The organism is Candidatus Manganitrophus morganii (assembly GCA_021651055.1).
Classification (GTDB): domain Bacteria; phylum Nitrospirota; class Nitrospiria; order SBBL01; family Manganitrophaceae; genus Manganitrophus; species Manganitrophus morganii.
In genome coordinates this window covers 402830-633515 of record JAJHOH010000001.1, presented here as the reverse complement: position 1 = coordinate 633515, position 230686 = coordinate 402830, and the positions used below count along the sequence as shown (strand labels likewise).

At 55.5% G+C, this 230686-nt stretch carries 216 protein-coding genes and 2 riboswitches (2 of these 218 cut by a window edge); of the genes, 133 read left to right on the top strand and 83 right to left on the bottom strand.

All coding sequences use genetic code 11. The features are described from left to right. From MCM46_02895 to MCM46_02770, 26 genes are all read left to right on the top strand, one after another. Positions 1–132, top strand: the 3' portion of a protein-coding gene (locus MCM46_02895) for an acyl--CoA ligase (GenBank protein ID MCG3110751.1). 1380 nt of this gene lie to the left of the window's left edge; the window shows 132 of its 1512 coding nt (coding positions 1381–1512); its start codon lies beyond the left edge, outside the window; it ends in the stop codon at positions 130–132. 8 nt (positions 133–140) lie between these two features. Then, on the top strand, positions 141–1130 hold the full coding sequence (gene nadE, locus MCM46_02890) for an NAD(+) synthase (GenBank protein MCG3110750.1): 990 nt from the start codon (positions 141–143) through the stop codon (positions 1128–1130). Between the two features lie 30 nt (positions 1131–1160). Continuing rightward, the gene (gene xrtW, locus MCM46_02885; GenBank protein ID MCG3110749.1) at positions 1161–2714 is read left to right on the top strand and encodes an exosortase W; all 1554 of its coding nucleotides are present in this window, start codon (positions 1161–1163) and stop codon (positions 2712–2714) included. A gap of 44 nt (positions 2715–2758) precedes the next feature. After that, positions 2759–3808 (top strand): GNAT family N-acetyltransferase, encoded by a 1050-nt coding sequence (locus MCM46_02880; protein ID MCG3110748.1) that lies wholly within the window; start codon positions 2759–2761, stop codon positions 3806–3808. Between the two features lie 5 nt (positions 3809–3813). Continuing rightward, positions 3814–4845: a FemAB family PEP-CTERM system-associated protein gene (locus MCM46_02875; GenBank protein MCG3110747.1), complete on the top strand. Its 1032-nt coding sequence runs from the start codon at positions 3814–3816 to the stop codon at positions 4843–4845. After that, the gene (locus MCM46_02870) at positions 4842–6068 is read left to right on the top strand and encodes a DegT/DnrJ/EryC1/StrS family aminotransferase (protein ID MCG3110746.1); all 1227 of its coding nucleotides are present in this window, start codon (positions 4842–4844) and stop codon (positions 6066–6068) included. The genes MCM46_02875 and MCM46_02870 overlap by 4 nt, the downstream gene beginning before the upstream one ends. A 114-nt stretch (positions 6069–6182) precedes the next feature. Continuing rightward, complete coding sequence (locus MCM46_02865; GenBank protein ID MCG3110745.1) at positions 6183–7277, top strand: glycosyltransferase family 2 protein; 1095 nt, start codon at positions 6183–6185, stop codon at positions 7275–7277. Continuing rightward, a complete protein-coding gene (locus MCM46_02860) occupies positions 7274–7990 on the top strand; it encodes a hypothetical protein (GenBank protein ID MCG3110744.1) in 717 nt (238 codons plus the stop codon). The genes MCM46_02865 and MCM46_02860 overlap by 4 nt, the downstream gene beginning before the upstream one ends. Before the next feature lie 167 nt (positions 7991–8157). Then, a complete protein-coding gene (locus tag MCM46_02855; protein ID MCG3110743.1) occupies positions 8158–8796 on the top strand; it encodes a hypothetical protein in 639 nt (212 codons plus the stop codon). A 3-nt stretch (positions 8797–8799) separates the two neighbouring features. Continuing rightward, the gene (locus MCM46_02850; GenBank protein MCG3110742.1) at positions 8800–9678 is read left to right on the top strand and encodes a polysaccharide deacetylase family protein; all 879 of its coding nucleotides are present in this window, start codon (positions 8800–8802) and stop codon (positions 9676–9678) included. Positions 9679–9717: 39 nt separating this feature from the next. Continuing rightward, positions 9718–10752: a methyltransferase domain-containing protein gene (locus MCM46_02845; GenBank protein MCG3110741.1), complete on the top strand. Its 1035-nt coding sequence runs from the start codon at positions 9718–9720 to the stop codon at positions 10750–10752. Between the two features lie 103 nt (positions 10753–10855). Further along, entirely contained in the window at positions 10856–11608 is a 753-nt protein-coding gene (locus MCM46_02840) for an acyltransferase (GenBank protein ID MCG3110740.1), read from the top strand. 33 nt (positions 11609–11641) lie between these two features. Then, positions 11642–12958 (top strand): O-antigen ligase family protein, encoded by a 1317-nt coding sequence (locus MCM46_02835; protein MCG3110739.1) that lies wholly within the window; start codon positions 11642–11644, stop codon positions 12956–12958. Further along, entirely contained in the window at positions 12951–14033 is a 1083-nt protein-coding gene (locus MCM46_02830) for an OpgC domain-containing protein (GenBank protein ID MCG3110738.1), read from the top strand. Before MCM46_02835 ends, MCM46_02830 begins: the two co-directional genes overlap by 8 nt. 87 nt (positions 14034–14120) lie before the next feature. Further along, complete coding sequence (locus MCM46_02825) at positions 14121–15065, top strand: glycosyltransferase family 2 protein (GenBank protein ID MCG3110737.1); 945 nt, start codon at positions 14121–14123, stop codon at positions 15063–15065. Further along, positions 15062–16018 carry a flippase-like domain-containing protein gene (locus tag MCM46_02820; GenBank protein ID MCG3110736.1) on the top strand — a complete coding sequence of 319 codons (957 nt, stop codon included), beginning with the start codon at positions 15062–15064 and terminating at the stop codon, positions 16016–16018. Before MCM46_02825 ends, MCM46_02820 begins: the two co-directional genes overlap by 4 nt. 17 nt (positions 16019–16035) lie before the next feature. Continuing rightward, positions 16036–17847, top strand: a complete 1812-nt coding sequence (locus MCM46_02815; GenBank protein MCG3110735.1) for a glycosyltransferase family 39 protein — start codon at positions 16036–16038, stop codon at positions 17845–17847. A 9-nt stretch (positions 17848–17856) separates the two neighbouring features. Beyond that, a complete protein-coding gene (locus tag MCM46_02810) occupies positions 17857–19290 on the top strand; it encodes an oligosaccharide flippase family protein (GenBank protein ID MCG3110734.1) in 1434 nt (477 codons plus the stop codon). Continuing rightward, on the top strand, positions 19287–20519 hold the full coding sequence (locus MCM46_02805) for a glycosyltransferase (protein MCG3110733.1): 1233 nt from the start codon (positions 19287–19289) through the stop codon (positions 20517–20519). The genes MCM46_02810 and MCM46_02805 overlap by 4 nt, the downstream gene beginning before the upstream one ends. After that, on the top strand, positions 20456–21670 hold the full coding sequence (locus MCM46_02800) for a glycosyltransferase (protein MCG3110732.1): 1215 nt from the start codon (positions 20456–20458) through the stop codon (positions 21668–21670). Before MCM46_02805 ends, MCM46_02800 begins: the two co-directional genes overlap by 64 nt. A gap of 28 nt (positions 21671–21698) precedes the next feature. Continuing rightward, positions 21699–22790 (top strand): glycosyltransferase, encoded by a 1092-nt coding sequence (locus tag MCM46_02795; protein ID MCG3110731.1) that lies wholly within the window; start codon positions 21699–21701, stop codon positions 22788–22790. A gap of 33 nt (positions 22791–22823) precedes the next feature. Then, positions 22824–23912, top strand: a complete 1089-nt coding sequence (locus MCM46_02790) for a polysaccharide deacetylase family protein (protein MCG3110730.1) — start codon at positions 22824–22826, stop codon at positions 23910–23912. A 106-nt stretch (positions 23913–24018) separates the two neighbouring features. Continuing rightward, positions 24019–25206 carry a glycosyltransferase family 4 protein gene (locus MCM46_02785; protein MCG3110729.1) on the top strand — a complete coding sequence of 396 codons (1188 nt, stop codon included), beginning with the start codon at positions 24019–24021 and terminating at the stop codon, positions 25204–25206. Between the two features lie 37 nt (positions 25207–25243). Next, positions 25244–26380 (top strand): CapA family protein, encoded by a 1137-nt coding sequence (locus MCM46_02780; GenBank protein MCG3110728.1) that lies wholly within the window; start codon positions 25244–25246, stop codon positions 26378–26380. A 53-nt stretch (positions 26381–26433) separates the two neighbouring features. After that, entirely contained in the window at positions 26434–27714 is a 1281-nt protein-coding gene (locus MCM46_02775) for a hypothetical protein (protein MCG3110727.1), read from the top strand. 24 nt (positions 27715–27738) lie between these two features. Next, complete coding sequence (locus tag MCM46_02770; GenBank protein MCG3110726.1) at positions 27739–28512, top strand: FkbM family methyltransferase; 774 nt, start codon at positions 27739–27741, stop codon at positions 28510–28512. A 248-nt stretch (positions 28513–28760) separates the two neighbouring features. On the opposite strand, the gene MCM46_02765 is transcribed toward MCM46_02770, so the two are convergent. Then, a complete protein-coding gene (locus MCM46_02765; GenBank protein ID MCG3110725.1) occupies positions 28761–29723 on the bottom strand; it encodes a hypothetical protein in 963 nt (320 codons plus the stop codon). Positions 29724–29808: 85 nt separating this feature from the next. Further along, a riboswitch (cyclic di-GMP riboswitch) is annotated at positions 29809–29997 on the bottom strand. Positions 29998–30298: 301 nt separating this feature from the next. Then, the gene (locus tag MCM46_02760) at positions 30299–32539 is read right to left on the bottom strand and encodes a fibronectin type III domain-containing protein (GenBank protein ID MCG3110724.1); all 2241 of its coding nucleotides are present in this window, start codon (positions 32537–32539) and stop codon (positions 30299–30301) included. Positions 32540–32635: 96 nt separating this feature from the next. Continuing rightward, positions 32636–32730, bottom strand: a riboswitch (cyclic di-GMP riboswitch). Between the two features lie 322 nt (positions 32731–33052). Between MCM46_02760 and prsK the strand changes: the two genes are divergently transcribed. The 10 genes from prsK (at position 33053) to MCM46_02710 (ending at position 43134) form a co-directional block, all read left to right on the top strand. Continuing rightward, positions 33053–35170 (top strand): PEP-CTERM system histidine kinase PrsK, encoded by a 2118-nt coding sequence (gene prsK, locus MCM46_02755; GenBank protein MCG3110723.1) that lies wholly within the window; start codon positions 33053–33055, stop codon positions 35168–35170. A 3-nt stretch (positions 35171–35173) separates the two neighbouring features. Then, complete coding sequence (locus tag MCM46_02750) at positions 35174–35545, top strand: four helix bundle protein (protein MCG3110722.1); 372 nt, start codon at positions 35174–35176, stop codon at positions 35543–35545. A gap of 103 nt (positions 35546–35648) precedes the next feature. Continuing rightward, positions 35649–36944, top strand: coding sequence for a PEP-CTERM-box response regulator transcription factor (gene prsR, locus MCM46_02745; protein ID MCG3110721.1), 1296 nt, complete (start codon positions 35649–35651; stop codon positions 36942–36944). A gap of 326 nt (positions 36945–37270) precedes the next feature. Continuing rightward, a complete protein-coding gene (locus MCM46_02740; protein ID MCG3110720.1) occupies positions 37271–37954 on the top strand; it encodes a PEP-CTERM sorting domain-containing protein in 684 nt (227 codons plus the stop codon). A gap of 90 nt (positions 37955–38044) precedes the next feature. Further along, positions 38045–38716, top strand: coding sequence for a PEP-CTERM sorting domain-containing protein (locus tag MCM46_02735; GenBank protein MCG3110719.1), 672 nt, complete (start codon positions 38045–38047; stop codon positions 38714–38716). A gap of 173 nt (positions 38717–38889) precedes the next feature. After that, positions 38890–40062 carry a class I SAM-dependent rRNA methyltransferase gene (locus MCM46_02730; protein ID MCG3110718.1) on the top strand — a complete coding sequence of 391 codons (1173 nt, stop codon included), beginning with the start codon at positions 38890–38892 and terminating at the stop codon, positions 40060–40062. A 218-nt stretch (positions 40063–40280) separates the two neighbouring features. Then, positions 40281–41417, top strand: coding sequence for a citrate synthase (locus MCM46_02725; GenBank protein ID MCG3110717.1), 1137 nt, complete (start codon positions 40281–40283; stop codon positions 41415–41417). Between the two features lie 144 nt (positions 41418–41561). Next, positions 41562–42203: a hypothetical protein gene (locus tag MCM46_02720; GenBank protein ID MCG3110716.1), complete on the top strand. Its 642-nt coding sequence runs from the start codon at positions 41562–41564 to the stop codon at positions 42201–42203. Positions 42204–42267: 64 nt separating this feature from the next. After that, positions 42268–42726, top strand: a complete 459-nt coding sequence (locus MCM46_02715) for a tetratricopeptide repeat protein (protein MCG3110715.1) — start codon at positions 42268–42270, stop codon at positions 42724–42726. A 111-nt stretch (positions 42727–42837) separates the two neighbouring features. Beyond that, positions 42838–43134: a GYD domain-containing protein gene (locus MCM46_02710; protein ID MCG3110714.1), complete on the top strand. Its 297-nt coding sequence runs from the start codon at positions 42838–42840 to the stop codon at positions 43132–43134. 10 nt (positions 43135–43144) lie between these two features. Here MCM46_02710 and MCM46_02705 read toward each other — a convergent pair whose 3' ends face one another. The 7 genes from MCM46_02705 to MCM46_02675 form a co-directional block, all read right to left on the bottom strand. Then, a complete protein-coding gene (locus MCM46_02705; protein ID MCG3110713.1) occupies positions 43145–43843 on the bottom strand; it encodes a uracil-DNA glycosylase in 699 nt (232 codons plus the stop codon). Between the two features lie 58 nt (positions 43844–43901). Further along, the gene (gene treZ / locus MCM46_02700) at positions 43902–45755 is read right to left on the bottom strand and encodes a malto-oligosyltrehalose trehalohydrolase (protein ID MCG3110712.1); all 1854 of its coding nucleotides are present in this window, start codon (positions 45753–45755) and stop codon (positions 43902–43904) included. 128 nt (positions 45756–45883) lie between these two features. Then, entirely contained in the window at positions 45884–46660 is a 777-nt protein-coding gene (locus MCM46_02695) for a class I SAM-dependent methyltransferase (GenBank protein MCG3110711.1), read from the bottom strand. A gap of 105 nt (positions 46661–46765) precedes the next feature. Beyond that, positions 46766–47284 carry a response regulator gene (locus tag MCM46_02690; protein ID MCG3110710.1) on the bottom strand — a complete coding sequence of 173 codons (519 nt, stop codon included), beginning with the start codon at positions 47282–47284 and terminating at the stop codon, positions 46766–46768. A gap of 214 nt (positions 47285–47498) precedes the next feature. Further along, positions 47499–48056 carry an FHA domain-containing protein gene (locus MCM46_02685; GenBank protein MCG3110709.1) on the bottom strand — a complete coding sequence of 186 codons (558 nt, stop codon included), beginning with the start codon at positions 48054–48056 and terminating at the stop codon, positions 47499–47501. Positions 48057–48067: 11 nt separating this feature from the next. Next, the gene (locus MCM46_02680) at positions 48068–50425 is read right to left on the bottom strand and encodes a protein kinase (GenBank protein MCG3110708.1); all 2358 of its coding nucleotides are present in this window, start codon (positions 50423–50425) and stop codon (positions 48068–48070) included. Between the two features lie 170 nt (positions 50426–50595). Further along, a complete protein-coding gene (locus MCM46_02675; protein MCG3110707.1) occupies positions 50596–51375 on the bottom strand; it encodes a TatD family hydrolase in 780 nt (259 codons plus the stop codon). Positions 51376–51642: 267 nt separating this feature from the next. Between MCM46_02675 and MCM46_02670 the strand changes: the two genes are divergently transcribed. Together MCM46_02670 and MCM46_02665 are read left to right on the top strand one after the other, a co-directional pair. Beyond that, positions 51643–52158: a BON domain-containing protein gene (locus MCM46_02670; protein MCG3110706.1), complete on the top strand. Its 516-nt coding sequence runs from the start codon at positions 51643–51645 to the stop codon at positions 52156–52158. Positions 52159–52162: 4 nt separating this feature from the next. Further along, positions 52163–53437 carry an NAD(P)/FAD-dependent oxidoreductase gene (locus MCM46_02665; protein ID MCG3110705.1) on the top strand — a complete coding sequence of 425 codons (1275 nt, stop codon included), beginning with the start codon at positions 52163–52165 and terminating at the stop codon, positions 53435–53437. A gap of 246 nt (positions 53438–53683) precedes the next feature. On the opposite strand, the gene MCM46_02660 is transcribed toward MCM46_02665, so the two are convergent. The 4 genes from MCM46_02660 to MCM46_02645 form a co-directional block, all read right to left on the bottom strand. Further along, on the bottom strand, positions 53684–54184 hold the full coding sequence (locus MCM46_02660; protein MCG3110704.1) for a VOC family protein: 501 nt from the start codon (positions 54182–54184) through the stop codon (positions 53684–53686). Between the two features lie 12 nt (positions 54185–54196). After that, complete coding sequence (locus tag MCM46_02655; GenBank protein MCG3110703.1) at positions 54197–54643, bottom strand: SRPBCC family protein; 447 nt, start codon at positions 54641–54643, stop codon at positions 54197–54199. A gap of 238 nt (positions 54644–54881) precedes the next feature. Continuing rightward, entirely contained in the window at positions 54882–55178 is a 297-nt protein-coding gene (locus MCM46_02650) for a MoaD/ThiS family protein (GenBank protein MCG3110702.1), read from the bottom strand. Continuing rightward, a complete protein-coding gene (locus tag MCM46_02645; protein MCG3110701.1) occupies positions 55175–56362 on the bottom strand; it encodes an exo-alpha-sialidase in 1188 nt (395 codons plus the stop codon). The genes MCM46_02650 and MCM46_02645 overlap by 4 nt, the downstream gene beginning before the upstream one ends. Before the next feature lie 507 nt (positions 56363–56869). On the opposite strand from MCM46_02645, the gene MCM46_02640 reads away from it, so the two are divergent. After that, the gene (locus MCM46_02640) at positions 56870–58537 is read left to right on the top strand and encodes a carboxypeptidase-like regulatory domain-containing protein (GenBank protein ID MCG3110700.1); all 1668 of its coding nucleotides are present in this window, start codon (positions 56870–56872) and stop codon (positions 58535–58537) included. A 432-nt stretch (positions 58538–58969) separates the two neighbouring features. Here the strand turns inward: MCM46_02640 and MCM46_02635 are convergent, their stop codons facing one another. The 9 genes from MCM46_02635 to MCM46_02595 form a co-directional block, all read right to left on the bottom strand. Next, positions 58970–59482 carry a hypothetical protein gene (locus MCM46_02635; protein MCG3110699.1) on the bottom strand — a complete coding sequence of 171 codons (513 nt, stop codon included), beginning with the start codon at positions 59480–59482 and terminating at the stop codon, positions 58970–58972. A gap of 105 nt (positions 59483–59587) precedes the next feature. Next, positions 59588–60334, bottom strand: coding sequence for a hypothetical protein (locus MCM46_02630; GenBank protein ID MCG3110698.1), 747 nt, complete (start codon positions 60332–60334; stop codon positions 59588–59590). Positions 60335–60411: 77 nt separating this feature from the next. After that, positions 60412–60888, bottom strand: a complete 477-nt coding sequence (locus tag MCM46_02625; GenBank protein MCG3110697.1) for an AAC(3)-I family aminoglycoside N-acetyltransferase — start codon at positions 60886–60888, stop codon at positions 60412–60414. A gap of 189 nt (positions 60889–61077) precedes the next feature. After that, positions 61078–61467, bottom strand: a complete 390-nt coding sequence (locus MCM46_02620) for a nuclear transport factor 2 family protein (protein ID MCG3110696.1) — start codon at positions 61465–61467, stop codon at positions 61078–61080. 89 nt (positions 61468–61556) lie between these two features. Next, positions 61557–62258, bottom strand: a complete 702-nt coding sequence (locus tag MCM46_02615) for a hypothetical protein (GenBank protein ID MCG3110695.1) — start codon at positions 62256–62258, stop codon at positions 61557–61559. After that, positions 62255–62812: a hypothetical protein gene (locus MCM46_02610; protein ID MCG3110694.1), complete on the bottom strand. Its 558-nt coding sequence runs from the start codon at positions 62810–62812 to the stop codon at positions 62255–62257. Before MCM46_02610 ends, MCM46_02615 begins: the two co-directional genes overlap by 4 nt. Positions 62813–62977: 165 nt before the next feature. Further along, entirely contained in the window at positions 62978–63622 is a 645-nt protein-coding gene (locus MCM46_02605) for a dihydrofolate reductase family protein (GenBank protein MCG3110693.1), read from the bottom strand. Between the two features lie 17 nt (positions 63623–63639). After that, positions 63640–64440, bottom strand: a complete 801-nt coding sequence (locus MCM46_02600) for a class I SAM-dependent methyltransferase (protein ID MCG3110692.1) — start codon at positions 64438–64440, stop codon at positions 63640–63642. 17 nt (positions 64441–64457) lie between these two features. Continuing rightward, entirely contained in the window at positions 64458–64709 is a 252-nt protein-coding gene (locus tag MCM46_02595; GenBank protein ID MCG3110691.1) for a DUF1801 domain-containing protein, read from the bottom strand. Here MCM46_02595 and MCM46_02590 point away from each other — a divergent pair. Then, positions 64704–64847: a hypothetical protein gene (locus MCM46_02590; GenBank protein MCG3110690.1), complete on the top strand. Its 144-nt coding sequence runs from the start codon at positions 64704–64706 to the stop codon at positions 64845–64847. The genes MCM46_02595 and MCM46_02590 overlap by 6 nt on opposite strands. A 222-nt stretch (positions 64848–65069) precedes the next feature. Here the strand turns inward: MCM46_02590 and MCM46_02585 are convergent, their stop codons facing one another. From MCM46_02585 to tmk, 7 genes are all read right to left on the bottom strand, one after another. Then, positions 65070–65462, bottom strand: coding sequence for a hypothetical protein (locus MCM46_02585; protein MCG3110689.1), 393 nt, complete (start codon positions 65460–65462; stop codon positions 65070–65072). A 58-nt stretch (positions 65463–65520) separates the two neighbouring features. Beyond that, positions 65521–66918: a S41 family peptidase gene (locus MCM46_02580; protein ID MCG3110688.1), complete on the bottom strand. Its 1398-nt coding sequence runs from the start codon at positions 66916–66918 to the stop codon at positions 65521–65523. Between the two features lie 273 nt (positions 66919–67191). Beyond that, entirely contained in the window at positions 67192–67953 is a 762-nt protein-coding gene (locus tag MCM46_02575; GenBank protein MCG3110687.1) for a hypothetical protein, read from the bottom strand. A 73-nt stretch (positions 67954–68026) separates the two neighbouring features. Then, positions 68027–68923 (bottom strand): hypothetical protein, encoded by an 897-nt coding sequence (locus tag MCM46_02570; protein ID MCG3110686.1) that lies wholly within the window; start codon positions 68921–68923, stop codon positions 68027–68029. 195 nt (positions 68924–69118) lie between these two features. Next, the gene (gene metG, locus MCM46_02565; protein ID MCG3110685.1) at positions 69119–71095 is read right to left on the bottom strand and encodes a methionine--tRNA ligase; all 1977 of its coding nucleotides are present in this window, start codon (positions 71093–71095) and stop codon (positions 69119–69121) included. Further along, a complete protein-coding gene (gene holB, locus MCM46_02560; GenBank protein ID MCG3110684.1) occupies positions 71092–72180 on the bottom strand; it encodes a DNA polymerase III subunit delta' in 1089 nt (362 codons plus the stop codon). The genes metG and holB overlap by 4 nt, the downstream gene beginning before the upstream one ends. Further along, positions 72158–72784 (bottom strand): dTMP kinase, encoded by a 627-nt coding sequence (tmk, locus tag MCM46_02555; GenBank protein ID MCG3110683.1) that lies wholly within the window; start codon positions 72782–72784, stop codon positions 72158–72160. Before tmk ends, holB begins: the two co-directional genes overlap by 23 nt. An 825-nt stretch (positions 72785–73609) precedes the next feature. Here tmk and MCM46_02550 point away from each other — a divergent pair. Continuing rightward, on the top strand, positions 73610–74557 hold the full coding sequence (locus MCM46_02550) for an alpha/beta fold hydrolase (GenBank protein MCG3110682.1): 948 nt from the start codon (positions 73610–73612) through the stop codon (positions 74555–74557). 54 nt (positions 74558–74611) lie between these two features. Here the strand turns inward: MCM46_02550 and MCM46_02545 are convergent, their stop codons facing one another. The 3 genes from MCM46_02545 to MCM46_02535 form a co-directional block, all read right to left on the bottom strand. Further along, on the bottom strand, positions 74612–75043 hold the full coding sequence (locus MCM46_02545) for a hypothetical protein (GenBank protein MCG3110681.1): 432 nt from the start codon (positions 75041–75043) through the stop codon (positions 74612–74614). A gap of 150 nt (positions 75044–75193) precedes the next feature. Continuing rightward, positions 75194–76273, bottom strand: a complete 1080-nt coding sequence (locus MCM46_02540; protein ID MCG3110680.1) for a hypothetical protein — start codon at positions 76271–76273, stop codon at positions 75194–75196. 564 nt (positions 76274–76837) lie between these two features. After that, a complete protein-coding gene (locus MCM46_02535; GenBank protein ID MCG3110679.1) occupies positions 76838–77068 on the bottom strand; it encodes a hypothetical protein in 231 nt (76 codons plus the stop codon). A 199-nt stretch (positions 77069–77267) separates the two neighbouring features. Here MCM46_02535 and MCM46_02530 point away from each other — a divergent pair, with 199 nt between their 5' ends. From MCM46_02530 to MCM46_02465, 14 genes are all read left to right on the top strand, one after another. After that, on the top strand, positions 77268–78149 hold the full coding sequence (locus MCM46_02530) for an amidohydrolase family protein (GenBank protein ID MCG3110678.1): 882 nt from the start codon (positions 77268–77270) through the stop codon (positions 78147–78149). A 274-nt stretch (positions 78150–78423) separates the two neighbouring features. Next, on the top strand, positions 78424–79905 hold the full coding sequence (gene glmU / locus MCM46_02525; GenBank protein MCG3110677.1) for a bifunctional UDP-N-acetylglucosamine diphosphorylase/glucosamine-1-phosphate N-acetyltransferase GlmU: 1482 nt from the start codon (positions 78424–78426) through the stop codon (positions 79903–79905). A gap of 52 nt (positions 79906–79957) precedes the next feature. Beyond that, entirely contained in the window at positions 79958–81787 is a 1830-nt protein-coding gene (gene glmS, locus MCM46_02520; protein ID MCG3110676.1) for a glutamine--fructose-6-phosphate transaminase (isomerizing), read from the top strand. 61 nt (positions 81788–81848) lie between these two features. Continuing rightward, positions 81849–84113, top strand: a complete 2265-nt coding sequence (locus MCM46_02515) for a UvrD-helicase domain-containing protein (protein MCG3110675.1) — start codon at positions 81849–81851, stop codon at positions 84111–84113. Between the two features lie 30 nt (positions 84114–84143). Further along, the gene (gene gatC / locus MCM46_02510) at positions 84144–84431 is read left to right on the top strand and encodes an Asp-tRNA(Asn)/Glu-tRNA(Gln) amidotransferase subunit GatC (GenBank protein MCG3110674.1); all 288 of its coding nucleotides are present in this window, start codon (positions 84144–84146) and stop codon (positions 84429–84431) included. 83 nt (positions 84432–84514) lie between these two features. Continuing rightward, on the top strand, positions 84515–84868 hold the full coding sequence (locus MCM46_02505; GenBank protein MCG3110673.1) for an aspartate 1-decarboxylase: 354 nt from the start codon (positions 84515–84517) through the stop codon (positions 84866–84868). 5 nt (positions 84869–84873) lie between these two features. After that, entirely contained in the window at positions 84874–86328 is a 1455-nt protein-coding gene (gatA, locus tag MCM46_02500; GenBank protein ID MCG3110672.1) for an Asp-tRNA(Asn)/Glu-tRNA(Gln) amidotransferase subunit GatA, read from the top strand. A 23-nt stretch (positions 86329–86351) separates the two neighbouring features. Beyond that, positions 86352–86762, top strand: a complete 411-nt coding sequence (locus MCM46_02495; GenBank protein MCG3110671.1) for a gamma-glutamylcyclotransferase — start codon at positions 86352–86354, stop codon at positions 86760–86762. 37 nt (positions 86763–86799) lie between these two features. Beyond that, entirely contained in the window at positions 86800–88230 is a 1431-nt protein-coding gene (gene gatB / locus MCM46_02490; protein ID MCG3110670.1) for an Asp-tRNA(Asn)/Glu-tRNA(Gln) amidotransferase subunit GatB, read from the top strand. Positions 88231–88321: 91 nt separating this feature from the next. Further along, the gene (eno, locus tag MCM46_02485) at positions 88322–89599 is read left to right on the top strand and encodes a phosphopyruvate hydratase (GenBank protein MCG3110669.1); all 1278 of its coding nucleotides are present in this window, start codon (positions 88322–88324) and stop codon (positions 89597–89599) included. Between the two features lie 55 nt (positions 89600–89654). Then, positions 89655–90383, top strand: a complete 729-nt coding sequence (locus tag MCM46_02480; protein MCG3110668.1) for a hypothetical protein — start codon at positions 89655–89657, stop codon at positions 90381–90383. 138 nt (positions 90384–90521) lie between these two features. Then, positions 90522–90839 (top strand): septum formation initiator family protein, encoded by a 318-nt coding sequence (locus tag MCM46_02475; protein MCG3110667.1) that lies wholly within the window; start codon positions 90522–90524, stop codon positions 90837–90839. Positions 90840–90919: 80 nt separating this feature from the next. After that, positions 90920–91804: a GTPase Era gene (gene era / locus MCM46_02470; protein MCG3110666.1), complete on the top strand. Its 885-nt coding sequence runs from the start codon at positions 90920–90922 to the stop codon at positions 91802–91804. A 188-nt stretch (positions 91805–91992) separates the two neighbouring features. Continuing rightward, positions 91993–92808, top strand: a complete 816-nt coding sequence (locus MCM46_02465; protein ID MCG3110665.1) for a DUF3108 domain-containing protein — start codon at positions 91993–91995, stop codon at positions 92806–92808. A gap of 28 nt (positions 92809–92836) precedes the next feature. On the opposite strand, the gene MCM46_02460 is transcribed toward MCM46_02465, so the two are convergent. Beyond that, complete coding sequence (locus tag MCM46_02460; GenBank protein MCG3110664.1) at positions 92837–93487, bottom strand: arylesterase; 651 nt, start codon at positions 93485–93487, stop codon at positions 92837–92839. A 203-nt stretch (positions 93488–93690) separates the two neighbouring features. Here MCM46_02460 and MCM46_02455 point away from each other — a divergent pair, with 203 nt between their 5' ends. The 14 genes from MCM46_02455 to MCM46_02390 all read left to right on the top strand — a co-directional run bounded on the left by MCM46_02455 (position 93691) and on the right by MCM46_02390 (position 112935). Beyond that, positions 93691–94062: a response regulator gene (locus MCM46_02455; GenBank protein ID MCG3110663.1), complete on the top strand. Its 372-nt coding sequence runs from the start codon at positions 93691–93693 to the stop codon at positions 94060–94062. Positions 94063–94078: 16 nt separating this feature from the next. Then, positions 94079–94849 (top strand): GAF domain-containing protein, encoded by a 771-nt coding sequence (locus MCM46_02450; protein ID MCG3110662.1) that lies wholly within the window; start codon positions 94079–94081, stop codon positions 94847–94849. Continuing rightward, a complete protein-coding gene (locus MCM46_02445; protein ID MCG3110661.1) occupies positions 94846–95343 on the top strand; it encodes a chemotaxis protein CheD in 498 nt (165 codons plus the stop codon). The genes MCM46_02450 and MCM46_02445 overlap by 4 nt, the downstream gene beginning before the upstream one ends. Before the next feature lie 9 nt (positions 95344–95352). Continuing rightward, positions 95353–97029 carry a chemotaxis protein CheA gene (locus MCM46_02440; protein ID MCG3110660.1) on the top strand — a complete coding sequence of 559 codons (1677 nt, stop codon included), beginning with the start codon at positions 95353–95355 and terminating at the stop codon, positions 97027–97029. A gap of 249 nt (positions 97030–97278) precedes the next feature. Then, positions 97279–98931 carry a methyl-accepting chemotaxis protein gene (locus MCM46_02435; protein ID MCG3110659.1) on the top strand — a complete coding sequence of 551 codons (1653 nt, stop codon included), beginning with the start codon at positions 97279–97281 and terminating at the stop codon, positions 98929–98931. A 57-nt stretch (positions 98932–98988) separates the two neighbouring features. Further along, entirely contained in the window at positions 98989–99798 is an 810-nt protein-coding gene (locus tag MCM46_02430) for a hypothetical protein (GenBank protein MCG3110658.1), read from the top strand. A gap of 36 nt (positions 99799–99834) precedes the next feature. Beyond that, positions 99835–100353, top strand: coding sequence for a chemotaxis protein CheW (locus MCM46_02425; GenBank protein MCG3110657.1), 519 nt, complete (start codon positions 99835–99837; stop codon positions 100351–100353). Then, the gene (locus MCM46_02420; GenBank protein ID MCG3110656.1) at positions 100353–101258 is read left to right on the top strand and encodes a protein-glutamate O-methyltransferase; all 906 of its coding nucleotides are present in this window, start codon (positions 100353–100355) and stop codon (positions 101256–101258) included. Before MCM46_02425 ends, MCM46_02420 begins: the two co-directional genes overlap by 1 nt. Then, positions 101240–102340, top strand: a complete 1101-nt coding sequence (locus MCM46_02415) for a chemotaxis response regulator protein-glutamate methylesterase (protein MCG3110655.1) — start codon at positions 101240–101242, stop codon at positions 102338–102340. The genes MCM46_02420 and MCM46_02415 overlap by 19 nt, the downstream gene beginning before the upstream one ends. A gap of 78 nt (positions 102341–102418) precedes the next feature. Next, positions 102419–103099 carry an ABC transporter ATP-binding protein gene (locus MCM46_02410; protein ID MCG3110654.1) on the top strand — a complete coding sequence of 227 codons (681 nt, stop codon included), beginning with the start codon at positions 102419–102421 and terminating at the stop codon, positions 103097–103099. 12 nt (positions 103100–103111) lie between these two features. Continuing rightward, positions 103112–105706 carry an ABC transporter permease gene (locus tag MCM46_02405; protein MCG3110653.1) on the top strand — a complete coding sequence of 865 codons (2595 nt, stop codon included), beginning with the start codon at positions 103112–103114 and terminating at the stop codon, positions 105704–105706. Positions 105707–105809: 103 nt separating this feature from the next. Continuing rightward, positions 105810–108998 (top strand): PAS domain S-box protein, encoded by a 3189-nt coding sequence (locus tag MCM46_02400; GenBank protein ID MCG3110652.1) that lies wholly within the window; start codon positions 105810–105812, stop codon positions 108996–108998. A gap of 133 nt (positions 108999–109131) precedes the next feature. Further along, positions 109132–111576: an ATP-binding protein gene (locus MCM46_02395; GenBank protein MCG3110651.1), complete on the top strand. Its 2445-nt coding sequence runs from the start codon at positions 109132–109134 to the stop codon at positions 111574–111576. Positions 111577–111591: 15 nt separating this feature from the next. Further along, complete coding sequence (locus MCM46_02390; protein MCG3110650.1) at positions 111592–112935, top strand: cytochrome P450; 1344 nt, start codon at positions 111592–111594, stop codon at positions 112933–112935. On the opposite strand, the gene MCM46_02385 is transcribed toward MCM46_02390, so the two are convergent. The 8 genes from MCM46_02385 to MCM46_02350 form a co-directional block, all read right to left on the bottom strand. After that, positions 112932–113696 carry a TrmJ/YjtD family RNA methyltransferase gene (locus MCM46_02385; protein ID MCG3110649.1) on the bottom strand — a complete coding sequence of 255 codons (765 nt, stop codon included), beginning with the start codon at positions 113694–113696 and terminating at the stop codon, positions 112932–112934. The two genes, MCM46_02390 and MCM46_02385, sit on opposite strands and share 4 nt — an antisense overlap. 9 nt (positions 113697–113705) lie before the next feature. Then, positions 113706–115331, bottom strand: a complete 1626-nt coding sequence (locus tag MCM46_02380) for a hybrid sensor histidine kinase/response regulator (GenBank protein ID MCG3110648.1) — start codon at positions 115329–115331, stop codon at positions 113706–113708. A 70-nt stretch (positions 115332–115401) separates the two neighbouring features. After that, complete coding sequence (locus MCM46_02375; GenBank protein MCG3110647.1) at positions 115402–115791, bottom strand: response regulator; 390 nt, start codon at positions 115789–115791, stop codon at positions 115402–115404. 3 nt (positions 115792–115794) lie between these two features. Continuing rightward, positions 115795–117147: an ATP-binding protein gene (locus MCM46_02370; protein MCG3110646.1), complete on the bottom strand. Its 1353-nt coding sequence runs from the start codon at positions 117145–117147 to the stop codon at positions 115795–115797. Further along, a complete protein-coding gene (locus MCM46_02365; GenBank protein MCG3110645.1) occupies positions 117144–118172 on the bottom strand; it encodes a SpoIIE family protein phosphatase in 1029 nt (342 codons plus the stop codon). Before MCM46_02365 ends, MCM46_02370 begins: the two co-directional genes overlap by 4 nt. Beyond that, complete coding sequence (locus MCM46_02360; protein MCG3110644.1) at positions 118163–118570, bottom strand: anti-sigma regulatory factor; 408 nt, start codon at positions 118568–118570, stop codon at positions 118163–118165. The genes MCM46_02365 and MCM46_02360 overlap by 10 nt, the downstream gene beginning before the upstream one ends. Then, positions 118557–118994, bottom strand: coding sequence for an STAS domain-containing protein (locus tag MCM46_02355; GenBank protein MCG3110643.1), 438 nt, complete (start codon positions 118992–118994; stop codon positions 118557–118559). Before MCM46_02355 ends, MCM46_02360 begins: the two co-directional genes overlap by 14 nt. Further along, positions 118995–119906, bottom strand: coding sequence for an STAS domain-containing protein (locus MCM46_02350; protein ID MCG3110642.1), 912 nt, complete (start codon positions 119904–119906; stop codon positions 118995–118997). Between the two features lie 255 nt (positions 119907–120161). On the opposite strand from MCM46_02350, the gene MCM46_02345 reads away from it, so the two are divergent. The 3 genes from MCM46_02345 to aroC all read left to right on the top strand — a co-directional run bounded on the left by MCM46_02345 (position 120162) and on the right by aroC (position 123312). Further along, positions 120162–121412, top strand: coding sequence for an MFS transporter (locus tag MCM46_02345; protein MCG3110641.1), 1251 nt, complete (start codon positions 120162–120164; stop codon positions 121410–121412). A 79-nt stretch (positions 121413–121491) separates the two neighbouring features. Continuing rightward, entirely contained in the window at positions 121492–122085 is a 594-nt protein-coding gene (locus MCM46_02340; GenBank protein ID MCG3110640.1) for an FmdE family protein, read from the top strand. A gap of 168 nt (positions 122086–122253) precedes the next feature. Beyond that, a complete protein-coding gene (aroC, locus tag MCM46_02335; GenBank protein ID MCG3110639.1) occupies positions 122254–123312 on the top strand; it encodes a chorismate synthase in 1059 nt (352 codons plus the stop codon). Between the two features lie 4 nt (positions 123313–123316). Here the strand turns inward: aroC and MCM46_02330 are convergent, their stop codons facing one another. Then, complete coding sequence (locus MCM46_02330; GenBank protein ID MCG3110638.1) at positions 123317–123853, bottom strand: DUF4124 domain-containing protein; 537 nt, start codon at positions 123851–123853, stop codon at positions 123317–123319. Positions 123854–123915: 62 nt separating this feature from the next. Between MCM46_02330 and MCM46_02325 the strand changes: the two genes are divergently transcribed. From MCM46_02325 to MCM46_02315, 3 genes are all read left to right on the top strand, one after another. Next, complete coding sequence (locus MCM46_02325) at positions 123916–124428, top strand: GNAT family N-acetyltransferase (GenBank protein MCG3110637.1); 513 nt, start codon at positions 123916–123918, stop codon at positions 124426–124428. Positions 124429–124575: 147 nt separating this feature from the next. After that, a complete protein-coding gene (locus tag MCM46_02320; GenBank protein ID MCG3110636.1) occupies positions 124576–126807 on the top strand; it encodes an NADP-dependent isocitrate dehydrogenase in 2232 nt (743 codons plus the stop codon). Positions 126808–127347: 540 nt separating this feature from the next. After that, a complete protein-coding gene (locus tag MCM46_02315) occupies positions 127348–127641 on the top strand; it encodes a DUF2442 domain-containing protein (GenBank protein MCG3110635.1) in 294 nt (97 codons plus the stop codon). 105 nt (positions 127642–127746) lie between these two features. On the opposite strand, the gene MCM46_02310 is transcribed toward MCM46_02315, so the two are convergent. The 5 genes from MCM46_02310 to MCM46_02290 form a co-directional block, all read right to left on the bottom strand. Beyond that, positions 127747–128205, bottom strand: coding sequence for an SRPBCC domain-containing protein (locus tag MCM46_02310; protein ID MCG3110634.1), 459 nt, complete (start codon positions 128203–128205; stop codon positions 127747–127749). Between the two features lie 51 nt (positions 128206–128256). Beyond that, positions 128257–128604, bottom strand: coding sequence for an ArsR family transcriptional regulator (locus MCM46_02305; GenBank protein MCG3110633.1), 348 nt, complete (start codon positions 128602–128604; stop codon positions 128257–128259). Then, entirely contained in the window at positions 128585–129034 is a 450-nt protein-coding gene (locus MCM46_02300; GenBank protein ID MCG3110632.1) for an SRPBCC family protein, read from the bottom strand. The genes MCM46_02305 and MCM46_02300 overlap by 20 nt, the downstream gene beginning before the upstream one ends. A gap of 250 nt (positions 129035–129284) precedes the next feature. After that, positions 129285–129521, bottom strand: coding sequence for a glutaredoxin (locus MCM46_02295; protein ID MCG3110631.1), 237 nt, complete (start codon positions 129519–129521; stop codon positions 129285–129287). Between the two features lie 198 nt (positions 129522–129719). Further along, complete coding sequence (locus MCM46_02290) at positions 129720–131819, bottom strand: PAS domain S-box protein (GenBank protein ID MCG3110630.1); 2100 nt, start codon at positions 131817–131819, stop codon at positions 129720–129722. Positions 131820–132223: 404 nt separating this feature from the next. Between MCM46_02290 and MCM46_02285 the strand changes: the two genes are divergently transcribed. Then, complete coding sequence (locus MCM46_02285) at positions 132224–132883, top strand: YfiR family protein (GenBank protein ID MCG3110629.1); 660 nt, start codon at positions 132224–132226, stop codon at positions 132881–132883. 49 nt (positions 132884–132932) lie between these two features. Here the strand turns inward: MCM46_02285 and MCM46_02280 are convergent, their stop codons facing one another. Together MCM46_02280 and MCM46_02275 are read right to left on the bottom strand one after the other, a co-directional pair. After that, complete coding sequence (locus tag MCM46_02280) at positions 132933–133730, bottom strand: sulfite exporter TauE/SafE family protein (protein MCG3110628.1); 798 nt, start codon at positions 133728–133730, stop codon at positions 132933–132935. Then, on the bottom strand, positions 133727–134527 hold the full coding sequence (locus MCM46_02275; protein ID MCG3110627.1) for a formylglycine-generating enzyme family protein: 801 nt from the start codon (positions 134525–134527) through the stop codon (positions 133727–133729). Before MCM46_02275 ends, MCM46_02280 begins: the two co-directional genes overlap by 4 nt. A 201-nt stretch (positions 134528–134728) precedes the next feature. Here MCM46_02275 and MCM46_02270 point away from each other — a divergent pair, with 201 nt between their 5' ends. Next, positions 134729–135343 carry a VOC family protein gene (locus tag MCM46_02270; GenBank protein MCG3110626.1) on the top strand — a complete coding sequence of 205 codons (615 nt, stop codon included), beginning with the start codon at positions 134729–134731 and terminating at the stop codon, positions 135341–135343. A 77-nt stretch (positions 135344–135420) separates the two neighbouring features. Then, positions 135421–135804, top strand: coding sequence for a VOC family protein (locus MCM46_02265; GenBank protein ID MCG3110625.1), 384 nt, complete (start codon positions 135421–135423; stop codon positions 135802–135804). Positions 135805–135878: 74 nt separating this feature from the next. On the opposite strand, the gene MCM46_02260 is transcribed toward MCM46_02265, so the two are convergent. Genes MCM46_02260 through MCM46_02245 form a run of 4 tightly spaced genes read right to left on the bottom strand, consistent with a single transcriptional unit; the run spans position 135879 to position 138044 of the window. Further along, positions 135879–136616 (bottom strand): competence/damage-inducible protein A, encoded by a 738-nt coding sequence (locus MCM46_02260; GenBank protein MCG3110624.1) that lies wholly within the window; start codon positions 136614–136616, stop codon positions 135879–135881. A gap of 33 nt (positions 136617–136649) precedes the next feature. Beyond that, positions 136650–137348 (bottom strand): sulfite oxidase-like oxidoreductase, encoded by a 699-nt coding sequence (locus MCM46_02255; protein ID MCG3110623.1) that lies wholly within the window; start codon positions 137346–137348, stop codon positions 136650–136652. Next, positions 137345–137542, bottom strand: coding sequence for a hypothetical protein (locus MCM46_02250; protein MCG3110622.1), 198 nt, complete (start codon positions 137540–137542; stop codon positions 137345–137347). Before MCM46_02250 ends, MCM46_02255 begins: the two co-directional genes overlap by 4 nt. 22 nt (positions 137543–137564) lie before the next feature. Then, the gene (locus tag MCM46_02245; protein ID MCG3110621.1) at positions 137565–138044 is read right to left on the bottom strand and encodes a MogA/MoaB family molybdenum cofactor biosynthesis protein; all 480 of its coding nucleotides are present in this window, start codon (positions 138042–138044) and stop codon (positions 137565–137567) included. A 233-nt stretch (positions 138045–138277) separates the two neighbouring features. On the opposite strand from MCM46_02245, the gene MCM46_02240 reads away from it, so the two are divergent. From MCM46_02240 to MCM46_02190, 11 genes are all read left to right on the top strand, one after another. After that, positions 138278–139357 (top strand): hypothetical protein, encoded by a 1080-nt coding sequence (locus tag MCM46_02240; GenBank protein ID MCG3110620.1) that lies wholly within the window; start codon positions 138278–138280, stop codon positions 139355–139357. A gap of 117 nt (positions 139358–139474) precedes the next feature. After that, positions 139475–139693, top strand: a complete 219-nt coding sequence (locus tag MCM46_02235) for a hypothetical protein (protein ID MCG3110619.1) — start codon at positions 139475–139477, stop codon at positions 139691–139693. 35 nt (positions 139694–139728) lie between these two features. After that, positions 139729–140739 (top strand): molybdopterin molybdotransferase MoeA, encoded by a 1011-nt coding sequence (locus MCM46_02230; protein MCG3110618.1) that lies wholly within the window; start codon positions 139729–139731, stop codon positions 140737–140739. A gap of 91 nt (positions 140740–140830) precedes the next feature. Beyond that, positions 140831–141190: a hypothetical protein gene (locus MCM46_02225; GenBank protein MCG3110617.1), complete on the top strand. Its 360-nt coding sequence runs from the start codon at positions 140831–140833 to the stop codon at positions 141188–141190. A 120-nt stretch (positions 141191–141310) separates the two neighbouring features. Further along, positions 141311–141607 carry a hypothetical protein gene (locus MCM46_02220; protein ID MCG3110616.1) on the top strand — a complete coding sequence of 99 codons (297 nt, stop codon included), beginning with the start codon at positions 141311–141313 and terminating at the stop codon, positions 141605–141607. A 97-nt stretch (positions 141608–141704) separates the two neighbouring features. Continuing rightward, a complete protein-coding gene (locus MCM46_02215; protein MCG3110615.1) occupies positions 141705–142034 on the top strand; it encodes a (2Fe-2S) ferredoxin domain-containing protein in 330 nt (109 codons plus the stop codon). A 5-nt stretch (positions 142035–142039) separates the two neighbouring features. Next, positions 142040–143440 carry a tRNA (N(6)-L-threonylcarbamoyladenosine(37)-C(2))-methylthiotransferase MtaB gene (gene mtaB, locus MCM46_02210; GenBank protein MCG3110614.1) on the top strand — a complete coding sequence of 467 codons (1401 nt, stop codon included), beginning with the start codon at positions 142040–142042 and terminating at the stop codon, positions 143438–143440. After that, positions 143437–144741, top strand: coding sequence for a tRNA (N6-isopentenyl adenosine(37)-C2)-methylthiotransferase MiaB (gene miaB, locus MCM46_02205; protein MCG3110613.1), 1305 nt, complete (start codon positions 143437–143439; stop codon positions 144739–144741). The genes mtaB and miaB overlap by 4 nt, the downstream gene beginning before the upstream one ends. Further along, the gene (locus tag MCM46_02200) at positions 144719–145588 is read left to right on the top strand and encodes a lysophospholipase (protein ID MCG3110612.1); all 870 of its coding nucleotides are present in this window, start codon (positions 144719–144721) and stop codon (positions 145586–145588) included. Before miaB ends, MCM46_02200 begins: the two co-directional genes overlap by 23 nt. Continuing rightward, the gene (locus MCM46_02195) at positions 145585–146184 is read left to right on the top strand and encodes a hypothetical protein (protein ID MCG3110611.1); all 600 of its coding nucleotides are present in this window, start codon (positions 145585–145587) and stop codon (positions 146182–146184) included. The genes MCM46_02200 and MCM46_02195 overlap by 4 nt, the downstream gene beginning before the upstream one ends. A 186-nt stretch (positions 146185–146370) precedes the next feature. Continuing rightward, complete coding sequence (locus MCM46_02190) at positions 146371–147999, top strand: lactonase family protein (protein MCG3110610.1); 1629 nt, start codon at positions 146371–146373, stop codon at positions 147997–147999. Positions 148000–148077: 78 nt separating this feature from the next. On the opposite strand, the gene MCM46_02185 is transcribed toward MCM46_02190, so the two are convergent. The 3 genes from MCM46_02185 to MCM46_02175 form a co-directional block, all read right to left on the bottom strand. Further along, a complete protein-coding gene (locus MCM46_02185; GenBank protein ID MCG3110609.1) occupies positions 148078–148974 on the bottom strand; it encodes a DMT family transporter in 897 nt (298 codons plus the stop codon). 36 nt (positions 148975–149010) lie between these two features. Then, positions 149011–150060, bottom strand: a complete 1050-nt coding sequence (locus MCM46_02180) for a glycosyltransferase (protein ID MCG3110608.1) — start codon at positions 150058–150060, stop codon at positions 149011–149013. Between the two features lie 84 nt (positions 150061–150144). Continuing rightward, a complete protein-coding gene (locus tag MCM46_02175) occupies positions 150145–150732 on the bottom strand; it encodes a molybdopterin-dependent oxidoreductase (protein ID MCG3110607.1) in 588 nt (195 codons plus the stop codon). 578 nt (positions 150733–151310) lie between these two features. Here MCM46_02175 and MCM46_02170 point away from each other — a divergent pair. The 12 genes from MCM46_02170 to MCM46_02115 all read left to right on the top strand — a co-directional run bounded on the left by MCM46_02170 (position 151311) and on the right by MCM46_02115 (position 165937). Then, positions 151311–151646 carry a KGG domain-containing protein gene (locus tag MCM46_02170; protein MCG3110606.1) on the top strand — a complete coding sequence of 112 codons (336 nt, stop codon included), beginning with the start codon at positions 151311–151313 and terminating at the stop codon, positions 151644–151646. A gap of 473 nt (positions 151647–152119) precedes the next feature. After that, a complete protein-coding gene (locus tag MCM46_02165; GenBank protein ID MCG3110605.1) occupies positions 152120–153322 on the top strand; it encodes an ATP citrate lyase in 1203 nt (400 codons plus the stop codon). Then, complete coding sequence (locus tag MCM46_02160) at positions 153319–155187, top strand: ATP citrate lyase (GenBank protein ID MCG3110604.1); 1869 nt, start codon at positions 153319–153321, stop codon at positions 155185–155187. The genes MCM46_02165 and MCM46_02160 overlap by 4 nt, the downstream gene beginning before the upstream one ends. Positions 155188–155278: 91 nt before the next feature. Beyond that, positions 155279–157528: an aconitate hydratase gene (locus MCM46_02155; protein MCG3110603.1), complete on the top strand. Its 2250-nt coding sequence runs from the start codon at positions 155279–155281 to the stop codon at positions 157526–157528. Positions 157529–157584: 56 nt separating this feature from the next. Beyond that, positions 157585–158268 carry a 2Fe-2S iron-sulfur cluster-binding protein gene (locus tag MCM46_02150; protein MCG3110602.1) on the top strand — a complete coding sequence of 228 codons (684 nt, stop codon included), beginning with the start codon at positions 157585–157587 and terminating at the stop codon, positions 158266–158268. 34 nt (positions 158269–158302) lie between these two features. Beyond that, complete coding sequence (locus MCM46_02145) at positions 158303–158980, top strand: 4Fe-4S dicluster domain-containing protein (protein ID MCG3110601.1); 678 nt, start codon at positions 158303–158305, stop codon at positions 158978–158980. Between the two features lie 114 nt (positions 158981–159094). Then, positions 159095–160681 carry an FAD-binding protein gene (locus tag MCM46_02140; GenBank protein MCG3110600.1) on the top strand — a complete coding sequence of 529 codons (1587 nt, stop codon included), beginning with the start codon at positions 159095–159097 and terminating at the stop codon, positions 160679–160681. Positions 160682–160786: 105 nt separating this feature from the next. After that, entirely contained in the window at positions 160787–161947 is a 1161-nt protein-coding gene (gene sucC / locus MCM46_02135; protein ID MCG3110599.1) for an ADP-forming succinate--CoA ligase subunit beta, read from the top strand. A gap of 115 nt (positions 161948–162062) precedes the next feature. Then, positions 162063–163055, top strand: a complete 993-nt coding sequence (gene sucD / locus MCM46_02130; protein ID MCG3110598.1) for a succinate--CoA ligase subunit alpha — start codon at positions 162063–162065, stop codon at positions 163053–163055. Further along, positions 163052–163741, top strand: coding sequence for a deoxyribonuclease V (gene nfi, locus MCM46_02125; protein ID MCG3110597.1), 690 nt, complete (start codon positions 163052–163054; stop codon positions 163739–163741). The genes sucD and nfi overlap by 4 nt, the downstream gene beginning before the upstream one ends. Before the next feature lie 287 nt (positions 163742–164028). Next, positions 164029–165090: a GNAT family N-acetyltransferase gene (locus MCM46_02120; GenBank protein ID MCG3110596.1), complete on the top strand. Its 1062-nt coding sequence runs from the start codon at positions 164029–164031 to the stop codon at positions 165088–165090. A 19-nt stretch (positions 165091–165109) separates the two neighbouring features. Beyond that, positions 165110–165937 carry a proline dehydrogenase family protein gene (locus MCM46_02115; protein ID MCG3110595.1) on the top strand — a complete coding sequence of 276 codons (828 nt, stop codon included), beginning with the start codon at positions 165110–165112 and terminating at the stop codon, positions 165935–165937. A gap of 54 nt (positions 165938–165991) precedes the next feature. Here MCM46_02115 and MCM46_02110 read toward each other — a convergent pair whose 3' ends face one another. The 17 genes from MCM46_02110 to MCM46_02030 form a co-directional block, all read right to left on the bottom strand. Next, positions 165992–166369, bottom strand: a complete 378-nt coding sequence (locus MCM46_02110) for an SRPBCC domain-containing protein (GenBank protein MCG3110594.1) — start codon at positions 166367–166369, stop codon at positions 165992–165994. 151 nt (positions 166370–166520) lie between these two features. Beyond that, positions 166521–167336 (bottom strand): methyltransferase domain-containing protein, encoded by an 816-nt coding sequence (locus MCM46_02105; protein ID MCG3110593.1) that lies wholly within the window; start codon positions 167334–167336, stop codon positions 166521–166523. Between the two features lie 33 nt (positions 167337–167369). Beyond that, positions 167370–168284 (bottom strand): SDR family oxidoreductase, encoded by a 915-nt coding sequence (locus MCM46_02100; GenBank protein ID MCG3110592.1) that lies wholly within the window; start codon positions 168282–168284, stop codon positions 167370–167372. Positions 168285–168489: 205 nt separating this feature from the next. Beyond that, positions 168490–169323, bottom strand: coding sequence for an aldo/keto reductase (locus tag MCM46_02095; GenBank protein ID MCG3110591.1), 834 nt, complete (start codon positions 169321–169323; stop codon positions 168490–168492). A 442-nt stretch (positions 169324–169765) separates the two neighbouring features. Then, entirely contained in the window at positions 169766–169981 is a 216-nt protein-coding gene (locus MCM46_02090; protein MCG3110590.1) for a hypothetical protein, read from the bottom strand. Next, complete coding sequence (locus MCM46_02085) at positions 169978–170304, bottom strand: DUF4258 domain-containing protein (protein MCG3110589.1); 327 nt, start codon at positions 170302–170304, stop codon at positions 169978–169980. Before MCM46_02085 ends, MCM46_02090 begins: the two co-directional genes overlap by 4 nt. A gap of 112 nt (positions 170305–170416) precedes the next feature. Continuing rightward, on the bottom strand, positions 170417–171430 hold the full coding sequence (locus tag MCM46_02080) for a cysteine synthase A (protein MCG3110588.1): 1014 nt from the start codon (positions 171428–171430) through the stop codon (positions 170417–170419). 106 nt (positions 171431–171536) lie between these two features. Next, positions 171537–172274: a molybdopterin-dependent oxidoreductase gene (locus tag MCM46_02075; GenBank protein MCG3110587.1), complete on the bottom strand. Its 738-nt coding sequence runs from the start codon at positions 172272–172274 to the stop codon at positions 171537–171539. Next, the gene (locus MCM46_02070) at positions 172262–172834 is read right to left on the bottom strand and encodes a formylglycine-generating enzyme family protein (protein MCG3110586.1); all 573 of its coding nucleotides are present in this window, start codon (positions 172832–172834) and stop codon (positions 172262–172264) included. The genes MCM46_02075 and MCM46_02070 overlap by 13 nt, the downstream gene beginning before the upstream one ends. A 137-nt stretch (positions 172835–172971) precedes the next feature. Further along, positions 172972–174009 carry an S-methyl-5-thioribose-1-phosphate isomerase gene (mtnA, locus tag MCM46_02065; GenBank protein ID MCG3110585.1) on the bottom strand — a complete coding sequence of 346 codons (1038 nt, stop codon included), beginning with the start codon at positions 174007–174009 and terminating at the stop codon, positions 172972–172974. A 125-nt stretch (positions 174010–174134) separates the two neighbouring features. Further along, positions 174135–175049 carry an OmpA family protein gene (locus MCM46_02060; protein MCG3110584.1) on the bottom strand — a complete coding sequence of 305 codons (915 nt, stop codon included), beginning with the start codon at positions 175047–175049 and terminating at the stop codon, positions 174135–174137. Positions 175050–175246: 197 nt separating this feature from the next. Further along, a complete protein-coding gene (locus MCM46_02055; protein ID MCG3110583.1) occupies positions 175247–176017 on the bottom strand; it encodes a formylglycine-generating enzyme family protein in 771 nt (256 codons plus the stop codon). Positions 176018–176179: 162 nt separating this feature from the next. Beyond that, a complete protein-coding gene (locus MCM46_02050; protein ID MCG3110582.1) occupies positions 176180–177244 on the bottom strand; it encodes a formylglycine-generating enzyme family protein in 1065 nt (354 codons plus the stop codon). Continuing rightward, positions 177244–178707, bottom strand: a complete 1464-nt coding sequence (locus tag MCM46_02045) for a menaquinone biosynthesis decarboxylase (GenBank protein ID MCG3110581.1) — start codon at positions 178705–178707, stop codon at positions 177244–177246. The genes MCM46_02050 and MCM46_02045 overlap by 1 nt, the downstream gene beginning before the upstream one ends. A gap of 10 nt (positions 178708–178717) precedes the next feature. Further along, on the bottom strand, positions 178718–179590 hold the full coding sequence (gene ubiA, locus MCM46_02040) for a 4-hydroxybenzoate octaprenyltransferase (GenBank protein MCG3110580.1): 873 nt from the start codon (positions 179588–179590) through the stop codon (positions 178718–178720). Positions 179591–179602: 12 nt separating this feature from the next. Further along, a complete protein-coding gene (locus MCM46_02035) occupies positions 179603–180343 on the bottom strand; it encodes a formylglycine-generating enzyme family protein (GenBank protein MCG3110579.1) in 741 nt (246 codons plus the stop codon). 53 nt (positions 180344–180396) lie between these two features. Continuing rightward, complete coding sequence (locus MCM46_02030; GenBank protein MCG3110578.1) at positions 180397–180957, bottom strand: chorismate lyase; 561 nt, start codon at positions 180955–180957, stop codon at positions 180397–180399. A 95-nt stretch (positions 180958–181052) separates the two neighbouring features. Here MCM46_02030 and MCM46_02025 point away from each other — a divergent pair, with 95 nt between their 5' ends. The 3 genes from MCM46_02025 (at position 181053) to MCM46_02015 (ending at position 186683) form a co-directional block, all read left to right on the top strand. Beyond that, positions 181053–182780, top strand: coding sequence for a HEAT repeat domain-containing protein (locus MCM46_02025; protein ID MCG3110577.1), 1728 nt, complete (start codon positions 181053–181055; stop codon positions 182778–182780). After that, complete coding sequence (locus MCM46_02020; protein MCG3110576.1) at positions 182777–184228, top strand: HD-GYP domain-containing protein; 1452 nt, start codon at positions 182777–182779, stop codon at positions 184226–184228. Before MCM46_02025 ends, MCM46_02020 begins: the two co-directional genes overlap by 4 nt. A gap of 277 nt (positions 184229–184505) precedes the next feature. Then, the gene (locus tag MCM46_02015; GenBank protein MCG3110575.1) at positions 184506–186683 is read left to right on the top strand and encodes a bifunctional (p)ppGpp synthetase/guanosine-3',5'-bis(diphosphate) 3'-pyrophosphohydrolase; all 2178 of its coding nucleotides are present in this window, start codon (positions 184506–184508) and stop codon (positions 186681–186683) included. A gap of 29 nt (positions 186684–186712) precedes the next feature. Here the strand turns inward: MCM46_02015 and MCM46_02010 are convergent, their stop codons facing one another. Both MCM46_02010 and MCM46_02005 read right to left on the bottom strand, forming a co-directional pair. After that, entirely contained in the window at positions 186713–188881 is a 2169-nt protein-coding gene (locus MCM46_02010) for an amylo-alpha-1,6-glucosidase (protein ID MCG3110574.1), read from the bottom strand. A 66-nt stretch (positions 188882–188947) separates the two neighbouring features. Continuing rightward, positions 188948–190012, bottom strand: coding sequence for a glycosyltransferase family 4 protein (locus tag MCM46_02005; protein ID MCG3110573.1), 1065 nt, complete (start codon positions 190010–190012; stop codon positions 188948–188950). Between the two features lie 426 nt (positions 190013–190438). Between MCM46_02005 and MCM46_02000 the strand changes: the two genes are divergently transcribed. The 25 genes from MCM46_02000 (at position 190439) to purF (ending at position 219112) form a co-directional block, all read left to right on the top strand. Beyond that, the gene (locus MCM46_02000; protein ID MCG3110572.1) at positions 190439–192199 is read left to right on the top strand and encodes an NAD+ synthase; all 1761 of its coding nucleotides are present in this window, start codon (positions 190439–190441) and stop codon (positions 192197–192199) included. Between the two features lie 43 nt (positions 192200–192242). After that, a complete protein-coding gene (glnA, locus tag MCM46_01995) occupies positions 192243–193652 on the top strand; it encodes a type I glutamate--ammonia ligase (GenBank protein MCG3110571.1) in 1410 nt (469 codons plus the stop codon). Between the two features lie 179 nt (positions 193653–193831). Further along, on the top strand, positions 193832–195034 hold the full coding sequence (locus tag MCM46_01990) for a bifunctional 3,4-dihydroxy-2-butanone-4-phosphate synthase/GTP cyclohydrolase II (protein ID MCG3110570.1): 1203 nt from the start codon (positions 193832–193834) through the stop codon (positions 195032–195034). Further along, a complete protein-coding gene (ribH, locus tag MCM46_01985; protein MCG3110569.1) occupies positions 195027–195572 on the top strand; it encodes a 6,7-dimethyl-8-ribityllumazine synthase in 546 nt (181 codons plus the stop codon). Before MCM46_01990 ends, ribH begins: the two co-directional genes overlap by 8 nt. A 21-nt stretch (positions 195573–195593) precedes the next feature. Further along, a complete protein-coding gene (gene nusB, locus MCM46_01980) occupies positions 195594–196031 on the top strand; it encodes a transcription antitermination factor NusB (protein MCG3110568.1) in 438 nt (145 codons plus the stop codon). An 81-nt stretch (positions 196032–196112) separates the two neighbouring features. Beyond that, complete coding sequence (locus MCM46_01975) at positions 196113–196658, top strand: hypothetical protein (GenBank protein MCG3110567.1); 546 nt, start codon at positions 196113–196115, stop codon at positions 196656–196658. After that, positions 196651–197949, top strand: a complete 1299-nt coding sequence (purB, locus tag MCM46_01970) for an adenylosuccinate lyase (protein MCG3110566.1) — start codon at positions 196651–196653, stop codon at positions 197947–197949. Before MCM46_01975 ends, purB begins: the two co-directional genes overlap by 8 nt. A gap of 48 nt (positions 197950–197997) precedes the next feature. Beyond that, a complete protein-coding gene (purS, locus tag MCM46_01965; GenBank protein MCG3110565.1) occupies positions 197998–198246 on the top strand; it encodes a phosphoribosylformylglycinamidine synthase subunit PurS in 249 nt (82 codons plus the stop codon). Positions 198247–198256: 10 nt separating this feature from the next. Further along, positions 198257–199432 carry a DUF4388 domain-containing protein gene (locus MCM46_01960; protein ID MCG3110564.1) on the top strand — a complete coding sequence of 392 codons (1176 nt, stop codon included), beginning with the start codon at positions 198257–198259 and terminating at the stop codon, positions 199430–199432. Positions 199433–199475: 43 nt separating this feature from the next. Beyond that, positions 199476–199850 (top strand): response regulator, encoded by a 375-nt coding sequence (locus tag MCM46_01955; GenBank protein MCG3110563.1) that lies wholly within the window; start codon positions 199476–199478, stop codon positions 199848–199850. An 8-nt stretch (positions 199851–199858) separates the two neighbouring features. Next, positions 199859–201946, top strand: a complete 2088-nt coding sequence (locus tag MCM46_01950; protein ID MCG3110562.1) for a chemotaxis protein CheA — start codon at positions 199859–199861, stop codon at positions 201944–201946. A 378-nt stretch (positions 201947–202324) separates the two neighbouring features. Further along, positions 202325–202612: a MerR family transcriptional regulator gene (locus MCM46_01945; GenBank protein MCG3110561.1), complete on the top strand. Its 288-nt coding sequence runs from the start codon at positions 202325–202327 to the stop codon at positions 202610–202612. A 43-nt stretch (positions 202613–202655) separates the two neighbouring features. Beyond that, a complete protein-coding gene (locus MCM46_01940; GenBank protein MCG3110560.1) occupies positions 202656–203270 on the top strand; it encodes a chemotaxis protein CheW in 615 nt (204 codons plus the stop codon). A gap of 43 nt (positions 203271–203313) precedes the next feature. After that, positions 203314–205407 carry a methyl-accepting chemotaxis protein gene (locus MCM46_01935; GenBank protein ID MCG3110559.1) on the top strand — a complete coding sequence of 698 codons (2094 nt, stop codon included), beginning with the start codon at positions 203314–203316 and terminating at the stop codon, positions 205405–205407. An 8-nt stretch (positions 205408–205415) separates the two neighbouring features. Next, a complete protein-coding gene (locus MCM46_01930) occupies positions 205416–205952 on the top strand; it encodes a chemotaxis protein CheW (protein ID MCG3110558.1) in 537 nt (178 codons plus the stop codon). Then, positions 205949–208171, top strand: a complete 2223-nt coding sequence (locus MCM46_01925; GenBank protein ID MCG3110557.1) for a methyl-accepting chemotaxis protein — start codon at positions 205949–205951, stop codon at positions 208169–208171. The genes MCM46_01930 and MCM46_01925 overlap by 4 nt, the downstream gene beginning before the upstream one ends. Before the next feature lie 22 nt (positions 208172–208193). Continuing rightward, positions 208194–209315, top strand: a complete 1122-nt coding sequence (locus MCM46_01920) for a response regulator (protein ID MCG3110556.1) — start codon at positions 208194–208196, stop codon at positions 209313–209315. A 93-nt stretch (positions 209316–209408) separates the two neighbouring features. After that, positions 209409–211397, top strand: a complete 1989-nt coding sequence (locus MCM46_01915; GenBank protein MCG3110555.1) for a HEAT repeat domain-containing protein — start codon at positions 209409–209411, stop codon at positions 211395–211397. After that, the gene (locus MCM46_01910) at positions 211394–212254 is read left to right on the top strand and encodes a protein-glutamate O-methyltransferase CheR (GenBank protein ID MCG3110554.1); all 861 of its coding nucleotides are present in this window, start codon (positions 211394–211396) and stop codon (positions 212252–212254) included. Before MCM46_01915 ends, MCM46_01910 begins: the two co-directional genes overlap by 4 nt. Before the next feature lie 10 nt (positions 212255–212264). After that, positions 212265–213347: a chemotaxis-specific protein-glutamate methyltransferase CheB gene (gene cheB / locus MCM46_01905; GenBank protein MCG3110553.1), complete on the top strand. Its 1083-nt coding sequence runs from the start codon at positions 212265–212267 to the stop codon at positions 213345–213347. A 66-nt stretch (positions 213348–213413) separates the two neighbouring features. Continuing rightward, a complete protein-coding gene (locus MCM46_01900) occupies positions 213414–214265 on the top strand; it encodes a GAF domain-containing protein (GenBank protein ID MCG3110552.1) in 852 nt (283 codons plus the stop codon). After that, positions 214258–214635 (top strand): response regulator, encoded by a 378-nt coding sequence (locus tag MCM46_01895; GenBank protein ID MCG3110551.1) that lies wholly within the window; start codon positions 214258–214260, stop codon positions 214633–214635. The genes MCM46_01900 and MCM46_01895 overlap by 8 nt, the downstream gene beginning before the upstream one ends. Before the next feature lie 14 nt (positions 214636–214649). After that, on the top strand, positions 214650–215363 hold the full coding sequence (purQ, locus tag MCM46_01890; protein MCG3110550.1) for a phosphoribosylformylglycinamidine synthase subunit PurQ: 714 nt from the start codon (positions 214650–214652) through the stop codon (positions 215361–215363). A 59-nt stretch (positions 215364–215422) separates the two neighbouring features. Further along, positions 215423–217666: a phosphoribosylformylglycinamidine synthase subunit PurL gene (purL, locus tag MCM46_01885; GenBank protein MCG3110549.1), complete on the top strand. Its 2244-nt coding sequence runs from the start codon at positions 215423–215425 to the stop codon at positions 217664–217666. 15 nt (positions 217667–217681) lie between these two features. Next, on the top strand, positions 217682–219112 hold the full coding sequence (gene purF, locus MCM46_01880; GenBank protein MCG3110548.1) for an amidophosphoribosyltransferase: 1431 nt from the start codon (positions 217682–217684) through the stop codon (positions 219110–219112). A 96-nt stretch (positions 219113–219208) separates the two neighbouring features. Here the strand turns inward: purF and MCM46_01875 are convergent, their stop codons facing one another. Both MCM46_01875 and MCM46_01870 read right to left on the bottom strand, forming a co-directional pair. Beyond that, positions 219209–219649: a molybdenum cofactor biosynthesis protein MoaE gene (locus tag MCM46_01875; protein ID MCG3110547.1), complete on the bottom strand. Its 441-nt coding sequence runs from the start codon at positions 219647–219649 to the stop codon at positions 219209–219211. Between the two features lie 57 nt (positions 219650–219706). Beyond that, positions 219707–219955: a MoaD/ThiS family protein gene (locus MCM46_01870; protein MCG3110546.1), complete on the bottom strand. Its 249-nt coding sequence runs from the start codon at positions 219953–219955 to the stop codon at positions 219707–219709. A gap of 327 nt (positions 219956–220282) precedes the next feature. On the opposite strand from MCM46_01870, the gene MCM46_01865 reads away from it, so the two are divergent. The 4 genes from MCM46_01865 (at position 220283) to bioB (ending at position 225053) form a co-directional block, all read left to right on the top strand. Further along, positions 220283–221188: an NYN domain-containing protein gene (locus MCM46_01865; GenBank protein ID MCG3110545.1), complete on the top strand. Its 906-nt coding sequence runs from the start codon at positions 220283–220285 to the stop codon at positions 221186–221188. A gap of 51 nt (positions 221189–221239) precedes the next feature. Beyond that, complete coding sequence (locus MCM46_01860; protein ID MCG3110544.1) at positions 221240–222991, top strand: ATP-dependent DNA helicase; 1752 nt, start codon at positions 221240–221242, stop codon at positions 222989–222991. Positions 222992–223000: 9 nt separating this feature from the next. Beyond that, entirely contained in the window at positions 223001–223966 is a 966-nt protein-coding gene (gene corA, locus MCM46_01855) for a magnesium/cobalt transporter CorA (GenBank protein ID MCG3110543.1), read from the top strand. 64 nt (positions 223967–224030) lie between these two features. Next, on the top strand, positions 224031–225053 hold the full coding sequence (gene bioB, locus MCM46_01850) for a biotin synthase BioB (GenBank protein MCG3110542.1): 1023 nt from the start codon (positions 224031–224033) through the stop codon (positions 225051–225053). Here the strand turns inward: bioB and MCM46_01845 are convergent. From MCM46_01845 to MCM46_01820, 6 genes are all read right to left on the bottom strand, one after another. Continuing rightward, positions 225011–226006, bottom strand: coding sequence for a redoxin domain-containing protein (locus MCM46_01845; protein ID MCG3110541.1), 996 nt, complete (start codon positions 226004–226006; stop codon positions 225011–225013). The two genes, bioB and MCM46_01845, sit on opposite strands and share 43 nt — an antisense overlap. 6 nt (positions 226007–226012) lie before the next feature. Beyond that, positions 226013–226489, bottom strand: coding sequence for a peroxiredoxin (locus MCM46_01840; GenBank protein MCG3110540.1), 477 nt, complete (start codon positions 226487–226489; stop codon positions 226013–226015). 18 nt (positions 226490–226507) lie between these two features. Beyond that, the gene (locus tag MCM46_01835; GenBank protein MCG3110539.1) at positions 226508–226921 is read right to left on the bottom strand and encodes a DUF1841 family protein; all 414 of its coding nucleotides are present in this window, start codon (positions 226919–226921) and stop codon (positions 226508–226510) included. 88 nt (positions 226922–227009) lie between these two features. Then, entirely contained in the window at positions 227010–228179 is a 1170-nt protein-coding gene (locus tag MCM46_01830; protein ID MCG3110538.1) for a pyridoxal phosphate-dependent aminotransferase, read from the bottom strand. Positions 228180–228241: 62 nt separating this feature from the next. Continuing rightward, a complete protein-coding gene (locus tag MCM46_01825; GenBank protein ID MCG3110537.1) occupies positions 228242–230191 on the bottom strand; it encodes a response regulator in 1950 nt (649 codons plus the stop codon). 49 nt (positions 230192–230240) lie between these two features. Beyond that, on the bottom strand, positions 230241–230686 hold the end of the coding sequence (locus tag MCM46_01820) for a response regulator (protein MCG3110536.1). Its footprint extends 658 nt past the window's final position; the window shows 446 of its 1104 coding nt (coding positions 659–1104); its start codon lies off the right edge, out of view; its stop codon occupies positions 230241–230243.

Here is a 230686-nt window from a genome sequence, read left to right as displayed (position 1 = left end):
CCTTATAAAAGGCCCAAGGTGATTTGTCTGGTGAAGGAGCTTCCCAAATCTTTTTCCGGCAAGGTGTTGCGGCAGGAGCTTCGCGAAATCAGCCGGACGGTGTTTAAATCACCGGTGCGAACGGCCCATTAGGAGTAAAAATGTCGATGAAGAAATTTTCCAAGGATGTTTTAAATATCAATGCCGCCGAGGTGACCGAGAAGATCGAGAAAGCCTTGCGGGAACAGGTCGCTCAATTGAAAAGAAGAGGAGTGGTCGTCGGCCTCTCGGGCGGCATCGACAGCAGCGTGACTGCGGCCCTTTGCACTAAGGCGTTGGGGCGTGAGCGTGTCTTGGGGTTATTCATGCCGGAGCTCGACTCCTCCGACGACAGCATGAAGCTCGGCCGGCTTTTGGCCGATGCTCTCGGAGTCGAGAGCGTTGTCGAGGACATCGGACCGCTTCTGGAGGCGGCCGGCTGTTATCGAAGAAGAGACGAAGCGATCCGGGCGCAAGTCCCAGAATATCGAAAAGGGTATAAGTCGAAGATCGTCTTGGCCAATATTTTGGAGAAAGACGGCTTTAATTTCTTCCACCTGGTCGTCGAGTCGGACAAGGGGGAGAGGAAGACGGTCCGTTTGAATGTAAAGTCCTATCTCGGGATCGTCGCCGCCACCAATATGAAACAACGGGCCAGAAAGTTTTTCGAATACTACCATGCAGATCGGCTCCAATATGTGGTTGCGGGAACGCCGAATCGGTTGGAGTATGATCAAGGTTTTTTCGTGAAGAACGGCGACGGCGCCGCGGATATCAAGCCGATCGCCCATCTTTATAAAACCCAGGTTTACCAATTGGCCGCCTATTTGGGGGTTCCCGCCGAAATTCGCCAGCGGCCGCCGACGACCGATACCTATTCACTGCCGCAATCGCAGGAGGAGTTTTACTTCTCGCTCCCCTATGACAAGATGGACCTCTGTCTCTATGCGAAGAACGCAGGTGTCTCCGCCGCCGAGGTGGCGGGGGAGATCGGCTTAACCGCTCAGCAGGTGGAGCGGGTCTATCGGGATATCGACGCCAAAAGAAACGCCACCCGCTATATGCATTCCAAACCATTACTGGTTGAAGAGGTCGGCGAGATTCTCATCTGAGGGGCCGATCCCTTTCGTTAGACACGACTTATGAAACTTACAAGCAAATCAGTCATTCTTGCGAATGCCAAAGAGAATTTTTTAATCAATGGGCAGATTCTCGGTTTGGCAGGTTTTCTCATTTTCGCCCTCGCTTTTTGTTATGCCCAGGTGTTTGTGACCCTGGTCCGTCTCTGGTGGAACAACGACATTTACTCGTATGGCTTCCTTATCCCCTGGATCAGCCTTTATCTGGTCTGGGTTCAAAGAGAGAAGCTGCGCGTGATGGCGCCGGCCCCGGACCTTTTGAAAGGGGGTCTCTTACTTCTGGCCGGTTTAATGATCCTGGCGCTCGGTCAGGCCAGCGGGATTGCCTTGCTGGAAGAGCTCTCGTTGATTGTCACTCTGGCGGGTGGGGTTCTTCTGCTCCTGGGAAAGCGGTTTCTTTATCGCTTGTGGCTTCCGATCGCCTATCTTCTTTTTATGATCCCCGTTTGGGGGTTCATTACGGAACGGCTCCATCTCCCCTTTCAGCTTTTTTCGGCGAATCTGGGGACAAAGCTTTTACAATTCGGGGGGATTCCGGCTTATCGGAATGGAATCTATATCGAGTTGCCGAATATTATCTTGGAAGTGGCGAATGCATGCAGCGGGGTCAACTACCTGATCGCCGTGATCGCGATCGGGATCCCGATGGCCAATCTTTTTCTCAACGGGTGGTGGCGAAAAGCGGTTCTGATCGGATTTTCGGTCACCATCGCGGCTTTCAGCAACGTGTTGCGGGTGGCGCTGATCGGAACCCTTTCTTATTACGGAATTGCAGGAGACCTTCACGGCCCCCTCCACATCCTGCAGGGACTTTCCGTCTCCATGATCGGCTATGGGGCCATTTTTGCGGGGGTGTGGTTTCTCTCGCATCCTGCGACTCCGGCGGAATCCTTTGGAAAGGCTCCGGCGCCGGAATCGCGTCGGCTCCCCATTCTGAAGCAGGAGACGATGTACCTCGGCCTGTCGGTCTGCGCCGTTTTATTGTTGGCCGGGAGTTATCTTCATTTCTATCAACGGTCGTCGGTTCCGTTGAAGCGAAGCCTGGGGGATTTTCCCGTTCAGGTCGGAGGCTGGATCGGGAAAGAAACGTCACCGGACGATTCCTTCAGTGACAATTTTGGCGTGGATCAGGAGCTTTCGAGGAGCTACCGTACTATTTTCGGCGAGTCTGTTCGTTTTTATATCGGATATTACCAATACCAGGACCATGGGAAAGAGCTGGTTCACTATAAAATGCTTGAACTTCATCGGAAGGCGGAAAAAATAAAAGCCGGCGTCGACGGTCGCAACGTCATCGAGGTGAATCGCGTCGTGGACGAAAATGCAAAGAAGGTCACCTTCTTTTGGTACCATTTGTACGGGAGCGACGTCTCGGATTGGTATCAGGCAAAAAAAGAGATGACGATTCAGTCTTTGTTCAGAGGAAGGACCCACGGCGCCGTCGTCATGGTCACGGCCGACCTGTCTCATCCGGAGGATCTTGAGAAGGCATCCGCACACAGTGCCTCATTTATAGAGGTGATCCGACCTCTGCTTCCCAAATTCTTACCCCAATGAGCCGCGAAAATAAAATAGACAACAAAATAAACGTTGTCACTTCGATGGAGCAGTGGAGGGAGCTTTCCAAAGAGTGGAACGATCTCCTTCACCGGTCGGGGTCGAACCGCGTTTTTCTCACATCGGAATGGCTTTACTCCTGGGCGGAGTGTTTCCTTAAAGAAGACCGCGCGCTCTATATCCTGACGGTTTACAATGACAAGACCCTTATCGGGATCGCCCCCTGGTGCATACGGAAAGCGCGATACGCAGGCTTTCCGATGCGGCGGATCGAATTTCTCGGAACGCCCGAAACCGGATCGGATTATCTCGACGTCTTTGCAAAAAAGGGGAAAGAAAAAGAGGTCGCCCGATCGATTTATCATTTTCTTTTTGGCGTGGGGGCTTCTCAGTGGGACTGTTTCGGGTTTCTCGATATCCCTTCCGATTCTTTATTCCTTCTTCACTTCATGGAGCTGATGCAGGAGGATGGAAAGTATCTGGAGGTGGAAGCGGGGGCCTTTTGCCCGATTTTTGCCCTTCCAAAAACCCGCGAAGACTTTTTGGCGAAACTCTCTTACAGCCGAAGACAGCGCTATTTAAGGGACTCCAGAATTCTAGAAAAGGAAGGGGATGTCCGACATGACTCCATTAAATTGGAGTCGGGGCTGGCGCTGAAGGAATTCAGAGCGCTTTACCAGAAGCGGTGGACCGATTCGGACCCCCTCTTCCTTTTCCTGGAGCAGGCGCTCCTCCGTTTTCAAGGGGGGGATCAGGTTCAACTCGATCTTTTGAATGTCAACGGAAGAATGGTGGCGGGACTTCTTCATTTACGGTATGGGGAGAGCCTTTCGCTTTACCTGATGACGGTGGATCACACCTTCAATAAAACCATCAGCATCGGCAATATTCTGGTCGGACGATCGATTGAAAAGGCGATGGCGGAAGGATTTTCCGAATACAACTTTCTCAAGGGGAACGAGGAGTACAAGTTTTATTGGGCCGACCAAGGGGACCGCTCGCTCCACCTCTTTTTTTATAAACGAAGATGGCCTCTGCTGATCTGGCTGACGGTTCGATTTTTAAAATCGATCGCCAAAATTTGGGTGAGATAGTTTCGATGAAGATCGGCTTATACCAACCGAAAGATCGGCTTCGATGGGAGGAGTATGTCAAAAGCGCTCCCGCATCGACCCTTTATCATCATATCGGTTGGAAGGAGATCGTTGAGAAGAGTTTCGGCCAGAAAACATATTATTGGTATGCGGAAGACCGGCTCGGCCATATCCGGGGGGTTTTCCCCGCCGTTCACCTCAAGAGCTTTCTCTTCGGGAATTTTATGGTCTCCCTTCCGTATTTCAATTACGGCGGTATCTGCGCCGAGGAGGATTCGGTGACGGCCGCCTTTTTGGAAGAAGCGGCCCGATGCGCCGAGAAAGAGGGAATGTCCCATATCGAGTTGAGGCAGGAAGCCCCTTTGAATATCGGTCTCCCTTACAAAACCGCAAAGGTGTCGATGCGGCTGAGCCTTCCCGCGAACAGCGATGCGCTCTTTAAGACGTTTGATGCCAAGCTTAGAAGCCAGGTGCGAAGACCGACGAAAGATGGAATGATTTCGAAGATCGGAAAGCGCGACGAGCTCGACAGCTTCTATGCCGTCTTCTCCGAAAATATGCGCGACCTCGGAACCCCCGTTTATCCGAAAGCATTTTTCAAAAATATCCTGGAGACGTTTCCGGAAACGAGTTGGATCTGCACGGTTTACCAAGGGTCGCTTCCGGTCGCTTCCGGGTTTTTGATCGGGTTCAGAGAAATGATTGAAATCCCCTGGGCCTCTTCATTGAAAGCGTATAGCCGATCGAGTCCGAACATGCTTCTTTACTGGGCCGCGCTGGGGTTCGCTTGCGAGAGAGGATATCGGCTTTTTGATTTCGGCCGTTCGACGCCGGGGGAAGGGACTTACAAATTTAAAGAACAGTGGGGGGCCAAAGCGGTTCCGTTGTATTGGCACTACTGGATGAAAAATGAGGGGGCGCTTCCGGAATTGAACCCCAAAAATCCGAAGTATGCGGCGGCGATCCAGCTCTGGAAAAAGCTTCCGGTCGGCTTAACGAAACTGATCGGCCCTTCGATCGTGAGGAATCTTCCATGAAGATACAGCGGACGATCCCTCCGGCGGCGGCCCCGCTCGATTGGCGAGACCTTGGACGAGGGGTGACCGGTCTGTTTTCCAATCGTGTTTCGGCTCGGCGGGTTGAAGCCGAGATGAAGGCCTATTTCGGCGTGAAGCATCTCTTCCTCGTTTCATCCGGAAAAGCCGCGCTGACGTTGATCTTGCTCGCGCTGAAGTCGCTCTCTCCGAAGAGAGAGGTGGTGATTCCGGCGTATACTTGTTTCTCCGTTCCTTCGGCCGTCGTGAAAGCCGGACTCGATGTGGCGCTGTGTGATCTCGATGCGTCGACATTCGATTTTGATTACAGACTTCTGGAAGCGGCGGTGAATGAAAAGACCCTCTGTGTAATTCCGAGCCACCTTTTCGGTATTCCATCGGAGATGGACCGGGTCAATGCGATTTGCAGGGAGAAGGGCGTTTATGTCGTCGAAGATGCCGCCCAGGCGATGGGGGGGACCTACAAAGGGGGAAAACTCGGCACACTCGGAGATGTCGGCTTTTTCAGTCTCGGTCGCGGCAAGAACATCACCTGCGGTTCGGGCGGGATTATTGTCACAAATTCAGATTCAATCGCCGAGGCGATCCGCCGGCACGATCATGGCCTTGAAGCCCCGCGGATGGGTGAAACGCTCGGCGAGCTTCTACAGCTGATGTTGATGGCCCTTTTTATTCGGCCGGTCTTTTACTGGTTTCCGGCCGGGCTTCCTTTTCTTAAACTGGGGGAGACTTTTTTCCACCGGGACTTTCCGGTGAAGCGGTTGTCGGGGGCGAAAGCCGGCCTCCTACGAAATTGGCGGGAGCGTCTGGAACGATCCAATCAAAAGAGAGCGGAAACGGCGGCCTATTTCAGAGAACATTTGCAATTGAAGACATCGAAGAAAGAGGATATTCCCTATCTCCGTTTGCCGATCCTGATGAATCGCCGTGAAGAGCGCGACCGGCTTTATGCCCTCTCGCGAAAGCAGGGTTACGGCCTCAGCCTGATGTATCCGGCGCCGATCAATGAAATCGAAGAGATCAAGGACGATTTCAAGGGGAGCGACTTTCCCGTCGCGAAAAAGATGGCGGAGACCCTTTTCGCATTGCCGACCCATCCGTATCTTTCGGAGCGGGACAAGAGAGAGATTTGTGCGCTTCTTGCCAAGGCGTCCCCCTCGCAAGATCTCGGATGGGCTGCGGATTGTTCGATCGGAAATCGTTAGATCACTTGGATTGATGGTTCTATGATACTCATTCAATTTTTATTCTGGTTTTGTCTGTTCATCGTTTTTTATTCGTACGCGGGGTATCCCCTTTTCCTTTGGTTGATTTCTCTCGTGAAATCGGCTAAACATGGGATTCAGTCGGGGAATATGGCTCCGAAGGTTTCGCTCTTCATCTCCGTGTATAACGAAGAAGCGGTCATCGAAGAGAAGCTCTTAAACTCGCTCGCGTTGGACTATCCGAAAGACCGCTTGGAAGTGGTCGTGATCTCGGACGGCTCCGCCGATCGGACCGATGAGATCGTCGCCCGATATGCCCAACAAGGGGTTCTGCTTCGGTCGTATGAGGGACGGATCGGAAAGACCGCCTGCTTAAACAATGCGGCGCCGCTGGCAAAGGGGGAGATCATTGTTTTCTCCGATGCGAATTCGAAATACGATCGAGAGGCGATCAAAAGGTTGGTGTCGCATTTCTCCGATTCTCACATCGGTTTTGTCACCGGGGGGACGAAGTACATCTCGGAAGACGGCGGGAAGATGCTCGACTCGATCGGGATCTACTCGAAGATCGAAAAAGCGACCAAGCGCCTGGAGAGCCGAACCGGCTCCTGCGTCGGCGCGGACGGCGCCATTTTCGCCATTCGAAAAAGCCTGTATCAGCCGCTTCAGAGTGTCGACATCAATGATTTTGTGATTCCTCTGAATATCATCCGAAAAGGATTTAGAGGCATCTTGGATGAAAACGCCTTCTGCATCGAAAAAATTGCGAAGGGGACCAAAGGGGAATTCAACCGCCAGGTCAGAATCACCAACCGGACCATTCGGGCGGTGGTGAATCAAAGAGACCTGCTGAATCCATTTCAATACGGTTTCTTTGCATTCGAACTTGCATCGCATAAACTCTGTAAGCTGCTCGTTCCCTTCTTTTTGTTGAGCGCGTTTATTTTAAACCTCTTCCTTCTGAGACAGGGAACGCTTTATATCGCCGCCTTATTTGTTCAGTTGTCCCTTTATGGTCTGAGTGCTCTGGGACATTGGGGATGGCTGAAAGATTTCTCCCGACTGATCTCCATGGCCCATACTTTTGTGGTGGTGAACGCCGCCATTTTAACGGGCTGGATCAAATATATGAAGGGAGACACCTATACCACCTGGACCACCGCGCGCGAGGGTCTGGGAAACAACAAACCATCGATGGGGGTAAAATGAAAATATTCATCTGTGCCTTTGCCGTTTTGTCTTTTCTGTTTATAGGGGAGGGTGCGGTCGGCCGGGCGGAAACGCCGGAAACAAAACATATCGTTCTTGTCGGCGCTTCGATCGGGTACGCATGGGACTTCGGGGCGTTGCCGAATCGGATCGACGCGAAGGGATACACCTTCGAGTTCGTCGGCGAGTATGTCTTCGACAAAAGCAAGGCGTTGAACGAAATCCTGACGAGGAATCCCAAGCCGTATGCCGTTATTTTAAAGGAATGCTCCACCTATTTTCCCGGCAAGTTTGAGGAACAGAAGGAGCTGATGCAGACGTGGACGGAGGCGCTTCAAAAAAATGGAATTATCCCTATTCTGGCGACGGTCGTTCCGGTCACCTCTCCTCGGTTCTTCACCCTGCAGTACGTCAAGAATTTGATAAAGTATCTTCCGATCGGAAAGATTCCGATCGAAAGGAGACAAAGTTATGTCGCGGAGTTTAACGACTGGGTCAGAAAATATGCCGATGAGAAAGGTCTCGCCGTTCTCGATTTGGAAGGGACTCTGCGGAGGAGCGATGCCGATCGCAGATTAAAACCCGAGCTGACCAGCGGCGACGGGATGCATTTAAATCAGGACGCCTATTCGCTGTTGGATAAGATCGTGGTCCCCACGGTGGTAAAAAGCGCGGCGATGCATCAAGATCAAACAAAAATCGCCTTACAGTAATTACCGGTTGAACACGCACGCGCGTCGCATTCCCCGCCCCCTTGGGGCGAGGGTTAGACGCGCGAATACAAATAGATTTTTCTCCTTTCGGGTCGAAGATTCCCCGCTGCTTGCGGCGGGGAGCTTCAATTAAGGAAAATAATCATCCGTTTTGGGGAGTATTGAGGATGGGAATAGACCTGAACTATGCGATAGGCTCTGAGGCGAAACATGTCATTCTTGTCGGGGCTTCGGTGGGGCACGCCTGGAATATCGCGGAGCTGCCGAAGCGGATCGGCGTCACCGGCTACACGTTCGAGTTCATCGGTGAATACGAGTTCGACAAAAGCGAAGCGGTCGGTCAGATCGTGAAAAGAACCTCGGATAAACCGTTCGCGGTATTCCTGAAAGAGTGCGCCGCCTATTTCCCGGGTGATTTCGAAAAACAGAAGCGGCTGATGCAGGGGTGGATCGAGGAGTTGTCAAAGAATAACATCGTCCCCATCCCGACGACGGTGGTGCCGGTGACCTCCCCCGATTTTTTGAGCGTCCCTTATTTCAAGGATGTTTTGAAAAAGGTGCTTCCGTTGGGCAAAGTCGATCTCGAAAAACGGCTCCGCTTTATTGTCGAATACAATGACTGGATTAAAAAATATTCGAAGGAGAAAGGCCTTTCTCTTCTCGATTTGGAAGCGGCTTTGAGGAGAAGTGATTCGGACCGGAGGTTACGGGCCGATTTGACCAACGGAGACGGTCTTCATTTAAACCCGAAAGCGTATGCTTTGCTGGACCCGATCGTGGTGCCGGTATTGTCGGGAGCCAAATAAACCATGAACATCAAAAGACAGGTTCTCTTCGGCGGCTATCGATTGGCAAAAACGGTCGGATTCTTGCGCCTCAGAAACCAGGCGCTCAATTACGCGAATATCCTCTGCTTCCACCGTGTGAATAACAATGAGCCGCATCCGGATCCACTCACGGTCCGGGTGGACGTGTTCGACCGATTGATGCAGATTGTCCGGCGGGAATACAATCCGATTTCATTGCAGACCCTCATCGAGAGAGTGAAAAAGGGGGAACCGTTTGAGCCGAACACCGTTGCGATCACCTTCGACGATGGATACAAAGATAATTTTCTCAACGCGGCGCCGATCCTCAAGAAGTATGCTCTTCCCGCCACCTTCTTTGTCACCAGCGGATACATTGATACGGAGCGCGTTTTTCCCTGGGATGAAGAATCCCCCGTGAAGCACCCGCTGATGACCTGGGATGAGGTGAGAGAACTTGCGTGGATGGGGTTCGAGATCGGCGGACACACCGTCAATCACGTCGATCTCGGGACGGCTTCGATCGAGACGGCCCGGGAAGAGGTCGTCGGCTGCAAAGAGAAAATTGAGAAGGAAATCGGCCAAAGGATTAATGCGTTTGCCTTTCCCTTCGGAAGGGCCGATGCCATTCGCGACGACGTATTGGACATCGTGCGCGCGGCCGGTTTTGATTGCTGTTGTTCGGACTACGGAGGCAAGGTCACGACCGGAAGCGATCGATACAATCTGGAGCGGGTCTCCATGTATCCGACGATTACGGAGATGCTCATGGAACTCGACAATTTCATGACCTACTACAAGGGTGCAATGAAAATCAATTTCCTTACCTCGAAGACAGCGCTCCCGCAGGTGCCGGCCGGCATGATGCCGAGGGAGCCGTAGCGGTAAATACAAAGACCGTTCATTTGCAGGGAGGTTTCCATGATGATTCTCGTGGTCGCTTTATTCAGTCCGTTGTTTTTGTTGTTTCCCGAAATGCTGGAAAAAGATTCGGAGTACGGCCGTCGCGTTCGGAATTTTATTCTTTTCGCGGCGGTCATCAAAGGGTTTCCCGTCCGATTGATCGATACGGTCCGATGTACTAAGGACGGAGGGCGTCTTCGTTTGGATAGGTCGGAAGAGGGGGTGGATTCCATCGCCGAGGGAAAGCTCCATTGTGAGAAGTGCGGCGTCGTTTATAAAATCCAGGATGGAATTCTGGAGATGCTTGAAGACGCTGCGCCATTGGATGAGCGCAATCAGTTTGAAATGGCGACCCGGGATGTTGAAGCCCATAAACGGGTTGAATCAAATGAGATTACGGCCCTCTCTGAAATCGATCGGATGGAGCTTCCAACGACACTGGGGCAGCTGGGAAAGACAGACGGTAGATCTCTGCTGGAAATCGGTTGCGGAACCGGAAGATACACGAGACCGTTGGCCGAGCGCTGCAATTCTCTTTTGGCCGTCGATTTTTCAAAAGAGTCACTGCTCGCAAATGCAAGGTCTTTGCCCGAAGACCGGAACGTGGGGTTTGTTCGGGCGGATGCCGGCAACTTGAAATTAAAGGAGGAAAGTTTCGACCTGGCTTTCTCGACGGCCTATTCCAATCTTCCTTCTGCCCAGATTCGCTCTCGAGCGAACGAATCGGTTTCCCGGGCGCTGAAACTAAATGGAAAATACGTCGTCAGCACGCATCATCATGACATTCGAGAAATCCTAAGAGGGGTCAGCACGGCGGAAGAATACGAAAATGGAATCTTTTTCCAAAGATTTACAAGGGGTTCTCTGAGACGGGAGTTGGAGAAATATTTTTCAGCAATAGAGATGAAAACAGTCATCATTTGGGTCCCTTACATCAGCCGGTTTAAACCAGGCAGGGTATTTTTCTCAAGGCTTGCGGAAAAAGTCCCAATCTTGAATCAATTAGGCGGGCTTCTCCTGGCGACTGCCGTGAAGGATAAATCGTCGTCTTGAAATACGATTCATCTTTTTGGCACTCCCTATCGGCCCTGCCCGTTTATCGGAAGATCGAAATCCAACACGAGAAAAAACAACGTCCAAGTTAGGAATGTAAGAAATGTTGAGTCAAGTGATCTTAAAAATTAAGCGGAAAGAAAATTCCTTTTATTCTTTCTTGTATGATCTTGGAAAGTTTGTTCTTTCCTTTAATGTTCCATCGATTAAACCGATACACCTTCCGTTGTATCATCTGGACCATCTTGTAAAAGAGGGATTGAGATGGTTCATCAGCGTTTTTTGGGCGGTCCCTCTTTTTAGAGCGAGGTGCGAAAAAGTCGGCAGGAACCTGCGCCTGCCGAATGGAATACCATACATCGTGGGAGGCCATTTAAAAATCTTCCTGGGCGATAATGTCAGCATTGGCAGGTCCACTATTGGGGCGAGCAAGGTTTTTGATGAGCCGGTTCTGAAAATTGGAAATAATAGTTCGCTGGGTTATGGAACGACGATCAGTGTGGCGAAAGAAGTGATCATCGGCGACAATTGTATGATTGCCCCAGGTTGCATCATTATGGACAGTGATGATCATCCCATCGATCCTCAAAAAAGGCTTTTAGGGATGCCGGTTGAAAAAGAAGAAGTCCGTCCCGTCAAGATCGGAAATAATGTCTGGATCGGCGCGCATTGCATTATTTTAAAAGGGGTCACCATCGGCGATAATTCGATTATTTCGGCACACGCGGTGATCACAAGAGACGTAATGGAAAACTCGATTTATGCCGGTAATCCGGCGAGACCGGTTTCACGAGATATCGGGAAACTTTCTGATCAGCCCACGATTCATCGCGAAATTGAAAGTCCGAAATCATAAGCGGCTCTTGCATGTCTGCCTCTCGGAGATGTTGTGAAAGAAGCATTTAGCCTTATATACATTATTTGGTTCCTACGCCTTTTTAAGCCAGAATGGATCATCGCTTATTATGTGCCGGGTACCGGAGTCATAAGAGGGCTGCCGACACTATTCTTATATCTTCTGCTCCTTTATGTGATTTTTGTTCGTGGACAAAAATTAAAAATTGATACGGGGGTTTTTGTCTTTTTCCTGTCGATTGCGGTCTCAACGGTATTTGCGATGAATACCGGCCGAGCCCGTGACGCCTTTTTCGGCATGCTGGACACCCTGATCTTCTTTGCTTTAAATGCCGTTTTGATTAAAAAAGATGAAGAAATCGAGCGGATTTTTAATTTCTATATGGCTGCAATGGTTTTTTATTTCTTTGCTGGAATCATCCACATGAGGGAAGGGGTGGGGAACGGGGCGGTGGTCCCTTTCCATGTTGCTCTCAGTGATGAAGATGCATTCGGGCCTTTCATGGATCTTGGCGTTGTGATGGGATTGCTTCTCTCGGTAAAGGATGGAAAGGTCAGGTACGGCTATCTTATCGTCGGATTGCTCTGCACCCTGGGATTAATCGCTTCGGATGCAAGAGGCGCTTTTTTGAGTCTTTGCGCGGGGATCCTCTTCATCTGGTACCGGTCGAAAAGGAAAATGTTGCTGATGGGAATTGGTAGCGTTTTTGCTGCATTTGTCCTAATCTCAACGAGTCTCTTTTTTGAAGGGGGCGAATACTGGAAGGAGATTGCATCGGTCCGTGAATCCGTGGTGGACGAAGCATCTGAGGGAAGGCATTTTTTAATGAAGAAAGCGTTCCAAATCTTCTTTGACAGTCCTGGAAATACCCTTGTCGGGGTGGGTCCTTTTAATTACGGTATCGCGCTGGTCACCGTGACGACCGATCAGGAGGCAGGAGAAAGAGGTGTTCAACTCGGTCATCTGTACGGAAGGGATACCCACAATGTCTATCTTCAAATCCTTGCCGAGCAGGGTTCATTGGGGGTCATCACTTTCGCAATGATGATCGGCATCTTCTGGAGAAAGAACAACGCCATCCAGAAAGTGTACCAACGCTCTCTTAAACATCCGCATCGGCAGCATGAAAAGGAAGAAAAGTTGATTTCTCGGAACAGAAAATACAATTACTTTGCCCTCGCCCTGCAGGCGGCGATGGTGACTTTTCTGTTAAACGGTATTTTTTATAATATCGTGTATTACCATTGGGTCTGGGATCTTTTAATTCTGAATTATCTGGCTTATGAAAGTAGTCGAAGGACTCTCCCGTCGGAGAGTCCGGTTCCGATTAGAGAGCGGGTATATGCCTAAGAGCCGGAACGACATGCTCGATTTTATGAGAGGCCTCTCGATCTTCGATATGATCCTGGTGCATTACAGCGACTTTTTGAATCTGCTGCCCGACATCAACCTGAGCAGGGTCATCCGGTATTCCGATTTTGCCATCGAAGGGTTTACGCTCATCGCCGGTTTTGCCGTAGGTCAGCACTACTTCGGTCAATTTAAGCAAGACAAAGCAGGAGTCATAAGAAGGCTTATCGAAAGAGTCATTGAGATTTTAAAAGTGTACTACCTCTTTGTATTGACGATCAGTATTCCTCTTGCGTTTCTCGTTGGATCACGGATAACGAAGGCGGACTCCGTTTGGGTGTTTGTGACCAAATCACTTCTTTTTCTAAATCAAGTCCAACTGCTTCATATCCTTCCGACATTTATCCCTCTGTTCCTCCTGGCAATTCCTATTTTGTATCTCCTCCAAAAAGGGCAAGACACGGTCGTGATGGCCGTCAGCATTGGGTTGTTTGCGGTCGGAAACCTCTATCCCCATCCCTTCCCCTTTGGAGAAAAGGCCATTTTCCCTGTCATTTTATGGCAAATCTATTTTGTCATTGGAATCCTGCTCGGTAAGCGGACCCAATCCGGGTCTGGTACACTATATAGCGGAAAGATCAAGGTCCATCTATCAGTGGCCGTTTCTCTTTTTTTGCTGATGGCCCTTGTTTATTTTGGTCATCACTGGTTCCCTGTTTGGGAAGACCTAAGGATGGAGTATGGTTTGATCGTCCGAAAGTTCCCGTTAAATTATCTCGGGCTCTTATACCACGGCTCAATCTTATACCTCGTCTGGTCTGTCGCGTTCCTTTCCTGGAAGTACATAAAAGATACAAGGGTGGGCGGGGTGCTCTTGTCTTTTGGAAGGCACAGTTTGTCTGTATTTGTGATTCATGCCTACTTTGCCATGGCCTTAACCTTTCTGGTCCCTAACTTTTTCTTGGTGCCGCAGCTCTTCATCCTGATGAATTTCGCCGTCACGATGCTGATTATAAAGTATAAGGAATCCAAAAGGGTCGGGGCAAACTATACGTTGGAGAGACTGAGCGTTTAATAATGAATGCTCTTGAAGGCGAAGGTAAGCGGTTTAGGGATTAATCTCGTACAGATTGATTCTTGTCGGGTTTAGGAGGTTTTTTGCATGAAAGAAAAAGTGTCGATCGTTATTCCTATTTACAATGAAGAAGAGAGCATTCCCCATCTTTATACGGCGATCAAAGATGTGATGGAGAAATTGGACAGGGAGTACGAGATCATTTTAGTCGATGACGGGAGCAGGGATAAATCGTTTTCGATCTTGTCGGAGATACAAGCGAAGGACAAAACGGTGGTGGTGATCGGATTCAGAAAAAACTTCGGACAGACCGCCGCCGTGGCGGCCGGGTTTAATTATGCGGAAGGGGACGTCATCATTACGATGGATGCCGATCTCCAAAACGATCCGACCGACATTCCGAAACTGCTTGAAGCAAGCAAAGACTATGATGTCGTCAGCGGGTGGAGAAAGAACAGGCAGGACAAATTTCTCAGTCGAAAATTACCCTCCAAGATCGCCAACTGGATCATATCGAAGGTGACGGGGGTCTACCTGCACGATTACGGCTGCACATTAAAATTGTATCGAAAAGAGATTGTAAAGAATGTCAGGCTTTATGGAGAGATGCACCGGTTTATTCCGGCCATGGCCAACTGGGTCGGCGCCTCGATCACCGAAGTGGAAACAAAACACCATGCCAGGCGGTTCGGGAAGAGCAAATACGGCATATCGAGGACGATCCGGGTGATCTTGGACCTTATTACGATCAAGTTTCTCCAGGGGTTTTCCACCCGGCCGATACAGGCGTTCGGCCCCGCCGGATTGTTATCCGGAGCCCTCGGTTTTTTGATGGCCCTTTATTTGACGTATGAGAAACTTGTGGTCGGTAAAGACATCGGCGGAAGGCCGCTCCTTCTTCTCTCGATCCTGTTAATTATTCTGGGGGGGCAGCTGATCGGCATGGGGCTGTTGGGAGAAATGCTGGCGAGAACGTATCACGAATCACAGAGCAAACCGATCTTTATCGTAAAGAAAATACTCGGAAGATGAAGAAGAGCAGCTCCATAACGGCTTTGAAATCGATCATCAGCCTGGTGATTCTTTATGCCCTCTTTTCGAAGATAGACATCAGTTCGCTCTGGGAAAAAATGCGTTCGGTCAATCCGGGCATCGTTTTGCTTGGGGCCTGCATTTTTATCGGAGTGCAGTGCGTCTCGACTTACCGGTGGTCGATTATCTTGGAAAAAGATGTCGATATCCCTTATCGAAACCTTCTCTCCATCTATTTTATCGGAATGTTTTTCAATAACTTTCTTCCGACGATGATCGGCGGGGACGCGGTGAAGGGGTATTATCTCTACAAGGTGACCGGAAAGGGGGGGGCTTCCTTGGCCTCCATCTTTATGGATCGGTATTCCGGCTTTACGGCGCTGATATTTATCGTCCTGGCCGGGCTTGTTGCCGGCTATCCGCTGATTAAGGACACGGGGCTTCCGATCGTTTTGGGAGTTTTTGTGGCGGGATATTTCCTCCTCAGCCTTGTCCTCTGGGTCGACGCGATGCACGGCTGGATGCTGAATCTATTAAAAAGGACGCGATTACATCGTGTCGCGGAAAAGATAGATAATTTTTACAATGTTCTGATGAGCTATAAAAAATTCCACAAAATGCTGGTAAAGATCTTTCTCTATTCCATGGTCGTTCAGATCGGCGTGATCATCGGGTATTATGTGATTGCCAGAGGGCTTCAAATCGATATTCCTCTCGGTTACTTTTTTATATTCATCCCTCTCACCACCACCGCTTCGATGTTCCCCCTTTCCTTATCCGGCTTGGGTGTCCGGGAGGGGGCCTTCGTGCTGCTGTTTACGATGATCGGGGCGACACAAGAGGAGGCGCTGAGCCTCTCCCTCTTGTGGTTTGCAATCGTCGTTTCGGTCAGCATTCTCGGAGGCGTCGAATATATCAAAGCGGGCGGAAGAAAGGAGCTGCGGACCTCTTGAAAAGAAGGATGCCGAATTTGGATGAAGTATCTCAAAGTGATGAGCGGATTCCGATGGGAGCCGACGTTCAGAGCTTCCCGAGGAATCAAGATTCGATTTTGACGACGATCAGGATAAAGGCTTACAACGCGATCGATTATGTCCGTGATGATCCATCTGTCAAAGTCCTTTTGGCGATTCTGTTCTTCGGCGCCGTTCTGAGGTATTACGGCTTGCATAATGCCGAGAATACGGATGAATATAATGAGGTGTTCGAAGCGCTCCGGGTCGCTTCGGGAAAATTTAACACGAACCGATGGCACAAAAAAGGATTTCAAAATATATTGGCGGTCGAATACGGCGTCTATTTCATCATCGGATATCTGACCAATCTCTTCAGCAGCCCGATGGATTTTGCGGCGAAGATCATCAGAAACATGGATCCGCTTTTTTTGATCGGCCGCTATACGGTGGCGACCATGGGGACGATATCAATCGCTCTTCTCTACCTCATCGGAAAATCGCTCTATAACAAAACGGTCGGACTCATCGCGGCCGCCTTTCTCACTGTCAACACCCTTCATGTCTGGACCTCCCATCTCGTGGGGACCGATGTTCCCCTGACTTTTTTCTTTCTTCTCTCTTTCTATTTCATCGTCCGGTTTTTCCAATCGGGGCGTCTGAACGATTACGCCATTGCCGCCTTTCTGGGGGCGGTCACCATCAACATCAAGATCATCGGCGGGGGGATCGGGATCATTTTTCTCATGGCCCACTTCTTCAGGTGTTATCAAGAGCGGAAATCGATAAAGGGCTCGATCTTTTCCAGAGAAATTTTTTATTCCACCGCCGCATTTACGGCCGGCCTCTTGATCAGCAATCCTGCGATTATTGTCGCCTTCAAGCAATGGGTGATGTATTTCGTTTGGCAATACGGGATCTATACGAACGTTTACGACGAAGTCTCCTACGCCGTGGGAGGAAATGCCTATTACACATATTTGATGGTCCTTCAAAAGGATTTCGGCCTTCCCCTTTTCCTATTGACTGCTTGTGGCCTTTTCTACGCGGTTTATCGGAGAGAGCGCTGGGATTATATTCTCCTGACTTTTGTGATTGTCATTTTCCTTGTTCTTGCGAATTCCGACTTTCTCATTATGGACCGCTACTTGATGACCCTCTTTCCCGCCTTATTTTTGCTCAGCGGGCGTCTGCTCGATGTGACGATCAAGCGGTTCGTATCCGATCAACGATTGCAAGCGACGGCGATCGCGGTTGTTTGCATCGTGATGGTGTTCTATCCCTTCCGCAATTCAGCGGCATATACGGTTCGTCTGACGGAGGACAACACGAGCAAGGTCTCGAAAAAGTGGATCGAAGAGAATATTCCGGCGGGCAGTAAGATCTTGATCGATGCGGGACATACGATGATCACATCGGGGCCTCGAATCAGTCAATCTCGCGAGAAGCTCGAAGCGCAGATGAATGTGATTCGAAACTTGAAAGAGGGGGAAACCTATGATTCTCCCCAGGTTAAAATTGTAGATTCCTATGCGTCAATCTATTTTGAGCTATTGCTTCAAAATATGCCTGAGATTACCTATGATATCACCACAACCGAGTTAGGACGCGATATCGAATCGTTCGATTACTACCGAGAAAATGGGTTTAACTATATCATTCACAACGCGAGCCTGAGGAGTTGGTTGGAAGACTCCGCCTGGAGAGAGAAATATCCAAAGTCGGCCGAATTCTATGAGAACCTGGACCAGCAATTTTCGTTCGTTCAGAGCTTCGAGCCGACCGCGACAAGAAGCGGGGATACCATTCGGATTTACAAGGTAAAGTAAGGATCATTCATGACCGGCGGAAGAAAGATTATCACAAACACCCTGCTGCTTAGCGTTGTTTCGATCGTGAATACCTTTGTTTCCATCTTTACCACCTCGATCATCGCCAAAAGCATCGGTCCGGAGCTCTACGGCAGATATACATTCGGGCTCTCCTATATCTTATTTTTCAGCGTCCTTTCGAATTTAGGAATTGAGTCATTATTCATCAGGGAAGCCGCCCGAGACGAAAAAAACATCGACCTCATTAAAGACATTCTCCCTTTTAAAGTCTTATTATCAGCCCTGAATATTGCGGTAATTATTCTCTCCGTTCATCTTCTCCATTATCCAGTTGAGACGATCCAGGTGATTTATGTGTTATGCATCGGTCTGTTTTTTCAGGTGCTTTATGAGAGTTTGTTGTCGGTATACCGATCGCTGGAGAAGATGTATGTGATCGGGCTGGCCTCGTTGGCATTCAGACTTTTTACCGCTTTGATTATTGTTTTTGCAGTTTATTCCGGGATCGGTTTTTGGGGGATCGTCTCCGCTTTCTCGATCGGAAACGCATTCATCTTTTTGGGTCTCCTGTTGTTTTCTTATCGAAGTTTGGGAATATCCGGCGTGAGATTCAAAGCGCAGACGTGGTTAAGACTGATAAAGCAGGGGTTTCCCTTTTACGCCTCGGCCCTTCTGACGATGGTCTATTCGAGAATTGGCATCTTGATGCTTTCCAAGATGACGAGTGAGCTGGAGGTCGGTTTATATATGGCGGCGGTGACGTTGGTCGAGGGATTGTATTTTATCCCGGCGGCGTTCACCTCCTCCATTTTTCCCGCCTTCTCAAGAATGCATGGGGGATCTGGAGACACTTTTCAAAGCACATATGAAAAAACGACAAAGTTTTTAATCATCCTGACGGCGGGGATCTCGGTCGGGACCATTCTTGTTTCAGAAAAGGTCATTTTCCTTATTTTTGGCCCGGAATTTATCCGGTCGGCCGAGGTCCTTAACATTTTCATTTTCTTTTGGGTGTTTTCCTTTTTCTCTCAGATGCAGTCCACCATCCTGTTTTCGATCCGGAAAGAAGCGGCCCAGGTAAAAATTATGGCATTCGCCTGTCTTGTTAATATTTCGCTCAATATTATTCTAATCAAAAATTATGGCATCATCGGGGCGGCCTATTCCTCCGTTATCACGGAAGCAGTTGTGGTGGTAGTTATCAACGCGGTGTTGTGGAAGCTTGATGTGAAATACAGACCCGACCCGCATATTTTTAGATTGGTATTTAGTGTTGCGGCGATGATTGTCATGGTGAATTTTCTTCTGGATATAAATCTCTTCGCGGCCATTTTGGGGGGCGCCGCTTTTTATCCGGTCTTGCTTTTTCTCTTCGGCGTTTTTGATTCCGAGGACAAACTCTATATTCGATCGTTAATAAAAAAGAGGGCCCCCATTTGAGCGATCTCCTCGTTTTGCTGATTGCCCCCAAGTACCCCTATCCTCCCTCCGATGGGCATATGATCAGAAATTACAACCTGTTCAAGAGCTTTCGCTCAGGGTATCAGTTCGATTTCTTGACCTTCGGCGATCCCCAACTTTTGCAGGACCGTGAAAAAGCGTTAAAGCAATTGGGCCCCTGTTTTGTCGATATGGAAATCGTGCCAGAGTCTACCCTGCGAAGGGTGGGAAAAAAGATCTCAACGCTCAGAAACATTTTTTATCCTTCGGCGCTCGGTCTTGGGTTGCCCTATTATTCCGAAGAAATGGCTGAAGCGGTCAATCGAAAAATGGCGTCGTCAAAATATGACTTCATCTTCTTTTGCGGATTCTCGATGTTTCTTTATTACGATCAGAAAGAGTCCAATCGGATACCTTATGTTGTCGATATCATCGATTCGCTCTCTCTTTTTATGGATAGCTGCCTCAAGGTAAAAAAGGGCATGAGAGAAAAGCTGACAGATTATGTAAATTATATATGGGCAAAAAGATATGAGAAAATTCACTTTTCGACGGCCCGAAATTCTATCTTTATCACGCAAGCAGATAAGGATTATGTAATGAAAGAAACCCCTCGTTCAAAGTTGTGGGTGGTTCCGAACGGGGTTGATACCGACTTTTTCAAATCAAAAGGTGAGCCCCCAAAAAACGATTCTCTTCTTTTTACCGGGGTCATGGACTATCCTCCAAATGTTGAAGCGGTGATCTATTTTATCAGCAAGGTTCTTCCCCTGGTCCGCGAAAAAATGCCGAACGTCTCGCTCACCATCGCCGGAAGGAATCCCACGACAGAACTCCAAACTTTGGCGTCCCAGATGCCGGGCGTCAAGCTGACCGGTTTTGTTGAAGACATCCGGCCTTTTTTTGAAGAAGCGGCCGTCTGTATCGCGCCGATTGTTTCCGGATCGGGATTAAAAAATAAAGTTCTCGAGGCGTGGTCCATGTCAAAGCCGGTCGTTGCAACCTCTTTTAGTTGCAACGGAATAAATGCAGTCCACGGTCAAAATATTTTGATTGCAGATGCCCCGGACCTGTTTGCTGATGCGGTCATTACACTTTTATCAGACCCAGTACAAAGAAAGAGATTTGCTGAAGCGGGCAGAAAAACCGTTGAGGACTCCTATTCATGGGGAAGTCAGGCGACATTGGTGGACAAAATCATCAAAGAAGTTATGGGACCGAAGAAATAAATTCGTTGGCTGAATCGATGGGCTCAGATAAAGTAAAAATCTTGTATATCGCTTTAGACATGGATTTAGGGGGGCTCCAGCGGGTTGTTAACCTATTAATTCGGAGAATCGACAAGAAATTATTTATCCCATATCTCTGTTGTCTTGACCGAGGTGGGATATTTTGTGAGGAATTGAAAGAAAATGAGGTTGGGACATATATCCTCAATAGAAAGCCTGGTCCTTTTGATACCGGATTATTTAAAAACCTATGCAAGATTTTAGTCGATAACGAGATCGATATCATTCATTCCCAAAACGGTTGTTCGCTTTATTCGGCCTTGGCAGGTTGGAAGGCCGGGGTCAAAGGAATTGTTCATACAGATCATGGAAGACTCGTTCCCGACAAGCGGTCTGCTGTTCTAGAGGATCGGTTCTCTTCTTGGATGATGGATCGTGTCGTTGGAGTTTCCGAAAATTTGACGGAATATTTGGAGATGGGAGTAAAAATAAACAAGAAGAAGTTATTAACGATCATTAATGGCGTGGATACGGACCGATTTGTGCCGTTGGATACGGAACAAAAAAATAAATTGAGAAACGCCATCGGCTTGAATAGAGGGGATAAGGTTTTAGGCACCATCTGTCGACTCGATCCGATTAAGAACTTGGAGTTTTTAATCCGGTCTCTTCCATCTCTTTCCGAGGCCATTCCGGAATGCAAGCTTTTGATCGTGGGGGATGGGCCGAGTGAGGAAAGTCTCAGGAGTTATGCGAAAAGCAACGGAGTGGCTTCCAAGGTCATGTTTATGGGGCGGTCAGCGGAAGTTGAAAAGATGTTACCCGTATTTGATTTATATGTATGTTCTTCATTGAGTGAAGGAACCTCGATGACGATTTTGGAAGCGATGGCGTGCGGCCTTCCGATTGTCGCGTCTGAGGTCGGCGGAAATGTAAAGCTGATCGATCACTCCAACGGCCTGCTTTTTCCTCTGAATGATGAAAAGGCCTTTCACCAGGGGACCATTTCTCTTTTAAAAGATCCTGAACGGTTAAAGAGGATGGGAGAGTGCAGCCGGGCACGGGTAGAAGCTGACTTTAACCTGGACCGGTTTGTCGGCCGTTACGAGGAATTATACCAATCGGTCTATACCGCGACAAATGCGAACTAACGTATTGCATCTGATAGACAGTGGCGGGATGTATGGAGCGGAAAAAGTCGTTTTGACCCTCCTTAAGGAATTGCAGGGCTCTCAATACGCCGGAATCTTGGGATGTATTCGGGAGGGTGAGAGCGAGCGACCTCAAATCGCTGCCGAGGCGGAAAAGGAAGGCATTCCTGTTCAATATTTTACGATGAGACGGGGGCTAAATCTTTCCGGCCTTCAAGGTATTCGGAAGTTTGTTGAAGATCAGGGTTTGGGCCTTGTCCACTCTCATGGCTATAAAACGAATATTTTCTTGAGTCTCTTGCCGGGGAGAAGTTTTAATACTGTTTCTACGGTGCATGGTTGGGCGAAACAATCGGCCGGGATGAAAGGGAAGCTCTATGAATTTTTGGATGCGGTTGCCCTGAAGAGAATGGATCGAGTCATCGCTGTATCTAAGGCGGTTCTGGAAGACTTGACGAGGCGCGGATTAAAGAAGGATCGGATCGGCCTTATTTATAATGGGATTCACATTGACGGCGATACTCCTGATTTCGATCCATTGTCCCTCCGTCGGAAGTATGGAATACAGCGTGATGCTTTTATCATCGGGGCCGTCGGTCGCCTTGCAAAAGTGAAGGGGCATGCACATTTAATCGAAGCGATGCCTTCTATTTTAGAAGAGATCCCCGGTTGCCAATTGGTTATTGCCGGTGATGGGCCTCTTAAGGGAGATTTGGAGGCGATCATTAAGAGACTTGGACTTATCGACAATATTAAGTTACTCGGATATGTGGGAGAGATTCGGGCACTTTTAGAAATGATCGATCTCTTTATACTTCCTTCTCTGTCCGAGGGTTTGCCGATCGTGCTCCTGGAGGCGATGGTTTCAGAGAAACCGATTGTGGCCGCGAATGTGGGGGGGGTGCCGGAGGCAATCGCCGGCCCGGAACTGGGCATCTTGGTGCCGCCTGCAAACCCTCAGATGATCACAAATGCGGTCATATCTCTCTTCAGGGATAAAGAGCGGATGGAGCGAGTCGGGATCAATGCAGGACATCGCGTCCGGGATGCATTTTCCGCAGCGAATATGGCAAAGCAATATGTGGATGTTTACTCTCATTTGCAACGGAAGGTTGTCTAAATCAACCTCAAGAGTTGATCCTTTTATTTTAAAATGATGATGCATATTCTCAAAAAAGCAGCTTTCCTTTCTCTATTTGAGATTTCTTCCATTGGTGGAAGAGAACAGAAGGGGCTTCTTGTCTTAACCTATCATAGAATATCGACGCATTCTGATTTTGACGACCCGCTCAAGGTTTCCTTGAAGAGCTTTGAGAGACAAATATCCTATCTCAAAGAGAACTGCCACATCCTCTCCGGAGAAGAACTGGCTGACATCATCAAGAGCAGACGTTCGATTCCCAAAAAATCGGTCTTCATCACCTTTGATGACGGTTGGAGTGATAACTATACAAATGCTTTTCCGATATTGAAACAAAATGAGGTGCCGGCCATTATTTTTATCAGCACAGATTATATCGATACCAGTCGTACTTTTTGGCATGAAGAGTTGGCTGATTTGTTGAAGAAAATGCCTCTTCCAGACAGCTCTCAAGAAAGGCAGGCCTTGCAATCGATTTTGAAAGGTCGTCCGTCCGAATTGTTACAAAGAATCGATCGAGTCCTGATCAGTCCAATGCCGGCTCGAATGCCGCTTATCAATGATCTGATCTCATACTTGAAAGCGTTTCAGTTGGAAGAAATCGATGATCTAATCAGAGATTTAAATTCAGCCTTTGGTCATGAGCGTCGGGAGAAATATTCAGACCTGCTTTCCTGGAGGCAAATTGCCGAGATGTCTGAAAATAATATTTCTTTCGGTTCTCACACGAAGAGTCACTCTCTTCTCACCAACATTCCCGGTGAAAAGGTTCGGGAAGAGCTAAAAGAATCTAAGAAAATCATAGAGGAAAAAACTGGAAGACCTGTGAACTTTATCGCTTATCCGAATGGAAACTTTGATTCATCTATTATCAAAACAGCAGAAGAGGAAGGCTATTTGGCCGGTTTTACATGCGTGCCTGGAACAAATATTTCGTACGAAAGGCCCTTCGAGTTGAAAAGAAAAAATGTCCTTGAGGAATGCTCGATGGGTCTCGGCGGTAAATTTTCTGAGTTGTTTTTTAAGGTCGAATTATCAGGTATAAGAGAAAACGTTAGGGAATGGCTCAGGAAAGAGAAGGCGATGAACAAAGGCCACTAACAAAGTGATGGTGTTGGTGAAGAACGATGATGGCGCATGCGATAAGAAGACGGACAGTGAAGACGGGCATTTCTAAAATACAGAGAGCATGCTCCCTAAGAGGGTTATGGTGAGAGTCTGCAAGATATGGGATTCCGACTATCCCTGGGATGTCAGGGTAGAAAAAATATGTGACTCCCTCACGGGTGCGGGGCATGAAGTCCACTTGGTGTGTCGGAACACCAAAGGACGGAAACGTTACGAATATAGTAATGGCATCCATATTCATCGACTTCCTACGTTTCGATTTCTCGGCGAATTATTAAGCTTTCCTTTTTTTCTCAATCCTATTTGGTTGCTATATGTTTTTAGAGTAGTAAGGAAATATAATGTCGAGTTGATCTTAGTCCGAGATTTACCGCTTGCATTAACTGGTATTTTAGTTGGAAAAGCGACTGGACTTTCCTGTTTTATTGATATGGCCGAACCCTATCCTGAGATGTTGGATAGCTATCGCAAAATACAAAGGCCTCCTTATAGAAAAAGGATGATCAATTTTCTTATAAGAAATGCAAGCTTTGCGGAAATTGTCGAACAAACAGTTTGCCGGCTGGCGGCCCACATTTTCCCTGTATCGGAAGAGATGAAGCTTAATCTGATAAAAAAGGGAGTTCCAGCTTCCAAAATTACCTTATTACATAATACCCCTCTGAAGAGCAAGCTTAGCTTTATTAGGAATGATACAGAACGAAAGGATGCACTCGAGATTATCTATGTTGGGGATCTCACGGAGATGCGCGGAATCCCCCTGGTTATTGAAGCAGTCGATCATCTGGTCAATAAGTTGGACGAGAAGTTTGTATTCACAATTGTTGGAGCAGGCCGTTACGAGACTGAACTTCGAAGGTTGGTCGGTGATCGAAAGCTCGAAAAATATGTCTTATTCTCCGGTTTTGTCCCGCATCATCAGTTGCCTGATTACTTAATGAAAGGAGATATGGGAATCATTCCCCACCTCAAAGTTTCGCATAATGATCTTACTCTACCGAACAAAGTATTTGATTACATGGCTTGTGGATTACCGGTTGTTTCTGGAAACTTGGAACCGGTCAAGAGAATTCTTGAGAGAACGAATTCAGGGATGATCTTTGATTACACGAACGATTCTCTTATTCAAACCTTGTTGAAATTGAAAGACCCACATTTGAGAGCAAAGTTAGGTTCGAACGGATGCCGTGCTGTGAAAGAGGTCTTTAATTGGGAAAGAGATTTTGACGCGTTCCTGTCTGTAATGAATAACAAATCAAGTATTTAAATTTTGAGTATTACGTGAGTAGAAGTGAGGGAACAAATTGAAGGAACATCTGAGTATCGTTGCGGTTGGTGATTTGATGTTCGGGGACCATCCGGTCCGATTTGGCAATGGGGTACGTTCGCAAACGGAAAAACTGGGACCGGACTATCTTTTCTCGAAAGTGAAATCAGTTTGGAGTGATGCAGATATTGTTTTCGGTAATCTGGAAGCGGTCCTTTCTGACATCGGGCTGGTCAGTCAAAAGGTTGAATCTGCCGAGTTCAGGGGAGCTCCAAGCACCGTGCCTGCCCTGCAGAGAGCCGGCTTTAACCTTCTTAATTTCGCTAATAATCATTGCATGGAGTATGGATTAGAGGCCTTCTTAGAAACGGTGGATCTTGTTCGGAAACAGGGAATATTTGTAACCGGATTGCGATCGGAAGCCGGCGGCTGTATTCCATATGAGATTGAGAAGAATGGGATGAAAGCCACCCTCCTTTCCTATTCACTCTGTTGTGAAAACTACTACAAAGGGAAAGAAGTCCCCTATGCGTTTTCCACGGAAGCGCAGGTCCTTCAAGAGGTCGCAACGTATCGAGGTCGTTCCGATGTCCTGATTGTTTCTTTGCACTGGGGCGAGGAGTACATGACCTATCCCTCTCCGCAGCAGGTTGTCTTTGCTCGCCGCTTGATTGATCAGGGGGTCCATCTCATTCTCGGTCATCATCCGCATGTGCTGCAAGGGGTAGAGAAGTATAAACAAGGCGTCATCGTTTATAGTCTTGGCAATTTTGTATTCGATATGTGGCAGAAGCCAACGCGCCAATCGATGATGTTGAAGGCGAGGGTCTCGAAAGAGGGGACGATAGAGGTTGAAATGATTCCTCTATATATAAACGATCTCTTCCAGCCGGAAATTCCCGACAAGCGGTTCCATCCGGCGTTCCTACAGTCAATGGACCGGCTCGGATCGATGATCTCCGAGAAGTATGCACGCCTGGAGACGGACCTGCCTTCCTTGCAGGCAGATTATTTAAAACTGGCTCATCAGAAAATGTTGCGCAATCGGTTTGAGAATTATTTTTTCTTTCTTTCACATCTCTACCAATATAGTCCGAATGTGATTTATCAAAGCTTGACCCGATCCTTCAAGAGAAGGATGGAAGAAGTGCAAGCCGTTGTGGGGGAGAGGTAAATCCATGTTGGGTATTTTTGTGCGCGGTCTATTCTCCAGGGGCGGAGGGAATAATGCTGAGTAAACTTGTTTACTTGGCCGGGATTCGGGCGCGGAACCCGCGCATCCTGAACAACCTTGAGTTTTTAGCCGAAAGCCAAAAGTGGGATATCGACAGACTCCAAAAATACCAGTATGAGCAGCTTGCTGCATTGCTTCGCCATGCCTATGACCATTCCGAGTTCTATCGAAACAGGTTTGAACAAAATAAGATCCACCCCGATGATATCAGATCTTTGTCTGATTTAAAGAAGATGCCGGTGCTCACCAAAGAGGAACTCTTGAGCAACGTCGGAAAAATTCAGATTAAGACCCTCCCTGAAAAGCTCTTTTATTCTGAGACTTCCGGCAGCACCGGCAAGCCGTTGGTGTTCTATCGGAACGAAGACTGGGATGCATGGCATCGGGCCTCTGTTTATCGAGGATATTCATGGTATGGCGTCGATCCGTGGGATTTGAATGGTTACTTGTGGGGATACAACACCGCATTCAAGCGGCGGGTAAAGATAAAGTTTTTGGATTTTCTTCAGAATCGCTTCAGGCTCTTTTCCTATAAAGATGATGAGATTGACGCCTTTATTAGGAAGTTGAGAAAGGCCGCCTTCCTAGGAGGCTATTCATCGATGATCTATGAAGTGGCCAAGCGGATCAATAAAACGGGGATGGGGCCTCTGACAAATCTTAAGATGGTGAAGGGAACGTCCGAGAAAATTTTTGAGCAGTATCAAATCGAGGCCCAAAAAGCGTTCGGGAGAAAAATTGTCAGCGAGTATGGCGCCGCCGAGGCGGGCATTATTGCCTTTGAATGTCCCCAAGGAAAGATGCATATGAATATGGAGACGGTGATCGTCGAGGAAGAAAATAATGAAGTCATTGTGACGAACCTGGTTTCAAAATCATTTCCGATTATCCGGTTTAAGCTGGGGGACTATATCGAACTCGACTCTCAGACGAAATGTTCTTGCGGGATGCAACATCATATCGTCAAAGAGGTGCTTGGAAGAATAGGGAAGGTGATACATGGTGTCAAAAACCAATATCCAAGCTTGACCCTCTATTACGTTTTCAAGAATCTGGCGATGGAATATGATCTGGTACTCAACTATCAGGCGATCCAGAAACAAAAAGGACTGTTGGAAGTCGCAATAGAAAGCGAGCTTAATCAGACCGATCGGGATCGGCTGATAGGGGAATTCAAAAAATATTTTTCTGATGATCTTAAAGTAGAAATTAAAGATAAGATCAATCTAAAGTCTGCGAACAGAAAGAAGGCGGATTTTATATCTGAATTGTAACGCAATAGTTTTGAAGGGGGTGTTATGGCTCAAAATTCGTTAATATTTGATGTTGGTATGTATGATGGGACCGACACAGCGTATTATCTTGCTAAAGGTTTCCAAGTGATTGCAGTCGAGGCAAACACCAAACTTGTTGAGAGTGCTCATGAACGCTTTACAAGCTTTATCCAGACGGGGCGTCTTACTATAGAAAATGTGGCAATCAGCGATCACGAAGGTACCGTAGAACTATATCTATCAGGACAGGACTTAGGATCAAGCTCAATAGAATATGACAGAGTAGTAAACCGCAGACCCAACGGCTCAATTAAAGTCCGCTGTGTGCGATTCGAAAATATCTTAGATCGTTTCGGTACTCCATTTTACCTTAAGTGCGATATTGAAGGAGCAGATCGACATACTATTCTGGCGCTCTCAGAAAAGCACCTACCAGAGTATGTCTCGTTTGAAATGGGAGAAGATGCTATAGAGCTACTTGACCATCTGGCCGCTATCGGTTATAGGAGCTTTAAAATCATCAACCAGGTCAATTTCCGAGAGCTCTCGAGGATAGATTATTTGCCTGATCGAATTCGTGGCAGGCTACGCCGAATGTTGCATATGCCTGAAGCCGAGTACGTTACCTACCATGGAGTTCAATTTAGAAGGGAGCATGGCGCTGGTCCAATGGCGGAGGCAACGGATGGACAATGGAAATCATACCTCTCCGTGCGAACTCAGTGGCAGCAATTTTGTAATGATTATGCAGCAGACAACAGGGGTGGATGGTACGATCTGCACGCACGCTTTAAGTAAACTTTATCTGAAGACAGAGTAAAGTTAAATCACAAGAAATAGCAAAGAAAATCAAAAAGTCAGGTAGAGACTAAGCTAATATTTCTGTCTGAAACCAGAATATGGTTTAGGATCTGAGCGTTCGAAGATTGAGGTTATTCACCTAAATTCAAAGGTGCAACGCAAGCACCCCTCTCTCATGCGAGAGAGGGGCCTCGCCATTCGTCAGGAGTTAAGGAAGTTCTGCTAGAGTTCTTGGCTTCCACTGATTATTGTACCCTTAGGTTTGTGGGAGGAGCTGGTGCCCCCGCTGCGGGATCGCTCATCAACCCCGCGTTTTGAACATCGGCTAGGCTGTCAGAAAAAATAAAATAATCTATTTTCCGAAAGTGCGGCGGGGAATCATAGCTTGGCTGTGCGATTGTACCAGAGTATTGGAACGACTCAATGTACGGCGTGGACGTGTCTTGTGTCTTCACGGTGTGAGAGCTAACTTTAGTGCCATTAATAAAAAGCTCAAGTCGACCATTCGTTGAACTTCCTCCGGTGGATGGCGTAATTGCCATCACCACGGCATACCATTTTTCGTAGTCACACAGGAAGGGATTACTTCTAGTATATGGTGAAAAGTTATGGACTAATGTATCAGTGCCACAATTTGTGCAAGTGCCGGAAGCACCCGGCAAAGAAATGTTAAACGTAAATTTATGGTCCCATGTATTTGTTGCCGGTGGCGTAAACCCGCCATTCATCCATCCAGAATTAATAATCCACCTGACCGATCCATCAGACTCAAAGAGCTTATCGAAACTATCTGGCCCATCATTACCGATTTTTGCATCATGCCAAATATCAAGACCAAGGATTCTATCGAATCTAAAAAATGCCCCGAGGTAGTATGTTACGCCCGGTGTTAGATTGATTCGGTTGACATGACGAACATTCCAGGTGCCCTGCATGAGATTGACAGTGTCGACGCGGAAATATTTGGAGCGACCGGAATTAGGAACTGGAGTGTCACAGCGATAAAACATCCGAGCAGCCAGGGGGCCGCCAGGACCGCCACTCCCAGTATAATCCCAGATACTGGTCGACACGCCGGTGTCACACGTTCCGGATTCGGCAGTAGAAGAGAAGAGCACCGCCGCCTGAGAAACCCCTGCTCCCAGCAGAAGAAGAACGAAGCCGATTAAGATTCCTGTCGTGTATTTAGCCAAGTATCTCGCCTGCATAATAATGACCTCCACAATGACTTATTTCGTTGTTCAGTGCTCTCGCTTACAAAGCCACCTAATAAAAAAGCCGCCAAGTGAATCCTTTGGCGGCTCGGCGGGCATGGAAGAAGGCGAAGAGGAAAGGGTGTCGGGTGTGATAAACCAGGGTGTAGGGTGTAGAAAATCCAAACCCTATCCCCTCTCACTACCCCCTATACCCTACCCCCTACACCCTTTCTTTAGCCCCGTTACTCTGCGTCCCCACCTTTCGATGGGTTTGCTCTGAGCAAAGGTCGAAATGTAACTTGGGTTACGCCATCGGCGTGAGATTCTTCAGCGTAACCCACTCTGACGCTTCGACTTATGTGGTGTTAATAACGATATAAAATACTATATTCTTTTTTTCCCGTCAACTATAATCACCCTCCACTTAATCTATACCGCTTCGACTTATTCAAGATCTTCCTGTCGTTCAACGTTCTCGATCATCCTCGGCAAGATATAAGAAAAGCGGACCGAGATCAATCGGAAGGTCAACGTAGCGGACCTTCGTAAGTGATTCATACTTAATGAGTCGATCGCCGGCGCCGCGTTCATTTCTTGATTCCCTTCCGAAGCGCCGCAAGCGAGAGGACCAGAATCAGCCCGATCATGTCGGCCGAATGGCCCGGTCCAGAAGCGGCTCCGGAGCTCGGCGAAACCATCGTGCAGCCGCCACCGCCCCCAGCGCCGCCGTCGTCCGCATTCGAGGCGCCCGTCGAAAACCCGAAAGGCATTGCGGAAGCGTGCGCCGTGTGTTGATAGTTCCCGTTGTTATCATACGATGAGGCCGAATAGTAGTAGGTCACGTTCTCCTCTAACCCTGCATGGAGGACGGTGATGCTCTCATCGGTTCGTCCCGAAAAGTCCCCGAGGATCTCACCGTCTTCAGTGCCGTTCGGGAACCGATCGGTCCGGTAGACGATGCGGACCCCGACGAAGTCGGAATCGGACGGATTGACCCAGCTTAATGTGATCACCTGGGTTCCCGGGACGGCGGTGAAGTTTTCGACGTCCGCCGGAGGGGTGGAATCGGTGGGCGGGTTTGTCGTGAGAGTATGATCGGCCGACACGGAGAGATTGCCCAGGGCATCGGCGCTTTTGACACGATAGTGATAGACCGTGTTCGATTGGAGGCCGGAAAGGATCCGGCTGTGGCTGTTCGACAGGGTGGCGTTGACCCCGGTGCTGTTTTCGTATCCCGCGGTCAGGCCATACTCCACTTCGCTTGTTGCAGGCTCATCGGTTCCCCAGTGGATCGTCACCCCCTCCGTGGTCATCTCCCGCGCATCGATCGCCGACAGAACCGGCCCGATTGTATCGGAAGATGACGGGGCGGCCGTTGTAAACGAATTGTTCCCGGAGGTGGCGGTGTTTCCGGCGGCGTCCCGGCTGATGACCCGATAGTTGTAGGTGGTGGCCGGCTGGAGGTTCGTCAACGAAGCGCTGTGGGCGGCCAGAAGGGTGGTATTTAATGTGCTGAGAGAGCCGTACGCCGTGGTCGGTCCGTATTCCACTTGGGAGGTGGCCGCTTCATGGGTGCTCCAGGAAATGACAACCGAAGTGGAAGCAACGTTCCCCACGGCGATACCGGAGAGAACCGGCGCCGTCGTATCGGGGGTGGCGGAGGTGGTGAAGGTTCTATTTCCGGAGACCGAGATGTTTCCGGCCCCATCTTGGCTGATGACCCGGTAGTTGTAGGTGGTGGCGGGGCTCAGGCTGGAAAGGGTCCGGCTGTGACTGGTGACCGGCGTGGCGCCCAATGCGGAGGAAGCACCATACGATGTCGTCGTTCCATATTCGACTTGGGAGGTCGCCGTTTCATTGGTGCTCCAGGTGATCACCGTGGAGGTCGATGCGATGTTGCTGGCGGCAATATTAGAAAGGGTCGGCGCGGTGGTGTCGGGGGGCGCGGCGGTGGTAAATGTTCGATCTCCCGAGGTGGCCAGATTTCCGGCGCCGTCCCGGCCGCGGACGCGATAATGATAAAGGGTGGCGGGGAGAAGGCCGGTGACCTGTTGGCTGTGGTTGGTGGTCAGGGTGGTATCGAGCGTCGTGGAGCTTCCATACGAAGTGGTTGTCCCATATTGAATCTGGGTGTCGGAACTCTCATTGGTCGTCCAGCTGATCGTGGCCGCGGTGGTGGTGATATTCGAGGCGCCGATTCCGGAAATCGCCGGCGCGGTGGTGTCGGGCGCGGCGGTGGTGGTGAAGGTGCGGTCCCCCGAGGTGCCGGTGTTCCCGGCGGCATCTCTGCTGATGACCCGATAGTGATAGGTCGTTGAAGGGTTCAAGCCGCTTAACACACGGCTATGGCTGGTGACGAGCGTTGAGTTGAGCGCAGAGAGGGAGCCGTAAGCGGTCGTGGCGCCGTACTCCACCTGGGAGGTGGCCGCTTCGTTGGTGCTCCAGCTGACGGTTGCTCCGGCGCTGGTGATGCTGCCGGCCGCAATGGCGGAGAGGGTCGGCGCGGCGGTGTCGCCGAAGCTCTTGCTGACTTCATTAGAGTAGCCGCTTTCCGCCCCCGAGGTGTTGTATGCGCGAACGGCAAAATAATATGTCTGACTGCTGCTTAAACCGTTTACAGTGAAAGATGTTTGATTGCCGACGTCCACGGGGGCGCCGTAGCTGCCGGAGGAGGTTCCATAATAGAGTTTATACCCTCCCAGATCGTTTTCCGTGTTGGTGTCCCAGGAGAGGGAGGCATCCGCAGCCATCGCAGGCGTTTTCCAATTCAGGAGAAGGATCATCCCGATGATCATCAGAGCGCTTCGCTTGATTAATGAGGTCTGCATGCTGTTCCTCCATGCATCAACAAAAAGTGTTTGGTCTGTGTAAAAAAAAAGCCCATTCCTCGGAATGGGCTGTGCCTAAAGATGCGCCGGCATCGTCATGGCAACCAGACGAACCGTGGGAAGTGGATCCCCTACTCATCGGTCTCTTGGCTTTGCGTCCTACCCTCTCGGATAGTTTGCCCTTTTTCACGAGTTGCTATCGTATGTTGCGTATCGGTATACGCAAGCGACATGCCTGTGAAACACGAATGGAGAAAAGAATGGATTCTATCCAATGATTATGGAAGGAGTTCTCAAGGGTCGATCATGAGGACAGATTCTATCCAATGATTATGGAAGGAGTTCTCAGGTCCATATGAGGGTGTTCGAGCCGGGAAACGGCATTTTTAAGGCTGGAACCTCTTTTTGTCTCTCCGATGTGGAGCCAATTACCCAGGGACCCCCCCCCGATTGAGGGGATTGTGCCGCGCCCGAGTTTCTACTAGAATACTCTGATTTCTAAAAAAATAGGTGATGATGATATTTCCCTCTTTTATCCCGTTATTGAATGCCCTTCTCTGTATCGGGTTGGCGCTGTTCATCTTCCTTGAGGACAGGCGATCCTTTGTCCACCGGGTATTTTCTTTCGGGATGATCGCCCTGGCTTTTAAAGAGCTTTTCGTCGGAATGGCGATGGGAACCCCCCTTCCCTCGGAAAGGGTCGATTGGGGCGCCTGGGGGCTGACAGCGGCCAGTATGCTTCCCGGAAGCTGGTTTTTGTTTAGCCTCAGTTTCGGTCGTTCGAATTACAAAGAGCTGGTGGCAAAGTGGAAGTGGTTTATCCTCTTCTCTCTGACCTTCCCGCTTTCAATGACAGTATTATTTAGGGAATCACTCTTGGTGTCCGCTTTTCCGGAGGAAGGGGGATCTCCCATCGTCCGGCTTGGATGGTCCGGTTATACCTTTTACCTTTTCTATCTTTTGGCTTCCGTAGTAATACTGATGAATCTGGAGGGGACTCTCCGGGCTTCCACGGGGAATAAGCGGTGGCAGGTCAAATTTATGCTCCTGGGGATCGGGGGGCTCTTTGCCGTTCAAATTTATACGGTCAGTCATACCCTTCTCTTTTCATTAATTAATTCGGGGATGGAATCGATCAATTCTTTTGCAGTTCTGGTGGCGAATATCCTGATTATCCTCTCCCTCCTGCGTAATCGCTTCCTCAATGTCGATATTTATTTCTCACGCACATTGCTTTACAACTCAATTACCGTCGTGGTGGTCGGGGCCTATCTTCTGACGGTCGGTATCCTTGCGAAGGCGATCGCTTATTTTGGGGGGAACCAGGCCATTCCCCTGGGCACCTTTTTCGTTTTTGTTTCGCTCCTTGCCCTAACGGCCATCCTTCTTTCCGATCAGTTGCGGCAAGAGCTAAAGCGATTTATCAGCCGGAACTTCTATCAGCCGCGTTACGATTATCGCAAGGAGTGGACGGCATTTACCCAACAGACCACTTCGTTGATGAATGTAAACGATCTTTGCTCCGCGGTATCAAAGATGGTTTCGGAAGCGTTCGGCGCCCCCTCCGTGACGATCTGGTTGGTCGATGAGGGTTCCAACCTGATTTATTTCGGGGGGTCTACTGTGTTTTCCGACGCCCGGATCCTGGATTTGAAAAATAAGGGTAAAATATGGGATGAGCTTCTCTCATTTATCAACACCCACCCGGTGCCGTTTGATTTGGATTCAACCAAAGACGAAAAATTGAGGGGGTTGAAAGAAGCGGAGGGAAGTTATTTTGAAAAGACCCGAGTCAGCTATTGCGTTCCGCTCATCTCCAACCGAAAACTGCTGGGGGTAATGACCCTGAATCATCGTGTAACCAAGGAGCGGTTTTCGGTGGAAGATGCCGATTTATTGAAAACCATCGCCGATCAGGCGGCGGGGAGTCTCCTGAATGTGAAGCTGACGGAGCAACTTTTAAAAGCAAAAGAAATGGAAGCGTTTCAGAGCCTCTCGGCCTTTTTCATCCATGACTTAAAAAATTTGGCATCGATGCTTTCGCTCACGATGCGGAATCTGCCGGCCCATTTTGATAATCCCGAATTTAGAAGCGATGCGCTGCGGGTGATCTCCCAGAGCGTCTCCAAAATGAACGACATGTGCAGCCGGCTCTCCCTTTTGACGAAAAAAATGGAGCTGCAGTGTGTTGAAGTCGATCTAAATGAATTGGTCGCCTCCACCCTGGGAGGGATGAATGGATCGGTCAAATCGACGGTGGAGAAAAACCTTCAGACGTTGCCGAAGTGCATGATCGATCCCGACCAGGTCCAGAAGGTGATCGTGAATCTTATCCTCAATGCAAACGAAGCGGCCGACCAAAAGGGGGTTATCCGGATCGAGACCGACCGGACGGAAGAGTGCGTCGTTTTCTCCGTCAGCGATAACGGTTGCGGCATCTCGAAACAATTTATCGAGCGCTCTCTTTTCCAGCCGTTTCAAACCACAAAGAGTCAGGGGCTCGGGATCGGTCTGTTTCATACGAAGAAAATTGTGGAAGCGCATCACGGTAAAATCGAAGTGGAGAGCGAGGAGGGGGTCGGGACCACTTTTCGGGTGATCCTGCCGGTGGGGCGAAAAGACAGGGTGTAGGGGGTGGGAAAGATAAAAAGTTATAAAGACTTGGTTGTTTATCAGAAGGGGTATGCGCTTTCTTTGCGCGTGTATCAAGCGACGTATGCTTTTCCCTCCGAGGAGAAGTTTGGTTTAATCTCTCAGATGAGGCGGGCGGTCGTTTCCATCCCTTGCAATATTGCGGAAGGATACCGAAGAAGAGGACGAAAAGAATACATCCAGTTTTTACATGTCGCTTTAGGTTCCTGCGGTGAACTCGAGACGTTGTTGTCATTATCTAAAGATCTGAAAATGATCGATCCCGAAAATTTCGATGCATTATACTCACTCCAGGAAGAAATATCCAAAATGTTGAGCAGCCTGATCGACTCTTTGTCAAAGGGGCAAAAATAGTATGTCATCATCGACCCTACCCCCTACACCCAGCCCCCTACCCCCTGGTTCATCTCGTCCGAAGATCCTCATCGTCGATGATGATGAGACGATCCGCCAACAGATGAAATGGGCCCTGGCCGACGAGTATGAGATTTTTTTGGCCGAGAACCGAAGGGGCGCGATCGATCTTTTCCGGCGGGAGCTCCCTCCGGTGGTGACCCTCGACCTCGGCCTGGCGCCTCATCCCCGAGAGGCGACGGAGGGGTTGCTGGCCCTCTCCGAAATGCTGGAGATCGACCCCCGGGTCAAAATTGTCATTGTCAGCGGCAACTCCGACCGGGCGAATGCCCTCAAGGCGATCGAGCAAGGGGCCTATGATTTCTTCACCAAGCCGATCGATCTCGACGAGATCCGGGTAACCCTCCGGCGGGCGATTCACCTCTTTCAGTTGGAAGAGGAGAATCGTCAATTAAAGAAACGCCCGACCCAGGAGGGAGGGATGATCGGCACCAGCCGGGTGATGGAAGGGCTCTACGCGACGATCCGCAAAGTTTCAACGACCGATATCCCTGTTCTCATTACCGGCGAGAGTGGCACCGGGAAAGAGCTGGTCGCTCAATCGATCCATCAGCATAGCGCCCGGAAGGCCGGTCCTTTTATCGCGATCAATTGCGGCGCGATTCCGGAGAACCTCTTGGAAAGCGAGCTCTTCGGCCATGAAAAGGGGGCGTTCACGGGGGCGCACGCGCAGCGGAAGGGCCGGATCGAATATGCGGCGGGGGGGACCCTTTTTCTGGACGAAATCGGAGAGCTTGGATTGGGCCTTCAGGTGAAGCTGCTCCGTTTTCTTCAGGAGAAGACGATTGAGCGGGTTGGCGGAAGGGAGAGTCTTCATATCGACGCGAGGGTGATTGCCGCGACAAATCGCGATCTGAAGGAGAGGATGGCGAGCGGCGCTTTCCGAGAAGACCTTTTTTATCGGTTAGGGGTCGTTTCTATTTCGGTTCCCCCGTTACGTGAGCGAAACGGGGATCTTCTCGTTCTCACCCGTGCCTTCATCGCCCGTTTTTCGGAAGAAACGGGGAAGAAGGTCAAAGGGTTAACCCCTGCGGCCGTTGAGGCGCTCACGGCCCATTCCTGGCCCGGCAACGTCCGTGAACTGGAAAACAAGGTCAGGAGGGGGGTCGTGATGACCGACGGGGTTCATTTAGCCCCGGAAGACCTGGAATTGGCCGTACCGAATGAAGCCGCGCCCCTTCCCAGGCTCAAGGTGGCAAGAGAAAAGCTGGAGCGGGAGTTAGTAGAGCAGGCATTGGCGCGTCTGGGGGGAAATGTCACCCAGGCGGCATCCGTCCTTGGAATTTCACGGCAGGCCCTCCACGATATTCTTTCAAAGCACAAAATCGATCGAACGTAAGACCGCCGACCGAAAAGTTGACACCTCTTCCTTCCCCTTATTTATCCGATGTAACTGATTTTTAAAGAAATTATTATAAAGCCCCTTTCTAAATCGATTCCTAAGAGACGGAAAAGTTGACACTCTCACTTCCGGGTTTAAAATCCTTCGAAAGTGTTCGAGGTGAAGAGAGTAAATTATATTTTAAAAATCAATGTCTTAGGTATAATGTTTTTTCCATATTGCTGTGTGGCATGTGCTTTGCTCTTAGTGTCCCCGAGTTTAGATAAACAAACAATCAAACTAGGCAAGGAATCGAAATGATGAATCTAAAGCGGAAATTCCGGATGGCAATCTTGAGTGCGCTCTTGTTATCTTCGCTCACATTGCTCTTCAGCTCCCCTGCGCTGGCGGTTCCCATCGTGTTTAACTTGGGATACGGCGGGACGGTCTCTTACGCGGGCGGGGAGAGTGCGTTTATGACGACGAACGGGGCGGTGACCTCGGTCGGAAATGGTTCGACGACCCTCGCCATTGCAGGCGGGGACATCGACTTCGCCACCGGAAACCTGATCGGCGGCGGTGCGACGGCGACCGGGTTTGAGAACGTCTATGCAGCGGGCGGATCGGTGACGATCTACGGAGATGTCGGGTCGGGCTCGGTTCTTCTCATGCAGGCCGACTTCGCCGATACCTCCACATTCGCTTGCTGCTCGGGGAGCTCGCCGGTTCTGGTCTCTTCTTTCAGCGGCCTTCTCGATATCGCCTACGTCGATCCGACGCTGGCTGCGGCGCTGAACTTTAACAACCCCCCGATCGGCGGATCGGTTGCCCAGGTCCAGATCTTCTTCGGCGCCTCGCCCACGACTTCCGGAACGGCCTTCTCAGGAACGCAGGGCGGAGGAGCCGTGGCGGTCACCGATACGGCGGTGGTTCCCGAACCGACGACCCTTTTGTTGCTCGGTTTCGGAATGATCGCGATCGGGATTTGGGGTCGCAGGCTGAAGGGAAGTCTGGTTCAGACAAAGTAAGTCCGGACCCACGGTAAGAAACAAACAGTAAAGAAACAAAAACAGATGAAACAAAACAGGGGAATCTTAAATATGAAGGATTTCAGAAAAATGAAGAAAGCGGCCGTGATCGTGGCCTTGTTCGCCCTCTTCGTCGGGTTTTCCAGCATTCCGGCGATGGCGGTCCCCATCGTCTTTAACTTAGGCTTTGGCGGGACGGTCTCTTACGGGGGGGGAGATAGCGCGTTTACGACGACAAACGGGGCGGTGACGGCGGTCGGAAATGGTTCGACGACCCTCTCTATTACAGGCGGGGATCTTGACTTCGCTACCGGCAACTACATCGGCGGCGGATCGACGGGGACTAGCTTTCAGAATGTCTACGCAGCGGGCGGATCGTTGACGATCTATGGAAATGTCGGGTCGGGCTCGGTTCTTCTCATGCAGGGGGACTTCGCAAATAACTCGACATTCAACTGCTGCACCGGTTCTTCGCCCGTGTACGCCTCCTCGTTCGGTGGACTCCTCGACATTTCTTATCTTGATGCCGACCTGGCTGCCGCGCTTGACTTCAATCTTCCGGCCGCCGGCGGATCGCTTGCCCAGGTGGAGATCTTCTTCGGAACCTCTCCTACAGCCAGCGGGGTTGCTTTCTCCGGAACACAAGGGGGAGGAGCGCTCAGCGTTTCGGAAGTGCCGGAGCCGGGCAGTCTCTTGCTTCTCGGATCGGGTTTGGCCGGTTTCGCAATCTGGGGCCGTAAGAAGCTGGCGATCAAGCGATAATATTTTTAGTAAAGATTTTCGTAAATGAAAGAGGGCCGGGTAACCGTCGGGTTATCCGGCCCTCTCCGTTTAGAAAGTGAATGAACCGGGATGCGACCGGAAGCGATTCGCCCTCCCGATTTCAAATAACGGTTCTTGCATCTTCCCCCCTTTATCTTGTAGGCTAGCGTTCCATGGAATCATTTCGCTTAAATAAAACAGTTGCCACCCGCGTCATACAGGGGCACCCCTGGATCTATCGGAACGAATTGCCGAAGCTCCCGCTCGATTTCCCGCCCGGAGAGCTGGTGGAACTCGTCGATCCAAAGGGGAGGTTTATCGCGATCGGGTATTGTAATCCGAAATCGGTGATTTCGGTCCGTATTCTCTCTCGGGAACGGGAGAAAATCGACGGCGACTTTTTCCTAAGAAAGATCGCGAGCGCCGACGCTTACCGAAAACGGTTTTATGCCGGGGAAGAGAGTTATCGGGTTGTTTACAGCGAGGCGGACCTCCTCCCCGGGCTGATTGTCGATCGATATGGATCCTATATCGTCATTCAGGTCTTGACCGCCGGGATGGAGCGGCATACCGAATCGATCCTTGCTGCGATCGAGTTGCTTTTCTCCCCTCAGGCGATCGTCGCCCGCAACGATATTCCTTCTCGCGCCCTAGAGGGGCTTCCTGTCGAGCGGAAGGTCCTTTCCGGGAAACTGGAGCCGCCCGTTGTGATCTTGAAGAACGGCCTTGCCTTTGAGATCGATCTATTGGAAGGCCAAAAGACCGGATTCTTTTTGGATCAATCCGAAAATTACCTTCAGTTGGAGGGGCTCGTTGCCGGGGGAGAAGTGCTCGATACTTTCTGTTACACGGGGGGGTGGTCGGTGCATGCGGCCCGATTCGGCGCCAAGGGGGTGATCGGGATCGATGCCTCGGAGGGGGCTCTCGATCTCGCACGCCGGAACGCGGCGCGCAATGGTTTCGAGTCGCGATGCCGATTCGAGGCCGGTAATGTCTTTGATCTCTTAAAAGCGCAGGAAGGGGAGGGAAGACAGTACGATTGTATCATCCTCGATCCCCCTTCCTTCGTGAAGCGCCGGAAAGAGATTGAAAACGCGGTTCGCGGTTATAAGGAAATCAATCTTCGTGCGATGAAACTCCTTCGTCCGGGAGGGTTTCTGGTGACCTGTTCCTGCTCGTATCACCTTTCGGAGGGGCGGTTTCGGGAGATCCTCCTCGATGCGGCGCGAGACGTCGGAAGAACGCTCCGATTGGTGACGCTCCGCTCACAGGCCAAAGATCACCCGGTGCTCTTACCCCTGCCCGAAACCGAATATCTCAAATGCGCCGTCCTGCAGGTGCTCTAAAAAATAGGGTGTAGGGGGTAGGGTGATAGGGTGTAGTTAAAGATTCAACCCTCTATTACTATTTCTCTTCTCTTCTTTCCCTACACCCTACCCCCTGCCCCCTATCACCCTAGCCTCTATCACCCTGCCCCCTACACCCTGCTCTCTCCCACTTTACCGAATCTCCTAAATCCGCTAGAATAAAATACAATCACTGAAATTCTACGCGGAGGAGACTGATGAGCGACTATTCACCGGGATTGGCGGGGGTTCCTGCGACACGGTCCAAAGTGAGTTATCTGGATGGGACCAAAGGGGTTCTCGAGTACCGAGGGATTCGATTGGAGACCCTGGCCGAGCGGAGCAACTTCATCGAAACGGCCTACCTTCTCCTCTTCGGAAACCTGCCGACCCCCACCCAGCTTGAGAAGTTCGACAAAGACCTCCGCGTGCACCGGCGGATCAAATACCGCATTACCGATCTGATCAAATGTCTTCCCGACAACGGTCACCCGATGGATGCGCTTCAGGCGGCGGTCGCGGCGCTTGGGATGTTCTATCCCGATAAGAATGTCCAGGATGAACAAACTCAATATCTTTCGGCCGTTCGTCTGATCGCCAAAATTCCGACCATCGTCGCCGCTTATGCCCGTCTACGGCGCGGAGACGATCAGATCCAGCCGCGCGACGACCTCAACTACACCGAAAATTTCCTCTATATGCTGACCGAAAAGGTCCCGGATAAGGTGATGTCGGAGATTTTCGACACCTGCCTCATTCTCCACGCCGAGCATACGATGAACGCCTCGACGTTCAGCGGGCTGGTGACCGCTTCGACCTTGGCCGACCCTTATACCGTTGTTTCCTCTGCCGTCGGAACCCTGAAAGGGCCGCTTCACGGGGGGGCGAACGAAAAGGTCCTTACGATGCTGAAAGAGATCGGCTCGATCGATCGGGTGCGGCCGTACATCGAAGCAAAGGTCAAAGCCAAGCAGCGGATCATGGGGTTGGGGCATCGCGAATACAAGGTCAAGGACCCCCGCGCGATCATCTTACAGCGCCTGGCCAAACGCCTGTTCGAGCATTACGGCAAATCGCCCCTTTACGAGGTGGCGGTCGAGGTCGAGAAGATCGGCGAAGAGTACCTTGCCTCTAAAAAGGTCTATGCGAACGTCGACTTCTACTCGGGAATTCTTTACCAGAAAATGGGGATCGAGACCGACTTCTTCACCCCGATCTTCGCGATGGCACGGGTGGTCGGCTGGCTGGCCCATTGGATTGAGCAGGTGAAAGACAACCACATCTTCCGTCCCACCGAGATCTATGAGGGAGAGCACGACCGGGCGTATCTGCCGATCTCTGAGCGGAAGGGATAATCGGCGGCGGTTTACAGAGACGGCCGGGAAGGCTCTAAACAAAACTACTTGACTCCTTTTTGGGAATATTGTAATGCTTGAGGCGGGATCTTATCACGCTTGCAATCGGTTACCTGTCTAAATACACGGGAGGGGGTCAAATCGATGAAGAGGGGAGTGAAAAAGAAAAAAGCGGCAACGAGAACGGCCAAGAAAGCGACCAAAAAGACGGCCAGTAAAACGACACGGAAGAAAACGGCTGCAAAACCGAAAAAGAAAACCACGGCCAAGTCAAAAACGACCGTAAAGAGGAAAACGGTCGCAGCCAAGAAGAGCACGGCGAAGAAAAGCACCGCCAAGAAAACAACGGCGAAAAAGACGACGGTCAAAAAAACGGCGGCAAAAAAGAGCACCGCCAAAAAAGCCGCCGCTCCCCCTCCAAAGGTCTCCTCCGCCCCGAAGATAGAAAAACGACAGGCCCCGGTCATCCCAATGAGAGAAACGGCCGCGCCTTTACCCTCCGCCGCAGCGGCCGCCCCCGCGCCCGCGGCGGTGCCGGCCGAGCAATCGATCGGCGTCGTGACCCATTATTACTCCCACCTTTCCGTTGCGGTCGTTCAACTGAACGAAGGGCCGTTGCGGGTCGGTGACCCCATCCACATCAAAGGACATACCACCGATCTGCGGCAATCGGTTGAATCGATGGAGCTCGATCATCAATCGCTTCAAGAAGCTTCAGCCGGTCAGATATTCGGGTTGAAGGTGCGCGATCACGTAAGAGAACACGACCAGATCTATCGGGGTTAGCGCCCCCTTCGATCCATCCTCCATCGACTGATCGGACGATGAGTCTGCGCGCAGGTACGATGCCGTGTCAACACGAGATCCGGATGCCGAGAAACATTTTAATCATGGTCTCGAATTATCCAAGAAGGATAAGGAAGGGGCGCTCGCCTCTTTCCGAAAAGCGATCGCGCTTTCGCCCGATTACGCCGAAGCCTATTACAATGCCGGCGTCGTTCTCGGCAACCTAGGCCGTCCGGAAGAAGCGGCGGAGGCGTTCCGAAACCTGATCCGGATCAAACCGGAGCTGGCGGAAGGCTATTTTAATCTCGGCACCCTTTACGGGGTGATGGGAAGAAAGCAAGAAGCCGTCGAGATGTTAAAGCGGGCCATCTCTCTGCGCCCCGATTATCCAGAGGCCCACTTCAACTTGGGAATTACCTATATCAGCCTAAAGAATCAGGCGGCGGCGCTGGAAGAATATAAAATCCTCTCCGATCTCGATCGTAAACGGGCGGAGCGGCTCTTCGGTCTCATCTATACGTAGTCCCTCCTGACCTTTTTCCCCTTTTTTGCGCTTACTTGCATTTTCATTTTCAATCGATTTAAACTTTGAGAGGTTTATATCTGAACGTGATCCTTCAACGAGGAGGGTGCCATGGCGACCTATATTATGCTCAGCACGCTGACCGACGACGGGAGCGAGACGCTCAAAGAAAATCCAAGCCGGCTCAAAGAGGTCAATAAAGAGATCGAAGGGATGGGGGTGAAGATCATGAGCCAGTACGCGACCCTCGGGCCGTATGATTTCGTCAACATTATCGAAGCGCCCGACAACGAGACGGTCGCGCGCCTCTCCGTCGAGCTGGGGGGGCGGGGATCGGTCAAGCTCTTGACGATGCCGGCCATTCCGATCGACCGGTTTATTGCAAGCTTGCAGCCGCAGAAAAAATAAATTCGGCCGGTTAATTCTTGTCCAAGAAGGCCCGTATCTTTCGGAAGACCGCGTCGAACATCGGCTCCGTCAAACGGCCGGTCTGCGTGTTTTGGCGGCTGGGATGATAGGAAACGAAGAGACGGAGCGCGGAAGGTCCGATTTCATAAACGGCCCCATGCTGGAACGGGATTGATGCCGCCGGAAGGTCGATTCCGTGCGCCCCGGGAAGGGCGGCGCGAAATCCGTCCAGGGCGATTTTTCCAAAGACCAAGACCGCCTTCACCTTCAATAGCGCCGTTAACTCGGCCGCAAGGTGGCTCCGGCATGTTTCGATTTCGGTCGGCAGCGGTTTGTTGTCGGGCGGGGCGCAATGGACGACCGCGGTCAGGTAGGCACCTTTCAATTGGAGACCGTCCTCCCTGTGGAGTGATGTCGCCTGGTTGGCGAAGCCGGCCTTGTGAAGGGCGCGAAAGAGAAAATCGCCGGAAGCATCTCCCGTAAAAACGCGGCCGGTCCTGTTGCCGCCGTGCGCGGCGGGGGCCAGGCCGATCATCAGCAGCCGCGCATCGGGATCGCCCCATCCGGGAACCGGCTTTCCCCAATACGTCTCATCTCGATAAGCTCTTCGTTTCGTCCGTGCGATCTCGGAGCAATATTGCACCAGCCTGGGGCAGCGGGTGCAACGGATGACCTCTTCCTGGAGGAATGCGACGGTTCTCTCTTTCATCCGCCGGATCGTATCAAATCAGGCTCGATCTGACAAGACTTCTACATTAATGGGTCTGTTATTCACTCTGGCGAAAGAGTCCGACCTGATAAGGAGAGAGTCGAAGTTTTGTCGCGCGATCTTTTTCCAGACGCGCGGGAAGAAGTGTCTCTTCCGATCCGCCGAATTGTTTCTCCTGGCTGTCGAGGAGCCGTTCCCAAGTCCCTCCGGGAAGGGAGATCGAAAGAGAAACGGCCTTTGGATTAAAGCTGAGAACGATCCAAAGTTTGTCCCCCCGTTGAAACGTGAGACAGGCCTCCTGATCGTGTCCCTTCACCGAAGCCGATCCCCCTATCGTATGAAGATCGGGCGCCGACTTCCGAAGCGCGATGAGCCGCTGATAGAAGGCGAAGAGCCGGTTGTGCGGCTCCTGGAAGCGTTGCGAGAGATCGAGCTTGGACCGCTGAAACGTCTCCTCCGACTGCGGATCGGGGACCTCACCCTTCCATCCGAATCCGATCGCTTCTTCCCACCGTCCCTTTCGAACCGCCTCTCCAAGCGCCGGATCTTGGTAGTGCGTGAAATATTGGAAGGGGGCGGTTTCGCCATACTCTTCCCCCATGAAGAGGAGGGGAAGATTTGGAGCGAGGAGCACCGCGGCGGCGGCGAGTTTTTGCGCTTCAAATGGAATGAGCGTCGAGAGCCGGTCTCCCAATACCCGATTTCCGGTCTGATCGTGATTTTGAGAGAAGACGACGAATTTGGAGGGAGGTTGGTCGTCGGAGGGGCTCCCATGAATCCGATCGCGGTAGGGAGAATAGACGCCCGCCATGACGAATCCCTTTTGGATCGCCTGCGACATCTGATCAAGCCGTCCGAAATCTTGGTAGTAGCCTTCCCGCTCTCCAGTGAGCAGCGTGTGGAGGCAATGGTGAAAATCGTCGCTCCACTGGGCGTCGAGGCCGTAACCTCCCTGCGCCGGCGCGCGGATGATTTTGGGGTCGTTCAGATCGCTTTCGGCGATCAAATAAACCGGCCTTCCGAGCCCGCGGGCCGTCTCGTCCGCCGCCTCCTTCATCTCCTGCAGAATGTGTTTGGCCGAAAAATCATAGATGGCGTGGATGGCGTCGAGGCGGAGGGCGTCGATGTGATACTCGCGAATCCAGTACAACGCATTGTCGATCACGTAGCGGCGGACGAAGTCCGACCCGGCATCGTCGAAATTCACCGCATCTCCCCAGGGGGTCTTGTACTTCGAGGTGAAGTAGGGGCCGAACTCTCGGAGGTAATTTCCTTCATGTCCGAGGTGATTGTAGACCACATCCAGCACCACCGCCAGGCCGGCGGCATGACAGGCGTTGACCAGCCGCCTCAGCCCGTCTGGCCCGCCGTAGCTGTTTTGCGGGGCAAAGAGATGGACGCCGTCATAACCCCAGTTTCGGCGTCCGGGAAACTGTGCGACCGGCATGATCTCCACGGCGGTGACCCCGAGGTCCTGCTTGAGGTAATTCAGATGGGGGATGATTGCATCAAAGGTCCCTTCCGGGGTAAAGGTCCCGGGGTGAAGTTCGTAAAGGATATAATCTTCGAGCGGGATTCCTCGCCACCCCTGGTCCGACCAGGCAAAGGCGTTCGGATCGACCACTTCGGAGGGGCCGTGGACCCCTTCGGGCTGGAAGCGGGAGTAGGGATCGGGGCGATCCCGATCCCCATTGAGATGGTAAAAATAACGGGTGCCGGCCGGAACATTGGGGACGATCGCTTCGAAGCAGTGACGGTCCGCCGCTTTCATTGTCATCTGGATCGGAAGATTTTGTCCGATCAGTTTGATCTGTATCTCCTTTGCAAAAGGAGCCCAGACGCGAAAAGCGACGGAACCGTTTTCCAAGGTTGTTGCACCGAAAGATGGGCGGGGCGGAATCGTCTTCAGCAATGGACCCTCCTTAGATTGGTGACCGGTTTCGTTTAGATACTTATTGTAGCGGACTGAAAGAGGACGATGCAAGGGACCGGTGAAGATCGGGCAAGGGGAGTTTCTGTCGGGCGACGCATGCGTCGCCCCTACGCCATGGCGGTGGCGAGGAGGGCTTGGTTTTGCATGATGATTTTCCCGTCTTTAAAGAAAGGGGCGGTCCGCCTGGAGGTCTCTCTCTTGATTTCTTCCTGTTCTTCGGCGCTGAACCGGTCGAGCGGTTCCCGGAGGGTTCCCGATTCGGTATTGATGGCCCAATAAGTTTCAAAATTATCGAACGTATAAGATAAGAGAAGTGGTTTGATCTCGAACTGCTCGAACCCGGCGGCCTTTAAAAGGGCTTCGAGCTTTCCCGGGGGGCCGAGATCGGCCATCTTGGGGAGGGGAGGACGCGCTTCGGCGGGAAGACGCTTCATGATCAATTCCCAAATCAGATGGAGCGATTCGATCCGGTGGAATTCGCTCCAGACCGCAATCGCCATCTTTCCCCCCGGCTTCATCACCCGCCGCATCTCTTTGAGTCCTTGAAGGGGATCGTCGAAGAGCATCACACCGAACCGGCTGATGACCCGATCGAACCGGTTTGAAGGAAAAGCAAGCGCCTCGGCCTTCATCGGTTGGAAGGTGACCCCCGAAAGTCCCTCCTTCCGGCGCTTTTCTTCCGCCACGGCGACCATCGCCTCGGCGCCGTCGACGGCGGTGATCCGGACCGCCGATCCGAAGCGCCGGGCGATCGTCAAAGAGGGCTCTCCCGTCCCGGCGGCCACATCTAAGATCTCGTCCCCTTCCGAGAGATCGGCCAGAGAGATCAGCACCTCGGCGACCGGCTGGATATAAGGAAGCCACCGGTCGAAGCTCTTCGACATCTCATTCCAATCGATGGTATTGCTTTGGGAAGAATTCGGCGGGATCGACATAGGTCGATTTTTATCGAAGCGGAAAGAAAAGTCAAGCGGGATTGATGTGAAAGGTCAGGAAGGTTTCTTTGAGGCGGGTGAAATGAATTGGAGGAATTCGTCCGGGATCGTGGCTGTCTCCAGTTCGTCGATGAGGATCATCCCTTCTTCCTTTTCGTCCGATGCTTCCACCGGGACCGGGGGCCTGCCGGGGTGCGCTTTCTCGAATTCTTCGCCCCATCTTTCGATCGCCTTTTTTAAAGTATCATTGTCCCAAGGTTTGACGATCAGATGAGAAACCAGGCCCCGGTCGACGGCCGGCATCACTTCGTCAATTTCCGCTTGCCCGGCCAAAAGAATCCGGATCGACTCCGGATGCCGCCTTTTCACCTCGGTCAGAAAATCGGTTCCGGATCGGCCCGGCATCCTGTAATCGGAAATGACCGCCGAGAACGATTTCTTTTCAAGAATAGCAAGCCCATCCTCCGCGCTCTCCGCCAAGAGCGTATCATATCCTTCTTTCTGAAGGAGCCGGGCCAGGCTGCTTCGAATGCTCGGTTCATCATCGACAATGAGGATAAAGTGCCTTTCCATCAGGCCTCCTGGGGGACCTTCCTTTGGAAGGAGATCCTTCCAAGGGATATCTACCGAGAGTAAATGCAATCTCTATTCCGTATTGGATGAGATCTCTCATCGGAAAGAAATCAATGTGTTATGAGGGGGCCGCTGGAAGGGGGGTGATCACTGTCACGGGGAGGGGGTCGAAATTTGGCTTCCATGGGAAACCGATTCCCTTCGATAATTTCTTTTACTTCTTCGGTTGGAGGGAAATTTGAAAGAGGGTATTCCCCGCGCGGATTTGATCGTTATTCTTCAGGATCTCTTCCTGCACCATGAAGCCGTTGACCAGGGTGCCGTTTGCGCTCTTCAGATCGCGAAGGATCGCCGTCTCGCCGTAAATTTGAATCACGCACTGTTGCCGGGAGACCTCCGGGTCCCTCAACACCAGCTCCACCTCTTTTCGTCCAATCCGGATCACCGGCTTGGAGAGGAGAAAGCGTTTTCCTTTGTCGTCCCCTTCCAGGATGGTGAGGATCCATGATTTTTCCGCGGGGAGGGAGGGGGCTTTTCCCTCGATCATTTTGTGGACGGCGGAGCCTTCACTCTTTCGCTCCCCTTCGATGTAGTTCAGCATCGTCTTGCTGGGGTCGATCCCCATCTCTCCGCCGGCGCCCCCTCCGAACTGAACGGAGGGGGCCTTCTTCTTCGGCTTGTTGATATGCTCGCAATAGGGACATCCGGCGAGGCCGCTCTTTTCAGGCGGGAGTTCATAAACGGTAAAACAATTTTCACAGGTGATCTGCATGCCGACCCCCCTTAATATTTCTCAACCACATTGGCCTTGGCGATTTTCCAGCGGTCCCCCACCTTCTCCAGTTTCCAAAAAACAAGCGCCTTCTCGACCTGACGGGCGGCGACTTTATCCGATTGGAGGACAATCGTTTCGAGGGCCGAGACCGATGCTTCTTTCCCTTCGACCTTGAGCTCATAGACCTCATAATTGGCCGAAACCCGATCGAAGCGTTGGAACCACTGCCCCACTTTCTGCCGGAAGGCCGGCAGTGGATGGAGGTAACTTTGAAGCACCCCTTCTGTATTTTTACTTTCAAATCCTCTCTTCAGGTTTGAAATAAGCAGCCGGATCAGTTCCTGATCGTCGAGCAGAGAGGGGGCGGCGGGGGGAAGGGCCGCCGACTGAAGCGGCGGCGATGCCGGCTTTTCTCCCGGTTCCTCCCGCGTTTCCGGCTTCGGGGCAAGGATCGGTGGCGCGGCGGCCGGTCGGGGGGGCTCCATCTCTTTCTTCGGGAGAGAAGCGGTCGGCCGCGGCCGTTGCCCCAGTTTTTGTAAGATCTCTTGGGCGCGCTCCGCCTCCGGGGCCTGGGGGGAAAGTTTCATCGCCAAAGTTAACTCTTGTGCGGCAAGAGAGTCGACCCCCTTCTTAAAATAGAGGAACCCCAAATCATAATGAAGGATCGCCTCTTTTGGAAAAAGCGCCGCCGCGTCGGCAAAGATCCGGAGCGCTCTGTCGGGCTCTTTCTTCTCCTGGTAGACCGTCCCCAGGAGGTGATACGCGTGCACTTCGTTCGGGTCGGTTTCGATAATTTGCCGCAGTTTCCGCTCCATTTCATCCAGCCGGCCGGCGTTGTAATCTTCTTTGGCTTCCCGATAGAGGCTCGGAATATCCGGCGCCGGAGGAGAGGGAGCCGCCGGCGGCACTTCGGCCTCCGAGTCGGTGGCACCGGGAGGAACCGGCGAAGCCGCCTCCGATTCCGGACGGGCGAGCGTCACGGCAACCGCTTCCTCTTTCGGAGGGGGGGCGACGGAGGAAGGCTCCGGCTCTCCCGTTTCAACCAGTTGAAAAATTCCCTCCTTGAAGCGATCCAGAAAAGAGAGCAATCCTGTCCCTTCCAGGGAGGCCGCGATCTTGACCTTCGATTCCTCCAGGAAAGGAAATTTCGATCGTAGCCGGGCGACAAAGCTGATATCGGAGAGAAAGAGAAGCAATAAGAAGACCGACCAAGAGGTTAAGAAAAGGGTGGCCGAGACCCACCGCGATAATCGGCGTCCTTTCGGCGGCGGAAGAACGAGCTTGCTCTGGCTGATGCTTTTTCGTACGGCGGCCGCAGGATCGGCGGGGACGGGGGTTGCGGCCGCGTGTGCGGGACGAACGACGGTGCTGCGATCTTCCACCGGGGCCGTCTGATGCGCCTGACTGGTGAGCAATTGGAATCGCCGGGTATCGTTTAAAATCTCCGCTGCGAAGAGGGCCTGCATATAATGAGAAAGGGAGAGGCTGCTGAAAGCGTAGCCCTTTTTGGTGATCAGATCTTCCAGCGCCATCTCCATCTCCGAGGCGGTCTGATACCGATCCTCCGGCTCTTTGGCCATCGCCTTTTTAAGAATGGCTTCGAGCTCGGGGGGAACAGCGGGGTTCAGTTGCGTCGGCGGGGGGACCTCCGCCTTTCGGACCTTCTCCAGAATAGAGATTTCATCGTTGCCGCTGAAAAGCCGCTCCCCCGTGACCGCCTCATAGAGAACGATCCCCAGCGCGAAGAGATCGGTCCGACCGTCGACCGGTTTTCCCCACGCCTGTTCGGGAGACATATAGGCGAGCTTCCCTTTCAAGACGCCGGTCTTCGTCTCCTGTCCCCCCATCGCCGCCTTGGCGATTCCGAAGTCGACCAGCTTGACCTCCCCTTCGTAGGAGACCAGGATATTCTGCGGGGAGATATCGCGGTGGACCAGGTGCAAGTCGTTTCCGTTGAGATCCTTCTTCCGATGGGCATAATCGAGGGCGGAGCAGATCTTGCTGACGATCAGAAGCGCATCGCCGATCGAAAGGGGAATGCTCTTCGATTTTCCGTGATTGATCACGGTGCGAAGGTCTTTCCCCATGATATATTCCATCGCGATGTAATGACACTGATCGACATTTCCGAGATCGTAAATCTGAACGATATTCTGGTGGGTCAGAAGGGCCGCGAGTTTCGCCTCGTTGATGAACATCGCGATGAACTCGGAGCCTTGAGTGAGGTGCGGCAAGATCCGTTTGATGGCGACGGACTTTTCAAAACCGGAAAGGCCGGTCTGCTTCGCAAGGAAGAGCTCGGCCATGCCGCCGGTGCCGATCTTGTCGAGGAGAAGATATTTTCCGAACCGGATCGGCTGACTCATTTTAAAATTCTCACTGGATTGGATCCTTTAACGGTTTTCCTGTTCGGCGGTGTTCAAACAGGAATGGCATGGCCTGCAATAACGTGGCGATTCGGGCAGAACAAAATCTACCACCCGATCAAAAAGCTGTCAAATTACGCGGGGTTCAGAAGAGAGGCGATAAAGTCGGCTTAGGTAAGCGTGAAGAGTCGCTCGGCGTTGGCGGAGGTGGTTTCTGCGATTTTCTCGAACGGAGTGTTTCTGATCTGCGCGATCTTTTCGGCCACCGCGCGGACGTAGGCCGGTTCATTCCTTTTTCCCCGATACCCTTGCGGCGCCAGGTAGGGGGCGTCGGTCTCGATGAGAAGCCGCGAGAGATCGATGGCGGCGGCGGCCTGTTGAAGCGAGATCGCCTTCGGAAAGGTCATGATGCCCGAGAAAGAGAGATAGAAGCCGAATTGAACCGCCTTCTCCGCGACCGCGCCGTCTCCGGTGAAGCAGTGAAAAACCCCGCCGACCTCGGCGGCGTGGGATCGCCCTCCTTCTTCTTCCAAGATCTGAAAGGTTTCGTCCCAGGCTTCTCTCGTATGAATCACCAAGGGGAGCCGCTTTCGCTTTGCCAGCCGGATCTGTTCGATAAACGCGCGGCGCTGTTCCTCCGGGCTGGAATAATTGTAGTGAAAGTCGAGGCCGGTCTCCCCCAGACCGACCACTTTGGGGTGCTCCGCCAATTTCTCCATCGCCTGAAGGAGGTTTTCGTCGAGCGATTTCGCTTCGTGCGGATGCAGGCCGACCGTCGCCCAGAAAAAGGGGTATTGCGCAGCAAGGGTCACCGCCCTTTGGCTGGAGGCGAGGTCGGTTCCGATCAGGATCATCTTTCTGACCCCCGCCGCGAGGGCGCGTTCGATGACGGCCGCCCGGTCTGCATCGAATTCGGGGTCGGCGATATGGGTATGCGTATCGATCAACATTTCAGAGCCCTCTTCAGGAAGAAGGGATCATGTTACTTCCGATGAATAAAAAATTCAACCTTGTGCATGTTTTTCACAAATTCGATCATCCTGAATTGAAATTGATCCTAATTGGATCAGTCTATTGGAACCTGGCTTACGTATAGCAAGGGGACCACCCTTTTTAGCGGGCCTGGTTTTTGCTTTATTACATTTTAGTTCCATCCCCAGAAGACCCTTGTTCAAGACATAAGAAATAAAATGTAGGCGATAAGAGGAGACTGTCTAATGAAGAGAACGGTGTGGGTTGTCTTGATCGTGTCGCTTTTTTTGAATGGCTGTGGCGCGAAAAATCGCCGTGCGGAGGTTCCTCCGAAGAACGAGGCGATCGAATCGAAGATTCAGAGCAAACTAAAAGGGGATCCCCTCACGGCGGCCTGGCAGATCCGTCCGAAGCTGGAGGGGGATACCGTGACCCTGACCGGTCTGGTCGATCGTGAGGAAGAGCGTCAGCGGGCGGAGGAGTTGACGAAGTCAGTCGTCGGCGAGCTTCGACGGGTGGATAATCAACTGATGCTGACGCAGGAGGTCATTCTGGACAATTCAATCGTGGCGGCGTTGAAAACCGAGCTGGTGACCGATCCTGCCACGCGCCAGGCCAACATCGATGTGCAAAGCCGCAGAGGGGTCGTTGTCCTGGAGGGGGAGGTTCAAACAAAGGACCAGCGGCGTCAAGCCGAAGCGCTGGCGAAGGAGATCGCCGGCGTCAAACAGGTTGAGAATAATCTGAAGGTGCAGGGGTGATCCCATGACCGATTATGATGTTATTGTGGTCGGCCTCGGTCCGGCCGGGGCGATCGCCGCGTATGAGCTGAGCCGGCGGGGACACCGGGTTCTGGCGCTGGAGCGATCTTCTCTCCCCCGGGGGAAGATCTGCGGCGGGGCCCTGACGGTTCGGGCCGCCGCGTTGATCCCTTTCGATATCAGCGATCAGATCGAGCAGACGATCCAGGGGGTCCGTTTTGATTTTTGCGGGAAGGATCCTTTCATGATCGAAACGCCCGAGCCGGTCGCCTCGACGGTGTCGCGCGACCGCTTCGACTATCTTTTGGCCTCGAAGGCGGAAACGGCGGGGGCGGTGCTCTGTGACGGGACCGAAGTGGTCGAGTGGGCGGAGGAGAACGGGGAGATTGCGGTCCGGACCCAACACGACGGATGGCGTTGCAGTTACCTAATCGGGGCGGACGGCCTCAACGGCCTGATCCGGCGCGGCGGGGGGCTGCCGGGCGAAGGGGCGGTCGGCGTGGAGAGCGAGATCCCTTATCAGGGAGAAGAGCATGAGGATCACAGCCTCATTCAGATCGATCTCGGATCGGCCCCGCACGGCTTCGGCTGGCGCCTTCCGAAGCGGGATCATCACGCAACGGGCGTTTCCGGCGCGGACCGAAAGGTCAAAAGCGCCGGAGAGCTCTACGGCCAGTTCATCGAAAATCAGGGGATCCTCAAGGAGGCGTCGGGACAACCGGTGAGTGTTTTCCAGCGGGCCTCCATCAGCGAGAGGACGCCGCTTCATGAGGGGGGTGTCCTCTGGGTCGGCGACGCCGCCGGCCTGATCGATCCCCTTTCCGGGGACGGACTTTATTATGCCCTTCTGACTGGACTGATTGCGGCGGAGGTGATCTCGAATAACCTGAAGGGGACCGGAGAGGGCTTGTCGGCTTATACCGCGCGGGTCCGGGCCGAGACGGCGGAAGAGTTCAAGGCCGCCCGCCGGTTTGCGCGCCTCTTCCACAAATGGCCGGAGACGAGCTACCGATTCCTTCAGAGCCACAAGTGGATTGCCGAGCTTTACTTCGAGGTCTTGCGGGGGCGGGAGCGGTACGCTCACATCTGGCCGGTGGTCCGAAGGGAGTGGCTGCGGTTTGCCTGGAAATACTGGCTGACGCCGAGAAGGTCTCAGACCCAACCCCTCCGGCAGACGACGCTCGGCGCTTTCTGGAGAAAAGGGAGCGAGCTTCTCTTCCACCGCGATCGTGGCGACCACTATGCTCATCCGGATCGGCGGGCCCACCGGCGGGCGTGAAGGATTGAGTGTTAATGCGGTTCGTGGAGTTTGTTTTGGAAGCGAGGGTCCCGCCGCAAAACCGTCCGGCGATGTGTGCATAAATAGAACGATTCTCTTATTGGGCGCTGGTAAATCTGATTCAGTATTCGAAAACGACATTGTAAAGGGCCGGGACCATCTCCACGCCGAGCAGTGCTAATCTCGCCTTCATCGGCGTGACGCTCTTTTAGTGAGCTGAGCCAGAGAAGATTTGACCTCTTTGTGTCATGCCGTGCGCTTTCCCTCGTAGGCCTGCTTCAGCTTCGCGAGGTCGATCTTTTTCATTCGGAGCATCGCTTTCATCGCCCGTTGCGATTTTTCGGAGTTGGGATCGCCGACCCATTCGTCGATCCCCTTCGGAAAGACCTGCCAGGAGAGGCCATATTTGTCTTTGAGCCAGCCGCACTGTGACTTTTCTCCCCCTTTGGAAAGTTCGTTCCAGTAATAGTCGATCTCTTCCTGCGTCTCGCACGGCACTTGAAGCGAAATCGCCTCGTTGAATTGAAACACCGGACCGCCGTTGAGCGCGGTGAACGGCTGGCCGTTGATCTCAAACTCCACCGTCATGACCGATCCTTCCGGTCTCCCATGAATCTCAAAGCCCTCTTTTCCGAAGCGGGTGATTTTTCCGATCTTGCCCTTTTTGAAGACGGAGGTATAAAACCTCGCCGCCGCTTCGGCCTCGTTATCGAACCACAAACAGGGGGTTATTTTCGGAATAGACATTTTGCACCCTCCTTACTCTTGAATCTCGGCCTCGACCAGTTTTGCGAGGAGTGTAAGCGATTCTTGCCAGCCGAGATAGCAGGATTCCAATGGAATGACGTCGGGGATTCCTTCTTGGACGATGTTCAGCTCCGTCCCGCAGGAAACCTTCTTCAAAGAGATCGTCACCTGCATCTCTCCGGGCAGATTCGGGTCATCGAATTTGTCCGTGTGGCGGATCCGTTCGTTCGGCACGAGCTCAAGATACGCCCCGCCGAAAGAGTGGCTGTGACCATTGGTGAAGTTCGTGAACGACATCCTGTAAGTGCCGCCCACTTTGGCCTCCAGATGATGGACCTTGCCGGTGAAGCCGTTCGGCGGAAGCCATTTGACCATGGCGTCGGGATCGAGGAACGCCCGATAGATTCTTTCAGGCGTCGCACGGAGGACCCGGTGAAGCCGGACCGTGTTTTTAGACATGATTTTATCTCCTCTCAAAATGGGGTGTGTGTTGAGTTGCTCAGTCCATTAAGTGGCTGGATCTGAGCGGTCGCTTTTTGGTCGTCATTCCCGCGAAAGCGGGAAAGCGCCTGGAACCGACTTGATGCGCACAGCGCCTCCGATCGCTTCGCGACAGCAATCCAGTGCCCTAAAACCTCTGGATGCCCGCTTCCGCAGGCATGACAAAATTTAAATTGGCCTACTACTTGGTGTCTCCTTATCCTCCCGCGATGGCGCCGATGATGAGAAACGGTTCTTCTCCGGCCGCCACCTTCTCGTGGAGCGGGGCGTCGGGAGAGTCGAGGGATAGATCTTCTCCGCAGGCGAAGAACCTAAGAAACGGCCGGCGCTTCTGCGTCATATGGTCGCGAATGGTCCCCGCCAGCATCGGGTAGCGCGCTTCGAGGGCATCCAGCACGGCCCGCTGCGTCACCGGGCCGTCGATCTGGAGCTGGACCTCCGCGTCGGTCTTCGCCAGGTTTCGCAGATGGTAGGGGAGCCCGACGCGGATCATCTGAGCGTCTGCACTTCGACCGAGTACACGGCCGGAAGATCATGCACGATGGCCTTCCAGTTCTCCCCGCCGTCAGGCGACGCGTAGACCTGTCCGCCGGTGGTGCCGAAATAAATCCCGCAGTCGTCGAGCGCGTCGACCGCCATCGCATCCCGCAAGATGTCGACGTAGCAGTCGCGTTGGGGGAGCCCTTTCGTCAGAGGTTCCCATTCATTCCCGCCGGCGCGGCTGCGATACACCCGCAGCTTTCCCTCGGGGGGAAAATGCTCCGAATCGCTTTTGATCGGGACGACATACACGGTATTCGGCTCGTGCGCATGAACGTCGATTGCAAACCCGAAGTCGGTCGGGAGGTTGCCGCTGATCTCGTGCCACGACTCGCCGGCATTGTCGCTGCGCATGACATCCCAATGTTTCTGCATGAAGAGCACCTCCGGGCGCGACGGGTGCATGGCGATCCGGTGAACGCAATGACCGATTTCGGCCTTGGGATCGGGAATGTATTGAGAGACCAGTCCCTGATTGGTCGGCTTCCACGTTTTGCCGGCATCGTCGGTTCGGAAGACCCCCGCGGCGGAGATCGCGATATACATTCGATTCGGATTTTTTTGATCGAGCAGGATCGTATGCAATCCCATCCCTCCCGCGCCGGGCATCCATTGGGGCCCTGTGCCGTGGCCCCGCAATCCCGCGAGCTCGTGCCAGCTTTGTCCGCCGTCGGTGGTGCGGAAGAGCGCCGCGTCTTCGACGCCGGCGTAGACCGTGTTTGGATCATTCAAAGATGGTTCAAGGTGCCAGACCCGCTTGAACTCCCACGGATGCTGCGTGCCGTCGTACCACTGGTGGGTCGTGAGCGGCTTGCCCGTTTCCGGGGAGGTGTCGTAAACGAACTTGTTGCTTTCGGCCATCGGCATCCCATCGGGGGTCGTGGTCGGCTCGCCCGGTTTCAAGCCGGGCTGATGCCATGTTTTGCCCCCGTCGTCCGATCGCTGAATGATCTGTCCGAACCAGCTGCTGCTCTGGGAGACATAGAGGCGATTCGGATCGGCGGGAGAGCCTTTCATGTGATAGATCTCCCACCCCGCAAAGTGCGGTCCGCTGACCTCCCATTTCGCGCGCTTCCCATCCGAGGTGAGGATAAATGCCCCTTTCCGTGTGCCGACCAAAACGCGTACGCCGCTCATACTGGATTCTCCTTATTTTTGTTCAGATGAAGCCTGTTTTAATCCGGATCAGTCTAATTCATCATCTTTTTTTTGACAATCACCTTCCTGCATTGAGTAGTCGTCAGGGAACCCTGAAATCGACATCGGGCATGGCAAATTTTAATTAATTGTTTCAGTACCGGGATTCAAAATGAAGGAGACGGCCCAATTCCTCGAAAAGAAAATGTTTTCCTGCCGATGTTTTCCTTGTAAATGAGGAGTAAGGCGGGTGGGGATGGGATCACCCGGGTTCGTCTCGCCATAGCGGGAGGGTACACTCCTCCCTAGGGGAGAGTCAAGAATGATGTAGGGTGTTCCTGTTTTCCTGTTTAGATAAAGTAGAACCTCTCTTTTTCCACTTGACTTCCCCTAGTCCGTTCTGGTATTTCCAAGGGTCTTATCCCTAAATAAGGCGTCCCAGCCGGCAGGGGGCGATCCGGAATGATTTTTCAATTTGGAAATATATCATCAAGGAGAGGTCTCTTAATGAACGCACCGATCATGATCAATGGAAAGCGGTTGTCCAACCGTTTTCTGAGGGTTGCCATTCTGTTTCTGGGGATGAGCTTCTTTGTGGCAGGATGTGATGATACCAATTTTGAGCCGACGATTGTAAAAGAGGCGAGCCCCACCGGCGTCATCACGGGGAAAGTGATTGATGGGAACAGCCGGTTACCTCTTGAGGGGGTCGATCTGTCGCTGATTGTGAATGGAGAAAAGAGAACCACCCAAAGCAGCAGTTCTTCTGATTCTGATCTTAAAGGAACGTTCGTCTTTTCGGCGGTGCCTGCGGGACCTCATCCGCTGAAGATCGTCGCCCCCGGTTTTTCGACGGTTCAATTATTGGTCGGCGTCCTTCAATCCAGTGATAACACGCCGGTCACCGCAAACCTTGGCGCCATTTTTTTAGGAAAAGCGTTCGATTTAAAAGTGGTCACGACAGACAGAGGAAATATCGTCCCCGGTGTTTCGGTTTTTGCGCTGCCCAATGGTTTTCCGTCGGAGTGTAATCCCTTCTTCTTTTCTTCAAGCCCGTTTTTTACTGTTTCAGATATCAGCAATGAAATTCGTTCTACGACGGATGAAAACGGCATCGCCACCTTAGCGGGTCTGAATCAATGTGGAGAGTATCTGATCGCGGCTCCTCCGCATGACATCAATGATGATGGAATCTACGATTATGTTACAGCGACGGCCACGATCGAAGCAATCAACAGCGAAAAGACGATTTCCCTGGCTTTAGTACAAGCCCAGCGGGATGATTCGATCTCCGTTGTTGCAACGAGCATGGACCGAAATAAAGAGGTCGCGTTTAATGCCCAGAATCTTTCCGATACGGGACCTGATCCGGGGAGCAATCTTCCTGTGATCGGGGCCGGGTGTGTACCCAATAACTGTTCCCCGGCCTCTACTGTTTCTTCTTCAAACACAACCAGCCCGATCAAATTGGTTTTTAACTATCCTGTTTCCACGGACGGTCCGATCGCGGTCAGCTATATTGACGATCTTGTTAATCCGGATGCGGATGGAAATGATGTCATCGATCCGGATTTTCCAGAAATAAAATCTCTGGCGGCTCAGGCTGCGCTCGATTCCACAGGGACCATCTTAACGATCACCCCTCCTTCAGGTGGTTTCCCCAAAAACGAGACGATTCGAATCAGGTCGATCACCGCGACGGTAGCGGGGCTATCCTCTTCTTTTACACAGGATGTCTATATTTCGGATGATACCGGTACCGGCCTGAATGCTTCAAGCAGTATCACTGCGGATAATTACAACGGTTCTTCAGCCAGTAGTTCGCCTTCTCAGGTCTATTTGGAATTTCCTGAATATGTGACAGGAACCTACCAGGCGATTTCCATCGCAGCCGCCTCGGGTGCGACGCAAGGTCCAAATGACGTGGTCAGAATCAATCCGGAGTCTTTTTTCAGCGGGGTTGACGGCGAGACGATCTACACCGATGGAACGATCGCTCCGCTTTGCAGCTTCTGCGGAAATGGCTCAGGTATCGTACACCGGGTTCGTGTGCTGTCCGGTCCTTTTTCCAGCAACTTATCTCTTGCCGACGGAGATCGGATCAAGATTGGAATCGATGTGACCGATATCGAAGGAAATCATTTTTTCAAAGAGATAGAGCTCACTGTCCAGTAAGCTCAGCAGCCCATTCGCGCGTCTCACCCGCGTTCCAAGGGGAATATGCCGATATCCATCAAGCGCGAAGCGCTTCTGCTCACATCGTGAGCGAAGCGAACCATGCGACGCGCGCGCGTATTCAATTTTTTGGAGATGGATTCGGGTTCGCGTTGGAGGCGATTTCTTTTTTCTTCAGCTTGTTCTGTCTTTTTTCTTCCTGTTTCTTTTTCTTCGCGATATCTCGCTGACGCTTTTCATGTTGATAATTCGGTTTTGCCAAATGGTTGTCCTTTTTGTTGAGGGAAAGGAACGAAGCTTCGGAGCGTCGCGCCTTTCGCGTTTAGGGGAAATCGGCGTGGCAGACTCAATTCGCCTTTGTTCGTTTACGCCGAAACAGATCAATTATCTTGTATTTCGCAAAAAGTGTCCATCCCTATTTTTTTAATCCATCTATGGAGCAAGAGGGGGGGCAAGTCTGTCTTCCTTCCTCGGGGGGAACGGCTCCGACGTTGAACCGCCGCGCCGCGATGTGACGGTCGCGCCGCTCCACCTCAGGATATCGTCGATCTGCTGATTCATGGTTGGCTTGAGGGCGCCACCTGCGAAGCCGGGCTCGGCGTCGAGGGAGAAGGGAACAACCCATAACGTGACGGGTTGATAGGATTTGAAATAATACTGAATGTTGAGTTCCGAAACGGATGGATCGTAGAACAAATGGGCATACGAGGCACTGTAACCGAGAGCAAAAATACTGTGGATGGGCCAGGAATCGCGAAGGTGCAACGTGTTCTCGTCCACCCGCTCAACGGACCACTCCGGCTCGGCCTGTTGTGCAACTCTCTGAAGGGGGTTGTCGGGGACGCTTGCCTTGATATAACTCGCCCCTGAACAACCAAAGGCGGCAAGCGTGAAGAACAGAAGAAAGAACCAGAATGGCGCTGGGACTTGACGACGCAGAGACATGGGCATAGCCCTCCTTTTTGAGGTCGCTGTTAAAAAGCTCCGACAGTTTATCGATGTGCATCGGAAACAGGCGTCGGGAGCAGACCGGAGCCCTTTCGGGTTTACTCATTCGGCTTCCATTGGCGAACGAGATGTCTTGGACGAATGACGTGCCGGATCAAATGGATCGAAATACGCTTGGCCGATCGCCAGTATTCCGCGCTGCGGAATCCAGAAATCTCCCAGGCGCGCTTGGGGCTGCACCGGACCGGGGGACCCGAAATCTTCTCCCGCCCACCGCGCATGGCTCTCGACGATGGCCCACAAGATGCGCGGGTTTGCGATGAACTGCTGCCCGTTGGGGACCTTTCCGTGCAGGCCAACACGTCCCACGCCGAGCAGGGGCCCCGCCAGCTTGCCCATCATTGCCAGCACGGCCGGGCGATGCCACGCCACATCCGGAAGCAGCCGTCCCACGGCGTTCATGAGCCGGGTGGCCGCTGTGGTCCCTGCGGTGATTTCCCACTCGAATGAGAGGGCGGGCATCGCAATATGCAGGCGGAAGGGCGACGACCACGTCAGTCTGATTTCTGTTTCGATGGCATCCGACGCGAGCGCGCCGAAGAACCGGGTGCATGCCTGTCTCGGGGAGACATCGGCATAAAACCGCCAATCGCCCTCCGGCGTTCGATGCCACACGGAGGTGTAGCCGGACCCCACCGATGAGGCGGGGAATCGCCGCATCGCTAAGATGTGGCCTGAGCTGAAGGGGAGGCCCATTACACCGTAACCGTTAAACCGCTCTTCCAGGCCTGAGGGGAGCGACGCGGTCGCTTCCCATAGCGCAATGCGTTCGCGGGGTTCCGCCGGCATTAGAGTCCCATGATGAATGCTCTATTCACAAAAGCACCGGATGGTTCTGGCTCACGACCGGTCCTCTTTGGGTGCACTTACTCTGCGGTTTTGATATCGAAGTGCAGAACGTCTTCACGCGTACCCAGTTTCGTATAGAGCGCGATCGCCGGCGCATCGCTCAGGTCGGCCTGCACGAAAATAACGTAGGCCCCGCGCAATGCCGCCGTTTTTTTGAGTTCCATGATCAGCGCCGTTGCGATGCCCTGGCGCCGGTGCGCCTCGGCGACGGCCAGATCGTAGAGGTAGATCTCGCTCCGTTCCTGCTCGAACTTGCGCAGCTCATAAGCGGCAAGCGCCCCGACCACCTCGTCGTCCTTCAAGGCGGCGAGCGCGATGAAAGTGTCGCTGCCAAGTAGGCGATGAAGATAGGCGCTGCTCGGTCGAGACCCGTTATAGGTTTCCACCTCGCCGAAAGCCTTGCCGAACATCGTCAACATCCGTTCCATCACTGGAATGTCGTTGGGGCCAAGTCGGCGTATGGAAAAAGAGTCGGTTTGATAAAGGCCTTTCATCATTGAACTCTTCAAAAAGAATGTAAGGGATAAGGGGGGAGACCGGGTACGATCCCGGCCATGGCGCAAGCGCAACGGCGCCGGCCGGGGCTCTGCTGCATCGCGTTGTTAGAGGGCTCTTGAGAATGGATCACGGTCCCTCCCGTATTGGTCGCCGATGATCTGATTGCCCGTTGACTCCATATTACTTCATGAGGGTTTCTCGACGATCTTCCAGTACGAGTCCTTCCTGATGACCTTCCCGTCCCGGAACTCCCAGTGGTCGCATCCGCGTACTCGAACTGGAACTCCGTCGGGTGTCGTGCCGGTGAGTAGCCACTCCGACACGCCCATATTGCCGCTGACCCAATGCCGGTCATCGCTGTAGTGGACGTCCGGGAGACCCTTGAACCGTGTCGCTAATCCCTCTCGCACGGCCGCTTTACCGGTAAAGCGCCACCCCCAGGGGTCCGGTCCCCGAGGGAGGTCTAACGAGCAATCATCGGCAAAGAACGCCATGATGGCGTCCAGATCGTGGGCGTTAAACGCATCGGTGATTGCCTTCAATGTTGCGACGGAGACCGATTGCCGTTTAGCCATCGCGGTTTCTCTGATGGAATCTGTGCCGTGCACGCATCTGCGGCAAATGCAGGACCGACATGAGTCATATGGACTCTGTCGCACCCCGTTTAGGTTTTGTTTATTTCCTCGACGATGTTTTCATGTAGGTCTTTAATCGCCAAGGAGAGTCCCTCGATCATGGCCAGGGTATAATCTTCTATTTTAATATTCGTTCCACTTAGAATATTGGTTCTAGAATTTCCATGGAACTCTTTGCTGAATAACTCTATCCCGTCTTTTTTAAGGGCAACATTTGCTGTGGTGACCACATCGACCGGTCCCGCCAATGTGTTATAGCCAAATCCCCACGCGACCACCACAAATAAAAAGTTTCCCGTTTTAACAATGGGGGCGGACATCGTTACATTTTTTACTTCGATATCCAACTCCAGATCGGCTTGGTCCTCAATCTGTCGAAATTTGCCGCTCCGTTCTAACTCTTGGACAAAACTTTCCTGGATAAACTTTTTATAGTCGTTTTTAATCTGCGCATATCCGAGACTACTTTGATATTCAAATTTCCAGAAATTAAGAAAGAGGAGGGGAACGATATAACCTGATTTTTTCTCAACCGTCGTGTTCGGCTGCAGGATGTCATCCACAACGAAAGATGCAATCTTCACCGTTTCAGTTTGCTTATCGGGTACTTTTTCACTGTCATGTAGAAAGAGCAACTCCCCCGAGCTTACTTCCAGGGTTCTTTGAAGCCCGGTGGCTCCAGCACAACCGGTTAAGAAAAAAATCGCTACCAGTATCCATAGTTTCTTCATCGTCCATACCTCAATTGTCGGATTCGGAGGCTAATAATCTCTCGGTTGATATAACAGGTCCTAACTTCGGTTGCTTCCTGGTACAGTTTGACCAACTGGCTGGTGTCGACCTTCTCCTTTTTAATTTCTGACGTGAGATCGGCTTTTAGAACCAGCCGTAGATATTCCGGAATTTGATCGCTGTACTCGACTAACAATTCCCCGGCCTTTTGGTAATCTTCGCGTATCAGGTGGTATAAAACGTCTTCGACCGGGTTCCGGCGCTCTTTTCTTCTCTGTTCATAATTCCGAACGTCCGATATGGTGCGAAGGTGCAAGATCTCCGTATTTGCTTGCGCATCGGCCTCCATCAGACAAACGTACCGCTGATTGGCTTCAAGGCCCAAATCTTTTAGGTCATCAGGAATAATCACATATCGGGCCGGCGGGGCGCACGAGATCAGAAAGAGAATTGGACAGAGGCCGATGATCAAGACCCAAGGCCATTTCGGATGGCCTTTTTGATAGGAACGCGCCGGGTTGGACGCTTGATCACCGATTTCGGAATGGATCACAGAAGACCCTTTTCGGCTTGATGGATGGACGTTAGGACGATAAGGCCGCGTTGGAGAAATATGTGGGGGATTATACTAGGGCGGGGTTGGTCGAGTCAACAAAAAGGCGGAGGTTTTGTACAGGCGCTTTTATATCTGCTGACTCTCTTTTTTCATATGTCGGGCTCATGTTCTCTTGAGCACAACATGGGTCGCGTTCTCTGTTGCGACATGTTCAACGCATTGGTACCCCAGCTCCACCAGGTTCAATCCGGAAAAGAGCGGCTCACCCGATCCGAGAAGGATGGGAGAGATGGCGATGTGCATCTCGTCGATCCATCTTTCCTTCAAATATTGCCGGATCGTCGAAGCGCCCCCTCCGACCCGAACGTCCAGGCCATTGGCCGCCTTCTTGGCGGCGGCCAATGCGGCCTGAATCCCGCCGGTCACGAAGTGAAAGGTGGTGCCCCCTTCCATCGAAATGGAGGGTCTGGGGTGGTGGGTCAGAACGAACACCGGCACATGATAGGGCGGGTTCTCTCCCCACCATCCTTTCCATTCTTGATCCGGCCAGGGTCCGCGCACCGGGCTGAACATGTTTCGGCCGAGAATCCATGCACCGATATTTTTGAAGCCGCGCGCCGCAAAGTCATTGTCCGTTCCGGTGGTGCCGGCTTCATTTCCGAACATCTTCTGAAAGGTGGCCGTTGGTAAGACCCATCCATGCAGCGCCTCTCCGCCGACCCCCAGCGGATTCTCAAGGGTCTGATTGGGCCCCGCCCCGAAGCCGTCGATCGAGATGGAGAAACTTTCCACGCGCAGTTTGCTCATGATTCACTCCTTGGCCGTTAAGCCATCCCCTCTTTCCGGCCGATGACGCCAATGGTCGCATAATAAATCGCCGATGAATCGGGGTCGGCGGTGAAGGCTTCATAGTCGTCGATATCGGCCGGGGCGGCTTTCCCCGTGGCGATATATTTTTCCTTCAATGGGATCGAGGACATCCTCATCATCTCGGCGATTTCCGATCCGCCTCGGGAAATCGGAGCGTCGTTCTCAACCACGACGTCCTTCGCTCCCAGCTCCTGAAAAAGGATCGGAAGCTTCATTCCCAAAGCGGGATCGATCCCTTTGGAAGAATACATCTCGTTGATGGCTTGGTGGATGTTTTTGAAGGCCCGTTTTCCCGCGTCGCTCCCTCCGATCGCCCGAAAGGAAGAAAAGTCCGGCTCCTCGATGATGATGCTTCCCCCCGGCTTCAGCGATCTCCAGAGGATTTGCAGGACGGTTTGATATTCCGGGATATGGACCAGAACGTAGCGGGCGTGAATCAGATCGAATGAATCGGGCTTCAAAGGGACCGTCTGAATGTCGCCGGATAAGAGCTGTACGTTCGGCGGTGGATTGCTGATGAAGCGCGTGTTGATATCGACGGCTGTCACCTGGCCGGAGGGGCCGGCCTCGGAGGCGATCCAGGCCATGATCGAGCCGGCGCCGGCCCCGACTTCCAGGCAGTGCATTCCTCTTTTCAAGCCGGCGGAAAGGAGTCGGCGGCGCGTTGCGGGGTCAAAGATCGCCTCGATCGATCTTAGACGATTCAATTCGGCTTGAAATGAAGTGTTTTGAAAAACATACTCGGTCTGGCTCATTGGAACTCCGTTCCGGTCTAATCTCCCCTCAGCCGCTCTTTAATGTCCGCGTACGCGGCGATAACGAGGGCTTCCAAAGCCGCACTGTCGATGGGGATTCCCGGTTTCAGTTTTACATGGCGCATGTATTTTCCGGTTCCCTCCAACAGGCGGGCGGGGTCCCGCAGAGATGCGCCGTGGAAGAAGCCGATGTTGACGTGCGCCCTGAAGACACCGACGTATCCAAAAGGCGCATCTTCTACACACGCCGTTGGATACCCGTCATGCATCAGCTCTCGAACGTCGGCGCCGCATTGGCGCATTTTCGAAAACCACGTCCGGGCAATGAAGCCCAGCTCGGCGGGCTGTTCGGCCAGCCAGGCGTCGATCGCAGGATCTCTTTGGACGGCTCCCGAAAATCGAAGTAAGGCGTACAGGACCCAGACCTCCCCAATCTTTCACTGATGAACACGCACGCGCGTCGCATGGTTCGCTTTCACTCACGATGTGAGCAGAGGCGCTTCGCACTTCATTCCTGTGGGCACATTCCTCGCAGCTTGCTGAGAGGTTAGACGCGCGAATACAAATAGAGCCTTTTTATCCCTTCGGGTCGAAGATTCCCCGCAGCTTGCTGCGGGGAGCTTCAATTGTTAGGCGCCACCCCGTTCGGGTTGCCCGCGCGCGGCACGCCGAAACAGCCAGGCCGATCCGGCAAACAACGCGATGAAGAACCCATTGAGCAGAATGATCTCCGCCGGCGGGCTCCACGGCAGACCCAACCCTGCGATCAACGCGATCGCGGCGACCAACCCCTGCGCGAGCGCCGTCGCGAACAACGCGCGCGCCATCCCCTGGGGTTGGAGGCGCGCGATAACGGCACCGATGATTCCGACGGCGAGCACCCCGAAATACATCCGGTTGGCGGGATCGCCGTCCGCCCCGATGATGCCGACGCCCAGACTCAGCCAGACGAGGAGGACTGCTGCGGCGAGCGCAACGCCGATGGCGGATCGGTACGCGGTATTGTTTACACGTGTTCGCATACTTAGGACGATTCAAGAGTTAAGTATGGTGTCCCCGGAATTAAAGAATTACGTTGTATTATTCTTTACGGTCAGTAAGAATTTCCACTGCTCGCTGAAGCGGAATATCTGTACTAAGATCACCAAAGCTGCGTTCTGATGTCGGCGAGTGGACAACCAAGTCGGGGGTGACGCCCACGTCCTGAATAGAACGGCCCTTGGGGGTAAAGAATCGAGCGGTGGTTAGGCGCAGGGCCGAGCCATCGCTGAGTGGGAATTGCGTCTGAATCGTGCCTCTACCGTATGAGGGAACCCCAATTATATGGGCCCGTTGGAGGTCCTGCAGGGCACCAGCAAAAATTTCTGAGCCAGCCGCACTGCCCGCGTTTATGATCACAGCCATAGGGTACCCCACATGAAAGCCTACCCCATTTGAAAAGTATTTCATGTTCTGATTTGGGATTCGTGCCTCGGTATAGGTGATTAACTGCCCCTCGTCGAGAAATACGCTGGTAACAGCGATGGTCTGTTCGAAAAGACCCCCTGGATTATTGCGAAGATCCAAGATGAGGCCCTTGATGAATTGCTTTTCCAGGTCTTTCAAAGCTCTTTCTAGCTCTTTCACTGTGGTTTGATCAAATCTGCTAAGTTTTATATACCCAATATTTTCCTGCAGCTTTATCCATCGGACGATTTGATACCGGACAATCTGCCTGAGCAGCGTGAACTCCATAAGGTCCGTAAAACCTTGGCGGAGGATACTCAGGGTCACAGGGGAGCCTTCAGGACCTCGCAGCTTTGATATGACCTTATACAGTGTCATCCCTTTGGTCGGTTCCCCATCCACTTTGACAAGTTGATCCCCAGACTGAATGCCCGCATAAAAGGCTGGTCCTCCGTCTATGGGAGTTGTAATCGTAAACTTATTATCGCGGATAGAGATTTCAATTCCCGTTCCGCCTTGCTGCAGAGGAGTCTTTTCCGTCAGTGCCCTATATGTGTCGGGAGGTATGAAGAAGCCTTCAGGGTCTGTTGCCTTTAGCAGTCCATGGATGGCGCCGTACGTGAGAGGCTGAGAGTTTATTTTCTGAGCATGGGTTAAGGCTTCCAGAAAAACTCTGCGTAATTTGATAGGGTCCTCAGTCGTGACGGATTGCATTGCCTCAATGACCTGAGGGGAAACGGTGGCACCATCGGAAGCCACAACGTCCAGCATTCCCTGGATAGTGCCATGCATGAGCGCCGTGGGATCTACCTCATCGATATGATCTTTCTCGATATGCCGCAGGACTTGGACAAAGGTTTTTGGCAGCGCGGAGGATTCCTCTGCGCTGATAATCTTTCTTTCGGCCTGGCTCAGCCTTGTAGATGGGCTCATATCAATCGGTACACGATACCAAGAGACACGCGAGCAGTTGGCAGTTGCCAGACTGAGGGTGACGAGCAGAAATCCGCATATGAACCGAGAGCATTGCATTTGTGACTCACTATCTTGCCGTGTGGCTAGATCATCCTCACTCTTAAAGTGTTTATTTTCGACGGCTGCTGCGTTGGGTGATATGGTGGGGAGACCGGGTGCGGTCACCCGTGCTAGTCTGGCCATAGCGGGAGGGTATACCTCTACCTTAAGGTGAGTCAAGAATTAAGTATGGTGTCCCCGGAATTCCGGAATTCGGTTCCGGGTTTCGAGGATGAAGGAGATGCCCCTATCCTGATGAAGAAAGAATTGCTATCGCAATATTTTTTCGTTTCAGAATTTTGTGCCAATATTTAAATGTATTTTATTGTTCTTAGTGTTTTTGGGATTTTCCAACTTCAATATGGAAGGCTGCCCTATTTCTGATAGAACCGAGAGAAGTGCGTTCACGGCATCCTTAACCGAGGGATCGGCGTCAGGATGCATCCATACTTGCACACCAATCATGCTACCCAATAAAAAAGAGCCGCCTTCACCAGGTGGGATAAACTTCCAGCCTGCTGTCAGAAGTGTATTGTGCAGTTGGTTACTAAAGGCCAATGCTTCATTAATATCCCAGAATGTCGTTACTGTGTATTCCTGTCCAGTAAATTTGCTTGCTATGGAAACTATGAGTTGCTGTTCTTGTTGGCTTAAAACACGAGGTGCTTTAAATCTTTCCAATGCCAGCTTCGCTTCAGCTGCTTTTTGTTCGGCTTGTGCAGCTCGTTCATTTGATTCTGCTAAGTGCCTTTGCGCCTCAGTAGCACGCTCAAAAGATTTTGCAGATTCAGCCTTTGCTTCATCACTTCGCGCATATGCTTTAGCTACATCAGCCTTTGCTTGCTCTATAGCTGTTTGTGATTCGCCAGCTTGTTTTTCGAGAGATGCAGTTCTCTCACGAGAATACGCGAGTTCACGATCCAAATATTCTTCTTTTACATTTCCCATCCAGACTACTAAACCCGTAGAAATAACGCCGATTACAAGACTAATAATAAGACCAATATTAGCTATATCATATAAAAAAACTGCGGTTTTTAATTGTGGCCACATACGCATTTCACCTTGGCTCGCATTATCTGACAAAAACAGGGAACTTCGAACTATAGTGATGTGGTTCCATAGCTTAGCCAGCCTCCTTCACTAATAGCAGAATCGCAGCGGCTGTGGCGTTAATGGTGTACTCGGCCTTTGCTTCCGTGACATCGCGAGCCTCCTGTCCCGCCCCGTGAGACTTGCTTAGTTTGTTTCGCAGCGTAGCTACTAGAATAAGAGGCTGTTCGAAGAATGACTCGAGCCCCGATTTACTGATGACTGTTTTTAGGAGCGGCGATGCCGTATCCGTTGGGTTATGCGGCCACTTCTTACGAGCACATATAACCTTGAGCACGCTTTCGAAGGCACTTCCGCATTTTGTGAGACAGTCGCCGTAGTCGGCCTTGCGGAAATCCTCTAGAGCCTCTAAGAACTCTTTGTTTGCTGCCATGAAGTCCGGTTCACGAAGTAGTTGAAGAGTGGGTTGTATCGCACCACGATCTAGAACCTCTGAGTCCTTTCGGATCACCTGCGGATAGCCTGTTAACGTGATGGTCGAGTATTCTTGACCGAACTGGGTTTCGATTCCTTTCGTATACACGAAGTCCGTGAGTGCGTACGGTAAGTCGTCCTGTCGAAAGAACTCGTTAATATCATCGACTAGGTTGGCACGATTTGAGGCATGGAAATATGCTTGGGTGCGGAAGATGTACTCCAGGAAATCCAGGAAATGAGTGTCAGCACAATTTTCAAGAAACTGAAGCACATCCTCTAATTCAGAGTGGCTATCCGTGTTTGATAAGCGCAGACGACCATGAAGGTAAGCAAGTTTTAAATGAATCTCGGTCCAGAAAGTTTGGCCGTTGCCAAAGAGATCTCTGCAACGCATAAAAATCCTATTACGGAACGACTCCGTAAGAGGCTTCGGCCTCGCAGGTTGCGTGGCTGGCCGTCTCGAAAAAACGTTAAATAGATCAGAGAATAACATGTTGTGTATCATGCTACCGAATGGTGTAGTAGAGTCCTAAAAGGCGTCTTTGCGCCTGGCTTTCCTGTATAAGATAGTTTGCCCTTAATGTCAACGACTTATTTTCGAGTGGGATTAGATGATGTTTCGTGATTAGGATGTTAGAAAACGGTCTAACGGAAAGCGGACAGAGATAGTCCTGAACCTCTGAATGTCTTACTTAATCCGAGTCCCCGGCGGGATCTCTTCGAGAAAGGTGGCAAGTTCCAGAACTTCTTCGGCCCCCGCCGCCAAAAGCATCCCCTGCGACTCCACCCCCATGATCTTCGCCGGCTGAAGATTCGCAACCAGCACGATCCGCTTTCCGATCAGCGCCTCCGGCGCATACTTCGTCCCGATGCCGGCGACCACCTGCCGCTCTTCCGAGCCGAGCGTGACGCGCAGCTTGAGGAGCTTCTTCGATCCGGGGACCTTCTCGGCGGCGAGAATCACCGCCACACGCAGATCGATCTTGGCGAAGTCGTCGTAGGCAATGGCGGGTTTAAAACCGGCCGGGGCGGCTGGAGCGCTCTTTTTTTCGGCAGGGGCTTTTTCAGTGGGGGTGGGAGCAGCGGCGGTCGGTTCTTTTTCCAATGTCTTCTCCGTCTTTTTTTCGATGCGTGGGAAGAGCGACTTTCCCTTGGCGATCGGCCTCTCGGCGGGCAACCGGCCCCATTGCGCCGCCTCCTTCAGTGAGATCCCTTCGAAGAGAGAGGGGAGTCCCATCTGCCGCGCCATCTCCAACGCCGTGGCCGGCATAAACGGGGAGACGAAGAGGGTGACGATCCGGAGCGCCTCGGTCGTGTAATAGAGGACCGTCTGCAACCGCTCCGCCTTCGCGGGATCTTTCGCCAGGACCCAGGGTGCCGCCCCCTCGATATACCGGTTCGCCTGATTGACCGCATCCCAAATCTCGATCAACACTTTCTGAAATTCCAGCTTTCCGAGCAGGACATCGACCCGCGCCGGCAGCGCCTCCATCTTTCGCCGCAGATCGAGATCTTCCGGCTGCTTCCCCTCGTGCGCGGGGGGGGTGCGGCCGCCGGTGTAGCGCTCCAGCATCGTCAATGTCCGCGAGAGGAGATTGCCGAGGTCGTTCGCCAGATCGCTGTTGATCCGGTTGATCAGCGCCGTTTCGGAGAAGTCGCCGTCCTGCCCGAAGGGGACCTCCCGGAAAAGAAAATAGCGGAAGGGATCGACGCCGTAACGGTCGATCACCTCGCCGGGATGGACGACATTCCCCAGGCTCTTCGACATCTTCTGACCATTGAGTGTCCACCAGCCATGCGCAAAAAGCGTTTTGGGAAGAGGGAGGCCGAGCGCCATCAGGATCGTCGACCAGTAGACGGCATGCGTTGTCAGAATATCTTTGCCGACCAGATGAAGATCGGCCGGCCACCATTTTTGAAAACGGGCCGGATCGGTGGCGTAGCCGGGGATCGAGATGTAGTTGACCAGCGCATCGAGCCAGACATAGGTCACATAATCGGGAGCGAACGGAAATTCGATCCCCCACGGCAAGCGGCTCTTGGGACGGGAGATGCAGAGATCGCCGAGCGGCTTCTCCAAAAATCCCAAGACCTCGTTCCGCCGGCTCTCCGGCTGAATGAAGGTGGGGTTGTCACGGATATATTGCTGAAGGCGGCCTTGGTATTGGCTCATTTTGAAGAAGTAGTTCTGCTCCGAAAGATGCTCCACCGGCCGGCCGCAGTCGGGACACTTCCCGTCGACCAGATCTTTCTCGGTCCAGAACCGCTCGTCGGGGAGACAGTACCATCCTTCGTAGCTGTCGGTGTAGAGCTCTTCCTTCTCCTTCAGCTCTTTCAGAACGGTCTGAACGACCCGCTTGTGCCGCTCCTGTGTCGTCCGGACGAAATCGTCGTTGGAGATGCCGAGCTTCTTCCAGAGCGCCTGAAAGCGAACCACCGTCTCGTCGGCATGCTGCTGCGGGGGGACGTTCCGCTTCGCCGCGGCCTGCGCCACCTTTTGGCCATGCTCGTCGGTGCCGGTGAGAAAGAAAACCTCGCGCCGAAGCAGCCGGTGGTAGCGGGCGAGGACGTCGGCGGCGATCGTGGTGTAGGCATGGCCGATGTGCGGCTCATCGTTCACATAATAGATCGGAGTGGTCAGGTAGAACTTTTCTTTCGAGGTCATCCGGAGGCCTTCTGTTTTTGGCTCAGCACTTTGTCTCTTAATTGCATCAGGAGGGTTTCGAGGGCGAGCTGGCGGTTGACGTTGCGGACCTGTGCCTGGTAAATCTCTTGAATGTCGGCCAGGAACGATCCGACTTCGTGTGAATTCATCCGCGTTGCCCATCGCCGGATCTCCTCATGCCGCCAGCTGTAGACGAGCCAGGAGGGATCGAGCACTTCCGGATTGGGGACCGATTGCAACACCAGGACATCGCGGAACCAGGCGGAGAGATAGTGCAGAGACTGGGCCATCATCTCTTCATCCCGGGAATGGGCGGTGGCGGCATCGAAGAGCGCGTCATAATCGTTGAGGGTCGTCTCGGAGACGAGGGTGTAGAGCGCCGCTTCGAGCTCCCGCGCCCCTTCGATCTCCAGCGAGAGCGCTTCCCCCAGATCGCCGCCGGTGAGGGAAGCGATCAACCGGGCTTCCTGCGTCGAGCATCCTTTCCGCTCGGTGAGAAGGCTCTCCACCTGCGAGAGGGAGAGGGGATAGAAGGAAATTTTTTGGCAGCGGGAGAGGATCGTCTCCGGAAGGGAAAAAGGTTTTGAGGTGACCAAGATCAGGATGGCATGGCTCGGCGGCTCTTCCAAGGTTTTCAAAAGGCCATTGGCCGCCGCGGCGTTCATCTTGTCGGCCGGGTCGATGATCACGATCCGCTTCGGCCCGTCGAGCGGCTTGTAAATGATTTTATCCTGCAGGGTGCGGACCTGCTCGATCTTAATCGAGGCTCCTTCCGGTTCGATGATCGTCAAATCGGGATGGTTCTGCGCGGCGAATTTCTGGCAGGAGAGGCATCGATTGCACGGCTCGATCCACCCTTCCGATTCCCCCTCCGGCATCCGGCGCTCGTGGCAGAGGAGCGTCTGCGCGAAGGTGAGGGCGACGGTGCGTTTGCCGATCCCCGCCTCCCCCATAAAGAGGAGGGCATGGGGGATCTCCTCGGAGAGGAGCATTGATTGCAGAATATCGAGCGCCCGCGGGTGCCCGATAATATCACGAAAGCCACCCTGAAAAGCGGGCTTGTCAGGGGACCCGGAAATAGTCATCCACCGCCTCCTTAATTTTTTTTGCGATCTCTTCGACACCGGCGTCGGTCCGGATCACCCGGATGCGGCGCGAGTTTTTTTTGGCCAGATTAAGATAGCCCTTTCGGACCGCTTCATGAAACTGAAGCGCTTCCTGGTCGAGCCGGTTGATTTCCTTTCGTCCCTTCAATCGGGCGAGACCTTTTTTGACATCGATATCGAGCAGCAGGGTCAGATCGGGGGAGAGCCCCCCCGTGACGAAGCGGCCGATCAGCTCGATCTCCCGCTTGGAAAGGCCCCGGCCGTATCCCTGGTAGGCATAGGTGGCGTCGGCGAACCGGTCGCAGAGAACGATTTTCCCCTCCGCCAGTGCGGGGAGGATCACCTCTTTCAGATGCTGCGCGCGGCTGGCGAGGTAGAGCAAGAACTCCGTTTTGGCGTCCATCATCTGATTTTTAGAGTCGAGAATGAGCGAGCGGATGGCATCGCCGATCTTGGTGCCGCCCGGCTCGCGCGTTCGAACGACGGGGTATCCTCGTGTTTCGAGGGCGTGGCCGAGGATCGCCATTTGTGTGGTTTTCCCGCTCCCTTCGACCCCTTCGAATGTGATAAAATGCCCCTTCATACAACCTCCGAAACAATCATCATAATGGAGGCACCCTTAAATTGCAACGAGGTTTTGATCGGCCATCGTGTCTCACTTGGAGTTGCCGACCGAATCAAGAGCATTGGAATGGGGCGTTGCCCCAAGCCCCACCGTGGGGCCGTATTGCCACGGCCCCTCCGGCTTCCCCGGGCAGCGGAGGGGCAAGCCCCCCCTGCTCCCCCCACGGTCACAACTCGCACAACGCACGGAAGAGCACCGTGGATTGTGCTTCAAACAATGGTGACCTGATTTGGTCGATAAAACGTCTGGACAGAAGAACGCAGGAGAATGGGGGGCACAGAACGCCCACGACGCGCAGGCTCTTTGCTATTTTATTTTATTGGTTTTAATCAGCTTTGTGTTCTGTGGGCCACTGTGCCCGCAGCGCAAGGGACCCACTGGGGGATGGGTGGAGCGAGGACGCAGAGGCCCACTATAAATCAAATCGTCTCACCTACCCTACAAGGTCAGCTGTCTGAAGCACCATCCACGGTGTCCTCCCGTGGTGGTGCGAGTTCTGACCGGTATGGGGGTCCAGGGGTGAAACCCCGGTGCCCTTAGGAAGCCGAAGGGTGTGGGGCATGGCGCACCTGGTGTGAAGGTCGAAAACCCATCGTCTTCTTCCAGCGCCGGCCCCACATCAAATAAACGGTTGGGCAAGCAACCCCCGCGGTGGGGGCTTGGGGCGAAGAGCCCCATTCCAACGATTTTCTTTTCAACTTTACACTCCGAATTTAGCACTTGAGTAGTATCGTGATGCAAATGAACGACTTTCATCCAGCCTGGTGGTGTCCGGGGCCGCACTTGCAGACCGTCTGGCGGCGGCTCTATGGGGAGATTCCGACCGTCACCCTCCGCCGGGAGCGGTGGGAGACCCCCGATGATGACTTTCTCGACCTCGACTTCTTCGATTCCGATCCGGAGAAAGAGGGCGTCGGGCCGGTTCCGACCGTCTTGTGCCTCCATGGGCTGGAAGGTTCCTCCCGCGCGAAGTATATTCTCGGCATGCTCCGGGAGGCGCACCGGCTCGGCTGGCGGGGGGCGGCGCTCAACTTCCGGTCGTGCAGCGGGGAGATCAACAGGCAGCGGCGGTTTTACCATTCGGGGGAGACGACCGATATCGATTGGGTCGTCCGGCGGCTGATCGAACGCTTTCCGGGCTCTCCCTTTTTCCTGATCGGGTTTTCATTGGGGGGGAATGTCCTTCTGAAATGGCTCGGCGAGCAGGGGGAGAAGGCCCCCGATCCGGTCCGGGGAGCGGCGGCGATCTCGGTGCCGTTCGACCTCGCCGAGGCGGCGCGGAATATCGATCGGGGATTCAGCCGGATTTACGGGAAGGTCTTCTTAAGAACGCTCAAGGAGAAGGCGTTGATCAAAGAACGGCAATATCCCGGCCTGGTCGATCCGGCACAGGTGCGGCGGATCGCCTCCTTCGCCGCGTTCGACAATCAGGTGACGGCGCCGGTCCACGGATTCCGGGACGGCGTCGATTACTGGACGAGCACCAGCTCGAAAAAGTTTCTCGATGCGATCCGCCGGCCGGTCCTCCTCATCAACGCCCAGAACGATCCCTTCCTGCCGCGGGAGTGCCTTCCCTTCAAAATCGTCGAACAGTCGAAATGGCTCACGGCCGATTTCCCATCCTCCGGCGGCCATACCGGTTTCGTCGGAGGTTCCTCGCCCTGGAAGGTCCGTTATTGGTCTGAAGCGCGTGCGTTTGCTTTTCTCTCGGCGGTGCGGGATCGCTCGTAACATCGGGGATCAATCGCGTATGAGGAGCGTTCGGGGTTGTCCGGACAGGGGGGCTTACTTCGCAATCTTCAGGACTTTGACTTTGTCGATCGGGGCATTGGCCGAGACATAACCGACGGCGTCGGCGTTTTCCGCGATGTAGGCGAGCACGTCGGCGTCGGATGATTTTTCCGGAGGAGGGACATCGCGGCCGGAGAAGATTTTCTGGCGCCAGTAACTGTTGATCGCCGTCACCGATTTATCATGGATCTCTTTGGAGAATTTTTCGCGGATCGGCGAGGAGGTGACCTGATCGACCGGGAGGGCCTTCCGTCCGTTTTCCCACTGTGTCATCTTTTTCAAGAACAGATCCGAGATCTGCTCCTTCGTCAGGGAAGAGATGCCGTTGGTAGGATTCACAATGATCTTGAATGAAGCGGTCTCTTGCGCCGAGGCGGCGCCGATCATCAAGAGGTGCATGATCAGCGCCAGAAGAACAATTTTCATCGAAAGACAATCCCTTCGATCTTATGATGGCGGGGGAGATCCGCTCAGCGGTCTCCCCCGTACCGGCTCTCCAGGTTTACACCCCTGGAATCATCCCTACCATATCTAAAAAAGGCTCGGCTGTCAAAGGTAGAGCCGTCGTTTCCACGATTAGAACAGGAAAGAGATGCTGGTGGCGTAAAGCCGCCATTCCTCTTCGGGGGTGGGGTTATCCGCCGCGGCGAGAAGGGCGGTGCCTTTGATAAAGTGGACATCGGCCTTCCAAACCAGAAAATGGGTCACATTGTAGTTGAAGCCGACGGTGAGATCCTTTTGATAATCGGCGGAGGTGTTCACGTCGCGCCGGCGGGGATAATAGACATCATAACGGACCACCGGCATCAGGCGATCTGCGATCATGTAGGTCGCTTCCACATAGTAGCCGAGCCGTCGGGGGTCTTTCGGGTTCTTCAGCTCACCCTGGTGGTAATGCAGGCCGAGCTCGCCGCGTATGTTCAGCCCGATGGGAGAGAAATATTCGATCGACGGAATGTAGGTGCTCATCCGAATCCGCTGTCCGGCGGTCGCCCCGGTGTCGGGCATCTCGGTGCCGGAAAAGAGGCTCTGCCCGAAACGGAGGACGCGGTTCGGTGAGTTCAGCCAGAGACGGGCGCCCGTCACAGACTCGTACCGACGGGTGTTTGTCGAGTGATTGAAGTAGCTCGTTCCCCCGAAGAGGTCGTATTCGATTTCCATTCCGAGCACGGAGGTTCGGCCGTTCAGGCCGACCCCTTTGAACGTCGCCGGGCTGAACTCGGTGGCCTCGGCGTAAAAGGCGGGAAGAAGGGAGAGGGGGAGCATCGGGTAGACGTCCCGCATCTCATTATAGATCCCGATCGGCGCCGGCATTTTCCCGAACTTCAGATGGGCCTGATCGTTGAAGATATATTCGCCGAAAGCCCACTCCAGCATGACCATGTCGTCCAGCTGGGAAGAGGAGAACAACTCCAGCCAGACATGAAAACGTTCGGCCGGACTTGCTTTGAAAAGGAGGTTGTAGGCGCCGAAATCGAAGGTGCCCCTCGAATCGGTGCCGAGAAATTCGTTCTCGCTGGTTCTGAGATACCCTTGGGTTCCGAAGGCGTCGATCCGCAACCGATCGTTTACTTCGAAGGACCATCCCATCTTCGGAAACGAAACAAAGAGCATTGCCGCTACAATCATCTGTAACAGGAATTTCGGTGGTCGCATTCTCTCCTCCATTTCAGTTTGGATTGAATCGAAGGTCCGCGCTTTTCAAAGCCGGAGCCTATCCTGAGCTGGAATATACCGCTCAAGGGGCCGTAGATAGCCGCTTGCGTGCTTGACGCCATCCCGGCCGGAGATACCTAGGTCGATACCTTAAAGCAATAGTAGTGCCAAGAGTGGGGGATGTTGGATGCGCCGTTTTTCTTCAACAATTCCAATCGGAAGGCAAGAATCGGACGGCCGGTCGGGAGAAGGTCGGCAACCGTAGAAGTTTAAACTTGTGGAGGAGATTTCACAGCGAGTGACATTTTTGGGCACTGGCCGCCTGATTCCGATGCGTATTGGTCTGAAAGAGAGGAAGCCGTTGATCATTGAGAAGCAACGCTCTCCGGAGCGCGCATTCATGCAAGTTCACCGACGCGGCGTTGCGCCGGTGAACTTGCATTTGATTTCCGGAAAGGGTCGCCGGCATCATGCGGAGGCCGATTTCAGAGACCGATCTTCTCGTTTCAGAAGATCGATACTAAAGGGAGTGCCTTTTCAAGCAGATGGAGGAAAGGGGGGGCGCTACCGTTGAGCGGCCTGTGGAGCGACCGGCTCTCTGGAGCGCTGTAACTGGACGATGGGAAGAGCGGGATGTTTTAGTATTTTTTTCAAATTCGATTTTGTCCGCTTTAGAACCCGTTTTCTCTTCATGGTACGAGGGGGAGGGGTGATGGCCGTGTCCCAGCACCAGAGCAAGTTGGTAAAAAGAAAAGCAGCCAGGACGGCCCATCCAAACCCAATCGATTGGAGCATAATCTCCTCCTTACATTAAATGGTGAGGGTAAATCACATCGGAGTCGTCGGCGAATTTTTACAAAGAGAAATCCGGCCCGATCACGATGCCGGGCTACACTATCAAATTTGATTTTTAAGGGATACGGGGTGTTTTCTAGATTGACTTGAAAAAAGTTACAAGCCGGAAGTGTTTTCGGAGGAATTCGAGAAGAGAGTTATGGTACAATCTCGGAATTCTCAGGAGAAAGCAGCCATGCGGGCGATCGACATGCATGTCCATCCCGGGACCAGGGAGTATCTGGTCGATGCCGGGGGGAAATACCTTTCCGACGCGCTTCATTACTTTCATCGGCACGACGCCGTCGTCAGCGTGGAGGAGATGGCGGCGTATTATCGCCGGCTCGACATGATGGGGGTGCTGCTCGCCTGGGACGCGGAGACCCACACCGGCCTCCCGCCGGTCACCAACGACTACGTGGCGGGAATCGTTAAAAAATATCCCGACGTCTTCATCGGTTTTGCCGGCGTCGATCCCTGGAAAGGGGCCGTGGCGGTTCGGGAGTTGGAACGGGCGGTCAAGGAACTCGGGCTGCGCGGATTAAAATGCCATCCGATCATCCAGGCTTTCTTTCCGAATGACCGGAAGTTTTATCCGCTTTGGGAATGTTGCGAAGCGCTGAAGATCCCGCTTCTTCTTCATACCGGGACGACGGGGGTCGGGGCGGGGGTCCCGGGGGGGAACGGTCTGAAGTTGAAATACGCCCAGCCGATTCCCTACATCGACGACATCGCCGCCGATTTTCCCAATTTAACGATCATCGGAGCCCATCCTTCGTGGCCATGGCAGGAGGAGATGCTGGCGATCGCCGTCCATAAGACGAACATTTACATCGATCTCTCCGGCTGGTCGCCGAAATATTTTTCTCCCTCGCTGGTGCAACATGCCAATAGTCTTCTCCAAGATCGGGTCCTCTTCGGTTCCGATTACCCCTTCCTCACACCGGAGCGCTGGATCGCCGATTTCGAGAAGGCCGGGTTTAAGCCGGCGGTGTGGGAGAAAATTCTTTTTGGAAATGCGAAAAGGTTGCTTGGGTTGTAGGCGGCTTTCCTTTCCGAGTTCGGGGAAAAAAATATTGCAAGCAGCCTGAAAAGTCAGGTATATTGTCTCGTTTGCATTGATTGAACACGCACGCGCGTCGCATTCCCGCCCCTTGGGGCGTGGGTTAGACGCGTGAATACAAATAGATTCATCTCCATTCGGGTCGAAGGTTCCCCGCTGCTTGCGGCGGGGAACCTTCAATTACCCTGATGGTCCTTTGCATCCCGTTTTGAAGCCGATTTGAACGATTCTGAAGGTCTAAACTGATCCAGCCATGAAAGACGGAAAGAAAAAGGGGGGGCATCCCCCTTCAGCGCCGCGGCGAAACAGCCGAAAGAGAGAAATCGCTGCGGGTAAACCTGGGGAATTTCCGCGTCCCTCGGGCGAACGGGCGGCGATTGTTCTGGCGGCCGGTCAAGGGAAACGGATGAAGTCGAAGCGGGCGAAGGTTCTTCATCCGCTCGCCGGTGTCCCGATGCTCTTCTACGTTCTCGATCTGGTGAAGCGGCTGGAGATTCAGCGGACTTTCGTCATCATCGGCCATCGCGCGGAGCAGGTCTCCGAGGCGGTTTCATCATCGGGGGTGACTTGCCTTCTTCAAGATCCCCCTCTGGGGACGGGGCATGCCGTTCTCCAGGCGAAGAAAGCGCTCGAAGACTTTTCCGGCTCGGTCTTAATCCTCAGCGGCGACACGCCGCTCCTTCGGCCGGAGACGGTGCAGCGGCTCTGGGAGGTACATCAAAAGGAGCGGGCGACGATGACGTTGCTGACCACACGCCTGGCGAACCCTTATGGATACGGCCGCATCCTCCGAAAGAAGAACGGCGCGATCGCCAGGATCGTTGAAGAGAAAGATGCAACCCCGGCCGAGCGTTCGATCCAGGAGATCAACACCGGGGTCTATATCATCGAAGCGCCGTTTCTCTTCGATGGGCTGGGGGAGGTTCGGCCGAACAACCAGCAGAAGGAATATTACCTGACCGACCTGATCGGGATCGCCGCCCGCAGGGGAGAGCGGCTCGCCGGTGCGGAGGCCGATCCGGACGAGGTGATCGGGGTGAACAGCCGCGCCGATTTGGCGACGGCCGAGGGGACGCTCCGGAAACGGATCGCCGCCCGCTGGATGGCCGAAGGGGTGACGATCCTCGATCCGGCCCGGGTCCGGATCGACGCCTCGGTGGAGGTCGGACGGGATGTGGTGATCCATCCCGGCGTCGCCCTGGAGGGAAATACGAAGATCGGTGAAGATTGCGTCCTGCACGCCTGCCGGATCGAGAGCAGCCGCTTGGGCGAGCGCGTGGTTGTGAAGGATTACAGTGTCATTGAGAAATCCGAAATCGATGCGGATGCTTCGATCGGCCCCTTCGCCCATCTCCGGCCCGGAACGGTGCTTCGGAAGGGGGCCAAGGTTGGAAATTTCGTCGAGATCAAGAAGAGCGAGCTGGGAGAGGGTTCCAAGGCGAACCATCTCAGCTACCTTGGGGACGCGGTGGTCGGCAAAGGGGTCAACATCGGCGCCGGGACGATCACCTGCAACTACGACGGCGAAAAGAAATACCAGACGATCATCGAAGATGAGGTTTTTATCGGAAGCGACACGCAGCTGGTGGCGCCGGTCCGCGTCGGCGCCGGCGCGTTGATCGCCGCCGGCTCGACGATCACACGAGACGTCCCGCCGGAGGCGCTCGCCATTTCACGCGTCCGGCAAGAAAACAAAGAAGGCTGGGTTCGTAAGAGAAAAACAAAAAAGACGTGAGGGGTGAGGCGGGCTTCACGCCTCACGCTTCGCGGTATTTCGGAGTCATCCTATGTGCGGCATCATCGGTTATATCGGAGAGAAAAACGTCGTGTCGATTTTGGTCGACGGGCTTCGGAGGTTGGAGTATCGGGGATATGATTCGGCCGGGATCGCCTACTTCTCGGACGGGGCGTTGGAGGTGAAACGGTCGGCCGGGAAGCTCGCCGCGCTCGAATCGACCCTCTCCCTGATCCCGCCGAAAGGTTATCTAGGAATCGGCCACACCCGGTGGGCGACGCACGGAAAACCCTCCGAAGCGAATGCCCATCCGCACCGGGCCGGTTCCTTGGTGGTGGTCCACAACGGAATCATCGAGAACTACCTTTCCTTGAAAAAAGGCCTCCAGGCCGAAGGACGGGTCTTCACCTCCGATACCGATACGGAGGTGATCGTCCAGCTCGTCGATCACCTTTATCAAAAAGGGATGCCGCTGGAGCAGGCGGTCCGGTCCGCCATTGAAAAGATGGTCGGAAGTTATGCGATCTGCCTCATCTCGGAGAAAGAGCCGGAGAAGATGGTCGTCTTCCGTTCCGGCTGTCCGCTGGTGATCGGGGTGGGAGACAAAGAGTTTTTCGTCGCCTCCGATATCCCTGCTTTTTTGAGCCACACGCGCGAGGTGATCTTCTTGGAAGATGGGGAGCTGGCCGTTCTCTCCCGGAACGGCGCGGAGATCTCCGACCTCAAGGGAGCGCTCCTCTCAAAGAAGAGCCAGCATATCTCATGGGACCCGGTGATGGCCGAAAAGGGGGGCTATCGCCACTTCATGCAGAAAGAAATTCACGAGCAGCCGCGGGCGATCGTCGATACCATCCGCGGCCGCGTGGCGCAGGAGGCGGGGGAGGTTTATCTCGACGAGATCGGCTGGTCGCAGAGCGATCTTCAAAAGTTCCAGCGGGCGATCCTCATCGGATGCGGCACCTCCTGGCATGCCGCCCTGGTCGGAAAATTTCTGATCGAATCGCTCTCCCATCTTCCGGTCGAGGTCGATATCGCCTCGGAGTTCCGTTATCGAAATCCACGGCTCTCTTCCAACGATCTCCTCGTCGCCATTTCGCAGTCGGGAGAGACGGCCGACACCCTGGCGGCGCTCAAGGAGGCGAAATCCAAAAAGGCCCGGACCCTCTCGATCTGCAACGTGGTCGGCAGCAGCATCAGCCGGGAGGCGGAGACCGTTTTCTACACCCATGCCGGTCCGGAAATTTCGGTCGCCTCGACGAAAGCCTTCACCACCCAATTGACCGCATTGACCCTTTTGGCGATTTATCTCGGTCGAAAGCGGGGGATCCTTCCGGAAGAAGAAGGAAAGCGGCTGATCCATGCCATGGTCCATCTTCCGAAGCTAATCGAAGATCTCCTCCGGCACGAAGAGCGGATCGCGGCGATCGCGAAGCACTTTTTCCGGCACCGCGATTTTCTCTATCTGGGGCGGGGAATCCAGTACCCGGTCGCCTTGGAAGGGGCGCTCAAGCTGAAGGAGATTTCCTATATCCATGCGGAAGGCTACCCGGCGGGTGAAATGAAACATGGGCCGATCGCTCTGATCGACGAGAACATGCCGGTGGTCATTCTGGCGCCGAAGGACGATGTGTACGATAAGATCGTCAACAACGTGATGGAGGTGAAGGCGCGCGGCGGGATCATCATCGCTTTTGCGGAAGAAGGGGATAGCGAAATTGCCTCCCTGGCCGATGAGGTTTTCTATGTCCCGAAGATTCATCCTCACGTCAGCCCGATTTTGATGACGATCCCGCTCCAGTTGCTGGCATATCATATCGCCGTGCTGCGGGGGAGCGATGTCGACCAGCCGAGGAATCTGGCAAAAAGCGTCACGGTGGAGTAATATTCGGTAGGGGCGAACCTTGTGTTCGCCCGTTGAGGGCGAAGGACGAAAGGATTTCCGGTTGACTGATCTTCTCAGCGGTTTGAATCCCCAGCAGCGCGAAGCGGTCCGGCATACGGAGGGGCCGCTTCTTATTTTGGCCGGCGCCGGAAGCGGCAAGACCCGCGTGATCACGCACCGAATCGCCTATCTGGTCGAGCAGTGCGGCGTTTCCCCCGCCGCGATTCTCGGGGTCACCTTCACCAACAAAGCTTCCGAAGAGATGCGGGAGCGGATTGCGAAGCTGGTTTCGCCGGAGAAGTGCCGGCGGCTGACGATCTCGACCTTCCATGCGGCTTGTCTTAAGTTCCTTCGGCGCCATATCCATCTGCTCGGCTACAAGAACGATTTTCTGATCTACGATGCCGGCGATCAACTCGCCCTGGTGAAGGGGTGCACCGAGGCGCTGTCGGTCAACGAAGATCTCTATCCGCCGCGGACTTTTTTGACCCGGATCAGCCAGTTAAAACATCAGTTGATGAGCCCCGCCGAATTCGCGGAGAAGGGGGCCGATTACGGCCTGGACGACAAGCTCAAGAAGGTCTATGCCCTTTACCAGGAACGGTTGTTGGCCGCGCAGGGGCTCGATTTCGACGATCTGCTCGGGTTGACGATCCGGCTGTTTGAATCGGTCCCGGAGGTCTGCCGGCGCTATCGAGAACAGTACGAATATATTCTGGTCGACGAGTATCAAGACACCAACCCGGCCCAGTATCGATTGATTCGGCTCCTCACCTCGGAGCGGCGGAATCTCTGCGTCGTCGGCGACGACGACCAGTCGATCTATGCGTTTCGCGGGGCCGACGTCGGGAACATTCTCAGCTTCGAGCGCGATTTTCCCGACACGAAGGTGGTGATCCTCAACCAGAATTACCGGTCGACCCGGACGATTCTGGCGGCGGCCTCCGCGGTGATCGAAAACAACACCAAGCGGAAATCGAAACAGCTCTTCACCGAGAACCCGACGGGAGAGCCGATCCTCTGGTCTCAGGTTGAAAGCGAGGAGGAAGAAGCGGGCTTCGTTCGCGACACAATCCGGGGGCTGGTCGACCGGGAAGGGCGGACCCTCTCCGACTTCTGCATTCTCTATCGGACGAACGCCCAGTCGCGCGTGATGGAGGAGGCCCTTCGCAACGCCGGGATTCCTTACTTCATCTTCGGCGGCCTTCGATTTTATGAGCGGAAGGAGATCAAGGACCTCATCGCCTACCTTCGGCTGACCGTCTATCCGGAAGATGCCCTTAGCTTGCGGCGGGTGATCAATCTCCCCCAACGGGGGGTCGGGACGACCTCGCTCGACCGGCTCGCGACCTATGCGGAGACACACGCCCTCTCGTTGTACGATGCCATCGGCCGAATTGTCTCGGGGAGCGACGCGATGCTTCCCGATCAAATCGAACTGACCGGCGGGGCGAGACGGGGCCTCTCGGCTTTTTATCAGTTTATCGAGGCGATCCGAATCGTCTCCGAGAGCCAACCGTTATCGCAGGTCGTCCGTTATCTTATCGAAGAGCTTCATTATCTCGATTATCTGAAGAAGGAATTCACGACGGAGGCCGAAGGGCGGATCGAGAACGTGATGGAGTTCATCGACGCGGCCGATCAGTTCCATCCGATCGTCGACGAGGAGGAGCTTTCCGGCGTGGCCGAAACCGAGCGCCCGACCGATCTGAAGGCCTTTCTCGACCAGATCGCATTGGTCTCGAATGGGGATGAACGGGACGCGAGCGGCGGCGGGGTGACGCTGATGACGCTCCACTCGGCCAAGGGGCTCGAATTTCCGGTGGTCTTCCTGATCGGGATGGAGGAGGGGCTCTTTCCCCACTCGCGGTCGCTCACCGATCTTCGGGAGATGGAAGAAGAGCGGCGACTCTGCTATGTTGGAATGACCCGTGCGATGGAGCGGCTCTACCTCGTCAGCGCCGCGCACCGGCGGCTCTACGGCAGCTCTCAGTGGAACGCGCCGTCCCGATTTATTCAAGAGCTGCCGAAGGAGGGGATCACGATCGTGAGCCGCCGGCCGGCCTTCCGTCCGGAGGCGGACGGCCGCCGCGCGCAGAGCTGGCGGGTCAAGAAAGAGTCGGACGATCCGGTGTATAACGACATCCAGGAGAGCGAGGCGGGGCTCTTCCCGGTCGGCGCGATGGTCCGCCACCCGCTCTTCGGAATCGGCCGTGTCCAGCGGTGCGAGGGGGAGGGAGAGGGGGCGAAAGTTACCGTCGCCTTCTCCTCGGCCGGGACGAAGAAATTGGCATTGAAATATGCTAGACTGGAAAAATGTTCTTAAAAATCAGCAGGTGATAGGGGAGATGAGAAGGTGAAAATCAGTCGGGAAGAGGTGTTGCACGTTGCGAAGCTGGCGCGGCTGGAGCTGTCGTCTGAAGAGATCGAACGGCTGACCGATCAGCTCAGCAACATCCTCACCTATGTCGAGAAACTCAATCAGCTCGACACAAAGCAGGTCGAGCCGACTTCCCACGTCCTGTCGATCTCGAATGTCTTTCGAGAGGATCGCGCAAGACCGTCGCTCCCGGTTGAGAAGGCATTGGAGAACGCGCCAGATTCGGAAGGGCCTTTTTTCCGGGTCCCGAAGATCATTGAGTAGTTTCGTATAACAATCACATCGGGATGGGTGAACGGTTTTCACTCCCACCCATACTTATAAAGAGGAACGGAATGTTAAGACAGATGTTACGATCCAAAATTCACCGGGCCACCATCACCGAGTCCGAGCTCGATTATGAGGGAAGCATCACGATCGACGAGGGGTTGATGGATGCGGCGGGGATGCTGCCGTATGAGCAGGTGATGGTCTCCAATCTCAGCAATGGCGAACGATTTGTGACCTATGCGTTGCCGGGGGTGAAGGGCTCCGGCACCATTTGTCTCAACGGGCCGACGGCCCGAAAGGGAGTGGTCGGGGATAAGGTCATCATTTTCTGTTATGCCTCCTACAGCGAAGAAGAGCTCAAGCAATACAAGCCGAAAGTGGTCAAGGTGGACGAAAAGAACCGAATCGAAGCGATCAGGAGCGGGATTTGAACTGGGTGGAGTCAACCGCGCACGAGTTGCATGAGGCGCTGAAGAAGAAATCGGTCTCGGCGAAGGAGCTGGTGAACGCTTTCTACGCGCGGATCGAGTCGGTCGAAAAGGGGGTCCGCGCCTACAACACCCTCACGCAGAAAGAGGCGCTCGCGCAGGCCGACCGGATCGATCAGGCGATTGCGCGCGGAGAGGCGATCGGCCCGCTGGCCGGCATCCCGATCGCTCTCAAAGACAACCTCTGTCTCGAAGGAGTTCGGACGACCTGCTCTTCTAAAATCCTCGACGGTTATCGTCCGCCGTATGACGCGACCGTCGTCTCTCGGCTGAAGGAGGCGGGGGTGATCTTTCTCGGAAAGACCAATATGGATGAGTTCGCCATGGGCTCCTCGACAGAAAATTCGGCCTTCGAGAAGACCAAGAACCCCTGGGACCTCTCCCGGATTCCGGGGGGGTCGAGCGGCGGATCGGCCGCGGCGGTGGCCGCCTCGGAGGCGACGGCGGCGTTGGGGTCCGACACCGGCGGCTCCATCCGCCAGCCGGCGGCCTGCTGCGGGGTGGTCGGGTTGAAGCCGACCTACGGACGGGTCTCCCGATACGGTCTGGTGGCGTTTGCCTCATCGCTCGATCAGATCGGCCCGCTCACCAAAGATGTCACCGACACGGCGACCGTGATGAACGTGATCGGCGGCTACGATCGGTCCGATTCGACCTCGGCCGATCTTCCGATGCCCGACTTGACCCGCGCTTTGCGGCGCGATGTCCGGGGGATGCGCCTCGGTGTTCCGAAAGAATATTTCATCGAGGGGATGGACCCGGAGGTGGAAGGGTCGGTCGCGCAGGCGATCGAGACGCTCAAGAAGCTCGGGGCGGAGGTGAAGGAGATCTCGCTTCCCCACACCGAATATGCCGTGGCGACCTATTATATCTTGGCGACGGCGGAGGCGAGCTCCAACCTGGCGCGCTACGACGGCGTCCGGTACGGCTATCGGACCCCGGAAGCGCGCGATCTGCTGGAGATGTACATGAAGACGCGGGCCGAGGGATTCGGGCCGGAGGTGAAGCGGCGGATCATGCTCGGGACCTACGCCCTTTCTGCCGGCTATTATGATGCTTATTATAAAAAAGCGCAGCAGGTCCGGACGTTGATCAAGCGCGATTTCGACGAAGCCTACCAGTCGGTCGATGTCATCGTCACGCCGACCGCGCCGACCCCGGCGTTCCGCTTCGGCGAGAAGACCGCCGACCCGCTCCAGATGTATCTTTCCGATATCTTCACGATCTCGGTCAACCTTGCCGGAATCCCGGCGATCTCCCTCCCCGGCGGTTTCTCCAAGGGGGGGCTTCCGATCGGGCTGCAGATTTTGGGTCGCGCGTTCGACGAAGAGGGGATTCTTCGCGTCGCCTACACCTTTGAACAAGAAACGGAATTTCACACACGGAGGCCGTCGCTGTCGTGATTTATTTTGCCTACGGATCCAACATGGATCATGAGCAGATGCAAACCCGCTGTCCCGGACACCGCGTCATCGGTACGGTACGGCTGGCGAATTACGCCCTCGCCTTTACGCGGTGGTCCCGATCGTGGAACAGCGGGACCGCCGATATCCTTCCGGAGCGGGGAAAGGAGATCTGCGGCGTTCTTTATGATTTGACGCTGGATGACCTCAAACGGATGGATAAGTTCGCCGACTATCCGAATTCCTACATCCGCCAGGATGTCTTCGTGGAGATGGATGGGGCGACCCTTCCGGCGCTGACCTATGTGGCGATCCGTCAAGGCGTTTTCCTTCCCTCCCGGGCCTATCTGAGTAAAATGATCCAAGGGGCCGAGAAGAACAAAGTTTCGGAACGTTATCTCGGTTTTTTGAAATCGCTCCGAACGCATGATTGAAGCAACCCATTCGCCCATTATTTTGTAGGATGATTGAATGAAGTACGAAGCTGTCATTGGGCTTGAAGTGCATGCCCAGGTGTTCACCGAATCAAAAATCTTCTGCGGCTGCAGCACGAAGTTCGGCCAGCCGCCGAACAGCCAGACCTGTCCGATCTGTTTGGGCCATCCGGGGGTCTTGCCGGTGCTCAATCGGAAAGTGGTCGAGCAGGGGATTCGGATCGGGCTGGCGACCCATTGCAAGATCGCGCCCTATGCGCGCTTTGCGCGGAAGAACTATTTTTATCCCGACCTGCCGAAGGGATATCAGATTTCGATGTATGAGCTGCCGTTGGCCGAACACGGCACGGTCGAGATCGCCGTCGGCGAGAAGATGCGGCGGATCGGGCTCACCCGGATCCACATGGAAGAAGATGCCGGCAAAAATCTCCACGAGGGGATCGAAGCGGCGAGCCACGTCGATTTGAACCGGGCGGGGGTGCCGCTTCTGGAAATCGTCAGCGAGCCCGATCTTCGGACACCGGAAGAGGCGGTCGCCTATCTGAAGAAACTTCGCGCGATCCTGGTCTATACCGGCGTTTCCGATGCCGACATGGAGAAGGGAAATTTCCGTTGCGACGCCAACGTCTCGCTCCGGCCGGTCGGAACTGAAAAATTCGGCACCCGGGCCGAGATAAAAAATATGAACTCCTTCCGATTTGTCCAGAAAGCGATCGAGTACGAAATCGCGCGGCAGGAGAAAATTTTGGAGGAGGGGGGGAAGGTCGTTCAGGAGACCCGGCTTTGGGATGCCAAGAGCGGAATGACCTTTTCGATGCGAAGCAAAGAGGAGGCCCACGACTACCGCTACTTCCCCGAGCCCGATCTGGTTCCGCTCGCTGTCGATCAGAAATGGATCGATGAAATTGCGGCGACCCTGCCGGAGCTTCCCGATGCCAAGCGGAAACGGTTTGTCTCGGAATACCAGATCCCGGAATATGATGCGGTGATCCTGACCGGTTCGCAGACGCTGGCCGCTTTCTTCGAGGAAACCGTCCGGCTTTATCCGAAGCCGAAGAACGTCAGCAACTGGGTGATGGGGGATCTTCTCCGGGAGCTGAACAATGAGAATAAGGAGATCGACCAGGCGCAGGTCCGCCCCCGGCAGCTCGCGGCGATGCTGAAGATGATCGAAGTCGGAACGATCAGCGGAAAGATCGCCAAGACCGTCTTCGAAGAGATGTATCGGAGCGGCGCCGATCCCGAAAAGATCGTCGAGGAGAAGGGGCTCGTTCAGGTGAGCGATGAATCGGCGCTGGAAGGGGTGATCGACGAGGTGATGACGGCGAATCCGAAAGAGGTCGAGGGTTATCGGGCCGGCAAAGAGAAGCTTCTCGGGTTTTTCGTCGGACAGGTGATGAAGCGCTCCGGGGGAAAGGCGAACCCCGGCAAGCTGAACGAACTATTGAAGAAAAAATTGCAGACGTAGGGGCGATCCTTGTGATCGCCCTGACTGCGGAACGATTGAGACCGGGCGAATACAAGGTTCGCCCCTACGAATTTTGGGTGTGGAGGTTCGAATGAGTCAAATTGCTGATGTTCATGCGCGTGAGATTTTAGATTCCCGCGGCAATCCGACGGTCGAAGTGGAAGTGTTTCTCGAAAGCGGCGCCGTCGGCCGGGCCGCGGCCCCTTCGGGAGCGTCGACCGGGGAGCGGGAGGCGCTGGAGCTTCGCGACAAAGACGCGAAGCGCTACCATGGGAAAGGGGTTCTCAAGGCGACCGAGAACATCCGCAAGAAGATCCGGCCGGAGATCATCGGTCTTTTTGCCGAAGAGCAGGCGGCCCTCGATGAAGCGCTGATCACGCTGGACGGGACCCCGAACAAGCGGTCGTTGGGGGCGAATGCGATCCTCGGCGTCTCCCTCGCCGCGGCGAAAGCGGCCGCGGAGGAGCGGGGAATGGCGTTTTATCGTTATCTCGGGGGGCTCGGGGCGCGGGAGCTTCCGGTTCCGATGATGAATATCATCAACGGCGGCGCGCACGCCGACAACGGTCTCGATTTTCAGGAGTTCATGATCATCCCGGCGGGGGGAGCCACCTTTTCGGACGCGCTCCGGATGGGGGTGGAGATTTTCCACAGCCTTAAATCGGTTTTGAAAAAGAAGGGGTATACCACCGCGGTCGGCGATGAGGGAGGATTCGCCCCGGCGGTCCGGTCGCACAGGGAAGCGTTGGAAATGATCATCAGGGGGATCGAGGCGGCCGGCTACCGGCCTGAGCGGGATGTGTTGTTGGCCCTCGATGCGGCGGCGAGCGAGTTTCACGAAAAGGGGAAATACCATCTCAAATCCGAGGGGAAGTCGTTTTCTTCCGAAGAGATGGTCCGCTATTATGAGGAGCTGATCGATCTTTTTCCGATCGTCTCGATCGAAGATGGGCTTTCGGAGAACGATTGGAAAGGGTGGAAGATGCTGACCGAGCATTTGGGGAAACGGGTCCAGCTGGTCGGCGATGATCTCTTCGTCACCAATGAAAAGACCCTGGATAAGGGAATTCGGGAGGGGATCGGAAATGCCATCCTGATCAAGCTGAATCAAATCGGCACCTTGACCGAGACGCTCAATACGATCGGACGGGCGAAACAGGCGGGATATGGTACAATCGTTTCACATCGGTCGGGAGAGACCGAAGATACGACGATCTCCGACCTGGCGGTCGGCACCGGGGCTGGACAGATCAAGACCGGCTCGCTCTCCCGGACCGATCGAACCGCCAAATATAACCAGCTCCTTCGAATCGAAGAGGAGCTGGGCGATGCGGCGGTGTTTCGCGGGAAAAACCTTTATTCGAAATAACGCGAGGCGTCAAGGGTGACCCCTCCCGCTATTTCGATCCAATACGGGAGGCGGGATGGGCGTAGCGGGGCGAGGCGGGGTCGGTCGTGTGCGGTTGGAAGAAGGGCGGCTATTTCACTTTCTCTTGTTGGTCTCTGGACTTTTTTTTCTGATCTGGGTGCAGGAAGCGAAGGCGGGGGTCATCGGAGAGCCGACCGCATCCGGGGAGCCGAAAACCCTTTCCCAATTCAACCTCGAATATGATCTGGTCCAGCGCGACATGGACGCCGGACAAAACGGGTTCGGCGGGGAGGCGACGAGCGAGCGGATTCTCCTCCAGGGAATCTATGGCCTCACCCATTTTGTCGATCTTTATCTTCGGGTCGGCGTGGCCGATCTGGAGACCGGTTCCCGGAACTTCGAAGGGGACTTCGGGCTTGCTTTCGGCGGGGGGGCACGTTGGACCCTCTTTCAAAAAGACAAACTCAAAATCGGCGTCGGAATTCAATTTCTCGAATTCTTCAGCCGGGACGACGGGTCGGCCGCGCCGAAGGTCACCTGGACCGAAATCGAATCGTTCCTGGGCGGATCGCTCCAGGGGATGGAGCAGTTCGTTCCCTACTTTGGTCTCTTGCTTTCGAAGGCGCAAGGGAAATTCGAAGGAGGCTCGACGATCCGATCGGATGACTTCATCGGCTTTTTCGTCGGCGCTGAATTCAAGATTTACGAAAACTATTATTTCTCAAGCGAGGCGCGGATCATCAACGAGAACTCCCTCACGCTTCGGCTGAACTATCACCTTTAAAGGCGAATAGACGTGAAGCGTGAGGCGTAACGGGTCAAGTCAAAAGATTGAAAGACCTTCATCTTTTACCCCTCACGCTTCTAGTGGCCGCTCCATTTTCTGGGCTACACGCCTAACACCTCACGTGTGCTCTCTCTTATGAGAAATCGGACTAAAGGGGAAGTCGCGCATCGGCAGAGCCGTCTAAAACGCCTCTTTTGCGCGATGGCCCTCGTCGCCAACGGCTATCTCCTTCTCTCCCTTCTTTTCGGCGAAATGGGGCTGCTGAAATTCATCAAGATGAAGCAGACCTATGCGCACTTTCTGAGAGAGAATGAAGCGCTCCGGGAGGAGAATGAAAGGCTCGGCCGGCGGATCAAGACATTAAAGACCGATTCCGATGCCATCGAGCAGATCGCCCGGGACCGTCTGGGGCTGGCAAAAGAGGGAGAGCTGATCTATGAATTTTATGACTGAGGGGAATCCGATCTAAATCGGGTGACCGTTTTATGATTGAGGCGATCCGAAGGGTGGCCTCTTCTTTTTTGTGGTGATAGATGTCTTACCGTTCAGGATTTATCGCAATTATCGGTCGTCCCAACGTCGGGAAGTCGACGCTGCTCAATCACCTCTTGGGTCAGAAGGTTTCGATCATCTCGGACAAGCCGCAGACGACCCGCAACCGAATCGTCGGCGTGAAGACCCTTCCCGAAGGGCAGATGGTCTTCTTTGATACCCCCGGAATTCATAAGGCCCGGAACAAGCTGAACCAGCGGATGGTCCAAACGGCGATCGGATCACTTCAGGAGGTCGACCTGATCTTTTTCATGGTCGAGCCCGATCCGGAGCCGGGGGAGGGGGACCGATTCATCGCCGAACACTTGCAGCAGATCAAGACGCCGAAGGTATTGGTGATCAACAAAATCGATCTTGTGAAGAAAGATCGATTGATTCCGCTTCTTTCTTTTTATAACGAGAAGACCCAATTTTCGGAGATTTTCCCGATCTCCGCCCTTACCGGGGAGAACATCGACCGCTTGGTTCCCACCGCCCTCTCCTATCTCCCCGAAGGAGAGCCGATTTTTCCGGAGGATCTGGTCACCGATCAGCCGGTCCGTTTTTTGGCCGGCGAAATCATCCGCGAAAAGGTCTTTCAAAAGACCCACGAAGAAATCCCCTACGCCGTCGCCGTCTACATCGATACGTTCAAAGAGGAGGAAGAGAAGAATCTCATCACGATCCAAGCGACCCTTTTCGTGGAGCGGGATTCCCAGAAAGGCATTTTGATCGGGCAGAAGGGTCAGATGCTGAAAGAGATCGGAAAACAGGCGCGGGAAGAGCTGGAGACCCTCCTCGGGACCCGCATCTTCCTGGAGTTGTGGGTCAAGGTCAAAAAGGGGTGGGGGAAGAATGACGCCTTCTTGACCGAAATGGGATACTGAAGGTTTTCTCGGCCAGACCCTCTTGGTCTTTATCCTCCTTTCTTTAGGGTATTTTCTTATGAAAACTACGCTTTCTTCCGAATGCCGATGAGATCGTGATCTGATATTCTTTCCTTACGATCGGGCGGGTTCTCGATATTCTCCATCGACAGACGCTCCAATTTATTTCATCGGAAGGAAGAAAAATCATGACGAAACGTGTCGCCCCCCTCCTTTTTTTCTTGATCCTTTTTCCCGCCTTGACGCTGGAGAGGACCACTCCCGGCGCATTCGGCGCCATCCCCCCCGTCTCATACGCCTCGCCGGTTCCCTTCGCCCCCGGCGAGCGGTTCGTTTACGATGTCCTGCTCAATGACACCAAGGTGGGGAAGGCGGTCATGAAGGTGGAGGAAACGATCCTGGAGGGGAGAGCGGTCTATCACCTGATCTCCGAGGTGAAATCGAGCGGTTTTTTTTCCCTTCTCGTTCCGATCAACGATCGGGTGGAGTCCTACATGGATATGAAGGGCCTCTATTCGCACCGGATTGAAATCCGAAAGGAGCGGCGCAGAAAGACGGAAGAAAAGGTGGTGACTTTCGATCAAGTCGGCCATCGCGCGGTTCAGTGGAAGAACAATGAAGCGGAGACATTCGAAATTCCGCCTCGGGTTCAAGATTCCTTGAGCTCGCTTTACTTTTTCAGAACACAGCCGCTTCCGGATACCGGCGAGGAGATCTCCATCGATATCCATGAGAGCGAAAAGAACGGCAAGCTGGAGGTCCGGAGTCTATCCAGGCAGCGTGTAACGACCCCCGCCGGGACCTTTCAAACGACGAAAGTCGAGACGGCCCTCCCGAAAGAAGGCCCCCTCTCAAGCAAAGGCCGCGTTTTTATCTGGTTTACGGAGGACGACAAGCGGGTTCCGGTTTTGATGCAGACGGAAAGCAAGCGGGGGGTGATCACGGTGCTTCTCTCCTCGCAACGGGAAGGGAAGGAGCATCCTCTCACCGCCGAAGCGTTTTGATCCGTCCTTCTCTTTTCCGGCCTCTTTCTTATTTTTTCAGCAACGGTTTGATGATCGGCCAGATTCGATCGACGATGACGCGGTAACCCTGCCCCGTCGGATGGATGCCGTCGGCCTGGTTGAGATTCGATTGCGCGGCGACCCCGTCTAGGAAAAACGGGATCAACGTCAGCCGGTATCGCGCGGCGAGTCTCGGAAAAATCCTCTCAAACCCTTCCGTATACTCCTTCCCGTAATTGGGCGGCATCTTCATCCCGGCCAAAATCACCTCCACCCCGGCTTCCTGGAGCCGCTCGATAATGCCGGCAAGGTTTTTTTCGGTTTGAATCAGGTCGAGCCCGCGCAGCCCGTCGTTGGCGCCAAGCTCCAAAACGACGATCTCCGGCCGGCTTCGTAGGACCCAATCGACCCGGCGGAGTCCCCCCGCGGTCGTCTCCCCGCTCACCCCCGAATTGACGACCCGATAAGAAAAGCCGGCCTCTTTCAACTTTTCCTCCAGCACCGCCGGGTACCCTTCGCTTGCCGCGACCCCCAGGCCGGCCGTGAGGCTGTCGCCGAAGGCGACGATCACCCGCTCCCGCTCCTGCGCATGGGCCGCAAAGAAGGGGCTCCTTCCGGGATCATCCGCCGTCCCGAAAAGAAAAAAAACCAGTAAAAATAAAACGATCCCTTGCTTCAACTCTCCTCCCTCTTTCCGAAACTTGTTTTTCTGCGACTTGCAAAAAATTATTTTGTCATAAACAGGGCGATTGATCAAGTTTGTATCGGTAAGTGAATTCATGTTGCCATCTAATCGTATTCCTTGACGGAATAAAAAGATGTGCTAGATTTCATTACTGTGACGATCGGAAAGTGGACCGCGGAGAGAAAAGGGAGGGGATTGTGGGACGAAAGAAGATTTTGTTGGTGGATGATGCCAGCACCATCCTCATGATGGAGAAGATGATCCTGGCGAAGGGGGGATACGATCTGGTGACCGCCAAAGACGGCCGGGAGGCGGTCGAAAAGGCGGCGGCGGAGCGGCCCGATCTGATCCTCATGGATGTGATGATGCCGAATATGACCGGATTCGAGGCCTGTGTGCAGCTCCGGCAGAGTGATGCGACCCGATCGACCCCGATTATCCTGGTCACGACGCGGGGGGAGGAAGGCAACGTCGAAAAAGGCTATCAAAGCGGGTGCACCGATTATGTGACGAAGCCGATCAACGGCGTCGAGTTGATGTCGAAGGTCAAGACATATCTGGGCGAGTAGCGCAGGGAGGATTCGGATGGGCGAAGAGGAGAAGGGTGGAGAGGGATATGTCTGGAAGGTGCATGAAGAAACGCGCCGTTTTGCCAAGGACCTTCTGACGGAGAACGAGCGGCTCCGCAACCTGGTGGCGGGGCTGCAAAAAGAGGGGCGGGATTCCGAGGAGGCGCTTTCGACGATGCGGGCCGAGATCGAGCATCGTCGAAGGGAAGAAGATGCCCTGAAGCGTCAAATGGCCGAGATTCGGGAGGAGAACCACAGCTTTTCCCAAAAATACCTGGAGGTCGAGGTTCAGAATTCCAACCTCGCCAATCTCTATGTGGCCAGTTACCGCCTGCATGGAACGTTGGACCGGAGGGAGATTCTCAGCTCCATCCAGGAGATCATCATCAATCTGGTCGGTTGCGAGGAATTTGCGATCTTCGACCTGGATGACGGGGGAATGCTTACGTTGACCGCCTCGATGGGGATTGATACGGCGCGCTACGGGCGCATTCCGGTCGGGGAGGGGAAGATCGGCGAGACGGTCAGGGCCGGGGAAATTTATCTCGCCAAGGAGAACGGGGCGGACCCCGCTTCTTCCGAACGGACGCCGCTCATCGCCTGCATTCCGTTAAAGGTGGAGGGAAAGGTAACCGGCGTGATCGCTATTTTCAGGTTACTCCAGCATAAAACGGCGTTGGAAACGATCGATCAGGAGATGTTCGATCTTCTGGCGACCCATGCCGCCATGTCCCTCTATTGCGCGGGCCTTCACGCGCGAGTGACCTCGGGGGTGAGGGGGGCGTGAGTGAAAGCGCCGGCCGCCCCGCCGGCAGAGAGGCGCAGGGCGGGCGCTTGAAGGTCTACCTCCATCCCGGACAGTTTCATGTCTCCTCCGAGCCGGCTGCGGTGACGACGATTTTGGGGTCGTGCGTGGCCGTCTGTCTCTGGGATCCCCTGTTGAAGGTCGGCGGAATCAACCATTATCTCCTCCCCCACTGGGCGGGGGGTGTCGCCGCGTCGTTTCGATACGGCAATGTGGCGGTGCGGTGCCTCATTGAAAGTCTTCTCTCCCTCGGATGCGTGAAGGAGCGGCTGGTGGCCAAGCTCTTCGGAGGGGCTTGCGTCATCGAGGCTTTTAAAGAGGGTGAGAACCATCTCGGAATGAAGAACGTCGGGGTCGCCCGAAGGCTTTTGGAAGAAGCGGGGATAGGAATCGTCGGGGAAGATGTGGGGGGGCGGTATGGCCGCAAATTGATCTTCCAGACCGATGACGGCGTTGTCTGGGTGAAATCGTTATAAGAGGTATCGATGGAACGAGAGCCGGAAGAGATGAGTCCCGAGGATATTACCCTGGAAATGGTTCTGAAGACCTTTCTGGTGGAGGCGGAGGAGAATCTCTCCAAGATGGAAGAGTTGTTGATCACGCTCGAAACGGAGCCGGAGAATGACGAACTCTTTCACACAATCTTTCGGATGGCGCACACATTGAAGGGGAATGCGTCAAGCCTCGGCTTCGTCCAGACGGCCGAGTCGGCTCACGTCGTCGAGGACCTTCTTCAGCGGTTGAGGAACCGGACGCTTCCGGTCCATGATCGGCTGATCAGTCTGCTGCTGCAAGCCGTTGATTATCTCCGGCGGATCGTCACCGAGGAAACCGAAGCCGGAACGGTCTCTTCGGCGGCCCTCAATTTTTTTCGGCGACTTCCCTTGGCGGCCGTGGAGGGAGAAGAGATCCCTGCCGACGCTCCGACGCAGGATCGCCGCAAGGAGCCGGGAAGAAGGGAAGGGGATCGCCATTTTACGAATGACCGGACCAAGACCCTCCGAATCGACATCGATCGATTAGACCGGCTGTTGAATCTTGCCGGCGAGGTTGCGATTGCTCAGGGACGCCTCGGACAGCTGCTGGAATGGAAAGGAAGAAGAGAGGATCTCCTGGAAGCGCATCAGGAGGCGAACCGCCTTTTCATCGACCTGCAGGAGCAGGTGATGAAGATCCGAATGGTTCCGGTCGGCCCGATCTTTCGACCGCATCTGAGGACTGTCCGGGATATCGCCAGAGCGCATGGGAAAAGCGCCCGCCTCAGCCTGGAAGGGGAGGAGGTGGAGGTCGACACCACCGTGATCGAGCATTTGAAAGATCCGCTGGTTCACATGATTCGAAACGCCCTCGACCATGGGATCGAGCCGCCCGACCGGAGAAAAGCGCTCGGGAAAGATCCGTGCGGCCGCCTGGTCCTTCGCGCCTTCCATGACGCGGGAAGCATCGTGATCCAGCTCGAAGACGACGGGGCGGGACTCAACCGGCGGCGGATCATCGAGAAGGCCCTCTCGAAGGGGATGATCGCGAGTGCGGAGGGGCTGTCGGACGAGGAGGTTTACCGGTTCATCTTCGAGCCCGGGTTCTCCACCGCGGAAGCGGTGACCGATCTCTCCGGACGGGGGGTCGGGATGGATGTCGTCAAACGAAACATCGATGCCTTGCGCGGATCGATCTCGGTCGAGAGCAAAGAGGGGAAGGGGACGACGATTACCTTTCGGCTCCCGCTGACCCTGGCGATCATCGAAGGGTTCGCGGTGGGGGTCGGCTCCGAGACCTATATCCTTCCCCTCGAGGCGGTCACGGAATGTGTGGAGCTGCCGAGGGAGGAGAGCGTCCATCCGAACGGCGACGGCGTGATCTCCCTTCGCGGGAGGCCCCTTCCCTATCTGCATCTTCGGAGACTGTTCCATCTGGGGGGAAGCCCGCCCCGCCGGCAGAGCGTGGTGGTTGTGAATTCGGGAGGGAAGGAGGCCGGTTTGGTGGTCGATCTCCTCCAAGGCGAGATGCAGGCGGTGATCAAATCATTGGGAAAGCTTTTTCAGGGCCTTCCGGGGATCTCCGGCTCGACGATTTTAGGAGACGGACGGGTGGCGCTGATTTTGGATGTGCCGGGATTGCTGCGTGAGGCGGTGAAACGCCGACCGGAGAGAATCGCCGGGTAAGTGAACACGCACGCGCGTCGCATTCCCCGCCCCCTGGGGGCGAGGGTTAGACGCGCGAATACAAATAGATTTTTTTCCTTTCGGGTCGAAGATGGCTTCGCGATGTGAGTAGAAGTACTTCGTACCCGATTTATAACTGCACATTCCCCGCTGCTTGCGGCGGGGAGCTTCAATGGAAGTGGCTCCGGGCCGCTGATGAACGGTCTTCCGTTGTACGGTTTTTCTTAACGCCCTTTGCAGGAGGTAGAGATGTTTAAAGATATGACGGTGAAATCGAAAGTAATTCTTTTGCCCATCCTGGCGACCGTCGCTTTCGTCATCATGATTCTTGTCGTCCTCTTCATGGGGAACAAGAACAGAGCGCTGTTTGATCGGATCGAGACCGGCTACTATCCCGCATTGCGATTGAGCCAGGAGCTGCAGAAGTCGTTTGGCGCGCTTCATCTCGCCTTGGAAGAGGTCGTCGCGGCCGGAAAAATAGAGGAGCTCAAAACCGCCGAAGCGATTCAAGATGAATTGATCAAAAAGCTGGAGAGCGGGAAGGAAAATCGGGAGATCGCGGCGTCCGAGATAGACCGGATGATCGGGATGTTCCAGGGTTATTATTCCGAAGCGCGACAGGCCGCGCTGCAAGGGAGGGGAAGGGGCGCCTTCCCCGAGGCGGTCAAGGCAAAATACGACGACCTGGCCGAGAAACTGAACGCCGTCATCCGCCAGAATGAATCGATCATCTCCGCCGCGTTCGTTCAGGCCGACAACAATGAACGGATGTTGATGGTGATCATCGCCATCATCAGCTTCGTCTGCGTAGTCTGTTTGGCGGGATTGTCGATCGCCCTCATCATCTCTTTTACCACCCCCCTCGGCCGGGCGGTGGATGTCGCCAATCAGGTGGCCCAGGGCGAGATGACGGCCCGGATCGACGTCACCTCGAAAGACGAGGTCGGACAGCTCCTGCTTGCCTTGGATGTCATGATCTCGAAATTCAGACAGATCATCACGCAGGTCCGGAGTCAAGCCGATTCCCTGACCTCCGCCTCGTCGCAGGTCTCCGCCTCGTCGCAGGGGGTGTCGAAGGGGACGAGCGAGCAGGCCGCGTCGGTGGAAGAGGTCACCTCCAGCCTGGAGGAGATGAGCGCCTCCATCACGCAGAACGCCGACAACTCCCGGCAGATGGAGCAGATGGCGGTCAAAGGGGCGAAGGATGCCGAGGAGAGCGGAAAGGCGGTGACGGAAACGGTCGACGCGATGAAGGAGATCGCGGAGAAGGTCTCGGTGATCGAGGAGATCGCCTATCAGACGAACCTGCTCGCCCTGAATGCGGCGATCGAGGCGGCGCGGGTCGGAGAGCATGGAAGAGGATTCGCCGTGGTGGCGACCGAGGTGAGAAAGCTGGCGGAGCGAAGCCAGACGGCGGCGGAGGAGATCGGGAAGGTGGCCGGCTCCAGCGTCAAGATGGCGGAGCGCGCGGGAGAGATGCTCTCCGCGCTGGTCCCTTTGATCCGGAAAACGGCGGAGCTGGTCCAAGAGGTGGCGGCGGCCTCCCGGGAGCAATCGTCGGGGGTGATGCAGATCAACAAGGCGATGGGACAGGTCGACCAGGTGACCCAGCGCAATGCCGCGGCGGCGGAGGAGCTTTCGAGCACGGCGGAGGAGATGTCTTCTCAGGCAATTGCATTACAACAGCTGATGGCCTACTTCCGGTTCGGAAAAGACGAGATGGGGGAACAACGTCATGATCTCATCGAAACGGCTCCGGCGCATGAGAGGGAGGAGCTCCTGTTACAGGAAGCGAAGGAGCGGGCCGCTTCACTCGCGGGGATGAAGGAGGGAAGGCGGAGCGAGGAGGGAAACGGGGCGACCCCCGCGGAAGAGCACGATCATGAATTCAAGCGTTTCTAATCTAATAAGGAAATGCGGTAACAACACCAAGCAAGGAGATATGAAAGGAGGTATGAAATGTTAAACACAGGGATGAATATGGCCATGACGAGCAGCTACGACATGCTGCTGGTCGTTCTTTCAATTATCGTTGCCATCGTGGCATCGTACACGGCGTTGAACCTCGCCGGGCGGGTCACGGCGGCGCAGGGAGGGTCGCGCACCGCGTGGTTGCTGGGAGGGGCCACTGCGATGGGAATCGGCATCTGGTCGATGCATTTCATCGGCATGCTTGCCTTCAGCCTTCCGGTTCCGATCTCGTATGATATCGGAGTGACGATCTTTTCGATGATCGCGGCGATCATCGCCTCGGCGATCGCCCTCTTTATCGTCAGCCGCAATGAGATGGGGCTCACCCAGTTGCTGCTCGGCGGGGTTTTGATGGGGGTCGGAATCGGGGTCATGCACTACTCCGGGATGTGGGCGGTGCGGGTCGATGCGACCGTTTCGTATGATCCGGTTTTTTTCCTTCTCTCCGTCGTCATCGCCGTGGTGGTGTCGGTTGTCGCCCTCTGGCTCTCTTTCCATCTGCGTAACGAGACGGGGGGGATCGGGATGCTTCAAAAGGGAATCAGCGCCTTCGTGATGGGGGGGGCGATCATCGGACTCCATTATACGGCGATGATGGCGTCGAATTTCATGCCGACCGCCTCCTCGGCGACCGCGTCGGCGGCCTCCGCGACGGGGATGAACAGCTCCTCGCTGGCATGGGGGGTCGGCATTGCGACCCTGCTTGTCCTCGGGCTGGCGTTGATCAGCTCCATGATGAGCCAGCGAATGTCGGTCGGCCCGGTCGGCATTCCGAAAGAAGCCCGGCCGGCCCGTTAACACTTTCTGGCGAGGAAGGATAAAATCGTGAATCAGATGACCCATCAGATGCAGTACCTGACCTTCCATCTGGCCGGAGAGGAATATGCGATCGATATTCTCCAGGTGAAGGAGATTATCGAATATGACGCGCTGACGAAGGTTCCGATGACCCCTCCCTGGGTGCGGGGGGTCATCAACCTTCGGGGGAGCGTGGCGGCGGTGATCGATCTGGCGGTGAAGTTCGGACACCCGGAAAGCCCGGTCGGCAAGCGGACCTGTATCGTGATCGTCGAGGTCGATCTGGGAGGGGAGCGTTCGGTCATGGGGATCATGGCCGATGCCGTCAGCCAGGTGATGGCGCTCTCTCCCGAGCAGGTGACCCCGCCGCCGGCCTTCGGAACCAAGATCCGAACCGATTATTTGAAAGGGATGGGGAAGGCCGGGAAGAAATTCGTTTTGATTTTGGACGCCGACCGCGTTTTATCCGCCGACGAGCTGCAAGTGGTGGCGTCGCTCCAGGAAGCGGCCGGGTCCGATCCGCGTCCTGCGGAAGAGCGCGAGCCGGGACGGTGATGAAAGAGGGAGAGAGGCCGGCGCGGGAGCGGATCGCGCTTCGGCCGATGACGGAACGGGAATTTTCTCTCTTTCAGGAGCTGATTTACAAAGAGGCCGGCATTTACCTCTCTTCAGTCAAAAACACGCTGCTGGCCGGTCGGTTGACCCGCCGGCTCCGGGAGCTCGGCCTCCCCTCTTTCGAGGCTTACTACCGCTTCGTCCTTCAAGAGGGGGAAGCGGAGCGAATTCTCCTTCTTGACGCCGTCACCACCAACGAGACCCATTTCTTCCGCGAGCCGGGACAATTCGAGTTTCTCGAACGGCGGCTTCTGCCGGAGTGGTCCCGCGAGGGGGAGTCGGGACGGCGACCCCGAAAGATCCGGGTCTGGAGCGCCGGCTGCTCCACCGGGGAGGAACCCTACTCCCTCGCGATGAGCCTGCTGCTTCAATTCCCTTTCACTTCCGGGTGGCGGATCGAAGTCTTGGCGACCGATCTCTCCACCCGCGCGCTGGAGCGGGCCCGGAAGGGGGTCTGGCCGATCGAAAAGGCGAAGGAGATCCCGCCCCGCTATCTTCAACCTTTTATGTTGAGGGGGACCGGGAGCCAAGAGGGGAAAATCAAGGCCGGCCCGGAGATCCGCTCCATCGTTCAATTCGAGCGGCTCAATCTCAACGAAGAAGTCTATCCCACCTCAGGACCGCTGGACCTCATTTTTTGCCGGAACGTTCTCATCTATTTTGACGCCGAATCGAAACGCCGCGTCATCGACCGCTTGCTCCGCGCGCTCTCGCCGACGGGGTATCTCTTTATCGGTCATGCGGAGAGCCTCACCGGATTGGCCGATCGTGTCCGGAGCGTCCTCCCGACGGTCTACGTGAAGGGGGGAAGCCGGGGGAATGCCGAATGGAGCGGAAAATCATGACGATGGAAAACGGAGCGCGGCGTTTTTTGAATGTGTTGGTGGTGGATGATTCCGCCGTCGTCCGCCAGACGATGATCGCCCTGCTCTCGCGGGAGAAGGACATTCACGTCGTCACCGCGGCCGATCCGTTGATCGCCATCGGCAAGATGCAGCAGACCCGGCCCGATGTGATCCTCCTCGACCTCGAAATGCCCCGGATGGACGGTTTAACCTTTCTCAAAAAGATCATGACCGAAGATCCGATTCCGGTCGTGATCTGCTCCAGCCTTGCCGAAGAGGGGTCGGAAGCGGCGCTTCGGGCGATGGAAGAGGGAGCGGTCGAGATCATCACCAAGCCGAAAATGGGGGTCAAAGATTTTCTTTCCGAGTCGGCCCGCGCTTTGACGGAGACGGTGCGGGGGGCGGCCCATGCGCGCCTCCGGCCTTCTCCGTCGCCCCTCCGATCGTCGGGAAAGAAACAAAACGCCGATGTCATCCTCCCGCCGGGGAGTAGGCGTCCGCTGACCTTTACAACCGACAAGATTGTCGCCATCGGCGCCTCCACCGGGGGAACCGAAGCGCTCCGGGAATGCCTCGAAGCGATGCCCCCCGACGCCCCCGGGATCGTCATCGTCCAACATATGCCGGAGGGTTTCACCAAAGCGTTCGCCAATCGCCTCAACCAGCGCTGCGAGATCGAGGTCAAGGAGGCGGCGCACGGGGATCGGGTGATCCCCGGCCGGGCTTTGATCGCGCCGGGGAACCATCATATGCTCCTCACCTGCGACGGCGCTCATTACGCCGTGGAGATCGTCGACGGCCCGCCGGTTTCCCGCCACCGTCCGAGTGTCGATGTCCTCTTCCGCTCGGTTGCCAAGGCGGCGGGGCCGAACGCGGTCGGCGTCATCATGACCGGGATGGGAGACGACGGGGCGGCCGGTCTCCTGGAGATGAAACAGGCGGGGGGGGCGACCGTCGCCCAAGACGAGGCGACCTGCGTCGTCTTCGGCATGCCGAAGGAGGCGATCGCCCGGGGGGCCGTCGATGAGGTTCTCCCTCTTCCTTTGATATCAACCTTCCTCCTTAAGAAGTTGGCTCGGTAAACGAATCTCTTCCGCTTCTGTTCCTTCCTTTCCGCCTGGTGTATAATACGAGCTTGTGTTTGAGGACGAGGAGCGCCCATGATTGAAATTTCCAATCTCACGATGCAACTCACCAGCGGCGGAAGGACCGTCACCATTTTAGACGGGATCGATCTTTCCGTTCCCGCCAAGCAATTTGTGGCGGTGGTCGGCCCTTCCGGGAGCGGCAAGTCGACCCTGCTCGGGCTGATCGCCGGACTCGACCGGCCGACCTCCGGATCGATCCGGATCGACGGCGTCTCCCTCTCCGCGTTGAGCGAAGATGATCTGGCGCGCCTCCGCCGGGAAAAGGTCGGAATGATCTTCCAGTCGTTCCATCTCATCCCGACGCTGACCGCCCTGGAGAACGTCCAGGTCCCGCTGGAGCTTCGGGGGGAGCGCGCCGCCGACCGGGAAGCGATCCGTCTTCTCGATGCGGTGGGGCTGGGGGATCGGAAACATCATTATCCGGTCCAGCTTTCGGGCGGGGAGCAGCAGCGGGTCGCCGTCGCCCGGGCTTATTCGGCGAAGCCGGCCCTTCTCCTTGCCGATGAGCCGACCGGCAATCTCGACTCCGCCAACGGCGCCCGCGTCATCGATCTCCTTCTTCAGCTTCACCGCGATCAGGGGAGCACGCTGATTTTGGTCACCCACGATCCGTCGCTGGCGGCCCGGGCCGAGCGGGTCCTCTCGCTGCGCGACGGGAAGGTCGTGGGGGATGAGTTAAGGAACGAAGGATAACGAAAGTCTGACATGGCCCTTTTCATTTTCAAAATGATTTGGCGCGAAGCGCGCGGCTCCCTCCGGCATTTCCTCTCGTTTCTCTTCTCGATCGCCCTCGGCGTCGGGTCGATCGTGGCGGTCGGCATCATCGCGGCCAACCTGGAAGAGATGACCTTCCACGAGGCGCGCAATCTCCTCACGGCCGATCTGGAGGCGCGGTTAAGGCAGCCGTTGTCGCCGGAGGGGGAGGCGGCGCTGGCCGATTTGACCGGCCAAGGAATTCGGCTGGTCCGGATCACCGAAATGATCGGCATGGCCGCCACCGACCCCTCCTCTCAAGAAGCGCCGCAAGGGTATCAGTCGCAGCTCGTGGAGTTAAAGGCGGTTGAGCCGGGGTATCCTTTCTACGGGAGGTTTGCCGTCGATCCGCCGACCTCCGACCCGTTTCAAGATCCCGAAGCGGCCTGGGTTCAGGAGGGGCTGTTGATTCGGCTTGGCCTTCAGGTGGGCGACCGGCTCAAGCTGGGAGAGGCTGTCTTCACAATCAAGGGGGTCATCCGGAGAGAGCCCGACCGGGCCGTCGGAACGTTTACATTGGGGCCCCGGGTCATGTTGTCTCAGGAGGGATTGGCGCGGACGAAGCTGGTCCAGACCGGGAGCCGGATCAACCGGCGAATTCTCTTTCAGACCCCGGAGCCTTGGAGCGCAGATTCCCTCAAAACCGAATTACAAGAGCGGTGGAAGAGCGAATCGGTCCGGTTGAAGACCTACCGGGAGTCTCAGCCCCGCCTCGGGCGGTTTCTTGAGAATTTCACCACCTACCTCGGTCTCGTCGGCTTGATCACCCTGATGATCGGGGGGATCGCCGTCGCGAGCAACATCCATGCTTTTTTAACCGAGCGGATCGGGACGATCGCCATCCTCAAATCGCTCGGGAGTCCCGCTTTCTCCGTCCTTCTGATCTATCTCCTCCTGTCCGCTTTTCTCGGGGCCGTCGGCAGCCTCCTCGGCGTCGGCCTGGGGGTGGCGATGTATCAATCGCTGCTCGGGCTTCTCACCCGATTTCTTCCCCCCGGCTTCGCTTTCGAGATGTCTTTTCTTCCGATTTTCCGGGGCGTGGCCATGGGGGTGGGAACGACCATCCTCTTCTCCCTCTGGCCGCTTCAAAAAGTCTGGCGGATCGCGCCGTCGCGGGTCTTCCGGCAGGAGGTGGAAGATTCTTTTGGAGAGCCCGGGAGAGGGCGGGAGGCGATCGGGGAGAGCTCCAAAAGGTTCTTCTCTTTTTTCTCATCCCGCTCCTTCGCGCTGGGCCTCCTCATTGTCCTCGGATGGGCCGGGCTCTCGATCTGGCAAGCGGGGTCGTGGCGGTTGGGAGGATGGGTGATCGGCGGGGTGGCGTCGGCGGTCGTCCTTCTGCTCGGGGCGACCTGGGGGGCGTTACGATTGATCCGCATCTTCGGCCGCCCCCGGCCGCTGATTTTCCGCTACGGGATCGGCAATCTCACCCGCCCCGGACGGCAAATCATGACGGTGGTCCTTTCGATCGGGATCGGCGTGTTGATTCTCCTCACACTGTTGCAGGTGGAGAAGAATCTCCTGGCGAATCTTCAACAGAATATTCCGGACGATGCGCCGAGTCTCTTTTTTATCGACCTGCAGCCCGACCAAAAAGAGCCGTTCGAGACGATCATGGCGAAGTGGGACCTAAAAAAGCCGGTCGAGCTGACCCCGCTGGTCCGGTCGCGGCTTTTCGATTTAAACGGCCAGAAGGTCTCCGAGATTCAGGCCGAGGAGCGCCCCGACGGATGGTATTTCACCCGGGAGTATGTCCTGACCTACCAACGGGATCTTCCGAAGCACAATACGATCCGCAAAGGCGACTGGTGGGAAGGCGGGAATCCCAACGGCGCGGTTGCCCGGATCTCGGCGGAGGCGGAGGCGGCGCGGCATCTCGGGATCAGGATCGGCTCGAAGGTCACCTTTGATATCCAAGGGGTTCCGATCGAGGGGGAGGTGACGAGCATCCGTGATGTCGATTGGGGAAGCCTCTCGACGAACTTCTTCTTCATCTTCGAGCCGGGGGCGCTCGACGGCGCGCCGATTACCTATGTGGCGACCGCAACGACGACCCCTGCGGAAGACCTTCCGATCCAGAACGCCGTCATCCGCGCCTTTCCGAATGTCACCGTCATCCATCTGCGGGAGATCCTGGAGACGATCGCCGGAATCCTCAGAGAGATCACCCGGACGGTCCGGTTCATGGCTCTTTTCGGTTTTGCCGTCGGGCTGATCGTCCTCTCCGGCGCGATTGCGGCGACCCGCGCCCGCCGGCTTCACGAAATGACCCTCTTCAAAACCCTCGGGGCGACCCGGCCGACGCTGCTTGCGATCATGGCGGTGGAGTACGGCCTTCTCGGCCTTCTTGCCGCCGCCGTCGGCGGCCTCCTCTCGATCGGGCTTTCCTGGGGGATCGTCCACTTCTTTCTCGATCTGCCGTGGCGGTTTGATGGCGTCTCCCTCTTGCAAGGGGTGATCGCGACCCTTCTTCTGACCCTCCTGACCGGTTTCATGATGACCTACCGGATCTTGGGACAAAAGCCGCTGGCGATTCTCCGCGCCGAGTAATTCCCCTTCCCTGTCATCCTATTGAATGACCCTCTTTAATGCCGTAGAATAAATAAAGAGTCTCTTAACAACTATCAGCTCAGACACATCCGGGAATCGATGAATGGATCGCGAGCGGGAAGGCATCCGAACGAGCAAGACCCAGTCAAAATTAAAGAACCCCATCGAGAAAAATCGGATTCGCAAGCGCTCTTTGTCGAAAAAAGGGTGGGAAGCGTCATTTGAATCGATCCATCTCCAGTGGAAGCGGTTTCTTCAAGGGCTTTCGCCCGAGGGGCCGCTGCGAAAGGTGATCCTGGAGTCGTGGCGGCGGAGCCGCGCCGACGGCATCGATCCGGAACCGTCTCAACTCTCTCTCCGTCGCATGACCGCGGAGGATCTTCAGGCTCGGCTCGACACGAACCGAGAATTGATCGATATTGCCGCCCTTCATCTGGATTGGATCTCCTCTTCATTGGCTCAGATCCTTCATGCCGTCTTTTTGGTCGATCGGGACGGCATCGTCCTTTATGCGGCCGGAAATGACGCTCGGATGCGGGAGTCGTTCCATGTGGTTCCGGGATATGATTGGTCCGAACGGAAAATGGGGACCAATGCGGTCGGAACGGCCCTGGCGGGGAATCAGGCGATCGCGGTCGCGGGGCCGGAGCATTTCATTCAACTGTTTCATCATTATACCTGCACAGGGGTTCCGATTCATGCAAATGGCGAGGTCGTCGGCGCGATCGGCATCGGGACCCCTGTCGCGGACGGCAATCCGGAGCGGATGATCCTGACCTCCCACACGGCCTATGTCATCGAGCAGGAGCTGATGCATCGGCAGACCGCAAGCCAAGCGGAGTCGATCAAAGCCGAGGCGATGATGCTCCTGTCCAACTCGCTCGATTATAAAACCACGCTATCCATCATTGCACACCTGGTTGTCCCTCGATTAGCCGATTGGTGTATCATCGATATGGTCGAAGCGGATCGGTCGATCGTCCGATTCGCCGTCGCGCAGGCCGATCCTTCCAAGAGCACCCTCGCTCGCGACTTACAGCATCAACCCCTTCATCCGGATGTCCCTTATGGCGCTCCGCAGGTGATACGGACCGGCCGATCGGAGCTCTACACGGAGATTTCTGATTCCCAAAAAAGGGGAGGTGCCTCCAGTGAGGCGCACTTCAAGCTTATTCGGCAGATGAATGCAACATCAGGCATGGTGGTCCCGATTCCCGGCCGGGGTCAGGTATTGGGGGCCATTACCTTCCTCTCGGCAGAATCTGGCCGGCGCTATAACCGGGTCGATCTCGCACTCGCTGAGGATCTCGCCCGTCGCGCGGGGCTGGCGATTGAGAACGCGCAGCTCTATCGCGCGGCCCAGCGGGAAATTACCGAGCGCAAGCGAGCGGAGGAAGCCTCGCGTGAATCCGAGCTTCGGTACCGGACGCTCTTCGATTCTATCGACGAGGGTTTTTGCGTTATCGAAGTGTTGTTCGACGAAAACGATAAGCCGGTTGATTACCGCTTTTTGGAAACCAATCCGATGTTCGAAAAACAAACCGGCCTGCGGGACGCCGTGGGTAAGACGATGCGATCGCTTGCCCCCACACATGAAGCGTACTGGTTTGAGATTTATGGCCGGATCGCGCTGACAGGGATGCCGGTCCGTTTTGAAAACCGGGCCGAAGCACTGTACCGCTGGTATGATGTTTACGCCTTCCGCGTCGGGGGGCCTGAAGAGCGAAAAGTCGCCATCCTCTTTAACGATATCACCGAGCGCAAGCAGGCGGAGGGAGAATTGCGGCGGGCCCATGAGCGGCTGCGCACCAGTGAGGAGCGACGAGAGCTCGCCGCCCGGTTTGCGCAGATTGTCGTCTGGGAGTGGGATCCGCACGCCAACCGGGTCGACACCACAGAGAGCTTCAAGGAAATCTACGGTCTTTCGGCCATCGAATACGCCGAACAGGGTTGGTCGCTGCTTCATCCCGAGGATCGGGAGCGCCACACCGCCATGGTCAAAAAAGTGGCGACGGAGGGGGGGAGCTACCATTCCGAGTTTCGCATTATCCGCCCCGACACCGGGGCCGTCGTCTGGATCGAGGAGCGCGCTTTTGCCGTCATGGATGAGCAAGGGGGTGTCGCGCGGCTGATCGGCGCGGCGGCGAACATCACCGAGCGCAAGCAGGCGGAAGCGGCGCTTCGGAACAGCCGGGAACAGCTCCAGACGATTCTCGATAATACGACGGCCGTGGTTTATCTCATGAGCATCGAGAACCGGTTCATTTTAATCAACCGGCAGTTTGAGGGGCTTTTCGGTTTAAAGAATAAAGAGACGCATGGCAGGTCGATCTATGAGGTTTTCCCGAAGAAGGTCGCCGATGCCTTTCAGGCCAATAACAAGAAAGTAATTGAAGGGGGAATCCCTTTGGAATTCGAAGAGGAGGTTCCATTGGCGGACGGCACTCATGTTTACCTTTCCATGAAGGTTCCTTTAATCGATCAAGCGGGAAAACCGTATGGGATCTGCGGCATCTCGAGCGACATCACCGATCGGAAACGAATGGAGGAGACCCTCAAGCAAAAGACGCGCGAGGCGGAGGAGGCGAACCGGGCTAAATCACAGTTTGTGTCGATTATCTCGCACGAGCTGCGGACGCCGCTCAACGCCATCATCGGCTACGCCGGTCTCCTGAAGCGTCCTGAATTTTCAGAACACTCGGATAAGCGAATCGAGATGAACGACCGCATTTATTATAATGCGCAGGCTCTCCTGGAGCTGATCAACAATCTGCTGAATCTCAACCGGATGGAGGCGGGGCAGATGCCGGTCGATGCGGAGACGGTGTTTCTTGCCGATGTGGTCGGCGGCATTGTCGATAATCTCAGATCGATGGGAGAGGAGAAGGGGCTGAAGGTGACGTTCATCAATGAAGACGGCCCGCTGCCGATCCACTCCGATTCGAAGAAGATCGAGCAGATCGTCACCAACCTCATTTCCAATGCGATTAAGTTTACCGATCACGGCTCGGTGACGGTGCGGCTGTCGGACCGCTCGGCGGAGCAACGGGCCGTCATCGAAGTCACCGACACCGGCATCGGCATCGACGAAGGGGATCTGCCGCGTCTTTTTGAGCCGTTCTATCAGGCCGATCCTTCCAATACCCGTTCTTATGAGGGAACGGGGCTGGGGCTCTCCATTGTAAAGAGGTTTACTGACCTGCTCGGCGGAACCGTCCGGGTAGCGAGTACATTGGGGGTCGGAACGACCTTCACCCTCTCCCTTCCCTATGAACGTAAACATCCAGTGTGATTCTCCGTGTTTTCCCTCCTCTTGAACCGTTATTTTCGTAAGCGTAATATAGATATATTAGATGATTTACGTTCGAGAGATGAGCTTGGGTTGATCCCAGGCGAGGATAAAGAGGATAAGGAGGATAAGATGGATGATGGATCGAGATATAGAAAAGCTGCGGTCGATGAAGGGCCTTCGAAGTGCGGAGACCACAGAGCAAACCGGACAAGAGACCCAAGAAATTCCTCCGGTGCGCAGCGATCGAAATCAGGAAAACGCCGTTCATAGACAGTGGAAGCAATTTACAGAGGGTATTCTACCCGAGGGGGCGCGAAGCGTCATCCTGGAATCGTGGCAGCGATGTCGCGCCCAAGGTGTCAATCCGGAGCAGGTTTTATTCCAACGTATTGCGGAGGAGACCCTTCAGCGACGGCTCGAATCGAATCGTGAGCTGATCGAGATCGCCGCGCTCCACCTCGATTGGATCTCCTCGTCATGGACCCGTCTCCCGCACGTTTTGTTTTTGATCGACCGCGACGGCATCGTCCTCTACGTTACCGGGAACGATTCCGAACTTCGTGAAAAACTCCACCTGATTCCGGGTTACGATTGGTCCGAGCGGCAAGTGGGGACCAACGGCGCAGGAACGGCTTTATCGGCAGATCAGGCGATTTCAATCATCGAGATGGAGCATTTCGTGCGGCCTTTTCATGCTTATACCTGCACCGGCGCGCCGATTCATCTGAACGGAAACGGCATCGGCGCGCTCGGCTTCGGGACCCCCGGGGCCGACGACAATCCGGAGCGGGTGATCCTGACGGCGCACACGGCCTATGTCATCGAGCAGGAGCTGATGCATCGGCGCACCGCCCGGCAGGCGGAGTTGATGAAAGCCGAGGTGATGGCGCTCCTGGCCAACTCGCTCGATTACAAAACCACCCTCTCCAGCGTCGCACACCTGGTTGTCCCCCGTTTTGCCGACTGGTGCCTAATCGATATGGTCGAAGAAGAACAGTCGATCGTCCGGTTGGCCGTCGCGCAAGCCGATCCGTCTAAGAGCCTCCTTGCTCAAGAGCTGCAGCGTCAACCGCTCAATCAAAAGGTGGCCTTCGGCGCCCCGCAGGTAATACGGACCGGTCAACCGGAGCTCTACCCGGAGGTCTCCGATCCTCTCTTGCAGCAAGCCGCTTCGGATGAGAAGCATTTAGATTTGATCCGGCGGATGCATTCAACGTCGGTCATGGTGGTTCCGATCGCGGGCCGCGATCGGATTTTGGGTGCGATTACTTTTATCTCGGCGGAATCGGGGAGGCGATACAACCAGACCGATCTCGCCTTGGCGGAAGACCTCGCCCGCCGGGCCGCGCTGGCCATCGAGAACGCGCGACTCTACCGCGCCGCTCAAGAAGAAATTGTGGAGCGCAAACGGGTGGAAGGATCTCTGCGGCAGTCGGAAGAAAAATACCGCAATCTGTTCGAGACGATGGCGCAGGGGGTCGTCTATCACAATGCATGGGGAAAAATCGTATCGTTGAATCCGGCCGCGGAGCGGATCCTCGGATTGAAGTTGGATCAGATGCCGGGGAGGACTTCGTTTGATCTCACTTGGAGGGCGATTCACGAAGATGGAGCCCACTTTCCGGAAGAGACCCACCCGGCGATCGTCGCGTTGAGAACCGGAAAAGCGGTGCGAAATGTGGTGATGGGAATCTTTCATCCCCAGGAGGAGGCCTATCGCTGGGTGAATATCAATGCCGTCCCGCAGTTTCAGCCCGGAGAAGAGAAGCCCTATCAGGTTTATACCACCTTTGAAGACATCACGGAACGAAAGCGGGGGGAAGAGGTCCTCAAGCAAAAGACGCGGGAGGCCGAGGAGGCGAACCGGGCCAAATCGAACTTTGTCTCGATCATCTCGCACGAGTTGCGGACCCCTCTCAATGCGATCATCGGCTATTCCGGTCTTCTGAAGCGTCCGAATGTCGCTGAAGATCCCGCGAAGGGAGCGGAACGGATCGACCGGATCTACTACAATGCCCACATTTTGCTTGAACTGATTAATAATCTTCTGAACCTCAACCGGATGGAGGCGGGACAGATGCCGGTGGAGGCGGAGATGGTGTTCCTCGCTGATGTGGTCGGCGCGATTGTCGATAATCTCAAATCGATGGGAGAGGAGAAAGGCTTGAAGGTGGCGTTCATCAATGAGGACGGCCCGCTGCCGATTCACTCCGATTCGAAGAAGATCGAGCAGATCGTCACCAACTTGATTACGAACGCCATCAAGTTCACCGACCAAGGCTCGGTGACGATTCGGCTCTCGGATCATTCGGCGGAACAGCGCGCTTGCATCGAAGTCTCCGATACCGGCATCGGAATCGGCGCGCCGGATCTGCCGCATCTCTTCGAGCCGTTCTACCAGGCCGATCCTTCCGATACCCGATCCTATGAAGGATCGGGGCTGGGGCTCTCCATCGTGAAAAAGTTCACCGAACTGCTCGGGGGGACGGTTCGGGTGGCCAGCGCATTGGGGGCCGGGGCGACCTTCAAGGTGATCCTTCCTTATAAGATGCCCCACTTGAGATCAAAGGCCGCTTAAGGTATCCTCTACCGCATGACTCCGAAACATCCCAACACGCCGCCGGGCCCGCCGGGAACGCCGCTGGTCGGGCAGCTTTTTCCTTTTCGACGCGATCCGATCGATTTCCTGATGCGGCTTTCCCGCGAGTACGGGGATATCGCCCGCTTCAAGATCGGATCGCAAGAGCTGTTTCTTTTCAACCATCCAGACCTCATCAAAAACGTCTTAACGGTCGATCACCGCAGCTTTATCAAGGGGCGGGGACTTCAGTGGGCGAAGCGCCTTCTGGGTGAAGGGCTTCTGACCAGCGAGGGGGAGTTCCACCGCCGCCAGCGGCGGATCGCGCAGCCGGCCTTCCACCGGCAGCGGATCGCAGCTTACGGCGAGATGATGACCGGCTACGGCGTCCGGATGCGGGAGCGCTGGGAGGAGGAGAAACCGTTCGATGTCTTAAAGGAGATGATGCACCTGACGATGATGGTCGCGGCGAAGACCCTCTTCGATACCGAGGCCGAGTCGGAGGCGAAGGAGATCGGGGGGGCGCTGTCGGTCTCGGTCGAATTTTTCAACCGGTTTACCCTTCCTTTCGCCGACCTTTTGGCGGAGCTGCCGGTGCCGAGCACCCTCAAATTTCGAAAAGCAAAGCGCCGCCTGGATGAAACAGTCTACCGGATGATCGCCGAGCGGCGGGCGAGCGAAGGAGACCGGGGGGATCTCCTCTCGATGCTCCTTCACGCCACCGACGAGGAAGGGGGAACCGGCGGGATGACCGACCGGCAGCTTCGGGATGAAGCGATGACGATCTTCCTGGCGGGACATGAGACGACCGCGAATGCGCTGACCTGGACCTGGTATCTGCTGTCGCAACATCCCGGCGCGGAGGCGCGCCTGCACGCCGAGATCGACGCGCTGGGAGGGCGGCTCCCGGCGGTCGACGATCTGCCGAAGTTAACCTATACCGAGAAGCTGCTGGCCGAATCGATGCGGCTTTATCCTCCCGCGTGGCTGCTCGGCTATCGGGCGATTCGCGATTACCCGGTCGGCCGGTATGTCGTCCCGAAGGGGGGGATCGTCCTGATGAGCCAATATGTGATGCATCACGATCCGCGCTATTTTCCCGATCCGTTCCGGTTCGACCCGGAGCGTTGGGAGCCGGCGGCGAAGGCGGTCCGTCCGAAGTTTTCCTATTTCCCTTTCGGCGGCGGCCCCCGCGTCTGCATCGGCGAATCGTTCGCCTGGATGGAGGGGATTCTCCTGATTGCGACCCTCGCCCAACGCTGGCGGCTGCGATTGGTTCCTGGCCATCCGGTGGTGCTTCAACCGCTGATCACGTTGCGGCCCAAACACGGAATGATGATGACGGCGGAGCGGCGTTAGTTCGACTTCTTTTTTTCCGCCGCCCGGAGCATCTGCCGGAACATCGCCCGCAACAGCTTCGCCTCTTCCGAGTCAACCTCCGCCCGCATCAAAATTTCCCTCAGCCTTCTTATCGTTTTTTTCTTTGCAGGCGGTTTCAAAAAGCCGATTTCTTCCAGCGTCCGTTCCATCTCATGAAAGAAAGATTCCGTTTCGGCAACAGAGGCGATCCCTGGCGCGGGCCGGCCGTTCGGATCGGAGGAGGCAGGTTGGGCGCTTGCCCGGTGGAGGGCGGCGGCGACCAGCAAGACCGCCTGGGCGAGATTCAGCGAGGAGAAACGGGGGCCGGTCGGGATGAAGGTGGTTCGGTGGCAGCGGGAGAGGGCTTCGTTGGAGAGGCCGGTCCCTTCCGGACCGAAGAGCAATGTGACATTTTGACGGCCGGCCCGCTCCCAGATTTCCGGGGCCAGGGTCTCGATCGATTCGACGCCGGCCCCTGTTCTCTTTCGCCCGCTGATGCCGACAACCCACTCCGTTTCGGAGAGGGCCTCGGAGAGATCGGGGAAGAGCCCCGCTTCGTCGAGCACCTCGCGGGAGCGGTAGGCCATCCGGATCGATTCCTCGCCGCGCGGATCGGTCGGGGAGACGAGCGCCAAGCGGCTGAATCCCATGTTCTTGAGGGCGCGGGAGGCGCTTCCGATGTTGCCGGGGCTTTCGGGCGCAACGAGGCAGAAGGTGATCCGGTCGTGCCGTGATGAATCAAGGGGAGGCGCGTTGTTCACGGGGATCGATCAACCGGCCGAATCGGAGTGTCGAGGGAGCCAGACGGTAAATTGCGTTCCGGCCCCCGTCGTGCTTTTCACCTTGATCTTTCCGCGCAGCCGTTGAACGATGTGGTGGACGATCGTGAGGCCGATCCCGGTCCCTTCATATCCAGACGTGTGGCTGAACGTGTCGAAGATGCGGGCCATCCGGTCGGCCTCGATGCCGATCCCGGTGTCCGTCACGACGATTTGAGCCCCCTCTTCTTCTTTCTCCTTCGCCTTCCGAACCCGGATCTGGATGCTCCCGGTCGGGGTGAACTTGGCCGCGTTGGACAGGAGATTCGAGAGGATATGTTTGATCAGATCCGGGTCGGAGACGCGGATGCGCACCCCCGGCTCAATCCGGCTCTCCGCCTCCACCTCCTTCCCGAAGAGGAGGGGAATCAGCTCGTTCTGGATCTGCTCCCGGACCAGCTCGCTCAGATCGACCTCGGCCGCCTCGGTCGCTTTGGAGCGGAACTGGTCGAGCCCTTTTTCGAGCATCCGGAGAAGGTCTTTCGAATTGGTGAGGATCCGCTCGACCGCCGACTTTTTCTTTTCGTCATCCATGTTTCCGTCCCGAAGGAGCGAGGCAAATCCCATGATGGCGTTTAACGGCGTTTTCAGGTCGTGAGAGGTGTAGGAGATGGAGGTTTGGTGTTGCATCGTCTCTTCTCGAAGTTTCAGGTTGGTCCGGGTGAGAACTTCGTTCGTCCGGTGAAGATATTGGTAGGCCTCCCGGTTCAGCAGTCCGGCGGTCATTCGGGAGGAGAGAATCTCAAGGGGATCTTCCTCCTCGGGGGAGAGGAGCGGCCTGCGAAGGGCGATCAGCAGCACCCCCTTGGTGTACGTTTGGTAGGAGAGCGGCGAGAGGACCAATCCCTCCAACTCCTTTCCGGCCAAGATTCTTCCAAGAGAAGGATCGGCCGCGACCTCGGCGCGAGAGAGGACCGTCCGCCGCTGCTTTGAGAGCACCTGCGCCAGCAGCCCTTGGGTTTCCCCCGTGAGTGCGTCGGGGTCGCTCTCCAGTCCCGCAAAAATACCGCCGGTCATCGTCCAGCGGAAGTGCCCCTCCGACCGGTCTCGAAAGAGGACGGCGGCTCCCGCCGCGTCGAACATCTGCATGATCTTCGTCGCGATCTCGGAAGGAAATGGGCCGCTTGAGAGGGAGGCGAAGAGAAGATTCCCGACCTCGGTCATCCGCTTGAAGCGCTCTGCATCTTTGACCGCCCGGTCATAATAGTATTTTGACCGGAGGTTGCTGTGGACGCGGGCCAACAGCTCCCCTTTGTTGACCGGCTGCGTCAAATAGTCGATCGCCCCCAGCTCGATGCCGCGGATGCGGCTTTCGAGATCGTAATAAGTGGCGGAGACGATGATGACCGGAATTACCTCGGTCTGTCGATTTTTTTTGAGGCGCCGGCAAACTTCGAACCCGTCCATGTCGGGCATATTGATGTCGAGGAGGATCAGGTCGGGCCGGTCCTCGGCGGCGCGGGCCAGGGTTTGGGCGCCGTTTTCGGCGGAGATGACCTGGAAGCCCTCGGTCTTTAAAATTTTCTCCAGGATATACCGATTGGTTTCGGTATCATCCACGACTAAAACGGTCGGCATATTCTCTCTTCCTCCTTCAGAATATGGGTTGATTGAATCGGCTTGGCTCATTTCCGTCGGCTCACATTTCTTAAGCGTTTGCGGTCGATCGATTGTCGCCGTCTTTGATAATTCGATAAACCGCGTCGATCACTTCCCGGTATTTGATCGGCTTGGAAAAATAATCGGCGCATCCGAGGTTCAGGCACCACTCCCGGTCTCCCGGAAGGGCGTCGGCGGTCACGGCGATGATCGGAAGCGAGGGGATCTTCTTGTGGAGGAGGGTCACCGCTTCGTACCCGCTCATGCCGGGAAGACGCATGTCCATCAGGACGATATCGGGTTTTTCCTTTTCGGCTTTGCGGACCGCCTCTTTCCCGTCGGTCGCCTCCAGCACCTCGAATCCTTCCTTGTTGAAGACGCGCTGAAGGACATACATGTTCACCGGCGTGTCTTCGACCAATAAAATCCGTATCGGCATCGATCACTCCTGAAACTTCGCGCCGACGCCTGTTTTGGCCATCGGAAGGGTGAAGGTGAAGGTCGATCCTTCTCTCACGCTGCTGTTGGCCCAGATCCTTCCCCCCAGCAGCTCCACCAGCTGTTTGGAGATCGAGAGTCCCAAGCCGGTCCCGCCGTATTTACGGGCGGGGGTGTTGTCGATTTGATGGAACGGCTCGAAGATGTAAACCAAGTTTTTCTGGGCGATTCCGATCCCGGTGTCTTGAACCGACACGGCGATTTCCCGATCCTCCTTCATGGGAAGGGCCAAGCTCACGAGAATCGAGCCGGCGGGGGTGAATTTCACCGCATTGCTCAAGAGATTGAGAAGGATCTGCCGCACGCGCGCTTCATCGGCAAAGACCTGAGGAAGGGAGTCGGGGGCGACGAAGCGCAAGGTCAGCCCTTTCTTCTTCGCCAAAGGCTCCATGCTGGTGATCGCCTCTTGCGCCACCTTGCGCAGATCGATCCACATCTTCTCGATCCGGACCTTTCCCGCCTCGATCCGGGAGAGATCGAGGATATCGTTGATCAACTGAAGGAGCCGCTCGCCCGAGTCTTGAATCATCGTTACCTGTTTTTCCTGTTCGCCGGAAAGATCGCCGTCGATCCGGTCGAGGAGGATCTGGCTGAGCGCCAGGATCGAGTTGAGCGGGGTTCTCAGCTCGTGAGACATGCTGGCCAGGAACGACGACTTCATCTGATTGGCGCGGGAGAGCTCGACGTTTTTTTCGTCGATCTCGCGATAGAGGGCGATGATCCCTTCGTTGGTGACGTTGAGCTCATTGTTCAATTGTTCGATCAATTGCTCTTTTTCGCGAAGGGAGGTGACGAGCTCTTCGATGTCGGGCTGCTGGGCGAGGGTCTCGTGCAGGCGCTCCATCCGCCCTTCATCGAGCCCTTGCGCATGGAGATGCCCGACCTCCATCCGGCCGCACGCCTTGGTCCCTTTTCCCAAGACGGTCTGCATCTCGAATTCATCCAAGAGGCGTTTTGCCGAAGCGATTCCAAAGCCCCGCCCCGGCGCGAAGCGGTAGGCCCCTTGCAGGATCTCGTCGAGATGGGCGATGCCCGGGCCTTTGTCGGAGAGAACGAAGGCGATCGACCAGGTTGATCCCTCTTGAACGGCAGACAGGGTCAGCTCCCCCGACTTGGCATACTGAATGGTGTTGCGCATCAGCTCCGAGAGGGCGATGATCAGCCGGTTCTGTTCCCGGCGCGGGATCTCCAGGTGATCGAGGACGGTCCGGATTTTGTTCCGAACGGTCAAGAGCCGGCTCTGTTTTCCGATCGAGATCGATAAAACTTTCTTTTCCGTGAGGGAACCCATCATCATCCAATTCGCCCGACGACCACCGTGGCGTCGTCTTTCGGGCGGCTGTGGTCTCTCAACAGGAGCGACCCGAGGAGAAGGGGAGAGGCCGAGGCCGATTTGCCATAATCGGCCGGATCCCACTTGGTGGATATCCCGTCGCTCGTAAGAACAAAAACGTCCCCTTTTTCGAAGGGAAACGACTCTTCACGAAATCGCGGCGTGACCACCCCGAGCGAGCCGTTCATCGAGATCGGTCTTATCGGGTGCGACCCGTAAATCCGGCAATCGATGTTCCCGACCCCGGCAAAGGTCGCCCGTCCTTCTTTCAAGTCGACCCGGAGAATCCCGACGACCGCCCCCTGCGTCCGCTGGAGCGCGCGATGAAGCCGGTCGAGAATGGCGTCAAGGGGGAGCCGGCCGGTTCCATCGAGTTCCTCCCGCGCCGCTTGCGCCGCCTTTTTTGCCCCCAGACCGTGTCCCAGGCCGTCGATGACCGCCACCTGCAGAGAATCGCCGCTTTGCCCGAACCAGACCCCGTCACCGTTATCGATCTCTCCCGGCTTCGGCCGGGTGAGCGCTTCGCAGTCGAACAGGTTGTCGGAAGAGGGGTCGTTGCTCCAGATCCGCGAGACAACGACGGTTCCGGGGAAGCCTCCCCTCGGATGTGGCGTCTCGGAGTAAATCGCGAAGTCGTCCGAGAGGCGCCGGATGGCGCCGAGCCCCCCTCCCAATGTTCCTGCCGTCGAATAATGGTCTCGAAGCGCCTGCTCCGGATGAGGGATGCCGGGGCCCCGGTCTTCCGAGATTATGAGAAGGCCTTGGCCGCGCCGATCCGATTCGGTCACGCCGTACCGGATGATCGGCAAGACGGCGCGGTGTTTTTCCAGATTGGTCGCCATCTCTGTGGCAACCAGGGCGACATCCGAACATTTTTCCTTCGAGAGTCCGATCGACTCCGCGGCGCGAACCATTCTGCGCCGGATCTCGCCGGCCCATGCCTCTCCTTCGGGAACAATCACACAGAGCTCCGTTACTTTCAGCGCCATTTCGAAATCGTCACCCGCGTCCCTTTCCCGACTTCCGACCAGATGTCGAATTCGTCCACCAGCCGCTTCGTTCCCGGCAGGCCGTATCCCAACCCGTTGCTGGTCGAATAACCTTCCTTCATCGCCAGGCCGATGTCGGGAATTCCGGGGCCCTTGTCGTGACAAATAATCCGAAGGCCGGCGCGGATCCCGTTCCGGACCCCCTCGATCTCCATCGTTCCGCCGCCGGCATATTTCATCATGTTCCGGATCAGCTCGCTGACCGCGGTGGTGATGCGCGTTTGATCGACCAGGCTAAACCCGAGCGCCTGGGCCTGAACGCGGACCTCCTGGCGGGCTCTGACCAGATCGACTTCGTTCGAAATCGAGAGGCGGGTTGCCCGGCTAACCGTGACCATTGCGCGCGCGCTCCTCTTCCCGTCCGAGCTCCCTCGATTCCGCATCGTCTGCGACGGCATGATCCTCCCATGCGATCCTCTCCCGGAGAAGCTGCAAGCCCCGTTCGACGTTCAATGCGGTCGGGATTTGTTTTAACTCCAAACCGAGCTCGACCAGGGTGATGGCGACGGAGGGTTGGATCCCGACGACGACCACCACCGCGTTCATGATCCGCGCCATCGAAGCGGTTTCGGAGAGGACCCGGCCCAGGAACGAATCGACGATATCGACGACCGAGATATCGATGATCACCCCGCGGGCGGAGGTCTGCTCGATCCTGCCGAGAAGATCGGTCTGCATCGTCATGGCGATCTGGTCCTGAAGATCGGTTTGAATCGAGACGAGAAGGGTGTCGCCGACTTTGATGATCGGAATTTTTTCCATTTAGCTCCGTCCCTTCCGGGCCTGCGCCGCCTGGGTCGCTGCAATTCCCTTCTCCAGCAGGTTCACCCCGTTCCGAGCCTCCTCGGTCATCTGTTGTTTGGTCATCCGGAGCGCCAGCTTCAACCCATCCGCCATGGTCGCCCGCGTCTGAATTCCGGAAAGATCGACCCCCAGGTGAACGATCGTCTGCGCGATGGCGGGCGAGACCCCGGTGATGATCACCTCCGCGCCTAACAGTCTCGTCGCCGCGACCGTTTTCATGATGTGATTGGCCACAAGGGTGTCGACGGTCGGGACGCCGGTGATGTCGAGGATCGCCACGGTGGCCGTGGTATCGACGATTTTCTGAAGCAGTTTTTCCATGACGGTCATCGTCCGTCTGGAATCGAGGGTGCCGATGAGCGGCAGGGCGAGAATCCCGTCCCAAATCTTGACAACCGGGGTGGAGAGCTCGGTCATGTCGAGCTGTTGTCGAGCGATGACCTCTTCGCGGTTGTTCAGGTATTGCTCGAAGGTGAGCAATCCCATCTGGTCGAGAAGAAGAGAGAGCGGCATTACTTCGCTGGAGAAGGTCTCCTCATTCTTGGCAAGCGGTTGGAGCATCGGGAGGACTATTTCTTTGAGACTGAAAATGAAGGCGGCCGTTTCGGTCGGAGAGAATCCTTTCATGACCCGATCCCGCGAGACCTCCTTGAGGAATTCGACGATCGGCGCCATTTTCGGATCATCCGGACTGGAGGCCCCGCTCTGCATCACGTTTTCGAGCAGATTGAGGAACTCGGCGCACTGGCGCCGAAGCTCATCCGGAGTGATCCCTCCCTTGCCTGCCAGAGGAAGTTGCCGCTTCACCCAGTTCTCAAGAATTTCATCTGTTCGCTTTCGCAAGATGTCCGGAAATTTTTGTCCCTTCATGGTCGGCTCCATTGTGAAGTTGGTTCGCAGATGTCAGATTCGGCTTCCGCTTATACCCCAGAATAGGATTGAAAAATGGATTAAAATCAAAGGTTGGAAAAACATTTCTAGAATACGCAGAGCCCTTAAGGAAGTCAATCCCCCTCCTTCTCTATCATACCGTTCAGGCAGAGTTTTAGAATGTAAGGGAGATGACAAAACGATCCGAACGGGGTAAAGTAGCGATGATTCATCATTCCACCGACGCGAGAAATCATGAATCTTTATCTTCAAGTCTTCAGCAACCGGCGGGTCGCCGTGTTGCTGCTGCTCGGCTTTTCTTCGGGCCTGCCGCTGGCGCTCACCTTCGGCACCTTGCAGGCCTGGATGAAGGATGCGGGGGTTGATCTCGCCACCATCGGGGCGATTACCTTAGTGGGGTTGCCTTATACGGTGAAATATCTCTGGGCCCCCCTCATGGACCGCTATACCCTTCCTTTTCTGGGGCGGCGGCGGGGCTGGCTGGTGGTGACGCAGCTCAGCCTTATGGCGGCGATCGTCTTCATGGGAAGTTTGAATCCGGTTTCACAGCCCTGGCTCCTGGCGGTAACGGCGGTGCTCGTTTCGTTTCTCTCCGCGAGCCAGGATATCGTGGTCGACGCCTACCGGGCCGACGTTCTCAGAGAGGAAGAGCTCGGCGCGGGGGCGGCGGTCTCGGTGCTCGGCTACCGCCTGGGAATGCTCTCCTCCGGGGCGATGGCGCTGATCCTGGCCGACCACCTCCCCTGGGCGGCGGTCTATCGGATCATGGCGGGGCTGATGCTGGTCGGCGTGGCCGCCGCGTTGTGGGGAACCGAGCCGAAGAGCGGCGGCAGCCCGCGCAGCCTGGCGGAGGCGGTGGCGCTCCCCTTCAAGGCCTTTTTCAGCCGCGATGCCGCCCTGGTTCTGCTCCTTTTTATCATTCTTTATAAACTCCCGGACGCCGTCGCGGGGGCGATGACGACCCCCTTCTTGCTCGATGTCGGTTTCTCCAAAACCGAGATCGGTGCGGTGAACAAAGGATTCGGGCTGGTCGCCACGATCTTCGGCGCCGTGGCCGCCGGCGGCCTCATCGCGCGCCTCGGGATTTACCGTTCGCTCTGGGCCTTCGGCATCCTCCAGGCGGTCACCAATTTGACTTACATGGGGGTCGCCCTGGCGGGGCAGAACAAGGCCGCGCTCATTCTGGCGGTCGGCGTCGACAACCTCTCCGGCGGCATGGGAACGGCGGCCTTTGTCGCCTTCTTGATGAGCCTCACCGAAAAGCGCTACAGCGCCACCCAGTATGCCCTCCTCTCCAGCCTGATGGCGATCACCCCGAAAATCGCCGGCGCGCCGACCGGCCTCCTGGCCGCCGGGCTGGGGTGGCCGATGTTTTTCGCCGCCAGCGTATTGGGGGCGATTCCGGGACTGGCGGTATTGTGGTGGCTGATGCGGCGCGGGGCGATCGGGGGGAGAGTGGCGCCGGCCCCCGCGGGGGCGGATTAGATCTCACTCGTTTGATTTCTTGGAATAATATGATATGATCGCGGGCAAATGTTGAACTTTTTCCGGAAGGGGGCGAAGCATGGATCCTGAATTCAAGAAGGCGGTTGATTTTCATCGGCATCTTTGTTTGGATATCGCCGTCGGTTATCGGGCGGCGACGATGTTGATGCGGGAGATGGGGGACCAGATGAAGAATATGAAGGAGCTGGTCGCCCTGGTCGGGAATGAGACCTGCGCGCTCGATGCGATTCAGGCCGTCACCGGCTGCACCTTCGGGAAGCGGAACCTTTATCTCACCCAGGTCGGAAAGCCGGTTTATATTCTCCAGAACACCAAGACCGGAAAAGCGGTCCGGGCCTACTGCACCTATTGGGACACCTTCGATCACGCGCAGCTGCGAAAGCTGCGGAAAGAGGCGACCGCTCCCAACGCCACGGCGGAGAACAAGGCGGCTTTCCAAAAGCTGACCGACGACAAGATCGACGAGATTCTGACCGCCCCGGAATCGGCCCTCTTCAAGATCGAGCATGTCACCCTGCCGCCTCCTCCCAAGTCCGGCAAGTACGACGCCGAGCCGTGCGAAAATTGCGGCGAGCAGACGAATGTCGCCCTCCTGTTGGAGGAGGGTGGAAAGAAGCTTTGCAAGGAATGCCTCCAGGTCAAGGTGCACTAACAGCTTTAATCCGTCATTCCCGATAGCCCAGGAAAAGGGGCGGCCACCAGATGTTTAATCGGGAATCCAGTGCACTTAAATCAAAGGCTTCTGGATTCCCGCTTTTGCGGGAATGACGCTTGGTGTTTGGGGCGGGTCTCTGATCCGCCCGCTTTTTTGAGAGAAAACGTGTCGGGAAGCAGCTTCGGACAGATTTTTCGGGTGACCACCTTCGGCGAGAGCCACGGCATCGCGCTCGGCGCGGTCGTCGACGGCTGCCCCGCCGGGTTGTCCCTCTCGGAAGAGGACCTTCAGAAAGACCTCGACCGGAGAAAGCCGGGCCAGAGCAAGCTGGTCACGCAGCGGAAAGAGTCGGACGCCGTCCAGATCCTCTCCGGAATCTTCGAGGGGCGGACGACAGGGACCCCGATCGGCCTGATCATCTACAACGAAGATGCCAAGTCGAAAGATTACGAATCGATCAAAGATCTTTTCCGCCCCGGCCATGCCGATTACACCTACTTCAAGAAATACGGTTTTCGCGATTACCGGGGCGGCGGGCGCTCTTCCGCGCGCGAGACGGTGGCGCGGGTGGCGGCGGGGGCGATCGCCCGGAAGATCCTGGCGCGCGAGGGGATCGAGATCGTCGGTTATGTCGCGCAGGTCGGTCCGGTGAAAATTAAAAAGATCGACTATGCGCAAATCCGGCAGAACCCCCTCTTCTGCCCCGACCCCGACGCGGTGGAGGCGATGACGCGGGTGATCCAGGAGGCGCAGTCGGAAAAAGATTCCGTGGGGGCGATGGTGGAAGTGGTCGCGAAAGGGGTTCCCGCCGGGCTCGGCGAGCCGGTCTTCGACAAGCTCGACGCGGCGCTCGCGGGGGCGATGATGTCGATCAATGCCGTGAAGGGGGTCGAGATCGGGGCCGGGTTCGAGGTCGTGACGATGCGGGGGAGCCGGAATTGCGATCCGATCACGCCGGCCGGATTTAAATCCAACAATGCCGGCGGCATCCTCGGCGGGATCTCCAACGGGGATGAAATCGTCGTCCGAATGGCGGTGAAGCCGACCTCGTCGATCGCCGTCGAGCAAGAGACGATCGACATCCATGGCCGCCCGGCGAAGATCGCCACCAAGGGGCGGCACGATCCCTGCGTCGGCCTGCGCGCCGTTCCGATCGCCGAAGCGATGATGGCGCTGGTCCTGGTCGATCACTTCCTCAGAAACAAACTTTCCAGATTAGGTTAGCCGGCTATTCGCCCATCAGCGACTCCATCGCCGCCTCTTTTTTCTTGTGGGCCTCTTCCATCTTTTTTACGGCTTCTTTGGCCTGGGTCATCGGGAGGGGGGTGGGGACGAATGATTCCGCCGCTTTCTGAAAGGCGGCGGGGGTGATCGGTTTTTCCTGGGCGACGAGAACGCTGTAAATCGCGGCGCCGAGAAAGGCAACGAAGAGGAACTTCGTCGCCAACCGAAGGAGAAAACTTTCTGTTTTGTATTGGATGTACAACATGCCGATGGAGAGAATGATAAAGACGATGACGTACTTGGAAAGGGGATGATCGATCCACCGGTCGGAATCTCTTTCGGAGAAAGCCGGCATTTCGACCTTCTGGAGGGGGGGAGGGGCCGCTTCTTGAAGATTCGGCCGCTGATCTTCGGGAACGTTCTCGATATTATCGGTGAAAGAGATCGCCCCGTTCTCGTCGGTATATTTGAATACCTCGGCCTGTCCGTCAACCGGGCGAAGAAGAAATAACAGAAAGAAAAGAGCGAGTCGTGCGCGCATCGTCACCTCCGATGGTTCTACTCTAGCCGGTCGGCTCCGTTCTGTCAATTAAGGGAATGATCGTGCGGCCCACGGTTCGAATCGCCGGGAAGCAAGAAGATTTCTTTCGATTGATCCGCCTTCGGGAAGAAGTCTTCGTGATCGAGCAGGGGGTTCCGCTTGAGATCGAGCTCGATGACGCGGATGACCGCGCGATCCACTTCGTCGCGATCTCGGGGAGAGAGGTGATCGGCACGGCGCGGCTGGTCGTGAAGGGGAGATCGGGCCAGAGAAAATCAGGCCAGGGAAAAGCGGGCCAGAGAAAATCGGGAAAGATCGGCCGGATGGCGGTCCGGAAGGATTGGCGCGGAAAGGGGGTTGGGACCGCGCTGATCGATTTTATCAAGAAGAGTTCCAAAAGAAAAAGACTGATCGCTCTCTACCTCCACGCACAGGAGTCGGCCCTCTCTTTTTATGAAGCGCTTGGTTTTAGAGCGGAAGGGGAGCGCTTTTACGAGGCGGGCATTCCGCATCGAAAGATGGTTTTCATTGACGGCGGGCGGAAAATCGACAAAGGGGGGGGATGGACATTTTAAATGCAACAAATTTTACTTGACGTGGCGTTTCTCTTTGCATTTAAATAGGGACTTAGATCGCGCGGAATGATATGTCGAATAGAAGAAAGTAACGGTCCATAGGCTCAGAAACTCGGGGAAATTGAATCTTTCAAGTGAGGAAAAATCATGACGACAAAAGCGACCAAAATTCTTTGGACAAAAACGGATGAAGCGCCTGCCTTGGCAACCTATTCTTTTCTTCCGATCGTCAGTGCATTTACAAAAGTATCGGGCGTTTCGGTTGAATTGAGGGATATCTCGCTGGCCGGTAGAATTATCGCCACCTTTCCCGAAAATCTCACGGCAGCCCAGAAGCAATCGGACGACCTGGCCGAATTGGGAGAACTGGCCAAGACGCCGGAAGCCAACATCATCAAACTCCCGAACGTCAGCGCCTCGATCCCCCAGCTGAAAGCGGCCATCAAAGAATTACAGGCCCAGGGCTACAAAATCCCTGACTATCCCGAAGACCCGAAAACCGACCAAGAAAAAGAGATCAAGACGCGATATGCCAAGGTTTTGGGAAGCGCCGTCAATCCGGTGCTGCGCGAAGGAAACTCCGATCGCCGCGCGCCTCTCTCGGTGAAAAACTATGCCAAAAAGAACCCGCACAAGATGGGCGCCTGGAGCCCCGACTCTAAGACCCATGTCGCCCATATGACGAAGGGCGATTTCCGGTCGAACGAGAAATCGATGACGGTCGCCGAGGCGACCGAAGCGCGGATCGAGTTTGTCGGCCAGGACGGAAAAACCACCGTCCTGAAACCGAAGGTCGCGATGAAGGCGGGCGAAGTGATCGATGCCACATTCATGAGCCGCCGCGCCCTGCGCGAGTTCCTCGAAGCGCAGATCGAAGATGCCAAGAAGCAGGGGGTGTTGTTCTCCGTCCACCTCAAAGCGACGATGATGAAGATCTCCGATCCGAAGATCTTCGGCCATGTCGTCTCGGTCTTCTTCAAAGAGGTTTTCGAAAAACACAAAGACACCTTCCAGAAGCTCGGGGTCGATCCCGACAACGGCCTCGGCGATCTTTATGCCAAGATCAAGGGCCTGCCGGACGATCAACGCGCCGCCATCGAAGCCGATATCCAGGCGGTCTATCAGAAGCGGCCCCCCCTCGCGATGGTGAACTCCGACAAGGGGATCACCAATCTGCATGTCCCGAGCGATGTGATCATCGACGCTTCCATGCCGCCGGTCATCCGCGACTCCGGAAAGATGTGGGGTCCCGATGGAAAGGCGTACGACACCAAGGCGGTCATTCCCGACGGCAGCTATGCCCCGGTCTATAAGGAAGTTGTCGAGTTTTGCAAAAAACATGGCGCCCTCGATCCGAAGACGATGGGAAGCGTTCCCAACGTCGGCCTCATGGCGCAAGCCGCCGAGGAATACGGATCGCACGACAAGACCTTCAAGGCGCCCGGAAATGGAACGATCCGGGTGGTCACCACCTCCGGACAAACGTTGCTGGAGCACGCGGTGGAAGAAGGCGATATCTGGCGGATGTGCCAGGTGAAAGACGCCGCGATCCAGGACTGGGTGAAGCTCGCCGTCAATCGGGCGAAAGCGACCGGCTCCCCCGCGATCTTCTGGCTCGATAAGAGCCGGGCGCACGACGCGGAGCTGATCAAGAAGGTCAACAAATATCTCCCGAATCACGACACCAAGGGCCTCGACATCCGGATCATGTCTCCGGCCGAGGCGACGAAGCTCTCGCTGGAGCGGATCAAAGAGGGGAAGGACACCATCTCGGTGACCGGGAACGTGCTGAGAGATTACCTCACCGATCTTTTCCCGATTCTGGAAATCGGCACCAGCGCCAAAATGCTCTCGATCGTTCCGCTCATGAACGGCGGCGGCCTTTTCGAGACCGGCGCCGGCGGCTCGGCCCCGAAGCATGTTCAGCAGCTTCAGGAAGAAGGGTTCTTGCGGTGGGATTCGCTCGGCGAGTTTTTAGCGCTCGCCGCTTCTTTGGAGCATCTCGCCAAGGCCGGGAACAATCCGAAAGCGCAGCTCCTGGCCGACACGCTCGACCGCGCCACCGGCAAGTTCCTCGACACCAACAAGTCACCCGGCCGCAAGCTTGGAGAGCTCGACAATCGCGGGAGCCACTTCTACCTCGCCTTCTACTGGGCGCAGGCCCTGGCCGAGCAGACGCAGGATAAAGATCTTCAAGCCCGCTTCGCCAAGATCGCCAAAGAGATGGAGCAGAACGAGGCGAAGATTCTGGCCGAGCTGAAAGCCGCTCAGGGGCAGAAGGTCGATCTCGGAGGGTACTATCATTCCGATCCGGAGAAGACCAGCAAAGCGATGCGTCCAAGCCCGACGTTGAACGCAATCGTCGACGCGATTAAATAGATTTCGGAAGGTTTTAGAAAAAAGCCTGAGGCAGGATGTTCTGCCTCAGGCTTTTTTGTTTTTGAGCGCCGTAATGCCGGGACTAAACACATTCCTATTTGCCCTGTCTGTTTCGGCTTTATCTGATACCGTTAGAGGCGTATTTAAATGTTTCCTGCTCTACGCTCTTTCCCTGAAGCGTTTGACAACATGTCGCTTTCGGCGTATATCTAAAAACCAATCGTAAAAAAGCGGCTTCTCGGGCCTGGCGACCCGAATCTTATATAAGAGGACCCATGCCAATCATTTCAACGTTTTTTGGGATTATTATACGAATGTATTTCGGGGATCATAATCCTCCACACTTCCATGCCGAATTTCAGGGGGAGAAGGCAACATTCAATTTCGAGGGCAAACTCCTTGCTGGGAGTATTTCCTCCGGAACGGCGCGGAAATTGGTGCGTGACTGGGCCCGTCGTCACAAACTCGAGCTTATGATAAACTGGAGAAACATTGAGAGAGGACGGCCACTCAATCGAATTAAGCCCTTGGAGTAATTTTATGAATTATTTACCACAGGTAATCGCAGCGCGCCATATAAGCGGATTTATCGTTTCAACTCGTTTCGATGACGGAACTGAGAAACACATTGATCTTTCTCAATGGTTCAAAGGCCCGGTTTTTGAACCTCTCAAGGATCCAAAGCTGTTTAAAAAGTTCTTCATAGAAGGGGGAACACTCGCTTGGCCAAACGGCGTCGATATCGCTCCTGAAGCCTTGTACGCCGCGCGTGACTTAGAAAAAAAGCACCACAAAAAGATGGAGCGGATACGGAAAACACCCCGCTCATCTTAAACATTCAGTACGCGAAGCATCGCCGAACCTCTTTTTTCGGTGTCCGTGAAAGTCGGGCTAGCGCACTCAGACCCCATCGCCCTATTCATCGTGTGAGTCTCATGTTTAATTCCAATTATCGATTTTGATGTCGTTGGGCGAGGGTTTCCCTTTTCCTGTTTCAACGAGGTCTCTGAGACTCAACATGAATATGGCCCACTTCATGCTGCAATGAGCGGTAAACTCGACCGCCTCACGCCAGTTCTTGTGAGCGAAGAGAACGATCGTGTAATCACCTTCCTGGGATAGGTCGAATATCACGTCCGTTCCGATCCATTCTGCCGGCCCCGATTTGAAACGCCAATGCACCTTCTTGTTCGGATCGAGCGCCATCACCTCCATGGTCATGCTGCCGATTTCCTTTCCGCTCGGGGTGAGGAAGCGGACTTCAATCTCTCCACCGGATTTAGAAACGCCCGTCGTTTCCTTTGTCCACCAGCCCGCAATGCCCTCGACCGTCGATAACGCTGCGTAAACTTTCGAAATCGGCGCCTTCATTCCAACCCTGTGAATGATATCGACCATGTTGTCCTCCGTTTGAAATCTGGTTGATATTTTCTTCCCCTGTTTTTTCGCCTAACTTTCCACAAATGATTTCAGTCGCGATAGCGCCTGATCCCATTGATCGGAAACAAACTCCAGGTACTCCTTCATGTCTTTGAATGGGCGCGTATCAAGCTCAAAAAGATTTTCACGGCCGGAGTAGGTGCTCCGCACGACGCCGGCGCCCTCCAACACCCTGAGATGTTTTGTCACCGCCTGCCGCGTGAGCTCCGACCCTTCTGTTAATTGTGAGATCGACTGACGCCGCCCCTTGGAGAGTTTCATCACGAGGGATAGACGCGTCTCATCTCCCAGAGCCGAGAAGAGGTATGCGTAATCTTTGAGCTTGACTGCCGCTCCGCTACGATTTGCCTTCGACATGCTGTTGTATGTCCCTCATTTGAGCTTCCCAACCCCGTTCATCCATACGAAATGCCTCGGCGCGACGGTTGGCGGGGATTTTATCAAAGCCCGACTCCGTGATGGTCAGCAGCGTGCCGCTTGCGGTCTTCGCCAATTTGAATTCAACGAGCGTCGGGATTTCCGCGGAGTAATCTATTTTGGGATCGACGGCGTAAGGATGCCATGTGAAGGAAAAGAGTTGCTCGGGCTCCATCTTCTGGACCACGACTTTCCATTTAAAATCTTCTCCCTGATGGCTGATTTTTCCTTGGACGGTTTTGCCGGGAATAAACGGTCCCTCCAGCTTCACTCCAAACCATTCGCCAAACTCCCGGTAATCGGTCAGCGCGCGCCAGACCTTTGAAATCGGCGCTTTGAGCTCAATGCTTTTTTCGATGCGATCGTTCATGGGCAACCTCCTAGTTGCATGTTGAAGTTGCATAGTATACGAGGTGAGCGAAATAAGCAACCTTTTTATTGCGCTTTTAAAACGTGCGTAACCTCCTCTCAAAACCCGGAGAATGGTTACGTTTTCGATAGAAAATAGGGTTGCCGGTCGCGGATCTTTTAAGAATGACATGTCCCGAGAGAGGCGGGGGTCGCATCTTTACTTATGCGACCTCCTGAACTCGCTCACGGAACTTTTACCTGAAGGAATGTTATTTTTTCTTCTGCAAGACTTCGAAGACCTGCTCGACGCTTGCATCCGGAAGGATCTCACCGTCAATGATCAACGTCGGGCTTTTGCTTTGACCCGACTTCTCTTCGATCTCTCTTTTGAAATCCGGGTTCCGGGTCATATCCCTTTCCTCAAACGGAATATCTTGCGCTTTCAGAAATGCCGCGACGGCCGCCGCCCAAGGGCATCCTGTCTTTTTATAAATGGCAATGTTCATCTTCTGATCTCCTCCTGGCGCTGCCCACAAACATAAAAAACCGACATACTTCGATGTTAGCACACGCGCGGATGCCGATACTATCTGCCGGCGCACTTAGACAAAAGCCTGAGGCAGGAAAACACATTCTGCTTCAGGCTTTTTGTTTTGGAGAAGGATGAAGGCGATGATAAGGATCGACCTACAAACAGGTTGTCCTCATTCTTTGTCTTGCCTTATTTGTTTCGTTTCATTCAATCGAACGGGTAAAAAAACGGTAAAGGTCGATCCTTCCCCATGGCTGCTCTCGACGCGGATCTCTCCCTGAAGGAGGTGGACCAAATCTTTTACGATTCTTAAGCCCAAACCGACGCCGCCGTAGGCGCGCGTCAATTCGGCATCGACTTGATGAAATGCGTTGAATAGTTTAGGCAGCTCTTCCGCCTTAATGCCGATGCCGGTATCCTGAAGGGCGATCTCAATCCCTTTTCTCTCCGGCAGATTTTTTCCGGTGACCGTAATACTCCCCTTGGAGGTAAATTTGACGGCGTTGGAGAAGAGATTGGTGAAAATCTGCTTGATCTTCCCGACATCCGATTCAATCGGTGGAAGACGATCGAACCCCTTCCATTTAAGCTGAATCGGTTTCTGATCCAAAAGGGGTTTCATCCCGATGATGATCCCTTTGAGTAAGTCGGGGAGATTCAGCGCTTCGATATGAATGAGCAGTTTTCCCGCTTCGATTTTGGATAGATCCAGGACATCATTGACCAGGGCGAGGAGATCACTGGCGTTTCTCACCACCCCTTCCAGAGGGGTCTTTTGTTCATCGCCGACCGGGCCGTACGTTTCATCCAACAGAAGAGAAGCGTAGCCGAGAATCGAATTGATCGGCGTCCTCAATTCGTGGGAAACGTTCGAGACAAATTGTGATTTAAGACGGCTGGCTTCTTGCGCTTCGATCGTCCGCTGTTCGAGGGATTCTTCCGCTTCCTTCCGTTGGGTAATATCGCGCAGATAGCCGGTGAACAGGGGGGGGCCGTCCAAGGGAATCCGGGTGACGGCAAGCTCGACCGGAAATTCGGCTCCATTCGCCCGAATCGCGGTCATCTCAATCCGCTTTCCCAAAATGGGTCCGTTTTCGGTGGCGAGGTAATGCGCCAAGCCTTCGCGATGTTTCTCTCGCAGGGCGGGGGGAATAATCAACTCCGCCATCTCCTTCCCGATCACCTCATCCCGCCGGAAGCCGAAGGTCCTCTCCGACGCCGGGTTGAACTCGATGACTCTTCCCTGGTGATCCATCGTAATAATACAATCCAACGCCGACTCCAGGATAGCCGTTTTGCGGGCCTCACTTTCTTGCGTCGCTCTCTCCGCCTGTTTTCGTTCGATGAACTGCCCGATCGAACTTCCGATACTGGCCATCAACTGAAGGACGTCCGCATCCGGTTCTCGGATTTCATGACTGAAGAATTCAATGACCCCCAAGAGATCTGTCCCGCCCCGGATCGGGAATCCAAACGCCGCATGCAGCCCTTCATCGATGGCGATTCCCTCTCTCGGGAAGTTCGCGTCTTCGACGACGTCGGAAATCCAGGCCGGCTCTCCGTTGGCCCAAATCCGTCCCGGCAGCCCTTCGCCAACCAGGAAGGTCTTTTTTCGGCAGACCTCTTCGAAAGCGGCAAGCGCCTCGGAAGGCTTGTGCCATATCTCGACGTACCGCAGCCGGTACCGCTCCTTGTCCACGAGCCAAATCACGCCAAGTTCCCATGTTAAGCTGTCGCAAATGGCCTGAATGATTTTGGGGGCGGCTTGTTTTAAAGTCGTCGATTCCGCCAGGACGCGCGTCACGGCATATTGAGCCGACAGGCGTCTTCGCGCGGCCTCGACGTTCAGACGCTCTTTTTGTTCTTGTAATAGTTTCCGGTTCTTTTTATATAAATCGACAAAGACGGAGACTTTCGATCTTAGAATGAGCGGGTTGAATGGTTTGAGGACATAATCGACCGCGCCGGCTGAATACCCTTCGAATAGCTGTTGCTCATCCTGCTGGAGTGCGGTGAGAAAAATAATCGGAATATATTTTGATTGTTCCCGTTGTTTAATGAGCTTGGCGGTCTCCAATCCATCGATGTCCGGCATTCGGACATCGAGCAGAATGAGGGCAAAATCTTCCTTGAGAAGATGTTTGAGGGCCTCTTTCCCGGAGTGGGCCTTGACCAAATGATAATCAGGGGAGTCGAGGAGCGCTTCCAGCGAAAGAAGGTTTTGAGGATGGTCGTCTACCAACAATATATTTATTTTTTCCTGAGGATTCATTCTTTCCGAATTGTTGGTTGTATAAAATCAAAAATTCTTTTGTATCCTATCATAAACATAAATCCAATTCATAGGGAGCCTTCGCGCCGGTCGTGGGTCATTTTGAGAATCACGGAAGTCATACCCGCTTTCGCGGGCATGACGTACCTCGGACATTCCAAAAAGAGTCACGGCCTCTCGATGATATCTTTCTTGACATTTCTCCCGTAATTCGAATACATTCGCAGCGTCGTCCCGACTCGATAAAACATCGATCGTCGTAAATTGGGAGGGCCATTCGGGTGGCGATGGGGCGGTCAGGGAATGACAAACGTGCGTATATTCAGCGAGGGAAGACCCGTTTGATGAGGGGCCTATTAAGAATCAATTTGTTTTTGTGTCGGCTTTTCGTCGGGGGCATCCTTATGATGGCGTTGGTTTTTCCTGTTCAAGCCGCGCCGCCGGCGCTTACCGAATATCAGGTGAAAGCGGCCTTTATTTATAACTTCGCCAAATTTGTGGAGTGGCCCGAAGAGGTCATGGGGGATGGCCGGCCCTTTGTGATCGGGATTGTGGGGCAGGACCCTTTTGGGAATTTTATTGATGAGGCGATTACCGGAAAGCGGATCCGCGAAAAGAAAATGACCGTCAGGCGATTCTCCCGGATCGAAGAGGCGGTCGATTCGCATATTCTTTTTATCAGCGGCTCGGAGGAGAAAAATATCACCGGGCATCTGAAGGGTCTGGGCCGCGCGCCGATCCTCACCGTCAGCGACGCCGACCGGTTTGCCGGGCAAGGGGGGATGGTCCAATTGGTCATGGAGCAAAACCGGGTTCGTTTTGCCGTCAACGTGTCGGCATTCGAGCGGGCCGGTTTGAGGCCGAGCTCCCAGTTGTTAAAACTGGCCCGGATCGTCCCCGATGGCGGCGCGGATAAAAGATTCCCATCCGGTGAATGGTATTCTGGACGTTCCCTCTACTATCCATTAAAAACACTCTACAGCATTCAGCTTCAGAAGCTGATTCGGAAACTGAAGGCAGGTTCTCCTTCTCCTGTTCAAGCCGATCAGGGGGGAAAACTCTAAAGAGCATCCATTCTTTATCTTATCGCATTATCTTTCACCTCTTTTCTCATCAAAAAAGACCCAACAGTTTCATCCCAACGAAAATCAGAAAGATCCCGAAGGCCCGGCTGAGGTAAGGCGGGTGAAGCCGGTGGGCCAGCGAAGCGCCGACCGGCGCGGTCAGCGTGCTGGTGATGGCGATCAGGAGGGCCGCTTTGGGTGAGACAAATCCCCACGCGTCGGGGGGAAGGGCCGAATGTGCCCAGCCATGATAAACGAAGCCGGCGGCTCCGAAGAGCGCAATGACCACCCCTTGCGCGCTGGAGGTCCCGATCGCGATCTTGATCGGCCGGTCGAGAAGGGTGACGAGGAGGGGAACGGTAAGCGTTCCTCCGCCGATGCCGAAAAGGGAGGAGACGGCGCCGATGGTCAGTCCGCCGAAAGGGTAGATCCACCCGGTTGAAACCGGCTTCCCGGGGGGCTTCGGCGGCGGGACGATGAGCATCCGCGCCGCGATCATCAATTCAAAAAAACCGAAGAGGCGCTTGAGAGTCATCCCATGAATCGCCCCCGCCAGAACGGCCCCGACCTGCGTCCCGACCACGATGAAGAGCGACATCCCCGTCACCGCCTGCCAATCGACGTTGCCGTTCTTGTGGTGCGTCCAGGCGCCGGCCGAGCCGGTAAAAAGGATGGTCGCGAGGCTGGTTCCAACGGCGAGCTGGGTGACGATCTCCGGCGCGACCCCGCGCGCCTGAAAAAGAAAAATCAGCGCCGGCACCAAGAGGACGCCGCCGCCGATGCCAAGCAGGCCGGCCATCATGCCGGCGACCGCGCCGATCGCTCCGAGGAGGAGCGCCTCGGTCATCGGCGCTTCTCGTCTTTCGGATTGGATGACGGCGGTTTGGCCGGCGGGGCCGAGAGGGCGCAGCGGAAACCGTTGTCGGGGCCGAAGACGTCGGGGCGGTTGTAATTGCGAAACGTGACCTGGGTGAACATCTCGTCGGCGAAGTGCCGGTCCGAATTAAACGAGCCGCCCCGGACGACCTTGTGAAGAATGCCGTAGTCGGACGAGTTGTATTTGTTGCCGGGATAGGGCTGATACCAGCTGTCGGTCCATTCCGACACGTTCCCCCCCATGTCGAGAACGCCGTAGGGGCTCTTGTCTTGAGGCACGGCGCCGACCGGCATCGGAAATTTTCCGACGTTCGTTTTTTGCGGATCGAATCCCTCTCCCCAGACGTAGGCGCGGCCGTCGGTTCCGCGCGCCGCCTTTTCCCACTCCGCCTCGGTCGGAAGCCGTTTGCCGATCGCCCGGCAGTAGCGGTCGGCCTCGAACCAGTTGACGTCGGTGACCGGAAAGGTCTCGGTCCGGCCCGGTATCCTCAGGCTGGGATCGACTTTTTTGTAGTCGCCGTAGGTCACCTCCGTCCGGTCGATGTAAAAGGGGGGAAGATTCACCTCATGTTTCGGCTTGGCGTCTTCCTGGCCCCAGGGGGTGTCGGGGGGGAGTTTATCGAGCCCCATCCAGAACGGTCCGGCGGGGATCAGGACCATCCCGGGCGGGGCCTCCGTTTTCGGCTTTGCGGAAAGAACCGGCGGGGCCTGAAAGGTCCAGCCGATGACGAGCGCGAGTCCGATGATGATCCATTGTCCGAATTTCATGGGGCCGATTGTAGGGCGCAACGCAGAGGGTGTCAAGTGGCCGGTGAGGTTTTACCGACGAAAAAAGAGGGCCCGGAAGAGGGCTGGACCGCTCCTATTCGAAAGGGATAAAATGCGATTAATCGATTCTGAAGGAGCAAGGCGTGTCTTTACAAGTCGAGGATGAGGCCGTATAATTCGGAAAGAACCTGGAGAAAAGCGATGAAAAACAAGGCCCTTCCCACCTACGGCGATCCGACGGTTCAGAAAATGATCGAGACTTTTTTTGACGGCAACGAGGCGGCCCGGGTTTATGCCGATGAATGCCAAAGAAGGGGCCTGCCCCTCGTCATCGACCACATCACGATCCGCTGCATGAATGTCGATCGCCGTGCGGAGCCGTTCCTGACAAGCGGCTATCGTTTCGAAGGAGAGGTCGTCGAGTATCCCGATCAGGGGTGGTGGGCCAAGGTCTACCGGCGGCCCGGCTATCCGGCCCTCTTCGTCGATCAGGCGTACGAGGATGAACGCGGGGGAAAGAGCATCATTCCGGCCTGGGTTGCCCGGTTCAGCGACCAGGTGCTCCATCACGTCGCCGTCCGGGTGAGTGATATCGATCAGACCGTCGCGGCGCTCCGGGAGCGGGGGGTGGAGTTCTCCGGCGCGGTGGTCGGCAATAAGGGAACGCGCCTTCGGCAAATCTTTACGGCGTCGGAAGTCCGGGAGGGAGAGGCGTTTTCCGTTCTGGAATTGACGGAGCGGAACGGCTACGACGGATTCTATCCGGAACAGGCCGACAGCCTGATGCAATCATCGACCAAAACGCGATCCAAATAATCTGAATGTGGTAAGGGCAGACCGGAGTGTCTGCCCTCGTAGGGCGCAGATTGTGCGCCTCTACAACGGAGGCGGACATGATGATTAAACGGCTGCTGCATACCCGATTGCGCGTCTCAGACCTGAATCAGGCCCTTTATTTCTTCACCGAAGTCCTGGGTCTCCAAGTGACCGAGCGTCACGACTCCCCCCGAGGCTCCAAGCTCGCCTTCCTCTCCGTGCCGGGGGGACAGGAGGAGATCGAGCTTTGCGAATACAAGCCGAGCGGCCCGGTGCAGGTTCAGGAAGATTTGGTCCATCTCGCCTTCGAGGTCAACCACCTCGATGCGATGCTCGTCTACCTCAAGTCAAAGGGAGTTCCGATCACCGACGGTCCCACCGTCTCTTCCAGCGGGAGTCGCTTCGCTTTCATCGAGGCGCCCGATAAATATGAAATCGAGCTGATCGAGAGAGCGCGATGAAACAAAATTAGGAATTGAGAATGAGGAATTAAAAACCGCATTCCTCATTCCACATTCGTAATTCCTAATTGAACTTACTCCAGCCTCAGCACCACATCCTTCGGCAAGAACGACAGAAGCGACTGCGTCGCCCCTTCAAGATACCCTTTGTCTTTCGATTCCAGGGTGAGGATCACTTTGTATTCGGGATGATGGAGGATCGGGTACGATCCGAGGAGAAGGCGGGGGAAGAGGCGGAGGACTTTGTTGAGATCTTCGGCGACGAGCGCTTCGTCTCCGGTGAGGAAAATTTTTCGGAGATGGAAAGGCGTTTCTCTGAATCGCTCCTTGATCGCTTCGAATTTCCGGACCAATAAAGAGGGGATTCCCGGAAAGATATAAATATTCTCGAAGCGAAGCACCGGAACCCGAAGCCCCTCCGCGTGGAGAAGCTCGAGCCCCTCCGGCACATCGGCCAGCTTCAGTTGCGCCGGATTTAAATCTCCCCCGTAAACGGTCCTGAGGAGCTGATCGAGGATGGGATGATGGGTCAGCGGCCTTCCGACCCCTCGGGCAATCCCTTCCATCGTCACATCATCATGGGTCGGCCCGACCCCGCCGCTGGTGAAAACAAGATGGTATCTCTTCCGGCAAGCGGCGACCTCTTCGCCGATGGTATCGATTTCATCGGGGATCACCGAGATCCGCTGGACGTCGACCCCCAAGGCCCGCAGCTCGCCGGTGAGGTAAGGGGAGTTCGCGTCTTGAACTTTTCCGGAGAGGATTTCATTGCCGATGATGATGATTGCGGCGTTTTTACTTTGCTGCGCCATGATGCCGGTGACCTCTGTTCCTGCTCTCTCTGACTATTGCGCGTAGCGGTCTTCCGTCCAGGGGTCGGCGGTGTTGGAATAGCCGCGCATTTCCCAAAAGCCGAGCCGGTCGTTTTTCATGAAGTGGATCTCTTTGATCCACTTGGCGCTCTTCCAGGCATATCGCTTGGGGACGATCATCCGGACCGGGCCCCCATGTTCCCTCGAAAGGGGCTGGCCGTTCCACGCGTGGGCGAGCAGGACATCGTCGTCGGCGCAGACCGAGAGGGGGAGGTTGGTGGTGTAGCCGTCGTAGGAGGTGAAGTAAACGAATTTCGCTTCCGGGGCGGGCCGGACCTGTTCAATCAGCTTCCTGAAGAAGAGCCCCTCCCAATGCGCATCGAAGATGCTCCAGGTCGTGACGCAATGGAAGTCGGTGACGATCCGGTCGGTCGCCAACGCGCTGAACCGGTCCCAATTCCAGACGAGCGGGTTTTCGATCTCCCCTTTGATCGATAGCGCCCAATCATCGATATCGACCTCGGGAAGGATGCCGAGATCCAACACGGGAAAGCCCTTGTTGAGCTTCTGTCCGGGAGGAAGGCGCGGTCGTTCGTCCTTTTGGATCTCTCCCGTCAGGCCCCGTCCGTTCCGGGCCCACCCTTCTTTCTTGGCAATCAGCCGATCATCCGGCTCCAAAGTAAATTCCTCCTTGCAGTTCGGATTGTACCATCGCGCCCCGGAACGGATCAAACATCTTTTCGGGGTTCGATCGGGGCGCCGCAATGTTCACATTGTGTCGCATCATATTTGCTGGTCTTGCTGCAGGAAAGGCAAAGCCGGGGCTCGAATCCGGGAGGGGGACGGCGAAGGGCCGGAATGGCGAGAAGAACGGCCCAGATGGCAACGAGGGTGAAAACAGTCGCCAAAAAGAGGGGGCTTCCCATTTTTAAGACCTCTATTTTATTTTTATGGTCTTCTCGGATGGACCATGTCCACCAGGTGTTGGAGGGTCCCGAGAATGACCTCCAGGTTTTCCCGAGCGGGGCCGGCGCTGCCGGGGAGGTTGATGATCAAGGTGTCTTTTCGAATGGCGGCCGTGGCCCGGGAGATGATCGCCTTCTTCGTCTTTTTCTGAAAAACTTCGGTCCGCATGATCTCGGCGATCCCCGGCACTTCCCGGTCCATCGCGGCGCGGGTGGCGTCGGGGGTCCGGTCTTGTTTGCCGAGGCCGGAGCCGCCGGCGGTGAGGATGACGTCGGGCATGATCCGGTCGCTCCATTCGATCAGCTTGTCCCGGACCTTTTCTTCCTCGCTGGTAATCACCTCTTTCACGACGATCTCCCCGCCGGCTTCCGTGATCATCTTCGAAAGCTCATTGGTGACCCGGTCCTCGCCCGGCACGATCCCTCGTTCTTTAATCGATAAAATCCCGACCGTCAGCGCCATCCTTCCTCCTTGGATCATTGCGTATTACTATAAACCAAAATTTATTCAAAATACAAATGTTTTATCCCGCTCGCCAAGCCAGGGAGGGTGGCCCGCTTCCGTTCCCTCTTGTTCTCGGTTTCGGGATGACTTTTTATTCCTTCTTTGGTATGATCCCGCTCGCACATTTATTTCCCCTTTCGCTCTCTACGGGGCGAATCTCACGCCATCTAAAAAAGAGAAAGGAGTTCATCATGAGCGCATTTCAACTCGATCGGTTCCGTTCGAAGACGAAAGCGTCGTTCTTCTTGTTCTTGGCCGGCAGTATGGCGTTTGTGAGCGGCGTTCCGTCGGCGCAGGCCGAGGATCCGCTGCTCATCGGCGGTTTTGCGAGTTATCGGTACAATTTTGAGAATGAGCGGGCCGAACCGTTGGTCGGCGACAACCTTCTGAAGAATCGAACCGACATTACCGCCGAGCTCGATGTCGAGAAGAATTGGCCCGAGCTGAGCGGGCGGATCGATCTCAATATCCCCGCCACCGGAGAGGAAGCGCAGGGGGTGGTCCAAAACAACGGGGAGGGGATCGGGATCGAACAGGCCCGGTTCGACTGGACCCCGCTTTTCGGAGCCGAATTCGGCTTGAAGCTGACCGGAGGGGTTTGGAACCTGCCGCTGGGGCTTCAACCTCAGGATGCGCCGGAGCGCCTCACCACCAGCCGGACATTGCAGGCGGAGTTGATACCGGTTAATTTTGCAGGGTACCGCGTTGCCGGAGAGGCCGGGCCGTTCTCCCTGGGGGCTTTTAAAGGAAACGAGTGGCATGACGCGCCGGAGGAGTGGAGTTACGGTTTTGATGCTGGCTTCGAACTCCGCGACTGGGTGGACTTTCGCGTGGGAGCGGTCTATGGAACGGAAGATGAAAATGACGGGGATGGAACCGTTTATAACTTCGTCGCCAAAAGCTGGGCGGTCCCGATGACGTTTCTCGGCTTTGAATATACGATGGATGAAAGCAACCAGGCCTTCGGGATCACGGCGAATCATACCCACAAGGAACCGTTCCGGCACGGCCTGACGGTCCGGTACGAACAGGTGAACGCGGACGAGGATTCCGATTTTGCCGGAGCGTATTTCCTGGCGACGCCGAGGATCGGCGTCTTTCCGGCGGAGGCGGTCGATATCTCCGAGTGGACGGTGAGCGGTTCCATCGAGCCGGTCAATCACCTCGAGTTCCGCCTGGAGGGGATATGGACCAACATCGAGGAGGATACAACCGGCGGTGTCGATGAAGACCTTTTCACCATGACATTTGAGAGTGTGTACAGATTCTAAAGGAGTCCCTTTGTGGGGGCAGGCCCCCGTGCCTGCCCCCACAAAGGCCGGGCTAGACTTGAACCAGCGGGGAGCTTCGTGATATGAATGAGGGTTCCAACCGGCCGGGAGGGTCCGATGTTATTGTCGTCGTTGGTGATGATCGGGATCGCCTTTCTTTTCTTCATCAGCTATCATTTTGAGAATCAGTTTTCATTCTTCAAATGGATCATGCGGTTTTCCACGGAGGTCCATTTCCTTCCGTCGGCCCGAGGGAAACGGTACTGGGCCTTTTTCTACGGCCTCATCGCCTTGCTTTGGGGGCTCGGGGGGCTGGTGTGGCATTTCTCTTCCTGATACAGGAATCACAACAAGGGATGTAAGGAGTCATGATGAGTCAAAAAGACGATCCGGTTCAAACGGCCTTGGAGAGCTTTCTGGCGGTGGTCCCGCAAGGGGTCTCGGGGGCGGAGAAGGTCCCCCTTTCATCGGCGCGCGGGCGTATCCTCGCGGCCGATGTCACGGCGGGGGTCGACGATCCCCCCTATTCCCGCTCGATCATGGAGGGATATGTTCTGGTTGCGTCGGAGGCGGCCGCTGCCTCTGCTGAGCGGCCCGTGACGTTTAACGTCGTCGGGGAGATTCCGGTCGGCGCCGGAGAGGCAAAGGGGTTAGGGCCCGGAAAGGCGATGCGGGTGACGACCGGCAGCTACATCCCCGCCGGCGACTTCGCCGTCGTCAAACAGTGGGACGTGACTCAGGAGGGGGACCGGATCCGGCTGACCCGGCCGCTTGCGCAGAATGAAAATATCGAGACGCAAGGGTGTGACCGGAAGAAGGGGAGTCTTCTCTTTGCAAAGGGGCGCCGGATCACGCCGGCCGACATTTTTCTTCTCGCCGGCCAAGGGATTCTGGAAGTGAGCGTGGCGAAGCGGCCGCGCGTGGCGATTTTCTCGTCGGGTAACGAAGTGATTCCGCCGACCGAGCCGTTTCGGGCCGGCGCGATTTGGGACTGCAATTCGTTCGGCCTCTCGGCACTGGTTGAAGAGGCGGGGGGGACCCCCCTTTTCAAAGGGATCATTAAAGACGATTTCGATCTCTTCGTAAAGCGGCTCAAGGAAGCCCTTGCGGAGGCCGAGATGGTGGTGATCTCCGGGGGGACGGCGATCGGGGGGAGAGATTTCACCGTCGATCTCGTCAATGCGGCGGGAGCGCCCGGCGCGGTGGTGAAGGGGGTCCCGATGCGTTCCGGAAAGCCGCTCGTGCTGGGGGCGGCGGGGTCGAAGCCGATCGTCTGCGTAGCGGGCCACCCGCCTGAAGCGGCCCGGGGATTTAACCTCTTCGGCCGGCCGGCCCTGGGGCGTCTTCTGGGTGAAACGGTCGAAGCGCCGGCGCAAAAATGATTCATGACACCTAATCCCCGCGGGTTGAAAAAGGGGCCAAAATAGATTAGTCTGAACGTTCGGTTCATCGCGATAGGGAGGAAAGACAAGAATGAAGATGTGGCGGGATCTGGTGGCGGAAGCGAAGCGGGAGGTGCCGCTTCTCCAGGTAAAAGATGTCCAGGAGAAGATCGAGCGGGGAGAAGCATTCACACTGATCGATGTCCGGGAGGGGGACGAATTCCAGGCCGGACGGGTCCCGAAGAGCCGGAACATCCCCCGCGGGATCTTGGAAATGGAGATGGAGCGGCATTTTAAAGATGCGACGCAGCCGGTCATCCTCTACTGCGCGGCGGGCGGACGGAGCGCCGTCGCGGCGCAGGTCTTAAAGAAGATGGGCTATGAAAACGTCTCCTCGATGGAGGGGGGCTTCGAGGCGTGGCGGCGGCTCGGCCTTCCGGTGGAGAGGTAGGCGATCGAGCGATACGTCGAGAAAAAATGGAAGATCAACGCCGAAAAGGTCGCCTTCGCCAAAACTTTTCCGGGACGGCTGATCGACTGGAGTTCGGCCGACGGGAAGAAAATCGAGAAAGTGGTTGCGGCGGGGCCGTCGAACGCGGTCGTCATCTTTTCCGATGGAACGTTTGTGGTGGCCTCTCCCCCCGATGTCGAGCCGGCCGATTTGATCGCCGCCCTTCTCGCCGCAAGACCGTTTCTGGAATCCCATCATGGCAACGCCTATGAGACGCTCGATCAGTACATCGCCTCCGACAAAGAGACACAACGGATGGCGCGCCTGGAGAACATCATGGGGGCGATTCGAAACAACCTCCCGCAGATTCCGGAGCTGAAGGACGAACTCCGAAGGTTTCTGGAGGAGAAATCGTAGGGGCGCAATTCATTGCGCCCTGTGTTTTCTGTTTAAAATAGATCAGGGCGTGATGAATCACGCCCCTACAGAATAGAAAAGAGGGACAAAGGGGATAATGTCAAAGTATAAGTATCATCTTTTTATCTGCACCAATCGGCGTCCGGCGGGTGATTCAAAGGGATGCTGCGCCACGAAGGGGGCCGACGATCTTCGGTCGTTCTTCAAGGAAGAGATCGCGAACCGGGGATTGAAGGGAGTTGTCCGCGCCAACCAGGCCGGCTGCCTCGATACCTGCGCGATGGGACCGTCGGTTGTGATCTACCCGGAAGGGGTTTGGTACACCGTGAAAAACCGGGAAGACGCTTTGGAAGTGATCGAAAAACATCTCCTCAAGGGAGAGATCGTCGAGCGACTGCTGATGCCCCGATCGTGGGCAAGGGGATAACGAGAATGCGGAGCGAAACCCGGTCTGCGGTCGATGACACCTCCTCCGCGACAGATCGACTCCTTCAAATCTTTTCGCCGGGTAAACCGACCATTTCTTTTCATACGCTCGGCTGCCGATTAAATCAATCCGAGAGCGCTTCGCTCGGCGCCGGATTTTATTCGGCCGGTTATCAGGTCGTCGATGAAAAGAACGAAGCCGATCTCGCCGTGATCAACACCTGCTCGGTGACCGAGCAGGCCGAGGCGAAGTGCCGCAACCTGATCCGGAAGATCCTCAAGCAAAACCCGAAGACCTTCATCGCCGTGACCGGCTGTTATGCCCAGGTCGGGACCGACGCGCTCCGGAAGATGCCGGGGATCGATCTGATCGCCGGGACCGAATTCAAGATGGATCTGCCGAAGCTGGTCGAGGAGCTGCTCGACGGGAGGCCGCCGGCGAAGCGGCCGACGCCGATGGTTTTCCATACCTCGAAGATCGGCCGGAACGATTTTACGATCGAAAGCTACGCCGCCTTCGACAAGGCGACCCGGCCAAACATCAAGATCCAGGACGGCTGCGATTTCTTCTGCTCCTTCTGCATCATCCCGACGACGCGGGGACGGGAGCGAAGCCGGAAGCAGGACGATATTTTGTTGGAGACGTCGATCTGGGTGGCGCGCGGCCATCGGGAGATCGTTCTCACCGGGGTGAACCTCGGCGAATATCGATCGGAAGGGGAGGACCTGGCCGACCTGATCGAGGCGCTGGAGACGATTGACGGACTTCATCGGATCCGGATCTCTTCGATCGAGCCGACGACCGTCTCCGACCGGATTCTCGATCAAATGGCGCGGGGGGGGAAGCTCTGTCCCTATCTTCATCTCCCGCTCCAGAGCGGGAGCGACGCCGTCCTCTCGGCGATGGGGCGGCGATATACGCGGCGGGAGTATATCGATTTCGTTCGGGAGGCGACGGCGCGGGTTCCGAATCTGGGATTGGGGACCGATGTGATGGTCGGATTTCCGGGGGAAGGGGAGAAGGAATTCGCCGAGACCCTTGCTCTGATTGATTCGCTTCCTTTTTCCTACCTCCATGTCTTCCCTTTTTCGAAGCGGAAGGGGACCCGGGTGACCAAAATGGATCTCGCGCCGGTGCCGTCGAAGGTCATCAAGGAGCGCTCCCGGATGTTGTGTGATCTCTCCCGGCAGCGGCGGAAGGCGTTTTACTCGGGCGCGATCGGCGGGAGCGTCGAGGTCCTCTTCGAGACGCGCAATGAAGCGGGGCTCTTTTGCGGTCTCACCCCGAATTACATCCGGGTGGGGGTGGAGAGCGACCGGGATCTCTCCGGCCGGCTCGGCTCGGTCCGGATCGAAGCAGCGGCCGATGGGCTGGCGATCGGGAAGCTGATTGAGGAAATCCGATGAAAGTGTATCTCGAAACCTACGGCTGTCAGATGAACGAATACGACTCGGAGCTGATCCGCTCGATCCTGACGCCGCACGGCCATGAGATGACGGCGGCGGTCGAAGAAGCGGAGGTGGTTTTGATCAACACCTGCGCCATCCGCGAAAACGCCCACCGGAAAATCTACGGGAGGCTCGACATCCTCCGTCCCCTAAAGAAGGAGAAGAAACACTTTATTGTCGGCGTCCTCGGCTGCATGGCGCAGAACCTTAAAGAGGAGCTCTTCGATCATCCGGTGGTCAGTCTGGTCGTCGGACCCGACAGCTACCGGGCGCTTCCTCGATTGATCGACGAAGTGATCGGGACCGATCGACAAGAGATCGAAGCGTATCTCTCCGAATACGAAACCTACGGCGACATCGCGCCGACCCGCGTTGAAGGGGTCAACGCTTGGGTGGCGATCATGCGGGGCTGCGACAACTTCTGCACCTTCTGCGTCGTCCCTTACACGCGGGGAAGGGAGCGAAGCCGGTCGATCGAGAACATTTTGGGCGAGGTCACGTCGCTCGCGGAGAAGGGGTATCGCCAGGTAACCCTCCTCGGACAGAACGTCAATTCCTACCGAGATGAAGGGCGCCGATTCGCCGATCTCATTCTCAAAGTGGCCGACGTTCCCGGAATCGAGCGGGTCCGTTTCACCTCGCCCCATCCGAAAGACTTCCCGAAGCCGCTGTTGGAAGCGATCGGGTCGCACCCTCACATCTGCAAACATATCCACCTTCCGCTCCAAGCAGGAAGCGACCGGATCCTCGACCTAATGGCCCGAACCTATACACGGAAAGAGTATCTCGGATTGGTGGAGGAGATCCGCCGGACGATCCCGGAGATTGCGCTGACGACCGACATTATCGTCGGCTTCCCCACGGAGACGGAAGAAGATTTTCAGGAGACGGTCGGCCTGTTTAAGGACTGTCAATTCGACAGCGCCTATATCTTCAAATACTCGGAGCGGAAGGGAACGATTGCGTCGCGAAAATATCCCGACGATGTCCCGTCCGAGGTGAAGACCGATCGGATCGTCCGTCTGATCGATTTGCAGCGGGCGATCTCGCTTGAGAAAAACCGGGAGAAAATCGGCCGGACCCTGACCGTCCTGATCGACGGCGAGGCCGAAAAACGGCCCGGCCATCAGATGGGGAAGACGGAAGGGAACACCACCGTCGTCTTTCCGAAAACCCCCTTCGGACCGGGGACGATGGTCTCCGTGCAGATCGATAATGTCTCTTCGGGTACCCTTTATGGCCGCCCCGTCGGAGGATAAGACCGACTCCGTCGGTCGGATCGTTTGCAAGGGGGGAACGATCCTCCACGACGCGACCGCCCTCTCTTTTTCCGCCGTGCTTCCCGATCCGATCGAAATGGTTCTCGTCGTCGTCCACGGCCTGAGCGAGCACCGGGGGAGGTATCGGCGCCTTCAGCTCGATCTGGCGAAAGAGGGGTTTGCCTCTTATGCTTACGACCAGCGGGGATTCGGAGAGTCGGACGGCTCGCGGACCCACATGGAACGCTACACCGACATGCTCCACGATCTGAAGCGCGTTCTTGATTTTGTCCGGGAAACGCATCCCGATCGGAAAGTGGTGATCCTGGGACATAGCTTTGGCGGCGCGGTCTCGGCCGCCTTCTGCATCGATTATCCGAACGCGGCCGACGGGTTGGTCTTATCGGCTCCGGCGTATGATGTTCCGGCGCTTCCGTTTCGTCTCCGTTTTATCGGCGCCCTGTTGAATCGTCTTCTTCCGTCGCGTCCGGTCCGTTACCCGAGCGTTCCGGATTGGCTCAGCCATGATCCGGCGATTGGGGTCGCCTTCCGGAACGATCCGCTGGTGCAGCGGGCCGGGACCCCCCGTTTTTATGTCGAGTTCGGAAAGATGAACGACCATCTCCATCAGGATGCCGGGAAGATCGTCCTGCCGACCCTCCTCTTGCAGGGAAGCCAGGACCGGATCGTCTTTCCGTCGGGGGCGCGCGCCTTGTTTGAGCGGATCGGCTCCGCGAAAAAAAAGATCCTCTGGTATGAGGGGTTTTATCATGAAGTTTTCAACGAGATCGGCCGGGAACGGGTGATTGCCGACGTCGTTGGTTGGTTAAAGGAAACGGTGCGATGAAGAAGAGCATACAGCTGATAACGATGATTTTTCTCTTGACCGTCGGCGTGGAAGCCGAGGCGGCCCTGCCCCCCGGTTTCGGCAAGGCGACGTGGGGGATGACGCAGCCGGAGTTCATGTCGGCCTATCAGGTTCAGTTGGCCCCCCCCAAACATACGCATGACAACGAACCTTGGGCGGTGCAAGGACCGGCCCCCGGCGAGTTGACCGTTTCAGGAGGGGCGCTGGGAGAGCCCGACATCCGGTCGGTCAGCCTCGGATTTCATCCCAAGTTCGGACTGACGATCATCCATGTCCGGTTCCGGGACACCAACAATCCGGGCGAGCTGGAAGCGCTCCTCCCGAAGTGGGCCGGCGCCTACGGAAAACCGAAGGAGCAGCGTCCCGGTCCAACCATCGTTTGGGAGGATGAGAAGACCCATATCGAACTGACCTATCATACCGTCTCGCCCCGGCATCCGACCCCTTCCGATCATCTTGCGTTGGTCCTCTGGAGCATTCCGCTGATGGACGAAATCGAAGCCCTCGATGAAGAAGCGCACCTCCCCGATGTCGAGAAACTCGTGCCGCTGCAGGAACCTCACCTTCAGGACTAATCTCTTTCCAATATCCCCCCTCCGGAAGTTCATCCGGAGGGGGCATGTCACTTTCCTATCGGAATATAGGCCTTTTCCCCCCTTGAAGTAAGTCGGCTTACCAATGGCGGAAACAATCGCTCCGTTGGTAATCTTAATTACAGAGAACCTGTTATCCGCATTACGTCCAGTGGAGAAAGGGCCGATATGAAAAGGGTGATTGTTATCTTTTTTGCCGTTGTACTTTGCGGGCTGACCGCCTGCAGCGATGAGGGAAGCAGAGGGGGGACCGGGGTCGCGCCGATCGGGGGGGATCAGGTCGGTGGAGACGAGAATGCTCCGATCCAGGTGACCCCGGGGGAGACGGTCGTAACCACCGGGACCCGGCAAACCTTCAAGGCCGAAAGGACCGATGGAACCGACCCGGCGGTTCGGTGGGAAGTTCAAGAGGGGGAGAGCGGCGGGTCGATCACTCCCGATGGAAATTACACCGCTCCCGGGCTCCCCGGGGTTTATCATATCGTCGCGGTGAGCCTGGACGATCCGGCGGTCCGCGCCATCGCCGAGGTGGAGGTGATCACCCTGCCGATCATTTCGGTGGCGATCGAGCCGGCGGCCGTCACCCTCCCGCCGGGGGGGCGCTTTCGCTTTGCCGCCACCGTTTCGGCAAGCGACCGGACCGCCGTGAGCTGGGAGATCGAAGAGGGGACGGTCGGCGGGTCGATCGATTCCGATGGAAACTACACCGCTCCGACCGCGCCGGGACGTTATCATGTCGTTGCAACGAGCGTCTCCGATCCGACCAAGCGGGCCGAAGCGACGGCCGAAGTCTTCCCGGTGGAAGCCTTGGCCCCGCGATTCGCCTACAGCACGAATTCCGCTTCCGGAGATGTTTCGATCTTTTCCGTCAATCCTGAGAACGGCGCGCTGGCGCAGATCGGCTCCATTCCGGCCGGGCGCGATCCGTATCCAATCGGCGTCGATCCGACGGGGCGGTTCGTTTATGCCGGCAATTTCGCCTCAAACGATATTTCGATCTATGCGATCGATCCCGCGACCGGGAATCTCACCGCGCGGGGGAGCGCTCCGACCGGCGCCGGGATCTATTCGATCAACTTCGATCCGTCGGGCCGATTCGCTTATTCGGCGAATGAAAACGCGGCGGACGATGTTTGGATTTACCGGATCGATCCCGAAACCGGCGTTTTGACGGTGCTCGGGACGGCCGATGCGGGAATCAGCTCGGTTTCGGTCGCGATCGACCCGCTCGGTCGATTTGCCTATGTGGCGAATTACAGCACGAATAATGTCTCGATGTACCGGGTCGATTCCGAGTCGGGATTGTTAACCCGTCTCGGCGAGATCGGCGCGGGCCGCGCCCCGATTTCCGTGGCGGTTCACCCCTCGGGGGCATTCGTCTATGTTTCGCACTATGACAGCGACGATGTCTGGTCGTTTCGGGTCGATCCGGCGACCGGCCGGCTCACGAGGAGCGGCGTCGTCCCCGCGGGGGGACAGGCTTTCTCGATCGCCGTCGATCCCTCCGGCCGATTCGCCTATGTGGCGAATTCCGCGACGAACGACATCTCGATCTATCGGATCGATCCGGAAAGCGGGACGCTCAGCCCGCTTGGCGCGATCCGGGGGGGCGCCGGCCCGCGGTCGATCACCATCGACCGGTCGGGCCGGTTCGTCTACGTCGCCAATCTTAATTCAAATAACCTCTCGATTTTCTCGATCGATCAGACCACCGGCCTGCTGACCCCCTTCGGCCAGGTCGCCGCCGGAAGACAGCCCCGCTCGGTCCGAGTGACCACCGGACCGAACCTGCCGTAAGGCAGGCCCCTGTGCCTCCCCTGTCTTGTTCTGAATCGGTTAATGCGGGCCGCCGCGGGGGGATCGCCCCTCCGATTCCTACTCAGGCGGGATCAACGGCCATCGGATGTTCACGATGCCGATTCCAAGAATGATCATTCCGCCGCCGATCGTCAGATGGGGGGTGAGCGGATCTCCGAGGAAAAGATGGCTCAGGGTCACGCCGAAAAAGGGGACCAAGACCGAGAACGAAGCGATGCTGCTGGCCGCGTAGCGTTTCAACAAGACGGTGGAAGCGACGAAGCAGAAGGCGCCGACGACGATTCCTTGATAGAGCATCGCCCCCATCAGCTGCGCTGAGGCACGATCGGGAAGGCTCTCTCCAAAAAAGAATGCGATAAAACCCAAGAGGGGAACGCCGATCGCCATCTCCCAGAAGACGACCTTCACCGGATCGATCCGTTCGATCAATCGCTTGATATAAACGATTTTGACGGCAAGAACAAAGGCGCTGATCAAAACGAAGCTGTTCCCAAGGAGCGAGACCGTCTCCATCGCTCGCTCGGGCCGGTCCCTGAAGAGAACGACCGCTCCCAGAAAGGCGAGCGCCAGACCGGAGATTTTCCGAACGCTGAGGCGGTCGTGAAGGATAAAAAAATGGGCGAGGACGGCGACGAAAAAAAGATGGGTGTTGATCAAGACCGAGGCGTGAGAGGCCGAGGTGCGGAAGGTCCCCAAGTAGAAGAGGGCGATCTGAAGGGCGAAGAGAAGGCCGTTCATCAGGTGGAGGAAAATTTCCTTCCGGGCGAGGCCAAGACCGATTTTCCGGAACCCGGCGTAGAGGAGAATGACGCTTCCGCCGATGAGAAAGCGGAGGGTCGCCATCGTCAGGGGAGAGATCTCCCCCGCCCCCAGCTTGATGGAGACGACATTTCCCCCCCAGAGAAGGTTGATGAAAACGAGATAGGGGACGAGGCGGGGATCAATCGAATTCAAGGAGAATCTGTTTCCGGGTCGGCAACGAAACGTACTTCAAGAGCCTGACCGCAAATGCCGGATGAGTTCAAGAAGCGGGAGAGGCATTAGAATCCGAATCGCCGTTTTAACGCTCGCAGGTTTGACCAGGCCGTACGTCCAAACGCTTCTAGCCAGCATCTTTGCGGCATCTATTCTTTGTTCTTCCGCCAACGCATAAGCGGCTTCAAGACAGAGCTGCCCCAGGCCCGTTTGCATCCGGGCGTGATTTTTAGACATCAAATCGGCGTCCGACTCCCAGATCTTCGTCGCGGCGCGCAGGGTGTCGATGGCGCGGCGTGGAGAAGAAGACATCTGTGTCTCCGACAGGCGGTAATCGAGCATCGGCCGGTCCACATACACAAAGGCGCCGGTGCGAGCCATACGCACCATCCATTCCCAATCACAATCGTAGCGCAGCGTTTCGTCGAATGTCCCCGCCGTTTCCAGCAGGCTGCGCCGGAACATCACCGTGGGAGGGTGGACGAAATTGCCCTGCGCTAGCTCACGATAGACCCTTCCCACATAGGCTTCGACGGCGGCCGGCCGCTGTGACCCAGGGAATGCGTCCGCCGCCACCTCGATCTTCCGCCGCTCGGGATAGAGCGAACTGAATCCCTCCGGGGCCTCTCCGATCATAGAATAGTAGGTCGCGCTGTGTGAACTGGCGACCGGACCCTCGGCGTTGAACGCCGAGAAGTCCGAGCAACAGAGGACCGCCTCGGGACAGTTCTGGAAGGCAGCCACCTGCACCGCGATGCGCTCCGGCCGACACAAGTCGTCCGCATCCATCAGAGCGATGAACTCACCGCGGGCGGCGCGGCAGCCCTTGTTGCGGGCATTCGGCAGGCCTCCATTCGGTTGGTCGATGCCGCGCACCTTGTCCGCGTACGCACGGAGGACTTCGGCGGTTTTGTCGGTCGATCCGTCGTTCACTACAATAACTTCGATGTTGGAATAGGTTTGCGCGAGAACGCTGTCGAGCGTCTGCGGCAACGTCTGAGCGGCGTTGTAGGCCGGAATAACGATGCTGACGAGCGGCCGGAGATTTTCGGGGAGACCAGTCACAAGAATGCTCTTTTTAGTCGGTAAGAGGGACTTGAATCCCTTTTATCATAAGGGTGTCTTTCAAGCCCATTTGCGGGAGCGCTTTTAGTGGGAGTGTCCATGATCGTGGTCATGATGATCGTGTCCATGATCATGCCCATGGTCATGGTGATCATGGTCATGCCCGTGATCGTGGTCGTGATCATGCCCGTGGTCATGCCCGTGATCGTGGGAGTGTCCGTGGATGGCGGGATTGTCGTGGTCGGGGTCCCAGGTGGTGTCTTTCCCTTTCCCCACGGTCAATTCGATTCGGATCACCGATTTCACGTTGCTGCACGCGTTGTCCCCGTGCGGGACGATCAGCCGAATCGGTCCCCCCTTCGAATCGGGGAGAGGGCCGCCGTCCCGCTTGTAGATCAGAATTCCTTTTTCAATCGCCTCTTGCAGAGGGACACTGGCGGCAAATTTTCCATCCAGCGAATGGAACGTCACATGGTCGGCCTTGGAGAGAGGATTCGACTCCTTTAAGACCGCTTTGACACGAACGCCCGCCCCTTCCATCCCGGCGACCAACCGGCTGACATCTTCAACTTGATGTTCCTTGGGAAGACGGGAGAGCTCTTCATAACTCCACCCTCTCTTCTTTTGAACCGTTCCCTCTACGCTTAAAATCGATTTCCCGTTGGTCGCCATTCCTTTTGTCTCCTTTTATAAACCGATGATCCTGTTCCTAAACTTGCGATGAAGCGTTCCGTAGTCTATCAAACAGACGGCCCAAGGTCAAGAAATTTGGGGGACCTGCGTAGTGACTCAGTCTGGAATCAATTTCTGGATTGTCATTCCCGCGCAGGAGGGAATCCAGTGATTTAAAACCTCTGGATGCCCGCTTTCGCGGGCATGACGACTTTGGAATTCAAAATGAGTCACTACCGGGGACCTGCGACTCGGGTGGGATGCAAGGCCGGGAAGGTTGTTAATAAGGGGTATAAATGAGATTACCTGTAACAAAACTGCACGGAGAGGGTCCTTTGTCCGGTACTGACGGGTCAAAACGGAACGGATAGAGTCAGAGGGGTCTGATCTTTGTTGTCCTCCCCCTTTAGTTTGAGTGTGGGATTGGCATAAAAGTTGAATTATCAGTTGAATTATCAAAAGTAATTCAATATAAAAACGCCTTGTTCGCGCCGAAATAAGTCAAGCAGCCCAAACCTCAGGGCGAACATTTATCCAGAGAAGGGGCAGTTATTCGACTTTTAAAGTGGAGGAGTAAAATGGCGGAAAAGAGCCCGCGCGGATTTGCCGCAATGGATACGGAAAAACAAAAGGAAATCGCCCGAAAGGGGGGAAAAGCGGCCCATGAGAAGGGAACGGCGCATGAGTTCACCCCTGAAGAGGCCAGAGAGGCCGGCCGAAAGGGAGGACAGGCCGCCCATCAAAAGGGGACGGCGCATGAGTTTACCCCTGAGGAGGCCAGAGAGGCCGGCCGAAAGGGGGGACAGGCCGCCCGCCGCAGGTTTGCCCAACAGCAGTCCCCGCCGCAGGCCGAAGAACAGCCGGTTTCCCAATCCCCTGAAGAGATCAAGGAAGAAGAAAGAAAAGCCGCCTGACCGCTTCCTGATATTCGTTCCAATTTTACACTTTTCGATGAGGAGATAAGATGGCGTTTCGCTCCGCTTCGCATCAGTGACCCACGAGAGGAAATGGGGGCCTCTCGTCGGTTGCTGCCGTTTCCTTGATGAAGAATAAGCCTTCCAATCACTCAATTCTCTCTCAATCAATCCCATTCATCCGGACGGTTGCTTTTTAAGCCTGAATCGCCTGATCGGGTTACTTTTGAGGATCGACTCATTCGGTCGGGTACATGTCCTTCAGATCAAGTCTGCCGAAGAGATTACAAAGCGGGAATTCCAGCGAAATACATGGAAAAAATTCTTGACAAACCGACTGTCACCTCCCTATATTCTCTAATTACGGTTCGGTCTTCTTTTTTTGTCGGAAACACTTCAAAGAATGAGTCATGCCCTTTGGGGCTCAGTCGTAAAGTAAACGAAATCTAAAGGAAATTGACGGAGGACGCTGCATGGCAAAGGTGTTGGAAGGTCCTGGAATGGGGCTTCTCTCAAAGTGGGGGATGACGGTTCCCCACTACGTCGTCATCACGGCGGCGGATCAACTCGATCGGCTCTCTCAAGCCAATCCCTGGCTTCGGGAATCGAAATTGGTCGTCAAGGCGCACGAGGCGATCGGCTCCCGAATGAAACTGGGCCTCGTGAAAGTCGGTCTCGATCTGGATGCGGCGCGAAAGGCCTCCAGCGAGATGCTCGGGAAAAATCTCAATGGGATGACGATTTCTCAGGTCATCATTTCCGAAATGATCCAGCATAAAGAAGAATTCTACCTGGCCGTCAAGTCGGTTCGGGAAGGGGCCGAGCTGCTCCTGGCAAGTGTCGGCGGAATCGAAGTCGAAGCCAATTGGGAGAAGGTCAAGCGGATCGCAATTCCTTTGGGAACCGATCCAACGCGGGAGCAATTGGCGAGCCTCGCCAAAGAGGCTGGCTTTAAGGGAGATCTCGCCGGAAAAGTCGCCGACTTTGCCCTCAAGCTTTATCAATGCTACGACCAGGAAGACGGCACCTACATCGAGATCAACCCGCTTGTCACCCGCGAAGACGGGGATCTGGTTGCCCTCGATGCCGTGACGATGGTCGACGGCGACGCCCGGTTCCGTCATCCCGATTGGAATTTCACCTTCGCCTCCGAGTTCGGCCGCCCCTACACCAACGACGAGCGGGCGATCATGGAGATCGACTCCCGGATCAAGGGTTCGGTGAAGTTCATCGAAATCCCCGGCGGCGATACGGCGCTTTTGCCGGCGGGGGGCGGGGCTTCCGTCTATTATTCCGATGCTGTCCTGGCCTTGGGAGGCAAAATCGCAAATTATGCCGAGTACTCCGGAGATCCTCCCGACTGGGCGGTCGAAGCGCTGACCGAGAAGGTCTGCTCCCTCAAGGGGATCAAGCGGATCATCGTCGGCGGGGCGATCGCCAACTTCACCAACGTGAAGAAGACCTTCGCGGGGATCATCAACGGATTCCGAAAGGCGAAGGCCGAAGGGAAGCTGGAAGGGGTTGAGATTTGGGTTCGGCGCGGCGGGCCGTTCGAGAAGGAAGGATTGGCGGCGATGAAGGCGCTTGAGGCGGAGGGTTTCAACATTCACGTCTATGACCGCTACACACCCTTAACCGATATTATCGATTACGCGATTAAAGGAGTGGGAAAATGAGTATCGTCGCCAACAAAGAGACCCGCGTTGTGATTCAAGGCGGACCGGCCGGGGTCAACGCCGCCCGCCGGATGGCCGAGTTCTGTCACCTGACCCGTCAACCGCTCCATGTCCTTGCCTTTGTTTTTCCGCCCGATGCCGGCAAAACGGCGGAGGTTCCCTTCGGAAGCGAGTTGGTTTCGATTCCTATTTTCAAAACGATGGCGGAGGCCACGGCCGCTTTTCCCGCCTTGAATACGACCTTGATTTTTGTCGGACCGGATCGCGCGTTTAAAGCGGCGATGGAAGCCTTGGCCGATCCGAAGATCAAGCTGGTCTCGATGATCACGGAAGGGGTGCCGGAGAAAGATTCCAAGCGGCTGAGCCTCGAAGCCAAAAAGCTCGGCAAGGTTTTCAACGGACCGTCGGCGATCGGGATCATCTCGGCCGGCGAGTGCCGTCTCGGTGTGATCGGCGGGGCGTTCGACAATTTGATTCTCTCGAAGCTCCACCGGCCCGGATCGTTCGGCGTCATCACCAAATCGGGCGGTCTCTCCAACGAGATCATCTGGATCTGCAGCCAGTTCGCCGACGGAATCACGACGGCGATCGGCATCGGCGGCGACGCGTATCCCGGCTCCGACTACGTCACCTATCTTGAGATGTTCGAAAAAGATCCTCAGACCAAAGCGGTGATCATTGTCGGAGAGATGGGGGGAGATCTCGAAGAGCGCGCCGCGGAGTGGTTCGGGGAAAAGAAGCGGCGGATAAAACTGATCGCGGTCGTTTCCGGGTATTGCCAAGAGCAGCTCCCCAAGGGGATGAAGTTCGGCCATGCCGGCGCGAAAGAGGGACAGCACGGCGAGGGCTCGGCCCGGAGCAAGGCGGACGCCTTGAAGAAATCGGGCGCCATCGTGCCGGCGACCTTCGGCGGACTCGGCCCGACGATCAAGCAGGTTTATGAGGAGATCGTGGCCCGGGGCGAAGTGCGGCCGACGGTCGACGGAGACGTCACGGCGCTTCCGAAACTTCCGAAGCCGGTGGAAGAGGCGATCAAGTCGGGCGATGTCTTCGTCGAGCCGTTGATCAAATCGACGATCAGCGACGACCGGGGAGACGAGCCGCTCTATTACGGCTATCCCGCTTCCGATCTGATCAACAAGGGATATCAGATTCCGCACGTGATGGGGCTCCTCTGGGACAAGCGGCTGATCACCCCGGTCGAAGCGGAGATCGTCAAGCGGATCATCATGCTCTCGGCCGACCACGGTCCCTGCGTTTCGGGGGCGCTCACCACGATCATCGCCGCGTGTGCCGGGATTCAGATGGCGCAATCGGTCGCGGCCGGTCTGATCATGATCGGACCCCGGTTCGGGGGCGCCGTCACCGATGCAGGAAAATGGTTCAAGTATGCGGTCGAGAAGAAGCTCTCTCCGGAAGATTTTCTGGAGCATATGAAGAAAAACGTCGGGCCGGTGCCGGGGATCGGCCATCGGGTCAAGAGCGTCAAGAATCCCGACAAGCGGGTGAAAGAGCTGGTCTCCTTCGTGAAGTCGACCGGGGTTCCGACGCCGCATCTTGATTTCGCCTTGTCAGTCGAGAAGATCACCACGGCAAAGAAGGACACCCTGATCTTGAACGTCGATGGAACGATCGCCGCCGTTCTGGTCGATCTCGGCTGGCCGGTGGAATCGCTCAACGGGTTCTTCATCCTGGCGCGGACGATCGGTCTGATCGGTCACTGGGTCGACCAAACCCGCAACGGAAGCCGTCTGATTCGAATGTTCAATTACGTGGTCAACTACGCCTCTCCGAAACGGAGGGAAGCCCCTCCCCTCGAAACGAATACCAAGAAAATCGAGGTCCGGCAAGAGGTGTTGAAGTAGTCTTCACCGCTTGATAAGATGAAAGATCTCTTTTATTTAGTGCAGGCGCGACACTCTGTCGGGGCCGCTCAAAAGTTGTTGGAGGACAATGATGTCTACTGAATTAATCAAGAAGCTCTATCAGTCGATGCCGGCGCGTCTGGCAGAAGCGCGTAAGAAGTTCGGCCGCCCGCTCACCCTGACCGAAAAGATCCTGGTCGCGCATGTCGACGATTTTGGAACGCAGAAGTGGGAGCGAGGGAAGGCGCAGCTGGCGCTGCGGCCCGACCGGGTGGCGATGCAGGATGCGACCGCCCAGATGGCGATGTTGCAGTTCATGCAGGCGGGGAAGAAGCAGGCCGCCGTCCCGAGCACCATCCACTGCGATCATCTGATCCGCGCCCAGAGCGGGGCGAAAGAAGACATCGAGCGGGCGATCAACGAGAACAAAGAGGTCTACAACTTTCTCGCCTCGGCCGCGAAGAAATACGGGATCGGTTTTTGGAAGCCGGGGGCCGGGATCATTCATCAGGTGGTTCTTGAGAATTACGCCTTCCCCGGCGCCCTGATCATCGGGACCGATTCACATACGCCGAACGGTGGCGGACTCGGCGCGATGGCGATCGGCGTCGGCGGAGCCGATGCCGGTGAAGTGATGGCCGGCCTTCCATGGGAGGTGCTTCATCCGAAATTGATCGGCGTGAAATTGACCGGCAGCCTCAGCGGCTGGACCTCGGCGAAAGATGTCATCCTCTACCTCTGCGGCCTGTTGACGACCAAGGGCGGAACCAACAAAATCGTCGAGTACTTCGGACCGGGCGCCGAGACGATCAGCGCCACCGGAAAAGGAACGATCACCAACATGGGGGCCGAGCTCGGCGCCACCACCTCGATCTTCCCCTATGACCAGAAGATGGCGGCCTACCTGAAGCTGACCGAACGGGAGGATTGGGCCAAGATTGCCGATGCGAACAAGGAGCTCTTGACCGCCGATCCGGAAGTCTTCCAATCGCCGGAGAAATACTACGACCAGGTGGTCGAGATCAACCTCTCGGAGCTGGAGCCGCATGTCGTCGGCCCGCACACCCCCGACCTCGCCCGTCCCATTTCCAAATTGGCGGCCGAGGCGAAGGAGAAGGGGTATCCGATCCAGCTCAAAGCGGCGTTGATCGGCAGCTGCACCAACTCTTCCTACGAAGACATCAGCCGGTCGGCCCACATCGCCAAGCAGGGACTCAAAGCGGGGCTCAAGGCGAAAGCGCAGTTCCTCGTCACCCCCGGCTCCGAGCGGATCTACCACACGATGAAGCGGGACGGCTTCATGCAGACCTTCGAAGAGATGGGAGCGACGGTTCTCGCGAACGCCTGCGGACCGTGCATCGGCCAGTGGAAGCGGGACGATGTGAAGAAGGGAGAGTCGAACTCGATCATCAGCTCCTTCAATAGAAATTTCCCCGGCCGCAACGACGGGATCGCCGAGACCCTCTCTTTCCTCAGCAGCCCGGAGATCGTGACGGCGATGGCTTTTGCCGGCGACATGACCTTCGATCCGGTGAAGGGGACGCTGACCGCCGCCGATGGGACGAAGGTTCAATTCGAGCCGCCGCGAGGCGAAGAGCTTCCCGCGAAAGGTTTTGCCAAAGGGGAAGAAGGATTTGTCGCCCCGGCGGAAAACGGCGACAACCTGACCGTCGACGTTCCGCCGACCAGCGAGCGGCTCCAGCTTCTGAAGCCTTTCCCGAAATGGGATGGAAAAGATTTCTCGAAGCTGCCGATTCTTCTCAAGGCCAAAGGAAAATGCACGACCGACCATATCTCTCCGGCCGGTCCCTGGCTCAAGTTCCGGGGGCATCTCGATAAGATCAGCGACAACATGTTCCTCGGCGCCAACAACGCCTTCACGACCGAAGCGGGGAAGGCGAACGATGTCCTTGCCAATGAGTCGAACCTTACGCCGGCCCAGGTGGCCCGAAGATATATGTCCAAAGGGGTCGGGTCGGTGGTGATCGGCGATGAAAATTACGGCGAGGGAAGCTCCCGCGAGCATGCCGCGATGTCCCCCCGTTTCCTCGGCATCAAGGTGGTGATCACCAAGAGCTTCGCCCGGATCCATGAGACAAACCTTAAGAAGCAGGGGATTTTGCCGCTCATTTTTGCGAACCCGAAGGATTGGGAAAGCTTTGAGCAGAACGACCGGGTGAGCGTCGTCGGTCTTTCCGAGTTGGCCCCGGGCAAAGCGGTCGATGTGGTGATCCACAAGGCGGACGGAAAAGAGATCACGGTCCAGGCGAATCACAGCATGACCGCGCAGCAGATCGACTGGTTCAAGGCGGGATCGGCGCTCAATGCGCTGAACGCGTAACGTTCATTGAAGAATAGGGGCGATCACAAGGATCGCCCCTACGATTTTGGACAAAAATGCCGACGGCGGAAACGACCGAAAAAAAGAATCTGGTGACGGTGGAGATCATGGGGAAGAAGTATCAGGTTCCCCAGGGGATCACGCTGATCCAAGCGATGTGGCATACCGGCCACCAGATTACCCGCGGCATCGGCTGTCTTGGCGGCGTCTGCGGGGCCTGCTCGACCCTCTACCGGACCAAAGGAAGTTATGAGCTCAAGCAGGGGCTCGGCTGCCAGCTCATCGTAGAGGAGGGGATGTCCTTCTCTCTTTCCGCCTCCTTTCCGGTTCAGAAGCCGATTTACCGGATGGAAGAGATCACCGATCCCAAACAGGATCTCTTCAAATATTTTCCCGAAGTCGCCCTCTGCCGAAACTGCAACGCCTGCACCGAAGCCTGTCCCCAGGGAATCGATGTCCGAACCGGCATCTGGAAAGCGGCGTTCGGCGATTTCAAAGAAGCCTCCAATCTCTTCCTCTCCTGCGTGATGTGCAGCCTTTGCGTCCCGGTCTGCATCGCCGAGATCTCCTCCAATCAGGTCGGCCTCTATGTTCGCCGCGCGGAGGGAATCTTCTTCAACGAACGGCCGCCGCAGCTTTCCAGCCGAATCGAAGAGATTCACTGTGGAAAGTACAATACGCAATGGGAGACGCTGATGAAGATGTCCGAAGAGGAGCTCAAAACCTGCCCCATCGCCTGATCTGCGCTCATCCGCACAAAAAGGAAACGGCTTGATGTCCCATTCCGATTCTCAGTCTTCTCTGATCCGCATCGAGGTCGATGGCGCCGAACACCCCGTCCCGGAAGGAATCACCGTCATCCAAGCGATGTGGCATCTCGGCCGGCCGACGATCCACGGGGTCGGCTGTCTCGGCGGCGTCTGCGGCGCCTGTCCCATCACCTACCGCCTTCCCGACCAACCGGCCTCGAAAACGGGGCTTGCCTGCCAGACGGCGGTTCGCGAAGGAATGGCGATCACCTTCATCCCCTCCGACAGCTCCAAAAAGGCGATCGCGCTTCTTCCGAAAGAAGCCCCGACGCAGAAAACCCTCTTTCAGTATTATCCCGAAACGCGCCGGTGCACCGCTTGCCGCGCCTGCACGTCGGTTTGTCCGCAGGAGATCGACGTCATGGGGGGGGTGCGGGCGGCGATCAACGGAGAGCTTGCCACCGTGGCGGAGAAGTTCACCACTTGCGTGATGTGCGGCCTTTGCGCGGCGGTCTGCGAAGTGCAGATCAAGCCCCACCGCGTCGGGATGTATGCCCGCCGGCTGACCGGCGCCTTCTATCCGAAAGAGGCGACCAGCCTGCTTCATCGGATCGAGGAGGTTCGATCGGGGAAATATGATGCCGAATGGAGAGAACTCCTTTCCGGCGATCTTTCGGCATTGGCCCATGATCGTGTGATGTAGCCAACGGCCGTTGTAGGGGCGTGATTCATCACGCTCTGATATTTGAGGCGAGGGAAAGGGCGCAATCAATTGCGCCCCTACGAAGGGGTTCGGAACATTGAGAAAGAAGGGTCGATGAGTATTTTGGAAGATTCGAAAACACGGGTGAATGAGAGCCGGGCGGCGCGGATGAAAGAGGAGAGGGCGCTCCTCTCTCCGGAGGACAAAGACGCCCTGATCCGGAAGTTTCATCCCGATTATAAGAAAGAGGCATACCGGACGATTCAGATCGGCCCCAACCAAGGGGAGCAGACGGTTCATGAGCTGGCCAACCTCCTCGAAGGGAAAAGCCCGATCGCTTCCGAAGCGGTTTCCCTTTCACCCCAGCATCAGGTGGACCTGCTGATCATCGGCGGGGGAGGCGCGGGGGCGACGGCGGCGCTCACGGCGAAGGCGGCGGGGGCAAACGTCCTCCTTGCGACCAAGCTGCGGCTGGGCGATTCGAATACGGTGATGGCCGAAGGGGGAATGCAGGTGGCGGTCTCGGCGGAAGATTCCCCGGTGCGCCACTTCCTCGACTCTCTCCGTGGCGGCTATATGAAAAACGACCCGGCGCTCCTGAAGACCCTCGTCGAAGAAGGGCCGGAGGTGGCGAAGTGGCTGATGGACATCGGCGTTCTCTTCGATCGAGAAGCGGACGGCAATCTCAGCATCCGGGGGGGCGGCGGAAGCAGCAAGCCGCGTCTGCTTCGTTGTAAAGATTATACCGGTCTTGAGTTGATGCGGGTGCTGAAAGACTGTGTCCTCAACGAGCAGGTCGAGCTGCTGGAGTTCTCTCCCATCGTCGAGCTTCTGACCGACGGGGAAGGGGCCTGCACCGGCGCCGTCCTGAAGAACCTCGACAACAACCAGTTTATCGTCGTTCAAGCAAAGGCGGTGATTCTGGCGACCGGCGGGATCGGCCGCCTTCATATTCAAGGTTTCCCGACGAGCAATCATTACGGCGCCACCGCCGACGGATTGCCGATCGCTTACCGGGCCGGGGCGAAGCTGACCCTTCAGGATACCTTTCAGTATCATCCGACCGGCGCCGTTTATCCCGAGCCGATGGCGGGGATCTTGGTCACCGAAGCGATCCGGTCGGTCGGGGCGCAGCTGGTCAATGTGAAGGGGGAGCGGTTCATCAATGAGATGGAGACGCGCGATGCCGTCGCCTCCGCCGTGATCCGGGAGTGCGCGGAGGGGCGGGGGGTGGAGACATCGGCCGGCCGGCGCGGCGTCTGGCTCGACATGCCGATGGTCGATATCGTCAACGCCGAGGGGACCCTGGCCCATCGCTTCCCGAACATGGTCCGGCAGTTCTCGCGTTATCAGATCGATATCCAAAAAGAGCCGGTCCTGGTCTACCCGACGTTGCATTATCAGAACGGGGGAATTCAGATCAACGTCGACGGCGAATCGACCGTCCGGAATCTCTTTGTGGCGGGGGAAGCCTCCGGTGGGATTCACGGCCGCAACCGGTTGATGGGGAACTCCCTTCTCGATATCATCGTCTACGGGCGGCGGGCCGGGCGCGCGGCGTCGAAGCGGGCGACGGAGATCGCGCTCGGAAAGTTGACCCTGGCGCACCTCGATCAATTTCGCGAGGCGCAGAAGAAGGCGGGGGTCGAGTCGAAAACAGTCTCGCCGATGTTGTTTCCCGATTATGTGAAGAAGAATTAATTTGGACGTGGGCGTGGTTTCGATGATAGGGGCGAATCTTAGCTTCGCCCCGGACCGGACAGGGCGATCACAAGGATCGCCCCTACAAAAACAAAGGACGAATCGATGAACATTCATGAATATCAGGCGAAGGCCCTTTTTGCGAAATATCAGATCCCGGTTCCAAACGGCAAGGTGGCATTTAATCCGCAGGAAGCGCAGGCCGCCGCCGACACCTTGGCGACACCGATCACAGTGGTGAAGGCGCAGATCCATGCCGGCGGACGGGGAAAAGCGGGCGGCGTCAAGCTGGCGAAGAATAAATCGGACGTCGCTTCGATCGCCCAGGAGCTGTTGGGGAAAATCCTCATTACCCCTCAGACCGGCCCGCAAGGAAAAGAGGTGAAGAAGCTCCTCGTCGAGGAAGGGGTCGATATCGCGAAAGAGCTTTATGTGAGCTGGGTGGCCGATCGGGGGACCGCGTCGATCGTCCTGATCGCCAGCACCGAAGGGGGGATGGAGATCGAAGAGGTGGCGGCGCACTCTCCCGACAAGATCGTGAAGCTCTCGGTCGATCCGGTGATCGGATACCAGGCCCACCAGGGACGCACGGTCGGCTTCAAGCTCGGCCTTCCGAAGGAGGTCATCGGGCAATGGGTGGTGATGCTGGGGAATCTCTACCGGCTCTTCATCGAGAAGGACGCCTCTCAGATCGAGATTAACCCGCTGATCATCACCAAGCAGAACAAGTTGATGGCGCTTGACGCAAAGGTGAACTTCGACGACAACGCTCTCCTCCGCCATGAAGATATTCGGGTGTTCCGAGACCTTGATGAGGAAGACCCGCTTGAGACCCGCGCGACGGCGCATGGCCTCAACTACGTGAAGCTCGATGGGACGATCGGCTGCATGGTCAACGGCGCGGGATTGGCGATGGCGACGATGGATGTGATCAAGCTCGCCGGGGCCGAGCCGGCCAACTTTCTCGATGTCGGCGGGGGTGCTTCGAAAGAGACGGTCAAAGAGGCCTTTCAGATTTTGCTCTCCGATCCGAACGTGAAAGGGGTCTTCGTCAACATCTTCGGCGGGATCGTCCGCTGCGAGCGGATCGCCGGGGGGATCATCGAGGCCGCGAAAGAGGTTTCGATCAACGTTCCGCTCGTCGTCCGCCTTGAAGGGACCAATGCGAAGGAGGCGAAGCAGATGCTGGCCGAGTCGGGCCTGAACCTGATTGTGGCCGACACCCTTTGGGACGGCGCACAAAAAATTGTGTCGCAGGTGAGATAAGCTGTCATCCTAAGCGAAGCGAAGAAACTCAGATGCTTCGACTTCGCCTTAAGAGGACAACGTTGCTGATTAATTTTCAACCTTATATTTTCCATATACGCTTAAGGAGCACTCGATGAGCATTCTGGTGAATAAGAACTCGCGGATCTTGGTGCAGGGGATCACAGGGAAGGAGGGCTCCTTCCATGCCTCGGCCTGCAAAGCCTATGGAACGAAGGTGGTCGCAGGGGTCACCCCGGGCAAGGGGGGGACCGATTTCGAGGGGATTCCGGTGTTCGATACGGTCGAAGCGGCGGTGGAGAAGACCGGTGCCGATGTGTCGCTGATCTTCGTTCCCCCCCCGTTCGCGGCCGACGCCATCATGGAGTCGGCGCAGGCCGGCGTTCCGTTGATCATCTGCATTACCGAGGGAATCCCGGTGCTGGACATGATGAAGGTGAAGCGGTTCCTCGCCGACAAGCCGGTCCGTCTGATCGGGCCGAACTGTCCCGGCGTCATCACGCCGGAAGAGGCGAAGATCGGGATCATGCCCGGCTTCATTCATAAAAAAGGAAATGTCGGCGTCGTCTCACGCAGCGGGACCCTTACTTATGAGGCGGTCTGGCAGCTGACGCAGCGGGGATTGGGACAGTCGACCTGCGTCGGCATCGGCGGCGACCCGGTGAACGGAACCCACTTTGTCGATGTCCTCGGGATGTTCGAGAAAGACCGGCAGACCGAGGCGATCGTGATGATCGGAGAGATCGGCGGCGACGCCGAAGAGCGGGCGGCCGATTACATCAAGCGGAACGTGACCAAGCCGGTCGTCGCTTTCATCGCCGGGATCACCGCCCCTCCGGGACGGCGAATGGGCCATGCGGGCGCCATCATCGCCGGCGGCAAGGGGACGGCGGACGACAAGATGTCGGCCCTCGAAGCGGCCGGCGTCACGGTCGTGAAAAATCCGGCGCTGATCGGAGAGGCGATCGAGAAACTGCTGAAGAAAAAAGGGGGCGCCCGGCGCCCTGCGGCGGCGCTGAAGAAGGCCAAAGCAAAGCCGAAGCTGAAGAGCGTGCCGAAGGCCAAGGCGAAGTCCAAATCCAAGCCGAAGGGCAAGGCAAAAAAATGAACTTTCTCGATCTTCATCGATGGGATGTGACCCCCCTCGAAGCGATCGAGATCCAGAACCGGCTCCGCAGACAACTTATCTTAGATCAGGCCCCGGCGGTGATCCGAACGATCGCCGGGGTCGACGTTTCCAACGCGTTCGGGTCGAATCGGCTCTTCGCCGCTGTGGTCGTCCTCGATCTTCAACATCCGCAGCCGAAGGGATTCCCGATCCTGGAGGTCGCGACCGCTTCGCTGGAGGTCGACTTTCCATATGTCCCCGGTCTGCTTTCCTTCCGAGAAATTCCTGTCGTTTTAAAAGCGTGGGAGAAACTGCAGATCCGCCCCGATTGTTTGATGGCCGACGGCCAGGGGATCGCCCACCCGAGGCGGATCGGCATTGCCTCTCATCTCGGTCTGCTCGTCGATCTTCCCTCCATCGGCTGCGGCAAGACGCGGCTGATCGGCACCCATCGCGAGCCGGGGCCATTGCGAGGGGATGGGGCTCCCTTGATCGATCGCGGCGAAACGATCGGCGCGGTCCTCCGGACGCGCGATGGGGTGTCGCCGGTTTTTATCTCTCCCGGTCACCGGATGACGCTCGACCGGGCGGTGGAGATCGTCCTCTCCTCCCAACTCCGCTATCGTTTGCCGGAGCCGACACGGATGGCGCATCAGCTGGTGAATGAGGCGCGCCGGGCGGCGTAACGGCTTCGCGCCATCCGAAGCGATCCCTCTTTTCGTCTGTGATCGGCCCGTTTATCGTGCGTTTCATCCCTCCTTTGTAGGAACATTCCTAAACTCTCCTCTCTTTCGGGTCCGTTCTCAAATCCGTTCAACGAAGAATCTTATTTTTTTATCGATCATGTATCACCTATTACAGTATCCGGAGATCTCTTTACGATAAATTAACACAAGATCGTAGGAGGGTTTTCCATCTCACGTTTCTACCAGGATGCGAACCTCTCGATCACATTTACTGATGGATGGGCATCGTGGTTGAAATCATCGACCGTCTAGAGGATCTCCGCATTCTTGCGACGTCTTGGAACAAGATTGCAGAGCCGTTTGGAAATCCGCTGCTTCGTCACGAGTGGTTTGTCGCTTGTGCCGAGGCCTTTTGCCCGCCGCAGCAACTCTCCATCGTCGTCGTCCGTTCAAAAGGGAAGACCACCGCGGCGGCCCCCTTGGTCTCTGTTCGACAGAAGGGAATCGAACGGCTCGAACTATTGGGTTGTTCTTTTTTGTTTGAGCCGGGCGGGTTTATTTATGAAGACCCGGCCGCGCTGGAAGAACTGGTGGACGGCATCGTCGCTCTGAAGCGGCCGCTGCGCCTGCGAAGGGTCTCCTCCTCCGCTGAAGAAATCCGCCGATTGCGCGAGCGCAGCGAGCGGCATGCCTATTCGACGGTCAAGGAAACGGAGGCGTCGCTCTGGCTCTCTTGTAAAGGGGGATGGTCCGAATTCGAGTCGGCCCTTTCTTCTTCCCGCCGCGCCTGTTTCCGGAGGGCGAAAAGGCGGGCGGAGGCCGAGGGAAAGGTGCAGTTTGAGATGGTCTCTCCCGATGCCGAAAACGTCGATCGTTATCTTGAAGAGCTCCTTGTTGTGGAGACGGCCGGCTGGAAAGGACAACATGGAACGGCGCTGCGGTTAAACGAGCCGCTGAAACGGTTTTTTTATCTCTACGCTCAGGCTGCGGCGCGCCTCGGACTTCTTCGGCTTGGTTTTTTCAGGATGGATGAAAAGGCGATCGCTTCTATGCTGGCGATTGAATATGCGGATCGGCTCTGGGTCTTAAAGACCGGCTATGATGAAGTATGGGCCCGGTGTTCCCCCGGGGCGCTTCTGATGCATGAGATGATCCGTTATGCCTTCGAGCAGGGGCTCGAAGGATATGAGTTCTTGGGAATCGATGAACCTTGGCTGCGGATCTGGACCGACCAGGCCCACTCTTATGTCTCGACCCGGCTCTACCCCTATTCCCTAAAAGGCTTGTTCGGCCTGGGGCTCGATCTCTCTTACCAAGCGGCCGGCAAGGTCATGCGGCGCTTCAAATAAGAAGGCAGGCTCGGAATTGTTGATCCAAATAAAAGAATGGATGGTGCGGCGTCTGGCCGAAAATTACATCGCCGGTCCGCATCTCACCGATGCCCTCCGTCTTTGCCGCCGGATATCCGCCCGCGGGTGGGGGAGTATCCTCTGCCCCTGGGACGGGCCGGGGGATACGCCGGAAGAGGTTCTCTCAAATTATCAAACGGCGTTGCAGACCATCGCCTGCGAAAATTTGGACGCCCATCTCTCGATCAAAGCCCCTTCGCTCCGATATGACTTTGAATTATTGAAGCGGCTTATGGATCCGGCCGCCGAGCGGGGAGCCCGAATCCATTTTGATGCGCAAGATTTTCATACCGCCACGCCGACTTTTCGGCTGCTTGAAAGGGCCGTTCAGTTTTATCCGAACATCGGTTGCACCCTTCCTTCCCGATGGCGTCGGAGTTGTTTCGACGCCGAGCGGGCGATCGCTTTCAGGGTCCCGGTGCGGGTGGTGAAAGGGGAGTGGCCCGATCCGATCAGAGAGGCGATCGATCCGAAGGGGCGCTTTTTGGATCTGATCGATCGGTTGGCCGGCCGGGCTAGCGAGGTGGCGGTCGCCACACACGATCCGGTGTTGGCCCGGGCCGCGTTGGCGCGGCTTCAAAAGTCGGGAACTCCCTGCCGGTTGGAGCAGTTGTGGGGTTTGCCGCTGCGGGCGAAAGAGGTTGCGGAGCCGATGGGGGTTCCTGTCCGGATTTATATTCCTTATGGGCACGCGTGGCTTCCCTACTGTATGGGTGCAATCCGAAGGCGGCCGATTATACTGGCGTGGGCGGCGAGAGATTTTTTTCTGACGAGGCGGTCACTGTGAAGTCATAGAGAGGCGGGTCTCGGCCGATCGCTTGTTTCATCTTGATCATCGGCCTTACTTGTTCCGGTCCGCCTCGACGAATGCCGCGAGTTTGTCGAGCGCCATCCGCCAGCCGATTTCATTGTCGGCCGGCGAGAGGCCGGGCGGCAGGTTGTCATGGACGGCGAGCAGATCGGCGCCGCCGTCCGCGTCGGTGAGGGTGAAGGTAACCGTCATCTCGCCGCGCATCGCGGCGTCATCCGTCTCGAACTCCAGCACTTCAATGACCTGTTCATTGGGAACCAGTTTGACGAAGCGGCCGTGGTAGGTGTCGGTGTGGGCGGTCGTCTTGCCGGTCCCGGTCGGCGCGTCATATGTGAGCGAAATTCTAAATAAGCCCCCTTCGCACGCGTCGAATGTGTGCACGCGGCTGGTCATGCCGTCTGGCACCATCCATGTCGCGACCGCTCGCGCGTCGAGAAGGGCGCGATAGACGTCTGCGCGAGAAGCGTTCAGGTGACGATGAATGCGTGTAGAGGCGGCGGCCATCAGGTAAATCTCCCACAACGGACATCGCTTGGTCCGGCGATGTCGAACGGCTGTGTTACCGGGGTGATGCGGGCTTTCGACCCAGAATACTGGCAAAAGCGATCTGCCCGAACCAGGTCTGCGTCGCGCTTCTTCGCCGGGCTTCCGCTTTCAGCGCCTTCGCGTGCGCCTTGTCGACGCGGCCGGTCTGCACAAGCACGTCGGCTCCCCGGTCAATCCAGGTCAGCATGTAGCCACTTTCCGGCGCTTCGACATAACCGTGACTGCGCATCGGCATGACTTCGAACCCCCCGGCTTTGAGGAACTGCGGCAGACGGCGCACAAGCCAGGGATCGTTCACAAAATTCTGCCGGAACGCTTCGACACACACCTGCAACGGATCAAAGTCTCCGGTCGCGACCGTGGCAGTGGCGTAGTCGCCATCGAAGACCGCGATCCAGCCGCGCGGCCGCAGGACACGCCAGGCTTCCGCGAGGACGCGTTCCGGCTGCGGAACATGACAAAGTGTGGTATGCAAAACAACCAGATCGAAAGCCGCTGCATCAAAGGGCAGGGAGCGGCCGTCTCCTTCCTCAAAGGAGGCATTCGAAATGTTCTGAGCGAGTGCCCGCGCCCGCGCAATGAAGACAGACGAGGGATCGATGCCGGTTGCTTGAGCGACGGCCGGCCACTGCGCGAGCGTGCGCGTTATCGCGCCGGTGCCGCATCCGATTTCAAGGACGTGCGCCTCGGGGGGGAATTCGATTTCGGAGAGATACGACCGTAACATCGCCTGCTGGCGGGGATCGGCAAAGCGAAGCTCGATGACATCGGCGAGACGCTCCTGGACCGCTGGATCGGCCTTGGTAATCGTGGCGTAAACGTCGGGCATAGGAGAACTCCTCTGCAGCGATTTGTGGGTCGGTTACCTGTACCCGGTCGCGTCGGCCGGTTTGCCGGGATCCTGGACCTCAACAAGGTAGCGCCAGGCATCGGGCTGGGAGCCGTCGAGATCGGTAAAGCCATATACTTTCGCGAGCTGGCCGCTCGAAAGAGATTGGCCGTTCCAGCGCGATACCTTGGGATCGGCGGCGAGATGGGCCACGGCGCGGCCGGTGTAACGGGGCGTTTCGCTGATCACGAAGTGGGGCTGCTTCGCGGTGGCATCCCGCCAGTTGGCTTCGGTGACACCGTAGATATCGAGCATCATCTCGGAGCGCAGCCAGCCGGGGGTCAGGGCGACGGCGGTGCATTGATGGGGCGAAAGCTCTTTCGCCTGCGCCCAGGCCATTCGAATGACCGAAGTTTTGGCGAGATCGTAGAAGAGCGACAGACGGTAGTTTGCATTGTTGTATTCGGCCGTGCCGTCGGTCATCTCGACGAGCAGCCCGCCCGGATGTTTGATCAAGAGGGGGAGGGCGAAGTGACTGGTGATGATGTGGGTGTCGATGGCGAGCCGCAGCAGGCGCAAGCCCTTTTCGAGAGAATGCTCCCACACCGGCACGTTCCACTCGGCCAGGAAGTCGGCCCCCCAGACATCGTTGACCAGAAGATCGAGGCGCCCCTGCTCCCGCTCGATCCGCGCCACCAGCGCTTGCACTTGCGCCGGGTCCAAATGATCGACCTGCAGGGCGATCCCCCCGCCGCCGGCTTGCTGGACCATCTCGGCCGTCTCTTCGATCGTTTCGGGGCGGTTGTATTCGGAGCGCTGCGCCCGTGTGGTGCGGCCGGTGCAATAGACCGTGGCGCCCGCCGCGCCGAGCTCGACCGCGATGCCGCGCCCTGCGCCGCGCGTCGCCCCTGAGACCAACGCCACTTTGCCTTGAAGGGGTGGATTCATCTGCCGTTCTCCCGCTTTTATCCGCCCAGGTTCGTTTGATGCCAAACAGGTAGACGCCTTAAAGGCTTTTCTTGCGGCTGTTTTTTAGGTATACGCCGAAACTTGATCCGTTGTCAAACATTTCATGAAAAGATCAAATATGATGGGAACCGATATTAAGAATGAAGAGCAGGGAGAGATCCATGTCGTTGGAATGAGGGTTCCCTCAATGAACTTTCAATGGGGTGGGCCTGCGGGGAGGGGGGTAGGCCTGGTCCAATGCTTCCAGGTCTCGGATCGTCAGATGGACATCGAGCGCTTCGCGGTTCTGTCGAACGTGCTCGATCTTGCTCGCCTTCGCGATGACGATCACCTCCTGCTTTTGAAGTAGCCAGGCGAGCGCCGCCTGGGCCGGGGTGATTCCATGATGCGAGGCGATCTCCTTCAAGAGGGGATCGTCGAGCATGCGCCCCTGCTCGATCGGGGAGTAGGCCATGATCGGAATGTGACGCTTCAGACACCAAGGGAGGAGCGCGGTCTCCACCTCCCGGTGATAAAGATTATAAAGCACCTGGTCGGTCGCAACCTCTTCGCCGTTCGGGACGGTCACCAGCTCTTCCATATCGGGGAGATCGAAATTGCTGACCCCCCAGTCCCGAATCGCCCCGGCCTCTTTCAGCGCTTCGAAGGCTTCGACGGTTTCCGAAAGGGGATAGTCGCCTCTCCAATGAAGCAGGTAGAGATCGAGACGATCGGTCCGCAAGCGATTGAGGCTCCGCTCGCAGGCGGCGACGGTTCCAGACCGGCTGGCATTAAACGGATAAACTTTGCTGACCAGATAGACCTCGTCGCGGCGCCCTTCGATCGCTTCCCCCACCACCTCTTCGGCGCCCCCTTCGCCATACATTTCCGCCGTGTCGATGAGGGTCAGGCCGAGGTCGAGGCCGAAGCGAAGCGCGGCGATTTCTTCCTGCCGCCGTTCCAGCGTCTCGCCCATTCCCCATGTCCCCTGGCCGAGCACGGGGACCGGTACTCCTGAAGGAAGTGTCACGGTTCTCATTGGGTTTCTCCTATCACACTATGAGATCTTGAAGTATTTATAGATATTCTAAGGCGGTTGAGACGATTGGAGCAATACTTCGGGGTGATGATCCTCGTGTGATTGAGTGAGGGAGATTTTATTTTCTGTGTCAGGATGCACATTCTTAAGATTCCTTTAAATGAATAAGAACAGGAGGTCAGATCAGGCGGATTTATTTTCGAGAGGCCTTCGGACCACGTTGTCGGCGGGGCTGTTTTCGGTGGAGGGTTTGAACGAAGTAAAGGGGGCTAAAGGGGACAGATTTATTTTCTAATTCCAACCGAACCTCTCCGGCGATCTTAATCCTCGAAGAGCCTTCCACGCAGAGTCCTTCGTCCCGCAGCAAATTAAAAATGTAGGGAGGGCCTCCTCGTCCGAAAACTGATACGCCTCGTCGATCGGGCGCCGATAAAAGTAATTCTTACGGGGCGACGGGGGTGAGAGTGAAGATGCGGGCGAATCGTGTTGCATCCTTAATATCGCCGCGGCGTAAGGCTTCCCGAACGTCATCGAGTTTGTAGACATCTTCGAGAGCCAAATACGGCGACCAACCCTCATCCGTCTCGATGAGTTCTACCTCGACCTCGGCAATGTATTTGCCTTCTCGGACCAGTTTTGTATGGGATCTTCTCTTCATTGTTTTTTTCTCCGTAGAAAGTCATCTGTCCATTGCGAAGGATCAGGTCGATAGGCCGTGACAAGAACCGCAGGGGAGGAGGTGTTTTTAGGAATTCCCCAAACGACATGAACCGGTTGATCATCTCGATCTTTTTGTAAAACCAATACGCATGGACCCTTTAAATAGTCAGGATAATCTTCCACCACAACGGCCTGTGCGATTCCCTTGATAATATCTCTCACAAAAATCTGATCTGTGGCCAATTCGTCATAACCGTGATCAGAAATCTTCACCTCTCTGCGTTCCACTAAACTCAGAATATGGTTAAAGGTTTCGCTCATAGAGATATGTTAGCATGTAAAAGTAAGTATTGCATGTCAATCGATGCGATGAGGTGATGAACTTGAATAGGCCGTAGAAACGACGAAGTTCATTGCTTGAACCGGATGCACTTTAATGAGAACTCGCTTCCAGCCATTCCGGAACCGGTAACTTCTGTTCCCGTAGGAAGGCCGGGTTAAAGAGCCTCCGTTGGTACCGCAGGCCGCTGTCGGCGAGAATCGTCACGATGGTATGCCCCGGCCCCAACTGGCGCGCCAGCCGAACCGCCCCGGCGACATTGATCCCCGAAGAGCCCCCCACGCAGAGCCCTTCGTCCCGCAATAAATTAAAAATGTAGGGGAGCGCTTCGTCGTCGGGAATTTGATACGCCTCGTCGATCGGCGCGCCGACCAAGTTTTCGGTGACGCGGCTCTGACCGACCCCCTCGGCAATCGAATCCCCCTCCGACTTCAACTCGCCATCCTTGTAATAATTGTAGAGCGCGGCTCCCATCGGATCGGAAAGGGCGATGACCACCTTCGGATTCCGCGCCTTCAGCGCCATACCGACTCCCGCCAAGGTTCCCCCGGTCCCGACGGCGCAGTTGAATCCGTCGATCTTTCCGCCGGTCTGCTCCCAAATCTCCGCGCCGGTCGTCGCAGCGTGGAAGTCGCGGTTGGCGACATTGTCGAATTGTCTCGCCCAGAAGGCGGCGCCGGGCGAGGTTTCGTTCATCTCCTGTGTCAGCCGCTCGGCGATCCGGACGAAATGCCGCGGGGTCGAATAGGGGGCCTCGGGAACCAGCTTCAGCTCGGCCCCGAAGAGCCGCAGCGCCTCGAACTTCTCGGAGCTTTGTGTTTCGGGGATGACGATCAGGGTGCGATACCCCAGGACCCGCCCGATCATCGCCAATCCGATCCCGGTATTCCCCGCGGTCCCCTCGACGATCGTTCCCCCTTTTTTCAAAAGGCCCTGTTTTTCCGCGTGGCGAATAATGCCGAGGGCGGTCCGGTCTTTGATCGACCCGCCGGGGTTGAGGAACTCCGCTTTCCCTAAGATGTTGCAGCCGGTCGCTTCGGACGGCCCCTTCAGCCGAATGAGCGGGGTCCCGCCGATCAGATCGAGCACATTATCACGAATATTCATTCTCTCCTCTATATTTCAATTAGGAATTAAGAGTTACGAATTGAGAGGGTTGGGCAAGCAACCCCCCATGGCGGTGGGGCAGCGCCCCATCCCAGCCTATAAAGTTTTAATCAAAAACCTCTCCCCCAAAAATTTTTCTCTTCACCTTCCCCCGATCCAACGGATGATCATAACCGGGGAGAATGGTCCCGTCCGCCGAATACGGCCCGATCTGCGTCCAGGTTCCTTTTTGCGGAGTGGAAACATATTCCATCTCCAAGATCGCCTTAGCACTTTTATACCCGTATTTGAATGGGATGATCAGGCGAAGCGGAAAACCATGTTCATCCGAGAGCGGCCGGCCGTTCATCGTGTGAACGAGAAGCGAGCGCTCATGAAGCAGCTCTTCGCGCGAGAGATATTCAACGTAAGTATCCCCGCACCGAAAAAGAATACCGACCGCCTCCGGTTTGGGACGGACCCGCTTCTCCAACTCCGAAAGATGAAACCCGCCCCACTCCGCCTTGGCCGACCAACACTCGACACACTTTACCCGCGACACCTGAGCGCGTCCCGGAATGGTGTTCACCTCCGAGAGGGTCAACTCCTGAGGCGCCTCGCAGAGCCCGCCGATCTTCAGGCGCCACTGATCCGCCTTGATCCGTCTGAACGATTTATAGTACTGGATGTAGAACGTTTCGTATTCCCCGTCGCGTGTTTTTCCGACAAACTCCGAGTTCGTCCAAAAACTGAAACCGGCCTCGGCTCGGCGCCACGGATTCACCAGGGAGAGGACGAACCCGGCCGTCCCGAGGATCGTTTTTTTCAAAAAGTCCCTGCGGCCGAACGGATTTATTTCACGCATCGGAATCCTAAGAAGATAAACCGCTGATCGGGTCCCACCAAGATCCGATCGAACGTTGTACTATACTCATAATCGAGGTGAAGATTCCAGACCCCGCCGCGGGCGATCTTCTTTCCCCCTTCGTCTCCGAGGGTCCACTCCCAAACGGAAGAGGCCATCTCCAACGCGCCGTAAGGGGAGAGGTCCTTTTTGTTAAACCCGGCATTTCTTTTGACCATTCCGGAGGTGGAAGAATGGGCCGCCGTTCGAAGCGTTTTGTTCCCCCACGGATAGATTCTCCCGTCGGTGCCGCGGGCCGCCTTTTCCCATTCTTCTTCAGTGGGAAGGCGCTTGTCGAGCCGCTCGCAATACGACTTCGCTTCTTCCCAGGTCACAAGACTGATGGGGTGGTGATCCGCGCCGGGAGGAAAGGCATGCGAAGGGAACGCTTTCTGAAACGCTTTATTTGCGACTTCGACCCGATCAATAAAAAAAGGGGCGAGGGTCACCTCTTTCGGGGAAGCCGGTTTCGTATCGTTTTTCTCTCCCATTAGAAAAGGCCCCTCCGGAATCTGAACCATCTCTTCCGCATGCAGACCGTGAGTAAGAAAGAGCAAACCGAATAAAACGAAAATTTGGGCGAGGGAATATTTTTTCATATACGATGAGTGTTAGGGACCTTCCGCCCGTCTCAGATCGACCGAAACCGATTCCCGTCTTAACCGCGCTTGGAGGGTTTTAGTCTGACGATCTCTTCCGGCTTGAAGACCCCCTTGTCGGTGATGATGGCGGTGATGTATTTGGCGGGGGTGACGTCGAAGGCGGGGTTGGCGGTGGTGGCGCCGGTGGCCCAGATCTGGTTTCCGGCGATGTGGGTCAGCTCGGCCTGATTTCGCTCTTCGATCGGGATTTCATCTCCGGAGGCGATGCTGAAATCGATGGTGGAGTAGGGGGCGGCGACGTAGAAGGGGATGCCGTGCTCTTTGGCGAGAACGGCGACGCTGTAGGTGCCGATCTTGTTGGCGGTGTCGCCGTTGGAGGCGATCCGGTCGGCGCCGACGACGCAGCGCTGGATCTTTCCCCGCCGCATGAAAAAGCCGGCCATGTTGTCGGTGATGACGGTGACCGGGATGCTGTCCTGAACCAGCTCCCAGGCGGTCAGCCGCGCCCCCTGGAGGACCGGCCGGGTTTCGTCGGCATAGACGGCGATCTTCTTGTTCGCCTCCCAGGCGCTGCGAATGACGCCGAGCGCCGTGCCGTATCCGCCTGTGGCGAGGGCCCCCGCGTTGCAATGGGTTAGGACGCCGTCGCCCGCCTCGATCAGCGCCGCGCCGAATTTCCCGATGGCGCGGTTCATCGCGATATCTTCTTTCAGGATGGCGTGGGCTTCTTCCAGCAGGATTTTTTTAAGCGCGTCGGGCGATTCACTTCGATGGGCCTGCGCCGTTTCCTTCATCCGCTGGATGGCCCAGAAGAGATTGACCGCGGTCGGCCGGGTGGCGGCGAGCAGATCGCAGCTCGGAAGAAGCTGTTTGTAGAAATCATCGAAGGATTGGGCGGAGATTTTCTGCGCCGCGAGCGCGATCCCATAAGCGGCGGTGATCCCGATGGCCGGCGCCCCGCGGACCCAGAGCTCTTTGATCCCGCGCGCCACGGTCTCGACATCCTCGCAGTCGACGAAGATCACCTCGGTCGGCAGCTTCGTCTGATCGAGCAGGCGGACCGCCCCTTTTTTCCATTCAACCGCATTCACCATGGGGCCGATTTTAGGGGAAGAGGGAGGGGGTTGTCAATCGATTTGACGCTGTCATTTTCATGAAAAGAAGGGCCCGGTCCGCCGGGGTTTGAAGCGGCGAACCGGCCCCTTTGCTGCGCGGGTGCTTATCGGTTATCGGTCATTTGAGGGGGCTCGACGGAAGAGACGATCTCCTGGATGTCTTTCGGGTAGAGAACGATCTCGATTCGTCGGTTTCTCTGTTTCCCCTCCGGGGTGTCGTTCGGGGCGACCGGCCGGTACTCGGCCAGCCCGACGGCAGACAAGTTGTCCGGAGAGATGCCGAGCTCGGAGAGATATCGGACCACCTGGGTCGCGCGCGAGGCGGAGAGTTCCCAGTTGCTCGGGAATTTTCCCGCGAGCTTGGGGCCGATCGGGACGTTGTCGGTATGTCCCTCGATCCGGATGCTGTTCTCCTTCACGTTCTTCAGGATGTCGCTGACCTTCTTGAGAACCCCTTTTCCTTCGGTGGTCACCTGATCGCTCCCGGAGGCGAAGAGAATTTTATCGACGATCTCTACGGAGAGCCGGTCCTTCAGCTGCGTGATTTTGACGCTTCCGTCGGTGATCTCCTTTTGAAGCTCCCCGATCAGCTCTTGATGGGTCTTCTCCGATTCCCGGAGCTCTCTCTCGCGCCGGGCGGCCTCCTCTTCGGTGACCTTCAACGCCTCCTCCAGCCGGTCGATCATCGCCTGCCGGGACTGATCGGTCTCTTCAAAGGTTCCCTTCATCTGAAGCATCTGGTCTCTTAATTCCTGCTCCGTCTTGTTTCCGGTCTCCTTCGCGAGGGAGAGCTGCTGCTCCAGCAGCGCGAGATCCTTTTCCCGTTTCGACGCGGCCGCTCTCGCCTCTTCGAGCGATTTCTCCAGAGCGGCGCGTTTCTGCTGCTCTTCCTGAAGCTGTGCGGCGGAAGATTCCCGTTGAGCCACCTCCGCCAGGTAGCGGCTTTTCGTGACGCAGCCCCCGGTCCAGAAGAAGAAAAACAAAAGAATGATCCCGCTCAAACGATGTTTCGACTTCATAACGCTTTCTCCATACAGAGAGGTGAGTAAAAAGGGTCAATCGGGATAACAAGGAGATCATCATGATCTTCGCAGATCCTCCTCAGATCAGAGAGGAGGCGTGGTTCGGAAGGAGCGTAGTCCGATCGAACGAAAAGTTCAAGTCGATCTAAACATCTTACGCAATTTCATGAAAAGCTACAAATCAGCCGGACGGATTAGAGTGATCTGGCGCACCGAAAGCCGATCAGCGGATCTCGCTTTTCGGGATCGGCGTAGAAGCGGGTTGTCGTTCGGGTAAGGAGACGAAGCGCGCCGGGTTGATCGCCTCCGATCCCGCCGCGGATGGCGCGGACATTTTTCCGGAAGGGATCGGCGCGATAGGGATTGTTGGGGTAGGGACGATAGAGGTCGGCGGTCCACTCCCATCCGAACCCGACCATCGCTTCGGCGCCGTAAGGGGAGAAGATCGGTTTGGCGGGGAGGGAAGCCCGGACCGCTTTTTCGATTTCCGGATCGAATTGATTTCCCCACGGATAGATTCTCCCATCGGTTCCCCGGGCCGCTTTTTCCCACTCTTCTTCGGTCGGAAGACGTTTGCCCATCGAGTCGCAGTAGTCGGCAGCCTCCTGCCAGGTGAGGCCGGTGACCGGTTGGTCCGGGTCGGCTTCTCTGAGGCCGAAAGGGAGCGGATGGCCGGAGATCATCGCGAAGCGTTGATAGTCGCGGTTGCGGACCTTGGTCCGGTCGATTGCAAAGGTCTCCAGGTAGACGGCGTGGGCGGGGCGCTCGTCTTTGAGAAGCGGTTTGTTCGGGAGGATGGAGGCCGGATCGACCGAGTAGCCGGTTTCATCCGTTCCCATAATGAATTCGCCGGCGGGGATGAGGACCATGCCGGCCGGCGCAGGGTCGTTTGTTCCGTTCCAGAGGTAAAGTCCGGCGATGAAGAGCATGGAGAGAATCATCATCGATGTGATTTTCGACTTCAAAACAAAACCTCCTTGATAAAAGCGAGCAACAACGACTGTTGGAGCGGGATTTCCCCCGCCCAGCACGCTCTTCGCGATTTGGTTAAAAGCGGCAGAAAAGATTTACGCGTCGGGTGAACGGTTGAATAGAGCGGATGAACTCGGGAACGGTAAATCGATCGATTATCTCTTAGCCCCTTTTCCCTGACCCCCGGCGTTCACTCCCCCAACGGCGTCTTTTGCGCAGCGGAAGCCGAAACCTTTGTTCTTGATCTCGGGGGTGAAGCGGCTTCGGTTGTACGACGGGGCGGAGAGGCCGCAGCCGTATGAGAGGCAATCATACCACGATCCCCCTCTTAAAACTTTGTTTTTCATTCCGTAGTGGATATTGGGAAAAGGATTACCGGGGTAGGGAAGATACCAATCGCCGACCCATTCATAAACGTTGCCGGCCATGTCGTAGAGGCCGTAGGGGCTCTTTCCCTCTTCGAAGCTGGCGACCGGCAGGGTGCTCCCCTTCGAGACATCGATCCCTTTGGCCAGCCAGTATTGCGGCGTGTTCGCCTTCTGGAAAGAGAAGGGGGTTCCCCAAGGGAAGTGGCGTCCGTCGGTCCCGCGGGCGGCCTTTTCCCATTCCTGCTCGGTCGGAAGACGCTTGCCGGCCCATCGGCAGTAGGCGTCGGCATCGTACCAGCTGACATAGACGACCGGATGGTTCACCTTGGCGGGAGGGTAGGCGCCGTTTCGCCAGAGGAGCGGCGGATCGGCGCCGCCGGCGTCGACGAAGTTTTTAAAGTGGGCGTTGGTCGTTTCATACACATCGATATAAAATGATTTCACGAAGACTTCATGCTCCGGCTGCTCGTCTTCGTCTCCCGCCCCTTCTGCCGTCGGCCGCCCGTTGTTCCCCATGACGAAGGCGCCTTCCGGGATGAGGACCATCTTCTGCTCGATGATCTTTTCCTCCTTCGTCTGCTGGACCGGCGTGATCTCATATTCGGGGAGGGACGGGCGGTCGCTGTGGCATTCTTGGCACTCTGGCTTGGAGGTATCGGTCTGCAAGGTTGCCCGGTCGGAGTGGCAGTGCAGACAGCTTGGATCGGAGAGGGTCGCGCGGCGGGCGGGGGTCGGGAGGCGGCGCGTCGGAAGCGAGGAGCCCTCCGTCGCCAAAAAAACAGAGACAAAGACCGCCCCCGCCAAAGAAAGGGTGATGATGGATGCGTGACGGATGATTGTGCGGAATGGCATCAATCGATTCCTAGTTCATTCCAGATCCGGTCGATCCGATCGACTACGTTGGGGTCCATCTCGATCCGTATTCCCCATTCCCGATGGGTCTCGGGGGGGATCTTGGTGGTGGCGTCGATCCCCATCTTGGAGCCGAGCCCCGATTCGGGCGACGCGAAGTCGAGATAATCGATCGGGGTGTTCTCGATCGTGAAGGTGTCGCGGGCCGGGTCGACCTGGGTCGAGATCGCCCAGATGACATCTTCCCAGTTCCGGACGTCGATATCATGATCGACGACGATAATATATTTAACATAAAGGAATTGTTTTAGGAAGCCCCAAATACCCAACATCACCCGCTTGGCATGCCCTGGGTATTCCTTCTTCATTGAAATCACGGCGATCCGGTAGGAGCAGGCCTCCATCGGAAGGTGGAAATCGACGATTTCGGAAAAGTTCTGGCGCAGAAGCGGAAGAAATACTTTGTTCAGTGCGAGGCCGACGACGGCGTCTTCGCGCGGCGGCCGTCCCGTCGTGGTGGTGAGATAAATCGGGTCTCTCCGATGGGTGATGCAGGTGATATGGAAAATGGGGAACGGCTCGACCGAATTGTAGAATCCGGTGTGGTCGCCGTGCGGCCCCTCGTCGGCCATCTCGCCGGGGCGGATTTCCCCTTCGATCACGATTTCGCTCGTCGCCGGGACCTCCAGATCGACCGTTTTGCAGCGGACCAACTCCACCGGCTTTTTCCGGAGCAGCCCCGCGAAGTGAAACTCGCCGATCTGATCGGGGACCGGCGTCACCGCGGCGATCGTCATCGCCGGATCGCAGCCGAGGGCCACGGCGACCGGCATCGTCTTCCCCTGCGCCATCCACTGCCGCCAATGTTTGGCGCCGCCGCGGTGTTGGAGCCAGCGCATGATCGTCGTCTTCTTGTCGATCTTCTGCATCCGGTAGATCCCGATGTTGTATTTCCCCTCTTCACCGGTCGGCGGCTTGGTGATCACCAACGGCCAGGTGATCTGCGGCGCAGCATCGTCCGGCCAGCAGTGGAGGATCGGGATCCGATCGAGATCGATTTGATCCCCCTCCAAAACCACTTCCTGACAGGGGGCCCGGCCGACCTTCTTCGGGGAGAGGTGGAGAATCCGGCCGTAGAAGGGGAGATGTTTGACCGCGTCGATAAATCCTTTCGGCGGCTCCGGATGCTGCAGGAAGGCGAGGAACTCGCCGATCTCAAGGAGCCCCGCTTCGTCGGTGTCGAGTCCCAGCGCCACACGCTCGATCGTCCCGTAAAGGTTGATCAGTACCGGGATCGAATGCCCCTTGACCCGCTCGAAGAGAACGGCGGGACCTTTTTTGGCCAGGAGGCGATTGTAGATCTCGGTGATCTCCAGCTTGGGATCGACCTCTTTTTTCACCCGAATAAGCAGTCCCTTCTTCTCGAGCATCTCCATAAATTCGCGCAGATCGGTGTAAGGCATTTCTCCTCCGTTAACGCTTTAAATGATAGTTCAATGTAATCCCGACCAAGATGATCAATCCCACCCAAACATGGGATCGGAAAAGGGCGAAAAGGGCCGGCCGCTCGGGCAATCTGCGAAGCTGGATTGTCTGACCGAAAAACAAAAGGGCGGCGCCGGCCAGAGAGAGGTAATAGATCAGATTCATCCCGAGCTGTTTCCCGGCCAGGGTCAAAAAGAAAATAACAAGGAGATAAAAGAAACTGACCGCCATCCAGCTCTGCGCGCCGAAGAGGACGGCGGTCGATTTCACGCCGATCCGAAGATCATCGTCCCGATCCATCAAGGCATAAACGGTGTCGTAGCCGGTGGCCCAGAAGAGATTGGCGAGCAAGATTAAGAACGGGGTCCATGCGAGCTCGTTTCGGACCGCCGTCCAGGCCATGACGACCCCCCAACTGAAGGCGACGCCGAGGATGATCTGCGGGAGATAGGTGAAGCGCTTCGCGAAAGGATAGAAAAGGGCGGTGAAGAGGGCTGCAAAGCTGAGGAGGAACGTCAGCGGGTTGAGAAGGAGGACCAAAAACAGAGAAGATAAGAGCAGGAAGAAAAGGACGACAAGCGCTTCCATCAACGTCAACGCATTTTTTGCCAGGGGGCGATCTTTCGTCCGCTCGACACGGGCGTCGAATTTCCGGTCGGCCATATCGTTCATCACGCAGCCGGCGCTCCGCATCATAAAGGAGCCGAGGACAAAAACGGCAAGATGCTTCAAGCTGGGCCTTCCTTCCGAGGCGACAAAAAGCGACCAGAGGGTGGGGAAGAGAAGCAGCAGGGTGCCGTATTGCTTGTCGAGCCGGATCAGTTTTGCGACTTCTTGCCGTTTCTGCCAGAGCTGCTTCATTCGTTGATTATCCTACTTCGACTTCGCACATCGAAATCCGACGTCGTCCAATCGCTCCGCGGGGGGATCGTACGATCGGGTCGACGCCCTTGCATAGATCTCCAGCACCCGTCGGTAAGCCCCCTCCGGATAATGTCCCAAGCTTAAGTAAGAAAGGCCTCGAACGACCCGGTGCTTCATTCCGAAATCGGGATGCCGCAACGCGCTTCCCGGATAGGGGAGATACCAACTGTCGGTCCATTCCCAGACGTTGCCGATCATATCATCGACTCCATAAGGACTCTTCCCGGCGGGGAAGCTGCCGACGGGTCGGGTGGTCTCGTTCAGACCCGATCCCGACGAGACATGGGCCCTGTCGATCTCGAAGGTATCTCCCCAGGGATACCGGCGGCCCTTCGGGCCGCGCGCCGCTTTTTCCCATTCCTCTTCGGTGGGGAGCCGCTTTCCGGCCCATCGGCAATAGTCGTTGGCTTCATACCAATCGACGTGGGTCACCGGATGCCGCTCTTTTCCCTTCTCCACCCGCCCGTCGGGCCAATGGGCGGGGGGCGGGTAGTTCGTCGCCGTGACAAATTTGAAATACGCTTCCTGGGTCGTCTCGTGCCGATCGATGTAGAAGCCGGGGAGGGATCGCTTCCTGAGAGGATGTTCATCCTCGAACCAAGGGCGAGGGAAACCGAGCTGAATCGCTTCCTTCGTCTCATCCACCTCATCCGATCCGATCATGAATTCCCCGGCGGGGATCCATGCCATCTGATCGATCTGATCGAATCGGGTCCCGTGATGAAGTCGGGCCCCGCAGCCGGCTAGGGCGAAAACGAGGAGGAAGAGAAAAGGGAGGGTAAGAATGCCTCGAAAATGACGCCCGAGACCTGATCGGAAATGTTTAAGCGGTAACGTCTTGCCCAAAATAACTCCCGTGGTTGCAGTCCGAGCGCTTCGGCGACCTGCGGGAGGGCGAGGCGGGTGATCTCCAGCCGATCTCGGCGGGTCGGAAGCTGTTGTGCCTCAATGATCCGACCGATCGGTTTCTGACCGAGTAGAACCTCCTGATGAAAATCGGGTTTCAATCCGGAAAGGGGAAAGATGGAGACCGCAAAGACCTTCCTCCCCCCTCCCGCCGACAGCCAGACCTTTCGTTGAATTCCTTTTTCTCCCGCAGGAATCCCGATTCGGGAAGCGTGCTCCTCATCGATCAGTATTTCCCGTTGATCTTGAATGGCCACTTTCACCGAAGCCAGGAAGAGCGATTCCAGATGGCGAATGAGTGTTCCGTCCGACGTGAGAAGCAGCCGGAGAACGGGATCGATCGGATTCCGCCGACAACCTTCCCAAAACGCCTCCTTTGTAAGCCATTCATTTTCCATGCAGGATCGATCTTACTGAAATCGATTTTGGGTGTCAAGTTTTTGACTTTATGGGGATCGTGATATATACTTTTTATGCTTTTTGAGGATCAATCATGGATGACAGAACTGAAGCGCCGATGACCGATCAGGAGCCCGTTGAAGAAGGGGAAGAGTACGACAAGGAAGAAGTAAAATCGGCCAAAGAGATCGTTCAGTATCTGACAAAGACCACCAAGACCCTCCAGATCTACCTTCCGAACAATCCGATTCATCAAAAATTCATCAACGAGTTGGCGGAGAAAATCCAGCGTCACCTCACCGAGCACGGGCCCCTCCGGCTGCGGATCAAACAGTTCGAGCTCTTTTGCTCCGGCCAGCCGGTTTACGAGAATTCGAATCGGATGGAGAGCTTGGCCTTCAAGCTTTTCATCGACGGACTGAGGGAGCTCTCATTCCATCCCGGGATCGAGAAAGAAGAGCTGATCATCTTCCTTGAAGTGATCGGGAATCGGGGGGAGGGAGACAATGTGGACGACGACATCGTCACCCTCCTCTGGGAAAAACATCTGGTGCACGTGAAATATATCGTCGTCGACGAGCTCCAAGGAGACTACCGGGCGGAAGAGTGCAAGGAGATGCAAACCGTTCCGGCCCACCCGAATCAGCTTCGGGAAATGTTCCATCAAGAGGCGGCGCCCCAGGCGCTGGAGGCCCCCAAGGGGGTTGAAATCCCGTCGCTCCATATCTTCAAGCTCACCGATGAGGAAATCCGCAGGATGAAGGCGGAGGTCCGTGGGGAAGAAGAGCTCGATATGGTGGCGGAGTTGGAAGGGATTCTCTTCGACATCCTCCGGATCGAGCGGGATCCGGGTCTCTTCGGTGAAATCCTCGGCATCATCGATAATATCTTCGAGAGCCTTCTTCTTCAGGGGGATTTCCCCCACGCGCGCGCGATTCTGGAGTTTTTCCAGGAGATGATCGATCCATCGATGGGCTTGCCGCAATCTTTGATCGATCAGATTCAGAAGGCGAAGGTCCAGGCCGGAAATCCAAAACGGATCGGGATGTTGGAAAATATATTAAACGAATGCGAGCCGGACCGGCTGGAAGAATTTTCTTCTCTGATGATGTTTTTTGATCAACAGATCGTTCCCTCTCTGGTGGAACTGCTCGGCGCGGTCGACAAAATGAAAGCGCGGCGGGTCATTTGTGAAATTCTGATCAAGCTGGGGGGGCGTCAGATCGACTTCCTCATTGCCAAATTGGACGATGACCGGTGGTATCTGGTGAGAAATTTGATCTACGTGGTCGGGAAAATCGGCGATCCGAAGGCGCTTAAAAGTTTTCCCCGCCTGCTGCAGCACAAAGATCCCAAGATTCGGAAGGAAGTGCTCCATGCCCTCGATATGATCGAGAGTCCGAAGACCAACGATCTTTTGGCCAAGGTTCTCTCCGACCCGGATCTTTCGAACCGCCTCTTCGCCGTCCGGGCCTTGGCCAAGCGAAAGGCGCAGGAAGGGCTGGAGCCGCTGATGAACCTCCTTCCATCCAAAGAATTCGATGAGAAGGAGTTGCACGAAAAAAAGGAAATCTTCGATGCCATTGCAAAGATCGGGGGGGACAAGGTGGTTCCCCGGCTGCGGCGGCTCCTGGAGGTAAAGTGGAGCTTGTTTAAGAACGCGCGGGCGGAGGAGATGGGGCTCTGCGCCGCCTTTGCGCTTCAGCGCATCGGGAGCCCTCCCGCCGTGGAGGCGCTTCGAGAGGGAAGCGGCTCGAAGAGCAAGCAGATCAGCGAGGCGTGCGCCAAGGCGCTGGAGCTGTTGGGAACGGGGAAAACATGAGCCGGAATACCGCCGTGCGAAGCTACGATGAAGAAAGGGCCCAGCTTGGAAAGCAGGTGGTCAATCAATTTGCCATCTTGATCAAGACCTCCCAGATCCATGATGCGGGAAATGTGGCGCTGCAGCCGCCGGCCGAGAACTTCGGCAAAACGCTGGGCGATCTCTTCATCGATGATCCCGAGGTGGCGCTGAGCCTGGAGGGGGAAGCCCTCTTCCTCGGCGACATGAAATTAAAGCTCGACATTGACATCTTCACCAACTTCATGCTGGTGAATGAAGAGATGAAGAAGCGGAAGGTCGGAAGCATCGTCTTCTCGCGGGGGATCGGGGAGAAGGAGATTCGAAAGTTCTCTTCTCTGTTTGCTTCTCTCGACCCGCGCCTCCCCGAACCGTTCGAGCGGCTGGAGAAGGAGCTGGAAAATGCCGGCCTAACCAATCCGCAGATTTTATTCTTGGAGGAGAAGAAAGAAAAGGAAGAGGTTGCGCAGGCCACCGAGGATAATGAAAAGGATCTGGCGAAGAAGACCTATTTCAATACCGTGACGGCGGTCGGCGAGGTGATGGAGAGTGTGAAGCTCCGCCAGGCGGTGAGCCTGAAGCGGGCCAAGCGGATCGTTCAATCGATGGTCGATCTGATCATGCAGGAAGATTCGACCCTCCTTGGGTTGACCAATCTGAGAAGCCACGACGAATACACCTACAATCATTCGGTCAATGTCTGCATCCTGGCGTTGGCGATCGGGCAGCGGCTCGGCTACAGCAAGAAGCGCCTTTGCGAGCTCGGCATGGCGGGACTTTTCCACGATCTCGGCAAGTTCGGCATTCCGCTCGATGTTTTGAACAAGCCGACCGACTTCACCGAAGAAGAGTGGAAGGTCATGCGCCGCCATCCGATTTTTTCGGTCAAAGAGCTGGTCCGCCTCAAGGGGGTCAACGACATGGCGATCCGGGTGACGATCGGCGCCTTTGAGCATCATCTCAATTACGATCTCTCCGGGTACCCCAAGTTGGCAAAGAAGCGAAACTTAAGCCTCCTCGGCCGGATCATCTGCATTGTCGATTGTTACGACGCCTTGACCTCTTCCCGGGTCTACAACCGGGTTCCTTTTCCCCCCGATAAAGCGCTTCGGTTCATGTTGAGCAAAAGCGGTAAGGCGTTCGACCCGATCTTGATGAAGCTCTTCGTCAATGCGATCGGCGTCTATCCGATCGGAACGCTGGTTCTGCTGAATACCAAGGAGATCGGCGTGGTCTTCACCTCCAATCCGAACCCGGAACGGGGGGACCGCCCCAAGGTAAAGCGGGTCATGGATGCCGAGGGAAATGAGGCGCATGGAGAGTTGATCGATCTTTGCGAGCAAAACGAGAGCGGCCATTTCAAATATGAGATCGTCAATGCGATCGACGCCGGCAAATATAAAATCGATGTGGCCAAGTATTTCGTCTGAGTTTTCCCCTACTTCGGGTGTTTCCTCGCTTGACAATCCCTTCCGATGATTCTACGATTAAGCCATGTGGGACCTGAACGGAAGCAGAACAACTGAAAGCCGAGTTGTGATGTCGATGAGGGTATTTTATATAAGGCGCACCGTCGCGGCAGAGGATCTTTATCTGGAGAATCCGAGCCGTCGATCTCGCCAATGTGGAACTGGCTGGACGAGCCGCGGATTTTTGGTTAAAAGGAACTCGGAGGATGGGGGCGATTGAAGAGCGCCCGGAAGAGCGATGCTGAATCGACTGATCTTTAAAGAACGCCCGGCAAAGAAACTGACGCTGGAAGATATCGTCAGGCAGATCCACGCCTATGCGCCGCAGGCCGACGTCTCGCCTCTGAGAAAGGCCTATGCCTTTTCCGAGAAGGCGCACGCGGGACAGCTCCGCCAATCCGGGGAGCCGTTCCTTCAGCATCCGCTTGAGGTCGCCAACCTTCTGACCGAATTAAAGCTCGACGTTCCCTCCATCGTCGCCGGGTTGCTGCACGACGTGGTGGAGGACACGTTTCACACAAAAGAAGAGCTGACGCGGGAATTCGGGGAAGATATCGCCGCCATGGTCGACGGCGTGACGAAAATTGGAAAGATCGAGTTCCGGAGCGTTCAGGAAAAACAGGCCGAGAATTTCAGGAAAATGATCGTCTCGATGGCGGAGGATATCCGGGTCATCCTGATCAAACTGGCCGACCGCCTCCACAATATGCGAACCCTCGATGCGCTGGCCGAAGAAAAACGGGAGCGGATCGCTCAAGAGACGCTTGAGATCTATGCTCCGCTGGCGAATCGGCTCGGGATCGGCTGGATCAAGTCGGAGTTGGAAGATCTCTGTCTTCGATATTTGAAGCCCGATATTTATCTCTCGCTCGTCAAAAAGGTGAAGACCGGCCGTGAAGAGCGGGAAAAATATATGGAGTCGGTCGTTGAGGCGGTTCAGAAAGAGCTGGCGGAAAACCGCTTCACCTGCAAAGTCACCGGACGGTACAAACATCTCTTCGGAATTTATCACAAGATGGAGAAGCGGGCGATCCCTTTTGAAGAGGTCTACGACCTCATGGGGATTCGAATCATCACCGACAACAAGATGAATTGTTATGCCATTCTCGGTCTCATCCACTCCCTTTGGCGGCCGGTGCCGGGGCGGTTTAAGGATTACATCGCCATCCCGAAGTCGAATCTCTATCAGTCGCTCCATACGACCGTCGTCGGCCCGGAGGGGCGGCATGTCGAATTCCAGATCCGGACGGAAGAGATGCATCGGATTGCGGAGGAAGGGATCGCCTCGCACTGGACTTACAAGGAGGGGGGGACGCTCAATCCGAAGGATGAACGGACCTTCGCCTGGCTTCGGCAGCTCGTCGAGTGGCAGCAGGAGCTCTCCGATACGCGGCAGTTCATGGATTCGGTGAAAACCGATCTCTTCACCGATGTGGTCTATATCTTCAGCCCGAAAGGAGATGTGAAAGAGCTGGTCAAGGGAGCGACCCCGATCGATTTCGCCTATGCCATCCACACGGAGGTCGGCAATCATTGCGTCGGAGCGAAGGTGAATGGAAAGATCGTCCCGCTTCGGTATCAGCTGAAGAGTGGGGATGCGGTCGAAATTCTCACTTCGCCGACGCACGTGCCAAGCAAAGATTGGCTGAAGATCGTCAAGACCTCCAAGGCGAAGGCAAAGATCAAACACCTCATTAAAGAAGAGGAGCGGGCCCGGAGCTTGGATATCGGCAAAAAGATTCTAGAACGGGAGCTGCGAAAGGAGAACCTCAGCCCGTCGGAGGTCCTCAAATCGGATCAAATCTTAACGGGCCTCAAGGAGCAGGGCATTCGGACGATCGAGGAGCTCTTCGTCGCCATCGGCTACGGGAAGGTCTCGGCGCATCATGTGATCAAGCCTCTCCTGCCGGAGCCGCGGATGAAGGAAGGGCTCAAGGACAAGTTCATCAAGAAGGTCGGCCTCGCCAAAAGCGAGGTGAAGGTGAGCGGCTTAGATGATATCATGATCCACCTTTCCAAATGTTGCAATCCCGTTCCGGGAGATCAGATCATCGGCTTCATCACGCGGGGACGGGGCCTTTCGATCCACACCGTCGACTGTCCGAACATCGACGAGCTCGATTACGACAAAGACCGGCTGGTCGAAGTTGATTGGGACAAGCGGATCGCGGCGACCCATCCGGTCGATATCTCCGTGTTGACCCTCGACCGGCCCGGCCTTCTCGCCTCCGTCTCCGCCTCGATCGCGGGGGCCGGCGCCAACATCAGCCAGGCCGAAATCATCACGACCGAGGATAAGAAAGCGACCCTCCATTTCGTCATCGACATCACCGACACCAAGCATCTCGAAAAAGTCTTAAAAAGCATCGAGAAGGTCGAAGGGGTGCTGCAGGCGCGGCGGGTGAGAAAGGGGTAACAACGTTAAACGCTGTTCGTTTAACGCCGTCATCTCCTCGTAACAACTTCAACCTTCGGCGACTTGTTGGTCACCTCGATCAAGGCGCCGGTTCTTCCCTCCCGGACGATAAAGTCGACCCGCTCGTTTCCGACCTGAAGATTGGTGATTTCCACCCATTTGAGCCAGCTTGGAAGGACCGGATCGGTGAAGTAGAGGCGTTGATTGAGCGCGTCGGCCGACAGGCCTAAAAAAGAGCTGAGGACGGAGAAGATCGATGCGGCCGACCAGGCTTGAGGGCTGCAAGCGATCGGGTAAGGGGTCGGGCCGTGACCCATCGTCCTTGCAAAGCCGCAGAAGAGCTCCGGCAGCCGTCCGTTTTCGAGAAAAAGGGTCGATTCAAAGAGGCCGGTCGCAACCAGACGAAGATGTTCATTCAGACCGTACCGTTTGAATCCGGCCAGGATGATCGCGTTATCGTGCGGCCAGACCCCGCCGTTGTGATAACTCATCGGATTGTATCTCGGTTCCCCTTCCGCAACGGTCCGGATTCCCCACCCGCAAAACATGTCGGGACTGATGAGCCGGTCTGCGATCTTCCTCGCCTTCCGGTCGTCGATGAGCCCGGTCCAGAGGCAGTGGCCCGGATTGGAGGTCACCACCTCGCACTTTTTCTTATCCTTGTCCAACGCCAGCGCATAGAACTGCTTCTCGTCGCTCCAAAAATCACGATCGAACCGCTCGCGCAATGCTTGGGCTTCGCTGATCAACTCCATCTGCAGGTTGATCTTCCCAAGCTGCGAGGCGATCGATCCGAGCCCGACCAGCGCCGCGTAAAGATACCCTTGCACTTCGACCAGCGCAATGGGTGAATCGGCGAATTTCCCATCGGCGTGAAAGACCGAATCGTGCGAATCTTTCCACCCTTGCTGTTGGAGACCGATCGGCGACTCCCGGTGGTACTCGATATAGCCGTCTTGATCGAGATCGCCGTATTTTCGAATCCATTCCAGCGCCGCCAGGGCATTCGGCCAGAGCGATTCGACAAACGCGACGTCGCCGGTCCAAGAGAGGTACTGATGAAGCAGAATCAAAAAAAGCGGGGTTGAATCGACGCTTCCGTAATAGGGGATGAAGGGGATCTCCCGGAGATTGGCCATTTCTCCCTTCCGGTATTCGTGCATGATCTTCCCCGGCGCCTCATCGAGGAAAGGATTGTGCTCTTTTCCCTGAAGTTTGGCCAGGTATTGCAGGGTTCCGCGGGAGATCTGCGGCTGAAAGGGGAGGATCTCCAGCGAGGTAATGATCCCGTCCCGGCCGAACGGGGCGACGAACCAGGGAATGCCGGCATACGGATAGGGACCATAGGGGGTCTCCGTCTCGAGCATCCGGATGTCGGAGAGGGATCGGCTGAGCAGCTGGTTGAATGATTCATTGCTCGTGACGATCCGCGTTCGCTCCTGCTCCCACTTGATAATCCCTTTCCGGACCCGCGTGATCACCTGCGGGAAGTTCCATCGTTTGTTCCATCGACGCTCTCCGGTCAGCGCGGTCGCCGAGAGGTGGAGCTCCCACTCCTTTTGCGGCGGAAGCTGGATGAAAAAGGTCGCTTCCTCCCCATTTGCCTCCTCCGGGAGAGGATCGAACTTGAGGTGAAGACTTCGGAGAATGTCGTCGAGACCCGAATATTTGAATGAGACCGCCCCCCTTTGATATTCCGGCGGGAAGAGCTCGCCCCGTTTCGGCCGCTCGGTCCCGCGAACCTCGAAAACATCCAAAAAGTCGGCGCCGTATTGGAGGCAGATCTTCAATTCGATCTGATGGGTGTGGAAGTTCTTGAACTGAAGGGTCTGATAAAAGGTATTCCGATAGAGAAGGAGCCGCTTGCGGATAAAGACGGTGTTCCGGGGGATCACGAGATGACGGTCGATCGTGTAGTCGGGATTGGTCAGATCGACGAGAATCTCGCTGTCGTCGGAAGAAACCGTCGAGTAGAGGAAGAGGGGAAATTCCTCGTTGATCCGAAGTCCCAGCAGGTTGAGAAATCGTGTTCCCTCGAAATAAAACCCCAATTCGCCCTGAAAACGGCTTCTGAAATTCCCGAATTTATCGCAGACGATGAACCCTTCGTCCTGTTTCAGGCTGAGCTTCCTGATTCCGGCCGCAACCGGAGAGGTTAAAATATAATAATCATCCCGGAGGGCGGTCTCGTCGTTCATGCTGTCTCCTTGAAAGAGGGTGCGATGGTGTGATCCCTTGATTCATCCGGCGCGTCCGTTCGGAGGTCAGGCCGCTTCGGCCAACTCGCCCGCCGACAGCGGCTTGTTCCAAAAGGCGATGACCTCTTCATATACCTTCTCGTAACGGCGGACCATCCTTTCGGCCGAGAAAGTACTCTCGAAATATTCTCTGCATCCCTTTCGGGAGATCTCTCCAATCCGCTCGACCGCACGGACTAAATCATCGATCTCGGAATGAATGAAACCGGTGGTTCCATGGGCCAAAATTTCGTTCACCGAGCCCCAAGGCCGCGCGATCACCGGCGTTCCGCAGGCGAGCGATTCGATCATGACGAGGCCGAACGGTTCCGGCCAGTCGATCGGGAAGAGGAGCGCCAATGCCTCCCCGAGGAAAACGTTTTTCTCGCGCTCGCCGATCTCTCCGAGATATTCGATCAAAGGAGGTTTGATCAGGGGCCGGATCACCGCGTCGAAATAGTCGCGATCCTGATCGCCGACCTTGGCGGCAATCTTCAGGGGGATGCCGGTCTTCTGCGCGATGGCGATGGCGATATCGGCTCTTTTTTCCGGGGCGATCCTACCGAGAAAAGCAAGATACTTCCCCGGTTCCGGGTAAAAGCGATACTGTTCCATCGGCAGGCCGTGATAAACGGTGTCGACCCAATTGGCGAAGGGAAAAGGGGTCCGTTGACTGTGACTGATGGAGATCAGCGGATGCGACTTATAATAACGGTGGATTCCCTGAAGTTCGGGCATATCGAGCCGGCCGTGCAGCGTCGTCACGGTCGGCGTGGCGCTCCTTTGGGCAAAAGGGAAGGTAAAGTAATCAGCATGGGAATGGATCAAATCAAATTCTTCGGCATGATCGTAAACCGTCGAAAGTTGAAGAATATGGTCCGCGTAAGGATCTTTAACGTTACTTAATCGCAACGCCGCCTGGCAAACCGAGACGAGACGGGCACTGGTCTTCGAATCACCGCTGGCAAAGAGGGTTACGTCATGGCCGTTTCTGATCAGTCCTTCGGTCAATACCGAAACGACCCGTTCCGTTCCCCCATAAAGCTTGGGCGGAACACTTTCAAAGAGAGGAGATATTTGTGCAATCTTCATTCAGGACTCCATGTTTCCACTTACAAAAGGGAGGGGGAGATGTAGGCAGATTATGAAGATAAACCTCGGAATAATTGGCATCTTATAAAAAGTAACATAAGGTTTTTCTGTCAGTCAATATAGGGGGAAAGGTCTTGGCTTGTGTTTCGAGGAGTCCCTTTCGGATCTCTTCTCCGAAGAGGAAGAGAATCGGCGCGGCCGGTCCAAAACGGGGTTGGGAAAGGGGCGGTATTTGAGAATGACGATAGAGGATGGGAAAGGGATTTTTCTTGACAAGATTTTGGCGATATGATAAAACCCTACTCAATTCATTTTTGGAAATTTGGAAGACAATGGCGTCTTCTCCACGCGGAGAAGACGCCATTTTTTTTAGGACAATGTCGTCCTTGCAATCGACGGTTGCAAGGCGTTTTATTTTGGAGATCGATGCGGACCCTTCGGCTGGCGCTGGCCCAGATCAACAGTACGGTGGGGGACCTTGCGGGAAACGTTCAAAAGATCTCGGAGGCGATCGAGCGGGCCAAAGAAAAGAGGGCCGATCTGATCGCTTTCCCGGAGCTGGCCATCTGCGGCTATCCCCCCGAGGATCTCCTCTTGAAACCCCAGTTTATCGAGGAAAATCTCCAGGCGTTGCAGAAGGTGGCGAAGCGATGCAAGGGGCTGACCGCGATTGTCGGCTTCGTTGATCGGGAAGAAGATATCTACAACGCCGCCGCCGTCATCCACGACGGGGCGGTCCGGCTTGTTTACCACAAATGCCACCTCCCGAACTATGGCGTCTTCGATGAAAATCGTTATTTCCAGGCGGGGAAAGAGGCGACTGTTTTCACCTTGAATGGGATGACCCTCGGGGTGAATATCTGTGAAGATATCTGGTATCCGGAAGGGCCGACCTTTGCGCAAGCATTGGGCGGGGGGGCCGAGGTGATTATCAACATCAATGCCTCCCCGTATCATGCGGGGAAAGGACTTTTCCGAGAAGAGATGATCGCGACCCGCGCGCGGGACAATGCGGCGATCATTGCCTACGTCAATCTGGTCGGCGGGCAGGATGAGCTTGTTTTCGACGGGGGAAGCTTTGTTGTGAATGAAAGCGGGGAAGTTTTGTCTAGGGCGAAGCAGTTCAGAGAATCGCTCATGATGATCGATCTGTCGGTCGACTCCGTCTTCCGTGCCAGGCTGCACGATCCCCGGCGCAGGACGGAGAAGCGGGAGCGTGTTTTCCCGGAGGTTCAGAAGATTGTCTTAGGTCATACGGAACGGAAGGGGAAGTTGAAGCCCCTTTTACCTTCTCTGGAAGATCGTCTTTCGCGTCTCGATGAGATGTATAGCGCCCTGACGTTCGGCTTGGCCGATTATGTTCATAAGAACGGTTTCAAAAAAGGGGTGATCGGCCTTTCGGGAGGAATTGATTCGGCTCTGACGGCGGCGATCGCCGTCGATGCGCTCGGAAAAGAGAATGTCATCGGCGTGTTTATGCCCTCCCGGTACACCTCGCAGGAGAGCAAGGAGGAAGCCGAGATGTTGGCGCGAAACCTGGGAATCCGCTTGATCACCCTCCCGATTGAATCGCCCTTCGAGTCGTATCTTTCGCTTCTCTCTCACGAATTCAAAAATTTTCCCGCCGACATCACCGAAGAGAACCTCCAGTCGCGGGTTCGTGGAAACCTGATGATGGCCCTCTCGAATAAGTTCGGATGGCTGGTCCTCACGACCGGGAATAAAAGCGAGTTGAGCGTGGGGTATGCGACGTTGTATGGCGACATGGCCGGCGGTTTCGGCGTGATCAAGGATGTCTGGAAAACGCTTGTGTATGAGTTGGCGACGGAAAGAAATAAAAAAGGGAAACCGGTGATCCCGGAGCGGACCTTCACCCGTCCTCCGACCGCCGAGCTCCGCCCCAATCAGACCGATCAGGATTCCCTTCCTCCTTACGAGGTTCTCGATCCGATTTTAAAGGCCTATGTCGAGGAGGATAAATCCTACGATGAAATCGTTGCGATGGGATTCGATCCGGCGGTCATTGCGAAGGTGATCGCTTTGGTCGATTTATCGGAGTTTAAGAGAAGACAGGCCCCTCCCGGGATTAAGCTGACCCCGCGGGCCCTGGGCAAAGACCGACGGATGCCGATCACTAATCGGTATCGCAGTTTTTATCAGGCAAAGAAAAAACCCGATCAGAAATAAAAGAAGATCATCAAATCATCGGAGAAGAGGGAAAGGAGAAGACATGACACCCAAGGAAGTAATGGAGTTTGCCAAGAAGAACAAGGCGGAGATGGTCGACTTTAAATTCGTCGATTTTCCCGGCATGTGGCAGCATTTTGCTGTCCCCATGATCGAGTTTACAGAAAAGACATTTGAAGAGGGCTCCGGTTTTGACGGATCGAGCATCCGGGGTTGGCAGGCGATCAACGACAGCGATATGCTTGCCGTTCCCGATCCCAATACCGCGATCATGGATCCCTTCACCAAGATCCCGACCCTCTCGGTCGTCTGCAATATCCAAGATCCGATCCGCAATGAGCCTTATCCGAGAGATCCGCGCTACATCGCGCAAAAGGCCGAGGCTTATTTAAAGGGATCGGGGATCGGCGATACCGCCTTTTTCGGTCCGGAAGCCGAGTTCTTCATCTTCGACAACATCCGGTTCGATCAGAACATGAACTCCGGATATTATTTCATCGAGTCGGAAGAGGGGATCTGGAACGCCGGAAAAGAGGGAGCCAACCTCGGGTACAAGCCGCGAAACAAAGAGGGCTATTTCCCCGTCGCTCCGATCGACAGCCAGGAAGATATCCGGGCCGAGATGGTGCGGGAGATGGAAAAGGCCGGCATTCATGTTGAAAAGCAGCATCATGAGGTGGCGACCGCCGGCCAGGCCGAGATCGACATGCGATTCGATTCGATGACCAAAATGGCCGACAAGCTCATGCTCTACAAGTATATCGTGAAAAATGTCGCGAAGCGCCACGGCAAAACCGTCACCTTCATGCCGAAGCCGCTGTTCGGCGACAACGGCTCCGGAATGCATACCCATCAGAGCATCTGGAAGAAGGGAAAGCCGCTTTTTGCGGGGGATGAATATGCCGGCATCAGCAAGATGTGTCTTTACTACATCGGCGGCATCTTGAAGCATGCGCATGCCCTGGCGGCATTGACCAACCCGACGACGAACTCCTACAAGCGGTTGACCCCCGGTTATGAAGCCCCGGTCAACCTCGCTTATTCGAGCCGGAACCGGAGCGCGTCGATTCGTATTCCGATGTATTCGAACAATCCCAAGGCGAAGCGGATCGAGGTCCGGTTCCCCGACCCGACCTGCAACCCCTATCTGGCCTTCAGCGCGATGTTGATGGCGGGACTCGACGGGATCGAAAATAAGATCGATCCGGGAGAAGCGATCGACAAAAATCTCTACGAGTTGGAAGCGAAGGAGGCGGCCCACGTCCGCAAGATGCCGGGAAGCCTGGATGAGGCTTTGGCGGCGCTTGAGGCGGATCATGCCTTCTTGCTCAAAGGGGATGTCTTCACCGAGGACATCTTGCAGACCTGGATGGAATATAAGAAGAGCAAAGAGATCGATCCGATGCGGCTGCGGCCTCATCCGTATGAGTTCTTCCTCTATTACGATCTTTAAAATCAAGCTCCACCTAAAAAGGGGGCCTGTCCCAACGGACAGGCCCCCTTTTTTTTATACATTTTTGGCTTCGTTATCCCGCATCTTATACGCTGCATGGTTTGACAAGACCCCAGGTTTCTTATATATTTACATTCGATCCTCACCATTTAAATTTTTCTCAAAAGGCACAAAGGGTTATGAAGTTTCACACCATCGAAGAGGCGATCGCCGACATTAAAAAAGGGAAGATGATCATTCTCAGCGACGATGAGGATCGGGAGAACGAAGGGGACCTCGTCATCGCCGCCGAAAAAGTCACCCCCGAAGTGATCAATTTTATGGCAAAGTACGGCCGGGGCTTGGTCTGCCTGACCTTGACGGAGGAGCGGACCGAGCAACTTCAACTCGCCCCGATGGCCCAAGAGAACACCTCTTCTTTCGGAACCGCTTTTACCATCTCGATCGACGCTCGAAAGGACGTCAGCACAGGGATCTCTGCAAAAGACCGCGCCGTCACGATTTTAACCGCCATTCATCCCGACACCCGCCCCGGCGATCTTGTTCGTCCCGGCCACATCTTCCCGATTCGCGCCCAGAAGGGAGGGGTGCTGAAGCGGGCCGGTCAGACGGAGGGCTCGGTCGACTTGGCGCGGCTGGCAGGTCTTATTCCGGCCGGGGTCATTTGTGAAATCATGAATGAAGATGGGACGATGGCCCGCCTTCCCGATCTGATCGAGTTCGGCAAGCAGCACGATTTGAAGCTGGTGACGATCAAAGATCTCATCGAATATCGAATGAAGCGGGAGTCGCTGGTGCATCGGGTCAGCGAGGCCCGGCTTCCGACCGAATATGGCGATTTTAATGCGGTCGTTTATCAGAACGAAATCGATCATGAGGTGCATATCGCCCTGGTGAAAGGGGAGATCGAGGGGAGCCAGCCGATGTTGGTCCGTGTTCATTCCGGCTGCGTCACGGGAGATATCTTCGGATCGAAGCGGTGCGACTGCGGCGAACAACTCCACGCAGCGATGGGCCGGATCGAGAAGGAAGGAACCGGCGTTCTCCTCTACCTCAACCAAGAGGGTCGGGGGATCGGTTTGGTCAACAAGCTGAAAGCGTACCGGTTGCAGGACGGCGGTAAAGACACTGTCCAGGCGAATCTCGAGCTCGGCTTCAAAGCCGATCTCAGAGATTACGGAATCGGCGCTCAGATCTTGGTCGACTTGGGGCTTCGCAAAATTCGACTGATGACCAACAACCCCCGCAAGATCGTCGGAATCGAGGGTTACGGCTTGGAAGTGGTCGAACGGGTTTCCCTCGAAATTGCGCCGCATGAAAAGAATGTCCATTACCTGAGAACCAAGAAGAATAAACTTGGACATATGCTTGATAATGTCTAATGTGGTGAAAAATGCTGGAAAGCGGAAGGCGGAAGGCGGGAGGGGAAAGAGAGTCCTTCCGCCGTTTCAGTCTCAGGTTTTGGAATGGAAGGGGGAGATCCGCGGGGCGGGGTTCCGCTTCGGGATTATTGTCAGCCGGTTCAACCAAACGATCACCGATCCGCTTCTCAGGGAGGCCCTTCGGGTCCTGGGGGAACAGGGGGTCGGTCCGGAAGATATCGAGGTCGTGAAGGTGCCGGGTGCGTTTGAGATTCCCGGCGCAGCCAAGAAATTAGGCCTCCTCGGACGATTTCACGCCCTGATCTGTTTGGGGGCCGTGATTCAAGGGGAGACCCCGCACTTTCATTACATCTCCACCGAGGTCAGCCGCGGCATCGGGCAACTCTCTCTGGAGCTGGGACTCCCGGTTATTTTCGGTGTGTTGACGACAGGCTCCGTGGAGCAGGCGATCGCGCGATCGGGAAGTGAGATCAACAAAGGGGCCGAGGCGGCCATGGCCGCGATCGAAATGGCTCATTTATATCGAACATTAAAGTAAGCCTTCACCGGGTGTAAAAAAATGGGTTTTAGACGAAAGGCCAGAGAGCTGGCCCTTCAATTGCTTTTTCAGATCGATTTTACGGGGGATCGCATCGAGATTCCTCCTTCTTTCTGGACCGAAAACGAATCGCTTCCGCAGGTGAAAGCTTTCACCGAAATCTTGGTCAACGGGGTCTTAAAGCACCTCTCCGAAATCGATCCGATCATTGAAAAATATACCCAGCATTGGTCGCGCGACCGGATGGCCGCAATCGACCGAAACATACTGCGATTCGCAATCTTTGAGCTTCTCTATTTAAAAGAGATTCCGCCCAAGGTCACCATTAATGAGGCGATCGAAATTGCAAAGAAGTATGGAAGCGAGGATTCCGGAGCATTCGTGAACGGTATTCTCGACCGAATTCATCGGGATGAAGCGTCATTCGGTTTGACCGACCTGAAGCACGGAGCCATGTAACCGTTCCGGTCGGTTCTGTCCAGTCGGTATCGAACTCCTGAACGGATCGCATCCGGCGGACGGGGACATCTGGAGTGAACAGTGCGGGTAGGGATCTTCTCTGGGAAGCTGACGAAGCTGCATGCGGAAGTTTTGGTTGTGTCCTGCTTTGAAGATGTCCGGCCTCTCCGAGGATTCGCCGGCGAGGTCGATTGGCTCTACGGCGGAATTTTCTCGAACCTTTTAATGCAGGGGAAGGTCACCGGGAAACTCGGCGAAATTCTCCTCCTAGCGACCCAACAGAAGATGCAGGTTCCCAAGGTCATTTTGGCCGGGTTGGGTCCCAGCAACGTTTACGAGGCGGCCGATTTCGGCCGGATCGCCAAGCGAATCGCCGGGGTGATGATGGGGCTTCAGGCGCGCGATTGCGCGATGGAATTACTCCCTCCTCCCTCGCGTTCACTCGACCCGGTCCTTTTGATGGAATCCTTCCTCAAGGGGATGGAGGAGACAAAAAAACTGGAGCCGTTTGATTTGACCTTTATCGTCAAAGACGGCGAAAAAGCAAGGGCCCTTCAACAGCGGATAAAAAACGGATCGTATGTTTGGAGCCAGCCTTATTCATTAGCGAGATCTGAAAATGATTGAACGTTACAGCCGGCCACAGATGGCGGCGATTTGGGAATCAAAAAATAAATATGAAACCTGGCTGAAGGTCGAGCTTCTGGCGTGTGAGGCGATGGTCGATCAGGGAGAGGTGCCGAAATCGGCCCTGAAGACGATTCGATCGAAGTCAAAGATCGATCCGGACCGGATTGATGAATTGGAAAAAACGGTCAAGCATGATGTGATCGCTTTCTTATCGTCGATTACGGAGAAGGTCGGCGAGGAGGGGCGTTATCTCCATATGGGAATGACCTCTTCCGATGTGCTCGACACCGCCCTGGCGGTCCAGATGCGCCAGGCGGCTGATATTTTGATCGAGGATCTTCAGGCCCTCCTGGAAGTGTTGAAGCAGAAGGCGGAAGAGCACAAGGAGACCATTATGATCGGCCGCTCCCATGGGGTGCATGGCGAGCCGATCACCTTCGGCCTGAAGATGGCCCTTTGGTATGAGGAGACGAAGCGAAACCTCCTTCGGATGCAGCAGGCGAAAGAGATCGTCTCCTTTGGAAAGATCTCAGGCGCGATGGGGACGTTCGCCCATCTTCATCCTTCGGTTGAAACCTTCGTCTGCGAAAAGCTCGGGCTGAACCCGGAACCGGTCTCGAACCAGATCGTTCAGAGGGACCGCCACGCCCAGTTTCTTCAGACGCTGGCGTTGATCGCCGCGAGTCTCGATAAATTCGCAACGGAGATCCGCCATCTCCAACGGACCGAAGTGCTGGAAGCGGAGGAGCCGTTTGAGAAGGGCCAGAAGGGCTCTTCGGCGATGCCGCACAAGCGCAATCCGATCGGCTGCGAAAACATCTGCGGCTTGGCGCGGGTCATTCGCTCCCACGCCCATGCCGCTTTGGAGAATGTGCCGCTTTGGCATGAGCGGGATATCAGCCACTCGTCGGTGGAGCGGATTATTCTGCCTGACAGCACGATCCTGCTCGATTTCATGCTGGCGCGTTTTACGAAGATCATGAAAGGGCTTTTCGTTTACCCGGAGAGGATGACCCGAAATCTCGATTTGACGGGTGGAACGATCTACTCTCAGAAGGTTCTGCTATTATTAATCCAGAAAGGGATGAAGAGAGAGAAAGCGTACGAGATTGTTCAATCGGCGGCGATGGCGGTGTTCAACAAGGGGGGATCGTTTAAGAAGGCGATTCTTTCACACCCCGACCTCTCGAAACGGTTGAGCGTCAAGGAGATCGAGGCTTGCTTCGATCCGCGGCAATTCGTCAGCCATATCGAAACGATTTACAAACGGGTGTTCAACGAAGCGTAAGCCGCCTCATCAAGAGGAGGGCGCAGTTCATCGGGGTGGGTAAAAAAGATGCGAGCCAAAATTTATATTACGTTGAAGAGCGGAATCCTCGACCCGCAGGGAAAGGCGATCGAGCATGCCCTTTCCGTGCTCGGCTTTAAGGGGGTCAAAGAGGCGCGGGTCGGAAAGTATATGGAGCTGGTTCTCGCTCCGGGTCCGATCGATCAAGTGGAGAAAAGCATCAAGGAGATGTGCGAGAAGCTCCTCGCCAATACGGTGATCGAAACATACCGGTACGAACTCGATCCGAAGGAATAGGTGATTCACCATGAGCCTCGAAGGGCGCCTGGAAGATCTCGGCCTGGCCGATATTTTTCAAATCATCAGCTTAAGCAAGCGATCCGGGGTGTTGACGATCATCCGGAAAGAGGGAACGGGGCGTCTTGTTTTTAATCGCGGCATGCTGATTTATGGGAGTTCCGACAGCGTCAGCCGGCTGGGTTATACCTTGGTGAAGAAGGGGCTGGTCACGACGGAGGAGCTTGAAAAAGCGCTGCGGCTCCAGAAAACGGGGGGAATGAAGCTGCCGGTGGGGGCCATTCTGGAAAAGACCGGCGCGATCTCGAAGGGGGTGCTCGAGGAGGAGCTTCGGAATCATCTTGTGGAGGTGGTGCGCGATTTTCTCAATTGGGAGAGCGGATCGTTTCATTTCGAACTGGGAGATCCGGTTGCGAACGACTTGACGCTGGAGGAAGGCCTCAACCTTGATTTCTTGATGATGGAGGCGAGCCGGCGCCAGGATGAATATGAGCGCAACCAGGCGGAGCAGCAAAATACCCTTCCGCCGGCACCGGAAAGCGAGGCTTCCGGCGCCGAAGCAACCGTTCCCCCTGGAGGAACTTCGGAAGGAGGCTTGCCTTCCCTTGAGGACAGCCAAGGAGCCGCTGCGAATGCGCCGGAAAAAACGACATACCGAAAAGATCTTGCGTTACTCACCTCGATGATCGAAGAGCTTTCCGGTCCGGCGAGCGGAAGCGAAATCACCCTTCTTGTCCTTCGGTTCGCAAGCGAGGTGATGAACCGCGCCATCATTTTTCTTGTCCGGAGCGAAGACATCTTGGGCTTAGGTCAATTCGGCCTTCAGGTCAGGGACGAATCGGCCGATGAGAAGATACGGGAGGTCCAGATTCCTCTGAACGAGCCGTCTCTTTTTCGAGAGGTGATTGCAAAGAAGAGTAGTTATAAGGGGGTCCTGGCGCAGGAGAAGTGGCATCGCTATTTTCTCGACCAGATCGGAGGGGGATGGCCGAAAGAGGTCTTCCTCACCCCGCTCTTGAACGGTTCGGAGGTCATCGCCCTTCTTTATGGAGATAACCTTCCGCACCAGACGCCGATTCCGGAGACGGAGGGCTTGGAGGCGTTTGTCCGTGTGGCCGGTTTTGCTTTTGGAAAGGCGAAGCTGGAGCGAAAATTACAGGAAACAAGACAAAAAGGACCCGGCTGATCGGGCGTCGGTTTTTATCGGAAGGGATGGGTCTGGAGGAGAAGTGAAGAAAAAAGTGCTTGTGGTGGATGATTCGGCAACCATGCGCTCGCTTCTGGTCTCGACCCTGGAGGAGATCGACGGGATTGAAACGGTTCAGGCGAGCAACGGGTTTGAAGCGCTGAAAGCGCTTCCGATGCAATCCTTCGATCTGGTGTTGACCGACATCAATATGCCGGAGATTAATGGCCTCGAAATTGTCCATTTCATCAAGAATAATGAAACCTACCGGAATATTCCACTGATCATTGTTTCAACGGAGCATGGCCAAGCGGATATCCAGAAGGGCTTGGCATTGGGCGCCCAGAAATATATCACGAAGCCGTTTGACCCCGAGCACGTCAAGAAGACGGTGAAGGAGCTTCTGAACATAAAGTAGGGAGTGGCATGGCCGAGAAGGGAAAAGATCCAGCCTTGGATGATTTTGTTCCGGAAGCGGAAGAGCTCATCGAAGTGCTGCATCAAAATCTCCGGCAGATTGAAACGTTGCCGGATCGGACTCAGGTGCGCCCCGACGTGATCAACGCGATCTTTCGCGCGGCGCATACGCTCAAGGGGATGTCCGGAATGATCGGCCTGAGCCGGGTCTCCCGGGTGAGCCATCACCTTGAGGATATGCTCGACAAGCTTCGGATGGGAAAACTGACCTTCTCCGCCGAAATTTTCAATATCCTGGTTGACGGGGTCGACCTGCTCCAGAAGATGATCGAGTCTGCGGCCCACGGAAAAGAAGAGCCCGAGATCTCTCAGATGGAGGAGCGGATCCAGGCCGCTTTGAGCGGAAAACCGCAAGAAGTTGGGGCGAACCAGCTCGACGGCGTCGATCTCGATCCTTCCATTTTAAACGTCCTCACCGAATACGAAAGCCATCGCCTTTTTGAGAACATCAAGTCGAATGCGACTCTTTTTGAAGTGAAGGCCCGCTTCAAGCTGGAGACATTCGACACCGATCTCTCCACATTGAACGCAAAGATCCAGAGAATGGGGGAGATCATTACCACCCTTCCGAGCATCAGCCCCTCCCCGGAGGGGGGAATGGAGTTCAACCTCATTGTCGGCCTCCCGCCGGAGAGCGCCCCGCTTGGTTCGGAGATCACCTCCGATCAGGTATCGATTAGAGAAATTCAGAGGAAAGGAAAGAAGGGGCAAAGCTCGGCCTCTCCGAAGCCGGAGGCGATCGCGCCAGTCCCTTTAAATTCCGAGGGGGCGTCCAGCCCGGCTCCTCCTTCCTCGCTTTCTCCCCAGGAAGGAGCGTCCCTCCGAAGCATGGCGCAAACGGTCCGGGTCGATATTCAAAAGCTCGATGTTCTGCTCAACATGGTTGGAGAGCTCGTTCTGAGCAAGGCGGTCGTCAGCCAGATCAGCAAAGAGCTTTTGGAACAATCGGGCTTCTCCGGATTGTCCCTGGAGCTGCTGAAGGCATCGAGGATGCTCGACAAGCGGATCAGCGAGTTTCAGGAGAAGCTCGTTGAGGTGCGAATGATCCCGATCGGGCAGATTTTCGATCGTCTGGTGCGGACGGTCCGAAGGCTTTCGAGAGATTTAAATAAAGAGGTCAATCTCATGGTCTCAGGAGAAGAGACCAAGATGGATAAATCGATGGTGGAAGATCTGGCCGATCCCCTTCTTCATCTTATCCGAAATGCGCTCGACCACGGGATTGAAAGCCGTGAGGAGAGAATCAAGGCGCAGAAGCCGGAGGTCGGCACGATTCATCTTCGCGCGATTCAGAAGGGGAACCACATCGTCATCGAAGTGGAGGACGACGGCGGCGGAATCGATGCCGATCGGATCTATAAGAAAGCCAAACAGCGCGGCCTGATCGATCCGGGGAAAAAGTACAGCGAAGGGGAGCTGATTCATTTCCTTTTCCTCCCCGGGTTCTCAACGGCCGAACAGGTCACGGAGATTTCCGGAAGAGGGGTGGGGCTCGATGTGGTCGCAAAGAATATTGCCAAGCTCTCCGGGCTGGTCGATGTCGAAACGACGTTGGGAAGAGGGACCCTCTTTACGATCACCTTGCCGATCACGTTGATTATCATCAAAGCGTTGATTGTCCGGGTCGGGATGGAAACATTCGCCATCCCTTTGAATTCCGTCTCGGAGAGCTTGATGGTTTCCTCCAAGGAGATCAAGACCATCGAGCGAAAAGAGGTGGTCCAGCTGAGGGACCATACCCTCTCATTGGTTCGGTTGAATGACCTCTTCGAGTTGGGGGAGGGGAAGGCGGCGGATGACCGGCTTTACGTGATCGTCGTCGGCCTGGCGGAGAAGCGGATCGGTCTGGTAGTCGATGCCGTCGAAGGCCAGCAGGAGATCGTGATTAAATCCCTCGGGGGATTGTTAAAAGATGTTCCGGGGATTTCAGGCGCGACCGAGCTTGGAAACCGTAAGACAATTTTGGTTCTGGATGTCGCCTCTTTAATCGACGAGGCGACCCTCGGGAAAGAGAAGAAGATCGAGATCGCTGGATAACCTCTCCGTTTTCTGATCCGAAATGTTCAAGTAGTCATTCCTTAAAGCAAAAACACCTGCCTTACAGCAATCTGAATCAAAACCTGCCAATCCGTTCCTGTCGTCATATCCGCGAGGTCTTACAATGTCACAAGGATGTGATTTGTCGGATGCCGTTTTTTGTTATGCGACCGTGAATGAGCTTACATATTTGGGATATTACCGCTTAGGGGGACAAAAGGGGAATAGTAGAAGAGTATGTTTACGCAAAGGATTTTAGAGGCGAATCCGTTCAAGGTAGAGGCATACGACTTGCAATTTAACTGCTCTTAAATCCCACAACCCTGTGGGATGTGATTCTAAGCCGGTATGTTCGTAAAGTGAGGGGCCGTTCAATCGATGGAAGATTCCATTCCGAAACAACTCGGACCGAAAGAGATCTGCGGTTTGTTGAACCTTTCACACCGGCAGCTTGACTACTGGGTTTTGATCGGCGTGGTCCGGCCCATTCTGGAGCCGCATGGGAAAAAAGTATTTAAGCGATTTACCGACGATGATTTTTATTTTTTGAAAGAGGTAAAGGCGCTTACGGATGAGGGCTTTCTGGTCAGCAAAGCGGCACAGAAAGTGAGAGAGAGTTGGTCCAAGCGGATAAGGCAGAATGGCCAAGAAGAGTCGGCAAAATAAGCCCCCTCGGCGTATGGCAAAAGAGCAGCAGGCGTTCCCAGAGATGAAATGCGCTCCCGAGGCGCAGGAAGCGGTCGAAGCCGGAGAAGGTTTGATCGGTTCGGAATCGGTTGCGACGGAAGCGGAAACACCTCCCCCTTCGTCTCCGATGCCGGTTTCTTCTTTGGAGGAGGCGCTTCCCGATGCGAGTGAAACGGCGTTGCCGATGGAGGAAGAGACGTCTGAAGTCGCCCCTGAGGAGCTGGAGCTGCTCACCTTCAATCTTGAGGATGAAGAATACGCGGTGGATATCGGGCTGATTCAGGAAATCACGAAATTGACCGAAATTACGCTTATTCCGCGCATTCAATCTTACATCAGAGGCATTATCACTTTGAGAGGCAATGTGATTCCCGTTTTTGACATGCGCGCGAGATTGGGGCTCGCTCCTTTCGTCAACGAGCCGAAAAGCCGATTCATCATCTGCACCACTGAAAACGGAATGGTGGCGATGTTGGTGGATCGCGTGAATGATGTTGTCCGGTTGATGAGACGCCATTTGGAACCGACCCCGGCCGGCGTGGCGGCCGTCGACGCCGGTTTTATCAAAAATATCGCAAGACACGAGAGTCGGCTTCTCATTCTTTTGGATATTGAAAAAACATTGCAGATCAATTGATAGAAAGAAAGAGGATGCGGGATAAGGAGCCATCATGCAAGAGATGAATCAAACGGAACCCAAGCGGGGATTGAAATTCAAATTTTTACTGATCATCGGCTTGCTGTTGGGAACAATGGGCTTTCTCATCGGCCTGACCTTGCTCATCGGGCTAAAGAACTCCTTTGAAGGTCAGCTTCAAAAAAGAGGATTGGCCCTGGCCAACGGTATTGCGAAGTTCGGCGCGCTGGCGGTGTCTGTCGAAGACCGGGCCGCGCTGGAGCAGATGATTCTCGGCCCCTCCCATGAATTGGATGTCGCATATATCGCCGTTTTGAACCACGAAGGAAAGATCATCATTCATTCCGATGAGAGAGAAAACGGGAAGACGTTGAAGGATCCACTCACCGTCCAAGCGTCGAGGACGTTACAACCGACGGTCTACCGTTATCAAAATGCGTCAGGACGTTATTTCGATGTCGTTGTGCCGGTTCACCTGGGAGCAATGCAATCGCATGACGGTAAGAAGGTGGGGCTCATCCGTGTCGGACTTTCCCTAACTGGGATCGAGTCGGAAATGAAGAGGCTCTTTCTGGTCACCCTTTCCATCCTCGGCGCGTTGATCGGAATTGGAATGTTCGTTTCGTTGGTGTTCACGCGGATCATCATCGCTCCCCTTGAACAGATGGCGGAGCTGGCCGTAAAGATTGCTGGCGGAGATTTCAGGCAACCGGTCGAGGTAAAGACGCAAGATGAGGTGGGTGTCCTCGCCAACGCGTTGGGACAGATGTCGGACGGGCTGAAGGGAATGATTAAAAGAATTCAAGATACGTCTCAACAGGTCACGGCTGTCGCCGACAAGGTCATGATCAATGCGCGCAGAATCAACGAAGGGGCCACCCATCAGGCGAAAGCGGCGGAGAAAACCTCGTCGTCGATTGAGGAGATGAATGCGTCGGTCAAAAGTATCTCGGAGAACATCGATGGGCTTTCCACCTCCGCGGAGGCGACCTCTTCGTCGCTCATCGAAATGAGCGCGGCCATCAGTCAAGTGGCGACGAGCACCGTGACCCTTTCCTCATCGGTCGAAGACACCGCCTCCTCCCTGATTCAAATGTCGAGTTCCATTAAGCAGGTGGTCGAGCATATCGACGCGCTCTCGATGAATACGGTGGAGACAACCGCCTCGATCAATGAAGTCAATGCATCGATCCGGGAGGTGGAGAAAAACGCGAAAGAGTCGGCCGTGATGACGGAGAAAGTAAGTCAGGATGCGACCGACTTGGGGATGGATGCGATTGAGAAAACAATCGAGGGGATGGAAAAGATCAAACGAACGGTCGAAAAATCGGCCAACGTCATCAATAAACTGGATGAACGGACGGAGCATATCGGGAAGATCCTCACCGTCATCGACGAAGTGACCCGGCAGACCAATTTGCTCGCATTAAACGCCGCCATTCTGGCCGCGCAGGCCGGTGAGCAAGGGAAAGGGTTTACGGTCGTCGCGGATGAAATTAAGAATTTGGCCGATCGGACGGCCGCCTCCACGAAAGAAATCGCGCAGCTGATTCGAGACGTGCAATCCGAGGCGAAAGATGCGGTGGTTTCGATTAATGAAGGGTCCCAAAGCGTCGAAGAAGGGGTCCGCCTTTCCGTCAATGCGCGTGAATCGTTGAACAAGATTCTGGATGTCTCAAAGCGATCATCGAACATGTCGCGCCAAATTGAAAAGGCCACCTATGAACAGGTCCAAGCGATCAACCAGGTCAGTCAGGCGATGGAAAAGATGAACACAATGGTGCAACAGATCAACCGGGCCATGCAGGAGCAGGGGAAAGGAATCGAGCATATCACCGAGGCCTCGGAGAAGATGAGGTCGATTACACGCCAGGTGAAGATCTCGACGGAAGAGCAGGCGAATGGAAGCAAACAGATCAGCGATGCGGTCGAGGATGTGACCATACGGATTCAGCAGATCGGCCGGGGAATGAGCGAGCATAAAAAAGGAAGTGAAGTGATCGTCAAATCAATTTTAGAGATACACCAGATTACACAGGTCAGTATGCAGATGGCGCAACAGATGAATGAGGCGGTCGAAAGCCTCATCACACAAGCGGGCATCTTAAAGGATGAGATCAACCGATATAAAGTGTGACGACTGACATGCCGCTGTTCAAAGAGACGAAAAAAGAAGAAAAAGTCAAAGCGGAAAAGAGAATCGTCCGCTTCAACGCTTCAGGAATCGAATACGCGGTCTCCATCGAGCGGATCAAGGAGATTATTTATGCGAAGGCGGTCCATCCTCTGCCGGGGGCGATGGAAGGAATCGAAGGGGTCATCAACCTCAGGGGAGCCGTTGTTCCTGTCATTGACAGCCGGAAAAAATTCAAGGCGGCGGTTCCACCGGGTGTGCCGGAGCATATCTTGATTGTCGAAGTGCGTCAACAGAAGATCGGATTGATTGTCGATTGCGTGAATGAGGTGATGGCAGTCCGCGAGGATCAAATCCAAAAAACAGAATCGTTCATGGATCAAAACGCAGCGTATGTAGAGGGAATTTACAGGGTGGGTGAACGCTTGATCGTTCTGCTGAACCTAGAGCAATTATGGACTGCGGCCGAAACATCCGAGTTAGAGACGCTCAGCCAAACGACATTGAATGGAGCGGATCTCTCTCCTCAAATTAAGAGGAAGCAATGAAACAACTCAAAACCTACCTGGCGAATCACCTCGAAATGAAGATCCTTGCGATCATCCTGACGTTTCTCGTGTGCGGATTCGGGATTCTCTATTACCTCCTTTCGGAGCGAATCGAAAAGTATTCGGTTTCTCAAACACATCAGAAATCCGAAATGCTCGCTTCTTCGATTCATCGGACATTGGATCGAAGCATGGTCAACTTTCGGGCCGATATCGCGCGCCATATCATTGAAGATTTGAAAGACATACCGGGGATGGTTCGCATTCAAATCATTCGTGGAAAGACGGGAAACGGAACGGAAGAGGCTTTTCAGGATTTTATCACCTTGGACGATGTTAAAACACGCGCTCCGGGCGGATTGAGGCCGGAATGGATCGGCAATCACCGGAACAAGGAGCACAATGTGGCCGATGGTGTCGATACGCCGGAGTTTAAAACGGCTTTCCAGGAATATGTTCAAGATCCGATGCAGCCGGACACCTATTATTTTGAAAAGATCGCCGATCAAAATGTCATGACCTATCTGAAGCCGCTTCCGAACTTCGACCGCTGTTTCCTCTGCCATAATTCCGACCACAAGCTGCGGGGGGTCCTGATGATCTCCACCTCGATCGAAGGGATGCACGCCGATATTCAGGATCAAAAACGAAATCTCTTCATCCTTTCGGCGGCGACCCTCCTGATTACCGGATTTGCCCTGAAATTCTCGATGAGCCGTCTGGCGATGAAACCGCTCATCAAAGTGTCGGAGCGGATTCAAGACATCGCCGGCGGAGAGGGAGATCTCTCCAAACGGTTGGAGGTGAAGAGCAGCGATGAAATCGGAAGGTTGGCGGGCGGATTCAATCTCTTCGCCGAAAAGATGTCCAATTTGATCGCGCAAATCCTGACGGCGGCGAAGAATGTCTCCTCCACCTCGAGCGGGGTCATGGAAGGGAGCCGCGAGATCATGCAGGGGGCGGAAATTCAGATCAATGCGACCGAGGCGACCTCCGTCTCCATCGAGCAGATGAACAGCAGCATCCGCAGCGTCGCCGAGACCAGCGAAAGCCTGGCCGGCGCATCGAAGGAAAGCGCCGGCGCGATCCAACAAATGACCTTCGCGATGGATGAGATTGCGAAAAACATGACGATCCTGAACACCTCAGTCGAAGACGCCTCCTCCTCGATTCTTTGGATGTCATCCTCGGTGAAGAAGATCGATGAAAATGTGGAAACGCTCCTCGGAGAGGCGGAGGTCACCTCTTCCGCAATGATCCAGATGGATCAATCGCTCAACCAAATGCGCGAAAATGTGGTTCAGACCGTTGACCTTTCACGCGAGGTCAGCGTCAATGCGGACGCCGGAAAGAGAACGGTTGAAATGACGATGGACGGGATGACGCGGATCAAGGAATACTCGACCGAGGTCGGCCGGGTTATCCGCAATCTCCAAAAGCAGACGGAGAACATCGGCCGATTCTTGAATGTCATTGATGAAGTGGCCGAACAGACGAATCTGTTGGCGCTGAATGCCGCCATTATCGCCGCCCAGGCGGGCGAGCATGGAAAAGGCTTCAGCGTGGTGGCGAATGAGATTAAGGAGTTGGCAGATCGGACCGCCGCATCGACGCACGAAATCCATGAAATTATCAAGGCGCTCCAGTCCGAGGGAAAGATGGCGGTGGAGGCGATCGATGTCGGGAACGCCCGCGTCGAGGAGGGGGTGGTCCTCTCGAATTCGGCTCACGCGGCGCTCGGGAAAATCGTGGAGAGCATCAGCCATTCGACCCAGAAGATCACCTTCGTGGCGAATACGATGGAAGAACAATCGAAGAGCGTGAAGCGGGTCACCACCTCGATGGAGCGGGTCAACCAAATGGTGCACCAAATCGCCAAAGCGACCAATGAGCAAAGCAAAGGCTCTGAACAGATCATCGAGGCCACTCACCGGATGAAATCGATCACGCAGGGGCTTCAGTCTGTTTTATTGTCTCACTCAAAAGGAATGAAGAAGGTCACCGAGACGGTCGAGGAGGTCTCCCGCCTGGCCCAAGAAATCGCCAATGCGACGTCGGACCAGAAGGTTCAGAGCGAAGAGATTATGCACGCCATCGATCAGATCAAGAAGGTGACCCACGAAAACGTCGACACCGTCGGAAAGGTCGGTTTTTCCGTCGAGGAACTGATGCGCCAATCCAAGCAACTGGAAGCGGAAATATCGAGATTTAAGCTGTAAGTCGGAAGGGAAGGAGCGGGGAATGATTGTACAATGTCCAAAGTGTCAAACGGAACTCGCGCTCGACATGAAACATCTCGACGAGGATACCGCCCTGGTTTGCAGGGGATGCCGGTCCATTTTAAAAACAAAAATCGTCGTCGAAATCCTGGTGGAAAAAGGGGCGCACGCGTTCAAGACCCCCTCCCCGCAAAATGAGGCGACGGCAACCCCGGAACGATCGAAGCCGGCGGCGACTCCGGCGCGGTCGGTAGAACCGCTCCAAGAGGACCCTCTCCCCGCCGCCATCGATCCTCAGAAGGTGCTTGTTGCGATCGACGGCGAGGGGACCAAAGAGATGATCAAGGAGCTCCTTTCCGGGGCCAGTTTCAAGGTGGTCGAGGCCAACTCGGGAAAGGAAATTCTTCCTCTTCTAAACCGGCAACGCCCTGCGATCGCGCTGATCGATGTCGGTCTTCCCGATGGGTTAGGGAGCGAATTCTGCAATATGATCAAAAAAGACGACCGCCTCAAGGAGACGATTGTCATCCTGATGGCCTCCATCTATGAGAAGAACAATAAATATCGGAGACAACCGAGCTCCCTTTTCGGCGCCGACGATTATATCGAACGCCATCATGTCGAGAAGGATCTTCTCGTCAGAATCCGGAAACATTTGAATCGGAAGCAGAACGGCGATTCCCCCGTCCCGCCCCCTGCGGCCGAAACCGCCAGGGATCCCGTCCTGAGAGAGACGTCGATGCCCTCTTTGGAGGAAACGACACGGACCCAGCCCTCCGAAATGGGGTCGATTTCGCCGGAAATCGATCAGGGAAAGACCCTTGGCGTCGAGCAGCCAGCCGGTATTACCTTGGATGAGAGTGGTCCCCCCCCGGCCCTTGAGCCGCCGACTGAAAAAGCGCCGGAGCCGAAGGAGCACGAGGACGCCAAGCGGCTGGCGCGAATCATCGTCTCCGACATCGTTCTTTACAACAAAAAGAAGGTCGAAGAGGGGATACGCTCCGGTCGGTTTTATGAACTGCTGAAAGAGGAAATCGAAGAGGGAAGAAAACACTACGATTCCAGGGTCGCTCCGGAAGTCCAAAAGGTGCGGGATTTTTATAAAGAGGCTTTCGAAGATTTTATCAGGAAGAAAAAGGGCTGATCGCCCGCTGGGCGGTTGATCGATTCTTTTCGGGGATCCATGCGATCTGTTCAAGAAGATATTGCGAGACGTTTAACGAGCCCGGATGTGGAGGTGAGACTCTCCGCATTGAATGCGTTGGCCGGTCTTCCCGATGCCTCGGTCATCGACCCCGCCATCACCGCGTTGGGCGATTCCGATTGGAGGGTTCGGAAAATGGCGGCCGCCATCCTGCTGGAGGGGGTCGATCGAAATCGGATCGTTCATCAACTGATCGACCGTCTCAGCGGAGAGAAGAATATCGGGATGCGGAATGCGGCGGTCGAGGTCTTTATTCAGTTCGGAAAAACCTCTGTCGATCCCCTCCTTTTTTCACTTCGCCGCACCGATGACGAGGTCAAGAAGCTGATCATCGATACGCTGGGTGAAATCAAGGAGAGAAAGGCCGTCCCCCCCTTGGTGGCCCTCTTCTCGGATCAAAACGAGAATATCGCCGCTTCGGCGGTCGAAGCCTTGGGAAAAATCGGAGATCCCGTGTCGGTCCCGCCGCTGTTGGAGATTTTAACGCGGGAGAATCCGCTTCTCGTCTTCTCGGCGGTGAAGGCCCTGGAGCAAATCGGCGATTCCCGTGCGGTGGAGCCGCTGATCGGTCTTCTGGCGAAGAATCCGTACAGACGGGCCGTCCTGGAAGCGCTCGGGACGATGGGAGACATGCGGGTCTTGGAGGCGTTGACGGCGGCCCTTCAATCGGGCTCAAAGAGCATCCGCTGCTCCGCCCTGAAGGCGATCGCCGCATTGGAATCGAGACAATCGACGACCGATCGCGCCGTGATTCATCGCCGTGTGAAGGAAGTCTACCAAGATTCGACCTGCGCCCTTCTCGACGAAGCCGTCCAGGATGCAGATTCCTTTTTGAGGCGGGCCGCAATCCGTATGTACGGATGGGTGGCGGAGGCCCGAAGCGTTTCAATCCTCATTCCGCTGATCAACAGTGAATGCCGGGAGGAAGCCCTCTCTGCGCTCGTTTCAATCGGCAAGGAGCATATCGAGCCGCTCATCGCCGGATTGTCCGGACAGGACGACGTTGTTCGGGAGGTCATGGCGACCGTCTTCGGAAGGATCGGGGGGCGCCGGGTGGTTCCGGCTCTCTTGGAACTGTTGCAAGATCGCAGCGGCCATGTTCGCCAATCGGCCGCGGCCGCCTTGGGAGAAGTCGGAGATCCCGGAACGATCGGCGCGTTGTTGCCCGTTCTGACCGATGTTTACCCGAACGTACAGGAGAGTGCGGTCAAGGCGTTGCTGCAGATGAAGGAGGCCCTCCCCCGGACGACACTCCTTGATTATCTACGCCACGATTCTTCGGCGCTTCGCAGCAACGCCGCTTTTCTCTTGGGACGGGTGAGAGAGGAAAAAGCGATCGCACCCTTGCGGTTCCTCCTCAGCGATCCGGAGCAGAGCGTTCGAAAAGCGGCTGTCGCCGCCTTGGGTTGTTTCCATTCACCGGAGGTGAGCCAACATATTCTCCTCGCCCTGGGTGATGAGTCTGCCGATGTTCGTCTGGCGGCGCTCAAGATTTTAGCGGGGGATGAGATCGGGCACCTTGCCAATCTGGCAGACACCCTGCATCCGCTTGTTCACGACGAGAATATCTGGGTTCGGTCGGCGATCGCTCCGATTTTGGCCCGGGTCGAGGAAGAAAAGGCCCGAACCCTCCTGCTCGAATTGCTCTCGGACCGGGTCGGCGCCGTGAAAATCTCCACCCTTTCCGTTCTCGGCGAACGCCGGGAAAAATGGGCGCTCCCGCTCATTTTAGCCGAGACAAACAATCCGGACCTCGATGTAAAGAAAGCGGCTATTTTGGCTTTGGGTCTTCTGAGCGAGCCCTCGGTGGTTCCACTCCTCCAAAGTTTTCTGAGCGATCTGAATTGGACCGTCCGGGTGGCCTCGATTCGGGCAATCGGTCGCCTTCGGGATCGCTCGTCGATCCTTCGATTAAAAGAGATGGCCGATTCCGATTCGGATCCGATGGTTCGTGAAACCGCGCGCCAGTGCCTCTCTCAGATCGAATCGGAGAGCGGACCCATGTTGATTGGAAACGAATGAATCCCTGCGACCAGCAGATCGTTCTGAACGATGAGGTCTTCCGGCTTCTTCGAGACATGATTTATGAGATCTCGGGGATTTATTTCTCCGATGATTCGAAGTTCATCATGGAAAGCCGATTGCAGCAAAGCGTCAAGCGGAAACAGTTCGATAATTTCCGTGATTATTATTATTTTTTAAAATACGACCTGAAAAGGGATGAGGAGCTGGCTTCTTTAATCGACATTATCACCATCCATGAAACCTACTTCTTTCGCGAGAATCATCAGCTTCAGACGTTTAGTCAGGAGATCTTTCCGGAACTGGCCCATATGGAGGAAAAAACAAAACAGTTGAAGATCTGGAGCGCGGGCTGCTCCACCGGCGAGGAGCCGTATACCCTCTCCATGTTAATCCTGGAAAGTCCGTTATTCCATGATTGGAACGTTGAAATTTATGCCAGCGATATCAGCCAAAATGTCCTTCAGAGCGCGCGACGCGGAATTTACCAGCCGACCTCCTTCCGCTCCATGGACCCCTATTTTCAAAAGAAGTATTTCACGAAAGAAACGGCCGGATTTAAAATCAACGATCGGGTAAAAAAAAATGTCACTTTTCTCCACCTGAACCTGAACGACCGGGAGAGATGGATTCTGCTTCCCGCAGTGAACGCGGTCTTCTGCCGGAATGTGATTATCTACTTTGACATGACCGTTAAGAAGCGGGTGGTCGAGGGGTTTTACGGAAAGCTGAAAGAAGGGGGGTATCTCCTCCTCGGCCATTCCGAGTCGTTGATGAATCTCTCCACCCATTATGCGTTAAAACATTTTAAGAACGATCTCGTGTACCAAAAGCCGTTTCTGGCAAAGAATGGATGAGAGGAAAGAGATGGAGAAGGGAAGGCTTCAACAAACGCCGATCAAACTTCTGATCGTTGACGACTCGCCGTTGTTTAGACAAATGATCAATGTCATTCTTCAAAAGTATCCCCACCTGGCTGTTGCGGGATTGGTGGAAAACGGCGAAAAGGCGATGAGGCTTGTTGTCGAGAAAAAGCCTGATGTCATTCTCCTCGATCTGGAGATGCCTCATATCGACGGGTTTACCTTTCTCCGCTGGCTGATGGCCTATTATCCGACACCGGTGCTGGTCGTCTCAGCCCGATCCGACGGCTACACTGTTTTCAGGGCGCTGGAGCTGGGAGCGTGCGATTTCTATGGAAAACCGGAACCGAACGGAACGCTCCTGGAGCAACCGGATGCGCTCATCTCCAAAATCGAGACCCTTTCTAAAATTCCAAAGGAGAGCTTGTCAAAAAAGTATTCCAAGCTCACCCGTTCCAAAAAACGGATTGAAGTTTCTCTTCAGCCCCCCAAACAGAGAGAAGGCCTCTCCCGGCTCTTGGCGATCGGGGCATCGACGGGGGGGCCCCCCGCCCTGGTTGAAATCATCTCGAATCTCCCGGAGGATCTTCCCGTATCGGTCGTGATCTCTCAGCATATGCCACCGGGATTCACCAAATCTTTTGCGGAACGCCTGAACAAACTTTCCCGCTTGCAGGTCTCGGAGGTCGGCGGCGGGGAACCGCTGGAAGCAGGGCGGGTTTATATCGCCCCCGGGGGCTATCATCTTTTATTTGAAAAGATCGGCTCCCGGATTCATACCTGCCTGAAAGCGAAGGGAGAGGCCGATCGATACGCCCCCTCGGTCGATCTGATGATGATCTCCGCCGCAGAGTTCTTCAAGGAGGCGGTCTTTGGGGTGGTCCTGACCGGGATGGGAGATGATGGAAAGATCGGATTAACAAAAGTGAAGGAAAGGGGAGGAATCACGTTGGCGGAGTCGGAGGAGACGGCGGTTGTTTTTGGAATGCCGCGAGAGGCGATTCAAGCGGGGGTCGTCGATCACGTTTTGCCGTTGTATAAGATTGCGGCGGAGATCACGCGGTATTATCGGCGTCTTCCAAAATAGGGTTGGCGCTTTGAAATAGGCTGTGTTATAATCCACAAGGCCTTCAAATCCGGAAGGAAATCGGTTATGGAGCGAAGAGAAAACGAGATCGCGAAAAAGGCTGAAGAGTTCTTGAGGGTATTCAAGAAGGGGGAGGAATTCACTCAAGAATTGCTCAAGGAGAACGAGCGGCTCCGATATACGGTCCTCAAGCTCGAAGAGGAAAGGAACGGGTTGGTCCAACTTTCCAATCCGGTCGAAGTAAAAGCGCTTCAGGAGCAGTTGGCCAAGGCTGAGGAAGAGCGCAACCGCCTCATCAACCGTTTTAAGGAGGTTGAAGAGGAAAATAAGGGCTTCGCTTCAAAGTATTTGGAAGTGGAAGAGGAAAACAACAACCTGGCCAACCTCTATGTCGCCAGCAATCAGCTCCACTCGACCCTCGACTTCGAAGAAGTGCTTCGAATCATCATCGAAATCATGATCAACCTGGTCGGGGCCGAGCGGTTTGTGATCATGTTGCTGGATGAAGCCTCTGGGGTTCTCTCTACCATCGCTTCCGAGGGGATGGAAGAGGGGACAATCCGCAAGGCCCGGATCGGCGAAGGGGTCATCGGCCGGGCGGTCCAGAGCGGCGAAAACTTCTTCGAAAGCGATTTAAGCGTGGGAAGTGTCGAAGGGGAACCTCGTCCGATTGTTTGCATCCCGCTGAAAATCAAAGATCAAACGCTCGGCGTCATCGTCGTTTTTTCGCTCCTGGAGCAAAAGAAAAAGACATTGACCCACGTCGACAAAGAGCTTTTCACTATGTTGGCGGGGCATGCCGCCACGGCGGTTTTCAGCGCCAAACTTTATTCGCAATCGGCCAGAAAGTTGTCAACGATTCAAGGTTTTATTGACTTGTTGAGCGGTCGAGAAGATTCCTGGGGGCAAAATGGCTGACATCCGTTTCCTCGTCGTCGAAGATTCGCCGACGATGCGTCAACTGATCACCTTCAGCTTGAAACGAATTCCGAACTCCAAGATCGTTGAGGCGAGCGACGGCGTCGATGCCCTCAAGAAGTTGAAGGAAAATCGATTTGATTTAATCGTTTCGGATATCAACATGCCGCTGATGGATGGGCTCAAGCTGGTCAGCATGATTCGAAACGATCCCGCCTATCGATCGACCCCGATTGTGATTGTCACGACGGAAGGCTCCCAAACCGACCGAGAAAAAGGGCTTGCTTTGGGAGCCAATGCCTACCTTTCCAAACCGATTCAAACCAACGAACTTCTTAAGATCGTCAGGGATTTATTAAAGACGGAATAGAATCAGAGGATAGAATGCGTTTCGGAATCGTTGTTTTTCCCGGGTCGAATTGTGACCAAGATTGTCATTACGTCACCGGTGGGATCCTGAAAGAGCCGACCACTTTCATCTGGCACAAGGAGACAAAACTTCCCGATGTCGATGCCCTGATTATTCCGGGGGGCTTTTCCTATGGCGATTATCTCCGGGCGGGGGCGATCGCCCGTTTTTCTCCGGTGATGAAGGGGGTTGTCGATTTCGCCGCGCAAGGGGGAATGGTTCTCGGGATCTGCAACGGATTTCAGATCCTGGTCGAGTCGGGTCTGCTTCCGGGAGCGCTCCGGCGGAACCGCTCCCTCAAGTTTATCTGCAAGCCGGTCTTCGTTCGGGTCGAAAATCATCAAACCCCGTTCACCTCGCTCTATCAACCGGGTCAGGTTCTCTCTCTTCCGATCGCACACGCGGAAGGAAATTATTATATCGATCCCGCCGGGTTGGCGCGGTTGAAGGAGCGAAATCAGATCATCTTCCGCTATGTTACGAAGGAAGGAGCGGTCTCGGATGAAGCAAACCCGAACGGCTCCATCGACCAGATCGCCGGAATCTCCAATGAGGCGGGGAATGTCCTTGGCATGATGCCCCACCCGGAGCGCGTCGCCGATCCCCTCCTTGGCGGCGAAGATGGGATCAAACTCTTTGAATCTCTCCGCCGCTCTCGCAGGGAGCGCGCTGCCCCCGTTATTCGTTAAACGTAAAGATTTTACGAATAACGATTCACGGATTACGAATCACGATATCTGGAGAATCCATGACAGACCCTCAGAAAACGGCCCATAATCAAGGGCTGCCCCCGGAACGACCGGCCCATCCGGTGACCGATGAGGAGTATCAGAAAATTGTCGCGCTCCTCGGTCGCGAGCCGAACACCACGGAGCTTGCGATCTTCTCCGCGATGTGGAGCGAGCACTGCAGTTACAAGAGCTCGAAGGTCCACTTGAAACGTTTTCCGACGCAAGGGGAGCATGTCCTCCATGGACCGGGCGAGAATGCGGGGGTGGTCGACATCGGCGGAGGATGGGTCGCCGCCTTTAAGATTGAAAGCCACAATCATCCCTCCTTTATCGAGCCGTACCAGGGAGCGGCGACCGGCGTCGGAGGAATTCTCCGGGATATTTTCACGATGGGGGCGCGGCCGGTGGCGCTGCTCAACTCGCTTCGTTTCGGTCCGCTGGAGGTCCCCAAGAACCGTTACCTGTTCGAGCGGGTGATCGCCGGCATTGCCGGTTACGGCAATTGCATGGGAGTTCCAACCGTCGGTGGGGAGATCTACTTCAACGAGATCTATTCGAAGAATCCGCTCGTGAATGTCTTCTGTCTTGGGATTGCGAAAAAGGAAGAGATCGTGACGGCGGCGGCCGGCGGGGTCGGGAATCCGGTCATCTATGTCGGCTCAAAGACCGGAAGAGACGGCATCCACGGGGCGACGATGGCGAGCGCGGAGCTCGGCCAATCGGAAGAGAAGCGGCATACCGTCCAGGTCGGCGATCCCTTTACCGAAAAGCTCCTCCTGGAGGCCTGTCTGGAGGTGATGCAGACCGGTTGTGTGGTCGGCATCCAAGACATGGGGGCGGCCGGTCTGACGAGCTCGTCCTCCGAAATGGCACACCGCGGCGGAACCGGAATCGAAATCGACGTCTCCAAGGTGCCGAGCCGCGAGCCCGGAATGACGCCGGAGGAGTTCATGATCTCCGAATCCCAGGAGCGGATGCTTCTGGTCGCTCAGAAAGGGAGAGAAGCCGAGGTGGAGGCGGTTTTCAAGAAGTGGGATCTCGATATGGCGGTGATCGGAAAGGTCACCGAAGAGCGGCTGCTGACGATCAAGAACCGGGACCAGATTGTGGCGCAGATCCCGGTGTCGGCGTTGACCTCCGAAGCGCCGGTTTATGAGCGTCCGATCGCCACCCCCAAGTTCCAGGAGTTGGTTCAATCGCTCAATATCGAATCGATTCAGGAGCCGAAATCGTATTCCGAAGCCCTCCGGACGTTGCTCGGCTCGCCGTCCCTGGCAAGCAAAGAGTGGGTCTACCGCCAGTACGACCATATGGTCCAAACCAATACGGTGGTCGGGCCGGGAGGGGGGGATGCGGCGGTGGTCCGGATCAAAGGGACCGATCGCGCCCTGGCGATCAGCGTCGACGGAAACAGCACCTACTGCTTGCTCAACCCCTACTATGGCGGCGCGATCGCCGTGGCGGAAGCGGCGCGGAACCTCGTCTGCGTCGGCGCGAAACCGATTGCGCTGACCGATTGTCTGAATTTCGGAAATCCGGAGCGGCCGGAGGTGATGTGGTCTTTCGCCCTCTGCGTCGAGGGGATGAGCGAGGCTTGCGAGCAATTCAAAATCCCGGTCGTCAGCGGAAACGTCAGCCTCTACAACGAGACGCGGGGCCTGGGAATCTATCCGACCCCCATTGTCGGCGTGCTGGGCCTAATCGAAGGGATGAAGAGCCCTCTGACCGCGGGATTCAAGGAGCCGAATGAAGTGGTCGTTCTGATCGGGGAGACGCTCGAAGAGCTGGGAGGGAGCGAATACCTAAAGGTTCTCCATTCCCAAGAGCGCGGTTATCCGCCGATGCTCCATTTTGAGAAGGAGAAGGGGGTCCAGAAGGTGGTCCTCACCGCAGCACGGGAAGGGATTCTCTCCTCCGCGCACGACTGTTCCGAAGGGGGATTGGCGGTGGCCCTCGCTGAGAGTTGCATCTTGTCTCCGACCTCTCTGGGTGCTATGATTGCGCTGGATACTGGGACGATCCGGCCGGATGCCTATCTATTCGGTGAGTCGCAATCGCGGATTCTCGTCAGCGTCCCGGAGCGATCTCTTTCGAGACTGCAGGCCCTCATCGCAGAGGCCGGGGTCGGTCACTCGGTCTTGGGGACAACGGGGGGAGGTTCTCTCGATATCCGGTTGGAAGGAAAGGAGCAGGCGATCCATCTCTCCGTTTCGGAGATGAAAGAGGCCTACTCGAGGGGTTTGGCAAAATACTTTGATTAACAACAGGTGAGCCAGGTGGACGAATCGGTATTTGATAAGCTGCAAGAAGAGTGTGCCATCTTCGGAATCTATGGCCATCCGGAGGCGGGCAATCTCACTTACCTCGGTCTTTATGCCCTCCAGCATCGCGGCCAGGAGGCGAGCGGCATTGTCACCCATGACGGCAATACCTACTACCAGGAAAAAGGAACCGGGCTTGTTGCCGACATCTTCTCTGAGGACCGCCTCAGAAAGCTGAAGGGGAACGCCGCCATCGGTCACAATCGTTACTCGACCACCGGCGACAATTGTCTCGAAAATGTCCAACCGCTGATGGTCAATTATGCCCTGGGCACCCTCGGGATGGTGCACAACGGCAACCTGATCAATGCCAGCTTTCTGCGCGATGAGATGGAAGCCTACGGCGCCATCTTTCAATCTTCCATGGACAGCGAAGTCATCATCCACCTCATCGCCCATTCCCGTCAGGAGCGCCTCGTTCAACGGATTGTCGATGCATGCGAGCGTGTCCGCGGAGCCTACTCTCTTCTCTTTCTTTCGGAAGAGGGTCTGATCGGTGTTCGCGATCCGTATGGGGTGCGGCCTCTCTGCCTTGGGAAGATGAAAGAAGGTTATGTCCTTGCTTCGGAGACCTGCGCTTTTGATCTGATCGATGCCGAATATGTTCGCGACATCGAGCCGGGCGAGATCGTTCAGATCAACGAGAAAGGGGTCTTCTCGTTTAAGCCCTTTACCAAGGTTTCGCCGGCGCAGTGCGTCTTTGAATATGTCTACTTCTCACGGCCCGACAGCCGTGTTTTCGATCGGAATGTTTACTATATCCGAAAGCGGCTCGGAATGGAGTTGGCGCGGGAAGGAGATATTAAAGCGGATATCGTCATTCCGGTTCCCGATTCGGGAGTTCCTGCTGCGTTGGGGTTTGCCGAGGCGTCCAAAATTCCGTACGATACGGGGCTGATCCGAAATCATTATGTCGGCCGGACCTTCATCGAACCGCAGCAGTCGATCCGCCATTTCGGCGTAAAGATCAAGTTGAATGCGGTGCGTGAGATCCTGGATGGAAAGCGGGTGGTGGTGGTCGATGATTCGATCGTCCGGGGGACGACCAGCCGGAAGATCGTCAAAATGATCCGCGCGGCGGGGGCGAAAGAGATCCATGTTCGCATCAGCTCCCCGCCGATCATTTCGCCTTGCTTTTATGGGATCGATACGCCGACGCGCCAAGAGCTCGTCGCTTCGAGTCACAGCGTCGAAGAGATTAGAAAATATATCACTGCCGACAGCCTTTCCTATCTCTCAACGGAAGGGATGTTCCGCGCGGTTTACAACTCGGATTCGGGGGAGAATCGGCATTTCTGCACCGCCTGTTTTTCCGGAAACTATCCTATTCCGTTCACGGGCGAAGAGATTATCCAGTTGGGACTTTTTGAAGAGCGAGAGCCGTAACAAAGACGGAACGGCGGTCGGCAAAGATAAAAAGAGAATAAAAAAGGGATGGAGTTCTCTCCATCCCTTTTTTATTCCAAAGGTTCCATCTGTGAATTACGGGTGTTCTTCGACCCAGACCTCTCCCTGAGGGGTCGTCTCTTTCTTCCAGATCGGTGTGATCCGCTTCAATTCATCGATGCACCAGGAACAGGCCCGGAAGGCGTCTTTGCGATGCTCCGCCCCGACCACGATGAGAACAATGTTGTCGCCGATCGAAATTTCGCCGACCCGGTGGATGATCGAAACCTCGATGATGTCATAGTCTTTGAGCGCCTGTTCCCGGATTTCCGCAAGGCGCTTTTGGGCCATTCCGGGATAATGTTCAAAATCGATCTTATGGATATCGCGTCCTTTTGAGAAATCCCGCGCCGTTCCGAGGAAGGTGACGATGCCGCCGATCCTCTTCGAGCTGTTTTTCACCTTATTGGTTTCTTCTTCGACGCTGAAATCTTCGGTTTGAACGCGGATTCTTTCGGAAAGCTGTTTTGTATCCATGGCCGATCCTTATTAAATGAATGAATAAACGTTTTGTTTAAAGATCTTCTCGGAGCCTCATCCCCCGGCGAAAGGGGGAAGGAATGCGATCTCATCTCCGTTCTGAATCAAACACTCTTTTGGAACCACCTCTTGATTGACCGAGATCAAGATCTTTCCTTCTTTCATGATCTGTTGCAAGGGAGGAAGATCCCGCTCCAGCCGACTGAGAAGCTGCTCCAGCGTGGTCCCTTTTTCAACATCGAGGACAACCTCTTCTTTACCGACAATTTTCTTGAGGACTGCAAAAAAACGTATTTTAACCATCTTCGAAAACTCCTGAAAAGTTAGAAAAAGGATACCTTTTTCGTCATTCTCTGTCAAGGTTTTTATCGATTCAGGAAGGCGCTCCGGCGGTGATTTTTCAATAGGATCAAACATCTTTGTCGTACGCTTGGTTTCTGTAAATGTCCCGAATGGTCATCTCTGAGCGCCGGCGAAGGATCCTGTTTCCGGCATTTCGACGAGATTCGGCTTGGCCTCAATATGACATCCAAAACAGATAAATCAATCTGTTCCGACGCTTCTGCTTGTCTGTCCCGGAAAAAAAAGGTAGAATGACTTTTCTTAATCTAAAGAGGAGCATTAAAACCAATGGCGACTACTGAAGGTACATTCAATATGGCGGTTTTCTGCGACCTGGAAAACGTTGCGATCGGGGTTCGAGACGCGCGTTATGCTCAATTCGATATCGAAAAAGTGTTGGAGCGGTTGTTGCTGAAGGGGAATATCGTCGTCAAAAAGGCATATTGCGACTGGGAGCGATATAAGGATTTTAAAGGTGGCATGCATGAGGCCGCCTTTGAGCTGATCGAGATCCCTCATATCCGCCAATCGGGGAAGAACTCGGCCGATATCCGAATGGTCGTCGATGCGCTCGACCTCTGCTATACCAAGTCCCACATCGACAGTTTTGTCGTCGTGAGCGGCGATTCCGATTTCTCCCCCCTCGTCAGCAAGCTGCGGGAGAACAATAAAAATGTCATTGGGGTCGGAGTGAAGAAGTCGACTTCCGATCTGTTGATCTCCAATTGCGATGAATTCATTTTCTACGACGACCTTGTCCGAGAAACGGTCGCCCGGCGCAAACCGAAAACACCCCGCCCGGCGGCGAAAACGGCTGCCGTGAAGACAGACGTCAAGACCGAGGTGACCAAGGACGACGAGGAAAAAAAGGAGTCGAAGCGGCAAGAGGCGCTCAACTTGGTCTTGGAAACGGTTGAAGCGATCTTCAACGAGCGGGGAGAGCGAAAGGTCTGGGGATCGATGGTCAAGCAGACCCTCCGGCGGCGGAAGCCCGGTTTCAACGAATCATACTACGGGTTTCGAAACTTCAACCAACTTTTGGAAGAGGCGGAGAAGCGGAAGTTGTTGATCTTAGAAAAGGACCAAACCTCGGGAGGATTCATCGTCCTTGATTTCGGTCCCGAGTGGACTTCGGCGGAAGCGGAAGAGCCTGCGGCGGCGAATCCGCTCCCGGCCACTCCATCCGCCGGATGATCGCTCTTTTCCCCCTTGAGTTTTTTCCCCGCCTCCGTTAAGCTCTCGGCGATGATAAAATCGTGGACGAAAGATCAGGTGGCGGAGGAGGTCGAGGCCCTGGCCCATTTGGCGGCGCTCGGGAAGGTCGGGGAGGCCGAGGGGGCGCGCCTTTTTCACGAGCGGCTTCAAGGCCTGCGCGATCTTTTTCGGGTGGAGCCGGACCTCTTTACCCCGGCGCTGGTTACTTCGCTCAAACGACTGGCCGCCACCGTTCCGATCCACCCCCCGGCGCTGGTTTCGCCCGACGCTGTTCTGAAGTCGGTTTTCGGCTACACCGGTTTTCGCCCCGGTCAAAGGGAGATCATCGAGTCGGTCCTCTCCGGCCGTGATTGCATCGGCGTCATGCCGACCGGAGCCGGAAAATCGCTCACCTATCAGATCCCTGCGCGACTCCTTCCCGGCACGACCCTTGTCATCTCGCCGCTCATCGCATTGATGAAAGACCAGGTCGATGGGATGACCGAAGTCGGCATCCCGGCGACTTTCATCAATTCGAGTCTCACCTCTGACGAGCGGCTTGACCGGATCGCGCGTTTGAGAGCCGGCGAGTATCGGCTTGTTTATGCCGCCCCCGAAGGGTTGGAAGGAGGGCTCCTCGATCTATTTTCTTCCTGCAGAATCGGTCTCATTGCGGTCGACGAGGCCCACTGCATCAGCCAATGGGGACACGATTTCCGCCCCTCTTACCGAAACCTCTCCGGTCTGAAGCGCCGCTTCGGAAATATCCCCGTCCTCGCGCTCACCGCCACGGCGACCGATGCCGTCGCCTCCGATATCGTTGAACAGATGGGGATGGTCTCCCCCCTCCGTTTCCGGGGTTCTTCCTTCCGTCCGAACCTGCGGCTTCATGCTTACAAGAAAGGGGGGGGACGGGATACCAAGGGGGAAATCCTCAATCTGGTCCGCTCCCGCGCCGGCCAGCAGGGAATCATCTACTCTCTCAGCCGCCGGGGGGCGGAACAGACGACCGAATTTCTCAAAGCAAACGGGGTCCGCGCATCGGCTTACCATGCCGGGATGGAGAACGACCGGCGGACGATTGTCCAGGAAGCCTTCCGCCGGGACGATATCGAAGTGGTGGTGGCGACCGTCGCCTTTGGGATGGGGATCGATAAATCGAATATCCGTTATGTCATCCATCGGGACATGCCGAAGAGCATCGAAGGCTACTACCAAGAGATCGGACGGGCCGGACGCGACGGCGTCGAAAGCGACTGCGTGCTCTTTTACTCTTGGTCGGAGGTGATCAGCTATGATCGATTTTCCGAAGGCGTTTCCGATTCGCAGGTAAACAAGAAGATGCGGATGCAGACCCGCGAGATGTTTTCGTTCGCAGAGGGCGAGGGATGCCGCCATCAGCGGCTGGTCGCCCACTTCGGGGAGCGGATCGCCGGCTGCGGAAGCGCATGCGATCACTGCGCCGGGTGGGACCTTCTCGAAGAGATCCGCCCCGCCTCCCGCTTCGAGCCGGAGCGTTCCATCCCGAAGGGTAAAAAGCGGGCCTTTGTTCCGAGCGAGAACGTCGGAGAGGAAGGGGGGGATCTCTTCGCGCGGCTGCGGGCGTTGCGAAAAAAACTGGCCGACGAGAAAGGACTGCCGGCATACCTGATCTTCAGCGACGCGGTCTTGCTTCAAATGGCGACGCATCGGCCGCGCAACGGCGATGAACTCCTTCAGATCAACGGAATCGGACCGAAGAAGCTCGCGCAATACGGCGACCTCTTTCTTGAGGCGCTTCATAAGGCAGGAGAGGTAAATTAAGACCGATCGATGACGTCGATACTCGTTTACTCGGAAGAAGAGGGGCACCGTTCTTTTGACGATTTGTCGGTGTTGCCCTCCCTTCTGGAAAATAAGAAGAATCAGGTCTGGGTCGACTTCGAGGGACCCGCCCCCGAAGCGGCGGAAAGCCTCTCCCGCGATTTTCATTTTCATACCCTCGCGATCGAAGATTGCATCTCCGAAACGCTTCTTCCCAAAATCGACGATTACGGTGATTATATTTTTCTGGTGCTGCATGGCGCCCGTACCATGGGTGATCAGACCTTCGTCACCGCTGAGATTAATTTTTTTCTCGGGCCGAATTATCTGGTCAGCTACCACGATGAGCCCTCTCGAAGCATCAGCCAAGCCAAAGAACGGTGTCTACGGAACGGACCGGCCATCACGCGGGGCGTCGATTTTCTCCTTCACGAAATCCTGGATGCCATGGTCGATCATTATTTCCCGGTTCTTGACCAGTTTGACTCCCTCATTGATGGAATCGAGGAGGAGGTTTTTGCTCAGCCCGATCGGGAAACGCTCAACAAAATCTTCAGCATGAAGAAAGAGGTCATGCACCTTCGAAGGGTGGCCGGTCCGCAGCGGGAAATCCTCAATCGCTTAAGTCGCGATCCCCTCAAGGTGATCAGTCCCACGGCGGCGGTCTACTTCAGGGATGTTTACGATCATTTGGCCCGGATCAACGATTTGGCGGAGTCATATCGCGACCTGGTGACCAGCGCCTTGGACGCCTATTTGTCGGTCGTTTCAAACCGCCTCAATGAAGTGATGAAAGTCCTCACCGTTTTCACGGCGACGCTGATGCCGCTGACGGTCATCACCGGAATTTACGGGATGAACTTTGAAAACATGCCGGAACTTCATTCCAAATATGGCTACTTCATCGTCATCGCGGTGATGGCGGCGATCACCGTCGGGATGCTGGCCTTCTTCCGAAAAAAGAAATGGCTTTAAGAAACGGCCTATGTTAAACTCCGCCAAATTGTAGGGTGTTATCTATCCTTGTAGGAGTAGAGCGATGAGAGACTTTATCCGGAAAATGGAAGAGAAGGCGATCGCAGGGGAGCGTCTGACTTACGAGGAAGGATGCCGGCTGATGCAGGTCTCCGGCCCCGATCTCTTTGATCTCATCGCCTCGGCCAATCACGTCCGGCATCATTACCGGGGGGATCAGATCAACCTCTGCTCCATCGTCAATGCCAAGGCGGGGAACTGCTCCGAGAACTGTAATTTCTGCGCCCAATCAGCCTATCATGACACCGGGATTCCCAGTTACCCACTGATGGATTCGGAGGGGATCGTCCAGGCGGCCAAAGAGGCGGGAAGCAATGGGGCGGAAGCCTTCGGGATCGTCGCCGCCTGGTGGGGGCTTCGCGAAGGCCGGGACCTGGAGATGGTGCTGCAGCGGATTCGTGAATTGGTCGCCGCCGGCCATACCCGCACTGATGCCTCGCTCGGGATCATCGCCGACCGGCGGATCGCCTTCAAATTAAAAGAGGCGGGACTCGCCTTTTACAATCATAACCTGGAGACCGCCCGGTCCCACTTCCCGAAGATCTGCACCACCCATACCTACGACGACCGGGTCCGTACGATTCAATATTGCAAAGAAGCGGGGATCGGAATCTGCTCCGGCGGGATCTTCGGAATGGGGGAGAGTCCGGATCAGCGGATCGAGTTGGCCGTCGCCCTCCAGGAGCTCGATGCCGATGTGGTGCCGCTCAACTTTCTTCACGCCATCAAGGGAACGCCGTTTGAAAACCTGCCGCCGCTTCAGCCGATGGAGATCTTGAAGATCATCGCGGTTTATCGTTTGATGCTTCCGTCGAAAGACATCATGACCGCCGGCGGGCGGGAGGTCCATCTGCGCGACCTACAATCGTGGATGTTCGCCGCCGGCGCCAGCCATACATTGATCGGGAACTATCTGACGACGCTGGGGCGGAAACCCGAAGACGATATGAAGATGATCGAAGATCTCGGGTTGCGCGCCGTCGCTTATTGCGGCGAGACCTTACAGGAGACGAAAGTAAAGGCGTAGAGGGAGAGCCCTCTCGCCTGGGTGAAGAGCCGGAGTTCGTGTTTTTCGAAGCCGGGATTCCGCACCAGCTGATACATCCGGGGCGCTTTCACCCGAACGAACGCACGCCCCTTCTCATCAATCGCGACATCCTCGCCGATTTCATCTTTCCGCATCGTCCGCCGGTCTTGATTGATCCAGACGATCGCCTCTTCTTCGGCCGACGCCACCAGATTCACTTCCATCGCTGAATAAATCAAATGGATCGCGCCGCCCCGCGGACCGGTGAACGTCAGACGGTCGGCCATCACCTCCCAGGATCCCTCGGCATAGAAACTATCTTCTATCAGCCGATCGGGAAGGGTGTATTGAACAGTCTTCCCCTCCGGGAGTCCCTCGTTGTTTCCGATCCTCCCCCGGTCGGCGCCGAGATAAAGCTCCGGGGTCGGGGGGGAACAGACGGCGCCGGGATAGTCGCTCTCCCGGATCGGCCGCATCGGGTCGGGGAGGGGCAACGCGGGGTCGATCTCCATCAGAAGGGCCTGAATCGCCAGCTCGGTCTCGACGTAGTTCCCCTCGCCATTGTGGCGGTAGCGGATGATTCCGTTTCGATCGATTAAATATTTTGCCGGCCAGTAGCGATTGACGTAGGCCCGCCAGGTTTTGTAATCATTATCCATCACGATCGGGTAGGTGAGGCCGAACGAATTTAAGGCCCGCTCGACCTGGGAAGCCTCTCGTGCGAAGGGGAACTCCGGCGAATGAACCCCGATGAGGACCACGCCTTTTTCGGCATACCGTTCGTGCCAGGCCTTGAGGTAGGGAAGGGTGCGGATGCAGTTGACGCAGGTGTAGTCCCAAAAGTCGATCAGGACGATCTTTCCGCGCAGCGCCTTGATGGAGAGAGGCGTTGAATTGAACCATCGACCCCCCTCGATCTCCGGGGCCCGGATCTTCTCACGCTCCAGAAACATCCCGTCTTATTCCATCGGAAAGGAAGGAACCAGCGCCTTCACGGCGGTGAATAGCTCCTCGCTGTGCCCATCGACCGTCACATTCGGCATGATCCGCCGAATGATCCCGTCCTTCGCAATCAAGTAGGTCATCCGGCGGGCGTATCCCTTCTCAGGATTGAGCGCCCCATAGAGCCGGGCGACCTCTTTTTTCTCGTCGGCCAGAAGCGGGAAGTTGAGATCGTACTTTCGGGCGAAGGCCTGGTGGGACGCGATCGGATCGGTGCTGACCCCAAGGATCTCGACGCCGAACGGCTTGAACTTATTGTAGTCGTTCCGGAAGGCGCAGGCCTCTTTGGTGCAGCCGGGGGTGTCGTCCTTCGGGTAGAAATATAGAATGACATGGTTTTTCCCCTTGTAGTCGGAAAGACGGATCGTTCTTCCGTCATGGGCGGGGAGCGAAAAGTCGGGGGCGGGAACCCCTTCTGCGAGATGTTTCTCCATCGGTTCTCCTTTCTGGCGTTAATAAATGAGCGCTCGGACTTTCAAGAGATAATCTGCTTCATCGATCGGTTTGTTCCGGGTGACCGCGTCGTAAAGCACTTGGGCCAGGATGCCGCCGATCTGGTGAACGGCGTCGTGCCGCGTGTCGCCGCGCGCGATCACCGAGAGCAGGGCCTGTTCTACTTCGATCGGTTCATGGGCTTGAAGCTGCTGCTCGACGACCGCGTGGAGCGACGTATGAAGGAAAGGGTTGGTCTGGCGGCGGCCCGCAAAGTCGATATTCATCGCCGCCTCGCCGAGGTCGAAGAGGGAATGATGCTCCCGGTGCTCCAGCATGATCTCGGCGAAGAGGGCTTCTTCCCCCTCCATCGGGAGATTCTCTTTGGCCTTCTTCCAAATCTCAAAAAAACGGGCCCGATTTTGCGCGGTCATGAAATCCATCTTCAGAAGCTTATAATGGTGGATGGCATGAAGTCAATTCTTAGAGACGAAAACACGGGAGGCGTCAGGGGGCAGAGACTTATTTGAAGTAAGAGGTCAACTTTTCCATGGCCGTCTGTAGCAGCGACGGTTCGGAGACAAAGCTGAGGACCAGATGGGGCGGTTCGAGATCGTAGAAGAAGCCGGGATGGAGCAGAAGGGAGTGCCGCCGCAGGAGATCGAGGGCGATCTCCTCTTCGTCGGCCTTCGGATCGTTCATCCGAACCGTCAGATAAAATCCCCCTTCGGGGGGGACGAAAGAGAGTCGATCCGATCGGGAGAGAAGGTCCATGGCAAGTTGAGCGCGTTCGCGGATGGCGGACTGATAGGCGGGTAGAAACCCCTTCGCTCCTTCAAAGAGGGCCGGGACGGAGAATTGAGCGATTTCGTTGACCGGGAGAAAGGTGTCGGAGATCGTCTCCAGGGCGGCCAATGCCTTTCGGACGAGCGGGGCTTCTCCGGAGAGGGCGATCCAGCCGATCTTCATCCCGGGCAGGGCAAGCATCTTAGAAAAACCGTTTAGCGTGAGGACAAGCGGCGCGTTCGTTGCCGCCGGGCGGGGGAGGCGGTTTTGCCGGAAGAGAAAGGGGCTGAAGACTTCGTCGGAGAGGATCGGAAGGCGGTGGCGGGCGGCGATCTCGGCGAGACGGGTTACCTCGTCCTCCTGCGCCGCGGCGCCGGTCGGGTTGTGGGGGGAGATCAGAATGATCGCCCGCGTTCGAGGCGTGATTTGGGATTCGAGATGATCGAGATCGATCGTCCATCGATCGGCCTCGCGAAGACGATAATCGACCATTCGAACGCCGGCGAGTGTGGCGATGGCGTCGAAGAGGGGATAGGTCGGGCGGGGGGAGAGGATCTCGTCTCCCGGTCCGGCAAAAAGCGTGAAGGCATACCAATAAGAAAGGCTGGTTCCCGGTGTGACGACGATCTGCTCGGCGGGGATGGAGAGCCCTTCTTCCCGGTAGAAACGGCTGATCGCTTCGCGGGCAATCGGCTGGCCGAGGGGATTGGGTGTATAGATTCGGGCTTGTTCGGCGGCAGATGCGAGGGCTTGGTTTAGAATCGATTGCGGGTAGAGAATACCATGGTGATGGACGTTCCCGGAGACGAGGTCGATGACCTTTTTGCCTTGGGCCAGGAGCCTGTCCCGTTCGCGGTAGAGGGGATTGGTTTCTCCATGGAAGTGATCGGCGATTTCGGAAAACATAAGGGGTGATTTTAATCCGGTAAGGCCAAAAGATCAACCCTCTTGATCCCTACTGATCATTCTCATGCCGCTTCGGGCTTCGCCGCATCCGTCGGCGGTTCAAGAAGATCGTGGACTTTCGCGACCAGTTCCGACGGGCTGAACGGTTTGAGAAGGAGGGGGGGGGTGTTTTTTTTGAGCCACTCTTGGTGGGCCGGGAGATCGGTGTAGCCGCTGACGAAAAGAAATTTGGTTCCCGGTTTGATCATTTGGACCCGCTCGTAGAATTCCCTTCCATTCATCTTCGGCATCACGAGATCGGAGATAACGACTGGGACCGGATCGGTCTGCTGCTTGATTTGACGGAGGCCTTCTTCTCCGTTTTCGGCAAGGAGGACGGAATGACCCCGCTCCTCTAAGCTCCGCTGGAAAACCGTCCTCAGAAGCGGGTCGTCTTCGACGATGAGAATTTTTTCGGACCGTCGCGGAAGATGCCGGGTGAATTCCCGGCCGGGTGCGGCGTGCGCTGATTTTTCAACAGCCGGGAGAAAGATTTTGAAGGTCGATCCCTTCCCGATTCGGCTCTCAACGGTGACCCAGCCGCCATGTTGGCCGACGATCCCGTGAACGATTGAAAGACCCAAACCGGTCCCGTGATCGGGATCTTTTGTTGAAAAGAACGGGTCGAAAATCCGTTCGATGGTTTTTTCATCCATCCCGACGCCGGTATCGGAAACGGATAGAAGAACATAGTCGCCGGGGTGAATGAAGGGGGTTTCCGGAATGTCCGGTTCCGTCGAAGAGAGGTTTTTCGTTTGCAGGATGAGCCGTCCCCCCTCGGGCATGGCATCGCGTGCATTGACGCAGAGATTCAATATCACCTGCTCAATTTGCGAGAGATCGGCATGTACGTTTTTTAAATGCGGATCGGGGTGAAAGGTCATCTCGATCTCTTCGCTTAAGACCTTTTCAAGAAGGGGAAGCAGTTCGAGGAGCACCGTATTGAGATTCAGAGGGGTCGGCTCGATCACCTGCCGGCGTCCGAAGACCAGCAATTGCCGGATCATCTTGGAAGCCTTCCAGACCAACTGGCGGATGTGGGTGAGGTAGCTGTGGAGGGGATGCGTCTCGTCGATTTTAAGAAGGGAGAGATCGGTGTAACCGAGAATGCCGGTCAAGACATTGTTAAAGTCATGGGCGATCCCGCTTGCGAGCCGGCCGAGGCTCTCCATCTTTCGCACCTGAAAAAGCTGCCGCTCCAATGCTTTCCGTTCCGTGTTGTCGAAGAGGTACCCTTTAAATTCGATCAACTTGTTTTCCGGGTCGAAACGGCCGACCACGTTGGCGATGGCGTCGACGCGGGCTCCGTCGGGGCAACGGAGCTCGACCTCGCACCATTGGAGTTTTCTTTTTTGCCGGAGCGCGTCGATAAAACGGTCCCAAGCGGCGCGGTCGGGAAAGAGCGATTTTAAGTCGTGAGAGGCCGCTTCCTCCGTGGAGGAAAATCCGAAAAGACGGACAAAGGAAGGGTTGCAGACGAGGATCTCTCCGTCCGGGGTGGAGATGAAGTCGGCGCTGAGATCTTCTTCGAAGAACCGCCGATATTTTTCTTCGGACTCCCGCAGCGACGCCTCCGCGCTGCGCAGCGCCGCGCGATTGACCGCCTCCTTCAGCTCGCGCCGGACCGTTTCATTCAGGCGGGTCAGATTGTCTTTCATGAGATAGTCGTTCGCTCCGGCCCGCATGGCGGCGGTGGCGGTCTCCTCGCCGATGCTCCCGGTGACGATGATAAAGGGGATGTCCTGACGCTTTTCCTTGAGAATCGAAAGGGCGTTCAAGGCGTTAAAATGGGGCATCTTGTAATCGGCAAGGATGACATCCCACGTTTGACCTTCAAGCGCAGCGGACATCGCCTTCGCGGTGTCGACCCGTTCGTGCGTCGGATCAAAACCGCCCCGTTCAAGTTCAAGGAGAAGGAGGGCGGCATCATCTTCGGAATCTTCAAGGATAAGGGTGCGAAGTGGGGTTGTCATCGTCTTCCTCTTTCTAATCGTTTATTTTAACCGGGAGAGAGAACTCCGGCTACGCTTCATGCGCCTCCTGCAGCGGAATTTTCAGACGAACATGCGTCCCCCTTTTGGGGCCCCCGCTGATCTCGATCTCGCCATTGAGAAGAAGCACCCGCTCCCGCATTCCGATAATTCCGAGCGATTTTGGATCTGCGACTTCTTCACCGGTGATCCCGCGGCCGTCGTCCTTGACCTCGAGGTAAAGGTGGCCCGCCTTCTCTTTGATTCGGATCCCAACCCGTGTGGCGCCGGCGTGCCGGGCGATATTAGTCAAAATTTCCTGGAAGATCCGAAAAACAGCGGTCGCTCGCTCTCGGTCGAGCCGAACGATTTGCAGATCCGAGCGGAGACGGCAAGAGATTCCGGTCCGTTGTTGAAATTCGGAGGCCTGCCATTCGATCGCCGCCATCAGGCCGAGGTCGTCGAGAATGCCCGGTCTCAATTCGGTCGCGATCTTTT

Excerpts from the sequence above, each read along its gene's own strand:
- nadE (MCG3110750.1), top strand. The coding sequence starts at position 141 with ATGTCGATGAAGAAATTTTCCAAGGATGTTTTAAATATCAATGCCGCC.
- xrtW (MCG3110749.1), top strand. The coding sequence starts at position 1,161 with ATGAAACTTACAAGCAAATCAGTCATTCTTGCGAATGCCAAAGAGAAT.
- MCM46_02880 (MCG3110748.1), top strand. The coding sequence starts at position 2,759 with ATGGAGCAGTGGAGGGAGCTTTCCAAAGAGTGGAACGATCTCCTTCAC.
- MCM46_02875 (MCG3110747.1), top strand. The coding sequence starts at position 3,814 with ATGAAGATCGGCTTATACCAACCGAAAGATCGGCTTCGATGGGAGGAG.
- MCM46_02870 (MCG3110746.1), top strand. The coding sequence starts at position 4,842 with ATGAAGATACAGCGGACGATCCCTCCGGCGGCGGCCCCGCTCGATTGG.
- MCM46_02860 (MCG3110744.1), top strand. The coding sequence starts at position 7,274 with ATGAAAATATTCATCTGTGCCTTTGCCGTTTTGTCTTTTCTGTTTATA.
- MCM46_02855 (MCG3110743.1), top strand. The coding sequence starts at position 8,158 with ATGGGAATAGACCTGAACTATGCGATAGGCTCTGAGGCGAAACATGTC.
- MCM46_02850 (MCG3110742.1), top strand. The coding sequence starts at position 8,800 with ATGAACATCAAAAGACAGGTTCTCTTCGGCGGCTATCGATTGGCAAAA.
- MCM46_02845 (MCG3110741.1), top strand. The coding sequence starts at position 9,718 with ATGATGATTCTCGTGGTCGCTTTATTCAGTCCGTTGTTTTTGTTGTTT.
- MCM46_02840 (MCG3110740.1), top strand. The coding sequence starts at position 10,856 with ATGTTGAGTCAAGTGATCTTAAAAATTAAGCGGAAAGAAAATTCCTTT.
- MCM46_02830 (MCG3110738.1), top strand. The coding sequence starts at position 12,951 with ATGCCTAAGAGCCGGAACGACATGCTCGATTTTATGAGAGGCCTCTCG.
- MCM46_02825 (MCG3110737.1), top strand. The coding sequence starts at position 14,121 with ATGAAAGAAAAAGTGTCGATCGTTATTCCTATTTACAATGAAGAAGAG.
- MCM46_02820 (MCG3110736.1), top strand. The coding sequence starts at position 15,062 with ATGAAGAAGAGCAGCTCCATAACGGCTTTGAAATCGATCATCAGCCTG.
- MCM46_02810 (MCG3110734.1), top strand. The coding sequence starts at position 17,857 with ATGACCGGCGGAAGAAAGATTATCACAAACACCCTGCTGCTTAGCGTT.
- MCM46_02800 (MCG3110732.1), top strand. The coding sequence starts at position 20,456 with ATGGGGAAGTCAGGCGACATTGGTGGACAAAATCATCAAAGAAGTTAT.
- MCM46_02795 (MCG3110731.1), top strand. The coding sequence starts at position 21,699 with ATGTATGGAGCGGAAAAAGTCGTTTTGACCCTCCTTAAGGAATTGCAG.
- MCM46_02790 (MCG3110730.1), top strand. The coding sequence starts at position 22,824 with ATGATGATGCATATTCTCAAAAAAGCAGCTTTCCTTTCTCTATTTGAG.
- MCM46_02785 (MCG3110729.1), top strand. The coding sequence starts at position 24,019 with ATGGTGAGAGTCTGCAAGATATGGGATTCCGACTATCCCTGGGATGTC.
- MCM46_02775 (MCG3110727.1), top strand. The coding sequence starts at position 26,434 with ATGCTGAGTAAACTTGTTTACTTGGCCGGGATTCGGGCGCGGAACCCG.
- MCM46_02770 (MCG3110726.1), top strand. The coding sequence starts at position 27,739 with ATGGCTCAAAATTCGTTAATATTTGATGTTGGTATGTATGATGGGACC.
- MCM46_02765 (MCG3110725.1), bottom strand. The coding sequence starts at position 29,723 with ATGCAGGCGAGATACTTGGCTAAATACACGACAGGAATCTTAATCGGC.
- MCM46_02760 (MCG3110724.1), bottom strand. The coding sequence starts at position 32,539 with ATGCAGACCTCATTAATCAAGCGAAGCGCTCTGATGATCATCGGGATG.
- prsK (MCG3110723.1), top strand. The coding sequence starts at position 33,053 with ATGATGATATTTCCCTCTTTTATCCCGTTATTGAATGCCCTTCTCTGT.
- prsR (MCG3110721.1), top strand. The coding sequence starts at position 35,649 with ATGAAATGGGCCCTGGCCGACGAGTATGAGATTTTTTTGGCCGAGAAC.
- MCM46_02740 (MCG3110720.1), top strand. The coding sequence starts at position 37,271 with ATGGCAATCTTGAGTGCGCTCTTGTTATCTTCGCTCACATTGCTCTTC.
- MCM46_02735 (MCG3110719.1), top strand. The coding sequence starts at position 38,045 with ATGAAGAAAGCGGCCGTGATCGTGGCCTTGTTCGCCCTCTTCGTCGGG.
- MCM46_02730 (MCG3110718.1), top strand. The coding sequence starts at position 38,890 with ATGGAATCATTTCGCTTAAATAAAACAGTTGCCACCCGCGTCATACAG.
- MCM46_02725 (MCG3110717.1), top strand. The coding sequence starts at position 40,281 with ATGAGCGACTATTCACCGGGATTGGCGGGGGTTCCTGCGACACGGTCC.
- MCM46_02720 (MCG3110716.1), top strand. The coding sequence starts at position 41,562 with ATGAAGAGGGGAGTGAAAAAGAAAAAAGCGGCAACGAGAACGGCCAAG.
- MCM46_02710 (MCG3110714.1), top strand. The coding sequence starts at position 42,838 with ATGGCGACCTATATTATGCTCAGCACGCTGACCGACGACGGGAGCGAG.
- MCM46_02705 (MCG3110713.1), bottom strand. The coding sequence starts at position 43,843 with ATGAAAGAGAGAACCGTCGCATTCCTCCAGGAAGAGGTCATCCGTTGC.
- MCM46_02695 (MCG3110711.1), bottom strand. The coding sequence starts at position 46,660 with ATGTCGAAGAGCTTCGACCGGTGGCTTCCTTATATCCAGCCGGTCGCC.
- MCM46_02690 (MCG3110710.1), bottom strand. The coding sequence starts at position 47,284 with ATGGAAAGGCACTTTATCCTCATTGTCGATGATGAACCGAGCATTCGA.
- MCM46_02685 (MCG3110709.1), bottom strand. The coding sequence starts at position 48,056 with ATGCAGATCACCTGTGAAAATTGTTTTACCGTTTATGAACTCCCGCCT.
- MCM46_02680 (MCG3110708.1), bottom strand. The coding sequence starts at position 50,425 with ATGAGTCAGCCGATCCGGTTCGGAAAATATCTTCTCCTCGACAAGATC.
- MCM46_02675 (MCG3110707.1), bottom strand. The coding sequence starts at position 51,375 with ATGTTGATCGATACGCATACCCATATCGCCGACCCCGAATTCGATGCA.
- MCM46_02670 (MCG3110706.1), top strand. The coding sequence starts at position 51,643 with ATGAAGAGAACGGTGTGGGTTGTCTTGATCGTGTCGCTTTTTTTGAAT.
- MCM46_02665 (MCG3110705.1), top strand. The coding sequence starts at position 52,163 with ATGACCGATTATGATGTTATTGTGGTCGGCCTCGGTCCGGCCGGGGCG.
- MCM46_02660 (MCG3110704.1), bottom strand. The coding sequence starts at position 54,184 with ATGTCTATTCCGAAAATAACCCCCTGTTTGTGGTTCGATAACGAGGCC.
- MCM46_02655 (MCG3110703.1), bottom strand. The coding sequence starts at position 54,643 with ATGTCTAAAAACACGGTCCGGCTTCACCGGGTCCTCCGTGCGACGCCT.
- MCM46_02650 (MCG3110702.1), bottom strand. The coding sequence starts at position 55,178 with ATGATCCGCGTCGGGCTCCCCTACCATCTGCGAAACCTGGCGAAGACC.
- MCM46_02645 (MCG3110701.1), bottom strand. The coding sequence starts at position 56,362 with ATGAGCGGCGTACGCGTTTTGGTCGGCACACGGAAAGGGGCATTTATC.
- MCM46_02640 (MCG3110700.1), top strand. The coding sequence starts at position 56,870 with ATGAACGCACCGATCATGATCAATGGAAAGCGGTTGTCCAACCGTTTT.
- MCM46_02635 (MCG3110699.1), bottom strand. The coding sequence starts at position 59,482 with ATGTCTCTGCGTCGTCAAGTCCCAGCGCCATTCTGGTTCTTTCTTCTG.
- MCM46_02630 (MCG3110698.1), bottom strand. The coding sequence starts at position 60,334 with ATGCCGGCGGAACCCCGCGAACGCATTGCGCTATGGGAAGCGACCGCG.
- MCM46_02625 (MCG3110697.1), bottom strand. The coding sequence starts at position 60,888 with ATGAAAGGCCTTTATCAAACCGACTCTTTTTCCATACGCCGACTTGGC.
- MCM46_02620 (MCG3110696.1), bottom strand. The coding sequence starts at position 61,467 with ATGGCTAAACGGCAATCGGTCTCCGTCGCAACATTGAAGGCAATCACC.
- MCM46_02615 (MCG3110695.1), bottom strand. The coding sequence starts at position 62,258 with ATGAAGAAACTATGGATACTGGTAGCGATTTTTTTCTTAACCGGTTGT.
- MCM46_02605 (MCG3110693.1), bottom strand. The coding sequence starts at position 63,622 with ATGAGCAAACTGCGCGTGGAAAGTTTCTCCATCTCGATCGACGGCTTC.
- MCM46_02600 (MCG3110692.1), bottom strand. The coding sequence starts at position 64,440 with ATGAGCCAGACCGAGTATGTTTTTCAAAACACTTCATTTCAAGCCGAA.
- MCM46_02590 (MCG3110690.1), top strand. The coding sequence starts at position 64,704 with ATGCATCAGCTCTCGAACGTCGGCGCCGCATTGGCGCATTTTCGAAAA.
- MCM46_02595 (MCG3110691.1), bottom strand. The coding sequence starts at position 64,709 with ATGCATGACGGGTATCCAACGGCGTGTGTAGAAGATGCGCCTTTTGGA.
- MCM46_02585 (MCG3110689.1), bottom strand. The coding sequence starts at position 65,462 with ATGCGAACACGTGTAAACAATACCGCGTACCGATCCGCCATCGGCGTT.
- MCM46_02580 (MCG3110688.1), bottom strand. The coding sequence starts at position 66,918 with ATGCAATGCTCTCGGTTCATATGCGGATTTCTGCTCGTCACCCTCAGT.
- MCM46_02575 (MCG3110687.1), bottom strand. The coding sequence starts at position 67,953 with ATGTGGCCACAATTAAAAACCGCAGTTTTTTTATATGATATAGCTAAT.
- MCM46_02570 (MCG3110686.1), bottom strand. The coding sequence starts at position 68,923 with ATGTTATTCTCTGATCTATTTAACGTTTTTTCGAGACGGCCAGCCACG.
- metG (MCG3110685.1), bottom strand. The coding sequence starts at position 71,095 with ATGACCTCGAAAGAAAAGTTCTACCTGACCACTCCGATCTATTATGTG.
- holB (MCG3110684.1), bottom strand. The coding sequence starts at position 72,180 with ATGACTATTTCCGGGTCCCCTGACAAGCCCGCTTTTCAGGGTGGCTTT.
- tmk (MCG3110683.1), bottom strand. The coding sequence starts at position 72,784 with ATGAAGGGGCATTTTATCACATTCGAAGGGGTCGAAGGGAGCGGGAAA.
- MCM46_02545 (MCG3110681.1), bottom strand. The coding sequence starts at position 75,043 with ATGAAAATTGTTCTTCTGGCGCTGATCATGCACCTCTTGATGATCGGC.
- MCM46_02540 (MCG3110680.1), bottom strand. The coding sequence starts at position 76,273 with ATGCGACCACCGAAATTCCTGTTACAGATGATTGTAGCGGCAATGCTC.
- MCM46_02535 (MCG3110679.1), bottom strand. The coding sequence starts at position 77,068 with ATGCTCCAATCGATTGGGTTTGGATGGGCCGTCCTGGCTGCTTTTCTT.
- MCM46_02530 (MCG3110678.1), top strand. The coding sequence starts at position 77,268 with ATGGTACAATCTCGGAATTCTCAGGAGAAAGCAGCCATGCGGGCGATC.
- glmU (MCG3110677.1), top strand. The coding sequence starts at position 78,424 with ATGAAAGACGGAAAGAAAAAGGGGGGGCATCCCCCTTCAGCGCCGCGG.
- glmS (MCG3110676.1), top strand. The coding sequence starts at position 79,958 with ATGTGCGGCATCATCGGTTATATCGGAGAGAAAAACGTCGTGTCGATT.
- MCM46_02505 (MCG3110673.1), top strand. The coding sequence starts at position 84,515 with ATGTTACGATCCAAAATTCACCGGGCCACCATCACCGAGTCCGAGCTC.
- MCM46_02495 (MCG3110671.1), top strand. The coding sequence starts at position 86,352 with ATGGATCATGAGCAGATGCAAACCCGCTGTCCCGGACACCGCGTCATC.
- gatB (MCG3110670.1), top strand. The coding sequence starts at position 86,800 with ATGAAGTACGAAGCTGTCATTGGGCTTGAAGTGCATGCCCAGGTGTTC.
- eno (MCG3110669.1), top strand. The coding sequence starts at position 88,322 with ATGAGTCAAATTGCTGATGTTCATGCGCGTGAGATTTTAGATTCCCGC.
- MCM46_02480 (MCG3110668.1), top strand. The coding sequence starts at position 89,655 with ATGGGCGTAGCGGGGCGAGGCGGGGTCGGTCGTGTGCGGTTGGAAGAA.
- MCM46_02475 (MCG3110667.1), top strand. The coding sequence starts at position 90,522 with ATGAGAAATCGGACTAAAGGGGAAGTCGCGCATCGGCAGAGCCGTCTA.
- era (MCG3110666.1), top strand. The coding sequence starts at position 90,920 with ATGTCTTACCGTTCAGGATTTATCGCAATTATCGGTCGTCCCAACGTC.
- MCM46_02465 (MCG3110665.1), top strand. The coding sequence starts at position 91,993 with ATGACGAAACGTGTCGCCCCCCTCCTTTTTTTCTTGATCCTTTTTCCC.
- MCM46_02450 (MCG3110662.1), top strand. The coding sequence starts at position 94,079 with ATGGGCGAAGAGGAGAAGGGTGGAGAGGGATATGTCTGGAAGGTGCAT.
- MCM46_02440 (MCG3110660.1), top strand. The coding sequence starts at position 95,353 with ATGGAACGAGAGCCGGAAGAGATGAGTCCCGAGGATATTACCCTGGAA.
- MCM46_02435 (MCG3110659.1), top strand. The coding sequence starts at position 97,279 with ATGTTTAAAGATATGACGGTGAAATCGAAAGTAATTCTTTTGCCCATC.
- MCM46_02430 (MCG3110658.1), top strand. The coding sequence starts at position 98,989 with ATGTTAAACACAGGGATGAATATGGCCATGACGAGCAGCTACGACATG.
- MCM46_02425 (MCG3110657.1), top strand. The coding sequence starts at position 99,835 with ATGACCCATCAGATGCAGTACCTGACCTTCCATCTGGCCGGAGAGGAA.
- MCM46_02420 (MCG3110656.1), top strand. The coding sequence starts at position 100,353 with ATGAAAGAGGGAGAGAGGCCGGCGCGGGAGCGGATCGCGCTTCGGCCG.
- MCM46_02415 (MCG3110655.1), top strand. The coding sequence starts at position 101,240 with ATGGAGCGGAAAATCATGACGATGGAAAACGGAGCGCGGCGTTTTTTG.
- MCM46_02410 (MCG3110654.1), top strand. The coding sequence starts at position 102,419 with ATGATTGAAATTTCCAATCTCACGATGCAACTCACCAGCGGCGGAAGG.
- MCM46_02405 (MCG3110653.1), top strand. The coding sequence starts at position 103,112 with ATGGCCCTTTTCATTTTCAAAATGATTTGGCGCGAAGCGCGCGGCTCC.
- MCM46_02400 (MCG3110652.1), top strand. The coding sequence starts at position 105,810 with ATGGATCGCGAGCGGGAAGGCATCCGAACGAGCAAGACCCAGTCAAAA.
- MCM46_02395 (MCG3110651.1), top strand. The coding sequence starts at position 109,132 with ATGATGGATCGAGATATAGAAAAGCTGCGGTCGATGAAGGGCCTTCGA.
- MCM46_02390 (MCG3110650.1), top strand. The coding sequence starts at position 111,592 with ATGACTCCGAAACATCCCAACACGCCGCCGGGCCCGCCGGGAACGCCG.
- MCM46_02380 (MCG3110648.1), bottom strand. The coding sequence starts at position 115,331 with ATGCCGACCGTTTTAGTCGTGGATGATACCGAAACCAATCGGTATATC.
- MCM46_02375 (MCG3110647.1), bottom strand. The coding sequence starts at position 115,791 with ATGCCGATACGGATTTTATTGGTCGAAGACACGCCGGTGAACATGTAT.
- MCM46_02370 (MCG3110646.1), bottom strand. The coding sequence starts at position 117,147 with ATGATGATGGGTTCCCTCACGGAAAAGAAAGTTTTATCGATCTCGATC.
- MCM46_02365 (MCG3110645.1), bottom strand. The coding sequence starts at position 118,172 with ATGGCGCTGAAAGTAACGGAGCTCTGTGTGATTGTTCCCGAAGGAGAG.
- MCM46_02360 (MCG3110644.1), bottom strand. The coding sequence starts at position 118,570 with ATGGTCACGGTTAGCCGGGCAACCCGCCTCTCGATTTCGAACGAAGTC.
- MCM46_02355 (MCG3110643.1), bottom strand. The coding sequence starts at position 118,994 with ATGGAAAAAATTCCGATCATCAAAGTCGGCGACACCCTTCTCGTCTCG.
- MCM46_02350 (MCG3110642.1), bottom strand. The coding sequence starts at position 119,906 with ATGAAGGGACAAAAATTTCCGGACATCTTGCGAAAGCGAACAGATGAA.
- MCM46_02345 (MCG3110641.1), top strand. The coding sequence starts at position 120,162 with ATGAATCTTTATCTTCAAGTCTTCAGCAACCGGCGGGTCGCCGTGTTG.
- MCM46_02340 (MCG3110640.1), top strand. The coding sequence starts at position 121,492 with ATGGATCCTGAATTCAAGAAGGCGGTTGATTTTCATCGGCATCTTTGT.
- MCM46_02330 (MCG3110638.1), bottom strand. The coding sequence starts at position 123,853 with ATGCGCGCACGACTCGCTCTTTTCTTTCTGTTATTTCTTCTTCGCCCG.
- MCM46_02320 (MCG3110636.1), top strand. The coding sequence starts at position 124,576 with ATGACGACAAAAGCGACCAAAATTCTTTGGACAAAAACGGATGAAGCG.
- MCM46_02315 (MCG3110635.1), top strand. The coding sequence starts at position 127,348 with ATGAATTATTTACCACAGGTAATCGCAGCGCGCCATATAAGCGGATTT.
- MCM46_02310 (MCG3110634.1), bottom strand. The coding sequence starts at position 128,205 with ATGGTCGATATCATTCACAGGGTTGGAATGAAGGCGCCGATTTCGAAA.
- MCM46_02305 (MCG3110633.1), bottom strand. The coding sequence starts at position 128,604 with ATGTCGAAGGCAAATCGTAGCGGAGCGGCAGTCAAGCTCAAAGATTAC.
- MCM46_02300 (MCG3110632.1), bottom strand. The coding sequence starts at position 129,034 with ATGAACGATCGCATCGAAAAAAGCATTGAGCTCAAAGCGCCGATTTCA.
- MCM46_02295 (MCG3110631.1), bottom strand. The coding sequence starts at position 129,521 with ATGAACATTGCCATTTATAAAAAGACAGGATGCCCTTGGGCGGCGGCC.
- MCM46_02290 (MCG3110630.1), bottom strand. The coding sequence starts at position 131,819 with ATGAATCCTCAGGAAAAAATAAATATATTGTTGGTAGACGACCATCCT.
- MCM46_02285 (MCG3110629.1), top strand. The coding sequence starts at position 132,224 with ATGATGGCGTTGGTTTTTCCTGTTCAAGCCGCGCCGCCGGCGCTTACC.
- MCM46_02280 (MCG3110628.1), bottom strand. The coding sequence starts at position 133,730 with ATGACCGAGGCGCTCCTCCTCGGAGCGATCGGCGCGGTCGCCGGCATG.
- MCM46_02275 (MCG3110627.1), bottom strand. The coding sequence starts at position 134,527 with ATGAAATTCGGACAATGGATCATCATCGGACTCGCGCTCGTCATCGGC.
- MCM46_02270 (MCG3110626.1), top strand. The coding sequence starts at position 134,729 with ATGAAAAACAAGGCCCTTCCCACCTACGGCGATCCGACGGTTCAGAAA.
- MCM46_02265 (MCG3110625.1), top strand. The coding sequence starts at position 135,421 with ATGATGATTAAACGGCTGCTGCATACCCGATTGCGCGTCTCAGACCTG.
- MCM46_02260 (MCG3110624.1), bottom strand. The coding sequence starts at position 136,616 with ATGGCGCAGCAAAGTAAAAACGCCGCAATCATCATCATCGGCAATGAA.
- MCM46_02250 (MCG3110622.1), bottom strand. The coding sequence starts at position 137,542 with ATGGGAAGCCCCCTCTTTTTGGCGACTGTTTTCACCCTCGTTGCCATC.
- MCM46_02245 (MCG3110621.1), bottom strand. The coding sequence starts at position 138,044 with ATGGCGCTGACGGTCGGGATTTTATCGATTAAAGAACGAGGGATCGTG.
- MCM46_02240 (MCG3110620.1), top strand. The coding sequence starts at position 138,278 with ATGAGCGCATTTCAACTCGATCGGTTCCGTTCGAAGACGAAAGCGTCG.
- MCM46_02235 (MCG3110619.1), top strand. The coding sequence starts at position 139,475 with ATGTTATTGTCGTCGTTGGTGATGATCGGGATCGCCTTTCTTTTCTTC.
- MCM46_02230 (MCG3110618.1), top strand. The coding sequence starts at position 139,729 with ATGAGTCAAAAAGACGATCCGGTTCAAACGGCCTTGGAGAGCTTTCTG.
- MCM46_02225 (MCG3110617.1), top strand. The coding sequence starts at position 140,831 with ATGAAGATGTGGCGGGATCTGGTGGCGGAAGCGAAGCGGGAGGTGCCG.
- MCM46_02215 (MCG3110615.1), top strand. The coding sequence starts at position 141,705 with ATGTCAAAGTATAAGTATCATCTTTTTATCTGCACCAATCGGCGTCCG.
- mtaB (MCG3110614.1), top strand. The coding sequence starts at position 142,040 with ATGCGGAGCGAAACCCGGTCTGCGGTCGATGACACCTCCTCCGCGACA.
- miaB (MCG3110613.1), top strand. The coding sequence starts at position 143,437 with ATGAAAGTGTATCTCGAAACCTACGGCTGTCAGATGAACGAATACGAC.
- MCM46_02200 (MCG3110612.1), top strand. The coding sequence starts at position 144,719 with ATGGCCGCCCCGTCGGAGGATAAGACCGACTCCGTCGGTCGGATCGTT.
- MCM46_02195 (MCG3110611.1), top strand. The coding sequence starts at position 145,585 with ATGAAGAAGAGCATACAGCTGATAACGATGATTTTTCTCTTGACCGTC.
- MCM46_02190 (MCG3110610.1), top strand. The coding sequence starts at position 146,371 with ATGAAAAGGGTGATTGTTATCTTTTTTGCCGTTGTACTTTGCGGGCTG.
- MCM46_02175 (MCG3110607.1), bottom strand. The coding sequence starts at position 150,732 with ATGGCGACCAACGGGAAATCGATTTTAAGCGTAGAGGGAACGGTTCAA.
- MCM46_02170 (MCG3110606.1), top strand. The coding sequence starts at position 151,311 with ATGGCGGAAAAGAGCCCGCGCGGATTTGCCGCAATGGATACGGAAAAA.
- MCM46_02165 (MCG3110605.1), top strand. The coding sequence starts at position 152,120 with ATGGCAAAGGTGTTGGAAGGTCCTGGAATGGGGCTTCTCTCAAAGTGG.
- MCM46_02160 (MCG3110604.1), top strand. The coding sequence starts at position 153,319 with ATGAGTATCGTCGCCAACAAAGAGACCCGCGTTGTGATTCAAGGCGGA.
- MCM46_02155 (MCG3110603.1), top strand. The coding sequence starts at position 155,279 with ATGTCTACTGAATTAATCAAGAAGCTCTATCAGTCGATGCCGGCGCGT.
- MCM46_02150 (MCG3110602.1), top strand. The coding sequence starts at position 157,585 with ATGCCGACGGCGGAAACGACCGAAAAAAAGAATCTGGTGACGGTGGAG.
- MCM46_02145 (MCG3110601.1), top strand. The coding sequence starts at position 158,303 with ATGTCCCATTCCGATTCTCAGTCTTCTCTGATCCGCATCGAGGTCGAT.
- MCM46_02140 (MCG3110600.1), top strand. The coding sequence starts at position 159,095 with ATGAGTATTTTGGAAGATTCGAAAACACGGGTGAATGAGAGCCGGGCG.
- sucC (MCG3110599.1), top strand. The coding sequence starts at position 160,787 with ATGAACATTCATGAATATCAGGCGAAGGCCCTTTTTGCGAAATATCAG.
- sucD (MCG3110598.1), top strand. The coding sequence starts at position 162,063 with ATGAGCATTCTGGTGAATAAGAACTCGCGGATCTTGGTGCAGGGGATC.
- nfi (MCG3110597.1), top strand. The coding sequence starts at position 163,052 with ATGAACTTTCTCGATCTTCATCGATGGGATGTGACCCCCCTCGAAGCG.
- MCM46_02110 (MCG3110594.1), bottom strand. The coding sequence starts at position 166,369 with ATGGTGCCAGACGGCATGACCAGCCGCGTGCACACATTCGACGCGTGC.
- MCM46_02105 (MCG3110593.1), bottom strand. The coding sequence starts at position 167,336 with ATGCCCGACGTTTACGCCACGATTACCAAGGCCGATCCAGCGGTCCAG.
- MCM46_02100 (MCG3110592.1), bottom strand. The coding sequence starts at position 168,284 with ATGAATCCACCCCTTCAAGGCAAAGTGGCGTTGGTCTCAGGGGCGACG.
- MCM46_02095 (MCG3110591.1), bottom strand. The coding sequence starts at position 169,323 with ATGAGAACCGTGACACTTCCTTCAGGAGTACCGGTCCCCGTGCTCGGC.
- MCM46_02090 (MCG3110590.1), bottom strand. The coding sequence starts at position 169,981 with ATGAAGAGAAGATCCCATACAAAACTGGTCCGAGAAGGCAAATACATT.
- MCM46_02085 (MCG3110589.1), bottom strand. The coding sequence starts at position 170,304 with ATGAGCGAAACCTTTAACCATATTCTGAGTTTAGTGGAACGCAGAGAG.
- MCM46_02080 (MCG3110588.1), bottom strand. The coding sequence starts at position 171,430 with ATGAATATTCGTGATAATGTGCTCGATCTGATCGGCGGGACCCCGCTC.
- MCM46_02075 (MCG3110587.1), bottom strand. The coding sequence starts at position 172,274 with ATGCGTGAAATAAATCCGTTCGGCCGCAGGGACTTTTTGAAAAAAACG.
- MCM46_02070 (MCG3110586.1), bottom strand. The coding sequence starts at position 172,834 with ATGGTTCAGATTCCGGAGGGGCCTTTTCTAATGGGAGAGAAAAACGAT.
- mtnA (MCG3110585.1), bottom strand. The coding sequence starts at position 174,009 with ATGGTGAATGCGGTTGAATGGAAAAAAGGGGCGGTCCGCCTGCTCGAT.
- MCM46_02060 (MCG3110584.1), bottom strand. The coding sequence starts at position 175,049 with ATGAAGTCGAAACATCGTTTGAGCGGGATCATTCTTTTGTTTTTCTTC.
- MCM46_02050 (MCG3110582.1), bottom strand. The coding sequence starts at position 177,244 with ATGCCATTCCGCACAATCATCCGTCACGCATCCATCATCACCCTTTCT.
- MCM46_02045 (MCG3110581.1), bottom strand. The coding sequence starts at position 178,707 with ATGCCTTACACCGATCTGCGCGAATTTATGGAGATGCTCGAGAAGAAG.
- ubiA (MCG3110580.1), bottom strand. The coding sequence starts at position 179,590 with ATGAAGCAGCTCTGGCAGAAACGGCAAGAAGTCGCAAAACTGATCCGG.
- MCM46_02035 (MCG3110579.1), bottom strand. The coding sequence starts at position 180,343 with ATGGCATGGATCCCCGCCGGGGAATTCATGATCGGATCGGATGAGGTG.
- MCM46_02030 (MCG3110578.1), bottom strand. The coding sequence starts at position 180,957 with ATGGAAAATGAATGGCTTACAAAGGAGGCGTTTTGGGAAGGTTGTCGG.
- MCM46_02025 (MCG3110577.1), top strand. The coding sequence starts at position 181,053 with ATGGATGACAGAACTGAAGCGCCGATGACCGATCAGGAGCCCGTTGAA.
- MCM46_02020 (MCG3110576.1), top strand. The coding sequence starts at position 182,777 with ATGAGCCGGAATACCGCCGTGCGAAGCTACGATGAAGAAAGGGCCCAG.
- MCM46_02015 (MCG3110575.1), top strand. The coding sequence starts at position 184,506 with ATGCTGAATCGACTGATCTTTAAAGAACGCCCGGCAAAGAAACTGACG.
- MCM46_02010 (MCG3110574.1), bottom strand. The coding sequence starts at position 188,881 with ATGAACGACGAGACCGCCCTCCGGGATGATTATTATATTTTAACCTCT.
- MCM46_02005 (MCG3110573.1), bottom strand. The coding sequence starts at position 190,012 with ATGAAGATTGCACAAATATCTCCTCTCTTTGAAAGTGTTCCGCCCAAG.
- MCM46_02000 (MCG3110572.1), top strand. The coding sequence starts at position 190,439 with ATGCGGACCCTTCGGCTGGCGCTGGCCCAGATCAACAGTACGGTGGGG.
- glnA (MCG3110571.1), top strand. The coding sequence starts at position 192,243 with ATGACACCCAAGGAAGTAATGGAGTTTGCCAAGAAGAACAAGGCGGAG.
- MCM46_01990 (MCG3110570.1), top strand. The coding sequence starts at position 193,832 with ATGAAGTTTCACACCATCGAAGAGGCGATCGCCGACATTAAAAAAGGG.
- ribH (MCG3110569.1), top strand. The coding sequence starts at position 195,027 with ATGTCTAATGTGGTGAAAAATGCTGGAAAGCGGAAGGCGGAAGGCGGG.
- nusB (MCG3110568.1), top strand. The coding sequence starts at position 195,594 with ATGGGTTTTAGACGAAAGGCCAGAGAGCTGGCCCTTCAATTGCTTTTT.
- purB (MCG3110566.1), top strand. The coding sequence starts at position 196,651 with ATGATTGAACGTTACAGCCGGCCACAGATGGCGGCGATTTGGGAATCA.
- purS (MCG3110565.1), top strand. The coding sequence starts at position 197,998 with ATGCGAGCCAAAATTTATATTACGTTGAAGAGCGGAATCCTCGACCCG.
- MCM46_01960 (MCG3110564.1), top strand. The coding sequence starts at position 198,257 with ATGAGCCTCGAAGGGCGCCTGGAAGATCTCGGCCTGGCCGATATTTTT.
- MCM46_01950 (MCG3110562.1), top strand. The coding sequence starts at position 199,859 with ATGGCCGAGAAGGGAAAAGATCCAGCCTTGGATGATTTTGTTCCGGAA.
- MCM46_01945 (MCG3110561.1), top strand. The coding sequence starts at position 202,325 with ATGGAAGATTCCATTCCGAAACAACTCGGACCGAAAGAGATCTGCGGT.
- MCM46_01940 (MCG3110560.1), top strand. The coding sequence starts at position 202,656 with ATGAAATGCGCTCCCGAGGCGCAGGAAGCGGTCGAAGCCGGAGAAGGT.
- MCM46_01935 (MCG3110559.1), top strand. The coding sequence starts at position 203,314 with ATGAATCAAACGGAACCCAAGCGGGGATTGAAATTCAAATTTTTACTG.
- MCM46_01930 (MCG3110558.1), top strand. The coding sequence starts at position 205,416 with ATGCCGCTGTTCAAAGAGACGAAAAAAGAAGAAAAAGTCAAAGCGGAA.
- MCM46_01925 (MCG3110557.1), top strand. The coding sequence starts at position 205,949 with ATGAAACAACTCAAAACCTACCTGGCGAATCACCTCGAAATGAAGATC.
- MCM46_01920 (MCG3110556.1), top strand. The coding sequence starts at position 208,194 with ATGATTGTACAATGTCCAAAGTGTCAAACGGAACTCGCGCTCGACATG.
- MCM46_01910 (MCG3110554.1), top strand. The coding sequence starts at position 211,394 with ATGAATCCCTGCGACCAGCAGATCGTTCTGAACGATGAGGTCTTCCGG.
- cheB (MCG3110553.1), top strand. The coding sequence starts at position 212,265 with ATGGAGAAGGGAAGGCTTCAACAAACGCCGATCAAACTTCTGATCGTT.
- MCM46_01900 (MCG3110552.1), top strand. The coding sequence starts at position 213,414 with ATGGAGCGAAGAGAAAACGAGATCGCGAAAAAGGCTGAAGAGTTCTTG.
- MCM46_01895 (MCG3110551.1), top strand. The coding sequence starts at position 214,258 with ATGGCTGACATCCGTTTCCTCGTCGTCGAAGATTCGCCGACGATGCGT.
- purQ (MCG3110550.1), top strand. The coding sequence starts at position 214,650 with ATGCGTTTCGGAATCGTTGTTTTTCCCGGGTCGAATTGTGACCAAGAT.
- purL (MCG3110549.1), top strand. The coding sequence starts at position 215,423 with ATGACAGACCCTCAGAAAACGGCCCATAATCAAGGGCTGCCCCCGGAA.
- MCM46_01875 (MCG3110547.1), bottom strand. The coding sequence starts at position 219,649 with ATGGATACAAAACAGCTTTCCGAAAGAATCCGCGTTCAAACCGAAGAT.
- MCM46_01870 (MCG3110546.1), bottom strand. The coding sequence starts at position 219,955 with ATGGTTAAAATACGTTTTTTTGCAGTCCTCAAGAAAATTGTCGGTAAA.
- MCM46_01865 (MCG3110545.1), top strand. The coding sequence starts at position 220,283 with ATGGCGACTACTGAAGGTACATTCAATATGGCGGTTTTCTGCGACCTG.
- MCM46_01860 (MCG3110544.1), top strand. The coding sequence starts at position 221,240 with ATGATAAAATCGTGGACGAAAGATCAGGTGGCGGAGGAGGTCGAGGCC.
- corA (MCG3110543.1), top strand. The coding sequence starts at position 223,001 with ATGACGTCGATACTCGTTTACTCGGAAGAAGAGGGGCACCGTTCTTTT.
- bioB (MCG3110542.1), top strand. The coding sequence starts at position 224,031 with ATGAGAGACTTTATCCGGAAAATGGAAGAGAAGGCGATCGCAGGGGAG.
- MCM46_01845 (MCG3110541.1), bottom strand. The coding sequence starts at position 226,006 with ATGTTTCTGGAGCGTGAGAAGATCCGGGCCCCGGAGATCGAGGGGGGT.
- MCM46_01840 (MCG3110540.1), bottom strand. The coding sequence starts at position 226,489 with ATGGAGAAACATCTCGCAGAAGGGGTTCCCGCCCCCGACTTTTCGCTC.
- MCM46_01835 (MCG3110539.1), bottom strand. The coding sequence starts at position 226,921 with ATGACCGCGCAAAATCGGGCCCGTTTTTTTGAGATTTGGAAGAAGGCC.
- MCM46_01830 (MCG3110538.1), bottom strand. The coding sequence starts at position 228,179 with ATGTTTTCCGAAATCGCCGATCACTTCCATGGAGAAACCAATCCCCTC.
- MCM46_01825 (MCG3110537.1), bottom strand. The coding sequence starts at position 230,191 with ATGACAACCCCACTTCGCACCCTTATCCTTGAAGATTCCGAAGATGAT.